The sequence below is a fragment of the Stenotrophomonas sp. YJH_SMC_17 genome (genome assembly GCF_059371655.1).
The window spans coordinates 518,795-742,855 of record NZ_JCAFUU010000002.1; the positions used below are offsets into that span (position 1 = coordinate 518,795).

Here is a 224,061-nt window from a genome sequence, read left to right on the forward strand (position 1 = left end):
TGGCCCGCCGCCTGTTCCGCGCCGAGAAGGGTGGCCACACCGGCAGCCTCGACCCGCTGGCCACCGGCCTGCTGCCGCTGTGCTTCGGCGAGGCGACCAAGATCGCCGGCCTGCTGCTCGGCTCGGCCAAGGCCTACGACGCCGAGATCGTGCTCGGCCAGACCACCGATACCGATGACGCCGAAGGCCAGGTGCTGCTGCAGCGCCCGGTGCCGGTGATCAGTGCCGAAGCGCTGCAGGCCGCGCTGGCGCCGCTGACCGGCAGCATCCGCCAGCGTGCCCCGATCTATTCGGCGCTGAAGCAGGGGGGGGAACCGCTGTATGTGAAGGCCCGCCGTGGCGATGTCATCGAGGCCCCGGAACGCGAGGTCCAGGTGCATGCTATCGAGGTGCTGGAGCAGCAGCCGGAACGCCTGCGCCTGCGCGTGACCTGCGGCTCCGGCACCTACATCCGCAGCCTGGCCCGCGACCTGGGTGAGGCGCTGGGCTGTGGCGCGCACATCAGCGCGCTGCGCCGGCTCTGGGTGGAACCGTTCCGCGAACCGGCCATGGTCACCCTGGACCAGTTGCGCGCCATGGTCGAGGCGGGCGACGAGGCGGGCATGGACGCGCTGCTGCTGCCGCTGGCGGCCGGGCTGGCGGAATACCCGCGGGTCGACCTCGATGCCGAACAGGCCCACCGCTTCTGCGTCGGCCAGCGCCAGCGCGACCCGTCCTGGCCGCCTGGCCTGGTCGCCGTGTTCGGTCCGGACGATGCTGTCCAGGGGCTCGGGCAGGTCGATGACAGCGGGCTGCTGGCCCCGCAGCGCCGCTTCAACCTCTGAACGGGGCAGGGTGGTTCAGCCCCGGACCTTGTTCCGAGGCCCCCCGACCGTTACAATTTCGCGGCCGTTTTCCGGCAGCCTGCTCCGCGCAGGTTTCATCCTCGTAGTCCACGGCGAGCCTGGCGGTGCGCGAAGCGCGTTCCTGCCGGCCACGCATCACAGAGAAAAAAGAAATGTCGATCGACACCCAGAAGGTCATTGAAGACAACAAGCGCAGCTCGGCTGACACCGGCTCCCCGGAAGTCCAGGTGGCCCTGCTGACCGCCCGCATCGAGCTGCTGACCGGCCACTTCAAGACCCACAAGAAGGACCACCACAGCCGCCGCGGCCTGCTGCAGATGGTCAACCGCCGTCGCAGCCTGCTCGACTACCTGAAGAAGAAGGACGTCGAGCGTTACAAGGCCCTGATCGAAAAGCTTGGCCTGCGTCGCTAAGCAACGAATCCCCCGCGGCGCAGCGATGCGCCGCGGTTTTGTTTTGTAGTACCGCAATCCCCGATTCAGGCCGGAACGATCCGGTCACCCGCTGGCGGCAAGGGTCGCCGACGGTCCAAATTCGCAGACAGCATCCCCAAGGACACCCTCCGTGGCAAAAATCACCAAAACCTTCCAGTACGGCAAGCACACCGTCACGCTTGAGACCGGCGAAGTCGCCCGTCAGGCCAGCGGTGCCGTCATCGTCAAGATGGACGACACCGTACTGCTGGTCACCGCCGTCGCCGCCAAGAGCGCGCGCGAAGGCCAGGACTTCTTCCCGCTGACCGTCGATTATCAGGAAAAGTTCTACGCCGGCGGCCGTATTCCGGGTGGTTTCTTCAAGCGTGAAGGCCGTGCGACCGAGAAGGAAACCCTGATCTCGCGTCTGATCGACCGTCCGATCCGCCCGCTGTTCCCGGAAGACTACAAGAACGAAGTGCAGATCATCGCCACGGTCATGTCGCTGAACCCGGACGTGGACGGTGACATCCCGGCCCTGATCGGCGCCTCGGCTGCCCTGGCCCTGGCCGGCACCCCGTTCATGGGGCCGATCGGCGCTGCCAAGGTCGGTTACAAGAACGGCGAGTACATCCTGAACCCGACCGTCAGCGAACTGGCTGACTCGCAGCTGGAACTGGTCGTCGCCGGTACCTCCAACGCCGTGCTGATGGTCGAATCCGAAGCCGCGCTGCTGTCCGAAGAAGTGATGCTGGGCGCCGTGACCTTTGGTCACCGCGAAATGCAGAAGGTCATCAACGCGATCAACGAGCTGACCGTCGAAGCCGGTACCAAGCCGTCGGCCTGGGAAGCCCCGGCCAAGAACGACGCGCTGATCTCCGCCCTGAAGGAAGCCATCGGCCCGCGCCTGGGCGAAGCCTTCCAGGTGCGCGACAAGCTGCAGCGCCGCGACGCCATCTCGGCAATCAAGAAGGACGTGTTCGAAGCCCTGGCAGGCCGCGTGGCCGCCGAAGGCTGGAACCCGGCCGAGCTGTCGAAGGAATTCGGCGAGCTGGAATACCGCACCATGCGTGACTCGGTGCTGGACACCAAGGTGCGCATCGACGGTCGTGCGCTGGACACCGTCCGCCCGATCACCGTGAAGACCGGCGTGCTGCCGCGTACTCACGGCTCCTCGCTGTTCACCCGCGGCGAAACCCAGGCCATCGTGACCATCACCCTGGGCACCGCCCGCGACGGCCAGGTCATCGACGCCGTTGCCGGTGAGTACAAGGAAAACTTCCTGTTCCACTACAACTTCCCTCCGTTCTCGGTGGGTGAGTGCGGCCGCATGATGGGCCCGAAGCGCCGCGAAATCGGCCACGGTCGCCTGGCCAAGCGCGGCGTGCTGGCTGTCATGCCGTCGCTGGAGTCGTTCCCGTACACCATCCGCGTCGTCTCGGAAATCACCGAGTCGAACGGTTCCTCGTCGATGGCCTCGGTCTGCGGCTCGTCGCTGGCCCTGATGGACGCCGGCGTGCCGGTGAAGGCGCCGGTTGCCGGCATCGCCATGGGCCTGGTCAAGGAAGGCGAGCGCTTCGTCGTCCTGTCCGACATCCTGGGTGACGAAGATCACCTGGGCGACATGGACTTCAAGGTGGCCGGTACCGCTGAGGGCATCTCCGCCCTGCAGATGGACATCAAGATCGAAGGCATCACCGAAGAGATCATGAAGCAGGCCCTGCAGCAGGCCAAGGCTGGCCGTCTGCACATCCTGGGCGAAATGGCCCACGGCCTGACTGCTCCGCGTGAAGAGCTGTCGGACTACGCGCCGCGCCTGCTGACCATCAAGATCCACCCGGACAAGATCCGCGAAGTGATCGGCAAGGGTGGTTCGACCATCCAGGCCATCACCAAGGAAACCGGCACCCAGATCGACATCCAGGACGACGGCACCATCGTCATCGCGTCGGTCAACGCCATCGCTGCCCAGGCCGCCAAGGCCCGCATCGAGCAGATCACCTCGGACGTCGAGCCGGGCCGCATCTACGAAGGCAAGGTCGCCAAGATCATGGACTTCGGTGCGTTCGTCACGATCCTGCCGGGCAAGGACGGTCTGGTCCACGTGTCGCAGATCTCCAGCGATCGCGTCGAGAAGGTCGGCGACGTGCTGAAGGAAGGCGATGTGGTCAAGGTCAAGGTGCTGGAAGTCGACAAGCAGGGCCGTATCCGCCTGTCGATGAAGGCCGTGGAAGAAGGCGACGCCGTCAGCGCCGAGTAATCGACTGCGCTGGTTCCCGGCAGGTGTCAACCTTGGTTGACACACTTCTGGAGTCGCCAGAATGAAAAAGCGGGCTTCGGCCCGCTTTTTCTTTGCCTGTCTCCCAGCGCAGCGGCAACGTTATGCTTCGCCCATGGACACCCTGCGCCTGCTCGACCTGGATATCGATCGCCCGGCGCAACGCGTCAGTCGCAACGGCGAGGTCTTGCCCGTCAGCGGCCTCAGCTGGACCCTGCTCGACGTACTCCTGCAGCACGGCAACGCCGTCGTGCATTTCGACACCCTGGCCGCCCAGGTCTGGGCACCGGCGGTGGTCGGTGAGGATGCGGTCAGCCAGCGGGTGAAGCTGCTGCGGCAGGCCTTGGGCGATGACAGCCGGCGCCCGCGCTACATCCGTTCGGTACGTGGTCGTGGCTACCAGCTGTGTGCGTCGCCGTTGCCGGCCAGCGTGCCGCCTGCGCCATCCTCGCGCGCCCGCAGGCTCGGCTGGGGCGTTGCGGCTGTCGCGGCGCTGGGCGTGGCCGCCACGCTGCTGCTGTGGCCCCGTTCGACGCCACAGGGGGCAGGGCAGTCGCTGCTGCAGCGCGCCGAGTACTACGCGGGGATCGGCCAGGCCAGCAACAACCGCGTGGCCATCACCCTGTACCGGCAGGCGCTGCAGGCTGATCCCGAATCCACGCCGGCGCGGCGCGGACTGTCCCGTGCGCTGGCGGCGCAGGGCTGCCTGTTCAACGGCACGCCCGAGCAGCTGCGCGAGGCGCTGGCATTGGCCGAGCAGGAGCTCCAGCGCACACCCGGCGATGCCGCCGCGCACGCTCTGTGGGGGTATGCGCAGGACTGCCTGGGCGACATGCGCCAGGCGATCACCGGCTACAGCCGCGCGATCGAACTCGAGCCGGGCGACGAGCGTAGCCGCGCATCGCTGGCCTACCTGCAGCAGGAACGCGGCCAGCTCGCCACGGCGCTGCAGGCCAACCTGTCCCTGAAGGCGCCCGAGCGCATCCGCTTCCGTGACGTGCAGGTCGCGCGCGAGCTCGAACTGCTCGGCTTCACCCAGGCGGCCGCGGATCGGCACGCGCGCAATTTCCAGCTGTACCCCGACAACGTGTTCTCCAACATCGCCTGGCCGCGCAGCCTGTACCTGGCCGGCGCGCCACAGCGAGCCCGGCAGGCGCTGGATGAAGCGCTCGCGCGTGGCACGCCGCATCCGCAGCTGCTGCGCCTGCAGGGCGAACTGGCGTTGCTGGCCGGCGACGCTGCAGGCGCCGCCGACGCGTTCGAGCGTGGCCGCCAGCTGCGGCCGCAGCAATCGCTGGGCCAGACCCTGGCGGCGTTGCATGGCGCGCAGGCTGCGGACGCCACCTGGATCGACCAGCGCCTGCAGCAGCTCGCTACCAGCGCGGGAGCGGGCGACGGCTGGCCCGATGCGGCGCTGGAGCGGGCGCTGCTGCTGCAGGCCCAGGGCCATGCAGGCGACGCGGTGACGGCACTGCAGCAGGCGGTCGATGACGGCTTCCGCGACGTGGCGTGGCTGCGTGCTACGCCGCTGTTCGTCGGCCTGCGCAGCGCGCCCGGCTGGCCGGCCCTGCTGCAGCGCCTGGACGCCGACATTGCCCGGCAACGTGCGCAGGTGCTGGCCGCCAGCTGGCGACCCGACGACCTTGCCGCGCTCAGCGCAGCGCCGGCAGCAGAAACTCGGTGAGGATGCGCCGCGACTGCGGATGGGCGAAGTTGCGGTTGAACGCCTGGCTGGTGACCACCGCCACCACGCGCTGCTCGGGCAGCACGAACACGTAGTTGCCACCATTGCCGGACATCGCCCACACCGTGCGCGGTGAACCCTGCACGTCCAGCTTCAGGCCCCACCACTGGTAGCCGTAGTCACTGCCGTCGGAGGTGCTCGTCTGTGGTCGCACCATCGCCTCGATGTAATCCTTCGGTACCAGTTGGCGGCCCTGCCAGCGGCCGCCATCGAGCACCAGCTGGCCGAAGCGGGCGAGGTCCTGCGTGCGGTAGCGGGTGCCGCCGCCGCCCATGCCGATGCCCTCCGGCGAGCGGTTCCACTGGCTGCGGGTGATGCCCATCGGCCGCTCCAGGACGCGCGCGGCGTAGTCGGCCAGCGGTTGGCCGCTGGCTTTCTCCAGTACCGCGCCCAGAACGAACGGATTGGCGGTGCAGTAGGCGAACGCGCGCCCATGCGGGCTGTCCTCGGGCCGCTGCATCCACGGCGCGAAGCCCTTCACCGGCAGGCCCAGGGTGAAGTCCAGCCACTTCTCGGACACGTACATGCGTTCCTCGTGGCCGGCCGAGAACGGGTTTTCGTCATCGCACTCCCAGAGGCTGCTCATGGTCAGCAGGTCCTGCACGGTAGTGGCACGCAGGCGCGGGTCGACTGCGTGCTGGGCAGTGAACGTCGGGAAGTAGTCATACACCCCGGCCTGCACGCCGGGCAGGGTGCCTTCGCCAATGGCTGCACCGACCAGCAGCGCGGTCACGCCTTTGCCGGCCGATCGCACGTCGTGCAGGGTCTGCGCGTCGGCACCGTTGAAGTAGCCCTCGTAGACGACCTTGCCATCGACCTGCAGCAGCACGCTGCGGATCTGTTTCAGTTCATCGCTGGCGATGGCCTGCTGCAGGGCCTGCAGACGGGTCTGGTCCGGTGGGGTGGCGCAGGCAGCGAAGGGCTGGCTGCAGACGGCGCAGAGCAGGGTGAGGGCAGGCAGGATCGAGCGCATCGTCGGACTCCATCAAAGGGAGCCCGATTGAGCCTGCGCTGCGTCTGAAGTGCTGGAAACCGGCCTGAAGAATTCTGAAGGCCCTGTGCCACAAGGCTCGCAGGTATCAACCCTGGTTGACGCGCTCTTCCTCTTCTTCCTCGCCCAGCCACCACACCTGGCCCGGCTCGGGGTCACTCAACGGATGCTCGCGCTGTTCGATGGCCTCCAGCACGCGTCCTGGGGCCGCCGCGGTCCACGTCGCCAGCAGCTTCTCCACCGCAGCCCGGCCCTGCGCGGCAATGCCCAGATCGCGCTCGCGCGCCCAGGTGCCTTGCTCAGTGACTTCTGCCTCGTCGCCATGCTGGTGCGGGGTGCCATAGCTGCAGCGGCGGCACAGCCGGCGCACGGTCGCGGTCCAGTCCTCGACCATGCCGATGCCGGGCAGGTCCATGGCCCCCAGGGCAGCGATGTCATCGGCAGAATCGCACTGCACGAACACGGTGAAGGTGGCCATGTCCGATCGCTGCAGGCGCTGCATTGCGTTGAACACCGGTACCTCGTGTTCGCCGTACGTACGTCGGCCGGTCGACGCACCGTCATGCAGCACGATGTCGCCGAAGCGGAAGCCGCTTTCGGGCAGCGGTACGTTGTCGATGCGTGCACGCACCGGATCAATGCGGCTCATGTACACCACCTCGGCATCGGACCACGGCGCCAGGCGCATGCAGGCCACGCCGAAGTTGCCCTCGATCGGGCCTTCGCCCTCGGGCAGGGTGATGCCACAGCGGGTCCACTGGCGCCGTGCTTCGGCCCAGTCCGCCATGCCGGTGGCCGCGATTCCGGCATTCCAGGCGGTGGCGACATCGAATTCCCCGCGCAGCTGCTCCGATCGCAGGTTGTCCTGCAGCGACGCCGGCCAGTCGCGCAGGTACTTGTGCGCCAGCCCGCGCATGTAGTGCAGGTAGGGCACTTCGGGAGCGATGGCGATCACTTCGCCGAACAGCGCCACCGCGCGCGGCAGGTCGCCTTCTTGGAACGCGTCGTAGGCGCGGGCTTCCAGCATCTGGTGTTCGTCGAGGGCGTCGTCGTCCAGCAGGTCGCCGTCGGTGGGAGTGTCGTGATCGGTGCTCATGTCCATGTGCGGTTGAAGATCCGCGGCCACCTTAGCCGAAGTAGGGGACTGGGTGCGCTGCGTCGGCGCGTGTCCTGCTGCAATGCGTGATGGCCGTGGCATGACGGCCTCGTTGTCGGCCTCTGGCCGATCGTTGCTGTCCACTGGACGACATGCGGCGACATCGATCCCACGGCCTCATCGGTTTGCTAACGTGGCGGCGCCTTCGAACCGGGAGTTTCCATGTTCCGCCAGACCGTGGCCGTCCTTGCCGTGCTGATTGCCGGCGCCCTGCCCATTGCCGCGCGCGCCGCGCCTGCACAGCCGCCGATCTTCGGTGCCTACTATCCCGGTGGATCGGCCGAGCGCTACCCGGTGTCGAGCATTCCGGCCGAGCGCCTCACCCACCTGTTCTACGCGTTCTCGACCATTGAGGACGGGCGCTGCACGATCGGTGCGGAAGCACCGAAGAACTTCGCCGCCCTGGCCGAGCTGAAGAAGGCCCACCCGCACCTGCGCACGCTGATCTCGATCGGTGGTTGGGGCGCGGGTGGGTTCTCCGATGCGGCGCTGAGCGAGGCCAGCCGCAAGCGGTTGGTCGATTCGTGCATGGCGCTGTTCTTTGATCGTCACGCCGGCAGCTTTGATGGCGTGGATATCGACTGGGAGTTCCCGGTCAGTGGTGGCCCGAAGGAGCTGGCGCACCGCCCGCAGGACCGCGCCAACCTGACCCGGCTCGCGCAGGCGTTCCGCGTGGCACTCGATGCGCGCGGTCGCAAGATGGGACAGCCGATGCTGCTGACGGCCGCGCTGGCCGCCGGTCGCCTGCAGACCGATGGCCCCTACGATCCGGCGGCGAGCTACGACCTGCAGGCGCTGGCCAAGGTGTTCGATTTCATCAACCTGATGAGCTACGACATGGGCACCGGCTTCTCGGCGGTGTCGACCTTCAACGCGCCGCTGCATGAGATGGCGGCCGACCCGCTGGCGCCGGAACTGCGGCGCTGGAACAACGTGGCCGGTGCCGTGCAGTTCTACCGCGACCACGGCGTACCGGCCGACAGGCTGGTGCTGGGCGTGCCGTTCTACGGGCGCGGCTTCAAGGTCACCGGCGATGCCCCGGATGGGTTGTACCAGCCCTACAGCGCACCGGCCGATGCGGGCGACTGGCGGGTGATCAAGGCGCGCTATCTCGACCAGCCGGGCTGGACCAGGCACTGGCAGCCGCAGGCGCAGAGCCCGTGGCTGTACAACGCCGAACAGAAGGTCTTCATCAGCTATGAAGACCCGCGTTCGATCGGGCTGCGTGCGCAGTTCGCCCGCGAACAGGGCCTGGCCGGCGTGTTCATGTGGGAGCTGACCGGCGACGACGAGCAGGCCAGCCTGCTCAACGCCATGCTGGGCCCCTGGCAGAAAGCGCGCATCGGCGATTGAGCTGCATCAGGCGATGCCCGGCGCAATGCCGCAACGCCATCGGCCCAACCCCGCACAGCATGTCCATGCCCGCAGCGTTACGCTGCGGGCATGATCCGTCTCGAACGCCTGGACCATCTGGTCCTTACCGTCGCCGACATCGACCGCAGCTGTGATTTCTACCAGCGCGTGCTCGGCATGCAGGTCGTGCGCTTCGGCGCGGGCCGCACCGCACTGCAGTTCGGCCAGCAGAAGATCAACCTGCATCCGGCCAGCGCCCCGCTGCAGCCGCATGCGTTACGACCCACGCCGGGCAGTGCCGACCTGTGCCTGGTGACGCATACCGCCACGGCCGATGTACTGGCGCACCTGCAGGCGCAGGCGCAGGCGGTCGCGGTGGAGGAGGGGCCGGTGGCCCGCACCGGCGCACTGGGGCCGATCGAATCGGTGTACTTCCGCGACCCGGATGGCAACCTGATCGAAGTCAGCCATTACCTGGACGAAGCGCACCTGCTCCGGTAGCGCCGGGCCATGCCCGGCCACGCTTCAGTTCGCCCAGACGCTGTTCGGATCGCCGTTGCGGGCACGACGCTGGCTGGCCACCGCCAGGCGGGCGAAGCCAAAGGCCATGGCCAGCGCGATGGCATCGACCCAGAACAGCGGCCAGTGGCCACGCGCAGCCGCACGCCACAGCCAGTCACCATTGAGTGCGCCGTGCAGGATCGGCACCAGCGCGGTACTGATTGCCGCCGCCCACAGCAGCTCGCGTGCGGCCTGTGCCGGGCGGCGCAGCGCGGCCCACAGCGCACAGGCCGCCCAGCTGCCGAAGCAGGCCCAGCGGATGCCGTGGTCGACCGCCGCCGGCGCCAGCCGTTCCAGCACCAGCGCGGTGAGGAACGCGACCGAGATCGCCACGCACAGGCCGATGCACACGCCGACCGTGGCCCGTGCCATGTTTACTCCGGCGCGCGGCTGCTGCGGCTGGCGACGCTTGCGCCGCGATTCGATCCACAGCAGGTTGCCCGAGTAGAACAGGAACGCACCGCCCAGGCCGAGCAGGAAGTACAGCCAGACCACCACGCCGTTGCCGAACTCGCCGAAGTGCAGCGCATAGGCGGCGCTGAGCGTGGCGTGGTTGGCGTCGCGCTGGCCCGGCAGCTGGGTGGCCAGTACCTGGCCGGTGGCGACATCCAGCGCCACGGCGCCGAGCGGGCCGAGGGTGCCGGTGGATTCGCCGGTGATCTCGATGGTGGCGTTGGTGTCGCCCGCGTTGGCCAGCTTCAGGTAGGCCGGCTCAAAGCTGGTCACGCCCTGTGCGCGTGCCACCTCCAGCGCCCGCGCATGCAGCACGCGCAGGCTGCCCGGCGGCGAGGGGATGCCGGTCGCTTCACGCACCGGAGCGGTGTCCATCGCTGTTGGCACGGCCTGCAGGGCCTTGCCGTCGAAAATCAGCGGATTGAGCAGGGCCATCTGCACGAACACCAGGCAGAGCAGGGCTCCGGTCACCGCGAACATCAGGTGGAAGGGCAGGCTCAGCACGCCGATCACGTTGTGCGCGTCCTGCCACAGCTGTTTCAGGTTGCGGCCCGGGCGCAGCGCGAACAGGTCGCCGAGCAGCTTCGGCAGATGGATCACCAGGCCGCTCAGCAGCGCCATGCCGTACAGCAGGCTGACGATGCCCATCACGTAGATGCCGGCCACGGGCAGGCCGAGGCTGTAGTGCAGCTCGTTGACCAGTTCCGCCAGCCCGGTCTGCGGCGGCGTGGGGCTGCCGGCGATCTGACCCGGCCAGGCGTAGCGCCAGCTACCGTCATCGGCCTGCCAGTACGCCAGGGGCTGAGGGTGGTCGGCGCCGGGGAAGGTCATGCCGACGTGGCGGCGGGCTTCCGGATGCGTGGCCAGTACGTCCTCCAGCAGGTACTGCGCATCGTCCAGCCCTGCCGGCAGCGCAGTGGCTGCGCCCGGCGTCTGCCACAGCGGCAGATCGTGGTGGAACAGGGTCAACGCACCGGCGTAGAAGGCCACGAACAGGCCGAAGCCGGCCACCAGGCCGACCCAGGTGTGCAGGGTGGTGAACGTGCGCAGGGTCTGCGAGCTGAACTTCATGGGGCGGGTCTCATTGCACCGCGCCGATCAGGCGCAGCAGCCCAAGCACGGCGAAGCCGGCGGCGGCGCTGCCACCCAGCACCAGCCAGGCACGCAGCGCGCTGCGGAAACTGAACGCCCACAGGGCGGCCAGCATCCACAGCGGGATGAAAGCGATCAGGGTCGGCACCAGCGCCCGCTGCCAGGGGCCGGGCGGCAGCCATGCCAGCAGGCCGGTCGCGGCGGCGGCCAGGAAGAAACCGGCGACGATGCCAGCGAAGGCGCGCGGCCACATCAGGGCGACTCCGCGCCGGGACGGTGCCAGGCGGCCAGGGCCGGCAACAGCATCGCCGCCAGCATCCAGGTGCACAGCATCGCCACCAGGCCGGCAGCGAAGCCGAGTTCTGCCATCCACAGCCACAGCGCAGCGGCGGCCGCGACCAGGCCGATCTGGCGGCCCAGGCGACCGGCGCGGCGCAGGCGCGGCCAGCGGCAGTGCGGCGAGGCGGCATAGAAGGCCAGCGCCGAGAACATCGCCGCCAGCATGCCCAGGCTGCAGAAGCCGAGCGTGGAAAGGCCGACGGTGATCATTGCGGACGGCCGCCGCGGCAGCGGGCCGGCGAACGCGGGGCACGGGCGGGGCCGGCGGGAGCCGGTCGGAGCGGGTGGCGCATCACGAGGTCCTGGGGGAAAGCGGGCAGGCTGGCACGGGGCGGGCTGCGTGCACATGGTAATCATTGCGTTTTCACGCCGCCAGCGGCGGCCATTCAGCGGACCGTACGGTAGCTCTTGGGCTTTCCGGTGCGCTGGTTTAAGATCATCACACTCCCTGACTGGAACAAGGTGGCCCGCGCCCAGCGCCGGCCGAGCGTGCGACATGAGCACTACCACCGCCCACTGTTGACCTGCCCCCGAAGGCCCTGTGTTCCAGGCGCCCTCGTGGCGCTTTTTTATTGCCCGGGCGCCGCCCCGGGACCGCTTTCCAGCCCGCCCCGCGGGCCCCGCACGAAGCCACTGCGATGATCAACATTACCCTTCCCGACGGCAGCCGCCGCGAGTTTGAAAACCCCGTCAGCGTCATGGACGTTGCCCAGTCGATCGGCGCCGGCCTGGCCAAGGCCACCATCGCCGGTGCCGTGGATGGCGTGCTGGTCGATGCCAGCGACGTCATCGACCACGATGCCAGCCTGCGCATCATCACCGCCAAGGACGAGGAGGGCGTGGAGATCATCCGCCACTCCTGCGCCCACCTGGTCGGCCACGCCGTCAAGCAGCTGTACCCGGACGTGAAGATGGTGATCGGCCCGGTGATCGCCGAAGGCTTCTACTACGACATCTACTCCGAGCGCCCGTTCACCCCGGAGGACATGGCCGCGATCGAGAAGCGCATGGGTGAGCTGATCGCCCAGGACTACGACGTCATCAAGAAGATGACGCCGCGCGCCGAAGTGATCGAGATCTTCAAGTCCCGTGGCGAGGACTACAAGCTGCGCCTGATCGAGGACATGTCCGAGGACATCCAGGCGATGGGCATGTACTACCACCAGGAATACGTGGACATGTGCCGCGGCCCGCACGTGCCGAACACGCGCTTCCTGAAGGCCTTCAAGCTGACCCGCATCTCCGGCGCCTACTGGCGCGGCGACGCGCAGAACGAACAGCTGCAGCGCATCTACGGCACCGCCTGGGCCGACAAGAAGCAGCTCGAGGCGTACATCAAGCGCATCGAGGAAGCCGAGATGCGCGACCACCGCCGCATCGGCAAGCAGCAGGACCTGTTCCACCTGCAGGAAGAAGCGCCGGGCCTGGTGTTCTGGCACCCGAAGGGCTGGGCGCTGTGGCAGGTGGTCGAGCAGTACATGCGCAAGGTCTACCGCAACAGCGGCTACGGCGAGGTGCGTTGCCCGCAGATCCTGGACGTGAGCCTGTGGAAGAAGTCCGGCCACTGGGACAACTACCAGGACAACATGTTCTTCACCGAATCGGAGAAGCGCACGTACGCGGTCAAGCCGATGAACTGCCCGGGCCACATCCAGGTGTTCAACCAGGGCCTGCACAGCTACCGCGACCTGCCGATCCGCTACGGTGAGTTCGGTTCCTGCCACCGCAACGAGCCGTCCGGCGCGCTGCACGGCATCCTGCGCGTGCGTGGCTTCACCCAGGACGACGGCCACGTGTTCTGCACGGAGAACCAGATCGAGTCGGAAGTGACGGCCTTCCACCAGCAGGCGCTGGCGGTCTACCGGCACTTCGGCTTCGACGACATCCAGATCAAGATCGCGCTGCGCCCGGAATCGCGCCTGGGTGACGACGCCACCTGGGACAAGGCCGAGGGCGCGCTGCGCTCGGCACTGACCGCCTGTGGCGTGGAATGGCAGGAGCTGCCGGGCGAGGGTGCCTTCTATGGCCCGAAGATCGAGTACCACCTGAAGGACGCCATCGGCCGTACCTGGCAGCTGGGCACCATGCAGGTCGACTTCATGATGCCGGGCCGCCTGGGCGCCGAGTACGTGGACGAGAACAGCCAGAAGAAGCACCCGGTCATGCTGCACCGTGCCATCGTCGGCTCGATGGAGCGCTTCCTGGGCATCCTGATCGAGCACCATGCCGGCCAGTTCCCGGCCTGGCTGGCCCCGACCCAGGTGGTGGTGGCCAATATCACCGACGCCCAGGCTGAATACGTCGCGGGCGTGACCAAAACCCTTGCGGAGCAAGGCTTCCGCGTCAGCTCGGATTTGCGTAACGAGAAGATCGGCTATAAAATCCGCGAGCATACGTTGCAGCGCGTGCCCTACCTGCTGGTCATCGGTGACCGCGAGAAGGAAAATGGGGCTGTGGCGGTGCGTACGCGTTCTGGCGAAGACCTGGGCAGCATGAGCCTGCAGGCCTTCATCGAGCGGCTCCACGCCGAGGGCGCGTAAGCAAAGGTCCGGTCCGGGCGCACAGGCACCCGGACCGGTTCGATACCCTTGGGAGAACGTAATATCAGCACCCCTGACAACAAACAGAACCGCAAGAATCAGGAAATCCGTGTGCCGCGCGTCCGCGTGATCGGCAGTGACGGAGAAATGATCGGCGTGTTGTCGCGCGACGAAGCGCTGTCCATGGCCGAAGATGAAGGCCTGGACCTGGTCGAAATCCAGCCGCAGGCCGATCCGCCGGTCTGCAAGATCATGGACTTCGGCAAGTTCAAGTTCGAAGCGCAGAAGAAGGCCAGCGAGGCCAAGAAGAAGACCAAGCAGGTCGAGATCAAGGAAGTGAAGTTCCGTCCGGTCACGGACGAGGGCGACTACCAGATCAAGCTGCGCAAGATGCGCGGGTTCCTCGAGGATGGTGACAAGATCAAGGTCAACATCCGTTTCCGTGGCCGTGAAATGAGCCACCAGGAACTGGGCCGCGAAATGGCCAACCGGATCGAGACCGATCTGGGCGAGGACATCGTCATTGAATCCCGTCCGCGCCTGGAAGGGCGTCAGATGGTCATGATGATCGCGCCGAAGAAGAAGACCTGAGGCCTGACGGGCCGCCCTCCGGGGCGCCTGGCTGAACGGTTCAGGGTGAAGGGGCGCCATCGGCGCCCCTTTGCTTTTGCGGCATGCCGGAGAATCGCCCTGAAAGGGTTGCAGGGGCTGGTCGCAGGGCGGTTTTGCCTGTATCATGCCCGGCTCGACCCACCCAGGACGGGTCGTACGCCGATCATGGCAGGACGGAAAGAGCGGCCCAGGCCGCCGCCAGATCAGTCAGAAACCAGGGTCATATCCCATCAAGGACATTGCAATGCCCAAGATCAAGACCAACCGGGCAGCGGCCAAGCGTTTCCGCAAGACCGCCTCGGGCAAGTACAAGTGCGGCCACGCCAACCGTAGCCACATCCTCACGAAGAAAGCGACCAAGCGTAAGCGTAATCTGCGTCAGACGGGCCATGTCCGTGCAGAAGACGCAGGCCGTCTGGACCGCATGCTCCCTTACCTCTGAGGAACTGAAAAATGGCACGAGTTAAGCGTGGCGTACAGGCGCGTCGCCGCCACAAGAAGATTCTGGATCTCGCCAAGGGCTATTACAACGCCCGTCGCAAGGTCTTCCGCGTCGCCAAGCAGGCGGTCATCAAGGCACAGCAGTACGCCTACATCGGCCGTAAGCAGAAGAAGCGCAACTTCCGTTCGCTGTGGATCACCCGTATCAATGCGGCTGCCCGTATCAACGGCCTGAGCTACAGCCGCTTCATGAACGGTCTGCTGAAGGCTGGCATCACCCTGGATCGCAAGGTCCTGGCTGACATCGCCGTGCACGACGCTGCCGGTTTTGCTGCGCTGGCCGAAAAGGCCAAGGGCGCGCTGGCGGCATAAGTCCTTCCCGATGCCGTAACCGTTCACTCGGAACGGTGTCAGGTCAAGGCAATGCATGGGGAAGGGCGCAAGTCCTTCCCCATTCTTTTTTGGGTCCCGGCGAGGCCACGACGGCAGCGCGGGGACGGCGGTGGCGACAGGGGTCGGCCCTTCGCGCATCGCGATGGCAGATCGACTGGAGTTCCGGCCCCCCATGAGCGACATCCAATCCCTCACCACCCAGGCGCTGGCCGATGTGGCCGCCGCACAGAGCCCCGACGTGCTGGAACAGCTGCGCGTGGCCCTGCTTGGCAAGAGTGGCAGCATCACATCGCAGCTCAAGCAGCTCGGCGCCCTGCCGGCCGACCAGCGCAAGGCCGCCGGTGAAGCGATCAACCAGGCCCGTGATGCGCTGACCCGCGCGCTGGGTGAGCGCAAGGCGCTGCTTGAAGACGCGGCACTGGATGCACGCCTGGCCGCCGAAGCCATCGACATCACCCTGCCGGGTCGCAATGGCGACCGTGCCGGCCTGCACCCGATCACCCGCACCCTGGAGCGCATCACCGGCATCTTCGGCCGGCTGGGCTACGAGCTGTCGGAAGGGCCGGAGATCGAGGACGACTGGCACAACTTCGAGGCGCTGAACTTCCCGCCGCACCACCCGGCGCGCGCCATGCACGACACCTTCTACTTCGGCGACGGCCGCCTGCTGCGCACGCATACCTCCGGTGTGCAGGTGCGCTACATGGGCGACCACGCGCCGCCGCTGCGCATGATCGCCGCCGGCAAGGTGTACCGCAGCGACAGCGACCAGACCCACTCGCCGATGTTCCACCAGGTCGAAGGCCTGCTGGTGGACGAGCATTCGACCTTCGCCGACCTGAAGGGCACGCTGGCCGAGTTCGTGCGCGCGTTCTTCGAGCGCGACTTCGAGATGCGTTTCCGTCCCAGCTACTTCCCGTTCGTTGAACCGGGTGCGGAAGTGGACATCGCCTGGCAGCAGCCCGATGGCAGCACCCGCTGGCTGGAAGTGCTCGGCTGCGGCATGGTCCATCCGAACGTGCTGCGCAACGTGGGTATCGATCCGGAGCGTTACACCGGTTTTGCCTTCGGCATGGGCGTGGAGCGTTTCGCGATGCTGCGCTACGGGGTCAACGACCTGCGCGCGTTCTTCGAGAACGACGTGCGCTTCCTGAAGCAGTTCGCGTAAGCCGCAACCGTGTAGAGCCGAGCCATGCTCGGCTGCTTTTCTGGATGGACGCCTCCTTGCGCATGCGCTGGGCGACCACAAAAACCGCAACGGGAGGCACACCTCCCACCAGGGTGACACCATGAAATTCTCCGAAAACTGGCTGCGCAGCCACGTCCCGACCTCCGCCTCGCGCGATGAGCTCAGCGCGGTGCTGACCGCCATCGGCCTGGAAGTGGAAGAAGTGACCGCGCTCGGCGACGGCCTCGATCACGTGGTCGTGGCGCGCATCGTCGAAGCGGTGCGCCATCCCGAAGCCGATCGCCTGCAGGTGTGCAAGGTCGATGCCGGGCAGGGCGAGCTGCTGCAGATCGTGTGCGGCGCACCGAACGCGCGTCCGGGCCTGGTCGCGCCGCTGGCGATGGTCGGCGCGCAGATCGGCGAGCTGAAGATCAAGCCGGCCAAGCTGCGCGGCGTCGAGTCCAACGGCATGCTGTGCTCGGCCAAGGAGCTGGGCCTGGACAATGATGCCTCCGGCCTGCTGGAGCTGCCGGACGATGCACCCGTCGGCCAATCCCTGGTCGAGTACCTGGGGCTGCCGGACGCCAGCATCGAGATCAAGCTGACCCCGAACCGCGCCGACTGCTTCAGCCTGCGCGGCATCGCCTACGACGTCGCAGCGGCCACCCGCAGCGAAGTGCTGGATTTCGCCGCCGATGCCATTGCGCCGGTCGGCAGCCGTGAACTGTCGATCCAGCTCGACGCCGGCGCCGAAGCGCCGCGTTACCTGGGGCGCGTCATCGAAGGCGTCAACGCCGCGGCCAAGACCCCGCTGTGGATGGCCGAGCGCCTGCGCCGCAGTGGCGTGCGCCCGGTCTCGCTGCTGGTCGACATCACCCAGTACGTGATGCTGGAGCTGGGCCAGCCGATGCATGCCTACGACCTCGCCACCCTGCAGGGCAGCATCGCCGTGCGCCGTTCGCGCGCGGGCGAGAGCCTGAAGCTGCTGGACGGCCGCGATGCTGTGCTGGACGACAGCTTCCTGGTGGTCACCGACGCCGATCGTGCGGTCGGCCTGGCCGGCCTGATGGGTGGTTTCGACACCCGCGTCACTGATGCCACCACCGCGGTGTTCCTGGAGGCCGCGCATTTCGCGCCGGCCGCGATCATGGGCCGTGGCCGCAAGCTGGGCCTGCACACCGATGCCGGTCATCGCTTCGAGCGCGGCGTCGATCCGGCGCTGCCGCGCACCGCCATCGAATACGCCACCCGCCTGGTGCTGGACCTGGCCGGCGGTACCCCGGCGCCGGTCACCGAGGCCGTGCGCGCCGACGACCTGCCGCAGCCGGCGACGATCGTGCTGCGCCGCGCGCGCATCAGTCGCGTACTCGGCATCACCATCGACGACGCCGAAGTCGAGCGCATCCTGCGCGCGCTGGGCATGAACGTGGCCGCCACTGCCGAGGGCTGGCAGGTCGCTGCGCCGAGCCGCCGTTTCGACATCGCCATCGAAGAAGACCTGATCGAAGAGCTGGCCCGTATCCACGGTTACGAGCAGATCCCGACCACGCTGCCGGGCGGTGCTTCGCGCGTTGCGATGCCAAGCGAGACCCAGCTGGACGCGCTGAGTGTGCGCCGCCAGCTGATCGCCCGCGACCAGCAGGAAACCGTCAACTTCGCCTTCGTCGACGACGCGCTGCTGACCCAGTGGCAGCTGCGCGATGGCCTGGTGCCGCTGGCCAACCCGCTGTCGGCCGAACTGGCGGTGATGCGCCCGTCGCTGCTGCCGGGCCTGGTCGCCACCCTCGGCCGCAATGCCGCCCGCCAGCTCAGTCGCGTGCGCCTGTTCGAACTCGGCCGCGTGTTTGCCCAGCAGGCCGGAGATGGCCAGCCGGCGCCGCTGGAAACCCCGCGCGTGGCCGCTGCGGTCTGTGGTGATGCGCAGGCCGTGCAGTGGGGCCTGCCAACCCGCAAGGTCGATTTCCATGACCTGAAGGGCGACCTGGAATCGCTGGCCGCTGCCAGTGGCGCGCAGCTGGAGTTCCGCCCGTCGGCCCGCGCCTACGGCCACCCGGCGCGTTCGGCTGAAGTATTCCGCGATGGCGTGGCCATTGGCTGGATCGGCCAGGTCCACCCGCGCCTGGCCAGGGCGATGGACATCGAAGCCGATGTCTACGCCTTCGAACTGGACCTGGAGCCGCTGACCGCCCGCCGCCTGCCGCGTGCCGGCGAGTTGTCGCGCTTCCCGGCGGTGCGCCGCGACCTGGCCTTCCTGGTGCCTGAACAGGTGGCCTGGGCCGATCTGGCGGCCACCGTCCGCCAGGCCGCCGGCCCGCTGCTGCGCGACCTGAACCTGTTCGACCGCTACGTCGGCCAGGGCGTCGAGCCGGGATTCAAGAGTCTCGCTATGGGCTTGATTTTGCAGGACAAGTCGCGCACTCTGACGGACCGCGACGTGGATGCGGTGGTGGCCGAGGCGGTCACTGCCATCGAGCGTGAACATCACGCCCGGATCCGCGGCTGAGCGGGCAGCACTCGGGGGTAGCAGGCAATGGCATTGACCAAGGCGGAGATGGCGGAAAAGCTGTTCGACGAAGTCGGTCTGAACAAGCGGGAAGCCAAGGAATTCGTCGACGCGTTTTTCGATGTGCTGCGTGAAGCATTGGAACAGGGACGTCAGGTGAAGCTGTCGGGCTTCGGTAATTTCGATCTGCGGCGCAAGAACCAGCGCCCGGGTCGCAACCCCAAGACCGGCGAGGAAATTCCGATTTCCGCCCGTACGGTGGTCACCTTCCGTCCGGGCCAGAAGCTCAAGGAGAGGGTGGAAGCTTATGCTGGATCCGGGCAGTAACCGCGAACTACCGCCGATCCCGGCCAAGCGCTACTTCACCATCGGTGAAGTCAGCGAGCTGTGCGACGTCAAGCCGCACGTCCTGCGGTACTGGGAAACCGAGTTTCCCAGCCTTGAGCCGGCCAAGCGCCGAGGCAACCGTCGCTACTACCAGCGCCATGACGTGCTGATGGTGCGGCAGATCCGCAGCCTGCTGTACGAACAGGGCTACACCATCGGTGGTGCACGCCTGCGTCTGGATGGTCCGGATGCGCGCGAGGAATCCGCGTTGAGCAACCAGATCATCAAGCAGGTGCGCATGGAGCTGGAAGAAGTGCTGCAGTTGCTGCGCCGCTGATCCCATTTCCATCATAATCCGCTATACTTCACGGCCCGCCGCACTGGCGGGCACATCGCAGCATCAGTCGGGGCGTAGCGCAGCCTGGTAGCGCATCTGCCTGGGGGGCAGAGGGTCGTCGGTTCGAATCCGGCCGTCCCGACCACTGTGATGAATCAAGAGGCCTGCGCAGCAATGCGTGGGCTTTTTTGTGCGTTCTGCAGTTGCTGATCAGTCTTCCGCCACCCTCAGCATTTCGATGAAGGCTGCGCCGAAGAAGTGGTGATGGATGACCAGGTAGCCGGCGGCCTTGCCGTTCTGCTTGGCGACCTGCACGCCGCCGCGTGCCCGCCGGTCGCCAATCTGCATGATTCGCCGTGGATCAGAGGCTGCCACGCTGTCGAGCGATCAAGGCATCATCGTCCCGCGGAATGCCGTCGCGCAGGTGCGGGGAAGAGGGCGCCGGGGTCATCGCGGGCGCAGCTGCAGTATCAGGCCGCCGCCCGACACAAAGCAGGCGAGCAGGACGGCGATCGACAGCGGCAGGTGGAATTCATTGCGACCGAGCAGGGCAAAGGCCAGATGGATCAGCGCCGTGCCAATGCCGAGCGCGCCACAAACCAGCGCATAGCCGCGCGCCGTCGATGTGCCCAGCAGGGTCTGGCGATAGCCCCGGAGCACGAGGCCGACCGCGAACAGGTTGAACAGCAGGAAGCCCTGAATGCCACCGGGCACATGGAACATTGCCCATTCCTGCCAGAATGCAGCGTCGATCTGATGCAGGATCAACGCCAGCAGCGTCGCCAGATACCATCGTTCCATGTCGCACTCCCTGCCATGCAGGCCATAGTCTATCGGCTCTGCCGCGCACGCACGCCCACACGCTGCAGCCAGCGCGTGGCCGGCATTCAATACACGCGGAACTCGGCCCTGCAGCCGTCGCTGACCCAGACGCCGCGGCGGTCCCAGCCCCAGTTGCGGTCCTCGATGCAGGCCGTCACCGATTTCTGCTTGACCATGCGCACCTCATGTCGCACGCGGATGCGGCATTCCTTGTCCTTCTTTTCGTAGGATTCGCAGACCAGGCGTTCGCCCTCGTCGTCGCGATCCCGGCCACGACCACGGCCACGTCCCGGCCAGCGGCCGTCCTCGTCGGCGACGAACTCGGCACGGCAGCCATCGGTCACCCACAGCATGCGACGGCTCTGGCCCCAGTTCTGGTTCTCCACGCAGCGGGTGACCGACAACTGCCTGGCCAGGCGCATCGGACCCTCGATCGGGCATTGCTCGGTCTTGTTGAACTGCGATTCGCAGCGAAGTGCGGGGATGTGCGCTGCGTCGTAATCCTGGGCGGCCACGGTGGTGGCAGCAAGCAGCATGGCGAAGGAGATGCCGCCAATGGGCGGCAGCAGGCGATGGGTCATGGAGGCCTCGTTGAGGGAGCGGGCGGCAAGAATGACCCAGCCCGGGACCATTGGAACGCTTCGTTCCCGACGTGGCTCAGTGGGGATTTAGTAGTGCGCGCGGGTCCATGCAGAGGCTTACATCCCGTATCATCGCTGCACATCCGATCGCATCGGGTTACACCTCCTTACATGTCTTCCACGCCTGTCGGCGCGGTCCGTGGCGGCCGTCACTGGCGCGCGGCAGGCCTGTGGAGGACGATGCGCGGACCACGACGACCACAGGGGGTTGCGTTGATCAGCAGTATCGTCATTCATCGCTCGGCGGGCACAGGCGCCGCCGAGGTGCAGGTCCTGGACACCACGTTCAAGGGCAAGCATGTGTTTGTTGCCTGGGGGCTGCGCGGGCCGGAGTTGACCCGCAGCGCGGACCCGGCCGCCACGGTGGCTGCGCGCAAGGCGTTGCAGACCGTGGCCGGGCACAGCGAGGGGCCGCGCAGCCCGGAAGTATTCATTGCCAACCAGTCGGCGGTGGCGATCACCGTCTATCGCCTGCTGACCGAAGCACGCACGGGAGATGGCGTGTTCTTCCTGTGCGATTCGCAGGCCGTGGTCGACTGGCTGATCACCGCGCTGGAAATCCGCGGCGCAGACTGATTCCGCGTCGCGTCAGCCGAGTGCCGCATCCACCGCAGCCAGCGCATGCAGGGTGGTCGTGTCGAACAGCGGTACTGCGCTGTCTTCCGGCCGTACCAGCAGCATGATCTCGGTACAGCCCAGGATGATCGCTTCAGCACCGCGCTCGACCAGGCGCGCGATCACGCCGGCGTAGACCTGCCGCGCGCGCGCGCTGACTACGCCGGCAATCAGCTCCTGGTAGATGATGTCGTGCACGTTGCGGCGGTCATCGGCATCGGGCACCAGTACCTCCAGGCCGAAGCGTTCCTGCAGGCGGCCTCGATAGAAGTCCTGCTCCATGGTGAAGGCGGTACCGAGCAGGCCCACCTTGCGGGCACCTGCCTGCAGGATCGCGGTCGCGGTCGGATCGGCGATGTGCAGCAGCGGCAGTGCACAGGCCGTCTCGATACGATCGGTCAGTTTGTGCATGGTGTTGGTGCAGATCAGCAGCAGGTCGGCGCCACCTGCCTGCAGGCGCCGTGCGCCATCGACCATGTGATCGCCCAGGGTGTCCCAGTCGCCGTCGTGCTGCAGTTGCTTGATGCCGGCGAAATCCACCGACCACAGCAGCAGCTGCGCGGAGTGCGCGCCACCGAGGCGCCGCCGCACCTCCTCGTTGATGAGCCGGTAGTACTGCGCCGAACTTTCCCAACTCATGCCGCCGATCAGGCCAAGAGTCTTCATGCGCTGCTCCAGGGAAGAGGCGGCCATTGCAGCACAGATGGGCACGGGCGTGCGGTGCGTGCCATCTGCAACCTCCACATCCATGCCGTGCTGTATGTGCTGCGCGGCGTGCCTACGGCCTATGCTGGTGCGGTCTTCCGAGGTGGATGTCGATGGCCCTGCATACCTGGTGGTGGTTCCTGGCCACGGTCTTTGTCCTGTGCGGCACGCCGGGGCCGAACATGCTGCACATCCTGGGGCGCAGCGTCGGGCTGGGCTTCCGCGGCAGCGTTCCGGCGATGGCGGGATGCCTGCTGGCGATGCTGCTGGTGCTGGCCGCGTCCGCTGCGGGTCTGAGCGCGCTGCTGCATTCCTCGCCGATGCTGTTCGAAGTGCTGCGCTATCTGGGTGTGGCCTACCTGGCCTGGCTGGGCCTGAAGGCATGGCGCGACAGCTGCCGTCCCGCGCCACCGGTGACGGTGGATGCCGCACTGCCGATGACGCCGGTGCTCGGGGCCTGGACGGTGTTCCGTGGCGGCCTGCTGGTCGGCCTGAGCAATCCCAAGCTGTTGCTGTTTGCCGCCGCGTTCCTGCCGCAGTTCGTCGATCCCGCGCGTGGCCAGGCGCTGCAGTACAGCGTGCTTGTCGCGACCTTTGCGGCCTGCGAACTGTTCTGGTACGTGATGTATGCGGCGGGCGGCCACGGCCTGCGTCGCTGGCTGGCCAAGCCGTTCGCGCGGCGCTGGTTCGAGCGCCTGGTGGGAAGCGTGTTCCTGGCCTTCGCGGTGGCGCTGCTGCGTTTCCGCCCGCGCTGATTCACGCCGTGCACGCGGCCTGTTCACGACTGCGGCATCGGCCGCAGCCTAAGTTGATCCTCCAGTTTGGAATCCCTGCGGGGAAAGGATCGACATGATCAAGTGGGCCATCATCTTCGCCATCATCGGCGTCATCGCAGGCGTGCTCGGCTTCGGTGGCATTGCCGGTGCCGCAGTCGGCATCGCCAAGTTCCTGTTCTGGGCCGGCATCATCATTGCCGTGGTGCTGTTCCTGCTCGGCATGACGGTAGCGAAGAAGGTCAGCTAGCGTTGATCGCGCAGCAGCGTGCTTAGTGGGCGCTGCTGCGCGAGAACAGGTTGATCACCAGCACGCCGGCGCAGATCAGGCCGATCCCGATCAGCGCTGGCCCATCCAGGCGCTGCTTGAACACCACCAGCCCGATCAACGAGATCAGCACGATGCCGACGCCGGACCAGATCGCATAGGCGATGCCGGTCGGCACAGACTTCATGGTCATCGACAGCAGGTAGAAGCACAGCCCGTAACCGACCAGGGCGCCCAGCGTCGGGGCCAGCCGGCTCATGCCGTCCGATGCCTTCAGCAGGGAGGTGGCGATCACTTCCAGCACGATGGCGGCAGCGAGATAGGCGTAGGGGTTCATCATCGACTCCGGTTCACTGCGGATCGCACAGCTTCAGCGCCTGCTCGGCCATGGCCACCGCATTGAGGCGCTCGACTTCGTCCAGCGGGCGCCCGTAGGCGGTGGCCCAGTAGCCATCGGCGGCGCAACGCGCGGCGTACAACCGCGGATCGCCGGCTTCGTCGGGGAATTCGGCCAGCATCGCGCGCTTCCAGTTGCGCCAGTGCGCAAGCAGGCCTGGTTCCATCAGGTTGCCCAGGGTCAGGCCGATGTCGTTCTCCTGTTCCTGCTGCAGCAGGTGTTCGAAGTTGGCCTGCACGTAGGCCCGGCTGAAACTGCCGTGTCCGGGCGGATTCTCCAGCAGCAGTGCGCGGACCCGCGCTTCGAACTCGCCGATCAGTGCGCCGATGGCCTCGTCGACCAGGGCCTGCTTGCTGCTGAAGTGATGGAACAGCGCGCCCTTGCTGACCCCGGCCACCTGCGCGACGTCCTGTACGGTCAACGCGGCCAGGCCGTGTTGGCCGATCACTTCGATGGTGGCCTGCAGCAGCGAGTGGCGCACGCGGTCGGGCGCCTTGCGGCGCGAGCGGGAGGGGGATTCGGACATGGCAGGAAGAAACCGACTGGACGGTACGATTGTAGCGCAGGCCTCGCGCTTCGCTGCCGCTGCCGCTGCCGGCACGAGGCCGGCAGCCTGGACTCAATCGCCGATACGGGCGAAACGCGGTTGCGGGCCGTGTTCGCCTGGAACCTGTTCGACGAACATGGGATACGGACGGACCCAGAGGCCGCCTTCGCCATAGAGGGCGCGATAGAGCACCATCGGCTGCAGGGTTTCACTGCTGCGCACGATGTCGATCACTTCGTACTCGCCCCCCTTGAAGTGGCGGTAGCGGCCGGGGGTGAGGGTGGGCAGCGGGCTCAACTCAGCCATGACGCGCGCCGATCACTTGCTGGCCGGGCTGACCGGCTTCGCGCAGTAGTTGTCGATGGCTTCGGCGGTGTTGCGCAGGCCCTGTGCCTGCGCCAGTTCCCACGGGCGTTCGCAGCGTTGACTGTGTTCGCACCACTGGTAGCCGGCCGAACCGATGCAGCCATGGGCATCGCGATCACCGCCGACGACCGGCGTGGCAGGCGAGGCGGCTGCGGCATCGGCGCGGGCGGCTGCCTGATCCTGGCTCGCGCAGGCGGCCAGGACCAGCAGGGCTGGAATCAGAAAAAGCGCTTTCATCGGGCGGGCTCCGTGCCTAAAGCAACAGTGTCCGCCGTGCTCAATCCGGCATCAAGCACTCAATGCACGGCAGCGCGGATCAGTTCCTCGATCAGCACAAGGTAGCTGGCCACGAAATAGAACTTCAGCAGCGTACCGCGCTGCTGTGAGAAGAAGGTGCGCATGTGGAAGGGGCCCCTGTTGGTGACGATAGTGTGAAGCTCCGCTGACTCCGTGACAAGGATCACGAAAATAAATTCGTTAAACCGGCTCAGGGTTGTGAGGGCCTGGCAATCCGACCCAACGGCGCGGCATTTTCGTACAAGTCTGATAGGCCCCAGCGCAGGCGCTCGCTAGCCTGATGGTGTACCGGCTGCAGGAGGGGGCCGCTGCCGGTACATCTTCCCGTCCTGCAGGAGCTTTCCATGGTCATCACTGTTCAATGCAATACACGGCACTGGTCCGTGCTGGATCCGCGCGCCGGTGAGGCCAGCAGCTATGCGCGGGGCGCCGATGCGTTCGATGCCGCCGCAGCACTTGCCCTGGAGCATCACCGTCGTACCGGCCAGCACAGCACGGTGCGGGTCGAGGCGCTGGGCAGCTCGGTGGATGCGCTGCACGTCGGCAGCTGAAGCCTCTCAGCGGCGCAGTCAGCCGCGGTTGAGTTGTTTGAATGGGGAAAAACCGTGGTGAGATGACCCCCTGTGCGCCGCGCCACGAATCCCGGATGCTTGCGCCATCGTATTCATCTGGAGATCTCGATGGGCAAGGCACTCACCTGGCGCACTGCGGCCTGCACCCTGCTGCCAATGCTGGCAGCCGCCGCCGGCGGCGCTCAGGCACAGAGCTACGGTTACGGCTATGACGATGACCGCTATGGCGGCCGTGAAGGCAGCGGCATCGTACGCTGCGAGTCGATCAAGAACCGCAGCAACGAGTGCCGCCTGGAGGGGAGGGCGCGGATGATCCGCCAGCTGTCCGGTTCGCCGTGCGTGGAAGGTGAGACCTGGGGCCAGTCACGCTACGGCGTCTGGGTAACCCAAGGGTGCCGTGCCGAGTTCGTCGGTGAATACCGTCGTGGCGGCGGCTGGGGCAATGGTGGCGGCTGGGGCAACGGCAATGGCAACGGTTGGGGCGGCGGTGAGGTAATCGCCTGCCATTCCAACGGCCATCGCCAGGAATACTGCGACGCCCGCATCCGCCGCGGCGTGCGCCTGGTTCGCCAGGATTCACGCAGTGCCTGCATCGAGGGCCAGACCTGGGGCTGGGACCGTCGTGGCATCTGGGTCAGCGATGGTTGCCGTGCGCAGTTCCAGGTGAACTGAGCGCAGTCCTCGAAAATCAGAAAAATCTGATACAGCTCACATTTTGAACGCCGTATCTTCGGCGATCAGGGACACCACCATGTGCCCCTGATCTGTTGCGACAGTTCGTGCCGTACCCGGCACGTGAATCCCGCCCACCGTCGATACGCCGTCTCAAGGAGTGAGCCGCATGTTGATCCGCCTGCAATGCGAACAGCGCCAATGGCGCGTGCTGCATCCGGACCGGCCGGAGCCGATCGATTTCCGCGACGGTGCCCGCGCCTTCGATTTCGCTGAAACGCTGGCGCGATTGCATTTTGTCGATACCGGGCAGCGCGCTGCCGTGCGCGTGGAGGCCAGTGGTGCCTTCGTGGAGGCGGTCAGCTACGGCTGAGGGCTGGGGCTCCCGGTCGGATCCTGTTTCCGGAGCCCACTATCCACGCGTGGCGTGGATCGACCCTTGTTCCGCAGTAGATCCACGCCACGCGTGGATCCTCGGGGTAGTGATCGGCCTCAGCTCGCGGCGCTCAGCGGTGGGGTGCCTGCGGCCAGCTGCGGCCAGCGCTTGAGCACCGCTGCACGGATGCCCGCGGCGTCGATGCCGGCTTCGGCCAGCAGGTCCTCGCGGCTGGCGTGGTGCTGGTAGCTGTCGGGCAGGCCCAGGTGCAGGATCGGGCGCAGCACGCCTTGGGCATTGAGCAGTTCACCAACACCGGAACCGGCGCCACCGGCCACCACGTTGTCTTCGATCGTCACCAGGCCTTCGTGCTGGGCAGCGATGGCCAGTACCAGTTCGCGATCCAGTGGCTTGATGAAACGCATGTTGACCACGCTCAGGCCCAGGTCGCGGCCGACCTGCTCGGCGGCACTGACGGTACTGCCGAAGGCGAGCAGGGCAACGCGGCTGCCCTGCAGGCGCAGCTCGCCCTTGCCGATCGGCAGGGTGGACAGGTCGCTGCCGGCGTCCACGCCGGTGCCACTGCCGCGCGGGTAGCGCACGGCGGCCGGGCCCGGATGCTGCAGGCCGGTGCTGAGCATCTGCCGGCACTCGGCCTCATTGGACGGCGCCATCACCACCATGTTCGGGACGCAGCGCAGGAAGCTCAGGTCGAGGTTACCGGCGTGGGTCGCACCGTCCGGGCCGACCACGCCGGCGCGGTCGATCGCAAACAGCACGTCCAGGTCCTGGATCGCCACGTCATGCACCAGCTGGTCGTACGCGCGCTGCAGGAAGGTGGAATAGATCGCCACCACCGGCTTGCCACCCTGGGTCGCCATGCCGGCGGCGAGGGTGACCGCGTGCTGTTCGGCAATCGCCACGTCGAAGTAGCGCTGCGGGTATTCCTTGCTGAAACGCACCAGGCCGGAGCCTTCGCGCATCGCCGGGGTGATGCCGTACAGGCGCGGCTCGGCGGCGGCGGCATCGCACAGCCAGTCGCTGAACACGTCGGTGTAGGTGGGCTTCTTGGCGCCGGCCTTGGCCACCAGGCCCTTGTCCGGGTCGAACGGGCCCACCGCGTGGTAACCGATCTGGTCGCCTTCGGCTGGCTCGTAGCCCTTGCCCTTGGTGGTCATCACGTGCAGCAGCTTCGGGCCCTTGGAGGCGCGCAGCGTCTTCAGGGTGGACAGCAGCGCCGGCATGTCGTGGCCGTCGATCGGGCCGGTGTAGTGGAAGCCCATTTCCTCGAACATCGTGGACGGCACGAACATGCCCTTCCAGTGCTCTTCCCAGCGCTTCACGAAGCGTGCCGGATTGTTCTTCTTGTCGCCGAGGATCTTCTTGCCGCCTTCGCGCAGCGCATTGAGCGTGCGGCTGCCGGTGGCGCGGCCGAGCATCTTGGTCAGGCCGCCGACCGCCTCGGAGATCGACATGTTGTTGTCGTTGAGGATCACCAGCAGGTTCGGTTCCGGGTCCATGCCGCCGGCGTGCATCAGCGCCTCGAAGGCCATGCCGGCGGTCATCGCGCCGTCACCGATCACCGCCACGATCTTGCGGTCGTCGCCTTCGGACTGGCGTGCGATGGCCATGCCCAGCGCAGCCGAGATCGAGGTGGAGGAGTGGCCGACGCCGAAGGTGTCGTACTCGCTTTCCTCGCGCTTCGGGAACGGCGCCACGCCGTCCTTCTGCTTGACGGTGTGGATCTCGTCGCGGCGACCGGTGAGGATCTTGTGCGGGTAGGTCTGGTGGCCGACATCCCAGACCAGCTGGTCATGCGGGGTCTGGTACAGGTAGTGCAGGGCCACGGTGAGTTCGATCACGCCCAGGCCGGCAGCGAAGTGGCCGCCGCTCTTGCCCACCGATTCGATGAGGTAGGCGCGCAGTTCGTCGGCGACCGCCCTCATTTCGGATTCGTCGAACGTGCGCAGGTCATCCGGTGTCTGGATGCGCGCGAGGCGGGGATAGCGGGCAGAGTCGATCATCATGTTCGCACTTGTTCTGAATGCCCATTTTCGCCCTCAAACGGGGGTGGGGCAAGCAAACGCCGCCGCCCGTGACAGGACGGTGAGGGTTGCATTTTCGGCGATTCAGGTGCTCAGTTTTGAACGCTTCGGCAATTGCGCCTTCAGGAAGGCCATCTGGTCGGCCAGGATGTTGCGGTTGGACAGGATCAGATGCTCGATCCAGCTGGGCCGGTAGGGCACCGCCAGCAGGGGCATTCCGGCCTGCTGCGGGGTGCGGTCGCTCTTGCGCGAGTTGCAGTGGAAGCAGGCGGTGACCACGTTTTCCCAGCAGTCCAGGCCACCCTTGGACAGCGGCATGACGTGGTCGCGGGTGAGCGTGGGACGGTTGAACTGCTGGCCGCAGTACATGCACATGTGGGCGTCGCGGGCGAACAGGGCCGGGTTGGTCAGGTTCGGCGTCGGGTCGATCGCGCGGGAGCGGGCGTGGCCGCGCGCGGCGATGATCGGGTGCAGGTCCATCCCGCTCTGCAGACCGCTGAAGCGGTTGGTGCCGCCGTGGATGTGCAGGCAGGGATCGCCGAGTGTCCAGGCGACGGCTTCGCGGGCGTAGAGGCACGCCGCATCCTGCCAGGTGATCCAGTCCAGTACGCGTCCGTGGGCATCCAGCGAGAGCAGCCGGACCGAACCGGGGCGATGCAGCGTCGTGGCGTTGGGCGATGCTTCGGCGCCCGGAGCAGAAAACGGAGCTCCGGCTTCGATCAGACCCAAGCGTGTAGTGTCTGTCTCCATCGGGAGAACAGCTTATACCTGAATGTTGACGATTTGTGTATCGCCAACGGGCGATACGCAAATCGTCAACATTCAGGTCCGCGCATTCCTCCTATCCTCCGCGCCTGTCTATGCGCCCCCCTTAACAAAGGGGGGCTTTTCTCCAGATGGATTCCGGTGGTTCTCATCCACGCGTGGCGTGGATCTACGGCAGATCGCGGGGGACTGTCAGAGGCGGGGCGGTGTGGGTTGGCAGGACCGTTGGCGCCATGGATGGCGCCATCGAGCCCCCAAGGATGGGTTTACGGCGTGTCCTGCCAACCCACACCGCCCCGCCATCCACCGGGATCCAGTTGTTGCTGTTGAGGTTGCCGGCCTGCGGCCGGCACTACCGCGGGTGTCGGGCGGCAGCCCGGCTCAGGCGCCGAAGCGCTCGTCGTCCATCGCCATCAGCGGGGCGGCGCCGGCCTGGATGGCGGCGGCGTGGCTGAGCGTGCGCGGCAGCACGCGGGCGAAGTAGAACCGCGCGGTCTCGCGCTTGCCCTGGGCGAAGGCGGCGCCGTGCGCGCTGGCATCGGCGGCGGCCACGCTGCGGGCCCACCAGTAGGCCAGCACCACGTAACCCGAATAGAACAGGTAGTCGTAGCTGGCCGCGCCCAGTTCGTCGGGGTTGGCGGCTGCGCGCTGCAGCACGTCCAGGGTCAGCTTGCCCCATTCGGCGGCCTTGGCGCGCAGCGGGCCGATGAACTCGGCCAGTGCCTCGTTGCCCTCGTGTTCCCTGGCGAAGGCTTCGATCTCGGCCAGCATCAGCTTCAGGCCGGCACCCTGGCTGGAGGCGGTCTTGCGGCCGATCAGGTCCAGCGCCTGGATGCCGGTGGTGCCTTCATACAGGGTGGTGATGCGGGCATCGCGCGCCAGCTGTTCCATGCCGTGTTCGCGGATGTAGCCGTGGCCACCGAAGCACTGCAGGGCGTTGTAGGTGTTCTCGATGCCCCATTCGGTCTGGCAGGCCTTCGAGATGGGTGTGAGGAAACTCACCAGGGTGTCGGCGCGCTCGCGCTCGGCGGCGTCCTCGGCATGGTGGGCAACGTCGATCAGGGTGGCGGCGTGCAGGGCCAGCAGGCGGCTGCCTTCGACCAGCGACTTCACCGTCAGCAGCATGCGGCGCACGTCCGGGTGGACCAGGATCGGGTCAGCCGGCTTGTCAGGGAACCTGGCGCCGCTGAGGGCGCGCGACTGCAGGCGCTCGCGGCTGTACTTCAGCGCGTTCTGGTAGGCGCGCTCGGACAGGCCGATACCCTGCAGGCCGACACCCAGGCGTGCGGTGTTCATCATGGTGAACATCGCCTGCAGGCCCTTGTGCGGCTGGCCGACCAGGTAGCCCTGTGCGCCATCGAAGTTCATCACGCAGGTGACCGAGCCCTTGATGCCCATCTTGTGCTCGATCGAGCCGCAGCGCAGTGCGTTGCGCTCGCCGACGTTGCCGTCGCGGTCGACCTTGAACTTGGGGGTGACGAACAGCGAGATGCCCTTGGCGCCCGGGGGAGCGTCGGGCAGCTTGGCCAGCACCAGGTGCACGATGTTACCGGTCAGGTCATGCTCGCCGGCGGTGATGAAGATCTTGGTGCCGGTGATCGAATAGCTGCCATCGGCATTCGGTTCGGCCTTGGTCTTCAGCAGGCCCAGGTCGGTGCCGCAGTGCGGTTCGGTCAGGCACATGGTGCCGGTCCAGCGGCCCTCGATCAGCGGCTTGAGGAAGGCCTCGTGCTGCCAGGCTTCACCGTGCTGCTTCAGGGCTTCGATGGCGCCGTGCGAGAGCAGCGGGAAGTTGCCCCACGCCAGGTTGGCGGCGTTGATCATTTCGTTGAGCGGCACGCCCAGGGTGTGCGGCAGGCCCTGGCCGCCCAGTTCCGGCGAAGCGGTCAGGCCGGTCCAGCCGCCATCGACGAACTGGTCGTAGGCCTGCTTGAAGCCGGGCGGAGTGGTCACTTCACCGGTGGCCTGGTCGAGCACGCAGCCGATCTCGTCGCCGACGCTGTTGAGCGGGGCCAGCACGGTGGCGCTGAAGCGGCCGGCTTCTTCCAGCACGGCATCGACCACGTCGGCGGTGGCGTCGGTGAAGCCCAGGCGGGCGAACAGGGGCTCGACCTTGAGCACGTCGTGCAGGGCGAAACGGAGGTCGGAAAGCGGGGCGGTGTAGCTGCTCATCGGTGACGTCTCGATCAGGACAAAGGGGCGCGGCAGGCGATGCTGCGGCGGTAGGGGAGACTCAGCGCAGCACGCCCGGCAGGCCCGGGGCCTGGTTGAGGGTGCTGCGGCTGCTGATATCGAAGCTGCGCTGCTTCTTTTCCTGCGGCGTGGCCGCAACCGATCCCTTCAGGCCATAGGCGAGGGTGCGGTTGCCGGCCAGCGCATCGGCCACCACCAGGCGTGCGGCCGAACTGGGTACCAGGTCGACGTTGATGACATCGGCCGAGGTGCCGCCGATGGAAATGCCCGGCTTGGCCTGCAGGGTGCCGGCTTCGCTGTCGCCGACGGTCAGCGCCAGCGAGACATCGTCGAAGGTCATCGGCATCGAGCTGAAGTTCTGCAGGCGAAGGGCCACGGTCCAGTTGCCGTCGGCGCGCACGGTCAGCTGCTGCAGGCTGGCCGCCGGTTCCGAAACACGCTTGACGATGCCGTTGCCACAGGCGGCAAGGGCGAAGGTGCTCAGGACGATCAAGGCGATACGGAAACGGGGGAGCATGGGCGCAGGTCCTCTGGAGGCGGTGCGTTGGAATAAGCATACTACGGCGTATGGTTGTTTGGATCGCCTGGGGCGACCCGTCGCAGAGGGTAGCGCGTGAAGATGGCGGCTGGGCGTGCGCGGTGCCGGACCGAGCGCGTGCTGCGCGCGGATCGCGTTGCGGTTCAATCGCCGGGGGTTTCGCGAAGCGGGGCCATCACGCGCAGCGGGCCCAGGTCGTAGCCCATGGCTTCGGCTTTTTCTTTCAATTGTTCGAACCGCGTGCGATCCATTTCCGGCAGGCGCGAGAGAATCCACAGGTATTTCCGGCCCGGTTCACCAACCAGCGCCCACTGGTAGTCCGGGTCCAGCGCCAGCACCCAGTAGTCGGCCCAGACCAGCGGCACCCAGCTCAGCCAGTCCGGAACGAAGCGCACCTGCAACTGGCCGGGATGGCCGGCCACCGGGCGGGCGACGCCTTCGGCCACCAGGCGTTCGCCATCATCGGCACGGCAGGCGTTGCTGACGGTGATGCGGCCATCACGGCGCAACGCGTAATTGGCGGTGATCTCGCCCACGCAGCGCTTCTGGAACGATACCGGCAGGTGTGCGATTTCATGCCACTGGCCGGCGTAGCGATCGATGTCCAGGTTGTCGACCGCGCGCACCGGCTCGGCGGCGATCGCCGGCGAGGTGACCAGCAGCAGGCAGGCGAGCAGGGTGGGGCGCAGATGCATCGGCAGGCTCCAGCAGGAATCTGCAGCGTAGGTGCCGCGGCGGGTGCCGGTGTAAATGTTTCGTCAACTGGCCGCAGGCAAAAAAAAGACCTGCATTTCTGCAGGTCTCTGAAGATGGTGGCCGAAGACGGAATCGAACCGCCGACACGGGGATTTTCAATCCCCTGCTCTACCAACTGAGCTACTCGGCCAAATTGTGCGGTAACCGTGATCAAACCCGGTTTCCGGAAAAAAAAGACCCGCATTTCTGCAGGCCTTCGAAAGTGGTGGCCGAAGACGGAATCGAACCGCCGACACGGGGATTTTCAATCCCCTGCTCTACCAACTGAGCTACTCGGCCACATGTTTCGTAGCAGCGAGGTCGCTGCCAAGGAGGCGTATATTACGGAGGTCGGCAGTCTTCGGCAAGCGTTTTGCCAAGAATTCTTCACATTGCCGTCTGCGCGCTCGCAAGTGCTTGATCCTCCGTTGTGGGGCGGGGCGTGGCCAATCGATCATCGTGTGCGGTGGAAATCAGCAGCTCGCTGCAATCGCCAAAGCTGCAAGGGCAAGGGATGCGCCGGCCCCGCGCGGGTCCGGGCAATGGAACGCTGTTTTCGTGGCTGCCATCGGGGATCGCCGCGGCGTAGTGTCGGCAGTCCTTTCCTGATGCTGGCAACAGCAGAGACCTGGCCATGTCCGATTCCTCGACCACCTCCCGCATCGTGCTGGCGTCGCGTCCGCAGGGGGCGCCGAGTGCAGCGAACTTCCGCTTGGAACAGGCAGCGTTGCCGGCACTGGCCGATGGCGAGGTGCTGCTGCGCAACCGCTACCTGTCGCTGGACCCGTATATGCGTGGCCGCATGGACGAGGGCCCGTCGTACGCCGCGCCGGTGGCGGTGGGCGCGGTGATGGAAGGCCAGACCGTGGCCGAGGTGCTGCAGTCCAATGCCGAGGGCGTGGCTGCAGGTGAGCTGGTGCTGGCGCCGGGTGGCTGGCAGACCCACGCGGTGCTGCCGGCCAAGGCACTGGGGCGCCGGCTGGATCCGGCCGGGCTGCCGTTGAGTACGGCACTGGGGGTGTATGGCATGCCCGGCTTCACCGCCTATTCCAGCCTGCGTGAGATTGCCCGCCTGAAGCCTGGCGAGACGCTGGTGGTCGCCGCCGCGACCGGTCCGGTGGGTGCCACTGTCGCGCAGCTGGCGAAGCTGCAGGAGGCGCGTGTGGTCGCCATCGCTGGTGGCGAAGCCAAGCGTGCCTACCTGCAGACGCTGGGCGTGGACGTGGCGCTGGATCATCGTGCGGCCGGCTTTGCCGAACAGCTGCGCGCGGCGGTGCCTGCGGGTATCGACGTGTATTTCGAGAACGTGGGCGGCCACGTGCTGGATGCAGTGCTGCCGCTGCTCAACGACTTCGCCCGCATTCCGGTGTGCGGCACCATCGCCACCTACAACGAGCGCGGCGTTGAACAGCCCGGGCCGGACCGGCTGCCGGCACTGTTCAGCCAGATCCTGCGCCAGCGCCTGACCGTGCGCGGTTTCATCGTGCACGACTTCAACCATCTGTGGCCGGACTTCGAGCGCGAGATGCCGCAGTGGCTGCGCGAAGGCCGGATCCAGTACCGCGAGGATCTGGTGGAAGGCCTGGAGAACGCACCGGAGGCGTTCTTCGGGCTGCTGAAGGGGCACAACTTCGGCAAGCTGGTGGTGAAGCTGGATTGAGTGTCCGCCGGGCATGGCCCGGCGCTACCGCAGCGTGTGCCAATCCGGTTGCATCACCTGGCGGTGGCCTTTTCCCGGCGCAGCAGTTCGCGCTTGCGGGCCACGCCCCAGGCGTAGCCCGACAGGTCGCCGTCGCGACGTACGACGCGGTGGCAAGGGACGGCCACCGCCAGCGGATTGCTGGCGCAGGCGCGAGCCACCGCGCGGCTTGATCGCGGCGCGCCGATGCGCGCGGCGATGTCGGCATACGAGGCGGTCTGGCCACGTGGGATCTGCTGCAACGCCTGCCACACACGCTGCTGGAAGGCGGTGCCGCGGATATCCAGCGGCAGCGTGGCGCCCCGCGTCGGATCCTCGACCAGACCTACCACCTGTGCCACCAGTTGTTCATAACCGCTGTCGGCGCCGACCAGCTCGGCGTGGCGGAAACGTTGCTGCAGTGACTGCAGCAGCGTCTCCGGATCGTCACCGAGCAGGATCGCGACCACGCCGGTGGCACTGCTGGCCACCAGCACGCTGCCCAACGAACTTTCGGCGAGTGCGAAGTGGATCACCTCGCCACGGCCACCGGCGCGCCATTGCTTCGGGGTCATGCCCAGCAGCTTCGGTGCGTTTTCGTAGAAACGCCCGCTGGAGCCGAAGCCGGCATCGTGGAAGGCATCGGTGATGCGTTCCTGCTGTTGCAGCCCGGTGCGCAGGCGATCGGCACGCAGGGCCGCAGCGTACTGCTTCGGCGTCAGCCCGGTGGCCTCCTTGAACAGGCGGTGCAGGCGGCTCGGGCTGCAGCCGGCGATCATGGCCAGCTCCTGCAGCGAGGGTTCGTCGAGGCTGTCCTGCAGGTAGCGGCAGATGCGTTCGACGCGGGCGTCGAGGGCGGTGGTGGCGGTGCTGTCCATGGCCGGATTCTGGCACGCAGCGAAGGCAGGGAAACTCCGTTTCCTGCACTTGCCAGCGAGGCCTGGAAACGGAGTGTCGGTACGGCCGCGGCACGGCATGGTGACGGCCACTTCACCGCCCGGAACACACACATGCGCCTGAACAACAAGATCGCCCTCATCACCGGAGCCAGTGCCGGCATCGGTCGCGCCAGTGCGCTGCGCTTTGCCGCTGAAGGCGCAAAGCTGGTGCTCAACGCACGACGGCTGCAGCCGCTGCAGGAACTGGCCGGGCAGATCCGCGCTGCCGGGGGCGAGGTGGTGGTGCATGCCGCCGACGTCGCCGATCCCGACACGGCGCAGGCACTGGTGGATCTGGCCCGGCAGTCGTTCGGTGGCCTGGACATTGCCCTCAACAATGCCGGCATGCTCGGCCCCGGTGTGCCGGCAGCGGAGTTCCCCGTGGACGCCTGGCGCGAGGTGATGGCCACCAATCTGGATGCCGCCTTCCATGCCGCGCGCGCACAGTTGCCGGCACTGCTGGCGCGCGGTGGTGGTTCGCTGGTGTTCGTCGGCACGTTCGTCGGCCATACCGTGGGCTTCCCCGGCATGGCCGCCTATGCGTCGAGCAAGGCCGGGCTGATCGGCCTGAGCCAGGTGATCGCAGCGGAGTATGGCGCGCGCGGTGTGCGCAGCAACGTACTGCTGCCCGGTGGCACCGATACCGAGATGGGGCGGCGGGCCGCGCCGACCGGGGATGCGCGTGATTTCGTGCGTTCGCTTCACGCGCTGAAGCGGATGGCCGAGCCGGAGGAGATCGCCAACGCGGCGTTGTTCCTGGCCAGTGATGAGAGCAGTTTCGTTACCGGTACCGCGATGCGCGTGGAAGGCGGCGTGTCGATCACCCGTACCTGAGCAGGGTCATGAGCGTGGAACGTAGCGGATACCGCTGCTGGCCATGAACCCCTTCGGATCGAAACGGGCCCAGGCTTCGCCCCAGTCGAACCGGGCGTGGCCACCGGCCAGCTTGCGGCCCAGCGCCGCGCCCAGCGTGCGCTTCATGAACGCGACTTCGGCGTCGATCGCGGTCTGGGTCGGCCAGCCGTCCTGCAGTGTTGCGCCGGGCAGGTCGACGCCCATTGTCACCATGTCGAGCTGCTGCCCGTGGAAACACAGGCTGATGTCGGCGGGCGCGCCGCCCAGGCTGAGCCGGTGCAGGCTGAGCCAGCGATAGCCGGTGCCGACATCGCGCTCGTCCCGCACAAGTGTGGCAAAGGCGACACGCGCCTCGTCCCGTGACAGGGAGGGGCCGATCAGCGTAGGCAGGTTGCCGAGCTGGATGCTGCCGTCGGTCGCATTGAGGAGCATCGGCAAGGCGTGCGCTGCGTGCTGGGCAGGAAAGGGCATGGCGCATCGGTGGGCGTGGTGCCTGGGATTCTGGCTGCGCGGGGGCGGCGGCGGCAAGTCAGTGCCTGCACATGACCTTGGCACAGGACTGACCTGCGGCTTACCCGGCAACCTCTAGCCTGATCGGCAACGTGGGCCCGTCGCCGGCGTGGAAGAATTCGATGAACGAGCGAGACCAGGATCAGGACCCGAAGCAGGGCATCCAGGAAAGCCGCCAGGACAGGAAGCAGGACGATGTGGCCAGGCAGCGGCCGGGGCAGCGCGATCAACAGGTGCGCGATGCGCATTCGCGCAGTCCGCAGCGCAAGGACGGCGGCGAGGAGCCTGCCTGAGCCGCGGGCGCTGAAAAGAAAAAACCCGCAGATCACGGGGATCCACGGGTTCTTCTGAATAGTGGTGGAGCCAAGGAGGATCGAACTCCTGACCTCGTCATTGCGAACGACGCGCTCTCCCAGCTGAGCTATGGCCCCACGGCAGGCTTTCAGTGTAGCGCTGCCTGCCGGGCTTGCCAAGCGCCGGCCCGGGACGGCGCAGGCCCACACCTGCCGCCGCCCCAAACCGGTCAGCGCAGGGCCTGGCGCAGCAGCGTGCCCGCGCGCTGAACTGCCACGTCAGTGCGGGCACTGACCGCGTGCAGGTGGATGCAGGCATGGATCATCCCTGACAGCCGCTCCAGCGTGCAGTCGATACCTGCCGCCTGCAGGCGCCGCGCGTACTGTTCGGCCTCGTCACGCAGCGGATCATGCTCGCAGCTGAGCACGGAGGCTGGCGCCAGCCCATGTAGATCCGTTGCATGGGCCGGCGAGGCCAGTGCCGGCGGTGTGGCCGGATCACCGAGATAGGCCTGCCAGCAGCGCTGCATCAGTTCGGCACTGAGGTAGTAGCCACTGGCGTACTGTCGATAGGAATCGCTGCCCATCCCAGCATCCAGTGCCGGGTACAGCAGCAACTGGTGGCACGGTTGCTGCAGGCCGAGATCGCGCAGCAGAAGGCAGCACGCGGCGGCCAGATTGCCGCCGGCGCTGTCGCCGCCGATCGCCAATCGCTGCACGTCCAGGCCCAGCCGTTCGGCATTGGCCAGCAGCCACGACCAGGCGTCGGCAACGTCATGCAGTGGAACCGGGAACGGGTGTTCCGGCGCCAGCCGGTAGCCCACGGCGACAATCACGCAACCGCTGGCATTGGCCAGTGCCCGGCAGGGGCCGTCATAGACCGCCAATGAACACTGGAACCATCCGCCGCCATGGGCGAACAACAAAGCCGGCGCCGGTCCATCGGGCAGCCCTTCCGGTGTGTAAAGGCGCACTTCCAGCAGATGACCGTCGCGTGCGATCACCGCATGTTCGATCACATGCGCAACCGGCTGCGGCGCGCCCTGCAGCTGTGGCAGCGCGCTCTCGCTGATCGCACGCAGCCCGCGCAGGTCGTCCGGCAGCGCATGGGCCGCGACGGCATCGGCGAACTGCTGCAGCGCGGGTTCAAGCTGCATGGCGCGCCTCCTGCAGGAACGGCAGCAGTTGCGCCAGGAACGCCTGCGGCGCTTCCTCCATGATGAAGTGACCGCATCCCGGCACGATGCTGCCGCGCACGTTGTCGGCGTGCGGTTTCAGGGTCAGCATCGGCGCATCTGCGGTGGCGTGCTCGGCGCCGATGGCCAACACCGGCATCGCCAGCCGGCGCTGCGCACGTTCCTTGTTCTGGCGGATCGTTTCCGGAATCGCGCGGTACCAGGCGAAGCCCGCGCGCAGCGCGCCGGGGCGGCTGTAGGCGGCGATGTAGGTGTCGGCGGCCACTGCATCGCGGCGATACGACCAGCGGTCGAACATGAATTCCAGGTAGGCGCGCTCGCGACCACTGATCAGTGCCTCGGGCAGGTCGGCCACCTGGTTGAACATGAAATGCCAGAGGAAGATGTTGTCGGCCGGTGCGGCGAAGATGCCCGGTTCCGGGGCCAGGCCGGGAATCACCGCTTCGGTGACGGCCAGTTGGCGCACCGCCTGCGGCTGGTCGCTGGCCAGCGCATAGGCGATCCACATGCCGATGTCATGGCCGACCACCTGGTAACGGTCGTGGCCCAGCGCCAGCATGGTCTGGTGCAGGACGGCGGCGGCGCTGCCGGTGTCGTAGCCGTGGGCAGGGCGGTCGGATTCGCCGATGCCCGGCGGATCCACGGCAATCGCTTTGAAACCGGCCTCGGCCAGGGCGTGGAGTACGTGGCGCCAGGCGTACCAGGTCTGTGGCCAGCCGGGAATCAGCAGCACCGGTTCGCCGTGGCCGGCGGATACGCAATGCACGCGCTGGCCATCGATGCGCAGGTAGTGGTGGCGCAGGGTGTCGTCGCCGGCAGCGCCAGCGGGAAGGGACGTCGTCATGGGGGAGTGTTCCGTTGTGGCTCAGGCGATGCCGAGCATGTGCTGCATCTGTGCGGTGCTGATCGGTGCACCGGCGAAGTCGTCGAAGATCTTGTCGGTGACCGGAATGATGTGGTCGCGGATGAGCGCGGCGCCTTCGCGCGCGCCGGTTTCCTGGTCCTTCAGGCAGCACTCCCACTCCAGCGTCGCCCAGCCCTGGTAGTCGTACTGGGCCAGCTTGGAGAAGATCGACTTGAAGTCGACTTGGCCATCTCCCAGCGAGCGGAAGCGGCCGGCGCGCTCGGTCCAGTCGGCATACCCGCCATAGATGCCCTGGCGGCCACTGGGGCGGAACTCGGCATCCTTGACGTGGAACATGCGGATCAGCGGGTGGTAGATGTCCAGATACTGCAGGTAATCCAGCTGCTGCAGCACGAAGTGGCTGGGATCGAACAGGATGCGGCAGCGCTCGTGCTGGCCGACGCGCTCGAAGAAACGTTCGAAGCTGGTGCCGTCATGCAGGTCTTCGCTGGGGTGGATCTCGTAGCAGAGGTTGATGCCGTTGTCCTCGCAGGTATCGAGGATCGGTCGCCAGCGTCGTGCCAGTTCGTCGAATGCGGCATCGATCAGACCCGGCGGGCGCTGCGGGAACGGGAACAGGTAGGGCCACGCGAACGAACCGGAGAAGGTGCCCATGTCCTGCAGGCCCAACCGTCGCGAGGCACGGGCGGCCAGGTGCAGCTGCTGCTGCGCCCACTCGCTGCGGGCCTGCGGATTGCCGCGCAGCGCCTCCGGCGCGAAGCCATCGCAGAGTTCATCGTAGGCCGGATGCACCGCCACCAGCTGGCCGAGGATGTGGGTGGTCAGTTCGCTGACCTGCAGGCCGTGCTCGGCCAGGGTGCCGCGGATGTCGTCGCAGTAGTCCTGGCTGTCGGCGGCGGTGGCCAGGTCGAACAGGCGCGCATCCCACGCAGGAATCTGCAGCGCCTTGAAGCCGTGGCCGGCGGCCCACGCGGCAATGCCGGCGAGGCTGTTGAACGGAGCCTGGTCGCCGGCGAACTGTGCCAGGTGCAGGCTGGGGCCCTTGAGGGTCTGCATGTGTTGCTCCAATTGTTTGTCGGTTGACAAAGAATAGGCGCGACCCTCGCGATGGTCAACACCCGCGTTACACTGCGCGCCTCACTGGAGCAGGCAGGCAGATGGCAGGGCGACCGCGCGAATTCGACAGGGACCAGGCATTGCGCAAGGCGATGCTGCTGTTCTGGCAGCACGGTTATGAAGGCACGTCGATGTCGGCACTGGTCGAAGCACTGGGCATTGCCTCTGCACGCATCTACGCCGCGTTCGGCAGCAAGGAGCAGTTGTTCCGCGAAGCCGTGGCGCTGTACGAAGAAGGCGAGGGTGGTTTCGCGCCGCGCGCGCTGGAGCAGGCGACGCTGCGTGAGGCGATCGGTTCGATGCTGCGCGAGGCGGTGCTGACTTACACCCGTCGCGGGCGCCCGCATGGTTGCCTGGTGGTGTCCTCGGCCAGCAGCGTGTCGCCCGATGGCGAGGGCGTGCGGGACTGGCTGGCCAGTCATCGTCGCCAGCGCACGGCGGCGATCATCACGCGCCTGCAGCAGGCGCAGGCCGAGGGGGAGCTGGCCGACGACGCGGCGGTGCAGGCGCTGGGCGACCACTTCGCCACGGTGCTGCATGGCATCTCGGTGCAGGCGCGTGACGGCATCAGCCGCGAGCGCCTGCTGGCGATGGTCGATGTGGCGTTGACCCCGCTGCGCTGAGAGCCGGGGACAGATCCGTTTTCCTGAGGAAAACGGATCTGACCGCAGGTAATGCGCTGGGCCCGAGCAGTGTCCGGCGACTGTGCCGAAGCCGCCTGTTTCGCCGGCTTTGGGTGCTGCGCAACGAAATCGTAACAATTTGGGGGATAATGGCCGCTTGCGCAGTTTTCCTCCTTTTTGCCGCCCGGCTCGCGCAGGCCGCACGGACGCCTCCTCAGAGCATTGCATGCCCTCCCATACCGATTCCCGCCGCCTGTCGGGTCTGTCGTCTTCCCTCGTTTCCTTCCGCCGCCACCCGCTGGCACTGGCCTGTGCCGGCCTGGCCCTGGTCGGCAGCTTCGGTGCCGCCGCGCAGGACAGCGCGCCGACCCCGACCGGGCTGGACACGATCACCGTGACCGCTGAACACCGCGAGCAGAACCTGCAGGAAGTGCCGGTCTCGGTCGGCGTGGTGCAGGGCGAGCGCATGCGCGACTTCACCGCCGGTGGCGACGACACCCTGCTGGCGCTGTCCGGCCGCGTGCCGAGCCTGTATGCGGAAACCACCACCGGCCGCATCTTCCCGCGCTTCTACATCCGCGGCCTGGGCAACATCGACTTCTACCTGGGTGCGTCGCAGCCGGTGTCGATCATCCAGGACGACGTGGTGCTGGAGCACGTGGTGCTGAAGTCCAACCCGGTCTATGACGTGGACCAGGTGGAAGTGCTGCGCGGCCCGCAGGGCTCGCTGTTCGGCCGGAACACCACCGCTGGCATCGTCAAGTTCGACACCCTGAAGCCGACCCAGGACTACACCGGCCGCGTCAGCGCCAGCTACGCCACCTACAACAGCGTGTCCATCGACGGCGGCTTCGGTGGCCCGATCAACGACATCGCCTCGTTCCGCGTGTCGGCCCTGTACCAGCACCGCGACGACTACGTTGACAACACTTACCGCGGCCCGAGCGCCGACGGCACGGTCAGCCCGAAGAAGAACGCCATGGGCGGCTTCGATGACCGCAACGTGCGCGCCCAGCTGCTGCTGACCCCGAGCGACCAGTTCTCGATCCTGGCCTCGGCCCACGCCCGCGATTACGAAGGCACCTCGACCCTGTTCCTGCGCGGCGCGCTGACCAAGGGCTCGAACAAGACCGACGTGCCGCGTGACAAGGTCGCCTATGACGAAGCCGACAACAACCCGCAGGCGTACAAGACCTACGGCGGCTCGGTGAAGGCACGCTACGACTTCGGTGCGATCGACTTCACCTCGATCACCGCCTATGAGACCACCTCCGGTTACAGCCGTGGTGACACCGACGGTGGTGCCGCGGCGAACTTCCCGGTGAACGGTGTGCCGAATGGCTACGGCCAGTCGATGGGCCGCATCCGCGACCTGGACCAGTGGACCCAGGAATTCCGCCTGGCCAGCCATGACGACAGCGCCCTGCAGTGGCAGGCCGGTGCGTTCTACTTCAACGGCAGCGACACCACTGACTTCTACCAGCGCGCGTGGTTCCTGCAGGGCGCCGCCCGCAACCCGAACAACTGGGTGCGCCTGCGCAACAAGAACACGTCGTGGGCCGGTTTCGGCCAGTTGAGCTACGCCTTCACCGACAAGTTCACCGTCACTGCCGGCCTGCGCCAGACCAAGGATGAGAAGCACACCCGCCTGCTGAAGACTGCCGATACCGCCGCCGGCGTGGTCACCTACAAGGGCCGCACCGACGTCAAGATGTCCGACACCACCCCGAGCTGGGATCTGAGCGCCATGTATCAGATCACCCCGGACGTGAGCGTCTACGCGAAGGTCGCGCGCGGTTTCCGTGGCCCGACCATCCAGGGCCGTTCGGCGGTGTTCAATGCCGACTTCACCACCGCTGATTCCGAGACGATCCTGTCCTGGGAAGCGGGCGTGAAGAGCAGCCTGTGGGACAACCGCCTGCGCCTGAACGCTACCGCGTTCACCTACACCGTCAACGACATCCAGCTCAACGGCAACGATTCGGACGGCAACGGCGTGCTGTTCAACGCCGACAGGGCCAAGGCCTACGGCTTTGAAGCCGACATGGAACTGCGTCCGATCCCGAACCTGACCCTGAGCGCCGGCCTGAGCCTGCTGCACAGCGAGATCAAGGACAAGCGCGTGTACGCGCAGGTCTGCGGCCTCAACGGCCAGGTGGTGTGCACGGTGAATGACCCGACCATCAAGGTCGGTGCCAACACCTTCGCGCAGATCGACGGCAACCCGCTGCCGAACGCGCCGAAGTACAACGTGAACCTGGCCGCCCGCTACGACTTCCCGGTCAGCGACGCCGGCACGATGTTCGTCTCCACCGACTGGAACAAGCAGGGCTACACCAGCTTCGTGCTGTACGACAGCAAGGAGTTCAACTCCAAGGGTGACTTCGAAGGCGGCCTGAAGATCGGTTATTCGGGCAACTACGGTGCCTACGAAGTGGCGCTGTTCGCGCGCAACATCACCAACGAGAAGAACCTCAAGGGTGTGATCGAGAACTACATGGCCGCGGTCTACAACGAACCGCGTACCGTCGGCGTCTCGCTGAACATGAACTGGTAAGCCTTACCCCGTCGTGTAACGGAAACGGCGCTCATCGAGCGCCGTTTTTCGTTGCTGGCCAGGCATCATCCGTGCTCAAGGCGTGGCGCTGACGCCCTTGCCCAGCGCTGCATCTGACGGCGCATTGGGGCCGAGCACCTGCAGCTGCATCGCCTCCATCCGCTCCAGTACCTTGCGCTGCTTGCCGTTGAGGCCGCGCGAGGTGATTGCGATGTGCTTGCGTGCAGCGTCCAGCGGCGCGGGTTGGTAGTGCACCGTGAAGCGGCGCAGGGCGCATCCCGTCAGCTTGTCGACCGGTGCGCAGTCGTTCGCGTTGAAATCGATATCGCCGTCGGCGGCAACAATGAAGGGGCTGAGCAGGATCTGCCCTTCGCGGGCAGTGAAGGCTAGTGGCGCGTGGGCCTTGGCGATGACCGCCTGGATGCGCACGGCAGGGATGTCTTCAGGGACGATCCTGTCATCCCAGTAGCCTTCAGTCGGGCGCGAGGTTTCGTAGTTCTGGGTGCCCCATGCCAGGCAGTTGCCGGAGGCCACATGCACCGAGATGCAGACCTGCTGGGAGTGCTGATCGGTCAGGACGCCGGGCGGTACCCAGACCTTCTTCCAGGAATAGAAACGGTAATCGACGTCGGCCAGGCGGGTGGCGCCGATGTCCTTCGATACTTCGTCCGTGGTCCCCAGCGGCTTCAGCTTGGCCACGCGGGTGTTCAGGCGGTAGTTCTCCGCACCGTTCAGCAGATAGGTGCCCGGCGGAATCAGATGCACCTCGAACACGTCCATCAACACCGTCCGCTGCGGGCCGGTTTCCAGTTCGTTGGTGTTGAACAGCTGCACATAGCCCTGGGAGGGAATGTCCTTGTGCTGGAAGGACACTCGCGTCGAGAACCCGGGTAGGTCGGTCGAGCGGTTGCCCAGATGAAAGCCGGGGACCGGAGAGCCGACGCCTGGCCCGCCGTTGTGCACGACATATGGGGCCGGCACCAGCACGGCAACCAGACCGTCGCGGGTGGCACCGTCAATGATGTCCACCAGCTTGGCTGTGTTCTCCTTTTCCTGTGCATAGGAAAGCGGTGCGGCCTGCCCGGAGCATGCCAGGCCCAACGTAGTTAGCAGCAGTGCGCAGGCGGTCGCGACCTTGAGGGTCTGCATCGACGTCTCCTTGTCAGTACCGCCAAACCGTAGCACGGCCCCTGCAGGCTTGAGGTGAACCGCGCCGGCGTGGTCCGGCGCCTTGTGCCATCAACGTGCGGGCAGCAGCGCCTGCAGCCGCGACTCCAGTTCCTGCTGGCGCCAGCCGGCCAGTGCGGCCGGCCACTGGCGACGTTCCAGATAGCTTTCCAGATGCTTGCGCGAAGCGAGGATGCCATCCGGCAGACCCAGCTCGCGGCTCCGTTCGGCCACTGCATCCTGCAGCTTCTTCAGGATCTGCTTGTTGCTGTCATTGGCTGGCAGTGCCAGCGGCGCGTCGGCTTCATCGGCCAGCGGTGTTTCCAGTGCCTGCCACACGGCGCCGGCCAGCTTGCGCGGTGCCTTCGGGAACTGCTCGAACAACTTGCCCAACGCATCGGCGTCGGCCGGGGGCGTGCGTGCGAGGGTGGCGGCCAGTTCGTTGTCCAGGATCCAGCTGCGTGGGCGGTCGCTGCTGCGTGCCTGCACGTCGCGCCAGCGCAGCAGGCGCAGCAGGCGGCGCTGCGCGGCGGCGTCGAGGAACTGCGCCGAGCGCATCGCCAGGTGCGGCCAGCGGTCCTCGTCGTTGGCGACGCTTGCCAGCAGTCGCTTGCCATCGTCGTGCAGCCACTGCTGGCGGCCCAGCGCCTGCAGCCTGGTATCGATGGCGTCATGCAATGCGAACAGGTGCTCGACATCGTCGGCGGCGTACTGCAGCTGCGACTCCGACAGTGGACGGCGCATCCAGTCCGAGCGGGTCTCGCCCTTGGCCAGCGCCACGCCGGTGATCTCTGCCACCAGTTTCTGGTAGCCCATGCCGCCGCCAATGCCGGCCAGCGCTGCCCCGATCTGGGTGTCGAACAGCGGCCGCGGCAGCACGCCGCAGGCCCACTTGAAGGCGACCAGGTCTTCGCTGGCGCTGTGCATCACCTTGGTGATCGATTCATCGGCCAGCCAGGGCGCCAGTGCGTCGGTCATTCCGGGAATCAGTGGGTCTATCAGCAGGATGTCCTGCCCGACGGCCATCTGCACCAGCGCCAGCTGCGGCCAGAAGGTGCGTTCACGGATGAATTCGGTGTCCAGGCCGATGCGGGTCGGGCGCTGCTGGAAGTACGCGTCCAGCTCGGCGGGGGTGGTGATCCAGGTTGCCACGGGTCGGGGGCCTACTACTCGGGTTTGCTCAGGCAGGGGAGAATAGCCTAACGTCGGTCCGCGTCCGTGCCGAAGGAGGCTCTGCTTGCGTTTTCCGTTGTCGCCCGTGCTGTGCACCGCCCTGGCCGTGGCCCTGGCCGGCTGCACGCCGTCGGTGCCCGCGCCGGCGGAACCGGCCGCCAGCGGGAAGGCTGCCGCCGCCGAGGAGGCCGATACCGGCACGGATGCCCGCCCGCAGGCCGGGCAGGGCAGCGTGACCATCGCCGGCGATGATGCTGCCGAGGACGTGCTGCAGTGGACGCCGCCGCGGGTGGACCGCCAGAACCGCAGCCTGGCCCAGTTGCGCCGTGCCGCAGAGCAGGCCTTCGTCGAAGGACGGCTCTATGAGGACGCCGACGCCGCCATTCCGCTGTGGTTGGCGGTGCAGGAAGAAGACCCGGATGACCGCCAGGCCCGGCTGGGCCTGCAGCGTGCCCGCCAGCGCCTGCAGCAGCAGGCGGATGCGCTGCTGGTGCGGCCACTCAAACAGCGCGAGGCCCTGGCCGAGGCCAGCCGCCAGGCATTAGTGCTGCTGACTCTGGCGCCGAAGGACGAGAAGGTGCGTGCGCTGCAGGCGCGGGTGGAGTTGGCGCAGCGTGTGGTGGCCTACAACCGCGCCGGCGAGGAGGACCTGCGCTCGGACCGGATCGGCGAGGATGGCGACGGCGCCATCGGCAATTTCCGGGAGGCGCTGGCGCTGGACGAAAGCAACAGCCGCGCACGGCAGGGCCTGGCCGCAGCCGAGAGCGGGTTGATCCGCCGTGCCGAGGATGCCGCGCGGGCCCGCGACTTCGCCGGCGCGGGGACCTGGCTGGCTGAAGCGAGCAAAGTGCGCGATTCGTCGCCGACGATTGCCGACGCGTTCGAGCGCATCGAGCAGATCCGCGCCGCCACGCTGCTGCAGTTGCGTGATGATGGCCTGCGCGATCTCGCTACGCCGCAGGGCCTGAAGCCGGCGCGCGAGAAGCTGGCCGAGGCGCTGCGCATCGCCCTGCCGGGTGACGCCGTGGTGGGGCAGTTGCGCGAGCGCATCGACCTGGCGACGCATTACGGCAGCTTCCGCCCCGGCCAGGTGTTCAGTGACGCCATGCGCGACGGCGGGCGCGGGCCGCAGATGGTGGTGGTACCGCACGGCGGCTTCCAGATGGGCGCCGGTGATGCCGAACCGGGATCGACGGATTCCGAGCGGCCTTCGCACTACGTGCGTTTCGATCGCGGCTTTGCGATGGCGATCACCGAAGTCACGGTCAGCGATTTCGAACGCTACGTGAAAGCCTCCAATGTGCGCCCGCGTGCGACCCGGCGGGGCCATTCGGTGGTGTATGACGAGCGCAGCGGCAACTTCATCCGCCGCAGTGGCGTGGACTGGCGCTCGGACTACGACGGTGGCCGCGCGCTGGGCAACTCGCCGGTGATGCATGTCAGCGTGCGTGATGCCGAGAACTATGCGGCCTGGCTGTCCGAGCAGACCGGCCGCAGCTACCGGCTGCCCAGCGAAGCCGAGTTCGAGTACGCGCTGCGCGCCGGCAGCAGCGGCCGTTATCCGTGGGGCGATGCAGGCGTGCCGCCGCCAGGCAGCGGCAACTTCACCGGCAGCAAGGACGTCTCCCCCTCGGGCCGGCACTGGCACAACGCGTTTATCGGGTATGGCGATGGCTGGTGGGGGCCGGCGCCGGTGGCGAGCTTCCAGGCCAATGCGTTCGGCCTGCACGACATGGGCGGCAACCTGAGCGAATGGGTGGCCGACTGCTGGCACGCCAGCTACCGCCGCGCGCCGTCCGATGGTGCGGCCTGGTTCAACCCGGGGTGCCGGTCGCGCGTGATCCGCGGTGGCAACTGGGCCAATGCGCCTGAACAGACCCGTGCGGCCTGGCGGCAATCCCAGGATTCGGACACCACCAATGCCCGCATCGGCTTCCGCCTGGTGCGCGGCATCTGAGGGACAGCCGGCTTCACCCGCTGCGGGCAGCCGCGCACTAAGATTGCGCCGTGCCCGCCGGCCGGCGGGGCCAGCAGGAAGTCCACCCGATGCGCAACGATCCCTTCTCCCGCTCGCCGCAAGGACCGCAGCGGCGCGGCCTGTTCGGCAACATCCGCTGGTGGGTGCTGCTGCTGGCCGCCGGCTATGCGGTGTTCTACTGGTTCTCCAACCGCACGGTCGATCCGTACACCGGCGAGAAGGTGATGATCGACAGCAGTCTGGACGCGCGGCAGGAAACCGCGCTGGGGCTGCAGGCCTACCAGCAGATCCTGTCGCAGGAGCGGCCGATGGATCCCAATGCACCGATCGCGCGTGACGTGCGTGACATCGCTGAGCGCCTGATCGCCAAGGTCGATGTGGTGGAGACCGCACTGGCGCAGGAGCATGGCGTGCAGCCGGCGCACTTCGCGCGGGATTTCCAGTGGGAAGTGAACGTGATTCCGTCCGACCAGGCCAATGCGTTCTGCCTGCCGGGCGGCAAGATGGCGGTCTACACCGGGCTGGTGCCGGTGGCGCGCACCCGCGATGCGATGGCGGTGGTGATGGGCCATGAGATCGCCCACGCGCTGCTGCGCCACGGCGCGCAGCGCATGGCGCAGCAGAAGCTGACCCAGATCGGGCAGATGGCCGGCGCCGCCAGCGGCATGGATGCGCAGCAGCAACAGATGATGATGTCGGCGATGGGCTATGGCTACCTGCTGCCGTATGCGCGCAGCCACGAGACGCAGGCCGACGAAGTGGGGCTGATGCTGGCCGCAGCGGCGTGCTTCGACCCGCGCGAGGCGGTGCCGTTGTGGCAGCGGATGGGGCAGGCCAGCGGCGGCCAGGCCCCGCCGGAGTTCGCCTCCACCCACCCCAACCCCGGCACCCGCATCCAGAATCTGCAGGCGCTGATGCCGAAGGCGCTCGAGTACCGGCAGAAGTTCTGCGAGCAGGCGAAGTAGGGGGTGTTCGGCAGGGCTTGCAGCCCTGCACCCGCTGTGAACCAAGGCAACAGCAATAGCCGAAGCAGAAGCGGGTTCCCTGTGGGATGGCGGGGTGGGGCCGGTTGCGGGGGACGCCGTAAATACGTCCATGTAGGCTCGGTCGCCGCATCCATGCGGCTCACGCCCCCGCAACCGGACCCACCCCGCCTTCGACAGATGTCCGCGATCTGCCGGGATGGCGCTTGGGGTCAGATCCGTTTTCCGCAGGAAAACGGATCTGACCCCGAATTGATTCGATATCTGGAAGAGAGTCATCCACGCATGGCGTGGATCTACCCGATCGCGGAAAACTGTCAGAGGTGGGGCGGTGTCGGAGTGCGGGGTGTCAGCCGCATGGATGCGGCTGCCAAGCCTACAAGGATGTACTTGCGGCGTCCCCGCACTCCGACACCGCCCCGCCATCCCACGGAATGCTCGCTTTTGACGTTGACGTTGACGTTGCCTTGGCTTGAAGCCTCTGCAGGTGCAGGGCGCAGCCCTGCCGAACAACCCTCTACTTGACCTGCACGTCGATCACGCCGTCGCCAACGCGCGCCTGCAGCGCATCGCCTGGCTGTACCTGATCGACCTTCCGCACCAGCGTGCCGTCGTCGCTGCGGGTGAGGATGCTGTAGCCACGAGCCACGGTGGCCAGCGGGCTGACCGCTTCCAGTGAACGCGCCAGCCCGCGCAGGCGCAGTGCATCGCGCTGCAGCAGGCGCTGCATTGCAGCCTGCGGTCGCCCACGCAGGGCGGCCAGGCGGCGCTGCATCGTGTCGAGCTGGCGCTGCGGATGGTGCCCGCGCAACACCGCCGCTGCATGACGCAGGCGCGCGGCACGGCGTTCCTGCTGCTGGTTGAACGCGGCATGCAGGCGCCGGCCCAGGTCGAGCTGGCGGCGGCGCAGCAGGTCCAGGCGCGCCTGCGGGCTCTGCGCGTTCAGGCGCAGCAGGGCGCGGTCGGCGCGCTGCATCGCCTGCTGCATCGTGTGCCGCTGCAGCTGCACCATGCGTGCCGCCGTACGGCGCAGGCGCAGCGCCAGTTCGCGCTGGTCCGGCACCAGCAGTTCGGCGGCCACCGACGGTGTCGGCGCGCGCAGGTCGGCGGCGAAGTCGCTCAGGCTGAAGTCGGTTTCGTGGCCAACGGCCGAGACCACCGGCGTGCTGCTGGCCGCAACCGCGCGCGCCAGCGCTTCATCATTGAACGCCCACAGGTCTTCCAGTGAGCCGCCACCACGGGTCAGCAGGATCACGTCGTAGCGGCCACTGGCATCGGCCGCCTGCAGCAGGCGGGTGATCTGCGCGGCAGCGGTGCTGCCCTGTACCAGGGTCGGCAGCAGATCCACTTCCAGCAGCGGGAAGCGGCGGGCCAGCACGCTCAGCACGTCGCGCACGGCGGCGCCGGTGGGCGAGGTGATCACCGCCAAGCGCTGCACATGTGCGGGCAGCGGCCGCTTGCGCGCCGGGTCGAACAGGCCTTCGGCCTCCAGGCGTGCCTTCAGCTCCTCGAATGCGCGGCGCAGTGCGCCGTCGCCGGCTTCCTCCATGTGGTCCAGCACCATCTGGTACTCGCCACGGGCGTCGTACAGCGTCACCTTGCCGCGCACCAGCACGCGCATGCCTTCGCGCGGCACGAACTTCAGGTACTGCGCCTTCATCCGGAACATCGCCGCCCGCAGCTGGGCGCGCGCGTCCTTCAGCGTGAAGTAGAGATGCCCGGAAGCGGGGCGCGCCACGCTGCCCAGCTCAGCCTCGACCCAGATCGCCGGGAAGCTGCCTTCCAGCAGGTCGCGGGCCAGGGTATTGAGCTGGCTGGGGGTGAGGATGTCGTTGTTGCGTGGCTGCATGGGAACGGCGTGCGGCAGGTGGAACGGGCGCTCAGGATCGCACGTCAGCGCGGTGCGTGCTGGCCCAGTGCCCACCGCACGTGTTCACGCACCAGTGACGAGGGATGGTCGGCGCGGGTGTGCAGTGCGGCCAGCGTTTCCGCTGTGGTCGGTGCATTGCCCAGTGCCACCGCGATGTTGCGCAGCCAGCGCTCATGGCCAGTGCGACGGATCGGGCTGCCTTCGGTACGGCGCAGGAATTCGGCTTCATCCCAAGCGAACAGCTGGTCCAGCCGCGCGGTATCGAGGTTGTTGCGTGCGCGGAAATCCGCTTCGTCGGTGCGCTTGGCGAACTTGTTCCAGGGGCAGACCAGCTGGCAGTCGTCGCAGCCGTAGATGCGGTTGCCGATCAATGGCCGCATGTCTTCGGGAATGGCGCCGTCGTGCTCGATGGTCAGGTAGGAAATGCAGCGCCGTGCGTCCAGTCGCTGCGGGCCGGTAATGGCCTGGGTCGGGCAGACATCGATGCAGCGTGTGCAGGTGCCGCAATGTGCCGTGGCCGGCACATCTATCGGCAGCGGGAGATCGATGTAGATCTCGCCGATGAAGAACCACGAACCACCGTGGCGATCGATCAGGCAGGTGTGCTTGCCGATCCAGCCCAGCCCGGCGTTGCGCGCCAGTGCACGTTCCAGCACGGGGGCCGAATCGACGAACACGCGGTAACCCAGCGGCGCCACTTCATCGTTGATCTGCGTGGCCAGCTTCTGCAGGCGGTTGCGCATCAGCTTGTGGTAGTCGCGGCCCAGCGCGTAGCGGGCCACGTAGGCGCGGCCCGGATCGGCCAGGGTGGCCCAGGCTTCGGTGTCGTCCTTGTGGCTGTAGTCCATGCCTACCGAGATCACCCGTACCGTGCCGGGCAGCAGTTCGGCTGGGCGCGCGCGCAGGGTGCCGTGGCGCGCCATCCAGTCCATCGTGCCGTACAGGCCCTGGCCCAGCCAGTCGGCCAGGTGCGCCTCATCCTCGCCCAGCTCGATACCGGCGATGCCGCAGCGCTGGAAGCCATGCGCACGCGCCAGTTCGCGGATGCGCTGCACGGCCTGGGCCGGATCGACAAGGGTGGGGGCGGGGGACATGTGCACCAGTATAAAATCCCTGCATGGCCAACCTTGCCGATCTTTTCGATTCCGCTGCCGCGCGAGCGCTTGATGCGCAGGCCTCGGCACTGGCTGCCGATGGCGGCTGGGGCCTGATGGCGCAGGCCGGCCAGGCCGCCTGGCAGTGCCTGCTGCAGCACTGGCCGCAGGCGCGGCGGATCGGCGTGGTGGTCGGAGCGGGCAACAACGGCGGCGACGGCCTGGTGCTGGCACGTCACGCGCAGCAGGCCGGGCGCGAGGTGGCGGTGATCGCCTTGCCGGGCAAGCCACCGTCAACCGTGCTGGCACAGCGAGCAGCCTCGGGTTTCAAGTCCGAGGGCGGCACCATCACCTGTTTCGGCGGCGCGCTGCCCGAGGCCGACATCTGGGTCGATGCCCTGTTCGGGCTGGGCTTCGACCGCGCGCCCGAAGGCGCGGCGCAGGCGCTGATCGCCGCCCTCAACGCACAGGCAGCACCGGTGCTGGCACTGGACGTCCCCAGTGGCGTGGATGCCGACCACGGCGCGGTGCCGGGTGTGGCGGTGAACGCCGCGCTGACCCTGCAGTTCATCGTGCCGCATCGCGGCCTGTATACCGGTGATGCGCTGGATCATTGCGGCCTGAAGGCGCTGGCGCCGCTGCAGCTGCCTGCGGTTGCATGGCAGGGCGTGTCACCCACTGTGGAGCACTGGACGCAGGCGCGCCTGCCGGCGCTGCTGCCGCCGCGTCGTGCCAATACCCACAAGGGCGAATCCGGGCACGTGCTGTGCGTCGGCGGCAACCATGGCAGCGGCGGCGCCATCGCGATGGCGGCCGAAGCCGCATTGCGCGCAGGCGCCGGGCTGCTGAGCCTGGGCACCCGGCGCGATCACGTCGGCCCGTTGCTCGCTCGCCTGCCCGAAGCCATGACCCATGCGCTTGAAGATGGCGATGTTCTGCCGGCGCTGCTGGACAAGGCCAGGGTGGTGGCGATCGGCCCCGGCCTGGGCCAGGACGAATGGGCGCACGTATTGTTTGCGCGGGTGCTGGCCAGCGACAAACCGCTGGTGGTTGATGCCGATGCACTGAACCTGCTGGCGCAGGATCCGCGCGCGCTACCGGGCGCCATCCTGACGCCACATCCGGGTGAGGCGGCGCGCCTGCTCGGCTGCAGTACCGCTGACATCCAGGCCGATCGCTACCGCTGTGCGCAGGCGTTGGCCGAACGCTTCCACGCCGTGGTGGTGCTGAAGGGCGCAGGCAGCATCGTGACGGCGCCCGGGCAGGCGCCACGGCTGATCGCTGCAGGCAATGCCGGCATGGCCGTGGGGGGCATGGGCGACCTGCTCACCGGCATCATTGCCAGCCTGCGCGCGCAAGGGCTGGCTGCCTTCGACGCTGCCGCCGCTGGTGCATTGCTGCATGCGCTCGCTGGCGACGCTGCGGCCGCCGACGGCGCACGCGGCCTGCTTCCCACTGATCTGCTGGTGCCGCTGCGGCGACTGGCCAACCCGGAACACTCTTCATGACTGATTTCTTCCTTGCCGACAGCGACGCAACCGAACTGCTCGGGCAGTGGTTGGCGGCGACCCGACCGCCGCAGGCGCTGATCGAACTGCGCGGCGACCTCGGTGCCGGCAAGTCCACCACGGCCCGTGCACTGCTGCGCGCGCTGGGCGTGCAGGGTGCCATCCGCAGCCCGACCTATACGCTGGTCGAGCGCTATCCGCTGGCCAGCGGTGGCGAGGCCTGGCACCTGGACCTGTACCGCATCGGCCAGGCGGGCGAACTGGACTTCCTCGGCCTGGACGAGGGCAGTGCGGTACTGTGGCTGGTCGAATGGCCCGAGCGGGGCGCTGGCGCGTTGCCGCCGACCGACCTGGTGGTGGCGCTGGACATCGAAGGGCAGGGGCGTCGCGTGCGTCTCACTGCAGCCAGCGACGTCGGGCATGAATGGTTGAAGCGGCTCCCTCAAGGGGGCGACTTGCAGGCCATTTCTGTCGGCTGACGAGAACAAACACCGGCAGGTTACGGATTATTAAGGAAAAAGGTGTTGCATTCCGTTCAGCGCGGTGATTGAATCCTGAGCCATGCGCCCGGGGAACCGTCTCATCGCCATCTGTGCCGCCGTCGGACTGAGTCTGGCGAGCGTCAGTGCGTGGGCCGGTGAGGTCCGCCAGGTGCTGCTGAATACGGGCGCCACCGGCACCCGTGCCGAGATCTCGCTGGTCGGCAGTGGCGGCTACAAGACCCTGTCGCTGGCCGGACCGAACCGCCTGGTGGTCGATTTCCCCGACTCCAGCGCCATACGCAACCTGAAGATGCCGGCCGCGCAGGGCGTGGTCACGGCGGTGCGTACCGGACAACCGGTGCCGGGCACCTTTCGAGTCGTTTTCGACCTCGCGGAATCGGTGGCGCCGTTCCGCCCGCAGATGCAGCGCGAGGGCAATGAATCCAAGCTGGTGATCGAATGGCCGGGCGATGGCCCGGCCGTGGCTGCCAGCCGTCCGGCAGCGACACCCGCGGTGCAGCCGCAGGCACCGGCCAACACGCCGGCACCGACGCCGGCAGAAAGCGCTCAGTCGCGTTCCGATGCCGCGCGCGCGACCGCGCTGCTGACCGCGCAGGTGCGGCAGCAGGCCAGTGCCACTGCCGCCGCACCCGCCACGCCGACGCCGGCGCCGTCCACCGCGCCGGCCCAGGTTGCGGCGGCCGGTACCGTGGCCAGCAGCTCACCATCTTCCTCGCCGGCCGCGATCCTCGCCGGCCAGCGCACCGCTGCCGTGGTGACCACGCCACCGGCGACCGTGCCGGCACCGGCACCGACGCCGGTGGAACCGCCGCGCCCGGCCATGCCCAGCGATGCCTCGCGCATCCGCATGCAGGCCGGCATGCGTCATCTGGTGGTTGCCATCGATCCCGGCCACGGTGGTCAGGATCCCGGCGCGATCGGTCCGACCGGCAAGCGCGAAAAGGATGTCACCCTGGCGGTGGCGCGTGAGCTTGCCCGCCAGGTCAATGCCACGCCGGGCCTGAAGGCCTATCTGACCCGCGACAGCGACGTGTTCATCCCGCTGCCGATGCGTGCGCAGAAGGCACGTGCGAACAAGGCCGACATCTTCATTTCGATCCACGCCGATGCGGCCGAAAACCGTTCGGCCACCGGCTCGTCGGTCTATGTGCTGTCGACCAAGGGGGCTTCTTCGCAGCGTGCCCGTTGGCTGGCGGACAAGGAAAACGCGGCGGATCTGGTGGGGGGCGTACGCCTGCAGCAGACCGAGGGCACGCTCGCCAACGTGCTGCTGGACCTGGCCCAGAGCGGTTACATGAAGGCGTCCGAAGATGCCGCCGGCCACGTGCTGGGCGGCCTGAAGCGGATCGGCAACAACCACAAGCCGAACATCGAACGCGCCAACTTCGCCGTGCTGCGCACCTCGGACATGCCGGCGATGCTGGTGGAAACCGCGTTCATCTCCAATCCGGACGAAGAGCGCCGCCTGATCGATCCGGCCTACCAGCGCAAGATCGCCGGTGCCGTGCTCGATGGCGTGCACACCTTCTTCAGCCGGCAGCCACCGCCGGGCACGCTGTACGCGGCCCGCGCCCAGGCCGAAATCGACGCCGCCGGGACCATGGCGGGCGGTAGCAAGTAACCCGCTTCCTGTAGAGCGCGGGGTTTTCTGCGCCCGGCGGGGAGCTGTCGACTGACAGTCGACTCTACAACGGGCGGCTCCGCTATCATCGACCCATGAAGTCTGCTGCCCATCCTCTCCCATGAGCGCGCCCGGCCCGCGTCCGATCCGGCCGTTGCCGGAAATCCTGATCAACCAGATCGCCGCCGGCGAAGTGGTCGAACGTCCAGCGTCGGTGGTCAAGGAGCTGGTCGAGAACGCGATCGATGCCGGTGCCAGCCGTGTTGATATCGATCTTGAAGAGGGTGGTGTCCGCCTGATCCGCATCCGCGACAACGGCAGTGGCATCGCGCCGGAACAGCTGCCACTGGCGGTATCGCGCCATGCCACCAGCAAGATCGCCGACCTCGACGACCTCGAATCGGTGGCCACGCTCGGTTTCCGTGGTGAAGCACTGCCCTCGATCGCCTCGGTCAGCCGTTTCACCCTGTCCTCGCGTCGCGCGCATGACGAACACGGATCGGCGCTGCAGATCGAAGGCGGCAAGATCGGCGAAGTGACACCGCGCGCGCATGCACCGGGCACCACGGTGGAAGTGCGCGAGCTGTTCTACAACGTACCGGCGCGACGCAAGTTCCTGCGTGCCGAACGCACCGAGCTGGGCCATATCGAAGAGTGGCTGCGGTCGCTGGCGCTGGCGCGACCGGATGTGGAGCTGCGCGTGTCGCACAACGGCAAGGCCTCGCGCCGCTACAAGCCGGGCGACCTGTATTCCGATACGCGGTTGGCCGAAACGCTGGGCGAGGATTTCGCCAGCCAGGCCGTGCGCGTGGATCACAGTGGCGCCGGCCTGCGCCTGCACGGATGGATCGCGCAGCCGCATTACTCGCGGGCCAGTGCCGACCAGCAGTACCTCTACGTCAACGGCCGTTCGGTGCGCGATCGCACTGTCGCCCACGCGGTGAAAATGGCCTACGGCGATGTGCTGTACCACGGCCGCCAGCCGGCCTATGTGCTGTTCCTCGAACTGGACCCGACCCGCGTCGACGTCAACGTACATCCGGCCAAGCATGAGGTGCGCTTCCGCGATTCGCGGCTGGTGCATGACTTCGTCTACCGCACGCTGAAGGATGCGCTGGCCGACACCCGTGCCGGCATGTCGGCGCAGGAGATCGGGGCCGGTCCGGTGCCTGCAGGGGACGCGGCTGCTGCGGCGATGGCATCGAGCGTAGGCGCGTCGGGTTTCGGGCTGGTGCGTGGGCCTGCGCCCGGAGCCGGGTCGGGCGGCGGTGGTGGCGGTTTCTCCGGATGGCGCCCGCAGCAGCCCCTTGGTCTGCAGGTGGCCGATGCTCCGGCGGCCTACGCCGCGCTGTATGCCACGCCGGCCGGTGCCGAGCGCGGGGCGGCGCTGCCGTCGATGCCCACCGAGAATGGCCTGCCGGTCACCCGTGCCGATGCCGGTGTGCCGCCGCTGGGCTATGCGATCGCGCAGCTGCATGGCATCTACATCCTGGCCGAGAACGCAGAAGGCCTGATCGTGGTCGACATGCATGCCGCGCACGAGCGCATCGGTTACGAGCGCCTGAAGAACGCGCACGACGGTATCGGCCTGCAGTCGCAGCCGTTGCTGGTGCCGATCACGCTGGCGGTGGGCGAGCGTGAGGCCGACACTGCCGAAAGCGAGGCCGAAACGCTGGCGGCGCTCGGCTTCGAAGTGACCCGCGCTGGCCCCGGATCCCTGCATGTGCGCAGCATTCCAGCGCTGTTGGCGCATGCCGAGCCGGAAGGACTGCTGCGCGATGTGCTGACCGACCTGCGCGAGCACGGCCAGAGCCGCCGCGTGGCCAGTGCGCGCGACGAACTGCTGTCGACCATGGCCTGCCATGGTGCGGTGCGCGCCAATCGGCGCCTGACCGTGCCGGAGATGAACGCGCTGCTGCGCGACATGGAAATCACCGAGCGGTCCGGGCAGTGCAACCACGGCCGACCGACCTGGGCCCGTTTTTCGCTGGCGGAGATCGACCGCTGGTTCCTGCGCGGACGTTGAGGGGAGCATCGATGCGTTATCGGGGAATGGGCGGCCTGCTGGCCGCTTTGGTGTTGGTTGCCTGCAGCCCGGCGACAGCGCCGGTGCCGAAGGTCACTGAAGATCCGGCCTACGCGGCCACGCAGCAGCAATGGCGCGTGGCGCGCTACCAGGACCTGACCCGGCCTGATGGTTGGACGGCCCTGGTTGGCCTGCACTGGCTGCAGAACAAATCGCATTTCGTCGGCAGCGGCGCCACCAATGGCATCCGCCTGGCGGTCGGCCCGGACAAGCTGGGCCTGCTGCGCCGCGAGGGCAGCCAATGGGGGTTCACCCCCGAAGCCGGCGTCGATGTCAGCCATGATGGCCAGCCGGTGCACGGCCGCATCCGCGTCGACACCGACAAGGATCCGCAGCCGACGCTGCTGGCCTTCGACGGTGGCAAGGGCCAGCTAAGCATCATCCGGCGCGGGCCGCGTGATGCGCTGCGGGTCAAGCATGCCGATGCGCCGGCGCGCCGTGATTTCGCCGGGCTGGAGTACTGGCCGGGTGGCCCGGACTGGCAGGTGCAGGCGCGCTTCATCCCGCATCCGGTGGGCAAGACCCTGCCCATTGTCGACATCACCGGCCTGACCACCGAAATGCCCAATGCGGGCGCGGTCGAATTCGAACGCGACGGCCGCACATGGCGGTTGGAAGCGATCGGAGCCACCGGGCAGCCGCTGTTCCTGATCTTTGCCGACCGCACCAGTGGCCGTGGCAGTTATCCGGCCGGTCGCTACCTGGATACCGATGCGCCTGCTGCCGACGGCACGGTACGCATCGATTTCAACCATGCCTACAACCCGCCGTGTGCATTCACCGCCTATGCCACGTGCCCGCTGGCGCCGCCGGAAAACCGGTTGGATCTACGCGTGGAAGCGGGCGAGAAGGCCTACCACCTGCCTGAAGGAGAAGGCTGATATGACGATCAGAACCCTGTTGCGTGCCGCCGTTCTGTTGGTGGCCTTTGCGCTGGCACCACTGGTTGCCGCTCGTACCGTGCAATCCGACACCTCTGGCGCAGCAGCAAAGCCGCCAGTGCCGCTGCTGTGGAAGGTGACCGGCCCGGGTGACGCGCGCCTGTACCTGCTGGGGTCATTCCACCTGCTGAAGCCGCAGGACTACCCGCTGTCGCCCGACGTCGAACAGGCCTTCGCGGCCTCGCAGCGGGTCGTGTTCGAACTGTCACCGGAAGACATGCAATCGCCGCAGCTGGCCAGCCGCATGGTGCAGACAGCGGTCCGCACCGATGGCAGCGAGCTCAAGCGTGATCTCGATGCCGCTACCTGGCAGAAGCTGCAGGCGTTTGCATCCGAGAACAAGCTGCCGTTGGCGCAGATGCAGGGCATGAAGCCCTGGTTCGTCGGCCTGAGCATTTCGGTCGGGCAGATGCAGAAGATGGGCCTGGACCCGGCACTGGGCCTGGACCGTCACTTCATGGAGCGCGCACAGAAGACCGGCCGCAAGACTGCGGGGCTGGAAGACATCGACACCCAGATCGGCATGCTCGACGGCATGACCCTGCAGGAGCAGCGGCAGATGCTGTCCGAGGCGCTGGATCAGGCGGGCAAGGGCGATGAGCAGGCGCGCCAGCTGCACGATGCCTGGCGGCGCGGCGATGAGCGTCTGTTGTGGACGAAGATGGCCGCGGAAATGCGCCAGCAGTACCCGCAGCTGTACCAGCGCATCAACACCGGCCGCAACGATGCCTGGGTGCCGAAGCTGCTGCCGTACCTGCAGGCCGGGCAGGGTGGCACGCTGGTGGTGGTCGGTACGCTGCACCTGCTTGGCAACGATGGCGTGGTCGAGAAGCTGAAGGCCAAAGGCTACAAGGTTGAACGCGTGTGCACGGGGTGCAAGGCGAAGCGTTGAAGATGGTGGAGTCGACTGGCAGTCGACTCCACCGGACGCCGGGTGACCACGATTCCGGCATGCAAAACAAAACGGCGCGCCCAGGGGCGCGCCGTTCTCGTATCCGCCGGCGTGGCGGCTCAGCGACGGGTCTTGCCGCCGGTGCCGGTGCCCGTACCGGGTTCGTTGGGCTTGTTGCCGGTACCGGTACCCGTGCCACCCGGGCGCGAGCCGCCGAAACCGGTGCCCATGTTGCGCTGGAATTCCTGCCACAGTTCCAGGTTGCGCTCGGTCAACTGGTTCATCATCGCCCATGGGGTCTGGCCCAGCAGGTTGCCCATCTGCTGGCGGAACTGCTGCTGCTGGTCGAGGAAGACCTGCATGCTGCGCTCCAGGTAGTTGCCCATGAAGCCCTGCAGCGAATCGCCGTAGAAGCGGATCAGCTGGCTCAGCAGCTGGGTGGACAGCATCGGTTCGCCGTCCTGTTCCTGGTCGGCGATGATCTGCAGCAGGACCGAACGGGTGAGGTCGTCGCCGCTCTTGGCGTCGCGGACTTCGAAGTCTTCACCGTCCAGGATCAGCTGGCGCACGTCCTCGATGGTGATGTAGCTGGAGATCTCGGTGTCGTAGAGACGGCGGTTCGGATACTTCTTGATGATGCGGGTCGCAGCCATTGAAGCGGTCACTCGTCACAGTAGATGCGCAGCATGGCGCAGTGCAGCAGCCGTTGCAACCGCCTCAGCCCCCGCCAGGCTTGGCTTTCACGGGGAATCATGTTGCGCAGCAAGGGTTTGCGTGCTGCGCAGCATGACCATCGGCAGGGTCGGCGAGCGTGCGCCGCCAAGGCCGCCAGCGCGGCTTACCAACCCATATGGTGGCCGCCATTGATGTCCAGGTTGCTGCCGGTGATCCACGAGGCTTCCTCCGCCACCAGGAACGACACCCCGTAAGCGATTTCCTCCGGCTTGCCGAGGCGCCCGGTGGGAATGTCGGCGACGATCTTGGCGCGCACGTCTTCCGGCACCGCCATCACCATGTCGGTGGCCACGTAGCCGGGCGAAATGGTGTTGACGGTAATGCCGAAGCCGGCGTTCTCGCGGGCCAGCGAGATGGTGAAGCCGTGCATGCCGGCCTTGGCGGCCGCGTAGTTGGCCTGCCCGTACTGGCCCTTCAGGCCGTTGATCGAGCTGATCTGGATGACCCGGCCCCAACCCCGCCGGCGCATGCCTTCGATGACTGGGCGGGTGACGTTGAACACCGAATTGAGGTTGGTGTTGATCACATCGTGCCACTGGTCCACGCGCATGCGATGGAAGGTGGTGTCGCGGGTGATGCCGGCATTGTTGACCAGGATCTCGACCGGGCCCAGTTCGGCCTCGACTGCACGCACCAGTGCTTCGGCACTGCCCGGATCGGAGACATCGCCCGGGAAGATCGACACGCTGTAACCGCGTTCGGCCATCGCCTGCTGCCAGGCGCGGGCCTTGGCCTCATCGCGGTAATTGGTGGCGACCCGGTGGCCCTGGTCGGCCAGGCGTTGGCAGATGGCGGTACCGATGCCGCCGGTTCCGCCGGTGACCAGTGCGACGCGAGATGTCATGGAGTGCTGTCCGGGTATCAGGTGGGGGAAGGGGGATTCTGCAACATCGGCGCGGAAAGTGCGCCGGCTGGCAGCAGGATGTCGGTACGTGGCAGCCGCGCTGGGTCGAAGGCATTGCGGGCGGCCGCCAGCAACGTATCCAGATCGTGCGCAGGTTCCAGCGCTTCAGGTGCCTGGCCGAGCAGCTGCCAGAGCTGGCGCAGCACGGGCAGCGGGTGCGAACTGTCCACTGGCAGCGCCGCCAGCGACTTGGACAGCTTGTGGCCCGGGGCATCGAGCAGCAGCGGCAGGTGCCAGTAGCGCGGCACTGCCAGCCCCAATGCCTGCTGCAGCAGGATCTGCCGTGCCGTGGAGTCGAGCAGGTCGGCACCGCGCACCACTTCGGTCACGCCCTGCGCGGCGTCATCGACCACGACTGCCAGCTGGTAGGCCCAGCAGCCATCGGCGCGGCGCAGTACGAAGTCGCCGACCTCGGCATGCACATCCTGCTGCTGAGGACCGCGCAGGCCATCGTCGAAAGCCACGACGCTGCCGGGCAGCACGCGGAAGCGGACCGCCGGGTCCGGTCGCGGCTGCCGGGCCACGCAGCGATGGTGGATGCCGCCGCTGGCGGCCAGGTCGCTGCGGCTGCAGTGGCAGACAAAGGCCTGGTCGCTGGCGAGCAGCACGTCCAGCGCGGCCTGGTAGGCGTCGCCGCGCGCGCTCTGCCAGACGATCAGGCCATCGTGGGCCAGGCCGAATGCCGCCAGCGCCTGCAGCTGTGCCTCGGCGGCACCGGGCACGGTGCGCGGTGGGTCGACGTCTTCGACCCGCAGCCGCCAGAGGCCTCCGTGATGGCGTGCAAGCAGCCAGCTGCCGAAGGCGGCGAGCAGGGATCCGGGGTGGAGCAGGCCGGTCGGCGAAGGCGCGAAGCGGCCGCAGGGAATAGGGGAGGTCATGCTGGCTGAATCGTCGGTCAGGTTGGCGCTTGAATTCAAGCTGACCACACCGCAAATTGACCGGTATCGACCCCTTCCGAGCCGGATTTTCCCATGTTTACCCGCATTGCCCTGTTCCTGGCGACCAACTTCGCGGTCCTGATCCTCGCCAGCATCGTGATGTCGTTGCTGGGGGTCAGTTCGAACCAGATGAGTGGCCTGCTGGTCATGGCCGCGATCTTTGGCTTTGGTGGCTCCCTGATCTCGCTGCTGCTGTCCAAGTGGATGGCCAAGCGCTCCACCGGTGCGGTGGTGATCACCGAGCCGCGCAACCAGACCGAACGCTGGCTGCTGGCCACCGTCGAGCGCCAGGCCAAGGCGGCCGGCATCGGCATGCCCGAAGTGGCTGTGTACGAGGGCCCGGAGATCAATGCCTTCGCCACCGGCGCCAACCGCAACAACGCGCTTGTCGCGGTGTCCACCGGCCTGCTGCACAACATGAGCGAGGACGAGGCCGAAGCGGTGCTGGGCCACGAGATCGCCCACGTCGCCAACGGTGACATGATTACCATGGCGCTGCTGCAGGGTGTGCTGAACACCTTCGTGATCGTGCTGGCGCGCGTGGTGGGCGGCATCATCGACAGCGCGCTGTCGGGCAACCGCGAAGGCGGCGGCCGTGGCTTCGCCTACTACATCATCGTGTTCGTGCTGGAGATGGTGTTCGGCCTGTTCGCCACCATGATCTCGATGTGGTTCTCGCGCCACCGCGAGTTCCGCGCCGATGCAGGCGGTGCCTCGCTGGCTGGCCGCCAGAAGATGATCGCCGCGCTGGAGCGCCTGCAGTTGAACCACGGCCAGAGCACACTGCCGACCCAGATCGCCGCGTTCGGTATTGCCGGTTCGACGGCGAAGAAGCTGTTCATGAGCCATCCGCCGCTGGAAGAGCGCATCGCCGCGCTGCGGGCTTCGACGGTGGCGTAAGCCTCCGTGCCTCCACGGTAGTGCAGGAACGCCTGGCCGCGCGCCGGGCGTTTTTGTTTGTGCGCGCACGCATTGGTGGCGCCAGGCGATGCCTAGGATCATTTCCGCGACCGCGGAGGGGTGTCACTTTCTTTGCGCGCAAAGAAAGTAACCAAAGAAACGCTCCGCCGGCCGCGAGCCGTCGCTACGCGCCGGTACCCTGCGCTTCTCGGTGAATCAGGGGAAGGCGCCGAACTCGCTGCGCTCAGACACCGGCGCCTCTTCGCCCCTGATTCCCCTGCGATGCTCGGCTCGCTCAAGGCGGACTGGAAGATCAAGATCAAGATCAACAGCATCCACACGTGGCGTGGATCTACTGGGTGCAGCTGTGGCATTTGACCTTGGGACCCGCCTTGAGCGAGCCGAGCACCGCAGGTCCGGCGAGGGCGAAGAGGTGCGGGTGTCTGAGCGCAGCGAGTTCCCGCACCGTCCCTCGACGGACCGAGGAGCGCAGGGTACCGATGCGCAGCATCGGCTCGCGCCCTGGCGGCGTGTTTCTTTGGTTACTTTCTTTGCACGAGCAAAGAAAGCGACAAGCACGATCACCGCGGATACGAAAACGGCACCTTCGCAGGTGCCGTCCCCATGAACCGCTTTACACGGAATCTCAGAACTTCGCGTCGAACTCCGCCGCGTAGCCGGTGTTCACCAGCACCTTCTGCAGCGACTCGGCCACCTTCAGGTTGCCGGCCACAATCTGATGGGTCTCCGGGCCGCGGTTGTCCATGCGGCCCAGGGTCGCGCCCTTGAAGTCGCAGACCTTGCCGCCCGCTTCGCGGACCAGCAGCAGGCCGGCGGCGATGTCCCACGCCTTCACGCCGGCTTCGAAGTATGCATCGGCACGGCCGCAGGCCACGTAGGCCAGGTCCAGCGCGGCCGAACCGGTGCGACGGATGTCCTCGCCGTGCACCAGCAGGGCGTCGACTGCCTTCAGCTGGGCGCTGGCGCGGCTGCGTTCGCGCGGGGCGAAACCGGTGTGGATCATCGTGCCATCCAGATCCTTGCGGTCGGCCACGCGGATGCGGCGGTCGTTCAGCACGGCGCCGGCGCCACGGCTGGCGGTGAACAGTTCATTGCGCAGCGGGTCGAAGATGACCGCATCGGTCGGCTCGCCGTTCTCGACCAGGGCGATCGACACGCAGTAGTGCGGCACGCCGCGCAGGTAGTTGCTGGTGCCGTCCAGGGGATCGATGACCCACATCTGGCGACGCTCGCCCTGCACGCCACCTTCTTCACCGAAGATGCCGTAGTCCGGGTAGGCGCGCTTGAGTTCCTTGACGATGACCTTTTCCGCGTCCGCATCCACTTCGCTGGCGTAGTCCATCCGGCCCTTCTGCACCACGTTCAGTGCCTCGAGCTTGTTGATGTTGCGCAACAGGACGTTGCCGGCGAGGCGGGCGGCCTTGACCATGACGGTGACGGCGGGTTTCTGCATGGCGTGGGCTCCCGGAAAGGCAGAAGAGATGGACTGGCGGGGGAAAAGAGCGGGTCCGGCGCAGTGGCCGGCCGCACAGTTTACCATTGGTCATCGTCCAGCTCGACCTTTTCCCTGTTCATGTCCCAGTTTCCCGCCGCTACCCGCCTCCGATTCGTCCTGGTCGGTACCCAGCACCCCGGCAACATGGGGGCCGCCGCCCGTGCTCTGAAGACCATGGGCCTGGCCCGCCTGGTGCTGGTCGCCCCCGAAAAACCGCTGGACGAGGAGGCCTTCCGCCGCTCGGCCGGTGCCGAAGACGTGCTGGGGGACGCCCCGGTGGTGGCGACCCTGGCCGAGGCTGTGGCCGATTGCCGCCTGGTGCTGGGCTGCACCGCCCGTGCCCGCCGCGTCCAGCTGGAGGAGTACCTGCCGGCCGATGCCGCGGCCCGTGCAGTGGCCAAGGCCGGTGAGGGGGCCGAGGTGGCGCTGGTGTTCGGGCGCGAGCGCACCGGGCTGACCAACGAGGAACTGCAGCTCTGCCATGCGGCGGTGCATATCCCGTCAGACCCGGCGTTCAGCTCGCTCAACCTGGCGGCCGCCGTGCAGGTCCTGGCCTATGAAACGCGCATGCAGTTGCTGGGTGCGCAGCCGGCGGGCGAGGCCGAGCCGGGCTTCCGCGAGCAGGCGGCCAGTCATGAGCAGATGGAAAGCTTCTTCGCCCAGCTTGGCGACACCCTGGACGAGATCGATTTCCACAAGGGCCGCGCGCCGGAATCGGCGATGCGCAAGCTGCGTCGCCTGTTCCTGCGCAGCGAACCGAGCGAGCAGGAAGTGCGCCTGCTGCGCGGCATCCTCGCCGACACCCAGCGCATGGCGCGGCTGGCCCAGGCGGGCAACAAGGACAGCTGACGACGGTCTCATTTTTTCGGGTAGTCTGTCCGGATACCCAGGGGGAATGACATCTGTGTCGGGTCTGCGAAAGGCAATGCAGGGGGGACTGCTGAGCCTGGCCATGGTCCTGCTCGCCGGAACGGTGCGTGCAGCACCGGACCAAGTGCTGGTGCTGGGCCGGATCAGCGATGATCCCAAGGCCCATTACGAGCAGCTGCAGCCGTTGCTGGACTATGTAGTGGCGCGCATGCACGACGTTGGCATCAAGGAGGGGAGGATCCTGATGGCACGCGATCCGCAGCAGATGGCCAGCTATCTGCGGCGGGGGCGGGTCGACTGGGTCACGGAAACCTCCGGCACGGCGGTGGCGCTGGGCCAGCGCAGCGGCGCACGGCCATTGCTGCTGACCGAGCGCAATGGGGTGCGTGAGTACCAGACGGTATTCTTCGTGCGGCGCGACAGCCCGATCCAGCGGATGCAGGATCTGCGGGGCCACCGCCTGGCGCTGCAGAACACCGCCTCCACAAGTGCCTACCTGGTGCCGGTGATGACCCTGCTGGAACATGGCCTGTCGCCGCAGATCCTGGCCGGGGTCTGGGACGTGCCAGGACGCGACAGCGTGGGATATGTGTTCGCGCGCAGCGAGTTGAACATCGCCACGTACGTGCACAAGGGGATGGTGGATGTGGGGGCGGTGAGCAGCGTGGACTGGAACGACGAGCGGCGGGTGCCGGCCGCGTTCCGCCGTGATTTCCGCGAACTGCTGCGCACCGAGCCGTATCCACGAGCAGTGGAGGTGGTCCGCGCCGACCTCGATGCCCGGGTGCGTGATCGCCTGCAGGATGTCCTGCTGCAGGCGGCCAGCGACCCGCAGGCACAGGGCGCGTTGCATCGTTTTTTTGGCACTTCCGGTTTCCACCGTGTCGATGCGCATGCGCAGCAGCGGTTGGATGAATTGAAACAAGGATTGACGCGCGTGCGGATGGAAGTGGAATGAAGTGGCTCGGCTCGGGGATGCAGGCCCGGTTCCTGCTGGCGATGGGCGGAGCAATGCTCGTTGTGGTCGCGATCCTGGCAGTGCTGCTGGGGCGCCAGGCGGCGATGCAGAGCGAGGTGCGCACCCTCAGCGGTGGCGTCATCCATGAATTGTTCGATCGCAGCGTGCGCAGCCGCGGCGAGGCGATGGCGCGCGAGTTGTCCGATGCGCTGGCCAACCCGCTGTATTACCGCGACCTGGACCAGGTCGGCGTACTGGTGCGCAGTACGGCCCGACAGCCGGTGGTGCGCTATGTACTGGTGTTCGACGAGCGCGGCCGGCTGGTGCACGACGGTTCGGTCGAGGTCTCCGGATTCGGCCAGCCGATGGCCGATCCGCTGGCGCCCAGGGCGGCGGTGGCGCAGGCGTTGCTGGTACAGGAATCGCCGAAGGTGCTGGACAATACGATGCCGATCAGGGTCGGCAACCAGCGCATCGGCGGCGTCCGCGTGGGCATGGCGCTGGACGAGGTGCAACAACGCGAACAGGCGGCCAATGCGACCCTTGGCGAGCGCCTGCAGCTGGTCGGCAGCCGGCACCTGGGATGGTTGCTGCTGATGCTGGGCTTGCTGGTGGTGATCGGCGTGGTGGTGATCCTGTACGTGCAGCGCACGCTGGTCGCGCCGATCCGCGATCTCGCCGTGGCCGCGCGCCGCATCGAGGCGGGGGACTACCAGACCCCGCTGACCGAGAACACCCGTGACGACGAAGTGGGTGAGCTGGTGCGCGGCTTCGCCCGCATGCGCGATGCGATCGCCCGCCACGACCGTGAAGTGCGGCACATGGCCTACACCGATGCATTGACCGGGCTGACCAACCGGCTGGCCTTCCGCGAAGCGCTGGATCATCGGTTGATGGCCGCACGCGCCGCCAACCATCGATTGGGCCTGCTGTTCGCCGACATCGACGATTTCAAGCGGGTCAACGACACGCTCGGCCATGAAGCCGGCGATGAGGCGCTGCTGCAGTTCGCACAGCGCATCGGCCGCGCGGTCAAGGAAGCGGGCGGTGACGAGACCCTGCTGGCGCGCTTCGGCGGCGACGAATTCGTGATCCTGGTCGGCGACGGCGATGTGGCTGCCAACGCACGGCTACTGGCCGAAGTGCTGGTGCGCGAGCTGGGCAAGCCATTGGTGGTGCAGGGCAGGGAGCTGTTCCTGGGTACCTCGATCGGCGTGACCCTGTTCCCCGACGATGCCGCCGATGCGACCACGCTGCTGAAGAACGGCGACATCGCGATGTACCAGGCGAAGATGGCCGGCAAGAACTGCTACCGCTACTACAGCCGGGCGATGGACCATGCGGTCGAGCGCCGCGTGCACATGGAACAGGAGCTGCGCGGGGCCTGGGAGCGCGGCGAGCTGCGGCTGGCCTACCAGCCGATCTTCCGCATGCGCGACCGCCGCATGGTCGGCGTGGAAGTGCTGCTGCGCTGGCAGCATCCGACGCTGGGAACGATCCCGCCGTCGGTCTTCATCGAAGTGGCCGAGCAGAGCGGGCTGATCGAGATCATCGGCCCGAAGGTGCTGCGTGCGGCCTGCATGGAGGCCTCGCAGTGGCCGCGCGGCGCGGCCGGTGATGATCTGTTCGTGTCGGTCAATGTATCGCCGCGACAGCTGCGCGGCGGCGAGCTGCCGGCGCTGGTCGCGCAATGCCTGCATGAATCCGCGCTGCCAGCGTCGCGCCTGCACCTGGAGCTGACCGAGACCGCAGTGATCGGTGACGAAATGGTCGCCGCGCAGCTGCTGGACAAGCTGCACCGCACCGGCGTGAAAGTGTGGCTGGATGATTTCGGCACCGGCTTCTCCGGCCTCAGCCACCTCCGCCAGGTGCCCGTGGACGGGGTCAAGATCGACAAGAGTTTCGTGGCCGACATGCAGCGTGATCCCGACGATCTGGCGCTGACCACGGCGATCATCGCCATGGCCCACGCGCTGGGCATCACGGTGGTGGCCGAGGGCATCGAGCAGCAGGCGCAGTTCGAGCTGCTGGCGCAGCGTGGCTGCGATCTGGGGCAGGGCTACTGGCTGAGCCACCCGGTCACCGCTACTGAAGTGGTACGGATGATCGAGTCGGGGCTCTGACCTGCTGCCGTTGTCGCGGGGTCAGATCCCTTTTCCGCAGGAGAAGGGATCTGACCCCGCCCCCGGATTACAGCGGCCGCTTGCTCGGGTCGCCCGGCAGTTCGCGCACCAGCTTGGGAACCAGGTAACCGGACAGGCGCGCGGTCAACCCGGCAACCAGGGCCTTGGCCTGGGCATCATCCACTTCGAAGTGGGCCACGCCTTCGACCCGGTCCAGCTGGTGCAGGTAGTAGGGCAGCACGCCGGCGGCGAAGCTGCGCTCGCTCAGGTCCTGCAGCGCCTGCACGCTGTCGTTGACCCCGCGCAGCAGCACCGCCTGGTTCAGCAGCTGGACGCCGGTGCCGCGCAGGCGCGCCATCGCCGCGTCCACGCTGGCATCGAATTCATTGGCATGGTTGGCGTGGACCACGATCGCCAGCGGCCACGGCAGGCTGCCCAGCCAGGCCAGTAGTTCCTCGTCCACGCGCTCCGGCAGCACGATCGGCAGACGGGTATGGATGCGCAGGCGGCGGATATGCGGGATCGCGCGCAGGGCGTCGGTCAGCTCGGCCAGCTTGTGCGTGGCCAGCGACAGCGGGTCACCGCCGGACAGGATCACCTCGTCGATGTCCGGGTCGGCGGCGATGGCGGCTACGGCCTCCTGCCAGCCGCCCTTGGCGGCGTTTTCCGCGCCATAGTCGAAGTGGCGGCGGAAGCAGTAGCGGCAGTTGATCGCGCAGCTGCCGGTGGCGACCAGCAGGGCGCGGCCGCGGTACTTCTGGATGACGCCGGTGGCCTTCTTGGCCGCGCCATCGCCCACCGCATCGAAGCTGAACCCGGGCGCAGGCCGCATTTCCTCGTCGATCGGCAGTACCTGCCGCAGCAGCGGATCGGCCGGATCACCCTTGCGCATGCGTGCCACGAAGCCCTCCGGCACGCGCAGCGCGAACTGGGCCACGGCCGCCTCCGAGACGCCCAGCGCGGCCGGGTCCAGCTGCAGCCGGACCAGCAGGGCCTGCGGGTCGCGCAGCGCCTGGCGCCAGAGCTGCTGCCAGCGCGCGGGCGCGCCTGGCGACTGGGGCCGGGGGAAGGCGGAAAGCTGCATGGAGAGGGGGCCTGCGGTTATCATGGGGGCAGAAAAACAGTCGCCCACCGGCATCCGGTGGGCTTTCCATTCTAACGGCTCGCCGCACCCGCGGCGTTTTTGCCACTCAGGGAGTTTACGCATGGCCAGCTACGGCATGAACGACGTCAAGAACGGGATGAAGATCCTGGTCAACAACCAACCGGCCGTCATCATCGACACCGAATACGTCAAGCCGGGCAAGGGCCAGGCCTTCACCCGCGTGAAGTACCGCCTGATCAAGGACGGCCGCACCCAGGAAGTGACCATGAAGTCGACCGACTCGCTGGATGCAGCCGACGTCGTCGATACCGACATGAACTTCATGTACAGCGATGGCGAGTACTGGCACTTCATGGACCCGGAATCCTTCGAGCAGGTCCAGGCCACCAAGGCCGGCATGGGCGGCGCCGAGAAGTGGCTGAAGGGCGAAGAGTCCTGCGTGGTCACCCTGTGGAACGGTGAGCCGATCTTCGTGCAGCCGCCGAACTTCGTCGAACTGAAGATCACTGAAACCGATCCGGGCGTCCGTGGCGACACCTCGGGCGGCGGCGGCAAGCCGGCCACCCTGGAAACCGGCGCCGTGGTCCGCGTGCCGCTGTTCGTCAACCAGGACGAAGTGATCCGCGTCGATACCCGTTCGGGCGAATACTCCGCACGCGTCAAGTAAGGTTCCGGCCGCAGGCCGACCATACTGTAGAGCCGAGCCATGCTCGGCTTTCCGGGCATAACCCGGAACCCGTTGCCGGCGTCCATGACGCCGCAACGGACAGCCGCCGGGCACGGCCCGGCGCTACCGCCTCCCGTCAGGCGCCTCCCATCAGGCCGCCCCCCAGCCAGTGAGCCCGCATGAGCGATAGCCCGCACCTCCCCGAAGCCTGCGACCTGCTCATCGAAGCCGGTTACGTCGTTCCGATCGAGCCGCATGCGGTGGTGCTGGAAGACCATGCCGTGGCCGTGCGTGGCAGCGAGATCATCGCGATCCTGCCGCGTGCCGAGGCGCGTGCGCGCTTCCGTGCCGCACAGGTGGTCAGCCGCCCCGAGGCCGCGCTGATGCCGGGCCTGGTCAACGCGCACACGCACAACCCGATGACCCTGCTGCGCGGCGTCGCCGACGACCTGCCGCTGATGACCTGGCTGCAGCAGCACATCTGGCCGGTGGAAGCAGCGGTAATCGGCCCCGAATTCGTTGCCGACGGCACCACTCTGGCCATCGCCGAGATGCTGCGCGGCGGCACCACCTGCGCCAACGAGAACTACTTCTTCGGCGACGTGCAGGCCGCGGTCTACAAGAAGCACGGTTTCCGCGCGCTGGTTGGCGCGGTCATCATCGATTTCCCCACCGCCTGGGCCAAGACCGACGACGAGTATTTCGCCAAGGCCGGTGAACTGCACGACCAGTGGCGCACCGATCCGCTGATCGGCACCGCGTTCGCGCCGCACGCACCGTACACGGTCAACGATGCCAATTTCGAGCGGGTGCGGATGCTGTCCGACCAGCTCGACATGCAGGTGCACCTGCACACCCACGAGACCGCGCAGGAAATCAACGATTCGATCAAGCTGCACGGCCAGCGCCCGCTGGCGCGGCTGGATCGCCTCGGCCTGGTCAACGACCGCCTGATCGCGGTGCACATGACCCAGCTGACCGACGCGGAAATCCACCTGTGCGCCGAACGTGGCGTCAGCGTGGTGCACTGCCCGGAATCGAACCTGAAGCTGGCCTCCGGTTTCTGCCCGGCCTGCGCCCTGCAGCGCGCAGGCGTGAACCTGGCGATCGGCACCGACGGCTGCGCCAGCAACAACGACCTGGACATGTTCAGCGAGAACCGCACGGCGGCCATCCTGGCCAAGGCCGTGGCCGACGACGCCACCGCGCTGGATGCAGCCACCACGCTGCGTGCCTCCACGCTGGGCGGCGCCCGCGCGCTGGGCTTCGGTGACCGCATCGGTTCGATCGAGGTCGGCAAGCAGGCCGACCTGGTCTGCGTCGACCTGTCGGCGCTGGAAACCCAGCCGCTGCACAACGTGCTGTCGCAGCTGGTGTATGCCACCGGCCGCCAGCAGGTCAGCGATGTCTGGATTGCCGGCAAGCCGAAGCTGGTGCAGCGCGAGCTGGTCGGCATGGACCTGCCGGGCATCATCGCCAACGCGCGCCAGTGGCGCGAGCGTATCCGTCATATCCGCGCCTGAACCCTGGCGCTGCAAGGACTACCCCATGACTGCCCCCCACGCATCCTCCAATTTCGATCAGGCCGAGCTGGACAAGTTCGCTGCGCTGGCCAACCGCTGGTGGGACGCTGACGGCCCGCAGAAGCCGCTGCATGCGCTGAACCCGGTGCGGCTGAAGTACGTGGCCGACCGCGTGCCACTGCGCGGTGCCCGTGTGCTCGACATCGGCTGCGGTGGCGGCCTGCTGAGCGAGGCGCTGGCGCAGGCCGGCGCCGACGTCACCGCCATCGACCTGGCCCCGGAACTGGTCAAGGTCGCACGCCTGCACGCGCTGGAAAGCGGCGCCAAGGTCGATTATCGCGTCCAGGCCGCCGAGGACTTGGCCGCCGAGCAGCCGGGCAGTTTCGATGTGGTCACCTGCATGGAAATGCTCGAGCACGTGCCGGACCCGGGCGCGATCATCGAGGCCTGCAAGCGTCTGCTGAAGCCGGGTGGCCACCTGTTCCTGTCGACCATCAACCGCACCGCCGCCGCCTTCGCGGTAGCGATTGTCGGTGCCGAGTACGTGGCGCGATTGCTGCCCAAGGGCACCCATCACTACCAGGAATTCATCAAGCCGGCCGAGCTGGCGCGCTGGCTGCGCGAGGCCGACCTGCAGCTGGTGGATGTCAGCGGCATGGCCTACGAGCCGTGGCGCAACCACGCCCGCCTAAGCAGCCGCACCGACATCAACTACCTGGCCTACGCGGTCAAGCCGGCATGACCTCCGCCGGTTTCCCGCGTGCGGTGCTGTTCGACCTGGACGGCACGTTGCTGGACAGTGCGCCGGACTTCGTCGCCACCTGTGATGCGATGCTGGCCGAGCGTGGTCGTGCGCCGATCGATCCGGCGCTGCTGCGCCCGGTGGTGTCCAAGGGCTCGCGTGCGATGGTCTCGGCAGCCTTCCCCGAACTGGACACGGCGGCGCGTGATGCGCTGATTCCGGAGTTCCTGCAGCGCTACGAGGCGTTGATCGGGCAGCACGCGGTACTGTTCGATGGCGTTGCAGACATGCTTGCTGCACTGGATGCCGCCGGTACGGTGTGGGGAATCGTCACCAACAAGCCGGAGTACCTGGCGCGGCTGATCGTGCCGCAGTACGGCTGGCAGCAGCGCTGTGCGGTGCTGGTGGGCGGCGACAGCCTGGCCGAGCGCAAGCCGCATCCGCTGCCGCTGCTGCACGCTGCGCAGGCCATCGGCATTGCTGCCGAGGACTGCGTGTACGTGGGCGACGACGAGCGCGACATCATCGCCGCACGCGCTGCCGTCATGCCGTCGGTGGCGGCGCTGTGGGGTTACCGCCTGCACAGCGACGACCCCCTGGCCTGGCAGGCCGACGTGCTGGTCGAGAACGCCGGGCTTCTGCAACTGGCCAGCCTCTGGCCGACCCGGCCGGCAACCCCGGCCCAGCCGTAAGGAATGACGTAGTGAGCAGTACCGCGCTGGACAGTTTCCTCGACAAGTGGCGCAGCCGCTGGCCGGAATGGTCGGTGGCCGCCCCGTTCGTGGCCGAATCGCAACGCGAGCTTGCCGTGGCGTGGTTCGCGCTGCTGCAGGAATTCGACGACATGCTCAACACCAGTGGCGACCCGCTGCCGGCCGATGCCAAGCTGGCCTGGTGGGGCGAGGAGCTGCGCAGCTGGGCTTCGCACCGGTCGCGCCACCCGTTGGGTCGTTTGCTGGAGCCGGTGCGTGCGCCGTGGGCGCAGCTGGCCGAAGCCCTGCCGGATCTGGTCGAAGCGCGCACGGTCGCGCTGGATGCGGCCAGCGCCGAGCGCGCGCTGGCCAACTACGCCGACGCGGTCGCCGCGGTGGAAGCGGCGCTGTTCAACGACACGCCGCGCACCGGCGCCGGCCGTGCCGTGCAGCTGCAGACCCTGGCGCAGCGCCTGCAGGACGCCGGCGTGGCCGGTGTGCCGCGCAGCCTGCTGGATGAGGATTCCAGCACCGCCGCGCAGCGCTGGGCGCAGTACCTGCTGAAGGGATGGGGCAGCCGCGTACCCGGGCCGCGCCCGCGCCGCGTGTGGTCCAGCCTGGCGCGCGCCCGCGTGGCGGCGCAGGCCGCAGGCAAGCCGATCGAAGCCACCCCGGTGCGCACCCTGCTGCGCGTGTGGTGGGCTGCGCGCGGTTGATCCGGCGCTACCTCGCGCGGTTATTGAATGCTGTCTGTAGAGCCGAGCCCATGCTCGGCTCATCTCTGCGCGACAGCCGAGCGTGGGCTCGGCTCTACAACAGCGGCTCACCACCGCGCCGGGCGATGGGCGTTACTTCCGCTCCAGCACCAGCAGCGGGTCGATACGGGTGTCGAACCAGTTCATGCCCCAGTGCAGGTGCGGGCCAGTGGCACGACCGGTGGCGCCGACCGCGGCGATCACCTGGCCCTGTTCCACACGGTCGCCCACCTTCACGTCGATGCGCGACAGGTGCAGGAAGTTGGAACTGACGCCGAAGCCGTGGTCGAGCAGCAGCGTGCCGCCGGTCAGGTACAGGTCCGGGCCGGCGAAGGTGACGACGCCGGCCGCTGGTGCCTTCACCGGGGTGCCGGTCGGCACCGCGATGTCCATGCCGGAATGGCCGGCACCGGGCTGGCCGTTGTACACGCGCGCATTGCCGAAGCGGCCGCTGATGCGACCCTGCACCGGCCAGATGAAGGTCTGGGTGAAGTCGGTGCGGTCGTCATCGCGCGCGCGCGCGGCGGTCACCTGCGCCTGTTCGCGCTTGATCCGCTCGGCGATCGCCGGCGGCGGATTGACCGTCTTCGGCGGCACGCCGTTGACCCGCTCGGTCGGCCAGTCACGCGGCGTCACCGCGATGGTCACGGTTTCGCTGCCACCGTCGGCGCGCTGCACCTGCACGCGCAACGGACCCTTCTCGTCGCGGCCGATGCCGAACACCACGCTGCCGTAGTTGCTCACCCGCAACTGGCGGCCGGCGTACTGCACGCGGCTGCCAGCGGGCACCTTGCCGATCACCAGTGCGCCCTGCGACGCGCTGGCCGGAAACACCACGCGGCTGTCGATCAGGCTGCCGATGGCATCCTGCGCGCTTGCCGAAGGTGTGCAGAGCAGGGGCGCCGCCAGCAGCAGCGCTCCGGTCAGGAGAGCCGCGCGCATCAGCGGTCGTAGGTCATGCGCTGGCCGGCCGGCTCGCCGACCAGTTTGCTGCCGTCCCACACCAGCTGGCCGTTGACCCAGGTGGAGGCGATGCGCGAACGGAAGGTCGTGCCTTCAAACGGTGACCAGCCACACTTGGACAGCACGTCTTCGCGCTTGACCGTGAACGGCACGTCTTCGACCAGCACCAGGTCGGCGAAGTAGCCTTCGCGCAGGAAGCCGCGCTCTTCCACGTCGAACAGCTGTGCCGGTGCGTGCGCGAACTTCTGCACCACCTGCTCGCGGGTCAGCTTGCCTTCGTGCACGCGCTCCAGCGCGGCCACCAGTGCGTACTGCACCAGCGGCAGGCCCGACGGCGCCTGAGCGTAGGGCTTCTGCTTCTCTTCCCAGGTATGCGGCGCGTGGTCGGTGGCCAGCACGTCCAGCACGTCGTCGGCCAGCGCGGCGGTGATCGCCTCGCGGTCGGATACTTCCTTGATCGCCGGGTTGCACTTGATCAGGTTGCCCTTGGTCGCGTAATCCGGGCGCGCGAAGTGCAGGAAGTGAACGCAGGTCTCGGCGGTGATCTGCTTGCGGCTGCCGTCAGCGCGGATCAGGGGGCCCTTCTCGAACAGCGCCAGCTCATCGGCAGTGGAGATGTGCAGCACGTGCAGGCGGGTGCCGTGCTTGCGTGCCAGCGACATGGCCAGGCGAGTGGATTTGATGCAGGCTTCGCGCGAACGGATGTCCGGGTGCATGTCCGGCGTCAGGGCATCACCGTACTTTTCCTGGAAGGCCTTCAGGTTGGCATCGATCATCGGCGTGTCTTCGCAGTGCGTGATGATCGGGGTCGGGCATTCGCGGAAGATCGCGTCCAGCGTTTCCGGGTTGTCCACCAGCATGTTGCCGGTGGACGCACCCATGAACACCTTCACGCCCGGGGCCTTCTTCGGGTCCAGCGCACGGATCGCGTCCAGGTTGTCATTGCTGGCGCCGTGGTAGAAGCCGTAGTTGGCCCAGGCGCGGCCGCGCGCCAGTTCGTACTTGGCCTCAAGGATGGTCGAATCCAGCGTCGGCGGATTGGTGTTGGGCATGTCCATGAAGCTGGTCAGGCCACCGGCCACGGCCGCCGCCGATTCGCTGGCGATGTCGCCCTTGTGGGTCAGGCCCGGTTCGCGGAAATGTACCTGGTCGTCGATCATGCCGGGCAGCAGCCAGCGCCCGGCCGCGTCCACCACCTGCTCGCCGTCGCGCGGCGTCAGCCCGCTGCCGATCTGCGCGATGCGGCCGTTCTCGATGCGCAGGTCGCCGTCGAAGGTGCGGCCTTCGTTGACCATCCGGGCGTTGGTGATGAGGGTGGAGGACATGTCAGTGTTTTCCTGTGCAACGGCAAGAGGGGGCGTGGGTGGATTCGGGTACCGGGTCGAAGCCGCCGGGATGGAACGGATGGCAGCGGCCCAGCCGGCGCGCAGCCAGCCAGCTGCCACGCAGCGGACCGTGTCGGGAGATGGCATCCATCGCGTATTCAGAACAGCTCGGCACGAAACGGCAACGCGGCCCCAGCAGGGGGCTGATGAAGCGCTTGTAGAAGCGCAGCAGGGCAATGAGCAGGCGCGAGATCACCCAGTCATCTTATGCCAGTTGGCATGAAGGCCGCATTTGTGCAGGATGGGCCGTTGGTCGCATGTCGCCGATGGCCTGCGACCGGTACCAGCACTCTCGGGTGCTGGCCAGGTTCCGTGCCGCGCAAGGCGGTCCGTGTTCGTCGGACTGCCCCTTGGGCACCTTGACTCCAGGACTGAATGGAGCGGGATGCCGAGGTTGCTGCTGCGGGTCGGGTAGGCTATAAAGGCCCGCTTTCCCGGGCCCCGGGGAATCCAAGGAAGAGCGTTTCGTGGCTGCTAAAAAAACTGCAAAGAAGGCCGCAACGGCCGCCAAGAAAACCGCCAAGCCTGTTGTGAAGAAGTTGGCGGCAAAGCCCGTTGCCAGGAAACCGGCGAGCAAGCCGGCGACCAAGGCAGCGTCCTCGCAACCGGCGGCCAGGAAGGCCACCGCAAAGAAGGCGCCGGTCAAGGCAACCAAGCCGGTGGCGAAGAAGGCCGCTGCGCCCGCCAAGGCCAAGCCTGCCGCTGCCAGCAAGAAGGCGCCGGTGGTGAAGAAGGCCGCCAGCAAGGCCGCGCCGGTCAAGAAGGCTGCCGCCAAGCCGGTGGCGAAGAAGGCAGCGGCCAAGCCGGCGCCGAAGGCGGCGTTGACGAAGGCGGCGGCCAAGCCGGTCGCCAAGCCCATAGCAAAGAAGGTCGCTACGGCTAAACCGGTCGCCACGCCTGCCGCTGTAAAGAAGGTTGCCAAGAATGTTGCCGCGCCGGCCGCGAAGTCGGCCCCGGCCCCAGTAGTGAAGTCCGCACCGAAGCCTGCTGCCAAGCCGGCTCCGGCCAAGCCTGTCCCGGCCAAGACCGTGGCAGTGGCGGCAGCCCAACCGGCCCCAAAGCCGGCCCCGGCCGCCGCTCCTGCCGCTTCGAAGGCCCCGCAATCCAAGAATCCCGTGCCCGTTTCGAAATCGCCTGCCAAAACCGCCGTGAAATCCGATTCCGCCCCGAAGACCGTGTCGCGCCCTGTCGGCAAGGTTGCCGTGGCCGTCGCCGCCCGCTCGGCGGCACCGGCCCCGCGCAGCAAGTACAAGGTGGTCGAGTACAAGACCGACGAGGCCACCGGCCGCCCGATCCTGCCGGCTGGCTACAAGCCGTCCTCGGAAGAGGAATACATGAGCTCGCTGCAGCAGGAGTACTTCCGCCAGCGCCTGCAGAACTGGCGTGCGGACCTGGTGGAGGAGTCCAAGCAGACCATCGAGAACCTGCGCGAGGAAGTGCGTGACATCGGCGATGAAGCCGAGCGTGCGACCCGCGAGACCGAGAACTCGCTGGAACTGCGTACCCGCGACCGCTACCGCAAGCTGATCGGCAAGATCGACAGCACCCTGAAGCGCCTGGAAGCGGGCGACTACGGCTACTGCGTCGACACCGGTGAAGAAATCGGCCTGGAGCGCCTCGAAGCGCGCCTGACCGCCGAGCGCACCATCGACGCCCAGGAGCGTTGGGAGCACTTGCAGAAGCAGCAGGGCGACTGATTCCTGCTCGTTGTATGGTCATGCGAAAAACCCGGCCTCGGCCGGGTTTTTTGTTGGGTTCGGGTTGGCTGCGAAGGGCAGCGCCTTCCGGGTATCGGACCCACCGCAGGCTCTCGACGCTTTCGTGCGCGCGCGGCCGCTGTAGAGCCGAGCCCATGCTCGGCTCGGTCCGAAGGCGGAGGGTAGGGAAAAGCAAGGGCAAGAACAGCCAAGCAGGGCTTGGCTCCGCCAGGAGCGGTCATGCGTGGGCTCGCGGCTGTGTTGGGTCCGCCTTGTAGCGAGCCGAGCACCGCAGGCGAATCAGGGGCGAAGAGGCGCCGCCGTTCGAGCGCAGCGAGTTCGGCACCATCCCCTGATTCACCGACGAGCACAGGGCACCGGCGCACAGCGCCGGCTCGCGGATGGCCGCGTGTTTCTTGGGTGACTTTCTTGATGGCGCACATCCATGTGCGCCACCCTGCGGGCCGGCTGCGCCGTTCCGCGCTGCTCCTGCAGCACGGTGCGCGCGCAAGGAAAGTGACACCCCGCCGCGGTCGCGGAAAGAGCCAGGCGGGCATGGCCCGGCGCTACCGGTACGTGAGCGCACGGAAATGCGCAGCCGAGCATGGGCTCGGCTCTACAGGTTCACTGCAGGTCGCGAAGATTCAGTTTCCGCAGCGTCGGGTTCTTCCACGCGGTGATCCCGGCCACGCTCAGCACCGCGAACCCGCCCAGCACCACCGCCGGTACCAGTCCCAGCAGACGGGCCATGGTGCCGGCATAGAACGCGCCCAGCTCGTTGGACGAACTGATGAAGATGCCGTTGATCGACGATACCCGCCCGCGCATTTCTTCCGGCGTAGCCAATTGCAGGATGGTCGAGCGGATCACCACCGAGACGCCATCGAACGCGCCGTAGAACAGCAGGATCAGCGCCGACAGCCAGAAGTGCTGCGACAGCCCGAAGCCGATCACGCACAGGCCGAACCCCGCCACCGCGAACAGCAGCACGCGGCCGGCATTGCGGTGCAGCGGGTGGCGCGCCAGCCACAGGCCCACGCACACCGAACCCAGCGCCGGCATCGCGCGCAGGATGCCCAGGCCTTCCGGGCCGTGGTGCAGGATCTCGTGCAGGAACGCCGGCAGCATCGCCACCACGCCGCCCAGCAGCACCGAGAACATGTCCAGTGCCATCGCCCCGACCATGATCCGGTTGCCGACCACGAAGCGCGCGCCTTCAGCGATGCTCTTGAAGATCGGGGCGGCCGGGCCGGTATGCACCGGTTCTTCCACCTTCAGCGTGGCCAGGCAGGCTATCGCCACCAGCGCGAAGCCCGTGGCCACCGCGTAGGACAGGCCCTTGCCGCCGAAGCCGACCAGCACGCCGCCCAGCGCCGGGCCGGCGACCATGCCGGCCTGGAACACCACGGCGCCGAGCCCGGCGCCACGTGCGAACTGGTCGCGCGCCAGCACGCGGGCGAACAGCGCGTTGTAGATGGGCGAGAGGAACGCACGGACCATGCCGGTCAGGGCGATGGCCGCATAGATCGGCCACACCCCTTCAAACGGCAGCCACCCGGTGGCAACGCCGGTCAGCACCAGCGCCGTGGCGATCAGCCCGGAACAGGCGACCATGCCCAGCCGGCGGCGCGGCAGGTGGTCGACCAGATAGCCGGCGAACGGCGCCACGCAGAAGAACGGCAGTACCTCGGCCAGGCCGACCAGGCCCAGCGAGAACGGATTGCGGGTGACTTCGTAGATGTGCCAGCCGACGGTGACCGCAACCACCTGGTAGGACAGCATCGCGAAGATGCGGTAGGCCAGCAGCTTGGCGAAACCGGGCCGGGACAGCAGGCCCAGCGCGGTGTCTTCGGCTGTGGCAGGCTCGCTCACGACGGATCGCGCTGCAGCTGGGCCTGCGCGGTCTCGCGGATGAAGGCCAGCATCGCCGCCACGCCGTTGCTGCGGGTGGGTGACAGATGGCGGGCCAGCCCGATGTCCTGGATGTAGCTGGGCTCGGTATCCAGGATTTCCTGTGCCGAGCGCCCGGAGTACACGCGCAGGGCCAGGAAGATCAGTCCGGAGACGATCGCCGAGTCGCTGATGGCGTGGAAGCGCAGCGACTGCGCGTTGCCTTCCGGCATGATCCAGACCATCGACTGGCAGCCCAGCAGGCGGTGCTCTTCGGTCTTCCATTCGTCCGGGAAGGCGGGCAGCTTGCGGCCGAGGTCGATCAGGTACTGGTAGCGCTCGGACCAGTCGCCGAAGAAGCCGAATTCCTCGGCGATGGCGGTCTGGGCCTCGGCGGCGGTGGGTTCAAGCGGGAACGGGGAGTCGGTCACAACAGTCTCTACGGTGGGGGCGTGGCCGGCGGACCGGCCACGGGGCAGGGCAGGTCAGCCGCGCTTGCGCGACCACCGAACGCCCTGCGGGGTGTCATCCAGCACGATGCCTTCGGCGGCCAGCTGGTCGCGGATGGCGTCGGCACGGGCGAAGTCGCGCGCCTTCTTGGCCGCTGCGCGTTCGTCGATTAGGCTCTGGATGCGGGCATCGTCACCCTCATCGCCGGCGGCGGTACCGAACCACTGCGCCGGATCGGCCTGCAGCAGGCCCAGCGCCAGGCCTGCACCGAGCAGCTCGCCCTTCAGGCGCGCCTGTTCGGCCGGATCGGTGGCACGACGCGCCTCGGCGGCGATGCGGGCCACTTCGGCCAGCGCCTGCGGGGTGTTCAGGTCGTCATCCAGGGTCGCCTCGACGCTGGTCGGGATCACCGCGCTGGCTTCGATCGATGCCAGCTCGCGCAGCGTGCCGTACAGGCGGTCCAGGGTGCGCACCGACTGCTCGATCAGGCCGTCGGACCAGTCCAGCGGCTGCCGGTAATGGGCCGACAGCAGGGCCAGGCGCAGCGCCTCCGGCGGATGCTGGCGCACCAGGTCATGCACGCGCTCGATGTTGCCCAGCGACTTGCTCATCTTGGCGCCGCCGAAGTTGAGCATGCCGTTGTGCAGCCAGTAGCGGGCAAAGATCCTGCCGCCATGGGCGCATTCGCTCTGCGCGATCTCGTTCTCGTGGTGCGGGAACTGCAGGTCGACGCCGCCGGCATGGATGTCGATGGTCTCGCCCAGATGGGCGGCGGCCATCGCCGAGCATTCGATGTGCCAGCCCGGGCGCCCACGGCCCCACGGCGATTCCCAGCCGGGCAGGTCGTCGGTGGAGGGCTTCCACAGCACGAAATCGCCGGGATCGCGCTTGTAGGGGGCGACATCGACACGGGCGCCGGCCAGCATCTCTTCCGGGTCGCGGCGTGACAGCTTGCCGTAGCCGTCGAAACTGGCCACCGCGAACAGCACGTGGCCCTCGGCGGCATAGGCATGGCCGTTGGCGATCAGCTGCTCGATCATGGTGATGATCTGCGGCATGTGTGCGGTCACTTCCGGCTCGATGTCCGGCGGCACCACGCCCAGCGCGGCCATGTCTTCACGGTAGGCGGCGGCGAACTTGTCGGTGATGGTGCTGATCGGCACCCCCTGCTCGTGCGCGGCGGTGTTGATCTTGTCGTCCACGTCGGTGATGTTGCGGGCGTAGCGCAGTGCGCCGAAACGCCGCCGCAGCAGGTCGGCCAGCACCCCGAACACCACCGGGCCGCGGGCGTTGCCGATGTGCACGTAGTTGTAGACCGTGGGGCCGCACACATACAGGGTCGGACAGGCCGGATCGAGCGGGGTGAACGGTTCGAGCTGGCGAGTCAGGTTGTTGTGCAGGCGCAGGGTCATGGGGCTGTGGCTGGGGGACAAGCCTGTGATTTTAGAACGTGTCGGCCCCCTTTGGGGACGCCGATTGCCACCGGTGGACGCCGGCTCCACCCAAGGTGGGGTGGGCAGGAGCGGCGTGGACGGGTAATGTTCAGCCCCTTGCGCTCGTCACTGCCTACACTATTGCCGTGTCCTTGCTCCCGTCGCCACTGAAATCCACCGCGTTGCTGACCCTGGCCTGCCTGTCGGCGACGGCCGCCGTGGCCCAGGCGCAGGAGGCCGAGCCGCGCAACCGGGTGGTGATCGTCGAGAACGTGAAGTTCGACTATGCGCAGGTGCTGAACGTCGAGCCGGTGTTCCAGACCCTGCGCGCGACCCGCACCGAGGAGCATTGCGAGCCGATCTCGACCCGTACCCTGGCCCCGGTCAACGTGACCGGTGAAGAGCCGGCCGAGGACAAGGGCCGGATCAGCCGCTTCTGGGACTCGGTGCGCTCGATGTTCAAGCGCAGCGATGAAGAGGTCTCCGAGGAGACCGCCGCCGAGACGCCTGCCCCGGCACCGGCCAACAACGGTCCGATGCTGACCCGCGACTGCCGCATCGTGCCGGTGGGGCGTGAATTCCGCCGGCCGATCGCCTATGACGTGGATTACGTCTACAAGGGCACCAAGTACCGCTCGCGGCTGCCGGAAGACCCCGGCAACCGGCTGAAGATCCGGGTCTCGATCACCCCTTGGGTGGGCCCCGAGCAGGGTGCCGCCGGCAATCCCTGATTCCGTGGCCCCGGCCCCTTGCGCCGGCCCCGGCCGCATGCAAAGATTGTCGGCCATGAAGCTCACCGACTTCCAGCACGACAGCAGCGCAGCCCGACAGGCGTCGGGCATGACCTCGCGTGCCCGTCGACCGGAACCCCACATTCTCGCTGGGTAACCGGAGCTTTTTGCTGTTCGTCCGAAAAAAACCCAGCCCGCCGGCTGGGTTTTTTCGTTTACGCGTTCTGAAAGCTGCAACTGCAATCTTTTCGTTCCACCTTTGCTTCCTGCTTTTCCCTTCCACCGCGCCGGACCCGGCGCTGCCACGCAAGGAAAGATGATGTCCCCCAAGCACTTCCTGAACACCCAGGACTGGAGCCGCAGCGAACTTGACGCGCTGCTGACCCAGGCCGCGCTGTTCAAGCGCAACAAGCTCGGCGACCAGCTCAAGGGCAAGTCGATCGCGCTGGTGTTCTTCAACCCGTCCATGCGCACCCGCACCAGCTTCGAACTGGGCGCGTTCCAGCTCGGCGCCCACGCCGTGGTGCTGCAGCCGGGCAAGGATGCGTGGCCGATCGAGTTCAACCTCGGCACGGTGATGGATGGCGATACCGAAGAGCACATCGCTGAAGTGGCCAAGGTGCTGGGCCGCTACTGCGACATCATCGCCGTGCGCGCGTTCCCCAAGTTCATCGACTGGGCCTACGACCGCCAGGACATCGTCCTCAACAGCTTCGCCAAGTACTCGCCGGTGCCGGTGATCAACATGGAGACCATCACCCACCCGTGCCAGGAACTGGCGCATGTGATGGCCCTGCAGGAGCACTTCGGCACCCAGGACCTGCGTGGCAAGAAGTACGTGCTGACCTGGACCTACCACCCCAAGCCGCTGAACACCGCCGTGGCCAACTCGGCGCTGACCATCGCCACCCGCATGGGCATGGACGTGACCCTGCTGTGCCCGACCGCCGACTACATCCTGGATGACCGTTACATGGGCTGGGCCGAGCAGAACGTGGCCGAGAGCGGTGGTTCGCTGAAGATCAGCCATGACATCGACAGCGCCTACGCCGGCGCCGACGTGGTCTACGCCAAGAGCTGGGGCGCGCTGCCGTTCTTCGGCAACTGGGAGCCGGAAAAGCCGATCCGCGACCAGTTCAAGCACTTCATCGTCGACGAACGCAAGATGGCGCTGACCAACAACGGTGTGTTCAGCCATTGCCTGCCGCTGCGCCGCAATGTGAAGGCCACCGACGGCGTGATGGATTCGCCGCAGTGCATCGCCATCAACGAAGCCGAGAACCGCCTGCACGTGCAGAAGGCGATCATGGCCGCGGTTGCCGGGCGCTGATTTTTTTTCGATTCAATCATTTCCGCCGGCACGGCCCGGCGCTACCAGGACATACCCTCCCCATGAGCAACAAAGACGTCGTTCTCGCCTTCTCCGGCGGCCTGGATACCAGCTTCTGCGTGCCGTACCTGCAGGAGCGTGGCTACAACGTGCACACCGTGTTCGCCGACACCGGCGGCGTGGATGATGAAGAGCGCGATTTCATCGAGAAGCGCGCCGCCGAACTGGGCGTCACCAGCCACGTCACCGTCAACGGTGGCCCGGCCATCTGGGAGGGCTTCGTCAAGCCGTTCGTGTGGGCCGGCGAAGGCTACCAGGGCCAGTACCCGCTGCTGGTGTCGGACCGTTACCTGATCGTCGATGCCGCGCTGAAGCGTGCCGCCGAACTGGGTACCAACATCATCGCCCACGGCTGCACCGGCATGGGCAACGACCAGGTCCGCTTCGACCTGGCCGTGAAGGCGCTGGGTGACTACCAGATCATCGCGCCGATCCGCGAGATCCAGAAGGAACACACCCAGACCCGCGCCTACGAGCAGAAGTACCTGGAAGAGCGCGGCTTCGGCGTGCGCGCCAAGCAGCAGGCCTACACCATCAACGAAAACCTGCTGGGCGTGACCATGTCCGGCGGCGAGATCGACCGCTGGGAAGCCCCGGGCGAGGGTGCGCGTGGCTGGTGCTCGCCGCGCAGCGAGTGGCCGGAACAGGCCCTGACCGTCACCCTGAAGTTCGTCGAAGGCGAGGCCGTTGAACTGAACGGCAAGGCGCTGCCGGGTGACCAGATCCTGGCGCAGCTCAACAAGCTGTTCGCCCCCTACGGCGTTGGCCGCGGCGTCTACACCGGCGACACCGTGATCGGCCTGAAGGGCCGCATCGTGTTCGAGGCCCCGGGCCTGGTCTCGCTGCTGGCCGCGCACCGCGCGCTGGAAGATGCGGTGCTGACCAAGCAGCAGAACCGCTTCAAGCCGGATGTGGCGCGCAAGTGGGTGGAGCTGGTGTACGAAGGCTTCTACCACGATCCGCTGAAGACCGACATCGAAGCGTTCCTGAAGTCCTCGCAGGCCAAGGTCAACGGCGAAGTGGTGCTGGAAACCCGTGGTGGCCGCGTCGACGCGGTGGCGGTGAAGTCGCCGCACCTGCTCAACACCAAGGGTGCCACCTACGCGCAGTCGGCCGACTGGGGCGTGGAAGAGGCCGAAGGGTTCATCAAGCTGTTCGGCATGAGCTCGACGCTCTTTGCTCAAGTCAACCGTGGTTGACTTGAGCACGAGCCCGCGCATTTCACCTTAACCCTGCGCCTTCGGCGCGCCCCCTTCAACAAGAAGGGGGCTCTCCACCAGACGTGCTCCGGTAGCGCCGGGCCATGCCCGGCGGAATTCCACAGGATTGTTGATTCATGCTTGAACAGACGCTCGATCACCTGCAGGCGCTGGTGTCCTTCGACACCCGCAACCCGCCGCGTGCGATCACCACCGGTGGCATCTTCGATTACCTGCGCGCGAACCTGCCCGGCTTCAACGTCGAGGTGATCGATCACGGCGCCGGTGCAGTCAGCCTGTATGCCGTGCGCGGAACGCCGAAGTACCTGTTCAACGTGCACCTGGACACGGTGCCGGACTCGCCGCACTGGAGTGCCGACCCGCATGTGATGCGGCGCCTGGACGACCGTGTGGTCGGCCTCGGCGTGTGTGACATCAAGGGCGCGGCCGCTGCACTGGTGGCTGCGGCCAATGCCAGCGATGGTGATGCCGCGTTCCTGTTCTCCAGCGATGAGGAGGCCAACGATCCGCGCTGCATCGCCGCGTTCCTGGCCCGCGGCATTCCGTACGAAGCGGTGCTGGTGGCCGAGCCGACCATGAGCGAAGCGGTGCTGGCGCATCGTGGCATCAGCTCGGTACTGATGCAGTTCGCCGGCCGCGCCGGGCATGCCTCGGGCAAGCAGGATGCGGCTGCCAGCGCGTTGCACCAGGCGATGCGCTGGGGCAACCGCGCGCTGGACCATGTCGAAGCGCTGGCCTCGGCCCGTTTCGGTGGGCTGACCGGCCTGCGCTTCAACATCGGCCGCGTCGAAGGTGGCATCAAGGCCAACATGATCGCGCCGGCTGCCGAAGTGCGCTTTGGTTTCCGGCCACTGCCGTCGATGGACATCGACGCGTTGCTGGCCACCTTCGCCGGTTTCGCCGAACCGGACGCCGCGCTGTTCACCGAGACCTTCCGCGGCCCCAGCCTGCCGGCCGGCGACATTGCCGAAGCCGAGCACCGCCGGCTGCTGGCGCGCGACGTGGCCGACGCGCTGGACCTGCCGATCGGCAACGCGGTGGACTTCTGGACCGAGGCCTCGCTGTTCTCCGCCGCCGGCTACACCACGCTGGTGTTCGGCCCGGGCGACATTGCCCAGGCCCACACCGCCGATGAGTTCGTGACGCTGGACCAGCTGCAGCGCTACACCGACGCCGTGCACCGCATCATCGCCGCCGGCGCCTGATTCTTTCCTATTCCGACGAAACCGAAATGTCTCCTGCCCTCCAGCCCCACCGCCAGACCCGCCAGACCATCGTGCGCCTGCTTTCCAGCATGGCCAGCGCGAAGGAGATCAGCCAGTACCTCAAGCGCTTCTCGCAGCTGGACGCCAAGCGCTTCGCCGTGGTCAAGGTTGGCGGCGCGGTGCTACGCGACGACCTCGACGCGCTGACCTCCTCGCTGTCGTTCCTGCAGGAAGTCGGGCTGACCCCGATCGTGCTGCACGGTGCCGGCCCGCAGCTGGATGCCGAGCTGTCGGCAGCCGGCATCGAGAAGCAGACCGTCAACGGCCTGCGCGTGACCTCGCCGGAAGCGTTGGCGATCGTGCGCCGGGTGTTCCAGCAGTCCAACCTGCGCCTGGTCGAGGCGCTGCAGCAGAACGGTGCGCGCGCCACCTCGATCACCGGTGGCGTATTCGAGGCCGAGTACCTGGACGTAGATACCTACGGTCTGGTCGGCGAGGTGAAGAAGGTCAACCTGGCGCCCATCGAGGCCAGCCTGCGTGCCGGCTCGATCCCGGTCATCACCAGCCTGGGTGAAACCGCCGGTGGCCAGATCCTCAACGTCAACGCCGACTTTGCCGCCAACGAGCTGGTGCAGGAACTGCAGCCGTACAAGATCATCTTCCTGACCGGGACCGGCGGCCTGCTGGACGAGGCGGGCAACGTGATCGATTCGATCAACCTGTCCACCGAGTACGACCACCTGATCGCGCAGCCTTGGATCCACGGCGGCATGAAGGTGAAGATCGAACAGATCAAGGACCTGCTCGATCGCCTGCCGCTGGAATCGTCGGTGTCGATCACCCGCCCGGCCGACCTGGCCAAGGAACTGTTCACCCACAAGGGCTCGGGCACGCTGGTGCGCAAGGGCGAGAAGGTGCTGCGCGCCACCGCCTGGAACGAACTGGACCTGCCGCGCCTGAAGGGCCTGATCGAATCCAGCTTCGGCCGCACCCTGGTGCCGGACTACTTCGAGAAGACCAAACTGCTGCGCGCCTATGTCAGCGAGAACTACCGCACCGCGGTGATCCTCACCGATGAGGCCGAAGGCGTGTACCTGGACAAGTTCGCCGTGCTCGACGACGCGCAGGGTGAAGGCCTCGGTCGTGCGGTCTGGAACGTGATGCTGGAGGAAACCCCGCAGCTGTTCTGGCGCTCGCGGCATGGCAACCCGATCAACCATTTCTACTACGCCGAATCCGATGGCTGCTACAAGCAGGATCAATGGAAGGTGTTCTGGTTCGGTGCCGATGGCATCGATCGCATCCGCACCTATGTCGACCACTGCGCCAAGCGCACACCAAGCCTGCAGGGCTGAGCGATGAGCAACCCCGACGCCTGGAATTCGGTACCCACCCTGCGCGGCCAGCACGTGATGCTGCAGCCGCTGCAGATGGAACACGTGCCCGGCCTGCGTGCTGCGCTGGACGGCAGCGGCCTGAACCAGCTCTGGTATACCCAGGTGCCGTCGCCGGAGCGGGCCGAGGCCTATGTGCAGGCCGCGCTGCAGGCGCAGGCCGAGGGCAAGGTGCTTCCGTTCGTGATCTGCGATGCCGCCGGTGAGATCATCGGCAGCACGCGCTTCTACGACATGGATGCGAGCGTGCCGAAACTCAGCCTCGGCTACACCTGGTACACGCCGCGCGTGCAGCGCACCGGGGCCAATACCGAAGCCAAGCTGTTGCTGCTGCAGCACGCCTTCGAAACGATGGGTTGCATCAGCGTGGTACTGGAAACCAGCTGGTTCAACGCCACTTCGCGCACCGCCATTGCCCGCCTCGGCGCGAAGCAGGATGGCGTGCTGCGCAACCATAAGCGGCACGCCGACGGCACGCCGCGCGACACCGTCATCTTCTCCATCATCGATGCGGAATGGCAGGGCGTGAAGCGCCACCTGCGATACCGCCTGGACAGCCACGCATGAACGATTCGACTTTCACCCTGGGCATCGTCGGTGCCCGCGGCCATACCGGCGCCGAGCTGATCAAGCTGGTGGCCGCCCATCCGCGACTGGAACTGGCCTTCGTGTCCTCGCGCGAACGCGCCGGGCAGCGCCTGTCCGATCACCATCCGGAATTCCAGGGGGAACTGCAGTACGAGAACCTCGACGCCGATGCAGTGGCTGCCAAGGGCGTGGATGCGGTGATCCTGGCCCTGCCCAATGGCCTGGCCGCGCCGTTCGTGGCCGCGCTTGAGGCAGCGAAGCCGGACACCGTCATCGTCGATCTCTCGGCAGATTACCGCTTCGACAACAGCTGGTACTACGGCCTGCCGGAGCTGACCCGTGGCCGCTACAACGGCCAGAAGCACATCAGCAACCCGGGCTGTTATGCCACCGCCATGCAGCTGGCGGTGCATCCGCTGCTGGACCTGCTGGCCGGTCCGCCGCAGTGCTTCGGTGTCTCCGGCTACTCCGGTGCCGGTACCACGCCGTCGGACAAGAACAACGTCGAACTGCTGGCCGACAACCTGATGCCCTATGCGCTGGCCAACCACGTGCACGAGCGCGAAGTCTCGGTGCAGCTGGGTGTGGCGGTCGAGTTCATGCCGCACGTCGCCCCGCATTTCCGTGGCATCACGCTGACCGCCAATCTGTGGCTGAACCGGGTGCAGACCCGCGAGCAGATCGTCGAGCGCTTCCAGCAGGCCTATGCCGGTGAACCGCTGATCGAGGTGGTGGATGAAGCGCCGTGGGTCAGCCGCATCGCCGGCCGCCATGGTGCGCAGGTCGGTGGCTTCACCCTGGCCCCGGGCGGCAAGCGCGTGGTCGTGGTGGCAACGCTGGACAACCTGCTGAAGGGCGCGGCCACCCAGGCCATGCAGAACCTCAACCTTGCGCTGGGCATCGACGAACTGACGTCGATCCCGCACTGAACCCGCCTTCCGGAGCCCCCATGGCAGACCTTCTTTGGCAGAAGCCCGGCGTCGCCGTCGACGCACAGATCCAGACCTTCCTCGCCGGCGACGACGTGATCCTCGATCGCGAGTTCTTCCTGCACGACATTGCCGCCAGCGCCGCGCATGCGCAGGGCCTGCAGCACATCGGCATCCTCAGTGCCGACGAGCTGGCTGGACTGCAGCGCGAACTGGAGGCGCTGGCGCAGGACTTCCGCGAAGGCCGTTTCGTGCTGGACACGCAGTACGAAGACGGTCACTCGGCCATAGAGGCACGCTTGACCGAACGCCTCGGTGATGCCGGCCGCAAGATCCACACCGGCCGCAGCCGCAACGACCAGATCCTTGTGGCCACGCGCCTGTGGCTGAAGGAGAAGCTGCAGCGCCTGGCCCAGGTCAGTACCGACGTGGCCAAGGTCGCGCTGGACCGTGCACAGGCCGAGAAGGATCTGCCGATTCCCGGCTACACCCACATCCAGCGGGCCGTGGTGTCCTCGGCCGGCATGTGGTGGGCGGGCTGGGCCGAGGCCTTCATCGACAACGCCATCCGCGCCCGCGACACCCACGCGCTGGTCGACGCCAACCCGCTCGGCACCGCCGCCGGCTACGGCGTGAACCTGCCGTTGGACCGCGAGCACACCACGGCGGCGCTCGGTTTCGCGCGCATGCAGATCTCGCCGATCTACGCGCAGCTTTCGCGCGGCAAGTTCGAGCTGGCTGCGCTGGAAGCGCTCGGTGGCGCCACGCTGGACCTGCGCCGCATCGCCTGGGACCTGTCGCTGTTCACCAGCGCCGAGTTCGGCTTCGTCGCGCTGCCGGCTCAGTACACCACCGGCAGCTCGATCATGCCCAACAAGCGCAACCCGGACGTGATCGAGCTGATGCGCGCAACCCACGCCAGCGTCGCCGCCGCACGCACCGAGATCGAGCAGCTGCTGTCGCTGCCGTCGGGCTACCACCGGGATCTGCAGTCGTCCAAGGGCGCCATCTTCCACGGCTTCGGCCGCGGCCTGGCCGCGCTGGAACTGCTGCCGGCCTTGCTGGCCAACCTGGAATGGCGCGACGAGAAGCTGCGCGCAGCGATTGATTCGGGCATGTACGCCACCGATGTAGCCGTGGAGGCCGCGGTAGCCGGCGTGCCGTTCCGAGAGGCCTACAAGGCTGCTGCGGCCGGTGCCGACAGTGCAGGGCAGGGGCGCACGCCGGAAGGCAGCCTGGCCGCTCGCGTGTCGCCGGGCTCGGCGTCCGACCTGCGCCTGGATGAACTGCGTGCGCGCTGGCAGGCGCTGGCCTGATGGCGGCCACCGTCTATCTGGTGCTGGCGATGCGCCGGCCCGATTTCAACGCCGCCGCGGTGCAGCCGCACCGTGACTTCCTCGAGGCGTTGCAGGCACAGGGCAAGCTGCAGCTGACCGGCGGTTTCGCCGATGGCAGCGGTGGCGCCTACGTGCTGTGCAATGTCGAGAGCCTGGCGCAGGCGCAGGCCATCGTCGCCACCGATCCGCTGGTGACGATGCAGGCCTCCGACCTGACCGTGCACGAATGGAACACCCGCTGAGGCCCTGACCGATGACCCTGCATGCCAGCCACGTCGCTTCGCCGTTCCCGGAACAGGCGCTGCCGCCGTGGCGGCGTGCGGTGCTGAAAGTCGGCAGCAGCCTGCTGGCGGCCGATGGCGGCGGCCTGTCACCACGCCATGCGCTGGGCCTGGCCCAGTTCGTCTCGGCCAATGTGCTGGCCGGGCGCGAGGTGGTGATCGTGTCATCCGGCGCGGTCGCTGCCGGGCGCGCGATCCTGCCGCGGGCCGATGAGCCGGGCGCGGCGATGGCGGCGCGGCAGGCGCTCGCGGCGCTGGGCCAGGCCCAGCTGATCGGGCTCTGGCAGCGCTTCTTCGAACGTCCGGTGGCGCAGGTGCTGCTCACCCACGACGACCTGCGCAACCGTCGCCGTTACCTCAACGCCCGCGCTACCCTCAATGAACTGCTGCGGCTGGGCGCGTTGCCGGTGGTCAACGAGAACGACACCGTGTCGGTGGACGAACTCAAGCTCGGTGACAACGACAACCTGGCTGCAACGGTAGCGGCACTGGTGGATGCCGATGCGCTGTTCATCGCCACCGACATCGATGGTCTGTACAGTGCCGACCCACGCACCGTGGCCGACGCAAGGCCGCTGCACGACGTCGCGGAATTGAATGATGAAGTGCTGGCGATGGCGGGCGGCGCGGGATCACGCGCCGGTACCGGTGGCATGCGCACCAAGCTGGAAGCGGCGGCCAAGGCGGGCCGCCTCGGAATCGAGACCTACCTGTTCAACGGACGCAGTGGGGAGGTGGTGCGCGCGCTGGCACAGGATCGCCTGTTCGGCACCCGCATCCACGCTGCGCGCAGCCGCGAGGCCGCACGCAAGCACTGGCTGCGGCACGCGCCGCTGGCGGAAGGGGCGATCATGATCGATGCTGGTGCGGCACAGGCGATGCGTGAAAAGGGCGCCTCGCTGCTGCCCGGTGGCATCACCGGCGCAGAGGGTGACTTCCGCCGCGGCGACATGGTCCAGGTGTGCTGGACCGCATCGCACGGCCGCGTCTGCGTGGCGCGTGGTGTCAGCCAGTACGCGGCCGACGACGTGCGCCGCATCGCTGGCCGCCATTCGCGCGACATCCAGGCCGTGCTCGGCTACAACTATGGCGGCAGCGTCGTCCATCGTGACGACCTGGTACTGCCATGACCGCAATGAAGGACATCCCGATGAGTGACATCGAAGCGCAGGCCCGCGCCTGCCGTGACGCGGCCCAGGTGGTTGCGGGGCTCGACAGCGACGCCCGGCGCGCGCTGCTGCTGGGCATGGCCCAGGCGCTGGAAGTAAACGCAGGGTTGATCCTGGCCGGCAACGCGCGCGATCTGGCGGCCGCGCGCGACAACGGCGTGGGTACTGCCATGCTCGATCGCCTGGCACTGGACCCGCCGCGCCTGTTCGCGATGGCCGAAGCGGTGCGCGAAGTGGCGGGGCTGCCCGATCCCGTTGGCCAGGTCACTCGCGATGACGTGCGCCCGAACGGGATCCGCGTGCAGAAGGTGCGCGTGCCGCTGGGCGTGATCGCGATGATCTACGAGGCGCGTCCGAACGTGACCGCTGAAGCCGCCGCGCTGTGCCTGAAGGCTGGTAATGGCGTGATTCTGCGTGGCGGTTCCGAAGCGATCCATTCCAACACCGCCATCGCCCAGGCGCTGGCGGGCGCACTCAAGGCCAACGGCGTGCCACCGGCCGCCGTGACGGTGCTGACCGACCTGCGCCGCGAGGCGATGCTGGATCTGCTGCAGCTGCACGAGCTGATCGACCTGGCGATTCCGCGCGGCGGCGAAGGCCTGATCCGTTTCGTCGCCGAACACGCACGGGTGCCGGTGATCAAGCACTACAAGGGCGTCTGCCATCTGTTCGTGGATGCCAGTGCCGACCTCGGCAAGGCCATCGACCTGCTGGTGGACGGCAAGTGCAGCCGTCCGGCGGCCTGCAATTCACTGGAGACCCTGCTGGTACACCGTGATGTGGCGGACACGTTCCTGCCGCGCGTGGCGCAGGCGCTGGGCGAGCGCGGCGTGCAGCTGCGTGCCGACGCGGCTGCGCAGCCGCTGCTGCCGGGTAGCAACGCAGCCACCGATGCGGATTACGCCGCCGAGTTCCTGGATCTGGTGCTGGCCGTGCGGGTGGTCGACGATCTGGACGCCGCCATCGCCCATATCCGTACCTATACCTCGGACCACACCGAAGTGATCGCGACCGAAGACGCCGGCCACGCCGAGCGCTTCGTCAACGCGCTGCGCTCGGCGGTGGTGATGGTGAATGCCTCATCGCGCTTTTCCGATGGCGGCCAGCTGGGCCTGGGTAGCGAGATCGGCATTTCCACCACGCGCCTGCACGCCTATGGCCCGATGGGGTTGGAAGCGCTCACCGTCGAGCGTTTCGTGGTGCGTGGCGAAGGCCAGACGCGTGCATAAGTAGATCCACGCCATGCGTGGATGCTCTGCGCCGCAGGCCACGGTGCCGACCAAGGGCGGCACCCACCGCGCTGTCGGGCTACACCACCTCGCGGCGGATGCCCACCGGCCGCGCATGCTCGTCCATGTGCAGCGTGGCGGACTTGCAGCCCAGCAGCCGCTCGGCCAGCCCGGTGCTGGCGCCGAGATCGGCGGCCACTTCATTGAGGCTGGCCAGCGGGCGTGGCTGGCGCCGGTCGTGGCCACGGAACCGCGCACGGTTGTACTCGGCCCAGCCGATCAGCAGCACGCTTGCACACAGCAGCATCAGCGGCAGCGCGACCAGCACGTAAGGATCGAACTGGTTCTTGCGCTCGTACAGCTGCTGCCAGGCCAACTGCCCGCCGATCAGCCACGAGAGCAGGGTCACCAACGGCGCCCACAGGTAGAAGTAGAACCCCCAGAACGCCAGGGTGACGAAGCCCCAGGCGGTGCGCTGGAAGCGCGGTTGATGATGCGGCTTGCGGATCATCCGCGAGTCGAAGCGGTTGGACGGGTGGTGGGCGTTCATCGGATCCCCCGGTCAGGGCTGGTCCAGGTGGCGCGCTTGCTGCGACGGCGCAGCAGGGTCTTGGGAAGCGCCACCAGGGTGGTGGAAAGGCTGATCAGCCAGTACGCCATGGGGTACCAGATGACCCAGAAGTAGTTGCGTCCAATCTGTGTTTCGTAACGACGGTCGATGATCAGGCTGCTGGCGAACTGCAGCAGGCAGACCAAGGCCAGGATCACGCCATGCCATTGCGGCAGCAGGCTGGCGATGTGCAGCTGCGGGGGGAGTTCGACAAACTTGCCCAGCGCCCACAGCACCACGATGAACAGCATGCTGTAGGCCCAGATCACGCTCAGAACGTACTCCAGAAGCACGCCCCACATGCGCCGTTCTTGCCAGTGCAGCAGCGAGCGCGCGTGCCGCAGCATCACCTCAACGCCGCCCTGCGCCCAGCGCAGTCGTTGCCGCCACAGGCCCTTCAGCGTTTCCGGCATCAGGATGAAGCACAGTGCGTTGGGTTCGTAGCGGATGTCCCAGTGCGCGCGCTGCAGGCGCCAGCTGATGTCGATGTCTTCGGTCACCATGTCATCCGACCACCAGCCGACCTGGTGCAGCGCGGTGCGACGGAAGCCGGCGATCACCCCGGAGATCGTGAAGATGCGCCCGTAGACGCGCTGTGCGCGCTTGATCATGCCGATGATCGAAGAGAACTCGGCCACCTGCAGGCGCCCGAGCAGTGTTGAGCGGTTGCGGATGCGCGGGTTGCCGGTGACCGCGCCGACCCGGTTGCCGCTGACCAGATGCCAGACCATCCAGTGCAGAGCGTGCTCCTCCAGCATCGCATCGCCATCGATGCACACCAGGTATTCCGAACGCGCCGCCAGTGCGCCCATGCGCAGCGCATTGGCCTTGCCAAGGTTGCGGTCCAGGTGCAGCACGCGCAGCCGCGGATGCCTCGCCGCCAGCACGTCGAGCCGGGCACCGGTGTCGTCGCTGCTGCCATCATCGATGGCGATCACCTCGTAGTCGGCCGGATAGCGCTGCGCCAGCGCCGCCCCCAGGGTGTCGTCCAGGTTCTCGGACTCGTTGTGGCAGGGAATCAGCAGGCTCGCGAACGGTGGGTCGACCATCAGCGGAGGATCATTGCGCGGGCGTGAATGGCGTTCACGCCGGAAGTAGTAATACAGCCCGCCCGACATCCAGAAGAACGCCATCACCATCGGGTAGTAGAAGGCGAACTGGAACAGGACCTGCAGCAGCGGATGCATGTCCATGTCACTTCTCCGGGTACGGGAAGTTGCCGGCGGACATGGCCGCGCGGGCATCATGGGTGGAGGGCTGGTCGGCGATGAAATCATCCGGGTACCAGGCGAAGTGATGCACCCCCTGGGCCTGCAGCCGGCGGATCTGCGCGCGCAGGCGTTCGGCGGGAATCGGCTGGCCGGTGCGCCAATCCACGGTCTGCAGTTCGAACAGGGTGTGCTGCAGCTGGGGGTCATGCGCGCGCACCGCGGCCAGCAGCTGGTCCAGCCAGCGCTCGGGGTGCTTGCTGCCCTCCATCCACGGCATCGCCATCAGCGCGGTCTGGTCGTAGGCCTTGTTGAACAGGTCCAGCCGCTGTGCGAACCAGGCCTCGCTCTGCGGGCGCAGCACCGGCTCGGCATACAGGTTGCGTACCGTCGCCAGCTTCGGTCGCCAGCGCTGTGCGCTGTCGCGCAGGGCCAAAGTGAAGTCGATCAGCGCCTGGGTGCGTGCGCTGCCATCTCCGCCGGCCGCCAGCGCCGGCAGCTCGGTGTCGCGCAGGTAGCCATCATCATGGAACAGCAGGCCTTCGAAGTAGGAATTGACTGCCAGGTCCTCGTAGATGTCGAGCATGATCTGGCGCGCTTCCGGCTTGGTGAAGTCCAGCCGGTACATGCCGTCAGGATCGCCGTTGTGGATCGCCAGCGCTTTGCGCTGTACCGGGTCGGGCAGCTCGAAACCCAGCACCGGCAGCCACGCATACACTTTCACGCCCGCGCGTGATTTCAGCTGCCAGGCGACACGGCTGAACAGGTCCGCGCGCATCGGCATGTGCCGGTTGGGGAAGTACAGTGCGTCGGCGGTGTTGTTGCCGTCCGGGTCGGCGAAGGCCTGCAGATAGACGTGGGTGGGTGAGATGCGCTTGGTCCGTTCGACAAGTGCATCGAGGTTGCGCGCCTGCTGTGCCGGGTCCGGGTCATACACATCATCCAGGTCGACCTGCAGCGCACGGATGCCATCGAGTGCAACATCGCGGCGCAGCTCGAAGGCCAGCCCCTCCACGGTCGGGTTGTCGCTCACCAGGAAACGCGCCAGCCCGTGCAGGTCGCTGGCCACCGGTGTGCTGCGGCCTTCCAGATCGAAGGACACCGGCATGCCCAGCTGCTCGGCGATGTCGTTGCTCAGCTGGTTGTACGCGGCGTAGGGCCAGACGATGGCGCGCGGGCGCACGCCCAGGTGCTGCTGGATGCGCTGCACGCTACGGCCGAGATCGGCGCGCAGGCGCTGCTCGTATTGCGCCTCGCTTTCGTAGCTGTGCGTGGCCGGGCTGTAGATGCGGGTGACCACCGCCGGCGTCGAGTTGCCCTGTGGATTGGCAAGCACGCCGTGGTGCAGATCGTCGGTATGGCTGGCCACTTCGATCAGGCCACTGTCGTGCATCTGCTTCAGCTGCGCCCAGGTAACGAAGTCGTCGTGGCCGAACGGCCGGTAGCCATAGTCGATGGTGCGACCCGGTGCCATGTCCACGTAATCGGTGATCACCGCCACCAGCGCCGGGTAGTGGTAGGCCTGCAGCAGCGGGAACGCTTTGTCGTAGACGCTGCGCAGGCCGTCGTCGAAGGTCAGCAGCACGGGCTTTGGCGGCAGCGTGGCGCGCCCCTGTGAGGCGTCGATCACCTGCGACAACGACACCGGGTGATAGCCGTGCGCACCCAGCCAGTCCAGGTGCGCGGCGAAGTTCTGCGTGCTCACCGCGTAGGTATCGGCGTCGCCCTTGGCCGCGACCTGGTCGCGGATGTCGTGGTAGCTGAGGATCAGCAGGCCGTTGTCAATGGCATCGAGATGCAGGGCCTGCTGGGCGAACGCCGGCGGCGCGGCAGACAGCAGCAGGAGCACGATCAGTCGCAGGATGCGGGCCATGTCACTCTCCCCAGCGCAGTGCGGCTTCGAAGCCGATATGACGCTCGCGGTGGCCGTCGTAGACCGGCCGCGACCAGCGCACGCCGTACTCGAACACGCGGCCCTGGCCCAGCTGCCATTCGTGCATGTAGGACACCGAAGGGACCAGCGCGCTGCCGAAGCCATCCTGCCAGTAGTCACCCAGTGAAACCGTCAGCCGGTGCCGGAAGTGGCGTTCGTAGTGCCGCCACAACTGCTGGTCGATGCGCAGCCCGATCTCGACCATGCGGTCGCGTTTCGGGTTGAAGTACGGTGCGTCGTCGCGGCTGCCGCGGCTGGTGTAGGCACTGGCGAGGCCATCGACCAGCCAGCGCGGACGGGTCAGCAGGCGCTGTTCAACGCTGGTGCTGAACAGTTCGCGGTGGTTGCCGTCGTCGTAGCGGAAGCGGCTGGCGCCGAACATCCAGTGGGTCAGCTCGCTGCGCCGGTAGTCCACCTGCGCGCTCACGCTGTCAGCGGTGATGCCGGCCACGCGCGCCTGCATCGAGGCGTCCGGATCGTTGCGTACAGCCACCAGCCCGGCGTGCCAGTAATCGTTGAATTGCCAACCGACACCGAGACGAAGACCGGTATCGCCGATGTGATCGTTGGCGCGAAACACCGCTGCTTCTGCATCCAGTCGTCCGAAACGGTAGCGCACGCCGGCACCCAGCCACAGCGGATCGATGCGCTGGTCCTGGAAATCGACCGTGCGGCGGTCGGCGAAGGCGAACAGCCGCCAGCGGTCATCCAGCAACGGCGTTTCCACCTCAAGACCGTAATGGCGGTCGTTGTTGCCCAGTGGCGAGGTGCCACCGCCGCCCGAGCTGCGGCCGATATCCGTCCATGCCTTCACGTGCCAGCCGCGATGCGCGCGCCACGCCTGGTCCATGCGTTCGACTGCCGGTTGGGTGGGATAGCGCGCGACCAGATCGTCGTGCAGCGGCCGTGCCAGGTCGTCGCGCTGCAGGGCGACGTAGGCCTCCGCCATGCCCAGCCGCGGTTCGATGTCGCGCGGGTCCAGCGCGTGCGCCATCTGCTGCCGCTGCAGCGCCCTGCGCGGCCAGCCGCGCATCATGTACACGCTGCCCAGTGCGCTCTGCAGGCCGCCGTTGCCCGGTGCGATGTCGACCATCGATTCCAGGTCGTGCTGTGCGGTGCGCAGGTCGCCGCTGTAGGCGCGCACCATTGCCAGGTTCAGGTCGGCCTCGTAGCGCGACCAGTTCGCATACGGGGACTTGCCGTTGCTCCAGCGCCATGCGGGTTCCTTGTCGCGCCATGCCTGCAGCAGGTCGATGGCCTTTTCCTGCTGTTCGCTTTCCAGGTAGGCGTACGCCAGCTCCGAGTGCGAGGCATCGCGCGAGGGATCGCCGGCGACGGCTGCCTGCAGCACCGGAATCGCTTCCTCCGGGTGCAGCGTGCCCATCAGCGAATCGCCTACTGCGGGCAGCACGTAGTCGGGCAGGGTGTGGCCTTCGGCCTGCAGTGCCCGGGCTTCCTCGCGCACCTGCGCGTGGCGCCCCAGGCGGTTGAGCAGGATCAGGCGGTCCATGCGGATGCGCAGCGGCGCCTGTGCCGGCGGTGTACCTTCGCTGCCGAGGTAGCGCTGCATGCGTGCCAGGGTCGATTCAGCCTCTTCCAGGCGGCTGTCCTCGCTGCTGCTGTAGGCCAGGCTCCACACCACCAGCTTGGCCAGGTAGTCGCCCTCCAGGCGTTGCTTCTGGGCAGCATCGAACAGCTGCGGACGCTGCTGGTACAGCGCCCATGCGCGCCAGGCATTGCCGATGTCGCCCAGGGTCAGCACGCGCAGCTTGAACAGCAGATCGTCGTTGGGCTGTTGCTGGCTGGCACGCTCGATGGCGCCCAGCGCATCCAGCCATCGGGCCTGGTCGCGGTAGCGGCCGATCTCGGCCAGGGCCGCCTCGCGATCGGGCGGGGCAGCGCCGCTGGCCCAGGCCAGGGCGGAGCAGGCAAGGCCGACGCAGAGCGCCAGCCGGCGGTGGACAACCATTGGGGACCCCCTTGGCTTCCGAACCAGACAACCTGAAAAATGTGACGCACATCACATGCCAGATTTTGGAGTGGCCGTGGCCTGCGTCACTCCCCTCGCGAACTCCCATCCAGCAGGGATGGGCGAAACCAGGACAGCGACCTGCAATGTCTTGTCTGAAACGAGAGTCCCCCGCGCACCGAGTGGTGGCCTGGGCGGCGCTGCCGCCCCCATGCCCGATGCCGGCACGCGGCAAGGATGGGCATTCGTGGGCACTATCCGCCCGGAATTGTCAGCCCGGCGTCAAAATGCGCAAACGGGCTGACGAGCGGTAGGTGGGGCCGGTTGCTGGCCCCATGCGGCTTACCAGAGGTCTTCCAGCTTGCGCGGCTTGCAGGCCACCCAGGAAGCGCACAGCATCAGGGTGGCGCAGCCGAACAGGAAGCTGAACGGGATCGTCCAGCCGTCGCTGACGGTGTGCAGCCAGCCGACCAGGAACGGCCCCAGGCAGCTGAAGCTGTAGCCCACACCCTGCATGAACCCGGACAGCGCCGCCGAGCCGGTGGGGGTGCGGGTACGCAGGTTGATCAGGGTCAGCGCCAGCGGGAAGGTGGACGGACCGACGCCGAGCAGGCAGGCCCACAGCAGCGGAGCCTTCATCGGCGCCAGCAGCAGGCCGGTGAAGGCGATCACGAACGAGAAGAAGCCGATCAGCACCAGCGGGAACGGGTTCTGCATGCGAACCGCCATCGATGGGATGACCAGTGAAGGCAGCAGGCCCAGCGCCGAGAACACCGCGACTATCACGCCACCGAAGGCGGGCGTGCCACCGGCCTCGACCACGATGCGCGGCAGCCAGGTGAACATTGAATACGTCATCAGCGAGGTCATGCCGAACATCAGCGTCATGCTCCAGCCCAGCGACGTGCGCCAGACCTTGCCATGCGGCTGCGCGGTGGGGTCGCTGGCGTCGGCCTGCGGCTTCGGCGCGCGCTTGGCCAGCACCAGCCAGGGCAGTGCGGCGGCCAATGCCAGCAGCGCCCACATGCCCAGCGACACACGCCAGCCGGCAGCGTTGGCCATCGGCACCGCGAGCAGCGCCGGCAGCATCGTGCCCAGCTGCAGCACGCTGATGTAGAGCGTACTCATGGTGCCGACCTTGTTGGCGAAGTAACGCTTCACCAGCGGCGGCACCACCACGTTGCCGATGCCCATGCCGGCCAGCGCCAGCACCGAACCCAGCAGCAGCGTGCCGACGTTGCCGGCGCTGGAACGCAGCAGCAGGCCGGCCATCGCCATCACCATCGCCAGCAGGGTGGTGCGCTCCAGGCCGAGGCGCCGCGCCAGTGCCGGCGTGGCCACGCCGAACAGCGCGAACGAGGCGGTCGGCAGCATGCCCAGCACACCGGTCATGGTGGTGCCGAAACCGAACTGCTGGCCCAGTACGTCGAGCAGCGGCGTGATGGAGGTGACTGCCGTGCGCAGGTTGATCGCGGCAAGCAGGATCGCGGCGAAGGCGAGCAGGCGCCCGTGCAGCAGCGACGGCGAATCGGCAGTGGAGGAACTCATCGGTGGTCCTTGCAGGTGTCGCACGCCTGAGCAATGGCATGCAGCGCCGGCATCGGTCTACGCCGAAGCGGCAGGTGGGGGAGTGGCTGCGGGCAGGCCGGCAGCGCGGCCATTGTACGTGTGCGGTCCGGCAAGGTCCCGTCATGCGGGCGTGCCGGGCGCTGGATACAAAAAAACCCGGAGGACTGTCGTCTTCCAGGCTTCTTGGTGACCACCGAAGTGGTCGGGGAGACAGGATTCGAACCTGCGACCTCTACGTCCCGAACGTAGCGCTCTACCAGACTGAGCTACACCCCGAAGGGAGCCGCCTATTCTAGCGATTCACCCCGATGGCGGCAAGGGGTAAATGCTGTTTTCTTCACACTGCCGAAGCAGTGCCACTTCAGGGAACAAAAAAGCCTGGACGACTTCACCAGGCTTCAATGCGACCACGTGAGTGGTCGGGGAGACAGGATTCGAACCTGCGACCTCTACGTCCCGAACGTAGCGCTCTACCAGACTGAGCTACACCCCGAAGGAGCCGCCTAAGATACCGTGTGAAGGCCAAGGCGGCAAGGTTTTTTTACGGCTCAGCGGCGATTTTCCTTCTCGACGCGGTTCTGCTCGCGGGCTTCGAACCACATGCCGTTGAGGATGGCCACCGTCGAGGCGAGGCCGGCACCGAGAATCCAGGCGAAATACCACATGGTCGATCTCCTTTGTTCAAGGGGTGTGCCGGCCGTGGGCCGGCACACCGTCAATCAGTAAGCGTTCGGGTTGTTGCCCATCTCTTCGGTGGTGGTCTTGCCCTTCAGTACGCGGTACACCCAGGTGGTGTAGGCGAGGATGATCGGCAGGAACACCGCCGTGGCCAGCAGCATGATCCACAGGGTCAGGTGGCTGGACGAAGCGTCCCACACGGTCAGGCTGGAGGTGGGCTGGCTCGAGGACGGCAGCAGGAACGGGAAGATGGCGAAACCGACGGTCAGGATGATGCCGGCGATGGCCGCACCGGAAGCGATGAAGGCCAGCCCGCCGCGACGGGCACGCAGCAGCACCGCACTGGCCAGCAGGCCGGCCAGGCCCAGCAGCGGTGCCAGGATCGTGGCTGGCATCGCGCTGTAGTTGCGCATCCAGCCACCGGCGGCGCCGAGTTCGGCGGTCTTCAGCAACGGATTGGTGGCGCCATCGGTAACCACCTGCGAGGTGATCTGGTAACCCGGCAGGCCGAAGGCCACCCAGGCACCGCCCACTGCGAACAGCACGAAGGCGATGATCGCGGCGATGCTGCCGAAACGGGCTGCACGTTCGGCCACCGGGCCCTCGGTCTTCAGGACCAGCATGGCGGCACCGTGGGCGACCAGCATCGACACGCTGAGCAGGCCGGCCAGCAGCGCGAAGGGCATCAGCAGGCCGAAGAACGAGCCGGTGTAGAAGATGCGCATGCTGTCATCGAAGTGGAACGGCACGCCCAGCACCACGTTGCCCACCGCCACGCCCATGATCAGCGCCGGAATGAAGCCACCGATGAACAGCGCCCAGTCCCAGGTGTTGCGCCAGCGTTCGTTGGGCATCTTGCTGCGGAACTTGAAACCGACCGGACGCAGGATCAGCGCGAACAGGATCACGAACATCGCCAGGTAGAACCCGGAGAAACTGACCGCATAGAGCGGCGGCCAGGCGGCGAAGATCGCGCCGCCGCCCAGGATCAGCCACACCTGGTTGCCTTCCCACACCGGGCCGATGGTGTTGATCACCAGCCGGCGCTCGGCGTCGTTGCGGGCGACGAAGGGCAGCAGGGTGCCCACGCCCAGGTCGAAACCATCCATCACGGCGAAACCGATCAGCAGGATGCCGAGCAGCAGCCACCAGATCACGCGCAGCGTCGTGTAGTCCAGAAGAATGAAATCCATCTTGGTTCTCCTGCCTCAGGCCTGGCCGGCGGCCGGCGCCGAGGCATTGTGGGAAGCATGCGGCTGGGGCGACTGCAGCGACGGCAGCACCTCGTCCGGACCCTTGCGGATCGCCTTGAGCATCAGCTTGATCTCGACCACGATCAGCGCGGTGTAGATTGCGGTGAAGCCTGCCAGGGTCAGCACGATTTCATGCAGGGCCAAGCCCGATGCCGCGTAGAAGGTCGGCAGCACGCCATCGACCGCCCACGGCTGGCGACCATACTCGGCCACGAACCAGCCGCACTCGATCGCGATCCACGGTGCCGGCAGCGTCCACAGGGCCAGCGTGAGGAACCAGCGCTTGTCCTGGAAGTTGTTGCGGCAGGAGTAGTAGAAGGCCAGTGCGAAGAAGGCGATCAGGTAGAAGCCGAGGCCGGCCATCACGCGGAAGGTCCAGAACAGCGGCATCACGCGCGGCACGGTGTCCATCGCCGCCTGCGAGATCTCCTGCGGGGTGGCGTTGAGGATGTCATCGCGGTAGCGCTTGAGCAGCAGGCCGTGGCCCAGGTCCTGCCAGTGGCGGTCGAACATCTCGCGTGCTTCAACGTCGTTCTTGTTGGCGCGCAGGCGTTCCAATGCACCGTAGGCCAGCTGGCCGCCACGCACGCGGTGTTCGGCGCGCTCGACCAGTTCCAGGATGCCCGGAATCGGCTGGTTCAACGAGCGGGTGGCGATCAGGCCCATCAGGTAGGGGATCTTCACCGCGTAGTCGTTCTGGTGGGTTTCCTGGTTCGGGATGCCGAAGGCGGTGAAGTCGGCCGGCGCACGCTCGGTCTCCCACATCGCTTCGATCGCGGCCAGCTTCATCTTCTGGTGTTCGCTGGCGGCGTAGCCGCTCTCGTCACCCAGCACGACCACCGACAGCGATGACAGCAGGCCGAACGCCGCGGCCACCGCGAACGAGCGACGGGCCAGGTCCTTGTGCTTGTTGCGCAGCAGGAACAGGGCGCTGATCGCCATCACGAACACCGCACCGGTCACATAGCCGGCGCTGACGGTGTGCACGAACTTGGCCTGCGCCACCGGGTTGAACACCACCGCCATGAAGTCGACCACTTCCATGCGCATGGTTTCCGGGTTGAACACCGCACCGGTCGGGTTCTGCATCCAGCCATTGGCCACCAGGATCCAGATTGCCGACAGGTTGGTGCCCAGTGCCATCAGCCAGGTCACCATCAGGTGCTTGACCTTGCTCAGGCGGTTCCAGCCGAAGAAGAACAGGCCGACGAAGGTGGCTTCCAGGAAGAAGGCCATCAGGCCTTCGATGGCCAGCGGCGCACCGAAGATGTCACCCACGTAGTGGCTGTAGTAGGACCAGTTCATGCCGAACTGGAATTCCATGACGATGCCGGTGGCGACGCCCATGGCGAAGTTGATGCCGAACAGGACGCCCCAGAACAGGGTCATCCTGCGCCAGATCTCCTTGCCGGTCATCACGTACACGCTCTCCATGATGGCCACCATGAAGGACAGGCCAAGGGTGAGTGGTACGAATAGGAAGTGGTACATCGCGGTCAGCGCGAATTGCAGCCGCGACAGTTCTACGACTGTCTGATCAATCATGGCCTGGCTACCTCGTTGGATAGTGCCGTTGCAGGTGGCGGGAAGGGTGGTCTACGACGTGAATGATGTGACCGACTACTTCAAACAGCCTTGATCCAGATCAATGTATGAACAGGTGCCCCGGTTGATCGTATGCCAACCTGATGAAGACTGCGACCGCTGGCCGCAGGGGCGGGCTATTGCCTGCGCCTACAATGCCGTGTATCCCCCGTTGCCCGTGAAGACCCTTGAGCGCTGCCGAAACGACCCCTGACGGCCTTTCCCAGGAAGCCGAGACGACCCGCCAACGCCGCGTACGCACGGCCTGGCTGGCTGATCTGGCGCGCGCCGCTCGGGGCCGCCAGCGCCTGGCGGCGTTGTGCATCAGCCTGTCCGGCGCGCTGCTGATCGGCCAGGCCGCCGCCATCGCCTGGCTGGTGCAGCAGGTGCTCGTGCAGCGTGCGCCGCTGGCGTCGGGCCTTCCGGTGCTGGGGGCGCTGGCGCTGGTCCTGGTACTGCGCACGCTGCTGGGCAGCGCCACCCAGGCCGCTGCAGGCGATGTGGCCGATGCCGCGCGGCTGGCCCTGCGCGAGCGCGTGTTCGCCCGCCTGCTGGGCCACGGTCCGCTGTGGCTGCGGCAGCGCCGCACCGGTGAACTGGGCGAGCTGATGTTGCATCACGGGGATGCGATCGAGAGCTATTACAGCGGCTTCCTGCCGGTGCGCACCGAAGTGGTGGTGGTGCCGCTGCTGATCCTGGCCGCGGTGGCCTGGGTCGACTGGGTGGTGGCACTGATCCTGCTGTTCACCGCGCCGCTGGTGCCGTTCTTCATGATGCTGGTGGGCTGGGGTGCCGAAGCCGCTGGTCGCGCCCAGTTGAGTGAACTGGCGCGGATGAGCGGCCACTTCGCCGATCGCATCAAGGGCCTGGGCCTGCTGCGCCTGTATGGCCGGGGCGAGGCCGAGCTGGAAGGAATCGAGGCCGCCGCCGAAGGCGTGCGCGTGCGTACGCTGAAGGTGCTGCGGATCGCCTTCCTGTCGTCCACGGTGCTGGAATTCTTCGCCTCGGTCAGCGTGGCGATGGTCGCCCTGTACCTGGGCCTGAGCTACCTGGGCATGATGTCGCTGCACTCGACGGTGCCAACGTTGGGCGCGGGCCTGTTCTGCCTGCTGCTGGCGCCGGAGTTCTACGCCCCGCTGCGGCGCCTGGCGGCGCACTACCACGACCGTGCCAACGCACTGGCCGCTGCGGCCGAGGTGGAACGCCTGCTGCAGTCACTGCCCGATGAGCAGGGGCTGATCGAGAACGAGATCGCACCGCTGGCAGTGGAGCCGGCCGAAGCTGCATTGCCGCCGCTGGAGGCACAGGGCCTGGTTCTTCGCCCGTTGGGCGCGCCGCACGACGTGCTTCAGGATCTGGATGTGCTGCTGGAACCGGGCCAGCGGCTGGCTCTGGTCGGCCCCAGCGGCTCTGGCAAAAGCACGCTGCTGGAGGCGCTGGCTGGTTGGCTGCAACCCCGTTCCGGCAAACTGCAGCTTCGCCCCGGCGTGCAGGTGGCCTATGCCAGCCAGCGCCCCTATCTGTTCCACGGCAGCATCGCCGACAACCTGCGCCTTGCAGATCCCGGCGCCAGCGGCGCGCGCCTGCGTGCGGTGGCCGAGGCCGCGCAGGTGCTGCAGTTCGCGCAGCGCCTGCCACAGGGCCTGGATACCGTGATCGGCGAACGTGGCTTCGGCCTTTCCGGCGGCGAAGCCCGTCGCATCGGCCTGGCCCGGTTGTTGCTGCGCGACCCGCAGGTGCTGTTGCTGGACGAACCCACCGCGTTTCTCGACGCTGATACCGAGGCGGCACTGCTGCGCAGCCTGGCCGCGTATGCACGTGGCCGCAGCGTGGTGGTTGCCACCCACAGCCCGGCGGTGATCGCCTGGGCCGATCGCTGCCTGCTGTTGCCGGAAGGTCGCCTGGTGGAACCGGCGCAGGCGGTGCGTGCATGAGCCGTTCGCCGGATTCGCTGCGCGCGGTGTTCCTGCGTCATCGGCCGCGCCTGCTGCTGACCATCCTGCTGTTGTGGACCACCATGCTGGCCGGCACTGCATTGCTGGGCCTGTCCGGCGGATTCCTCACCGCGGCCGCGTTGGCCGGTGCGGCAGGCCTCGGTCAGGGCTTCAACTTCTTCTCGCCCTCTGCGGGTATCCGCGGGTTGACCATGGCGCGCATCGTGTCGCGCTACTTCGAAAAGCTGGTGGGCCACGATGCGACCCTGCGCATCGCGCGCGACCTGCGCGTGTGGTTCTTCCGCCGCGCGCTGCCATTGGCGCCGGCACGGCTGGGAGCCACGCGCACCGGCGATTTGCTGGCGCGCCTGCTCGGTGACATCGGTGAAGTGGACGGCCTGCTGGTGCGTGCGATCGGGCCGCTGGTGGCATTGGGCGCGCTGTCGCTGGTGGCGGTGGCCTCGGCGGCGCTGATCCTGCCATCGGCAGCGGTGCTGCTGGCAGTGCTGGCGCTGCTGATCGCTTTCGGCGTGCCGTGGCTGGGCGTGCGCGGCCGCGACGATGAAGAAGCCGACCGTGCCGCGCATCGCGCCGCACTGCGCACCGCCGCCTTTGAAGGGTTGGAGGGCGCAGGCGACCTGGCCGCGCTGCATGCCGACGCGGCCTGGCAGCTGAAGGTGCGCGTGGCAGCCAAGCAGCTGGCGGCGCGTGATCGTCGTCGGCGCTGGCGCCTGATCGCGGCATCGACCCTGCATGGCCTGGTCGCTGGGCTGGGGCTGGTGGCGATGCTGGCGTTGGCGCTCCACGCGGCCGAACAGCAGCGCGTCGCGCCGGAAATGGCGGCGGGCCTGCTGTTCCTCACTGTTGCGCTGATCGAACTGTGGGCCGGGATGGGCTTGGCGTGGCAGTCACTGCAGTCCGGGCGTATCGCCGCCGATCGGTTGCAGGCCATCGTCGAGCAGCCGCCGACGGTGGAGGATCCCGCAGCGCCACAACCGGTCCCGCAGGCCGCGCGCGTACACTGGGATGACGTGCATTTCCAGTGGCCGGGCGCGGTGCGACCGGTGCTGTCCGGCCTGCAGCTGACGTTGGTCCCAGGGGAGCGCATCGCCATCCGCGGCGACAGCGGCAGTGGCAAGACCACGCTGTCCAGCCTGCTGCTGCGGCTGTGGGATCCGCAGCAGGGACGGCTGACCTACGGTGGCCGCGATCTGCGTGATTTCGCCCAGGCTGACTGGCACCGGCAACTGGCGTGGCTGCCGCAGAACGCGCCGGTGTTCGCCGGCACCGTGGCCGAGAACCTGCGCCTGGGTGATCCCGATGCCAGCGACGCCGCGTTGTGGGCGGTGCTGCGTCGGGTGCGCCTGGGCGAATGGGCCGAGCGCAATGGTGGCCTGCAGGCCTGGGTGGGCGAGAACGGCGCGACGATGTCGGCCGGGCAGGCACGGCGCCTGGCGCTGGCGCGGGCACTGCTGCGCAACGCGCCGATCCTGGTGCTGGATGAACCGACCGAAGGGTTGGATGTGGATACCGCACGTGCGCTGCTGCGGGATCTTTCCGGGCTGCTGGACGGACGCAGCCTGCTGATGATCACCCACGACGACCTGCCCGAGGGTGTGGTCGATGCGCAGTACCGGCTGCGTGACGGGGCGCTGGTCCGCGAACTTTGATCGATGCACATCCACGCGTGGCGTGGATCTACTGTAGAGCCGCGCCCGTGCTCGGCTGCCTCTGTACGGAGCCGAGCGCGGGCTCGGCTCTACAGGTTGGCTACCGCGAGAATTCGCGCAGCAGCACCGCGATCGAGGCCACGTTGGCCAGCACGCACAGCCAGAACACCCATTGGAATGCCGCCTTGCGGTGCTTGTGGCGGAACACGGCCTGGCCCAGCAGCGCGCCGGGCCAGCCGCCGGCGAACGCCAGCAGCTGCAGCGTGCGTTCGGGAATCCGCCACTGCTTTCGCTGCGCCGCGCGCTTGTCGTGGCCGTACAGCCCGAACGACACCGCGCTGGCCAGCAGGCACCAGCCGCCCAGCCACAGCGGCAGTACGCCGCTGATCATCAGTGCGATCAACGCGCCGAACGCGGCCAGCGCCAGGTTGCGCCGCCAGCCCACTTACAGCGCGTCGAGGAAGCCGCGCACGGCCGGGCCGAAACGCTCGAAATCGACCAGGAAGGCATCGTGGCCCTGTGGCGATTCCAGGCCGATGAAATTCGCATCGGCACCGCCGGCTCGCAGGCCATCGGCGACCTGTTGCTGCTGCTGCACCGGGAACAGGATGTCGGTGTTGGCGCCGATGGCCAGCGCCTTCTCGACCCGGATCTTCGCCAGCCCAGCCAGCACATCGCCGTCGGCGTACTCGGCCAGATCGAACCAGTCCATCGAGCGGCTCAGGTACAGATAGCAGTTTGGATCGAAGAAGCGCACGAAGCGCCGCGCGTGCCCCTCCAGATAGCTTTCCACCTGGAATTCAAGGCCGAACGGATCGTCATCGGTCTGGTCCGAATCCAGCCGCACGCGGCCGAAACGGCCATCCCATTCCAGTGCCGAGCGATAGGTGATCACGCCCAGCTTGCGCGCCATGCGCATGCCGGACTCGGGATACGCGTCGTCGTCGTAGTGGCCGCCGTTCCAGCGTGGATCGAGGCGGATCGCCTCACGCTGCAGCGAGCGGATCGCGATCGAGAACGGCAATGCCTGCGCGCTGCCGGAAATGTTGACGTGGCTGCGTGCGATGCCCGGATGCAGCATCAGCACGGCCAATGCGGTCATGCCGCCCATCGAATTGCCGATCACGCAGGCCAGCTGCTCGATGCCCAGGGCGCGTACAACTTCGATGGCGGCGCGTGCGCCGTCTTCCACCGACAGTTCCGGAAAGTCGAGGCGATAGGGCGCGCCGGTCGCCGGGTTCAACGAAGCCGGGCCGGTCGAGCCCTTGCAGCTGCCCAGCGAATTCACGCATACCACGAACCAGCGGCCGGTATCGATCGGCTTGCCGGGGCCGACCATCGCTTCCCACCAGCCCGCTGCCGGGTTGGCGTCGTTGGCCGCCGCGTGCGCATCCGGCGACAGACCGGTCACGATCAGGATCGCGTTGCCGGCGTCGGCGGCCAGCGTTCCCCAGGTTTCATAGGCCACGCGCGCGCCGTGCAGGGCGCCACCGCGCTTGAACGGGAACGGCGAGGGCAGGGCATGGAAGCGGGTGCCGGGCGGGATGAATTCAGTCATGCGGGCATTCTAGCGGGACCGGATGTGCAGCTGGCGACATGCTGGTTTGCATGGATGGCCGTATCCACGCATGGCGTGGATCTACTGTAGAGCCGAGCCCATGCCCGGCTGCCGAGCATGGGCTCGGCGGCTCTACAGGTCAGGGAAACCGCAGCTCCACCACGCCGTCATGCGGCAGGCTCACCCTCACCGGCACGCTCTGCAGGTCGCCCTCGCTGCGGTTGGCGCTGCCGGTACGCGAGATGCGTGCCAGCACTTCCACGTCGCGATGTGCCGACAGCGGTGCGGTCGGCATCGGACTGTCGTCGTCGCCCAGCCCGACCGTGGCCGGGAAGCCGGCCAGCGGCAGCTTGCGCGCGGCGACCGGCATCGGCGGGCCACCCACGGCGCGTGCCAGCACGAATACCTGGGTGCTGGCTGGCCACTCGGCGCCCTGCAATGCAGGCAGCTCCACACGGACCCGCAGCAACGCCGGTGCAGCGGCGGCCGGTGCGTCAGGTGCCTGGCCTGCGGCTTCACGGGCGATGGCGATCTGTGCCTGCAGTGCCTGCGCGGCGCCTGGCTCCAGTCGCGGCAGCAGGCTGCTCCAGACGTCGGCGGCTTCGGCATTCCGGCCTCGCTGGCGCAGGGCGATGCCGAGCAACCAGCTTGCGCGCTCTGCATCGGGTGCCAGCGTGCGCGCCTGCTGCAACCAGGCCGTTGCGGTGTCGTCGAATTGCTTGCCGGCGTCGGCCTGCGCACGTGCCTGTGCAGCTTCCACCAATACGCCCGGATCATCCGGTGCCAATGCTGCCGCGCGCGCGAACGCGTCCGCCGCAGCTGGGGCATTGCCCAGTTCTGCCTGCGAACGGCCCAGCAGGGTCCAGCCATCGGCCCGCTGCGGGTCGCGCTTCAACGCATCCTGCAGGGCCTGCACGCCATCGCGCAGGGTTGCCACCGATGGCGCAGGCTGCACCTGCGCAGCGCGTGGATCACCGACCAGCAAGTAAAGACAGGCGCCGGCCACGCCGAGCGCAATCACGCCCACCGCGAAACCGCGGCGACCGTCGTGGCGCAACGGCCACAGCACCAGCACTGCCGCCAGTGCAGCGACCAGACCAGCCAACGCCGGCAGCCAGTGGCTCACCATCCATCTCCTTCATCGGCCTTGCCGACCGGCGCAGCCCCGACCGTGCGTCCACGGCGGCGGACGATGCCGAACACCACCACCGCACCCGCACCCAGTACCAGAAGCGGCCCCGCCCACAGCAGCCAGGTGCCCGGCTGCAACGGTGGCTGGTAGAGCACGAACTCCCCGTAACGCGCGACCAGGAACTGCTTGATCTGTACATCGTCGTGGCCCTGCTGCATCAGTTGCAGTACCTCGCGGCGCAGGTCCTGGGCGATCTGTGCATTGGAATCGGCCAGCGACTGGTTCTGGCACTGCACGCAGCGCAGCTGCGCGGCCAGGTCGTGGAAGCGTCGTTCCTCGGCGCCATCGCGGAACTGCAGCGGCTGCGGATCGTGCAGCGGCTGCTGGGCCAGCGCGGCCAGCGGGAGCACCAGGAGCAGCAGCGCCAGCAGCCAGCGCATGGGCTCAGGGCGCCGTATGCAGGGTGTTGCCGGCACTGCCCTGGGCCTTCTCGATCTTCTCCAGCGCCGGGATCAGCTTCTCATCGACCACGCGCTGGCTCATCGCGCCACTGTACTTCCAGCGCACGATGCCGCTGCCGTCGACCAGGAAGGTTTCCGGTGCGGCGGTCACGCCCCAGTCGATCGCGGTGCGGCCTTCGACGTCGCTGAGCACGACCATGAACGGATTGCCCAGCTGTTCCAGCCAGTGCAGCGCGTCGGTGGGGTCGTCCTTCCAGTTGTAGCCGATCACGCGCACGCGCTTGCTCTCGGCGAAACGGGTCAGCACCGGGTGTTCCTCGCGGCAGGCCGCGCACCAGCTGCCCCATACGTTCAGCAGGTAGGGTGCGCCGCGCAGGTCATCGCTGTGCACGATCATTTCCGGGTCGTGCAGCACCGGCAGCGCGAACGCCGGCGCCGGCTTGTCGATCAGCGCCGACGGCAGCACGTCGCGCTGCGGGTCACCCGATTTCATCACCCCGTAGATCATCAGCCCAAGCAGGCCGAAGAAGAACAGCACGCCGATCACGATGGCTACCGGCGGCAGCGGGCGGGAGGGGCGCGGGGCGGGGGACTCGGACATGGGAACTCCTACGGACGACGGAAACGGCGGTCGGCGGCGGTGATGAATCCGCCCAGGGCCATCAGCAGCGCGCCCAGCCAGATCCAGCGCACGAACGGCTTGATGTGCACCCGTACCGCCCATGCATTGTTGCCCAGCGGCTCGCCCAATGCCACGTAGACATCACCGTCGAAGCGTGCATCGATGCCGGCCTCGGTCATCACCTGGCCGCCACTGGCGTACTGGCGCTTCTCCGGATGCAGCAGGGCCTGTTCGCGGCCGTTGCGGAACACCCGCAGATGACCGCGGTCGGCGATGAAGTTGGGTCCTTCGCGATGGTCCACGCCTTCGAACCGGACTTCGTAGCGGCCAACCACCAGCTGCTGGCCCGGTGCCAGCGCCACTTCGCGCTGCACGTTCAGCGCCTCGACCAGCAGCGCGCCGGTCAGGAACACGGCGATGCCGGCGTGGGCGACGATCATGCCGAGCATCTCGGCGGTGAAGCGGCCATTGCCGCGCAGCCGCTGCCAGACGAAGCGCGCGGTGCCCAGCCCGACCCAGGCCGCCGCAGCGACGCCCAGGCCGGCCTTCCAGCCGTTCTGCGGCGCCTGCCACCAGGCCAGCGCGCCCAGCAGCACGGCCAGCCCCAGCCATGGCGCCAGCAGCGCGAAGGCGCGCGAGGGCTGGTCGCGCTGCCACTTCACCAGCGGACCGAACGGCAGCAGCAGGATCATCGGTGCCATCAGCAGCAGGAACAGGCTGCCGAAGTAGGGCGGCCCGACCGAGATCTTGCCCAGCGACAGCGCGTCGGCCAGCAATGGATACAGGGTGCCCAGCAGGACCATTGCGCAGGCGGTAGCCAGCAGCAGGTTGTTGGCCAGCAGCAGGGTCTCGCGCGAGGTGGCGGTGAAGCCACGGCGTGGGTCATCGGCGTCCACGCTCAACTGGCTGGCGCGCAGCGCGTACAGCAGCAGGCTGCCGCCGACCAGTACCGACAGGAACACCAGGATGAACAGGCCGCGCGACGGATCGGCCGCGAACGAATGCACGCTGGTCAGCACGCCCGAGCGCACCAGGAAGGTGCCCAGCAGCGACAGCGCGAAGGCGGCGATCGCCAGCAGCAGGGTCCAGCTGCCGAAGGTGCCGCGTTTTTCGGTGACGGCCTGCGAATGGATCAGCGCCGCGCCGACCAGCCACGGCATGAAACTGGCGTTCTCTACCGGGTCCCAGAACCACCAGCCACCCCAGCCCAGCTCGTAGTAGGCCCACCAGCTGCCCAACGCGATGCCGATGGTCAGGAAGCCCCAGGCAACGTTGGTCCAGGGCCGCGTCCAGCGCAGCCAGCGGGCGTCGACGCGGCCTTCCAGCAGCGCGGCCACCGCGAACGCGAACGGCACCGCAAAGCCCACGTAGCCGATGTACAGCATCGGCGGATGGATGATCAGCCCCGGATCCTGCAGCAGCGGATTGAGGTCGCGGCCTTCCAGCGGCGCCGGGTTCAGGCGCAGGAACGGGTTGGAGGTGAAGATCAGGAAGGCGAGGAAGCCGACGCTGACCACACCCATCACCGCCAGTACGCGTGCCTGCACATGGGCCGGCAGGTGCCGCGAGAACAGCGCCACCGCGCCGGTCCACAGCGCCAGCACCAGCGCCCACATCAGCAGCGAGCCCTCATGCGCGCCCCACACCGCCGAGTAGCGGTAGATCAGCGGCAGCAGCGAATTGGAGTTCTCGGCCACGTAGCGCACCGAGAAGTCCTGCTGCACGAACGCAGCGGTGAGCACCGCGAAGGCGCCGGCCAACAACAGCAGCTGTGCGAACGCAGCCGGCCGAGCCACCGCCATCCACGCCGGGTTGTTGCGATGCGCGCCGACCAGCGGCAGGCCCGCCTGCAGCAGCGACGCCAGCAATGCACACAACAGCAGGATCTGACCCAGTTCGGGCAGCACTCAGCGCACCTCGGGCGCCGTTACCGGCACGTCATGCTTGCGATGGGCGTCGCCCATCTTGTCGGCCACTTCCTTCGGCACGTACCTTTCATCGTGCTTGGCCAGCACTTCGTCGGCGACGAAGACACCGTCCTGGAGTCGGCCACTGGCGACCACGGCGGTGCCTTCTGCAAACATGTCCGGCAGGATCCGCGAGGTGGTCACCGGCAGCTGTGCATCGCCGTCGGTCACCTCGAAGCGCGCCTCCAGCGAGCCGACCGGGCGGTTGAAGGAGCCCTTCACCACCATGCCGCCCAGGCGGAAGCGCGACTGCGCATCAACGTCGCCACGCAGCACTTCGGCGGGCGTGTACAGGTAGGCGATGTTGCGCTCCAGCGCCATCGCCACCAGCGCGGTGGCCAGGCCGGAGGCGAGCAGGGCCAGCAGCACCCAGGCCAGGCGGCGACGCTGCACCGGGGTCATCGTTCCAGCTCCGTCGGCAGCGAGGCCGCTGCGTCCTGCCTGCCGGCGCGGCTCTGCTGGCGCTGCTGCTTGGCCAGTGCCAGTCGGCGCGCCACGCGCAGGCGCAGCCAGGACCCGATGGCATCGGCGCCGAGCACCAGCGCGAACACGGCGTAGGCGCCGATCACGTAAGGCAGATGGGTCATGGCTGGGCCTCCCCGGCCGGGCGTGCGGCATCAACGCGGCCCCCCACCCAGGCCTTGCCGGCCTCGCGGTCGAGGTTGTCGGCGCGGGCCTTGGCCAGCACCGAACCGGCGAACCAGAACTTGGTGCCGATCACCATCCACCACAGCGGCGCGATCATCTCGCTGCTGATCGCCGATTCGCCGAACACATTGATCGACTGGCGCTGATGCAGGCCACCCCACCAGTCCACCGAATAGCGGACCACCGGCAGCAGGCTGACGCCGACGATGGCCAGCAGTCCCGCCGCACGCGCGGCGCTGCGGCGGTCCTCGATGGCGTGGTACAGGCCGATCACGCCCAGGTACAGGAACAGCAGCACCAGTTCACTGGTCATGCGCGGGTCCCAGTCCCACCAGGTACCCCAGGTGCCCTTGCCCCAGATGCTGCCGGTCAGCAGGGTGATCAGGGTGAAGCCGGCGCCCATCGGCGCACAGGCCATGGCCAGGATCTCGCAGACCTTGATACGCCAGATCAGCGCGATGGCCGCATACAGCGCCATCAGCGCGAACACGAACAGGCTCATCCAGGCACTGGGCACGTGGATGTAGAGGATGCGGAAGCTGTCCAGCTGCTTGGCCTCCGGCGGCACTACCAGCAGAGCCTGCCACATGCCGACCAGCAGCACCGGTACCGCGGCGAAGTAGAACACCCGCGACCAGCGGGCAGCGAAACGATCGAACGTGGGCGGTGAACCGAGTTGGTGGAACCAGCGGACAATCGGATTCATGCGTGGCGGCTATCCAGCAGGGGTGGATTGGCTCTCAGCTCGGTCAACTCAGAGAAATGCGTATTGCAGCAGCAGTGGCCAACGGTGCCAGCACCAGCGCGACCAGCAGGCCGGCGCCCAGCATCAGCAGCGCACCGACCGGATCCTGTCCGCGTCCGGCTGCCGCCAGGCTGCCTGCGCCGAACACCAGCACCGGCACGTACAGCGGCAACGACAGCAACGCCACGAGAATACCAGAGCGCCGGATGCCTACGGTCAGTGCAGCGACCACACCACCGATCAGGCTCAGCAACGGTGTTCCCAGCAGCAACGATGCCAGCAACATCGGCAGCTGGTCATGCGGCAGATGCAGCATTTCAGCCAGCAACGGGCTGACGATGATCAGCGGCAGGGCGGTGGTGGCCCAGTGCAGCAGCACGCGCACCAGCACCAGCCAGGCCAGTGGCACCGGCGCCAGCAGCCATTGCTCCAGCGAGCCATCCTCGGCGTCGGAACGGAACAGCGAATCCAGCGACAGCTGCCCGGCCAGCAGCACCGCCAACCACAGCACCGCGCCGCCGGTGGCGCTCAGCAGTTTCGATTCGCGGCCCTGGGCCAGCGCGAACAGCACCACCACCAGCACTGCGAACAGCAGCGGCTGCAGCGCATCGCCGCGACGGCGCCAGAGGAGGCGCAGGTCGCGCTTGAGCAGCGCGCCCGCGGTCTGCCACAGGCCCGGTTCGGTGCCCGGCGCGATCATGCGGCACCGCCGAGGTCGAGCTGGCGGGTGCGCACGGGCGGCGCGGCATAGGCGCCGTGGGTGGTGACCAGCGCGGCGCCACCGGCACGCAGGTGTGCCGAGATCATCCGGTTGACCAGGGTGATGCCCTCCAGGTCGAGGTTGGCATAGGGTTCGTCGAGCAGCCACAGCGGTGCGGGCGACAGCCAGATGCGCGCCAGGGCCAGCCGGCGCTTCTGCCCGGCCGACAGATGGCGTACCAGGGTGTCCTCGTAGCCGGCCAGGCCGACGATGGCCAGTGCGTTGCCCGGCATCTGCCGTGCGCGGCGGCCGTGCAGGCCACACAGGAAATGCAGGTTCTCCAGCGTATCCAGGTCCGGCTTCAAGGCAGGCAGATGGCTGAGGTAGGCCACGTAGCGTGCACGCTCGGCATTGCTGGCCGGCCTGCCGTCGATGCGCACCTGGCCGGCACCGGGCCGGGCCAGGCCGGCCAGCACGCGCAGCAGGGTGGTCTTGCCGGCGCCATTGCCGCCCTGCACCAGCAGGGCTTCGCCGGCGTCCACATGGAAGTCCAGCGGGCCGAACACCGGCTCGTCATTGCGGGAGAAGCTGAGGCCGCTGGCGGCCAGCAATGCAGGGGTGTTCAAGGGGCAGGGGTCTTCATGCCGGAGTGCGGCGGCAATTGTAGCGGTGAATGCTGTTCCGGTAGCGCCCGGCCATGCGCGGTGGCCGCAAGGCATATGCAAAAAGCCGCCGGGCATGACCCGGCGCTACCGGCCGAACCCACAGTCGCAGCGTGGATTTCGTACACTTCTGGGCCTCGTTCCTCCAGACTCCAGGCCGATGCAACCCAACACCAAGCTGCCCAAGGTCGGTACCACGATCTTCACCGTGATGTCCCAGCTCGCCGCCGAACATGGCGCGGTCAACCTCGGCCAGGGGTTCCCTGATTTCTCCGCGCCGCAGCGCCTGATCGACGAGACCACCAACGCGATGGCCGCCGGCCTGAACCAGTATCCGCCGATGACCGGCGTGGCGCCGCTGCGCCAGGCCATCGCACAGAAGTCGCTGGACCTGTACGGCGCGACGATCGATCCTGACACCGAGATCACCGTCACCAGCGGCGCCACCGAAGCGATCTTCAACGCCATCCACGCCGTGGTGCGTGCCGGTGAGGAAGTGATCGTGCTCGACCCGGCCTACGACTGCTACGAACCGGCCATCGAGCTGGCTGGCGCCACGGCAGTGCATGTGCCGCTGGATCCGCAGACCTTCGCCGTCGACTGGGACCGCGTGCGTGCGGCGATCACCCCGCGCACCCGCATGCTGATGGTCAACACCCCGCACAACCCGTCCGGCGCGATGCTGGACGAAGCCGACATGCAGGCGCTGGCCGACCTGCTGCGTGGCACGCAGATCTACCTGATTTCCGATGAAGTGTACGAGCACATCATCTACGACGGCCGCCGCCACGAATCGGCGCTGCGTTACCCGGAGCTGCGCGAGCGCACCTTCGTCATCTCCAGCTTCGGCAAGACCTACCACTGCACTGGCTGGAAGATCGGCTACGCGGTGGCGCCGCCGCTGCTGACCGCCGAGTTCCGCAAGGTGCACCAGTACAACACCTTCACCAGCTTCGGCCCGGCCCAGTACGGCTTCGCCGCGATGATCCGCGACGAGCCGGAACACCATCTGGAGCTGGGCGCGTTCTACCAGGCCAAGCGCGACCGTTTCCGCGCGCAGTTGGCCGGCACCCGCCTGAAGCCGCTGCCGGTGCCGGGCGGCTACTTCCAGCTGGTCGACTACTCGGCCATCAGCGACCTGCCGGACCACGAGTTCGTGAAGTGGCTGACCATCGAGAAAGGCGTGACCGCCATCCCGCTGTCGCCGTTCTACGAGACCCCGCCGGCCGGCCAGCGCCTGGTGCGCCTGTGCTTTGCCAAGAACGAAGCGACCATGGACGCGGCGATCGAACGCCTGCGCCTTCTCTGAGCGGAGCGCTGACCATGCAGGACCTGCGTATTTCCCTGGTGCAAGGCGACACCCGCTGGCACGACCCGACCGGCAACCGCACCTACTATGGCGCGCTGCTGGCACCGCTGGCCGGCAGCACCGACCTCGTGATCCTGCCGGAGACCTTCACCAGTGGCTTCTCCAACGACGCCATCGCGCAGGCCGAAGGCATGGACGGCCCGACCGTGGCCTGGGTGCGCGAACAGGCCAAGGCCTTGAACGCGGCGGTGATCGGCAGCGTGCAGCTGCGCGAGGGCGACGGCGTGTACAACCGCCTGCTGTTCGCCACGCCCGATGGCGGGCTGCAGCACTACGACAAGCGCCACCTGTTCCGCTACGGCGGCGAGCACGAGCGCTATGCCGCCGGCCGTGAGCGCCTGAGCGTGGAATGGAAAGGCTGGCGGATCAATCCGCAGGTCTGCTACGACCTGCGCTTCCCGGTGTTCTGCCGCAACCGCTACAACGTCGAGCGTCCCGAGCAATTGGACTTCGACCTGCAGATATTCGTGGCCAACTGGCCCTCGGCGCGTGCCTATGCGTGGAAGACCCTGCTGCGCGCGCGTGCGATCGAGAACCTGTGCTTCGTGGCGGCGGTGAATCGCGTGGGCGTGGATGGCAATCAGCTGCACTACGCTGGCGACAGCGCGGTGCTGGATTTCCTCGGCCAGCCGCAGGTGGAGATCCGTGAACGCGAACAGGTGGTCACCACCACCATCTCGGCCGAGGCCCTGGCCGCGCACCGTGCGCGCTTCCCGGCGATGCTTGATGCCGATGCCTTCCACCTGGACGAGCGGGCCTGAAACAGAACGACGGCGGCTGAATGCTGGTCGCACACGAGCGCGCGCGTGCATCCAACCTGCACGCGCGCGCTGCTAGATTCGCCGCCATTGCGACCGAACGGGAACACCTGCCATGAACAAGCCCCTTGCCCTGCTGCTGGCTTTGGCCTCCGCGTCGCTGGCGCCGGCCGCGCACGCCGCCGGCAACCTTGATTGCGAGCTGCGCTACAACCTTTCCGGTTGGTCGTTGATCTACAAGACCGCCTCCGGCAGCGGCACGGTCACCTGCAGCAATGGCGCCAGCATGCCGGTGCGCATCCAGATGAAGGGCGGCGGCCTGACAGTGGGCAAGTCCAGGATCAGCAACGGGCGCGGCAACTTCACCGGCGCGATGAGCGTCGATCAGCTGCTGGGCACTTACGCGTCGGTTGGGGCACATGCCGGCGCAGTGAAGTCCAGCAATGCGCAGGTGATGACCAAGGGCGATATCTCACTGGCCCTTTCCGGAACGGGCAAGGGCTGGGACCTGGGCGTGGACGGTACTGCGTTCACCCTCAGCCGGCGCTAAACCAAAAAAGGGGACGGAGAGGATCAAGTCGTTTGAGGCACCAACGACTTGATCCTCTCCGCCCCCTTTTTCTGGCCGCAGACGCAACCGGGGTCAGACCCCTTCAGTGTTGGTGCGCACGTTGAGCTTCCAGCGGATCGGCCCTTGCTCCAGGCTGTGCACGTGCTTGGGCTGAGGTGGGAAGGGATCATTCTTGTTGCAGGTGACCTCACGCTTGCAGCCCAGGCATCGATAGATGCCAGAAACCTGGACCTTGTCGGCGGGCCCATAGACGGTGTTCCACCATGTATTGCTGCCGTCGACCCGTTGCAATACGGAATTGGACGTGTGCCAAGCCATCGTGGTTCCTGTGTGTCATGGATGGAGTAAGCACGATAGGAAGTCGCTGGATTTCATGCGGCGACACATGGCACAAACAGCACGTTTTCAAAGAATTCCTAATGCACGCTTTTCATCCACGCGTGGCGTGGATCTACCCGCGGATCGATGCACCAGACAAAGAAAAACCCCGGCCTGCGCCGGGGTTTTTCATTTCATGCGTGCCAGCGATCAGCCGCCGCGCGGGCCGCTGCGGCGCGGGCCGCCCGGACCGCGGTTGCCGCCGGGGCCACCCGGGCCACGGTTGCCACCCGGACCGCCGGGGCCGCGATTGCCGCCAGGGCCACGGTTGTTGCCACCGCCCGGACCGCGACCGCCCGGACGGGCGCCGTGTGCCGGCTTCGGGCTGCCGTACGGGTTGAAGCCCGGCGTGGCGTGGTCGGACGGGAAGCTCGGGGCGTTGCCCGGATGGCCGTACGGGTGCTTGTTGCCCTGGCCCTGCGAGCGGTTGCCGGCACCGGCCGGACGGCCCTGGCCACCTGCACCGCCACGGCCTTCGCCGCCGAAGCCGCCACGACCCTGGCCGCCACCGGCGCCCGCGCCCGGGCCCTTCGGCTTGCCATACGGACGGCGCTGGCCGCCTGCGCCCGGACCCCGGGCACCCGGGCCACGTGCGCCCGGACCGGCGTTGCGATGGCCGCTCGGGCCGGTGCTCACGCCATCCGGCACGTACCAGGTGCGGAACGCGGCCGGGTTGCCTTCCGGCAGCGAACGGTCGTTCTTCTGGGTGCGCTGCTTGAACGGCTTCTGCGACTGCTTGGCTGCTGCTTCACCGCTGACGGTCAGGCCACCCTTGAAGCCGCCACCCTTGCCGCCGCGACCACGGCCGCGGTCTTCGCGGACGTTGTCGAAACGACGCAGCTCGCGACCTTCATCGGCCGTGTTGTGGCCATTGACGTAGGCATTGCCGCGGCCACCTTCGCGCACGCGCACGGTGGTCTTGGCGGCGCGGCGCTGGCCGATCACCGGCTGCAGGGTCAGCGCCGACGGCGCGCCTTCTTCCAGCTTCAGCTGCGCACGCAGGGCTTCCACCTGGGTGGTGCCCAGTTCCACAGAATGGCCACGGGCCAGTTCGCGCGGCAGGCTCACCTTGCCGTAGCGGGTGCGCTTCAGGCGGCTGACCTGGCAGCCCTGCGATTCCCACAGGCGGCGCACTTCGCGGTTGCGGCCTTCCTTCACCACGACGCGGAACCAGTCGTGCGAATCGGTACCGCCGATGCGTTCGATCTCGTCGAACTTGGCCGGGCCGTCTTCCAGCGCCACGCCGCGGGCGAGGCGGTCGACGATGGCGTCGGAGACCTTCTCCTCGCCTTCCGGGGCGCGCACGCGCACCACGTACTCGCGCTCGACCTCGAACGACGGGTGCATCATGGCGTTGGCCAGTTCACCGTCGGTGGTGGCCAGCAGCAGGCCGGTGGTGTTGATGTCCAGGCGGCCGATGGCGATCCAGCGCGCGCCCTTCAGCGGCGGCAGGGATTCGAACACGGTCGGGCGGCCTTCGGGGTCTTCGCGGGTGGTCACTTCGCCTTCCGGCTTGTTGTAGACCAGCACGCGCGACGGTTCGGCCAGGGCGGTGGCGACGAAGCCACGGCCATCCAGCTCGATCCTGTCGCCGCTCTTGACCGACATGCCGGTCTGCGCGACTTCACCGTTGACCTTGACCAGGCCTTCGGCGATGCGCTGTTCCAGCGCGCGGCGCGAACCCAGGCCGGCCTGGGCCAGCACCTTGTGCAGGCGCTCTTCCAGCTTGAACTGTTCGGAGGTGGCTTCGCGCTTGAGCGAGAGCTTGTTACGGGGGGTGTCACTCATCAGTTTTGCTCCGGCCGACGGTTTCGAGGTCGGCCTCTGGTTCGGAATCGGCTTGGTCAACAGCCACGGTCGTCGTCGCGACGGCGTTGTCTTCGCGTTCGTTCAGGGTCACCGCGCGCTCGCCCGGCGCGGAATCGGGGTGCCCATCATCAAGGGGCGAAGGTGCTTGCTCATCGGAAGCCGGCGCAGCAGCTGCGTCGGCGGAATCGGGGGTGTCGCTGCCGGCCAGGCCGGCGTCATCGTTCGCGGCAGCGCCATCGGCGCCCGCCGAAATGTCCGGGCCGTCGGCACTGGCGGCGGCCGGTGCGTCACGGTCCAGGGCCAGCTGCGGTTCCAGCTCGCCCAGGTCCTTCAGTTCCGACAGCGGCGGCAGTTCGTCCAGGCGCTTCAGGCCGAAGTAGTCCAGGAAGCCCTTGGTGGTGCCGAACAGCGCCGGCTTGCCGGGCACGTCGCGGTGGCCGACCACGCGGATCCATTCGCGCTCTTCCAGCGCCTGGATGATGTTGCTGCTGACCGCCACGCCGCGCACCTGTTCGATCTCGCCGCGGGTGATCGGCTGCCGGTAGGCAATCAGCGCCAGGGTTTCCAGGGTGGCACGGGTATAGCGGGTCTTGCGTTCGGTCCACAGCCGGCTGATCCAGCCATGCACTTCGCCGGTGACCTGGTAGCGGAAGCCGGAGGCGACCTCGACCAGTTCCACGCCACGGCCTTCGCAGGCGTCGCGCAGGCGCTCAAGCGCACGTTCGATGCTGCCCGGCGGTGCCGGCTCCTCTTCCGGGAACAGGTCTTTCAGCTGGGCCAGGGTGAGCGGCTGGCTGGAGGCCAGCAGGGCACCCTCGACAATGCGGTTGATCAGCGTTTGGTCCATCGGCAGTCAGCGCTCACTCGTTCTCGTTGGCGGCGTCGTTGTCGTCGAACTCGCTGCTGAACTGCAGCGGGGCATTGGTGTTGCCGGCGGCCAGGGACTTCACGTAGATCGGCGCCAGCGGTTCTTCCTGGACGATGTCCAGCAGCTGTTCCTTGGCCAGTTCCAGCACCGCCAGGAACGTGACCAGCACGCCCAGCTTGCCTTCTTCTGCGGTGAACAGCCCTTCAAAACGGTAGAACTTGCCATCTTCAAGCCGGCCCAGTACTTCTCCCATGCGTTGCCGCACGCTCAGCGCCTCGCGCTTGATGGCGTGGCCGCTGAACAGCTCGGCGCGCTTGAGCACGTCGTGCAGCGCCAGCAGCATCTCCTTCAGGTCCACCGGCGGCGGCAGCTTCACCGTGGTGCGTTCGGGCATGAAGGCATGGGCCACGCTGGTGTCGCGGTCCTGGCGGGGCAGGGCGTCGATGTCCTCGGCCGCCTGCTTGAAACGTTCGTACTCCTGCAGCCGGCGCACCAGCTCGGCGCGTGGGTCGGCCTCATCGCCGTCCTCGCTGACCGGTCGCGGCAGCAGCATGCGCGACTTCACCTCGGCGAGGATCGCGGCCATCACCAGGTACTCGGCGGCCAGCTCGAAGCGCAGCTCGCGCATCACGGTGATGTATTCCACGTACTGCCGGGTGATCTCGGCCACGGGGATGTCCAGCACGTCCAGGTTCTGGCGGCGGATCAGGTACAGCAGCAGGTCCAGCGGGCCTTCGAAGGCATCCAGGATGACTTCCAGCGCGTCCGGCGGGATGTACAGGTCCTGCGGAATCTGCAGGACCGGTTGCCCATGCACCACGGCCAGCGGCATTTCCTGCTGCTGGGGTGCGGGCGGCCGGGTTGGCGGGTTCGCGTCGAGCGCGAGTTCGGAAGTCATCTAATGGACATCAGGATTGCAACGGACCAGTCGCGGCACCGGGTTCGCCGGGCCAACGCCACGGAGCCCCAGGGCACCAGACACGCCGGGATCGGCGCGATTCCACACAGGTAAAACAGCAGGACGCGCCGTAGGAAACGGCAGCGACGGAACTACGGGGAGGTCGTCTACGTGGCCCGGCCAGGTGGTCCGGTTCGAAGCAGCGGGACGGTCGTCGGGGGCTGCGTTGGCCGCAAAAACCGACGGGCTGCTGCATCCAGCCACGTGCAATGGAGTCTAGGGTAAGCCTTTGTCGCGCCAGTGTCCAGCCGGACCGGGGCGGGGGCCGCATTGGCTAGAATCTGCGCACCCGACAACGCAAGCGAGGAAATGCCGTGTGGTATGTGATTGAGGGCTATGACGGCCAGGATGTGCTGGCGCAGCGGCTGCAGGCGCGTCCGGAACACCTGGCGCGGCTGCACGCCCTGCGGGACGAGGGACGCCTGCTGCTGGCCGGCCCATGCCCGGCGGTGGACAGTGAGGACCCGGGCCCGGCCGGCTTCAGTGGTTCGGTGGTGATCGCGCAGTTCGAATCGCTCGTGCAGGCCCAGGCCTGGGCCGATGCTGATCCCTACGTGGCTGCGGGCGTCTACACCCAGGTGCAGGTGCGCCCGTTCCGCAAGGTTCTGCCGTGAATGCCGAGCGGATCGTGCGCATGCGTGACGCGCTGCAGCAGGCGCTGGCCCCGAGCCTGCTCGAGATCGAGGACGACAGCCATCGTCACGCCGGCCATGCCGGTGCGCGCGACGGCCGCGGCCATTTCAACGTGCACGTGGTCAGTGAGCACTTCGCCGGACTGGGGCCGCTGGCCCGGCATCGCGCGGTCTACGCCGCGCTCGGCTCGATGATGGAAACCGATATCCACGCGTTGTCCATCCGCGCCCAGACCCCGTCAGAACAGGGTTGAGCCCTTGTCCCACACTGTCCTGGCGGGTCTCCAAGGGGCTTGCTGAAGACAGATTTCCATGTCCATTTCAGGACATTCGCCTAACGGACTGTTTACAAGCCTGGATGGAAACGCTTACATTCCGCGCCAATGCTGGTAGGTCCAAGCCGTGGAGGGCGGCTTCGTGAACAAGGCAGCTATCACAATCAAGGATGTCGCACGCGAAGCCCGGGTCTCCGTGGCCACGGTTTCCCGCGCGCTCAACGGGCATGAAAATGTCGCCGAACCGGTCCGCCAGCTTGTGCTGGAGGTGGCCGCACGGCTGCGTTACACCCCGCACGCCGCCGCCCGCAGCCTGAGCAGTCGCCGCACCAATACGGTGGGCGTGGTGCTGCCCGACCTGTATGGCGAATTCTTCTCCGAGCTGATGCGCGGCATCGACAACGTCGCCCGCAACCGCCGCCAGCACCTGCTGGTGTCCAGCTACCACGGTGACCAGGAACAGCAGGGCGCCGCCCTGCGCGCCATGCGCGGCCGCGTTGATGGCCTGCTGGTGCTCTCGCCCTATGCCGAGAGTCCCGGCTTCCTGACCGACAACCTGCCGCAGTCGCTGCCGACGGTGTTGATCAACACTTATCTGCCGGGGCAGGACCACCCGGTGCTGAGCATCGACGACCACGCCGGCGCGATGGCGATGACCCGCCACCTGCTCGATGCCGGTCACCGCCGTATCGCTTTCATTTCTGGCCCGGACCTCAACTTCGACGCGCGCGAGCGCCTGCGCGGCTTCCGTGACGCGCTGGCCGCATTCGGCCGTGACGCCGAAGGCATCGAGCTGCCCGGTGATTTCGACGAAGCTTCCGGCCATCGCGCCGGTCAGGAGTTGCTGGCAGCCGGAGCGCTGCCTGATGCCGTGTTCGCCGCCAACGACATGATGGCCCTGGGTTGCCTGTATGCCTTCACGCAGGCTGGGGTCCATGTGCCGACCGATGTCGCCCTGGCCGGTTTCGATGACATTCCACTGGCGCGTTTCGTCCACCCGTCGCTGACCACCATGCAGGTCAGCATCGCCGAGCTGGGCGATCGGGCCATGACGCGTTTGATGCAGTTGATGGACGGCACCTCCACGGATGGGACAGGGGACAAGCAGACCCTGGTTCCACGCTTGATAGTTCGCGATTCCACCACTCCGCCATCGGGCCGTTGAAGCCAGAGGCGTTCCTTCTTTTTTGATTGATCGCAGGGACCGCGCGAGCGGTCACCGCCACCCGGAGATTGAGTTGATGATGCATACCACCTTCCGCACGCCGGCGCGCCGGCTGCTGAGCACCGCACTGGTCAGCTGCCTGATGCTGGCCGCTGCTCCGAACGTCATGGCGCAGTCGGCCAACGCCAGCCTGCGCGGCCAGGTTACCGGCGCCCAGGCCGGCGCCGAAGTGACTGCCACCAACGTTGCCACCGGCACCGTCCGTCGCGGTACCGTGCGCGCCGACGGCAGCTACTCGCTGATGGGGCTGGACCCGGGCACCTACGACGTGGTCGCCAACGGCCAGACCCAGAAGGTCACCGTCACCGTGGCCTCGACCGCGACCCTGAACTTCGCCGGCGCAGCCAGCAGCACCCCGGGTTCGACCGCAGCGACCAACCTGGACACCGTCAACGTCGTCGCGCCGACCCTGCTGCAGGAGGTGCGCACCTCGGAAGTCGGCAAGACCGTCAGCCTGCAGCAGATCCAGACCACCCCGCAGGTGTCGCGCAACTTCCTGGAGTTCGCCGACGCGGTGCCGGGCCTGATCTTCACCCGCGACGCCAAGGGCAACACCTCCCTGCGGGGCGGCGCCACCAACTCCGACGGCACCAACGTCTACATCGACGGCGTGGGCCAGAAGAGCTACGTGAAGGGCGGCGGCGTGGCCGGCCAGTCCGGCAGCGCCGGCAATCCGTTCCCGCAGCTGGCCATTGGTGAATACAAGGTCATCAGCGGCAACTACAAGGCCGAGTACGGCCAGGTGTCCAGTGCTGCCGTCACCGCCGCGACCAAGTCCGGTACCAACGAGTTCAAGGGTGAAGCCTTCTACCGTTATACCAACGACAGCATGCGTGCGATGACCCCGGCCGAGCGCCAGCCGAACAAGGGCAAGGAGGAATCGGCCGAGAAGGAATACGGCTTCGCGCTGGGCGGCCCGATCATCCAGGACAAGGCCCACTTCTTCGTGACCTACGAAGCCAAGCGCTTCGACCTGCCGGTCACCATCGCGCCGGACGGCGCGGTCACCGGCGCTGCCGGCCTGCTGCCGCCGGCCGGCGCCGCCGGCCTCGGCCCGGCCAGCCAGCCGTTCCAGCAGGACCTGATCTTCGGCAAGATCGACTTCGAGCCGACCGACAACGATCGCATCGAGCTGACCTTCCAGGACCGCGACGAAACCCAGTCGCAGTTCAGTGGCCAGACCTCGCCGGAAGCCGGCCGTGAAGTGGTCAACACCGACCGTCGTTACGCCCTGCGCTGGAACCACAGCGGTGAGCGCTACTACAACGAGTTGATGGTCACCCACGAAGACTCGTTCAACAACCCGACTCCGCTGACGCTGGCCAACGGCATCACCTACACCGCACCGGACGGCCCCGAAGACCGCACCATCGTGAAGATCGGTGGCGCCTCGGCGCTGGATTCGCAGGTGAAGGGCCAGAAGGGCTGGTCGATCGAAGACAACCTGACCCTGGATGGCATCCAGTGGGCCGGTGACCACACCATCAAGATGGGCGTGAAGTACAAGGCGATCGATCTGTACGCCTCCGATGCGGCGCAGATCAACCCGACCTTCACCTACTCCCTGGGCGATCCGGACTTCCCGGACTCCATTCCGTACAAGGCGCAGTTCGTCAAGCCGGTGACCGGCGTGTCGGGCGTGTCCGGCGAAGTGCGTTCGAAGTCCAAGCAGTACGGCGTCTTCATCCAGGACGACTGGCAGGTCAACGATCACCTGCAGATCAACCTCGGCCTGCGCTGGGACTACGAAAAGACCCCGTCCTACCTGAACTTCGTGACCCCGCAGCAGGTGGTCGACGCCATCTATTCGCAGGACCCGCGCGCGCCCGCCGGCCAGACCTATGCCGATTCGCTGGCACTGGGTGGCCTGGACATCAGCGACTACATCAGCAACGGTCACAACCGCAAGGCGTTCAAGGACGCCTGGCAGCCGCGCCTGGGCTTCTCGTATGACATCAACGCCGACGAGCAGCACGTGATCCACGGTGGTGCCGGCCGTTCCTACGACCGCGACCTGTTCGACAACCTGCAGCTGGAAACCACCAAGCTGGCCCTGCCGCAGCCGACCATCTACTTCCGCAACCCGGCCACCGGCGCCTGCATCAACGGCCAGGCCGCCTGCTATGACTGGAACCCGAACCTGCTCAATGGCATCGGCAACCTGCAGGCACTGGTCGGCGCGACCAGCAATGCCGGGCTGGAAGTGGACCTGCTGAACAACAAGCTGAAGGCGCCGTATTCGGACCAGTTCAGCCTGGGCATGAGCAACCAGATCGGCGACTGGCTGACCGACGCTACCATTGCCCGTACCCTGAGCTACGATGGCTTCGCCTTCACCCTGGGCAACCGCTATCCGACCGGCCAGTTCTTCGATGATCCGCGCCTGTGCGGTGGCACCTCCCCGGGCCTGAGCCAGGCCTGGAGCTGCAACGTGCCGGGCTTCGGCAGCCTGATCATCGGCCAGCAGGGCATCAAGACCCGTGCCACCCAGGTCCTGCTGTCGGCGCAGAAGCCGTTCACCAAGGAAAGCGGCTGGGGCACCTCGATCGCCTACACCTGGACGACCGCACGCCACAACCGCGACATCAACGAGAAGTACGCGTTTGACCGCGGCCTGATCGGCGACTACCCGACCATCCGTTCCAACGGCGCGCCGCGTCACCGTCTGGTGATGACCGGTTCGTACGCGGGCTTCTGGGGCATCACCTTCGGCGGCAAGATCACCCTGGCCACCCCGACTGCCGTCAACGACTGGTACCCGGTGATGCAGGCCAGCGGCTACACCCTGCCGACCCCGCAGGCGGCCGTGCCCAACGCCACCGGCAAGTTCCTGGTGGGTGGCAAGATCTTCGGCTACCGTTCGGTCGACCTGCAGGCGACGAAGACGTTCAAGCTGGCGGGCGATACCGAGCTGTACGCGCGTATCGACATCATCAACGTGTTCAACTTCGACAACTTCTCCACCTACAACTACGTCAAGACCAACGGCAAGCTGCAGGCCAGCTACAACGAGACCGGCGACATCATCGGTACGCCGCGTCAGGTCAAGGCCGAAGTGGGCTTCCGCTTCTAAGCCCGGATGTAGATGCACGACCCGATGCCGCCGGTCCGCCGGCGGCATCGGCTGAAGGGATGCATGGCAATGGCCGGCCTCGTGCCGGTCCATTGCCCACGCCGCTGCCGGACAGGGGGCAGCGGCGTGGGCAATGATCGCGGTGTCAGGCCACGATGTTCGTGGTTTTTTTGGAACGCACCTTGTAAACGATTTCAGATCATTGGACGTTATGCTTTCCCATCGATCAGACCACCGGAGGAACCGCGCCATGCAGGCACGCCATCTGTTGTCCGCCGCCGCGTTGAGCCTGGCCGTGGCCGCCTGCCAACCGGCCCAGCAGGAGCCTGCCAAGCCGCGCCCACCAGTGATCCTGATCGAGGCCGACGCGCCCCCGCGGCCGATGAAACCCGAGCTGCCGCCGCTGTTCGATGACATCGAGCGCCGTACGTTCCAGTTCTTCTGGGACACCACCAACGAAATCAACGGCCTGACCCCGGACCGCTATCCGTCGCGGCCGTTCGCCAGCATCGCCTCGGTCGGCTTCGCGCTGACCGCCTATCCGATCGGCATCGAGAACGGCTGGGTCAGCCGCAATCAGGCGATCGACCGTACCCTGACAACGCTGAAGTTCTTCCGCGATGTGCCGATGGGTCCGCAGCGCACCGGCAAGGCCGGCTACAAGGGCTTCTACTACCACTTCCTGGACATGCAGGAAGGCCGTCGCTACGACAGCTGGGTCGAGCTGTCGTCGGTGGATACCGCGTTGCTGATGATGGGCGTGCTGTTCGCGCAGTCGTACTACGACGGCGACGATCCGCGCGAGAAGGAGATCCGCCAGATCGCCGACACCCTGTACAAGAAGGTCGACTGGCCCTGGCTGCAGCAGCGTGCGCCGCTGATCTCGATGGGCTGGTTCCCGGAGAGCGGCTTCATCGACCACGACTGGATGGGCTACAACGAGGCGATGATGGTCTACATCCTCGCCCTGGGCTCACCCACGCACCCGGTCAGCCCGGACGCGTGGACGGTGTGGACGCGCACCTACGACAACGACTGGGGCGTCTACCAGGGCCAGGAATACCTGTCGTTCGGCCCGCTGTTCGGCCACCAGTACAGCCATGTCTGGATCGACTTCCGCGACATCCAGGACGCGTACATGCGCGAGCGTGGCAGCACCTATTTCCTCAACAGCCGCTCGGCCGCGCTGGCCCAGCGCGAGTACGCCATCGCCAACCCGATGCAGTGGAAGGACTATGGCGAGAACGTGTGGGGCCTGACCGCCAGTGATGGCCCGCAGAACACCACGCAGGAATACCGCGGCGAGCAGCGCCAGTTCCGCCACTATTCCTCGCGTGGCGCCGGCCTGCGCGAGAACTTCGATGACGGCACCATCGCCCCGACCGCGGCGATCGCCTCGGTGGTGTTCGCGCCGGAGCAGGTGATCCCGGCCACGCTGGAGATGCACAAGCGCTACGGCGACTACATCTATTCCAGCTATGGCTTCCTGGATTCGTTCAATCCCAGCTTCAACTACGACATCCCGATCAAGACCGGTCGCCTGGTGCCGGATCGTGGCTGGGTCGCCAGCGATTACATCGCCATCGACCAGGGGCCGATCCTGACCATGATCGCCAACTACCGCAACGACTTCGTGTGGGAGGTGATGAAGAAGAACCCCTACATCCGCAAGGGACTGGAGCGGGCAGGGTTCAGCGGTGGCTGGCTGGCGCCGGAAGGCTCATTCCAGCCGCTGGAACTGCAGAAGGACGAAAAGGCCGCGGCGGCACGCGCGGTGGGTATCGCCGAATCACGCGCGGCTGCCGCGCAGGAACAGAAAAACAATGCCAACCGCAACACAGGGCAGGGGAAGTAACCCGGTGCCGAACTGGATCGACCGCCTGCGCCGCTGGGCACTGCCTGCTCTGGCCGCGTTGGCCGTGGCCGGCTGCGCCCGCACCGAGCCGGGTACCACCACCGTGCGCTTCTGGGCGATGGGTCGCGAAGCCGAGGTGGTCAGCGAGCTGATCCACGAGTTCGAGGCCGAGAACCCCGGCATCAAGGTGGATGTGCAGAACATCCCGTGGACGGCAGCGCACGAGAAGCTGCTGACCGCGTTCGCTGCCGATGGCCTGCCGGATGTCTGCCAGCTCGGAAACACCTGGGTGCCCGAGTTCGCCGAGCTCGATGCGCTGACGCCGCTGCAGCCGTTCGTCGAGCACTCGGCGGTGGTTGATGAAAGGGACTACTTCCAGGGCATCTGGGATACCAACGTGATCCACGGCGAGCTGGTGGGCGTGCCGTGGTACGTCGATACACGCCTGATCTACTACCGCAAGGACCTGCTGGCCAAGGCCGGCTACGACCACCCGCCGCGCACGTGGCAGGAGTGGGACGAGCAGATGGCGGCGATCAAGCGCATGCAGGGTCCGAACCGCTACGCGGTGCTGATGCCGATCAACGAGTTCGAGCAGCAGCTGTCGCTGGCATTGCAGCAGCCCGATCCGCTGCTGCGCGACGACGACACCCGCGGCAACTTCGCCAGCCCGGGCTTCCGCCGCACGCTGGCCTTCTACGCCAACATGTTCGAGCAGGGCTGGGCGCCGAAGATGTCCGAGACGCAGATCTCCAACGTCTGGGACGAGTTCTTCCGCGGCTTCAACGTGTTCTACATCTCCGGCCCCTGGAACATCCGCGAGTTCAAGAAGCTGCAGCCGAAGGAACTGGAAGGGCAGTGGGGTACCGCCGCGCTGCCGGGTCCGGACGGCCCCGGCGCCGGCATCGCCGGGGGTACCAGCCTGGTGATCTTCCGCAAATCGCAGCAGAAGGAAGCGTCGTGGAAGCTGATCGAGTTCCTGTCGCGGCCGCAGATCCAGGCGCGTTTCCATTCGATCATCGGCGACCTGCCGCCGCGCCGCAGCACCTGGAGCGCGCCGTCGCTGGCCAACGATCCGCTGGCTGCGGCGTTCCGTGACCAGCTGGAGCGGGTCAAGCCGACGCCGAAGGTGCTCGAATGGGAGCGCATCGTGCAGGAAATGCGCATCGTCACCGAGAAGGTGGTGCGCGGTGGCCTGCCGCAGGACAAGGCCGTGGAAGAGCTCGACCAGCGCGTGGACAAGGTGCTGGCTAAGCGCCGCTGGATGCATGAACAACAACGCCTGCAGCAGCGCGTGCCGTCGCCGCAATCAAGCAGCGCCGTCGCCGCCGGGAGCGCGCAATGAAACGTACTTCGCTTGCCGGCTGGATCTTCGCCGGTCCCTCGCTGATCGTGCTGGGCGTGTTCTTCGGCCTGCCGGTGGCCTCGGCGCTGGCGCTGAGCGTGACCGACTTCGATCTGTACGCGCTGGCCGACAGCAGCAACCTGCGCTTCGTCGGGCTGGGCAACTACATCGACCTTCTGCAGACGCCGATGTTCTGGAAGTCGCTGTGGAACACCACCTACTTCGTGCTGATCGGCGTGCCGCTGTCGATCGGCGTGTCGCTGGGCGCGGCGATGCTGCTGAATGCACCGGCCGCGCGCTTCAAGGCGCTGTTCCGCACCGCGCTGTTCGCGCCGGTGGTGACCACGCTGGTGGCGGTGGCGGTGATCTGGCGCTACCTGTTCCACACCAGCTACGGCCTGGTGAACTATGGCCTGGGCCACCTGGGCATCAGCCCGATCGACTGGCTGGGCGACCCCAACTGGGCGATGCCGACCATCATGCTGTTCGCGGTGTGGAAGAACTTCGGCTACAACATGGTGATCTTCCTGGCTGGCCTGCAGGCGATCCCGCATGATCTGTACGAGGCCGCACGCATCGACGGTGCCTCGCGCTGGAAGCAGTTCCTGCACATCACGCTGCCGATGCTCGGCCCGGTGCTGCTGGTGGTCGGCGTGATCACCGTGTCCGGCTACTTCCAGCTGTTCGCCGAACCGTACGTGATGACCCGCGGCGACCCACTGCAGAGCACCGTCAGCGTGCTGTATTTCATGTTCGAGGAAGGCTTCAAGTGGTGGAACCTGGGACGCGCCTCGGCTGTGGCGTTCCTGCTGTTCCTGATCATCCTGGCGGTGACCACCGTGATGCTGCGTTTCGGCCGCAAGAGGCAGTTGGTATGAGTCGTGAAATCGGCCAGTCGCGCTGGTACCCGTGGATGATCAATGGTGCGTTGCTGGTGCTGGCCCTGGTCAGCCTGGCACCGCTGCTGTGGATGGTGTCGGTCTCATTCATGCCGCAGGGCGAGGCCAGCCACTTCCCGCCGCCGCTGCTGCCTTCCAGCGTCACCACGCACAACTACCATGAGCTGTTCGCGCGTACCGGCATGGGCGGCAATTTCGCCAACAGCCTGCTGGTCTCGCTGGGCATCACGGTCGGTTCGCTGCTGCTCAACACCATGGCCGGCTATGCCTTCGCCAAGTTGAACTTCGTCGGCCGCGAGCGCCTGTTCCAGGTGCTGATGGCCGCGCTGGTGATTCCGGCGCAGGTGGCGATGCTGCCGCTGTTCCTGCTGATGAAGCAGCTGGGGCTGGTCAACAGCTTCGGTGGCGTGATCGTGCCGGCGCTGGCCAGCGTGTTCGGCATCTTCCTGGTGCGCCAGTACGCGCGTTCGATTCCGGACGAGCTGCTGGAAGCGGCTCGCATCGACGGGGCAGGGGAGCTGCGCATCTTCTTCCAGATCGTGCTGCCGATGCTCAAGCCGGTGTTGGTGACCCTTGCGATCTTCACCTTCATGGGCGCATGGAACGATTTCATGTGGCCGTTGATCGTGCTGACCGACCAGGAGCACTACACTCTGCCGGTGGCGCTGGCCACCCTCTCGCGCGAGCACATCATGGACGTGGAAATGATGATGGCTGGCGCAGTGGTCACCGTGGTCCCGGTGCTGGCGCTGTTCCTGGTGCTGCAGCGGTACTACATCCAAGGTCTGTTGTTGGGGAGCGTCAAGGGATGAAGCGAGCGATCGCCGTTGGACTGGGCCTGTTGTGGACCTCCCTGGCGATTGCCGCACCTCCGGCGCTGCCGGCACCGAAGGTCCTGGACGATTTCGACGATATCGCCGCCTGGACGCTGGTGCTGTCCGACCAGGTCAGCGGCTCGCTGCGGCCGGTCAGCGGCGTCGGCGGTGGCCGCGCGCTGTGCCTGGACTATGACTTCCACGATGTCTCCGGCTACGTCGGCATCCGCCGCGCGCTGAACATCGACTATCCGGTCAATTACCGCTTCGGTTTCCAGCTGCGCGGTGATTCGCCGGGCAACGACCTGCAGTTCAAGCTGATCGACGCCAGCGGCGACAACGTCTGGTGGGTCAACCGCCCCGGCTACACATTCTCCAAGGCGTGGACGCCGGTCGAGTACCGGCGTCGACAGATCGACAAGGCGTGGGGACCGTCTCCCGAAAAGGAGATGGCGCGCAGCGCCGCGGTTGAGTTCACGATCTACAGCAAGGTCGGCGGCCGTGGCACGGTGTGCTTCGACAAGCTGACCCTGCAGGGCCTGCCGCCGCAGGATGATTCGGCGCTGGTGCCGTCGGTGATCGCCGATACCGCCACCGCCCTGCAGGACCGCATGATCGACGGCAAGAGCGATACGTTCTGGATCAGCGGCGGGGTCAAGCAGCAGACCATCAGCCTGGACCTGCACAAGAGCCGCGAGATCGGCGGTGCGGTGATCGACTGGCTGCCGAACCTGGAAGCGCGTCGCTACACCGTCCGCACCTCCGAGGATGGCCGCGATTGGCGGACCGTGCGCGAAGTGACCAGTGGTGCCGGTGGTCGTGACTGGCTGGCGCTGCCGGACACCGATGCGCGCTACGTGCGCTTCGATCTGCAGGATGGCCCGAACTGGCGGTACGGCATCCGTGACATCGCACTGAAGCCCCTGGCGTTCGCCGCCACGCCCAATGCCTTCCTGTCCTCGGTCGCCGCCGACCTGCCGCGCGGCTCGCTGCCGCGCGCGTATGTGGGCGAACAGCCGTACTGGACCCTGCTCGGCCTCGATGGCGGCCAGGAACAGGCGCTGATCAGCGAGGACGGTGCGCTGGAGCCGGCCAAGGGCAGCTTCAGCATCGAGCCGTTCATCCGCCTCGATGGCGAGCTGCTGGACTGGTCCAAGGTGGCCATCACCCAGTCGCTGCAGGATCATTACCTGCCGATCGCGAATGTCGACTGGGTGCACGAGAAGGCCGGCCTGGCGGTGACAGGTTTCGTGCAGGGCACGCCGGAGCGTGCGCAGCTGATCGGCCGCTACCGGCTGAGCAATCCGGACAAGGTGGCGCACGAATACACCCTGGCACTGGCAATCCGCCCGTGGCAGGTCAATCCGCCTACGCAGTTCCTCAATACCGTGGGTGGCTTCAGCCGCATCGAAGCGCTGGATGTCGGCGAGCAGCTGGTTCGGGTCAACGGTGAGCCGCGAATCTACCCGCTGCAGGTGCCGGATGCGCGCTTTGCCAGCACGTTCGACGGCAAGCTCGATGCAATGCACCTGGCGGACGGCAAGTACCCGGCCACCACGGCGGTGAAGGACAGCACCGGCATGGCCTCGGGCGCGTTGATCTATACGTTCAAGCTCGAGCCCGGCCAGAGCCGCGAAGTGGCAGTGGTGCTGCCGCAGACCGGTGGCTGGGCGCCGAAGGCGCTGGACGTGACCAAGGCGCAGGCGCAGGTGGCCGAGCAGTGGCGGCAGAAGCTGGGCGTGGTCTCGCTGCAGGTGCCCGCCGCGGGCCAGGCGCTGGTCGATACCCTGCGTACGGCCGTAGCACACATGCTGATCTCGCGGGTTGGCCCGCGCCTGCAGCCGGGCACGCGTTCGTATGCCCGCAGCTGGATCCGCGATGGCGCGATGATCTCCGAAGGACTGCTGCGCATGGGCCGCAGCGACGCGGTGCGCGATTACATCAACTGGTATGCGCCGTACCAGTTCGAGAACGGCAAGGTGCCGTGCTGCGTCGATGCGCGCGGCAGTGATCCGGTGCCGGAGAACGACAGCCATGGCGAGCTGATCTACAGCATCGCCGAGTATGGGCGTTACACCGGCGACAGTACCTTCACCGAGCTGATGTGGCCGCACGTGCAGGGCGCTTACACCTACATGGAGCAGCTGCGCGCCAGCGAGCGCACCGAAGAGAACCGCGCGCGCAACCCGGCGTTCTACGGGATGATGCCGGCCTCGATCAGCCACGAAGGCTATTCGGCCAAGCCGATGCATTCGTACTGGGACAACTTCTGGGCGTTGCGCGGCTACAAGGACGCGGCGCTGCTGGCGACCCAGCTGGGCAAGGTCGAGGCGATGCAGATTGCCGAATCGCGTGACCAGTTCCGTGATGACCTGCAGGCCTCGTTGCTGTCGGCGATGCAGCAGCACACCATCGACTACCTGCCAGGCTCGGCAGAGCTGGGCGATTTCGATGCGACCTCGACCACCATCGCGCTGGCGCCGGGCGGCGAGCAGGGCCGGCTGCCGCAGCAGGCGCTGGAGGCGACCTTCGAGCGCTACTGGAAGGAATTCGTGGCCCGGCGCGACGGCAAGCGCGAATGGAAGGACTACACGCCCTACGAGTGGCGCAACGTGGCCGCGTTCGTGCGCCTGGGCTGGCGTGACCGCGCCTGGCAGGCCACCGAATTCTTCTTCAGGGACCGTGCGCCGCAGGCCTGGAACCAGTGGGCCGAAGTGGTCTCGCACACACCACGCAAGCCGTTCTTCGTCGGTGACCTGCCACATGCGTGGGTGGCCTCGGACTTCGTGCGTTCGGCGCTGGACATGTTCGCTTACAACCGCGATATGGACGATGCGCTGGTGCTGGCTGCTGGCGTGCCGACCGCGTGGCTGCAGGGCGAGGGCATCGCCGTTCAGGGCCTGCGTACTCCGCAGGGCCAGCTCAACTACCGCCTGCAGCGCAGCGACAAGCAACTGGTGCTGGACGTGCAGCCGGGCCTGCTGCCACCGGTCGGTGGCGTGGTGTTGCCGTGGCCGTACGCCGGTGATCCGGGCGAAGCGACCATCAATGGCGAAACGGCCGAGTGGGTCAACAAGGAGCTGCACGTGCATCAGTTGCCGGCGCGGGTCGAGATCGATGTACCGAGCGCGGTGCGCCGCGCCGAGCGCAAGGGGCAGTAACGATGAAGCAGCAGGGGGCAAGGGTGCGCACGACCGTGCGTGCCCTGGGGCTGGCAATTGCATTGGCATTGCCGGGCGCGGTGACGGCGGCCGAGCCGGCCGCCGCGGCGGCGGCTGACGTCGCCACCGCGCCGGGCATGAGCATGGTCACCTTCAACCTGCATCACGACCGCGAGGACTGGCCAGCCCGCCGCCGCACCATCCTGGCCGAGCTCAAGCGCCTGCAGCCGGATGCGGTTGCCCTGCAGGAAGTGATCCAGCGCCGCAACGTGCGCAACCAGGCGCAATGGCTGGCCAGCCAGCTCGGCTACAAGTACGTGTTCGTGTCCACCGATCCGGTGGGGGCGCCGAAGCGCTATGGCAACGCCCTGTTGACCCGGCGACCGATCCTTGCCCATGGCGATCATCTGCTGCAGCCGTTGGACGACTACCGCACGGTTGCTCACCTGCGCATCGACGTCGACGGCACGCCGGTGAACGTCTACGCCACGCATCTCAACGAGCGCAGTGACGAGCGCGGGCAACGCATCCGCCGCAGCCAGGTCGAGGACCTGCTGCGCTACATCACCGAAACCTCGGCCGGTGCGCCGGTGGTGATCGCCGGCGACTTCAACGCGCTGGTGGATGCGGGCGACCTGAGCGAGCTGCGCAGCCACTACGGCGACAGCTACGGCAGCGTGCACGTGAACACCGACCTGGCCGGGGTGAGTACGCTGAACCGCCACTACTACCAGGCGCCTTCCCGCATCGACCACATCTTCTTCCAGCAGGACGAGATGGTCGCGCGCGAGGCGAAGATCCTGTTCGACCAGCCCGACGACAGCGGTCGCTGGGCTTCGGACCACTACGGCGTGTGGACCCGCCTGCAATTCGCGCCGAAACCCTGACGGGACACGCCTGGGTAGGTGACAACCTTGGTTGGTACGGTTCGGCCCGAAGCACAAACAAAAACGGCGGGGATCACTGATCCCCGCCGTTTCCTTTTCTCACGTGATCAAGGAGCGATCAGTTCGCCGGCGGCGTGCGCTTGGCGGCCTCTTCGTCTTCTTCATCAGCCTTGGCTTCTGCAGCCTGGGCGGCAGCGTCGGCGTGGCCGTCGGCGACCGGGTCGATCAACGGCGTCACCACCGCGTCGGCGACCGGGGCCGCGGCTTCGACCGGCGCGGCTTCCACCACCACCGGCGCGACCGGCTGTTCGGCGACCACGACCGGCTCGACGACCGGCTTGGCTTCAACCACCGGAGCAGCCTCAACGATCTCCGGCTTGGCTTCTACCACCGGAGCGGCTTCGATAGCGGCCGGCTTGGCTTCAGCCACCGGTGCAGACTCGACTGCCGCCGGCTTCGCTTCGATCACCGGAGCGACTTCAGCCACCGGGGCTGCTTCCACCGCGACCGGCTTTGCTTCGACCGCCGGTGGGGCAACAGCGACCGGCTGCGCCGGGGTTGCTGCGTCGATGGCATCGAGCATGCTGGTCTGCACCGGCGAGGACACCGGCTCTGCCTTGGCTGCGGTTTCAACCGGCGCCGGCACTTCGGCGGTGATCGGTGCGGCAGCCTCGACCACGGCGCTGCTCACCACCGTCACCGGTGCGGCGACAGCAGCGGCGGCAGCACGGACCGGCTTCTCGGCTTCGACAGCGACCGGTTCGGCGTCGTCATCGAAATCGAATTCCGGCTGCGAACGGGTCGGCTGTGCGGCGGCGACCGGCGTGGCCGGGGCAGCACTGTCGACGTTCGGCTCGACGCCCTCGGCGTCATCACCCTCGTCACCCTCGTCCTGGTCATCGCCCAGGCCGTCACCACCGGCAGCGTTCTCGGCGCCACCGCGACGACGACGACGGCCGCCGCGACGGCCGCGACGGCGGCGGGTTGCACCTTCGCCAGCCTGCTCGCCATGGGCGTCGGCTGCAGTCTCTTCACCGGTCACCGCAACGGCATCGTTGCCGGTGTCGGCAGCGGTGTCGACCGGTGCCGTGGCATCCGCCGGAGCGGTGGTCACCGGTGCAACGGCTGCCACCGGCGCGGTGGCTTCCTGCGCCGTCACCACATTGGCGGCGACGGCAGTGGCGGCCACGGCTGCTGCCGCGGTCACACCTTCAACCGGGGCTTCGGCGACGTTGCGCTGCGGCTTCTCGGCCGGCTTGTCACCGTCCTGCTGCGGGCGCGGCTGCTTCGGCTGCTTCAGCTTCGGCTGCTGCTGGTTCTGGCCCTGCTGCTCGTTGCGCGGCTTGTTCTGCTGCTGCGGCTGCTGCTGGCCATCCTTCTGCTGCGGTTCCTTCTGCTTGCCCTGCTGCGGCTGCTGCTGGGCGTTGCCGTTGTTGCCGTTGCGGCCGTCCTTGTTGCGCTGCTCACCCCGGTCCTTGCGGTTGCCGCCATCCTTCTGCTGCTGCGCGTTGCCGTTGCCACCGTTGCCACGGTTTTCGTCGCGACGGTCCTTGCGGTCCTTGTTGCGATCCTTGTTGCGGTCCTTGCGGCCGCCGTCCTGCTGCTGGCGGGCGGCGGGAGCCGCAGGTGCCGGTGCCGGGGCCGGTTCGCCACCGAACACGCGCTTGAGCCAACCGATCACGCCACCGCTCGGGGCCGCTGCCACCGGCGCTGCGGCGACCGGGGCCGGCGCCGCCTTGGCCGGTTCTGCTTCCTCGCGCACCGGGGCCGGGGAGGTGTGCTTGACCTGGGTCACGGCCGGCGGCGGGATGTTCAGCTGGCCCTTGGTCAGGGCGTGCACCGGCAGCTTGCGCGGGGTGCCGCGCTGGTAGCTGGGCTTGCTGCTTTCTTCACCCAGCTCGTTCTCGCGCAGGCGGGTGACGGTGTAGTGCGGGGTGTGCAGCTGCTCGTCGGCGACGATCACGATCGGCGCTTCGTGGCGCTGTTCGATCTCGCGCAGGGCGCTGCGCTTCTCGTTCAGCAGGTAATTGGCGATCTCCACCGGGGCCTGGACCAGCACCTGCCCGGTGTTCTCCTTCATCGCATGCTCTTCGGCGACGCGGATGATCGACAGCGACAGCGACTCGACGCTGCGCATGCGGCCGTGGCCGTCACAACGCGGGCAGACGATCTGGCTGGACTCGCCCAGGCTCGGGCGCAGGCGCTGGCGGCTCATTTCCAGCAGGCCGAAGCGCGAGATGCGGCCGACCTGCACGCGCGCGCGGTCGTACTTCAACGCGTTGGCGAGGCGGTTCTCGACTTCGCGCTGGTGCTTGTTGGAGGCCATGTCGATGAAGTCGATCACCACCAGGCCGCCCAGGTCGCGCAGGCGCAGCTGGCGGGCCACTTCCTCAGCCGCTTCCAGGTTGGTCTGGAACGCGGTGTCCTCGATGTCGCTGCCCTTGGTGGCGCGCGAGGAGTTGACGTCCACAGCGGTCAGCGCTTCAGTCTGGTCGACCACGATCGAACCGCCCGACGGCAGGCGGACGTTGCGCTCGTAGGCGCCTTCGATCTGCGACTCGATCTGGAATCGGTTGAACAGCGGGATGTCGTCCTTGTAATGCTTGAGCTTGCGCAGGGTCTGCGGCATCACCTGCTGCATGAACTCGCGGGCGTGCTCGTACATTTCCTCGGTGTCCACCAGGATCTCGCCGATGTCGGCGCGCAGGTAGTCACGCAGGGCGCGCACGATCAGGCGCGATTCCTGGTAGATCAGGAACGGGGCCGGCTTGCTCAGCGCGGCCTCGGCGATGGCGCGCCAGACGTTGAGCAGGTAATCCAGATCCCACTGCAGCTCTTCCGCATCGCGGCCGACGCCGGCGGTACGGATGATCACGCCCATGTCGTCGGGGATGTTCAGCTTGTCCAGGGCCTCCTTCAGGGCGGCACGGTCTTCGCCTTCGATGCGACGGGACACGCCGCCTGCGCTGGGCGAGTTCGGCATCAGCACCATGTAGCGGCCGGCCAGCGAGATGAACGTGGTCAGGGCAGCGCCCTTGTTGCCACGCTCTTCCTTGTCGACCTGGACGACGATCTCCTGGCCTTCCTTCAGCAGCTCGCGGATGCCGGCCTTGTTGTGGTCGACGCCGGCCTGGAAGTAGTCGCGGGAGATTTCCTTCAGCGGCAGGAAGCCATGGCGGCCACCACCGTATTCGACGAAGGCCGCTTCCAGCGAGGGCTCGATGCGGAAGATCCGGCCCTTGTAGATGTTGGACTTCTTCTGTTCCTTCGACGGCTGTTCGATGTCGATGTCATACAACGACTGGCCATCCACGATGGCAACACGCAGCTCTTCAGCCTGCGTGGCGTTGATCAGCATTCGCTTCATTGTTGCGTTCCTCGCAAGCGGCTACCGCGCGGAACGCCATGGGGTTTCGCCTCTGGACACGGCTCGCCGCCCATTCGCGCAAGCGCGGGGAGGGCGGCTTGGGTTTCCAGCGCTACGACACCACGGCAGGCCGCGGGAGCGCTTCACTCTTATGGGTTTTGGGTGTTGCAGGGCCGCAGGCAGCTGTCAGCCAGGCTGGAGCGCCACGCGGGACATGTTCAGCACGGTTGCGTGTCAGGCATCCGGCGATGGCCGGGAAGGCCGGTGAGCCGCTAACATGGCCGCCCCGCGGGCGGTGGTCGCGCACTGTGCCGGATTCGTCGGAAGCTGGGCTTCTGGCCCTGAGTAACTTCCAACGAAATCAATCCCTTATCTCGCCCCCCGAGTGTAACAGAATAAACAGCCTGATGACCGCCCAAGACCCGACCAAACCCGCTGGCGACAAGCCTTCCGTGCGCATGATCACCGTTCCCGCCGACCGCGCCGGCCAGCGCCTGGACAACTTCCTGCTCGGACAGCTGAAGGGCGCCCCGCGCAGCCTGGTCTACAAGCTGGTGCGCAGCGGCCAGGTACGGGTGAATGGCGGCCGCGCCAAGGCCGAGCGCAAGCTGGAGGCCGGTGACGAGGTGCGCGTACCGCCTGTCCGTCTCAGCGAGGAGGGAGACAAGGCCGGTCCGCCGGAGGCGTTCATGCGCCGCCTGGAGCAGGCCATCGTCTTCGAGGACGCCCGCCTGCTGGCCCTGAACAAGCCCACCGGCGTGGCCAGCCACGGCGGCAGCGGCATCAGTTTCGGCGCCATCGAGACCCTGCGCGCGCTACGCCCGGGGCAGACCCTGGAACTGGTCCACCGGCTGGATCGCGACACCTCGGGCCTGCTGATCGTGGCCAAGAAGCGCTCAGCGCTGAGCGAACTGCAGGCGCTGCTGCGTGAAGACCACGGTGCCGGCATCCGCAAGCGCTACCTGACCCTGCTGGCCGGGCGCATGCCCGACGGCGTGATGACCGTCGATGCACCGCTGCATGTCGGCCTGCGCCAGGGCGGCGAGCGCCATGTGCAGGTCAACGCGATCGGCAAGGAATCGATCAGCCACTTCCGGGTGCTGGAGCGCCGCGGCGGCCATTCCTACTGCGAGGTGCGCATCGAGACCGGCCGCACCCACCAGATCCGCGTGCATGCCCAGCACCTGGGGCATCCGGTGGCAGGTGACGACAAATACGGCGATCCCGCGGTCAACAAGCGGCTTCGTGAGCAGATCGGATTGAAGCGCCTGTTCCTGCACGCGGCCTCGCTGGAATTCGCACTGGACGACGGCAAGAGCCCGTATGTGCTGAACGCGCCGCTGGCGGATGAGCTGGTCGAGGCGCTGGACCGGCTGAAGTAACCTCTGCGAGGGGCTGACCGGCCATCGGGCGGAGCCGCCTCGCGGCTCGCCTCCAAAGCGGGATTCCGGTTTTGGTCGGTCCGGATGGGTTGGCGGGGGACGCCGTGAACCCATTCTTGAAGTGACCCCCGGGGCTTGGCCGCGGCATCCATGCCGCGGACACCCCCGCCAACCCACCCGGACCACCCTTCGACAGATCGCGTTCGCGTCAGCCACGGAACATCAAAAGAAGAGCAGACTCGGGCCGCGTGGCGGCCCGGGTAGAGTCGAGCGACGCTCGACTCACGCGCACAGCGCGGGCTTCGCTTTTCATTCTTTCATTGCGCGGCTGGCACGCACGTAAAAATGAGGGGCACGGGCGGGGTCGGCTTGCAGGGGTGTCCGCCGCAGGGATGCGGCGGCCAAGCCTCAATGGCTGGATCCACGGCGTCCCCTGCAAGCCGACCCCGCCCGTGACCGCTCAATACTGTGGAATGCGCCAGCCGCGAGGGGGCTCAGCCCGTTGGCCGGGAACCCCTCACCACTTGAACAGCACAAGGCTGATCGCCAGTGTGCCCATGCCGGCCACCAGCCCGTACACGGTTTCGTGGCCCTTGGCATAACGCTTGGCCGCCGGCAGCAGCTCATCCAGCGCAAGAAACACCATCACGCCTGCAATCAGTCCGAACACCCAGCCGAACGTAGCGTGCGACAGCGATCCGGCCAACAGCCAGTAGCCCAGCAGGGCCCCCACCGGCTCAGCCAGACCGGACAGCAGGCTGGCGCCGAACGCATAGAACTTGTTCTGGGTGGCGAAGTACACCGGCACCGCGATTGCAATGCCCTCGGGAATGTTGTGGATGGCAATCGCAAACGCCAGTGGCATGCCGACCGAGGGGCTTTCCAGCGTGGCAAAGAAGGTTGCCAACCCTTCCGGGAAATTGTGCGCGGTGATCGCGACCGAGGTCAGCAGCGCAACCCGCTTCAGGTACTCGCGGCTGTTTTCGCGGAACGCGGGGTCCTGCTTGTCCAGGCTGTCGTGCGGATTGGGAATGAAGTGGTCGATCAGCACGATCACGATCACGCCGGCCAGGAACGCCAGCGTGCCGTAGGTGAAGCCGGTGCGCTCGCCATAGGCCAGCGCGAACGATGCGATGGACTTGTTGAGGATTTCCGACAGCGACACATAGACCATCGCGCCGCCCGCGAAGGCCAGGCCGAACGCCAGCAGGCGCGGGTTGGGGCGCCGTGAGAACAGCACCAGCAGGCTGCCGATGGCGGTGGCGAGGCCGGCCGCAAGGGTGACCGCCAGCGCGATCCAGATGTTTTCGGGGGGAATCTGCAGCATGTGCCGACGCGGTCCTGGTCAATAGACAACCGCCCCGGGCAAGGCCGGGGCGGCGAGGGTGAGGCGGGCGTCGGCTGGCCTCGTCGGGGCGCGGGCGATCACCCGCCGCGGCGCAGGCGTTCTTCGATGGCGAAGCACTGGTCCGGCTTCGGCTGCGGCGGGTTGAAGCTGACCGGCACCTGGATGGTGGCCGGCACCGGCTGCCCGTTGCGGGTGGCCGCGTTGAACTGCCATCCCTGCACGGCGGTCTTTGCCAGTTCATCCAGCTGCGGGTTGCCGGCGCCGGTCAACAGGGCCACGTCGCTCGGCTTGCCGTCGGTGCCAATGGTGACCTTGAAGGTGCTGGTGCCGCCAACACCCATGCACGCCAGCTCAAGCGGGTACTGCGGCGGCGGCGTCTTCACCGCGGCCACTTCGGTCGGCGGCGGCGGTGGCGGTGCGGGGGGCTCGGACGCGCCACAGCCGGCCAGGCCGGTCGCAGCAATCAGGGACAGGCTCAGCAAACGTACGTTCATGGCAGTTGCTCCGTCAGGGCCGAAGTCTTTGCAGCGCAGATGAAGTCGTTCTCGCTCAGGCCGCCCACGTCGTGCGTGGAAAAGCGCACGACGGCGCGGTCGTAGTGCACGCCCAGGTCCGGATGGTGGTCCTCGTGGTGGGCAATCCAGGCCAGCGCGTTCACGAAGGCCATGGTGGCGTAGTAATCCTTGAAGCGGAAGGTGCGCGTCAGGGCCTGCCCGCCCTCGCTCAGCTCCCAGCCGGGAATCTGCGGCAGCAGTTCGGCCAGGCGGGCCTCGCCGAGCTTGTGGTCGCTGCCTTTGCGCGGCACGCAACGGGCCTGGGCCAGTGGAATCAGGTCGGCCATGGGAATCTCCACCTCGTGTTGACTGAACAATGCGCCGGACGGTGTATAAACCGAATGAGCGGCTGACGCTTACTTGGCTAGAATAGCCTGATGATCCAGATCTCCGACACTGCCCAGACCCATTTCCGCAAGCTGATCGAACGCGAGGGCGTGCCCGGCATGGGCGTGCGCCTCAGCGCGGTCGATCCCGGCACCCCGCGCGCCGACGCCCGGCTGGAGTTCGCCGAGCCGACCGACCTGCTTGGCGACGAGTGGGCGGTGGACTGCGATGGCTTCACTCTCTACGTCGACGCGAGCAGCGTCGGCTGGCTCGACGGTGCCGAGATCGACATCGTCGCCGGCAGCGCCGGTACCCAGCAGCTGACCATCAAGGCGCCGCGCATCAAGGGCGAAGCACCCGGCGATGCCGCCTCGCTGGTCGAGCGCGTGCACTGGGTGGTGGAAAACGAAATCAATCCGCAGCTTGCCTCGCATGGTGGCAAGGTGGCCGTGCAGGAAGTCTCGGCCGAAGGCGTGGTGCTGCTGCGTTTCGGTGGCGGCTGCCAGGGCTGCGGCATGGCCGACGTGACCCTCAAGCAGGGCATTGAAAAGACCCTGATGGGCCGCGTGCCGGGGGTGACCGCCGTGCGCGACGCGACCGACCACGACAGTGGCCACGCGCCGTATATCCCTCGCGGCAACGCCGCCTGATCGCTGACGCGTGCCTCTGACCCGGGCCGAGCAGTTCATCGACCTGCTGCTGGCCCGCCAGCAGCCCGGGGCCGTCCTTGAGAAAACCACGCGCCTGCCGTACGGCTGGGCGCTGTGGCTGCGCTCGCTCGGCCCATTGCCGCGGCCGCTGCATGCCAGCGAGTTGATCGCGGTGCTGCTGCCGCGTCCGCTGCCGGGGCCGCCGGGGCAGCTGCCCCGGTTGTCGCCGTGGCAGGCGCTGCGTCGTCTGTTCTGGCAGGACTGGGATGCTGCACCGCGCGACCAGCGCTGGATGCGCTGGATCTCGGCATTGGCCAGTGCGCTGTTGCATCTGCTGTTCTTCCTGCTGCTGCTATGGGTAGCAGTGATCCGCACCACGGCACCGCAAGAAGAAGAAGGCGCCGAGGGCGAGCGCGTGCAGGTGGAATTTGTCGGTCGCGCGACCCAGGAGGGCGGCGGCGATCAGCCAGGCGCCGAAGCGGCGGCGGCTGCACCGCCGGGCCAGGTTGCGGCTGGCCAGGACGCAGGGGCCGCAACGGCGCCTGAGCCGCGCCCGGCGTCCGCGTCGGCAGCTGCGCCCGCACCTGCTCCGGCTGCAACGGCCAGCGTGCCACCGCCGCACGCCGAATCCGAGCCGGCGCCGGTCGCGGCACCGCCACCGTCTCCGGTGCAGGCCACCGAAGTAGCCGAGGCCAGTACGGATTTCGTGGTGCCACCGGTCAGCGTGCCGCGCACGGAGGTGAGCATCGTGCCGCGCGACACCACGCCGACGGTGCGCGAGCGCAGCGTGCAGCCGATGCAGGCGCCACCCACCCCGGCTCCGGTACGCACGCCCGAAGTCGCGGTGCGTGTGCCGTCGTTGCGTGACATCCAGGTACAGGAGCGCGAAGTCAGTACGGTCGATGCACCGGTGGTATCGCAACCGGTGCGCACGGCCGATGTGCAGGTCCGTGTGCCGCAGCGCGATGTGCAGGTGCGCGAGCGCGAAGTGCAGGCCGTGGTCGATCCGCAGGTACGGATGGCTGCTGTGGCCGGGCGCGAGCCGACCGTGCGTGCGCCGGCCGGCCGTGACGTGCAGGTGCGTGAGCGCGACGTTGCGTCGGCACCCGCGGCGGCGCCTTCAGCTTCCAGCGGCAGCGCGCCAGCGGCAATGGCGGCACATGCGGCCGGCACTGCAAGCCAGGCCAGCAGCAGTACGCCACGGCCATCCGCCTCCAGCGCTACACCGGCCCAGGCCGGCGCGCGTCCGGCTCCCAACCCGGGCAACTGGGCCACGCCTGCCAAGGGCGACGACTGGGGCGCGTCGAGCCGCAACCACGACGGTGCCAGCAGCGGCGCAAGCCAGGCCAGTACCGCTGGCAAGGGCAATGGCCTGTTCAATGCCGATGGCAGCGTGCGCGTGCCGGGGCAGGAGGGTGACGGTCACGCCGAGCGTGGCGCCCCCGGTGGCGCCAATGATGGCTGGAGCAAGGAGCGCATCGCGCAGTCCGGCACCTGGTTGAAGCGGCCGCCGTACGATTACACGCCCACCTCGTTCGACAAGTACTGGGTGCCACAGGAATCGTTGTTGGCCGAATGGGTGCGCAAGGGCATCAAGTCGATGGAGATTCCGTTGCCGGGCACCAACACCCGCATCTCCTGTGTGATCTCCGTCCTGCAGGCCGGGGGCGGCTGTGGCCTGAGCAACCCGGACATGCAGGACCAGCCGGCCGTGGCGCGGCCACCGCCGGACATTCCCTTCAAGAAGGAGCTGCAGGAAGACAACGGCAGCCGCTAGCGGCTGCCGTTGTCCACGCATGTTTCCTTATCCCCGCCCCGTTGGCGCGCCCCCTTGAACAACAAGGAGGCTTTTCGCTGGACCCACTGCGGGATGTGGGGGGCGTGCTGGCGTGCTTTGGTGGGTGCCGACCTTGGTTGGCACAGAAGCGCCGACCAGGGTCGGCCTCTACCAGGGCGTTGCCCTTACGCGCTCTGCGACAGGAACACCCAGAACGGCACATCGCGGCCCACCCAGTCGCGGCTGGCTTCATCCATCACGTCCAGCAGGGTGTCGAAGTCCTTCTGCGTGGCGGCACGCAGTGCATCCACGTCGGCCAGGAACAGCGCATAGCCGTTGGCCGGCAGCCATTGCAGGTCGCGCAGGTTGTCCGACAGCGCATCCCAGTTGCCGCCGAAGCCCGCCGGGAAATCCAGCTGAGCCGCCAGCCGCGCCAGCAGGGTACGCTTATCGGCCACGCCTTCCAGGTCGATGCGGATCACCTTCAGGCCAGCGTCGCGCATCGCGGCGGCCAGTGCGCCGATGTCCTCGCTGTCTATGGCGTAGACGCCAGCGTTGTTGATGTCGTGCAGGCCGAGGCCGAAATCGTCATGGCTCATTACTGCGCTCCCTGGGCCGGTACGGTGAAGCTGCGGAACGATTCATAGTGGTCGTCGGTGTAGTACCACGCCTCCGCCGGATCACCGCCGGTGACGATGCGGCGCGTGCCACGGGTGCGTGCGCCGGGGGTGTCCACGGTGTATTCGCGGTAGTAGCCGCGCGGACGCTGTGGCAGCTGTTGTTCGCGGTTGCCGAAGGTGCTGCCGTCCTGGCGGTGCGGGAATGGCCCGCCGCGCTGGATCAGGGCGATGGTCTGCCGGGCTTCAGCGGGCAGGAAGCTGGGCAAGCCGCCGTCATTGCCTGCAGCGGCAGCGGCCGGCGCACGCGCGGCCGGTGTGGCCTGCAGGTCCGGTGCGAACTGTGGCGCCGGAGGACGCTGCATGAAATGGTTGACGACCAGGCCGAGAACCAGCAGGGCGATGGCGGTGATCAGCAGCCGGGGGTTGCGCATGGGCGGAGGCAGGCGAGGGTGATGCACGCACTGTAGCGCCTGCGCGCTGCACGGTGCATGAGGAGTGCAGTGCGTCACCGGTGCGTAACAATTGCCGTCGTGCTCACTGGCAGGACGCAATTTCCTTTACATCCCCCTTGGTAATCTGGAGCTCTGTCCCCATCATTCACCGCGCAACGCCCGACACCGTCGGGTGCCCTCGCAATCAGGAGATGCATCATGGCCTATACCCTGCCCAAGCTGTCCTACGCCTACGACGCGCTGGAACCGCATATCGATGCGGCGACGATGGAAATCCATCACACCAAGCATCACCAGACCTACATCAACAACGTCAACGCAGCGCTGGAAGGCACCGAGTACGCTGACCTGCCGGTCGAAGAACTGGTGAAGAAGCTCAAGTCGCTGCCGGAGAACCTGCAGGGTCCGGTGCGCAACAACGGTGGCGGCCATGCCAACCACTCGCTGTTCTGGACCGTGATGGCGCCGAACGCGGGCGGCAACCCGGTGGGCGACGTGGCCAAGGCCATCGACAAGGACCTGGGCGGCTTCGACAAGTTCAAGGACGCCTTCACCAAGGCCGCGCTGACCCGTTTCGGCAGCGGCTGGGCGTGGCTGAGCGTGACCCCGGACAAGAAGGTCGTGGTCGAGAGCACCGGCAACCAGGACAGCCCGCTGATGGAAGGCAACACCCCCATCCTCGGCCTGGACGTGTGGGAACACGCGTATTACCTGAAGTACCAGAACCGCCGCCCGGAATACATCGGCGCCTTCTTCAACGTCATCGACTGGAACGAAGTCGAGCGTCGTTACCAGGAAGCGATCGCCTGATCTGCGTCACTGGATGAACTGAAAAGGCCGGGGGAGACTCCGGCCTTTTTTGTCTGCCAGGTTCGGGGAACGGGGCCGATTCTGGTGGGTGCCGACCCTGGCCGGCACCCATCGGGACCGAAGGCGGGGCTATTCGGCCGTGGCCGTATCACCCTGCAGGCGCAGGGTGGCCATCACGCCCAGGCGCAGGCCGGGCAGGTCGCCGTCGGCGGGCAGCAGGATCGGCTGCTGGCGGATGCCGCCGAAGTGCTTGACCTGGAACAGCACGTCCAGGCCGTGACCACTGGCGCCACCGCCGCTGGCGGCAGGCGGTTCCGGGCGACCGCCAGGATTGCGCCGGGCCGGCTGGAAGCCGGGGGTGCTGCGCACCAGTTCCACCGTGTTGGCGGAGAAATCACCGGCGATCAGGCTGGGCATGCCTTCGGCAGTGGCGCCGATCCAGGTCATCAGGTCGCTTGTCTGGTGCTGGCGTGCGATGGCTTCGTCCGGGTCCGGGCGCAGCCGCGCCACATAGATGTTGACCAGCGCCTCGCCCAGCTTCAGCCGCATCATGCCGGCCGCACTGAAGGTGCCGGGCGGGTGCAGCAGGGTGACTCCATCCTCGCTGACCGGGAGCCGGGTCAGCATCGCATTGCCGTGCCGCAGCGGCTGGCTGGGCGGGTCGGCAGTGACGAAGTCGCAGCTGTAGCGCAGCCGGCTGGCCAGCCAGCAGGCCGGATTGCGTCCCTGCTGCTGCAGCACCTGCTGCACCGAGATCACGTCCGGCTGCAGTTCGGTCAGCAGTTGCGCGACCTGCTCGCGGCGCTGCTTCCATTGCGCCTCATCGCGGCTGGGCAGCTCCAGCGCGGCCACGGTCAGCTGGCGAGGTTCGGTGCTGCGGGTCGCGCTGGCGGGTGCCTGCGGCCGGGCCTGCGCGTGCAACGCCAGCACCAGCACGAGGCTTCCGAGCAGGAGACGGGCGTGGGCGAGGGGGCGCATAACGATAAGTTTACGCTTTTGTCGTGGAGGTGCCGTGACTTCCGGCACGTCATGTCGTTGCCTGCCACGGATTGGCACCGTTGTCATGCAGCCCTGCAGCGTGCTTCGGAAGCCCGGGTTCCGGTAACCTTGCGCCTTTCGCTTTGCAGGATTGCCTTACAGGATGAGCCACGACGCAGTTGCCCCCATCGCCGGCCAGGGAAAGATGCCGCGCCAGATCCCGTACATCATCGGCAATGAGGCCTGCGAGCGGTTCAGTTTCTACGGAATGCGCAACATCCTGGTGCAGTTCCTGATCACCTCGCTGCTGCTGCAGGAAATCACTGCGGAAGGCCGTGCCGGTGAAGCCAAGGACATCATGCACAGCTTCATGATCGGCGTGTATTTCTTCCCGCTGCTCGGTGGCTGGCTGGCCGACAGGTTCTTCGGCAAGTACCACACCATCCTCTGGTTCAGCCTGGTCTACTGCGCCGGCCACTTGTGCCTGGCGCTGTTCGAAGACAGCCGGCAGGGTTTCTTCCTCGGCCTGGGCCTGATCGCGCTGGGCGCCGGTGGCATCAAGCCGCTGGTGGCCTCGTTCATGGGTGACCAGTTCGACCAGAGCAACAAGCACCTGGCCAAGATCGTCTTCGACGCGTTCTACTGGATCATCAACTTCGGCTCGCTGTTCGCCTCGCTGCTGATCCCGCTGGTGTTGAAGAACTGGGGCCCGCAGTGGGCGTTCGGCATCCCGGGCATCCTGATGTTCATCGCCACCTTCGTGTTCTGGCTGGGCCGCAAGCGCTATGTGCTGGTGCCGCTGCCGCCGAAGGATCCGCATTCGTTCGCCAACGTGGTGCGCACCGCGCTGACCGCGCGCGTGGCCGGCCAGGGCCGCCCGGGTCTGGTGATCGCCGCGCTCGGCCTGGTGCTGGCAGTGGCCTCGTTCGGCCTGGTCGGCTCGCTGGGCATCGTCATCTGCCTGTGCCTGGCGCTGGTATCGATCCTGGCCGGTATCGGCGGTGGCACCTGGCTGCAGCTGGATCGTGCCCGTGGCCAGCATCCGGCCGAAGCGGTCGAGGGCGTGCGCTCGGTGCTGCGCGTGCTGGTGATCTTCGCCCTGACCACGCCGTTCTTCTCGCTGTTCGACCAGAAGGCCTCGACCTGGGTGCTGCAGGGCCAGCAGATGCAGATGCCCAGCTGGTTCACCGCCTCGCAGATGCAGGCGCTGAACCCGCTGCTGGTGATGATCCTGATCCCGTTCAACAACCTGGTGCTGTACCCGGCCCTGCGCCGCTTCGGCTTGGAGCCGACCGCGCTTCGCCGCATGACCGCCGGTATCGCCTTCAGCGGCCTGGCCTGGATCGTGGTCGGCGGTATCCAGGTGGTGATGGACGGCGGCAACGCCATGTCGATCTTCTGGCAGATTCTGCCGTACGCGCTGCTGACCTTCGGCGAGGTGCTGGTCTCGGCCACTGGCCTGGAGTTCGCCTACAGCCAGGCGCCGCAGGCGATGAAGGGCGTGGTCATGAGCTTCTGGAACCTGACCACCACCATCGGCAACCTGTGGGTGCTGCTGTCCAACGCAGCCGTGCGCAATGACGTGGTGACCCACAAGATCGCCAGTACCGGCCTGAGCGAGGCGGCATTCCTGATGTTCTTCTTCGCTGGTTTCGCCTTCGTCGCGGCGTTGGCCTTCGGTTGGTACGCGAAACGCTATCGTATGGTCGACAACTACCGTAGCGCCTGAGCCTGACATGACCCCTGTCAACCTGCTGTTGATCGCCATCACCGCCATCCTGTCGTGGATGGCGTTCAACAACCGCAAGCTGGCCGACCGCCTGATCCTGTGGCCGCCGGCCATCGACCGTCACCGCCAGTACGACCGGCTGGTGACCTATGGCTTCATCCACGCCGACTGGTCGCACCTGATCTTCAACATGATCACCCTGTTCTTCTTCGGGGGATTCATCGAGAGCGTGATGGTGCAGCTGACCGGCAGCTACCTCACTTACCCGGCGTTCTACATCGGCGCGCTGCTGGTCTCGATCCTGCCCAGCTACCTGAAGAACCAGAAGAACCCGAACTACCTCAGCCTCGGTGCCTCCGGCGCGGTGTCGGCGGTGCTGTTCGCCTTCATCCTGATCAAGCCGTGGTCGATCATCCTGGTGTTCTTCATCCCGGCACCGGCGATTGTCTATGCCGCGTTCTACGTCGGCTACAGCATCTGGATGGACAAGCGCGGTGGTGACCGCATCAACCACAGCGCGCACCTGGCCGGTGCGGCATTCGGCGTGATCTTCATGCTGGCCATGCAGCCGAGCATCTTCACCCACTTCCTGCGCGAACTGTCCAATCCGACCTTCCGCCTCGGCGGCGGTTGAGGGTGGCTGGGGCCGGATCCGCAGGATCCGGCCCCCCGGGGGCAGGGCCCCTGCTGCTGGTCAGGCCGGGGCCTGCTGGCCGTAGGTATCCAGCAGGCGGGCGAACACTTCTTCGCCGATGCGCTGGAAATCCTGATCTTCGGTCTGCCCTTCCACCGCCAGTTGCAGCAGGCCCTCCAGCAGGGCGCGGTCGGTATCGGAATGGGTGTCGCTGGGGTGCATCGGTGCCTCCGCGGTGGTGCGCATGATCAACGGTCGCAAGGGTCGTGCCAGCCTGGCCGTACCCCTCCACAGGCGATAGCGGCCGCCGGCCCTCCAGCTTGAGGGTCGAAAACTGACGTGAACGGACTGGACTTGTCCCTGTTCAGGCTTCACGCGATCATGGCGCCCGGCTGCGCACCATCCACGCAGTCGCCGCAGGAGACAGTTCCATGGCTTCGGTCACGCCCCCCGGTCTGGCCTACGAGGTCGAACACGACCTGGCCAACCATCGCTTCACCGCCCGCGTGCGCGGACAGCTGGCGGTGCTGGATTACCAGATCAAACGCAGGCGCATGGTCATCACGCATACCGAGGTGCCCGAGCCGATCGCCGGCCGGGGCATCGCCGGTGAGCTGACCCGTGTGGCGCTGCGTTTTGCCCGTGAGCAGAAGTACAAGGTGGTGCCGGCGTGCTCCTACGCCGAGGCCTTCCTGCAGCGGCATGAGGAGTACCACGACCTGCTCGTTGGCTGAATGCCAGCGGGCCACGCTTCAGCCATGGCAGGCGATGATGTACAAACATGAACAGGGGATCCCGATGAAGATTGGAAACAACCGGCCATTGCGCGGCAGCGTGCTGGCCGGCGTGGTGGGCGTGCTGTTGCTGGCCGGTTGCCAGCGTGAGAGCGAGCCGGCACCGGCGACCGATGCGGCCCCCGCCGCCGAGGCCACCGCTGCAGGCGAAACGCCGGCCACGGAGGCGCCGCTGGACCTGCGCGACGTGATCGAGAACAACGAGCGCGAAGTGGTGGGCATCAGCTACCCGGCCGGCATCGACCGCTACCCGGGCCTGGCACGCGCGCTGCAGGACTATGCCACCAGCGCCCGCAGCGACCTGCAGCAGGCACTGGACGGGCTGGGCAACGACAAGCCGACCATGCCCTACGAGCTGTCGCTGAGCTTCGAGAAGCTGCTGGAAACGCCGCAGCTGGTGGTGGTCAGTGCCGATGGCAGCCGCTACACCGGTGGCGCTCACGGTGAACCGCTGGTGGCGCGTTTCGTGTGGCTGCCGGCACAGCAGCAGATGCTCAGCGCCGACAAGCTGGTGGCCGATGCCAAGGGCTGGAAGGCGATCAGTGATTTCGTTGCCGACCAGCTGCGCGAACGCGTGGCCACCCGCCTGAGCGGCGAGGACATGGACCCGGCCCAGCTGCAGGAATCACTGCGCAATGCATCGCGCATGATCGCCGATGGCACCGGCCCGCAGGCCGACAACTTCAGCCAGTTCCAGCCGGTGACCGACGACAAGGGACAGATCACGGCGCTGCGCTTTGTGTTCCCGCCCTACCAGGTGGGTCCATACTCGGACGGCACCCAGACCGCCGATGTTCCGGCCGCGGTGTTGTTGCCGCACGTGTCCAAGGACTACGTGGAGCTGTTCGCACGCGGTTGACCGCAGTCGAGGAGGTGGCGTGGACACAGGGTTGCAGGAGCGGGTCGCCGGCCTGCTGCAGGAAGCCGGGGTCCGCATCGGCGGTACCCAGCCACAGGACATCCAGGTGCATGACCCGCGCTTCTTCGCGCGGGTCATGGGCCATGGTTCGCTCGGACTGGGCGAGAGCTACATGGAAGGGTGGTGGGATGCCAACGTCCTGGATGAATTCCTCGTCCACCTGATGCAGGCGCACCTGGACGAACGGGTGCACGGTTGGCGCGAAGTGGCCGACGCGCTGAAGGCGCGCCTGTTCAACCTGCAGGCCGGGCAGGGCAGCTATGAAGTCGGCCGCCGCCATTACGACCTTGGCAATGACCTGTACCAGGCCATGCTCGGCCAGCGCCTGGTCTACAGCTGCGGTTATTGGCGCAACGCCGACGATCTTGATGCCGCACAGGACGCCAAGCTCGACCTGGTCTGCCGCAAGCTGGGCCTGCGCCCGGGGCAGCGTGTGCTGGATATCGGTTGTGGCTGGGGCGAGGCGCTGAAGTTTGCCGCTGAGCGCTATGGTGTCAGCGGCGTCGGCGTGACGATTTCGCAGGAGCAGGCAGAGTTCGCGCGCAACCTGTGTACCGGGCTGCCGATCGAGATCCGCCTGCAGGACTACCGGGAACTGGACGAACCGTTCGACGCGATCTTCTCGATCGGCATGTTCGAGCATGTCGGCGACAAGAACTACGCCAGCTTCTTCGAGGTGGCCAAGCGCTGCCTGTCGCCGCGTGGCCTGCTGCTGCTGCACACCATCGGCACCAACATCTCGCGTCATCGCACCGATCCATGGATCGCGCGTTACATTTTCCCCAATTCGATGTTGCCGTCGGCGGTGCAGATCACCAAGGCGTTCGAAGGCCGCTTCGTGCTGGAGGACTGGCACAACTTCGGCACCGACTACGACCTGACCCTGCAGGCCTGGCGGCGCAACGTGGAAGCGGCATGGCCACGGCTGGATGCGCGTTATGACGAGCACTTCCGGCGCATGTGGCGCTTCTACCTGGCTGGATCGATGGCGACCTTCCGTTGCCGGCATGCGCAGTTGTGGCAGCTGGTGCTGTCGCCGGAAGGCGTGCCGGGCGGGTACGTCGCGCCGCGTTGATCTGGAAGCGCATCCACGCCATGCGTGGATGGGGGCAGATCCCGTTGCGTAGAAATGGGCTCTGACCCCATCCAACAAAAAACCGCCCGGTCTCCCGGGCGGTTTTCGTTTCACGCTACCGTGCAGGCGATCAGTTGCCGGCGCCGGTCAGGCCACGCTTTTCCAGCAGCGGCTCGATCTGCGGCTCGTGGCCGGCGAAATCGCGGAACAGCTGCATCGCGTCGACGCTGCCGCCCTTGGACAGCAGCGTGGCACGGAAGTGGTCACCGTTCTTGCGGCTCAGGCCGCCGTTGTCCTTGAACCACTTCTGAGTGTTGGCGTCGAGCACTTCCGACCAGATGTAGGCGTAGTAGCCGGCCGAGTAGCCGCCCATGATGTGGCTGAAGTACGGGGTCTTGTAGCGCGGCGGAACCGGCGCGTAGTAGATGCCGTCCTTCTCCAGCGCGGCGCGCTCGAAGGCCATCACGTCCTTGGCCGCCGGCACCTGGTCGGCGCCGATCTGGTGCCAGCGCTGGTCAAGCATGGCTGCACCCAGGTACTCGGTGGTGGCGAAGCCCTGGTTGAACTTGGCAGCAGCCAGCACCTTGTCCAGCAGTGCCTGCGGCATCGCCGAACCATTCTGGTAATGCTTGGCGTAGTTCTTCAGGATGACCGGGTTGTCCGACCACATCTCGTTGACCTGCGAGGGGAACTCGACGAAGTCACGCGGCACCGAGGTGCCCGAGAAGTACGGGTACTTCACGTTGGAGAACATGCCATGCAGGGCGTGGCCGAACTCGTGGAAGGTGGTGTTCACCTCATCCCAGGTCAGCAGGGTCGGCTGGCCGGCCGGCGGCTTCGGGATGTTCAGGTGGTTGGCGACCACCGGCTTGAAGCCGGTCAGCTTGGACTGCGAGACGTAGGAGTTCATCCACGCGCCACCGCGCTTGGAGGCACGTGCATACGGGTCGAAGATGAAGATCGCCAGCTGGCTGCCGTCGGCGTCGAACACGTCGTAGACGGTGACGTCATCGTGGTAGACCGGCAGGTCGGTGCGCTGCTTGAAGGTCAGGCCGAATTCCTGGCCCGCGGCGTAGAACACGCCGTTCTCGAGCACGTTCTTCATTTCGAAGTACGGCTTCAGCTGCGACTCGTCGAAGTTGTACTTGGCCTGGCGCACCTTCTCGCTGTAGAAGGCCCAGTCCCACGGTTCCAGCTTGAACGTCGGCTTGCCCGCGGCCTTCTGTTCCTGGTCGATCATCGCCTGCAGGTCGGCGGCTTCGCGCTTGGCGTTGGCCACGGCGGCCGGGGCCAGCTTGCCCAGCATCGCGTTGACTGCTTCGGGGGTCTTGGCGGTCTGGTTGGTCAGGTTGTAGGCGGCGAAGTTCGCAAAGCCCATCAGCTTGGCCTTGTCGGCGCGCAGCTGCATGATGCGCGAGACCAGCGCGGTGTTGTCGAACTCACCGCCGCGGCTGCCGCGGCTGACCGACGCCTCGTAGATCTTCTGGCGCAGGGCGCGGTTGGCCAGGTTGGTCAGTGGCGGCTGGCCGGTGGTGTTGAGCAGGGTGATCACGTACTTGCCGTCCTGGCCGCGGGCCTTGGCGGCTTCGGCGGCGGCGGCGATCTGCTCCTTGGACAGCCCGTCCAGCTCCTTGACGTCGTCGACGGTGATCGCCGAAGCGTTCACTTCCGACTGCACGTTCTGGCTGAACTTGGTGCCCAGGTTGGCCAGCTCGGCGTTCATTTCCTTCAGCTTGGCCTTGTCGGCGTCGGACAGCTTGGCGCCGGCGCGCACGTAGTTGTCGTAGTACTTCTCGACCAGGCGCACGCCTTCGGCGTCCAGGCCCAGCTGGCTGCGGGTGTCGTACAGCGCCTGGATGCGGGCGAACAGCTTGCCGTTCAGCGCGATCGCATCGCTGTGCGCGGCGAACTTGGCCGAGTAGTCGGCCTGCAGCTTCTTGCGGGTGTCGTTGGTATCGGCGCCCACCAGGCTGAAGAATACGGTGGTCGCGCGGTCGAGGATGTCACCGCTCTTCTCCAGGGCGATGATGGTGTTGTCGAAGGTCGGCTTGGCCTTGTTGTTGGCGATCGCCTCCACTTCCTTCAGCTGCTGCGCCATGCCGGCGTCGAAGGCCGGGGCGAAGTCGCTGTCCTTGATCTTGTCGAACTGCGGGAAGTGCAGCGGCAGCGGGCTTTCGGCGAAGAACGGATTGGCCTGCTGGGCATGGGTGCTGGCAGCCGGGGTGGCGGCGCCGACCGAGAAGGCGGGCAGGGCAAGGCCGAGGGACATGGCCACGGCAAGGGCAAGGCGAGTGGTCAAGGTAGGAACTCCGGTAAGGCAAACAAGGGCCCGAGGGTAACCCGGCCGGTCGTGGCCGCACTTGTGTCAAAAGGCATGCTGGCGGAGCCGGGCGCGGGTACCATGCATTCACCGCCCACGGCCCGCCATCATGACCAGCGCCTACGATTTCAGCTTCCGTGACCTCGACGGCCAGCCGCAGGCGCTGGCCCGTTATCAGGGCCACCCGTTGCTGCTGGTGAATGTCGCCAGCCGCTGTGGCTTCACCCCGCAGTACACAGGGCTGGAGCAGCTGTGGCAGGCGTATCGCGAGCGTGGCCTGGTGGTGATCGGCTTCCCGTGCAACCAGTTCGGCGCGCAGGAGCCCGGTGACGCCGCGCAGATCCGCCAGTTCTGTTCGCTGGACTACCCGGTCAGCTTCCCGCTGTCGGAGAAGATCGAGGTCAACGGTGAAGGCGCCGACCCGCTGTGGGCCTGGCTGTCACGCGAGAAGCGTGGCCTGCTCGGCAGTGCCCGCATCAAGTGGAATTTCAGCAAGTTCCTGGTCGACCGCCAGGGGCAGGTGGTGTCGCGTTATGCGCCCACCACCCGGCCCGAGCAGCTGCGCGGCGCGATCGAAGCGCTGTTGTAGAGCCGAGCCCACGCTCGGCTGCTTGTCCGGCCGACATTGAGGGCGCGCGGTGCGCGCGAGCCGAGGGTGGGCTCGGCTCTGCAGGCGCAACGGCTTATTTCTCGACGAACGCGCGCTCGAACACGTAGTGGCCCGGCTGGCCGATCCGCGGCGAAACCTGGAAGCCCCGGGCGTCGAGCACGGTACGCAGGTCGGCGAGCATCTGCGGGCTGCCGCAGATCATCGCGCGGTCGTTTTCCGGGCTCAGTTCCGGCAGGCCGAGGGTGCGCTGCATCTGGCCGCTTTCCATCAGCGAGGTCAGGCGGCCCTGGTTGGGGAACGGCTCGCGGGTGACGGCCGGGTAGTACAGCAGCTTGTCGCCGATCATGTCGCCGAGGAACTCGTGCTCGCGCAGTTCCTTCTCGAAGTAATCGCGGTAGGCCAGGTCCTTCTCGTAGCGCACGCCGTGGCAGAGGATCACCTTCTCGAAGCGCTCATACGTTTCCGGGTCCTTGATCACCGACAGCCACGGCGCCAGGCCGGTGCCGGTGCCCAGCAGGTACAGATTCCTGCCGGGGTGCAGGTCGCTGATCAGCAGGGTGCCGGTGGGCTTCTTGCCGACCAGCACCTTGTCGCCCGGCTTGATGTGCTGCAGCCGCGAGGTCAGCGGGCCGTCCTGCACCTTGATGCTGAAGAATTCCAGCTGCTCTTCCCAGTTGGCACTGGCGATGGAGTACGCACGCAGCAACGGGCGTGCCTCGGTTTCCAGGCCGATCATCACGAACTGGCCGTTCTCGAAGCGGAAGCCGCTGTCGCGGGTGGTGGTGAAACTGAAGTAGGCGTCGGTCCAGTGGCGGACCTCAAGCACCGTTTCGGCGCCAAAAGCGGAGGACATGGGCGTATCTATCGGAAGTCGTCGGGTGGATTCTATCTCAAATGAGACAGGTTCTCATTAGGCGGAACGAGAGGCGTTCTCAGCGGTAACCCGCCGCCTGCAGCTCGAACAGCTCGGCGTACCGCCCTCCCTGGGCCATCAGCTGTTCATGGGTGCCGCTGGCCTCGATGCGGCCATCGGCCAGCACCAGGATGCGATCGGCCATGCGTACCGAAGAGAAACGGTGGGAAATCAGCACTGCCGTACGATTATCCGCCAGCTCCCTGAACCGCTGGAACACTTCGAACTCACTGCGCGCATCCAGCGCTGCGGTTGGCTCATCCAGGATCATCACCTGCGCATTGCGCATCCATGCGCGGGCAATGGCGATCTTCTGCCACTGGCCACCGGACAGATCCACGCCCTGCTTGAAGCGGCGGCCGATCAGCTGGTCGTAGCCGCCGGGCAGGTCCTCGATCACGTCCTCGGCCATGCCGCGCCGCGCGGCGTCGGCGATGCGTGCCTGGTCATCCATCGCCTCGACCTGGCCGACGCCGATGTTCTCGCCGGCGCTCAGGTTGTAGCGCACGAAGTCCTGGAAGATCACCCCGAGGTTGGCGCGCAGATCGTCCAGGTCGTAGTCGCGCAGGTCGCGGCCATCGAGCAGGATGCGACCCTCGTCCGGCTCGTACAGCCGCGCCAGCAGCTTGACCAGGGTTGTCTTGCCCGCGCCGTTCTCGCCGACCAGCGCCAGCACTTCGCCGGCGTGCAGCTGGAAATCCAGATGGCGCACCGCCCACTGCTCGGCGTCGGGATAGCGGAAACCGACGTTCTCGAACACGAAGCCCTGGCGGATAGGCTGCGGCACGCGTACCGCGCCTTCGCGCGAATGGATCTCCGGCTCGATCTGGAAGAACGAGAACAGGTCGTCCAGGTACAGCGCCTGGCTGGCCACCTGCGAAAAGCCGATCAGCAGGCCTTCCAGCAACTGGCGCAGGCGCAGGAAGCTGCCGGCGAGGAAGGTCAGGTCGCCGATCGAGAAGTCGCCGCGCACCGTGCGCCAGGCGATGTAGGCGTAGGCGGTGTAGTACCCCAGCGTGCCCAGCGCGGCCAGCAGCGTGCCCCAGAACGCGCGGCGCCGGGCCAGTGCACGGTTGGCCTGGAACAGCGCCTCCGACAGGCGCCGGTAGCGCTCCACCAGGAAGCGGTGCAGGTTGTAGATCTTCACTTCCTTGGCCGTTTCCACGCTGGCGCCGAGTTGGCGCAGGTAGTCGAGCTGGCGGCGCTCGGGCGTCCACTGGAAGTTGAGGCTGTACCCGGCCGCGTTGAAGTGCGATTCGCCGATGAAGGCCGGCACCAGTGCCAGCGCCAGCAGCAGGATCAGCCACGGCGCGTACACCAGCAGGCCAACGGCGAGGCTGGCCACGGTGATCGCATCCTGCACCTGGCCGAACAGCTGGCTCATCAGGTTCATCCGGCCCATGGTCTGGCGCCGCGCGCGGTCCAGCTTGTCCTGCAGGTCCGGGTCCTCGAAGTCCTCCAGGTCCAGCGTTGCGGCGTGCTCCATCAGCCGGATGCTGGTGACGTTGGCGAACAGTTCCGAGAGCAGCGCATCGGCATAGCTGACCAGCCGGCCGAGCAGGTCCGAGGCGATGGCCAGGCCGAATTCCAGCGCCAGCAGGCCCAGCAGCGGGTTGAGCAGGCCGCTGGACAGCGCTTCGCCCAGCGGCGGGAAGCCGGCATCGTGCTGACTCAGGAGCAGGGCGCTGTCGATGATCAGCTTGCCGACGTAGAGCATCGCCACCGGCAGCAGGGCGCGGATCAGGCGCAGGCCAAGGCTGGCCAGGGTGAGCGCGGGGCTTGTCTTCCAGACCATGCGCAGGAACGGCGGCAGGTTGCGCATCGCCCTGAAGCGCTGGCGCAGGCTGGGTTTCTTCGCGGCGGCGGCGCCAGCGGTGGGGGGAGCAGGCATGTGCGTATTGTGCGCGCCTGCGACGTGCAGAGGGGGTCAGCGCAGCCGTGTGGCAGCACCGGGGTCAGAGCCCTTTGCCACGCAAAGGGATCCGACCCCCGCCGCCACCCCGGGCGGCAGCCCGGCCGGGCCCTCGCGTTACGGCAGCGGCGGCAGCAGCCCAGCGCCCAAGCGGTTCCAGGCATTGATCACGGCAATACCCATGCTCAGGTCGCTGATGCCCTTCTCGTCGAAGTGCGGTGCCAGCGCGTCGAACGCTGCCTGCGACGGTGCGCCCTCGGTCAGCCGGGTCAGCGCCTCGGCCCAGCCCAGCGCGGCACGTTCGCGCGCATCGAAGAAACGGCTTTCGTGCCAGGCGGGCAGGGTGTCGAGCTTGCGCGGCTCGATGCCGCCCTTGCGCAGCGCGGTGCCGTGCATATCCATGCAGTAGCCGCAGCCGTTGAGCTGGGATACGCGCAGGAACAGCAGTTCCATCAGCGTCGGGTCGATCAAGCTGTCATGCACCGCCTTGCTGGTGGCCAGCAGGCCCTTGAAGGCTTCGGCAGCCAGGCGGGTGTAGGGGACGCGGGGAGAGGCGTGGTCGGACATGTTCGGCTCCACGGCGGCCACCATGGCCGCCTTTCACTACCAGGACGCCGCGCCGCCATCGTGCGTGACAACCGACGGCAGTTTTTCCGGATTCAGCACGCTGTATACGTTGGCGATGCGGCCATCGACCACGTCGATGGTGGTGACCGAGTGCAGCCGATCGCCATGGAAGCGCAGGATCGCCGGCTCGCCGTTGACGTAGCCCAACTGCGCCGGATGCACCGCGCCACGGCGTGCGATGGCCCAGAACAGGCGGCCGATGCGCTCGGCGCCCAGCAGCGGGCGTACCGCTGCGGTGACCACGCCGCCGCCGTCGGAGACCAGCAGCGCATTGGTGTGCAGCAGGGCCTGGATCGCCTCGCTGTCGCCAACCTGGGACGCCTCCATGAAACGCGCCAGCAGCTGCCGGTGCTGGCTGGCATCGGCGTTGAAGCGCGGCCGCCCGGCCTGCAGGCGTTGTTTTGCGCGATGCACCAGCTGCCGGCAGTTGGCTTCGCTGTGGCCGATCAGCTCGGCGATCTCGCGATAGTCGTGGTCGAAGGCTTCCTTCAGCAGGAACGCGGCGCGCTCTTCAGGGCCGAGCTGCTCGAGCAGGGTCAGGAAGGCGACCGAGACGTCGTCGGCCAGCGCATGCAGCTGGGCCGGGCCGGGCGCCGGATCGGGCTCCAGGGTGACCGCCAGCGGCTCGGCCAGCCACGGGCCGACGTAATGCGCGCGCTCGCGCTTGGCCGCGCGCAGCCGGTCCAGGCCAAGCCGGGTGGTGGTGGTGACCAGCCAGGCTTCGGGGTCGCGGACGGCCGCCGGGTCGGCGCCGGACCAGCGCAGCCAGGCATCCTGGACCACGTCTTCGGCGTCGGCGCGGCTGCCGAGCAGGCGGTAGGCCAGGGCCATCAGGCGCGGTCGATGGGTCTGGAAAGCGGTTTCGATGTTCATGTTGACCAGGACGCCGGGCAGGAATGAACCGTGACAGAGGGGTGGGGTCGGATTCCTTTCCGCGCTGGAAAGGGATCTGACCCCGGCGAATCTACGCGCAGTCGGTGGAGGGGGGTAAAATGGGCGGATTACCCCCGCCAGCCTCGAGCAAGCGAGCAAGCCGTGACATCGATCAAGCAGGAAGACCTCATCCAGTCCATCGCCGACGCGCTGCAGTACATCTCGTACTACCACCCGGTCGACTACATCAAGAACCTCGCCGCCGCCTACGAGCGCGAGGAGTCGCCGGCCGCGAAGGAAGCGATGGCCCAGATCCTGATCAATTCGCGGATGTGCGCCGAAGGCCACCGTCCGATCTGCCAGGACACCGGCATCGTCACCGTGTTCCTGGAGATCGGCATGGACGTGCGCTGGGATGACGCCACCATGGGCGTGGAAGACATGGCCAACGAAGGCGTGCGCCGCGCCTACATGCACCCGGACAACAAGCTGCGCGCCTCGGTGCTGGCCGATCCGGCCGGCAAGCGCGTCAACACCAAGGACAACACCCCGGGCGTGGTCAACGTCAAGGTGGTGCCGGGCAACACCGTCGACGTGATCGTCGCCGCCAAGGGCGGTGGTTCGGAAGCGAAGACCAAGTTCGCGATGCTCAACCCGTCCGACTCCATCGTCGACTGGGTGCTGAAGACCGTGCCGACCATGGGCGCCGGCTGGTGCCCGCCGGGCATGCTGGGCATCGGCATCGGTGGCACCGCCGAAAAGGCGATGCTGCTGGCCAAGGAAGCGCTGATGGAACCGATCGACATCACCGGGCTGCAGGCCCGTGGCGCGTCCAACCGCATTGAAGAACTGCGCCTGGAGCTGTACGAGAAGGTCAACGCGCTGGGCATTGGTGCGCAAGGCCTGGGTGGCCTGACCACCGTGCTCGACATCAAGATCAAGGATTACCCGACCCACGCGGCCAACCTGCCGGTGGCGATGATTCCGAACTGCGCGGCCACCCGCCATGCGCACTTCACCCTGGATGGCAGCGGCCCGGTGATGCTGGACCCGCCGTTGCTGGAAGACTGGCCGAAGCTGACCTATGACGCGTCCAAGGGCACCCGGGTGGACCTGGACACGATCACTCCGGAGGACGTGGCCAGCTGGAAGCCGGGCCAGACCCTGCTGCTCAACGGCAAGCTGCTGACCGGCCGTGACGCCGCGCACAAGCGCATGGTCGACATGCTCAACAAGGGCGAGGAACTGCCGGTCGACCTGAAGGGGCGTTTCATCTACTACGTGGGCCCGGTTGATCCGGTGCGCGATGAAGTGGTGGGCCCGGCCGGCCCGACCACGGCGACCCGCATGGACAAGTTCACCGAGCAGGTGCTGGCGCAGACCGGCCTGCTGGGCATGGTCGGCAAGGCCGAGCGCGGCCCGGCCGCGATCGAGGCGATCAAGAAGCACAAGTCGGCCTACCTGATGGCCGTCGGTGGTTCGGCCTACCTGGTGTCCAAGGCGATCAAGGCGGCCAAGGTCGTTGGCTTCGCCGACCTGGGCATGGAAGCGATCTACGAGTTCACCGTGCAGGACATGCCGGTGACCGTGGCGGTCGATTCCACCGGTGAATCGGTACACAAGACCGGCCCGCGCGAATGGCAGGCCCGCATCGGCAAGATTCCGGTGGTGGTGGAGTAAGCCTTCCGTCCAGGGTTCAGACAACGGCGCCTGGGTGGCGCCGTTGTTGTCTGCAGCCTGCCGCGCGCGGCCTGCTCTGCTAACGTACGGGTTGGCGTACTGGAAAGGAGTCCATCGTGCTGCAGGGGGCGCGTGTTTTCGTGTTGCTGGTCGCTACGCTGGCGTGCAGCGGCTGCGGACCACGTTATTTCGTCGAGCCACCCACCCACGAAGCGGGGAAGATCTGCGCGTCGGTCTGCCAGAGCCGGAAGGCGACGTGCGACTTCCACAACCGTGCCCGTGCCGAGTCGGACCAGCGGAGCTGCGAAAGCGAGAAGAGCCGGATCATCAGCCGTTGCAGTGGTATCGCCGACGACAAGCAGCGGCACAACTGCGAAGGGGGCAACGGTGCCGGCGACTACTGCGGCTCCCCGGCGCTTCCTTCATGCAGTGCCCCGTACGCCCAGTGCCTGCTCTCCTGCGGCGGTACCGTCAATGAAGTCCGTACCGACACCGGTGTTCCCGTGTACTGATCGTGGGCACGCGTCGGTGCCAGCACGCGCAACCGTAGTCTGCTAGTGTCGGCACATCCCTGCACTGGATGTGCCCATGCGCCTGCATCGATCTGTCGTGGCTGCGCTCCTGCTGGTCCTGGCCGGCTGCAGCTCAACGTCATCCTATGAAGGTGCGGATTTCTCCGCCTCCTCGCAGTGCCGCATGCAGTGCCAGGCCGACTATCGCAGCTGCATGGCGCAGAATGATTCCATCGGCGGCCGCCAAAGCAATTGCGAGCAGCAGGTGGTGCCGGCGCCGGACAAGCGCTGCAAGGACGTCGCCAACCCCGAACTGCGCCGTGCCTGCGAACTGAAGGCGCACGACTGCACGATGCGCGCGCCGATGATGTCCTGTGGCGAACGCCGGGATTCCTGCATGAGCAGCTGCGGCTGAACGCAGCGCTGCGACCGGGCGCATAATCGTCTGATCCACCCGCACAGGATCCGCCACATGAGCACCACGCTGTATGGTTCGACCAGCACCGCCGCCCTGGTGGTGCATTGGCTGTTGATCGAGCTGGGCATCGAGCACGAACTGGTGCTGCTGGATTTCGACACGCGCGAGCACAAGTCGGCGCAGTACCTGGCGCTCAATCCGGCCGGTGTGGTGCCGACACTGCTGATCGATGGCCTGGTACTGACTGAAGCGGCGGCCATCGCGCTGTATCTGGCCGATCGCCATCCGGATGCCGGCCTGCTGCCCGCGGTGGGCACACCGCAGCGCGCCGATGCCTATCGCTGGATGTTCTGGTGCGCCAATACGCTGCAGCCGGCCTACCGCGCCTGGTTCTATCCGAACGAGGTGGCGGGCGAGGCAAACGCCGAGGCCAGCCGCGAGATGGCACGTCAGCGCCTTGAAGCGGCCTGGCAGCATGTCGCCACGCACCTGCAGTCACATGGTCCATACCTGCTGGGCGCCACGCCCTGCGTGGTCGACTACATGCTGGTGATGTTGATGCGCTGGTCGCGCAACATGCCCAAACCCAGCGACACCTGGCCGGTACTCAAGGCGCACGCCGCGTCGATGAAGGCGCGCCCGGCGTTCGCTGAGGTGTACCGCCGCGAAGGTATCACCGACTGGCTGTAGGCCAGCCGGGGAGGAGGGCTAGGACCCCGTTTGGGTAGAGTCGACTGTCAGTCGACTATCGCACGCAGTGCGGGTGTTCCGCCGGACGAATCTGAAGGATTGGCGGAGAGTCGACCAACAGTCGACTCTACCAACAGGTTTCGCTGCCCCGCGGCAAAGGCGGGGCGGGTTACAGGATCTCCAGCACCGTTTCCGGTGGACGGCACAGGCGCGTGCCCTTCTCGGTGCGCACCACGGGGCGGTTGATCAGCCGCGGGTGCTTGGCCATCGCCGCAAGCAGCGTGGCGTCGTCCGCATCTTCCAGGCCCAGTTCGGTGAACTGCGCTTCCTTGCTGCGCACCAGCGCCTGCGCGTCCAGGCCGGATTCGGCCAGCACCTGGCGCAGCGTGGCCACGTCGGGTGGGTCGCCCAGGTAGTCGATCACCGCCGGCTCGAAGCCCGCATCACGTATCAGTTTCAATGCGCCGCGCGAGTTGCTGCAGGCCGGGTTGTGCCAGATCGTCACGTGCATCAGAACCATTCCAGCAGGGACACGCCCACGCCCACGTAGGTGGCCTTGTGGTTGTAGTCGATCAGGCTCTCGCCATAGCCATCGAAAATCTGCACATGGCCGCGCAGCAGGTTGCTGATGGGGAAGCCGTAATCCAGCTGCAGGGCGCCGTGCGAGCGGCTGCCGGTGCGCAGCGAGTGGCGCGCCATCAGCGAGACCTCGTGGCCGTTGCGGTTCCAGGTCAGGGTCGCGTCACCGCGGCCCATGTAATCCTCGATGTCCGGGTTGTTGTCGTCGCTGCGGGTCTCGGGAATGCGGTACCACGGCCGCAGCACCAGCGCCCAGTTCTCACGGTCCAGGCCGATGTTGAGCATCACCCGGTTCCAGCTGCGCGACAGCGGGTCGGCGCGGCCGTTGGACTGGTGGTTCAAGGCGATGCCGGTCATGCGCCCGCGCCAGCCACCGATCGAGTAGCCATTGCGGAACACCATCATCACTTCCGGCTCGTAGTTGGTTTCGCGGAACGGGCGCGAATCCTCGCCGTTGTAGGCCTGCCAGCGCGAGCTCTGGGTGTAGCCGGCCCAGATGTCGCCGTTGTCGCCGAACAGGTTCTCGGCGATCTTGGTCTTGAAGCTGATCTGGAACTTCAGTTCGGCACTGTCCAGCACCTGCGGCGTGGTGACCGTGTTGGCCGGGTTCGGCGAGTGCGGCATGGTGTTGCGGTCGCTGGTCCAGAACGCCGGCAGCAGATACACCGGCTTGTACGCGCGCAGCTGGAACGGGCCGAGCTTGGAGTCTTCGGCCAGCTCCCAGCGGCTGTCCAGCAGCGAGCCACGGCCGGCATTGGCCAGGGCGCTGTCAGGGGTGGCTGGACGGAACAGGTCGCTGACCCGCTCGCGCAGTTTCTCTTCGCCCTGGCTTACGCGTGCGGTCTGGCGTTCTTCTCGACGGGCCTGCGCGGCCGCCTCGGCCGCAGCGTCGGCCTCGGCGGTGGCCTGCGGGGTACGGCCGAACTGGCGGTCATAACAGGCCAGGCGGGCAGCATCGGTGGTAATGGCCGCGCACGCGGCCGGCGAGGCGTCGGCACTGGGCGCGAACTCCTGCGCGGCCAGCGGCGCGCTGGCCAGGGCCAGCGCCAGCGGCGCGAGACGGGGAAGCAGTGGAGACAGGGTCATTGCAGCAGGCCCTTAAGTGAATACGGGAATCGCACAGTGTGGCGGCTGTACCGGATCACGGCCAGCCCCCACGGTTTATGCACGGCCACCGCGTGCGCGTGGCGTGAAGGACAGGCAGGTCACAGGAACCAAGCGAAGGCGAACAGCCCCAGCATCGCGATCACCACTGCCAGCTTCAGCGCCAGACCCAGCAGGATGCCGAGCCAGGTGGCCAGGCCAACCCGGGTGGAGCGCCCCAGTTCGCGGGTGTGCCAATACTCGCCCAGCAGGGCGCCGATCAACGGGCCGGCGAACAGGCCGATCGGCATGAAGAACAGGCCGACGATGCTGCCGACGAAGGTTCCCCAAAGCGCCTTGCGGCTGGCACCGACCCGTTGCGCCCCCACCACGGTGGCCAGCACGTCCAGCAGCAACGAGAGCAGGGTCAGAACACCCAATGCGACCAGGGTCGGCCAGCCGACATGGGCGAAGCCATCGGCCCAGGCTGCCAGCAGCAATCCGATGAACACCAGCGGGATGCCGGGCAGGGCCGGCAGGATGATTCCGGCGATGCCGACAAGGACAAAAATGACCGCTAGCAGATATAAGATGAATGAGAGTCCCATGCTGTACCGTATGGTGGCCGTTTTGGGGTTGACAGTGAAGGATTTTGCCAGTTGCTTTTTCGTTTTGGGCGGGTTAAGTTGCAGTCGCTGAGCTTGGCAAGGTCACCGTGGATCGTGGCCTGATGAAGCAAGATCTTCCCGATCCGCTGCATCGATGCACCTCGCTTCCCCCTTGCTTGTCAGCCGCCCACCAGGCGTTTCCTACAACAAGAGAGAGTCACCAGGGAGTTAGTGAGATGTCTGATCGCGAGACCGGTACCGTCAAGTGGTTCAACGATGCAAAGGGCTTCGGCTTCATCAGCCGTGAAAACGGCGAAGACGTGTTCGTGCACTTCCGTGCCATCCAGACCCAGGGCTTCAAGAGCCTGAAGGAAGGCCAGAAGGTCACCTTCACCGTCGTTCAGGGCCAGAAGGGCCTGCAGGCCGACGCCGTGCAGCCGACCTGATCGCGCTGCAAGCCGTCACATGAAAAAGGCCCGCGCAAGCGGGCCTTTTTCTTTGCCGTCGGCCCGTGCAGGTCAGCGCAGGATGACCTTGCCGTTGACTACGCGGACATAGGTGTTTTCGCGGATGCCGCCGAGGTCGCGCTGGTTGACCACGATGGTGCGGCCATCATCCATGCGCACGCTGATGTCGTAGGTATCACTGGTGACGTTCTTCTGGATCTGGTTGCCGGCCAGCGCGCCACCGACCGCGCCTGCGGCCGCAGCGATGTTCTTGTTGCCACGGCTGCCGCCGGTGTGATCGGAAATCTCATGGCCAGCCACGGCACCGACGATGCCGCCGAGGATGGCGCCGGTCGCGCTCGGCGCGGTGCGGCCCGACGGCACGGTGTTGATGCGGGTGACGATGCCACAGTCGGCGCAACGGCCCTGGTTGTAACCGCCGTTGTTGCCGTAGCCGCCGTTGTTGTAGCCGTTGTTGTAACCACCACCACCGTAGCCGGGCGAGGTGGCACAGCCTGCCAGGGCGAGAGTAGCGATGGCGCTGGCGGCGATGAGCTGGATCTTCATGGGGCGTCTCCTGGCCGTGAAGGCGGGTGCGTTGGGTGGTACTGCGTCATGCAGCAGGGTGGACGAATCCTCTCCTTTCGAACGTGAACAACGCGCCAACCGTGCGCGGCTTGCCCGGCTGCAGGATGAATGCGCGTCAGCGGAAGTCCTGGTGGCAGGCACGACAGTCGGCCTGCACGGTTTCCGCCACCTTGGCCAGAGCGGTGCAGTCACTGGGCGGCGCAGCCAGCGCGGCGTTGAGGCTGCCGCGCAGCTGGCTGGCGTGCTGCTGGAACCGGCCGTTGTCCTTCAGCCCGGGAAAGGCCAGGTCGAGGTCGTTGGACAGCAGGCGCAGGGCCTGCAGCCGCGGCACGCTGTCGGCCAGGCTGCAGCGGTTCTGTTGCTGGGCCTGCTGCAGCAGCTGCGATTGCCGCTGCATCACCTGCATCAGGCTGTCCGGGAACGGGTCGCGGCGGGCCTGCAGGGCGCGACCGAGCATGACCGTGGCAACCAGGCCGATCAGCAGGCCCAGGCACAGTACGAACAGGTAGCGTTGGGCAGTGGACGGACGGCGGGGCGGGCTGGCGTTCATGGCGGGCTCTCCGGGCGTGCAACGGTGGGTTCGATGCCGGCGCGCTGTAGGCGCTGGCGCCTGCACGTTAAAATAGGCGGATGAACGAACAGGTCAAACAACGCTTCGCCGGCATCGAACGGCTGTATGGCGTAGGCGCGCTCGAGCGCCTGCAGGGCAGCCGCGTGGCGGTGGTAGGCATGGGCGGGGTTGGCTCGTGGGTGGTGGAAGCACTGGCGCGCTCGGCGGTCGGCCACCTGACCCTGATCGATGCCGATGACATCTGCGTGTCCAACACCAATCGCCAGCTGCCGGCGATGGAAGGCAACTACGGCCGCAACAAGGCCGAGGCGATGGCCGAGCGCTGCCGCGCGATCAATCCGGACATCGGGGTCGATGCCGTGCAGGCGTTCCTGACCATGTCCAACATGGCCGAGCTGCTGGACCGTGGATTCGACCTGGTGATCGATGCCTGCGACAGCTTCCGGGTCAAGGTCGAGACGATCGCGTGGTGCCGTCGCCGCAAGCTGCCGCTGCTGACCGTGGGGGCTGCCGGTGGTCGCACCGATCCGACCCTGGTGCGTATCCGCGATATCTCGCGCACCGAGCACGACGCCATGCTGGCGCTGATCCGCAAGAAGCTGCGCAGCGAATTCAATTTCCCGAAGAACGCCAAGCGCTATTTTGGCGTACCGGCGGTGTACTCGCTGGAAAACGTGAAGTATCCGCAGGCCGATGGCAGCGTCTGCGGCCTCCGTCCGAACCTGGGTGCGGATGCGGCACTGAAACTGGACTGCGGCGCTGGCCTCGGTGCGGCAACCCACATCACCGGCGCGTTCGCGTTCGCTGCGGTGGGCAAGGCGCTGGAAATGCTGCTGGAGCCGAAGAAGGTGAAGGCCGGGGTGGTTGAGGCCAGCGAGGCTTGATGGATCGTGCCGACCGAGGTCGGCACCTACCGGATGTCGTGCCGGCCAGCGGCCGCCACGACGCTCAGATGGCCGGAAGGCCGAACAATCGGCGCGCGTTCTCCGTCGTGGCGTGTGCAACGGATTCAACCTCCATTCCACGCAGTGCGGCCACGTGGCGGGCGATGACCGCCAGCCGGGCCGGTTCGTTGCGCTGGCCGCGGATGCCGGCATCGGGCTGATCCGGTGCATCGGTTTCCAGCAGCAGTTGTTCCAGCGGCATCCCACGCACCAGCCGCTGCAGCCGTTGCGCGCGTTCGTAGGTCAGTGGACCACCGAGGCCGAGCAGGAAGCCCAGCCGGTGCAGTTGCGCGGCCTGCTCCGGGCTGCCGGAAAAGCTGTGCACCACGCCGCGCAGGCCGCCGATGCGACGGATCGCGGCGATCACTGCGTCCACCGCGCGTCGCGCATGCACGATCACCGGCAGCTCGAACTCCCGGGCCAGCTCCAGCTGGGCGATGAAGTACGCCTGCTGCGCCTCTGCATCCAGACCTTCCACGAAAAAATCCAGTCCGCATTCGCCGATCGCACACGGTCGTTCGCGCTCGATCCATTCGCGCAGCAGCGGCAGATGATCGGGCCGGTGCGCGGCCAGGAACATCGGATGCAGGCCGTAGGCCGGGTACAGCCCCGGTGCCTGTCGGCACACCTCGCGCAGCTTCGGCCAGCTGGCGGCAGTGACGGCCGGTACCACCTGCGCGCGCACGCCCGCGGCGCCTGCCCGTTCGATCACCGCCGTGCGGTCGGCATCGAATTCACTGGCATCCAGGTGGCAGTGGCTGTCGACCAGCGGGCTCAACGCTGTTCCAGCGGCGGCGGGGCTGGGACGGTATTGCGGCTCTTCCAGTTGGCCAGCAGCAGGGTACCGAAGCCCAGCACCAGTTCGTCGACGAACGGGATCGGGTCGGGGATGAACAGCGTCAGCACGAACAGGCCGGCGGTGAGCTTGAACAGAGTGGGGTAGCGCAGCCGGCGGGCCCATTGCAGTACCGGCAGCAGCATCGGGTTGGCCATGGCGTGGATCCTCCTGGGGAATATGCAAACGCTACCACGGGCCCAGCATTTCCCCATGCTGAATGGGTTACAGGAATGAGCAGGAAATGTGGAGATTCCGTTCAGGCAGTGCATGCTGCAATCTGGCCCAAGAACGTTGCGGATGGTCCGCAAGGAGCAGGTCATGAAAAGCACAACTACAACTGTCCTGGTCGCAGCGGGCGCGCTGCTGGTCGGTGGCATCGCCACCGCCGCCTTCATGAAGAGCGGCAACACGTCGCCCGACTCCATCAGCGCCGGAACCCCCAATGCTGAATCACGCCTGGTCGGAGGCAATGCCGCAGATGATGGCGCACAGGGTGACAGGCTCGAACCGTCTGCGCCGCGCGGCCTGGAATACGCCGACGTGCTGAAGGTCGACCCGATTACCGAGAAGCAGAAGGCCTACGCCACCGTGATCGGCACCGATGCCGTGCGCGAGACCTCCACCACCCAGACCCCGCACGAGGTCTGCCAGGACGTGACCGTGCAGGAGCGGCTGCCGGAGCGTGACGGCAACGTCGGCGGCACCGTGGTCGGCGCGGTGGTCGGCGGCCTGCTCGGCAACCAGGTCGGCGGTGGCAACGGCAGGAAGGCCGCGACTGCGGCCGGTGCGGTGGCCGGTGGCTTCATCGGCAACCAGATCGACAAGCGCCATGTGGGTGGCCGCGTGGTCAACCGTACCGAGCGCCAGTGCCACACCGAGACGGCGACGTCCGAGTCGAGCCGTGTTACCGGCTACAACGTGACCTACCGCAACGAGGACGGCACCACCGGCACCATGCGCATGGCCAGCAAGCCCGGCAACCGCATCGCCATGGGCACCAATGACGTGGTGAAGGGCTACAACGTGACCTATCGCTACGACGGCGCCGAGAAGACCGTGCGCATGGACAACAAGCCGGCCAGCGATCGCCTGCCGGTGGTCGATGGCCAGCTGGTCACGCAGACCGCTGCTGCCGGCGCCACTGCGGCCACGCGCCAGTAATCCAGAACACCCTGCTGTACCTGGCGGGCCGGCTCATGCCGGCCCGTTTCGTTGTGGGTACGGGTATTCATCCGTGTGGAGGCGGAATCCACCATCATGGTGGCCCCTTCGACATGGAGTCGGCATGAGCATCTTCGACCTGCGCCTCGAAACCGAGCGCCTGATCCTGCGTCCGCTGCGTCGCGAAGACTACGAACCCTACCTGGCGTTCTGCGCCGACGAGGAAACGATGCGCACCCTGGGTGGCGTGCAACCGGCGTCGGTGGCATGGCGTGGTTTCTGCAGCCTGGCCGGCGCCTGGCAGCTGTTCGGCTTCTCGATGTTCAGCGTGATCGAGAAGTCCAGCGGAGACTGGATCGGGCGGATGGGCCCCTGGCAACCGCAGGACTGGCCGGGTACCGAGGTCGGCTGGGGCATCCGTCATGCCAGCTGGGGCCGGGGCTATGCACCGGAAGCGGCGGTTGCCGCCATCGACTGGGCGTTCGACACGCTGGGGTGGGACGAGGTGATCCACACCATCGCCGAGAACAACGACAACTCGCGGGCGGTCGCGCGCAAGCTCGGCAGTACGCTGCTGCGCATGGGTGAATTGCCACCGCCGTACAACGACAAGCCGATGCAGATCTGGGGCCAGTCGCGCGAACAGTGGCGGCAGCGCCGTTGACGGTTGCGGAGCCGAGCCCATGCTCGGCCGCATCTGGCGCACAGCCGCCGAGCGTGGGCTCGGCTCTACAGATTGTCCGCATGCTGCACCCGCGCTTGGCATTCACCGGCGCGCTTGCCAGACTGCGTCCAGCCGGCCGCCGGCCGGATTTGATGGAGAAGGCAATGGTGGAAGCGCGCGTCCCGCTGACGGTGCATGGCATGTCGGTTTCGGGCAATTGCCACAAGGTCAGACTGCTGCTGGAACAGCTTGGCAGCCGCTACCGCTGGGTGGAGGTCGACGGCGCCCACGGCCAGACCCGCACCGCCGAGTTCCTGGCACTGAATCCCAATGCCAAGGTACCGCTGATCGTCCGCGACGATGGCCGCGTGCTGACCGAATCCAACGCGATCCTGTTCTGGTTGGCCGAAGGCACGCCGTACCTGCCCAACGATGGCTGGGAGCGGGCGCAGGCATTGAGCTGGATGTTCTTCGAGCAGTACACGCATGAACCCTGTGTGGCAGTGGCGCGCTTCATCCGCGGCTGGACCGCGCCGGATTCGCCGCGCCGCGCCGAACTGCCGCGCCTGCACGAGCGTGCCGCCACGGCGCTGGCAGTGATGGAGCAGCACCTGCGCCAGGCACAGTGGTTCACTGGCGGCGAGTACGGCATCGCCGATATCGCGCTGTTCGCCTATACCGATGTGGCGGGCGAGGGCGGCATCAGCCTGGAGCCGTTCCCGGAAGTTCGCGCCTGGCTGCAGCGCGTGCGCGAGCAGCCGCGCTTCCTGCCGATGCCGGCAGTGACGGCCGAGGTGCGCGCGCGTTTCGAAGCCGTGTGATCCGAACAGGGTAATGCCGGGGCAGGCCCGCCCGAACGCAACAACGACACGGAGGGTGTTCGATGTTCGCTGAGGTTCCCGATCCGATCCCCGCACGCATGCGCGTGCTCAACCGCGCCGATGTGTGCGATGTCAATTTCCTCGAGGCGGTGCGCGGTTGGCGCGGTACGCCACGCCCGCGACCCGCAGCGGATGCACCGATCCTGCCAGGCAGTACGCTCACCGCGGCGGCGTTCGGTGAACTGTTTGACTCGCAGTTGGCCAGCCGCCAGCTGGACCTGATGGCACGCGTACTGCGCGTGCAGAGCAAGGTCTTCTACACCATCGGTTCCTCCGGCCATGAAGGCAACGCGCTGCTGGCGCGGGCCTGCCGTCATACCGATCCGGCCTTCCTGCACTATCGTTCCGGCGCCTTCATGGCCGAGCGTTCGCGGCAGGTGCCGGGCATCGACCCGCTGCGCGATGCCGCGCTCTCGTTCGCCGCCAGTGCCGAGGATCCGGCCAGCGGTGGCCGCCACAAGGTGTGGGGCAGCAAGCCGTTGTGGGTGCTGCCTCAGACCTCGACGATTGCATCGCACCTGCCCAAGGCGCTGGGCACCGCGCTGGCCATCGAAAGTGGCAAGCGATTGGGGCAGGCGCTGCCGGTTCCGGCCGACAGCATCGTGCTGTGTTCCTTCGGTGATGCCTCGGCCAACCATGCGACTGCGCAGACCGCGTTCAATACCGCGATGTGGTCGGCCTACCAGAAACTGCCGGCGCCGATCCTGTTCGTCTGCGAGGACAACGGCCTGGGCATTTCCGTGAAGACGCCTGATGGCTGGATTGCCGAGCGCTTCAGCCGGCAACCGGGGCTGGACTACTTCTTTGCCGATGGACTGGACCTGGCCATCGGCCACGCGCAGGTACAGGCCGCGGTGGAGCACTGCCGACGCACTCGGCGGCCGACCTTCCTGCATCTGCGCACCACGCGCCTGATGGGCCATGCCGGCACCGACTTCGAAGTGGAGTGGCGCGCGCTGCCGGAGCTGTGTGCAGCCGAAGCCCAGGACCCGCTGCTGCGTTCGGCGCAGATCGCGCTGGAATCGGGCTGGATGGATGCAGCCGCCATCGAGGTCGCGTACGAGACGATGCGCGCGCGCTGCATGGCCGCCGCCGCCGACGCCGAAGGCAGTGCGAAGCTGCAGTCGCTGCAGGAGGTGATGGCGCCGCTCGCACCATACACGCCCGCAGCGGTGCAGGCCGAAGCGCAGCGCGAGGTCGCTGCCGAAGCGCGCGAGTCACTCTATGGCAGTGCCGAGGCATTGCCCGAACGACAGGCGCCGCGGCATCTCGCGATCCAGATCAACCATGGCCTGCAGGAACTGCTGGCCAAGTATCCGCAGAGCCTGTTGTTCGGCGAGGACGTTGCGCAGAAGGGGGGTGTCTACACCGTCACCAAGGATCTGCTGCGCCGCTTCGGGCCGCGCCGGGTGTTCAACACGCTGCTGGACGAGACCATGATCCTGGGCATGGCGCAGGGCCTGGCCAACATGGGCATGCTGCCGATGCCGGAAATCCAGTACCTGGCTTACCTGCACAACGCCATCGACCAGCTGCGTGGCGAGGCCTGTTCGCTGCAGTTCTTCTCCAACGACCAGTACCGCAACCCGATGCTGGTGCGGGTGGCCGGGCTGGGCTACCAGAAGGGTTTCGGCGGCCATTTCCACAACGACAACTCGATCACCGCGCTGCGCGATATCCCCGGGCTGGTGGTCGGCTGCCCATCGCGCGGCGACGATGCCGTGATGATGCTGCGCACGCTCGCGGCGCTGGCCCGGGTGGATGGGCGCGTGGCCGTGTTCCTGGAGCCGATCGCGCTGTACATGAGCAAGGACCTGCACGAACCCGGCGATGGCCAATGGCTGTTCGACTACCCGGCCCAGGGCCAGGCGCTGGTGCCAGGCGAGGGCCGTGTGTACGCGCCGGAGGCTGGCGACCTGGTGGTCTACACCTACGGCAATGGCGTGCCGATGGCGCTGCGTGCGGCGCGGGCCATCGAGCGGCAGCTGGGCTGGCAGGTGCGGGTGATCGACCTGCGCTGGCTGGTGCCGCTGGACGCCGGCTTCATCGCCGGCCAGGCGGCCAGCGCACGGCGGGTGCTGGTGCTGGACGAGGGGCGACACAGTGGCGGGGTGGGCGAGGGCGTGGTCACCGCACTGGTCGAGGCCGGTTTCGGCCACCTGCCGCTGCGCCGGGTCTGCGGTGCCGATACCTATACCCCGCTGGCGGGGGCAGCAATGTTCGGGCTTCCAAGCGACAATGCGGTGATTGGCGCCGCCCTTGAACTGGCGCAGGAACCCTGATGCATGTGTGGATTGGCGGGAATGTTGTTGCCGGCGCCGGTGGCGTCGGCCGAGGTGCTGCAGGCGCAGGTCCTGGCCATGGGCGAGGCGCTGCACCACCGCGGGCCGGATGATGGTGGCTGCTGGGTCGACGCCGCGGCCGGCATCGCGCTGGCCCATCGTCGCCTGAGCATCCTCGACCTGTCGCCGCTGGGGCACCAGCCGATGGCCTCGGCCGATGGCCGTTACGTGATGGCCTACAACGGCGAGGTCTACAACTTCGCTGCCCTGCGTGCCGAACTGGAGCCGCTGGGGCATGCCTTCCGTGGCCATTCGGATACCGAGGTGCTGCTGGCAGCGATCCTGCAGTGGGGTATGGAAGACACCCTGCAGCGCTGCAACGGCATGTTTGCCATCGCCCTGTGGGACCGCCAGCAGCAGTGCCTGTGGCTGGCCCGCGACCGCGTCGGCAAGAAGCCGCTGTACTACGGCTGGGCCGGTGACACGCTGGTGTTCGGCTCGGAACTGAAGGCGCTGTGGCAGCATCCGGCCTTCGACAACGACATCGACCGCGACGCGCTGACCCTGCTGCTGCGGCTGGACTACATCCCGGCACCGCACAGCATCCACCAGCGCTGCTACAAGCTGATGCCAGGCCGCGTACTGCGCCTGGACGCCGAAGCCGTAGCGGCGGGTGCGGCCGCGCACCGTCCGGAGCAGGCGCAGCGCCCGTTCTGGGATGCGCGTGCGCGCATGCAGGCCGCGCTGGCGGCCCCGTTCCAGGGCCGCATCGAGGAGGCCGAGGAACAGCTGGACACGCTGCTGCGCGATGCGGTGGCGCTGCGCATGGTGGCCGACGTGCCGGTGGGCGTGTTCCTGTCCGGCGGTACCGATTCGTCACTGGTGGCCGCGCTGATGCAGGCGCAGAGTGGGCAGCCGGTGCACAGCTTCAGCATCGGCTTCACCGGTTCCGGCCACGACGAGGCGCCGCTGGCCAGGGAACTGGCCACGCATCTGGGTTGCGACCACACCGAGCTGTATGTCAGCGGCGCTGACGCGCTGGCGGTGGTACCGCAGCTGCCGGCGATGTTCGACGAACCCTTCGCCGATGCCTCGCAGGTGCCGACCGCGCTGGTTGCGCGCCTGGCGCGGCAGGGTGTGACAGTGGCCTTGTCCGGTGATGGCGGTGACGAGCTGTTCTTCGGCTACACCCGCTACGTGCGCGCGCTGCGCAACTGGCAGATGCTGGGCCGCGTGCCCGGCCCGCTGCGACGCTGGATGGGGGCGCGCTCGCAGCAGCAGGGCGAGGCCTCGCGGACCGGTGGCCTGGCTGCGCTGCTGGCCGAGTCGGGCGCGCGTGGCATCGGCGACGTGTACCGCAACCGCATCTCGCGCTGGCGCGATCCGGCGGCGGCCGTACCGGGCGCGCAGGCGGCCGGCAGCTTCTACGACCTGGCCGACCCGTTGCACGGTGCCGGCACGCCGGCGGATGCAATGATGCTGGCCGATTACGTGACCTACCTGCCGGATGACCTGCTGTGCAAGGTCGACCGCACCTCGATGGCGGTCAGCCTGGAGGCACGCGCGCCGCTGCTGGACTGGCGCGTGGCCGAGTTCGCCTGGTCGCTGCCGCTGGGCTTCAAGCGCGGCGAAACCACCAGCAAGGTGCTGCTCAAGCGCGTTCTTGGCCGCTACGTGCCGCAGTCGATGGTGCACCGGCCCAAGCGGGGTTTCGGTGCGCCGGTCAGCGACTGGCTGAAGGGCGACCTGCGGCCGTGGGCCGAAGACCTGCTGCAGCCGGCACGCCTGGAGCGCGAAGGCGTGTTGTCGGCGGCGGCGGTGCAGCCGCTGTGGCAGCAGTTCCTGGGTGGCCAGCGCAAGTGGCATACCCACCTGTGGAACGTGCTGATGTTCCAGGCCTGGCAGGCGCATTGGCGGCAGGTGCGGGCCGGCGTGACCGGCGGCTGATCTTCACCGGACGGCACGGGCCCGGCGTCTACGCTGGGCCTCCCGCACCGTGAGGAGTATGACCCGATGTCCGTCCCCACCATCGCCGTGTTCGTCGGTAGCCTGCGCAAGGATTCCTGCAACCGCAAGCTGGCCCATGCGCTGGAGAAGATCGCAGGTGACCGCGCCCGCTTCCAGTACGTGCAGATCGGCGATCTTCCGCTCTACGACCAGGATTTCGATGGCCAGTACCCGTCGCAGGGCACCCGGCTGAAGGATCAGGTGCGTGCCGCCGACGCCGTGCTGTTCGTGACCCCCGAATACAACCGGTCGGTGCCGGGCGTGCTGAAGAACGCCATCGACATCGGCTCGCGCCCCTACGGTGACAGCGCGTTTGCCGGCAAGCCGGCGGCGGTGATCGGCGCCTCCATCGGCCAGATCGGTACCGCCGTGGCCCAGCAGCACCTGCGCAACAGCCTGGCCTTCCTGGACATGCACGTGCTCGGTCAGCCCGAAGCGTTCATCCACTTCAAGGACGGCCTGATCGATGCTGACGGCACGATCCACAACGAGGGCACGCAGAAATTCCTGCAGGGCTACGTGGACCGGTTCCTGGCACTGATCGCGGTGCACGTGAAGGGCGATTGAGATAGGTGGGGTCGGATCCCGGGAGTGGCTGCGACGGGCTCTGACCCCACGTGCCGCTGAGCGCGTCTGAAGAAGCTCCGACCCTGGCCGCCTGATCTGCGATAATGACTCGCTCGGGCGTCGCAACGGCGCCCGTCGCAGGCACTGCGACGCCCCCCGCGCCAGAATGGCCAGGCACCGGCGGATATCCCCCGTTTCTCCACGGCTTATCCACAGGCTTGTCCATGGCTGCCGGGGTCGGCGCATGCCTACACTCGTCCGGCCCACTTTTGCAGGAAACACCGCAGCATGTCCGCTCGTTCCGGCTTCCGTTCCAACCGCAGAGAGCGCGGTGATGGCTTCGATCGCGATCGCGACGAATCGCGTATCGACCAGTTGCGGGTGCCGCCGCATTCGGTGGAGGCCGAGCAGGCGGTGCTGGGTGGCCTGATGCTGGCGCCGGAGGCCTACGACCGGGTCAACGACCAGCTGACCGAAGGTGATTTCTACCGCCGCGACCACCAGATGATCTACCGCGCGATCCGCGAGCTGTCCGAGCGCGAGCGGCCGTTCGACGCGGTGACCCTGGGCGAGTGGTTCGAATCGCAGGGCAAGCTGGAGCTGGTGGGCGATGGCGCGTACCTGATCGAGCTGGCCAGCACCACGCCGTCGGCGGCCAACATCGTGGCCTATGCCGAGATCGTGCGTGACAAGGCGGTGTTGCGGCAGCTGATCCAGGTCGGCACCGACATCGTCAACGACGGCTTCCAGCCGGAGGGCCGTGACAGCAGCGAGCTGCTGGCCTCGGCGGAAAAGAGCGTGTTCGCCATCGCCGAGCAGGGGGCACGCGGACGTACCGACTTCGTGGCCATGCCTGGCGCGCTGAAGGATGCCTTCGAGGAGCTGCGCAACCGCTTCGAGAACGGCGGCAACATCACCGGCCTGCCGACCGGCTACAACGACTTCGATGCGATGACCGCCGGCCTGCAGCCGACCGACCTGATCATCCTTGCCGCGCGCCCGGCGATGGGCAAGACCACGTTCGCACTGAACATCGCCGAGTACGCAGCGATCAAGTCGAAGAAGGGCGTGGCAGTGTTCTCGATGGAAATGTCGGCCTCGCAGCTGGCGATGCGCCTGATCTCCTCCAACGGCCGTATCAACGCGCAGCGCCTGCGTACCGGCCAGCTGGAAGACGAGGACTGGAGCCGCGTCACCAGCGCGATCAAGATGCTGAAGGAAACCAAGATCTTCATCGACGATACGCCGGGCGTGTCGCCGGAAGTGCTGCGTTCCAAGTGCCGTCGCCTCAAGCGCGAACACGACCTGGGCCTGGTGGTGATCGACTACCTGCAGCTGATGAGCGTGCCGGGCAACAGCGAAAACCGCGCAACCGAAATTTCGGAGATCTCGCGTTCGCTGAAGGGCCTGGCCAAGGAACTGCACGTGCCGGTGATCGCGCTGTCGCAGCTCAACCGCTCGCTGGAAACGCGTACCGACAAGCGCCCGGTGATGGCCGACCTTCGCGAATCGGGCGCAATCGAGCAGGATGCGGACATGATCGTCTTCATCTACCGCGACGATTACTACAACAAGGAAAATTCGCCGGACAAGGGCCTGGCCGAGATCATCATCGGCAAGCACCGTGGTGGCCCGACGGGTTCGTGCAAGCTGAAGTTCTTTGGCGAATACACCCGCTTCGACAACCTGGCCCACGACTCGGTCGGTTCGTTCGAGTAACGGTCGTGCCAGCCGCTGGCCGGTATCTCCGGAGCCGGCAGACCAATCGAAACGCCAAACGTCCGTACGTGGCGTGTAAATGACATGTAACGCGACGCTTCTACGATTCCGCCGCTGCTGCCCTTCGACGCCGCCCTTCGGCGTCCAGCGTGCCCAAGGAATCCGCCCCCATGTCGTCCCCCGCTCCGCTCCGCCGCACTCTGCTGGCCTTGCTGGTCTGTGCTTCGCTCCCTTCGCTGGCCACTGCTGAAACCGCCCCCGGCACTGATGCCCAGTCGGCCACCACGCTCGATTCGATTTCGGTGATCGGTCGCGGCGAAGCCCGGCAAGTGCAGCGCGTGACCGCCGAGGACATGAAGGTGCTGCCGCCCGGCGCCAACCCGCTGAAGCTGCTGGCAACCAAGCCGGGCGTGCATTTCGAATCGGCCGATGCCACCGGCGCGTACGAATGGTCCACCACCATCAGCCTGCGTGGCTTCAACCAGAACCGCCTGGGCTACACGCTCGATGGCATTCCGCTGGGCAACATGGCCTACGGCAACAGCAATGGGCTGCACATCAGCCGCGCGGTGATCAGCGAGAACCTGGGCGGTGCCGAAGTCTCCACCGGCATCGGTGCGCTGGGTACGCCGTCCACCAGCAACCTCGGCGGCGTGTTCCAGTTCTATTCGATCGATCCGTCCACCGAGTATGGCGTGGTGCTGTCACAGAGCGTCGGCAGCGACAGTGCGCGCCGCAGCTATGCGCGCCTGGAGACCGGTGAACACCAGGGCTTCGCTGCCTACCTGTCCGGCGTGTACTCCGAAGGCGACAAGTGGAAGGGCAAGGGCTCGCAGGAGCTGAAGCAGTTCAACGGCAAGGCCACCTACAATTTCGGCGCGGACAGCAGGATCACCGCGCTGTTCAACGCCTCGCGCCGCGTCGAGGCCGACTACCAGGACCTGTCGCTGGAGATGATCGATCGCCTCGGCTGGGACTGGGACAACTACGCGCCGGACTGGGATCGCGCGGTGGCCGCCGCACGCGGCACGTTCAGCGGCGGCGTGAACAGCCCGTGGGACGCGTACTACTCCGGTCACGGCCTGCGCAATGACGACCTGTCCAGCATTGCTGGCGATTTCGGCCTGAACGAGTCGATGCGCCTGAAAGTCAACGTCTACAACCACAGCAACCGTGGCCAGGGCCACTGGTTCAGCCCGTCCAATCCATCCAACCCGGGCACCAGCCGCGAGATCCCGATCTCGATCCGCACCACCGAGTATGCGATCGACCGTACGGGCGTGACCTCGGCGTTCACCTGGAACGTCGGTGGCCACGAACTGGAAGCGGGGCTGTGGTACGAAGACAACGGACACAGTGTGCAGCGCAACTTCTACTACATCGACGGCCCGATCACCGACGATTTCTTCCTGCGCAATCCCGACCAGCGCGTGTGGCACCAGCGCTACACCACCATTACCCGGCAGTTCTATGTGCAGGACCGCTTCCGCCTGTTCGATGACCGCCTGACCATCGACATCGGTGCAAAGTCGCCCAACACCCGCACCCGCGTGCGCACGCCGCTGGGCAGCTATGCCAACAACAGCAGCCTGACCTCGAAGAAGGGTTTCCTCCCGCAGGCTGGCTTCAACTTCAAGCTCAACGAAGGCAACGAGATCTTCGGTTCGTTCGCCAAGAACATCGCGGCCTATGCACTGGGCGTGGGCAGCCCGTTCAACGTGCCGCAGGCCGCATTCGATGCCAGCGCCAAGACGCTGAAGCCGGAACAGTCGCGCACCCTCGAGCTGGGCTGGCGCGGCTACGGCCAGGGCTATGAAGCCTCAGTGGCGGTGTACGACGTGAAGTTCGACAACCGCCTGCTGGCCATCGCGCAGTGCGTGGGCATCCTCGGTTGCCCGGCGCTGTTCTCCAACGTCGGTTCGGTGACCAGCCGCGGTGCGGAGGCGACCCTGCAGCTGAAGCCGATGCAGGATCTGACCTGGTCCAACGCGCTGTCCTGGAATGACAGCACCTACGACAACGACTACGTGAACAACGGCGTGGTGCCGACCCGCGGCAAGACGACCGTCGACACCCCGGAGTGGATGTTCGCCAGCACCCTGGCGTGGACCCCGGGCCCGTGGGACCTGCGACTGGCCGCCAACCATGTCGGCAAGCGTTACGTGACCTATACCAACGACGTGTCGGTGCCGAGCTACTGGCTGGTCAACGCCTCGGTGGCCTATGACTTCGGCACGCTCGGCCCGGCGCAGAACCTGACCGTGGCGCTGAACCTGACCAACCTGACCGACAAGCGCTACCTGTCCTCGATCAACACCAACGGCACCTATGCCGCCGACCCGACCCGCAGCCTGGCGACCATGCAGGTCGGCGCGCCGCGGCAGGTGATGGCGACCGCTACCGTGCACTTCTGATGCGCGGGCCTGTCGATCCGGAAAGCCGTCGTCGCCTGCTGCGCATGGCGTGGCAGGGCACGGGAGCGGCGATCGCACTGGCGGCGATGCCGGGGCTGGCCACGGCCGGCCCACGCCCGCGGCTGGGACGTGATCCGTTCACCCTGGGCGTCGCCGCGGGCGATCCGGATCCGCAGGGGGCCGTATTGTGGACGCGGCTGGCGCCGGACCCGCTCAATGGCGGTGGCATGCCGTCGCGGGCGGTGCCGGTGCGCTGGTTCGTGGCCGAAGACCCCGGCATGCGCCGGCTGGTGCAGCGTGGCGTTGCCGCGGCGGTGCCCGAGTTGGCGCATTCGGTACATGTGGAAGTCAACGGCCTGCGCCCCGGCCGTGACTACTACTATCGCTTCGCCTGCGATGGCGATGAGGAAAGCGCGGTCGGCCATTTCCGCACCGCGCCGCTGCTGGACACGCAACTGCAGCAGGTGCGGCTGGCGCTGTGTACCTGTCAGGCGTGGAACAGCGGCTACTACCCGGTGCTGCGTGACATCGCGCAGAGTGATGTCGACCTGGTGCTGCATGCCGGAGACTACCTCTACGAATACAGTCCGCTGCAGAACGCGCGTGGCAGCACGCTGGATGCCGAGCGCTTCAGTGGCGAGACCGTCAGCCTGGAGCGCTATCGCGACCAGTATGCGCTGTACAAGCTCGATCCCGATCTGCAGGCCGCGCACGCCGCACACGCGTTCGCGGTGATCTGGGATGACCACGAAGTGCAGAACGATTACGCCGGCATCCACCCGGAGAAGCCCGGTGTCTCGACGGAGGACTTCATCGTTCGCCGCGCCGCGGCCTACCGCGCGTTCTACGAACACCTGCCGATGCGCAGCACGCCTGCGGGCAATGGTGGGCTGCGCGTGCATCGGCGCCTGCGCTATGGCGATCTGGCACAGCTGACCCTGCTGGACTGCCGCCAGTTCCGCCCGGCCAATCCCTGCGGTGTGGGCGAGTCGCCGCGCTGCGAGGCGGCCCTGGACCCACGCATGAGCATGCTGGGCGCGGGCCAGGAAGCGTGGTTCGCGCAGTCGATGGCGGCCGCACGCGGCTTGCGCTGGAACGTGGTGGTGCAGCAGCTGCTGATGGCGCAGCTGCGGCTGGACGGCGGCACGCCGCGTGAGCGCTTCTGGAACGACGCCTGGGACGGTTATCCCGCCGCACGCAAGCGGCTGCTGCAGGCACTGCAGGCGGGCGGGCAGGGCAATGCGATCGTGCTCGGTGGTGACTGGCATTCCACCTTCGTCAACGACCTGAAGCTGGACTTCGATGCCGCCGGTGCCCCGGTCGTGGCCACCGAATTCATCGCGCCGGCAATCAGCAGTGGCGGCGACGATGCACCCTATGGCCCGTACTACGGCCCGTCGATTCCACAGAATCCGCATATCCGCTACTTCGACGGCGACCGTCGTGGTTGGTGGAAGCTGCAGCTGAACCGGCAGACCGTGGATGCCGAACTGCGCTTCGCCGACAGCGTGCTGCGCGCCGATGCGCCGGTGCGTACCGCAGCGCGCTTCCAGGTGTCCCACGGCCGCCCGGGCGCAGTGCAGCTCCTGTAGAGCCGAGCCCACGCTCGGCTGCTTCTGGAAAGCCGAGCGTAGGCTCGGCTCTACAACGGCGGTGGACCGGTTTCATCGCCCCCAGCCGGGTTTCGTCGCAAACCGTTTGCGGCCGCCGGGGCAGGGCGCCAAGGTGTCCGCAGGCGGCAGGGTGCCGCCGCAAGGAGACCGTGATGAAGACCCTGTTCGCGCTCGGTGTGTGGTGCCTGCTGTTCGTGCTGTGCTGGCCGCTGGCGATCCTCGCCCTGATCGCCTGGCCGTTCGTCTGGCTGCTGAGCCTGCCGTTCCGCTTGGTCGGCATCACCTTTTCGGCGCTGTTCGCCTTCCTGCGCGCGCTGTTCATGCTGCCGGCGCGGTTGCTGGGTGGCCGGGCGGTGGCCGCATGAGGGCTGTGCTGCTGATGGGTCTGGTCCTGTTGCCAGGCCCGGTGCTGGCAACACCGCCCGGGCCACCGTCGGCGTGGCTGGAGCGCCAGCAGGCAGCCGGTGCCGATGAAGCGAATGCTGCGGGGGCGAAGGCTTCGACGGCACCCGAGGCCAAGGAGCGCTGCCGGGTCACGAAGCAATGGAAGGTCGGCGAGACGGTGGTGCAGCACAGGGTCTGCGACGATCCGCCGAAGAGGCCGGCTGGAAAGGTGTAGCGCCGAGCCCATGCTCGGCGGGCTTTGGCAGGGCAGCCGAGCGTGGGCTCGGCGCTACACCGCGCAGCCAACAAAAAACCCCGCCGAGGCGGGGTTTTCTGTTTGCAGGGGGAGGGCCGGCCAGCGGTCGGCACCCGCCCGGATGCAGGTCAGTTCGCCTTGTGGATGGCGCGCTTGCTGACCGCCATCGCCGCGTCGTGGATCACTTCCGACAGCGACGGGTGGGCGTGGCAGATGCGGGCCAGGTCATCGGCCGAGCCGCTGAACTCCATGGTCAGCACGCCTTCGTGCACCAGCTCGGAGACGTTGGCGCCGACCAGGTGCATGCCGAGGATGCGATCGGTTTCGGCATGGGCCAGGATCTTCACGAAGCCTGCCGGCTCGATCATCGCCACCGCACGGCCGTTGGCGGCGAACGGGAAGCTGCCGGCCTTGTACGGAATGCCTTCGGCCTTCAGCTGCGCTTCGGTCTTGCCGACCCACGCCAGTTCCGGCTCGGTGTAGATGACCCACGGGATGGTGTCGAAGTTGACGTGGCCCGGCAGGCCGGCGATCAGCTCAGCCACCGCGATGCCTTCCTCGAAGCCCTTGTGCGCCAGCATCGGGCCGCGCACGCAGTCGCCGACCGCCCAGACGCCGTTGACGCCGGTGTGGCAGTGCGCGTCGACTTCGATCTGGCCGCGCTCGTTGATCTTGACACCGGTGCCTTCAGCCAGCAGGCCCTTGGTGGCGGCGCGACGGCCGACGGCCACCAGCAGCTTGTCCACGGTCAGGGTCTTCTCGCCTTCGCTGTCGGTGTAGGTGACAACGACTTCCTTCTTCTTGCCCTTGCCGGTGATCTCGGTCTTGGAGACCTTGGCACCGAGGCGGATGTCCAGGCCCTGCTTCTTGAATTCCTTGGCAGCGGTCTTGGCCACTTCGGCGTCGGCCACGGCCAGGAACTCCGGCAGTGCTTCCAGGATGGTGACTTCAGCGCCCAGGCGTTTCCACACGCTGCCCAGTTCCAGGCCGATCACGCCGGCGCCGATCACGGCCAGGCGGTTCGGCACTTCGGTGAAGTCCAGGCCGCCGACGTTGTCGACGATGGTCTCGCCGTCGAACTTGGCGAATGGCAGTTCGATCGAATCCGAACCGGCCGCGATGATGACGTTGGTGCCCTTCAGCTCGACGATGGAACCGTCATGCTGGGTGACCTTGACCACGTTGCCCGGCTGCAGCTCGCCGAAGCCGTAATACGCGGCGACCTTGTTGGCCTTGAACAGCATGCCGATGCCGCCGGTGAACTGCTTGACGATCTTGTCCTTGCGGCCAATCATCGCCTCGACGTCGATCTTGGCATCCTTGAAGCTGATGCCGTGGTCGCCAAAGATGTGGCCCATGTTCCAGAACTGGCGCGAGGAATCCAGCAGCGCCTTGGACGGGATGCAGCCCACGCGCAGGCAGGTGCCGCCGAGGGCCGGCTTGCCGTCCTTGCCCAGCGCTGCGTCGATGCAGGCGGTCTTCAGGCCCAGCTGGGCCGCGCGGATGGCAGCGTGGTAACCGGCCGGGCCGGCACCGATGACGACGACGTCGAATTGTTCAGCCATTGAATTATTCCTTGATGCATTACCAGAACCCCTCCGCGCAGGCGCGGAGGGGCGGGAGGTGTCTTACAGGCCGAACAGCATGCGGCCCGGGTTTTCCAGCTGGTTCTTGATGTCCACCAGGAACTGCACCGAATCCTTGCCGTCGATGATGCGGTGGTCATAGGACAGCGCCAGGTACATCATCGGCGCGATCACGACCTGGCCGTTCTGGGCGATCGGACGCTCCTTGATGGCGTGCATGCCCAGGATGGCGCTCTGCGGCGGGTTGATGATCGGGGTCGACAGCAGCGAACCGAAGGTGCCGCCGTTGGTCACGGTGAAGGTGCCGCCCTGCAGTTCGTCCAGGCCCAGCTTGCCGTCACGTGCCTTCTTGGCGTAGTCGGCGACGGTCTTTTCGATGTCGGCGAACGACATGCGCTCGACGTTGCGCAGGACCGGCGTGACCAGGCCCTTCTCGGTCGACACGGCGATCGAGATGTCCGAGTAGCCGTGGTAGATGATGTCGTCGCCGTCGATCGAGGCGTTGACCAGCGGGAAGCGCTGCAGCGCGTTGGCGGCGGCCTTCACGAAGAAGCTCATGAAGCCCAGCTTGATGCCGTGGGCCTTGACGAACTCGTCCTGCAGTTCCTTGCGCGCAGCCGAGACCTTGGACAGGTCGACTTCGTTGAAGGTGGTCAGCATGGCGGTGGAGTTCTTCGACTCCATCAGGCGCTCGGCGATGCGCTTGCGGATGCGGGTCATCGGCACGCGTTCTTCCGGACGTGCACCACCGGCCTTGCCGGCGCCGCCGTTGCGGGCGAAGTTGACGATGTCTTCCTTGGTGACCGCGCCGCGACGGCCGGTGCCGTCGACGTCGGCCGGGTTCACGCCTTCGGTGATGGCGGCGAAACGGGCACCCGGCGGCAGGGCATCGGCGGCCGACTTGGCAGCCGGGGCCGGGGCGGCAGCGGCGGCCGGAGCAGCAGCGGCCGGGGCAGCAGCGGCAGCCGGAGCGGCTTCAGCAGCCGGAGCCGGGGCAGCAGCCACGGCGCCTTCTTCGATGATCGCCACGACCTGGCTGGAGGTCACGGTCGAACCTTCGGCGAACTTGATTTCCTTCAGCACGCCGTCGACCGGCGACGGCACTTCCAGGACGACCTTGTCGGTTTCCAGGTCAAGCAGGTTTTCGTCGCGCTTGACGGCGTCCCCCACCTTCTTGTGCCAGGTGGCGATGGTGCCGTCGGCGACGGATTCGGGCAGTACCGGGGCTTTGACTTCGGTGGCCATTGCGGGAGCTTCCTGGTTTGTCTTCTAAATAGGGGGAGGATTATTCAGCGAACGTGTCGTTGAACGGGTTGACCAGTGCGTCGGCGACCAGCTGCTGCTGTTCGCGGACGTGGTCAGCCATGTGACCGGCAGCCGGCGAAGCCGAGCGTGCGCGACCGGCGTAGTGCAGGTTCTGGCCATCGGCCAGGCAGAACTGCAGGTGGTGGCGGATCTGGTACCACGCACCTTGGTTCTGCGGTTCTTCCTGCGTCCACACCACGTCGGTGGCCTTGCCGTACTTCTTCAGTTCGGCAGCCAGCAGCGCACGCGGGAACGGATACAGCTGCTCCACGCGGATGATCGCCACGTCGTCCTGGCCACGCTTGGTCTGGTCTTCCAGCAGGTCGTAGTAGACCTTGCCCGAGCACAGCACCACCCGCTTGACCTTCTTGGCGTCCGCGTTGGCGTCGCCGATCAGGTGCTGGAACTCGCCGTTGGCCAGTTCGTCGAGGGTCGACACGGCCAGCTTGTGGCGCAGCAGCGACTTGGGCGACATCACCACCAGCGGCTTGCGGGTGGTCAGGTGCTGCTGGCGGCGCAGCATGTGGAAGGCCTGTGCCGGAGTCGACGGCACTACAACCAGCATGTTCTCCAGCGCGCACAGCTGCAGGAAGCGCTCCAGGCGCGCCGAGCTGTGTTCCGGGCCTTGCCCTTCATAGCCATGCGGCAGCAGCAGGGTCAGGCCGGAGATGCGGCCCCACTTGGCTTCACCGGCGGCGATGAACTGGTCGATGACGACCTGGGCGCCGTTGGCGAAGTCGCCGAACTGGCCTTCCCAGATGCAGAGCGTGTTCGGATCGGTGGTGGAGAAGCCGTACTCGTAGGCCATCACCGCTTCTTCGCTCAACAGCGAATCGATGACGGTGGCCTTCTCCGGCGAATCCACCAGCTGCCGCAGCGGCATGTAGTAGTTGTCGGTCTTCTGGTCGTGCAGGATCGCATGGCGATGGGTGAACGTACCGCGGCCGACGTCCTGGCCGACCAGGCGCAGTGCCTTGCCTTCGTCGAGCAGGGTGGCGTAGGCCAGGTTCTCGGCAAAGCCCCAGTCGCCCGGGATCTCGCCGGCGGCCATCCTGCGGCGGTCGTCGTAGACCTTGGCCACGCGCGAGTGCAGCTGCACGTCTTCGGGGATGGTGTTGATCAGCTTGGCCAGCTCGACCAGCTTGTTCTTCTCAACCTTGGTCGAGATCGGATCGGACAGCTTGCCTTCCAGCAGCTTCGGCCAATCGACGAACAGCGGGCTGGTCGGCGGGGTCTTCTCGACCTTGGCCAGTTCGGTGGTCACTTCACCGGCATCCAGCTTCTCGCGGTAGGCATCGACCATCGCCTTGCCGGCGCCGGCGGCGATCACGCCCGCCTTCTCCAGCTGCTCGGCGTACATCTCGCGGGTGGTCGGGTGCTTGCGGATCACCTGGTACATCAGCGGCTGGGTGATCGCCGGTTCGTCGGCCTCGTTGTGGCCCCAACGGCGGTAGCACATCAGGTCGATGACCACGTCCTTGGCGAACTTCTGGCGGAACTCGAAGGCCAGCTGCGCGGCGAACACCACCGCTTCCGGATCATCGCCGTTCACGTGCAGCACCGGGGCGGCGATCATCTTCGCCACGTCGGTGGCATAGCGCGTGGAGCGCGTATCCAGCGGGTTGGAGGTGGTGAAGCCAACCTGGTTGTTGACCACGATGTGCACGGTGCCGCCGACGGCGAAGCCGCGGGCCTGCGACATCTGGAACAGCTCCATGACCACGCCCTGGCCGGAGAAGGCCGCGTCGCCGTGGATCAGGATCGGCATGACCTGCTTGCGCGCGGTGTCCTTGCGGCGCTCCTGGCGCGAACGCACGGAACCCGCCACGACCGGGTCGGCGATTTCCAGGTGCGACGGGTTGAAGGCCAGCGCCAGGTGCACCGGGCCGCCTTCGGTGGCGACGTCGGCAGAGAAGCCCATGTGGTACTTCACGTCGCCGGCAGAAGCGTGCTCGTCGTGCTCGAACTTGCCTTCGAATTCGTCGAACAGCTTGCGCGGGTTCTTGCCCAGGGTGTTGACCAGCACGTTCAGGCGGCCGCGATGGGCCATGCCGATCACCACGTCCTTGACGCCATCCTTGCCGGCGCTGCGGATGATGGTGTCCATCATCGGGATCAGCGAGTCGCCGCCTTCCAGCGAGAAGCGCTTCTGGCCGACGTACTTGGTGTGCAGGTAGCGCTCCAGGCCTTCAGCCGCAGTCAGGCGTTCCAAGGTGCGGCGCTGGGTGTCAGCGTCCAGCTGGTAGTTGCCACCGGCCGCTTCCAGCTTCTTGTAGATCCACTGGCGCTGCTCGACCTCGGAGATGTGCATGAACTCCGCACCGATCGAGCCGGTGTAGGTCGCCTTCAGGCGTGCGAGCAGGTCGCGCAGCTTCATGCGCGGCTGGCCGCCGACGCCGCCGGTGCTGAACTCGCTGTTGAGATCGGCATCGGACAGGCTGTGGAACGGCAGCCCCAGGTCCGGGGTGTTGACCGGCGCGGCCAGGCCCAGCGGGTCCAGGCGGGCGTCCAGGTGGCCGCGCGAGCGGTAGGCGGTGATCAGACGACCGACATTGCGCTCACGCTCGTCGCCCGCACCGTTGCCGGTGCCGGCCTTCAGCGCTTCCTTGGCCGCGTCCGCAATGTGGGAGATGACGGCCGAGTGCGGAATGTCGCCTGCTTCGCGGCCCTTGAAGCCGTCGAAGTAGGTCTTCCATTTGGTATCGACACTGTCCGGGGAGACCAGGTACTGCTCGTACAGGTCCTCGACATAGGAGGCGTTGCCGCCGGCGAGTTGCGAAGATTGCGCAAACTGCTTCAGTTGATTGTCCACGATGGAGGGTGTTGATTCGCTTTGTGGGGTATGGCTTCAGAAGGACCCGGCAGGAAGATGAATAGCCCTGCGCGGGCGCGTTCAAACAGCCAAATTGTACCCCCATCCGGACACGAAGGGGCACCACCACGGGCATCCCGGGTCCCCCGGTGCCGCTTCCAGACAGGTTGAGTGGCGGTGCCCGCTCAGATACCGAGCGCGCGCAGTTCGCTGCAATCGCGCGAACGGTCCCAGACGCGCTGCAATTGCTGCTCGAACGGCTGCGAACGTGCAGGCAGCGCGATGCCGGCCTCGCCGTCAAGGCGATGACCGATCAGACGAAAGTAGAAGTCGCCTGCATCATTGAGCAGGCAGGCCGAGGCCAGCGCACGGTCGACCGGGTCGCTGACCTCGCGGAACTGGATCACACTGGGCAGGCGCTGGGCCAAGGCCAGCAGCGGCGCGCCCGCAGAGGCGATCGCCGCTGCATCGTGCACGATCACCCGCAGCTGCTTGTCGTGGCGGGCGGTGACGAAGCGGCGCAGGGCGGCCTGTACCGGCGCCGCGTCCAGCAGGCCCGGGTCCAGCTGGCGGCTGTGCAGCCACAGCTGGCGGCGGGCGCGGTGGACGATGGCCGTGGTGATGGCCACCGCCTCGGCGCGGCTGTCGATGGCGCTGGCCGCGCCCAGCCGGCGGCGCATCTGCTGGTGGCCGATGCCGGCCTCCTCGAACGCCTCGCCCTCGGGCAGGAAGCCCTGGCGTGCGTAGAAATCACGCGCCGGCAGCTGCGCGTGCAGGTGCAGCTCGGCCAGGCCGAGCCGGCGCCCGGCCTCGACCAGCGCCTCCAGCAGGGCTTCACCGACGCCGCGGCTGCGATGGCTGGCCAGCACCGCCATGCGGCCGATACGGCCATCCGGGGCCAGCCGGCCGGTGCCGACGGGCTGGCCGTCGGCGTCCAAGGCCAGCACGTGGGCACAGACCGGGTCCAGCGCATCACGCTCCAGTTCGGCGGCGATGCCCTGTTCCTGCACGAACACCCGCTGGCGTACCTCGTGGATGGCGACGTGGGCGTCTGCGTGGCTGACCTGCTGGACTCGGATCATGGCAAGGCTCAGGCGCGACCGTCGTCGCTGTCGTCTTCGTCGTGGTCTTCGAAGTTGACGATGACCTCGATTCCGTCGTCGTGCACGGTCACGGTGTGGACATCGTCCGACACCGCATCGGCGTCGATCGCGTCGACACGGTCACGGCCTTCGACCACTTCGCCGAGCACCACGGCGTCTTTGCCGTCGTCCTCGTCTTCAGCGTCATACACCTCGTTCGGATCGATCAACTGGAACACGCCACCGACCAGCAGCTGCTGGACCACCGCGCGACCCTTGTCGGAGAGGCCGCGGTAGGCGGCGGCGTCGAGCTGCTCGGCACCGGCCAGGCGCTGTGCGTCCTTCACCGGCAACGCGAAGTCCTGGCCGCTGACATACAGGCTGGCACCACGCTTGGCCCGGCGCCAGGCGAGGCGCGCCCACGGGTGGCGCTGCAGCAGCAGGCCCGAGGCCAGCGCTTCGACCACCTCTTCCTGTGCCGGCGCGGCCTGATGCGCCATCACCTCACCGGCAGCGCGGTAGGTGGTGATGAAGCGGCCGAACCAGTCGCCCAGCTTGTCCGGGTCGTTCATGCGGATGGCATTGAGCGCGGTGATCACCCGCGCCATCGCCACCGTGTCGATTTCGTTCGGGTCGGCCGGCACCTTCAGGTCGGCGTCCTGGTAGCGGATGTTCTCGTCGGCATCGGCGATCAGGGTGTCCAGGTAGTCGCTGATCAGCTCGGCCGAGGCCGGCGCGCGCATGCCGAACGAGAAGGTCAGGCACGGATCTTCGGCGACACCGTGGTGGGGCACGTTCGGCGGCAGGTACAGCATGTCGCCCGGCGCCAGCACCCAGTCATGGGTCGGCTTGAACACTTTCAGCAGCTTCAGTTCCACGTCCGGGCGGAAGCCCAGCGGCGGCTGCTTGCCCTTGATCGATTCGCTGGCATCGATCTGCCAGCGGCGGTGGCCATGGGCCTGCAGCAGGAACACGTCGTACTGGTCGACATGGGCGCCGACCGAGCCACCGGTGGCGGCGAAGCTGATCATCACGTCATCCATGCGCCAGCGCGGCAGGAAGCTGAAGTGTTCGATCAGTGCGCGCACGTCCTTGTCCCACTTGTCCACGTCCTGCACCAGCAGGGTCCAGTCGCGGTCGGGCAGGGCGGGGAAGATGTCTTCCTGGAACGGGCCGCTGCGCACGCGCCAGCTGTCCTGGGCCTTGTCGTGTTCGATCAGGCGCGCCAGCACGCCTTCCTCGCAGGCCAGGCCTGCAAGGTCTTCCGGCTGCACCGGGGTGTGGAAATCGGGGAAGGCGTTGCGGATCAGCAGCGGGCGTTTCTGCCAGAAGTCGCGCAGGAAGGCGGCCGGCGCCATGCCCAGCGGCTGGCCGGGGCGGGCGGTGACTTCAATGAGCGGAGCGGAGGACTTGCGGGCGGCCATGGGGGAATCCTTGCAGCGGAAAGCGGGAAGGGCGGCGCGGCGGGCCGCCAAGGTCTCCATTGTCCGACGTTCGTGGGGATTGCGCACGTGCGGTGGTTTGTCGCGGGGTTCCGGCCAACGGCGGAGCCCCTCGTGGCGGCGGTCTGGGTAGAGTCGACTGTTAGTCGACTGGCCTGCTGAGGAGGGCCGGGCGGGTGGGCTGCGCGGGGGACGCTGCAAGTACGTCCATGTAAGCTCGATCGCCGCATCCATGCGGCGGACACCCCCGCGCAGCCCACCCGCCCGGCCCCTGACAGTTTCCTGCGCGGCCCGCCACGGAATGGAAGAGGAAAATCAAAGGCAAAAGCGGGTCGCGCGCTGCGCTTGCTCGTGTAGAGGCGAGCCCACGCTCGGCTTGCTGTTGCCCACGCGAAACGCAGCCGAGCATGGGCTCGGCTCTACAAAACCCCACAAACAAGGAGGGACGCGGCGAAGCCGCGTCTCTCTTTCAAATTCCGTCCCGACAACCCAACGCTCTTCGATCCGTCACCGGAATCTGTCAGAGGTGGGGCGGGTTGGGTTCGCGGGGGTGTCAGCCGCATGGATGCGGCTGCCAAGCCTCCACGGACGGATTCACGGCGTCCCCCGCGAACCCAGCCTGCCCCGCCCAGCTAGCAGCAATCCTGAGCCGCTCTTGACGTTGATGTTGCTGTTGCCGTTGCCTGCCGCAGGCAGCGCCCGCGGCCGCCGCCGCAACGGAAACCCCTTAGATCTTCTTCGCCAGCGACTCGGCCAGGCCGGTGTAGCTGCCCGGGGTCATCTCCAACAGGCGCTGCTTCGCATCCGCCGGCAGCTCCAGCCCCTGCACGAACGCACGCATCGACTCGGCGGTGATGCCCTGGCCACGTGTCAGCGCCTTCAGCTGCTCGTAAGGATTCGGCAGGCCATGGCGGCGCATCACCGTCTGCACGGCTTCTGCCAGCACTTCCCATGCCGCGTCCAGATCCGCGTCCAGCCGCTGCGGGTTCACTTCCAGCTTGCCCAGGCCCTTGGCCAGCGAGTCCAGCGCCACCTGGCTGTGGCCGAACGCGGTGCCCAGTGCACGCAGCACGGTGGAATCGGTCAGGTCACGCTGCCAGCGGCTGATCGGCAGCTTCGCGCTGAAGTGCTCGAACAGTGCGTTGGCGATGCCGAAATTGCCTTCGGCATTCTCGAAGTCGATCGGGTTGACCTTGTGCGGCATCGTCGACGAGCCGACTTCGCCTTCCTTCAGGCGCTGCTTGAAGTAGCCCAGCGAGATGTAGCCCCAGATGTCGCGGGCCAGGTCGATCAGGATGATGTTGGCGCGGCGCGCGGCATCGCCGATCTCGGCCACGTTGTCGTGCGGCTCGATCTGCGTGGTGTACGGGTTGAACACCAGGCCCAGCCCGGTCACGAAGCGCTCGGCGAAGGCCGGCCAGTCAACGTCCGGGTAGCTGGCCACGTGCGCGTTGTAGTTGCCCACCGCACCGTTGATCTTGCCGGTCAGTTCCACCGCGGCGATCTGCCGGCGCTGGCGCTCGAGGCGGGCGACCACGTTGGCCAGCTCCTTGCCCAGGGTGGTCGGCGAAGCGGTCTGTCCGTGGGTGCGCGACAGCATCGGCTGGCCGGCCTGGGCATGGGCCAGGGTGCGCAGGGTGGTGGCAATGCCATCCAGGGTCGGCAGCAGCACCTCACGTCGCGCCTGTTCCAGCATCAGGCCGTAGCTGAGGTTGTTGATGTCTTCGCTGGTGCAGGCGAAATGCACGAATTCCAGCGCCGGTGCCAGCTCGGCGTCGTCCTTCAGCTGTTCCTTGATGAAGTACTCCACCGCCTTGACGTCATGGTTGGTGGTGCGCTCGATTTCCTTCACGCGTGCGGCCTGGGCCGGGCTGAAGTTGGCGGCCAGGGCGCGCAGGCGGGCGATGGCGGCGTCGGAGAACGGCGCCAGCTCGACGATCCCCGGTTCGGCGGCCAGGGCCAGCAGCCATTCCACCTCGACCACGATGCGGGCCTTGATCAGGCCGTATTCGGAGAAGATCGGGCGCAGGGCGTCGACCTTGCCGGCGTAGCGGCCATCGAGCGGGGACAGGGCGAGCAGGGCGGAATCGGACATGTCGGCAGGGCGGGGACGAGCGGCGGGGGCCATATTCTACGACGTGCCGGGCAGGCGTGCCCTGGAGAGCCGGGCCCACGCTCGGCTGCTCCGGGTAATCCAGCGCCCACGGGCCAGCCGAGCGCAGGCTCGGCTCTACAACACGGCCCTGCGGACAGAACGATCTGGCCCGCACTCGTCATCCCATGCTGCAGGCAAGGGAGTATCGTTGGCGCAGCCGCCAGCCCGGGAAGCGACACCCTGCCAGCCGCCGCTTCCCTTTCCCCAACTGAAGTAGTGCGGAGTCGATGCAATGAGCAAAGCTGCAAGCAAGGGTGGAACCGCGGGGTTCCGGATCGAACACGACAGCATGGGCGAGCTGCAGGTGCCTGCCGATGCCCTGTGGGGCGCGCAGACCCAGCGTGCCGTGCAGAATTTCCCGGTCTCGGGCCAGCGCATGCCGCGCGGTTTCATCCGTGCGCTGGGCCTGGTCAAGGGCGCCGCTGCCGGCGTCAATGCCGAACTGGGCCACCTGCCCAAGACCGTGGCCAAGGCCATCCAGACCGCCGCCGCCGAAGTGGCTGCCGGTGACTGGGACGCGCATTTCCCGATCGACGTCTACCAGACCGGCTCGGGTACGTCGTCGAACATGAATGCCAACGAGGTCATCGCTACCCTGGCCAACCGTGCCGGCAAGGCGGGCAAGACCGTGGTGCACCCGAACGACCACGTCAACCAGGGGCAGAGCTCCAATGACGTGATCCCGACCGCGCTGCGCGTGTCGGCGGTGCTGGCCACGCACGAACAGCTGCTGCCGGCGCTGGTGCACCTGCGCAAGACCCTGGACAAGAAGGGCCGCAGCCTGCGCAAGGTGGTCAAGACCGGTCGCACCCACCTGATGGATGCGATGCCGCTGACCTTCGAACAGGAATTCGGTGCGTGGTCGGCGCAGCTCGCGTCGGCGCAGGAACGCATCGAGGACAGCCTCAAGCGCGTGCGCCGGCTGCCGCTGGGGGGCACCGCGATCGGCACCGGCATCAACGCCGACCCGCGTTTCGGTGCGCAGGTGGCCAAGGCGCTGAAGCAACAGACCTCGATCAAGTTCGACAGCGCCGAGAACAAGTTCGAAGGGCTGGCGGCGCAGGATGATGCGGTGGAACTGTCCGGTCAGCTCAACGCGCTGGCGGTGGCGCTGATCAAGATCGCCAATGATCTGCGCTGGATGAACGCCGGTCCGCTGGCCGGGCTGGGCGAGATTGAACTGCCGGCGCTGCAGCCGGGCAGCTCGATCATGCCGGGCAAGGTCAACCCGGTGATTCCGGAAGCCACCGTGATGGCCTGCGCGCAGGTGATCGGCCACCACACGGCGATCACCGTGGCCGGGCAGACCGGCAACTTCCAGCTCAACGTCACCCTGCCGTTGATCGCGGTGAACCTGCTCGATGGCATTGGCCTGCTGGCCAACGTGTCCACCCTGCTGGCCGACAGTGCCATCGCCGGCCTGAAGGTGCGCGAGGACCGCGTGGCCGAGGCGCTGGCGCGCAACCCGATCCTGGTGACCGCGCTGAACCCGATCATCGGCTATGAAAAGGCCGCGGCCATCGCCAAGCGCGCCTACAAGGAACAGCGCCCGGTGCTGGATGTGGCGCTGGAAGACAGCGGCCTGGACGAGATCGAGCTGCGACGCCTGCTGGATCCGACCGCACTGACTGCCGGTGGCATCCAGGCTGGCGGTGGTGGCGCCGGCGGTTGATCTGCTGGTTGTAGCGCCGAGCGCATGCTCGGCTCAGGTTCCGGGCAGTAGCCGAGCATGGGCTCGGCTCTACAAAAGGAAACGCCGCCCTTGGGCGGCGTTTCTGCTTCAGCGACGGTCGGCGACGATGTTGCCGAAGGTGTCGGTGTAATCCTTGAATTCGGGGATGCGCTGGATCAGGTCCGCCGGGATAACCTCCATGCCTTCCGGCGGCTGGATCTTCACCGGCTGCATGTTCGGGTCGGCCGGCGCAGCCACCAGCGTGTTCTGGCGAAGTACCTGCAGCTTGCCGAACATCGTCTGCAGCATCTGCTTCTGTCCGTCGTCCAGCGGAATCTGGATCTCGTCCACCTTCATCGTGCCATCGCCGAGGATGATGATGTTCGGTGCCGGCGGGCGGCGCACGGTCACCATGCCTTCGCTGACGGAAATCTTGGGCTTGCCGCGCTCGGCGCGGTGGTCGCGGTAATCCTTGTCGCAGCCGACCAGGCCCAGGCAGAGCAGGGCGGCCAGCAGCAGGAACAACTTCTTCATGGCGTTCGGTTCAGGGGCATCCGGGGCCCCCATTGTAAGCCTGCCGCCGCGGCCGGACCGGCAACGGAAGGCCGCTGCCGGTCGGGTGCGTCGATTTGTCTCAGTTGGAGAACGTGACCGAGTTGTCCTTGCCGCAGTCGTCCACGTCGCTCTGGTCCATGGTCGCGTAGGGCTTGAACGCCGGCAGCTCGCGCGCCAGTGCCTGCTGGCTGGCCAGCATCGCCGGCAGGCGATCACAGATGCGCTTGGCCTGTGCCTCGATCTTGGCGGCTTCGGCGTTGATGCGCTTTTCGACGCCTTCGCTATCGCCGCTGAAGATGCCCTTCAGCGCTTCACCGGCCGCGTTGGCTCCGAGCTTGGCACCGGCCACGCCGACATCCATGCCCGCCATCGCAACGGCGACCACGTGACCGCGGTACTCCTGCAGGTGGCGGCGCTGGGTGTCGTTGGCGGCGACCTCCTTGCCGGCGATCAGCAGGCGGCCGTCCGGCGTGATCTCCGCACGCGGCTGGTTGCCGCCCGAGATCTTGATGTTGCCCTGGGCGATCTCCTTGCGGGCATCGTCCATGGCTTCCTTGACGGACTGGCCGACGCCGCTGGTGGCTTCGGCAACGCTCTTGCCGACGCTCTTGTCGGGCGCGGAGGAGGTGCCGCCGCAGGCGATCAGCGGCAGGCACAGCAGGGTGGCGGGCAGCAGGCGCAACAGATTCATGATGTTCCCCTGGACGTGTCTGGAAGAGGATTACTTGCTGCGCGGCAGGGTGACCCGGCCGCTGACGTTGCGGTGTTCGACATCGCCGCTGCCGCTGTGGTCGACGGTCAGGCTGCCGCGTACGCCGTCCACCTGGATGTCGCCCGAGCCGTGGCTGCGTACATGCACGTTGCCGCCGATGTCGGCCAGGTCGACGCCGCCGGAGCCGACCACGCCGACTTCGACGCTGCCCTGCACGCGCTTGAACTCGATGTCGCCCGAACCGACCGTGTCCAGCCGCGCGTTGCCACGCACATCGGTGATCTTCAGGTCACCCGAACCGACCGTCCCGGTAACGGCGTCGCCGCCGATGTTGCGGACATTGACGTCACCCGAGCCCAGCGACAGCAGGTTCAGTGAACTGCCGCCGTCGATGTTCAGGTCGCCCGAGCCCACTGCGGCGTGGATGCTGCCGCGCGTGCCGCGGGCAACGGCGTCACCCGAGCCGACATCCACGCTCAGCGACTGTGCGTTCTCCACGCTGGCATCGCCCGAGCCGACCTTGAGCTGCAGCGGCAGGTTGTCCGGCACGCTGCCACGGATGTCCAGCCAGGCATAGCTGTTGCCCAGGCTGATGCCGCTGTGTCGACCGTCCCGACGCAGGCTGACGACCAGCTTGTCGCCTTCCCTTCGCTGATCCAGTACCAGCTGGTCCAGCCATTCCTGGCTGGAGGCGCAGGCGCGGCCATCGAGCTGGCCGCCACCCTTGCTGGCGACGACTTTCAGGTCGTGCTGGTTCACCTCGATCACCACCGCCCTGGCACCAGCCGCATCCAGCTTCAACGTGCGCGCAGCAGTGAACTTGCAGTTCGGGGCATCGGCAGCGAGTGCCGACAGCGGCAACAGCAACAACGCGGAACAGGCGAGCAGGGAACGCATGGGACGTGCCTCCGGGTGGATGGAATCAGATCTCGCCGGCGCGCTTGCGCAGGCGGATGGCGAGGAAGATGAACACTGCACCGATGGCCGCACCGATCCACAGTTCCGGCATCGCCAGCGACTTCAGCTGCGAGGCGGGCGACATCAGGCTGACCACCGAATCCAGGTCGCGGCGCGATCCTTCACCGGCGCCGAGGCGGTACAGCAGGTCCATGCCGGGCACGCCGCCCAGCAGCAGGCGGCCGACGATGTTCTGCCAGAACCAGCCGGTGGTCAGGCCGAACAGCGGCATGACCTTGGTGGTGCTGACGATGACGCCGGCAAACAGCGGCAGCATCACCGCCCACAGGAACGGCTTGCTCCTGGCCCAGGCTGAGCACAGCAGCAGCCAGCCTGCAGTGGGCAGGGCCCACAGCGCGTAGACCGGAATCCAGCTCAGGTGCCCGGCGGCCAGGGTCAACGGGCTGGCCGGGCCCCAGATCAGCGCCATCGGGCTGCCACCGTGCATCAGTGCGACGATGCTGATGATCAGCATGAAGCCGAACATGGTGATGATGCCGGCGACCACCGCGATCAGCGGTGCCACGATCAGCGCGCTGATCACCTTGGACAACACGGTCTGGGTGTCCGACAGCGGCAACGACTTCCAGAACAGGATGCTGCGGTCGCGGCGGTCGTCGTACAGGGCGCCCAAGCAGTAGAAGAACACCACGAAGGCCAGCACCAGGAACGGCCAAGCCGAGCTGAGCACCAGGGTCAGGTCGAGCCCGTTGCCCAGGTCGGCCAGGTCCTTGCCGTTGATGTTGCGTGTCAGCAGCGCCAGGTCCAGGCCGTTGACGTTCACGCTTTCGCCATCGACATGCAGTGCGCCGTTGCGCGCCGCGCGGTTCAGCGCGAACAGGCCGAAGGCAATGCCGACGGTGCTCATCACCAGCGAGATCAGGCCGGCGATCAGCGGGGCATACAGGAAGCCGCCTCGGTTTTCCCAGTACTCGCGCTTGAGCAGCCAGCGCAGGGTACCGAGGGGGCTGACGGGGTGGTTGACGGCATTCATGCGTAGGTCCCCTTCATGACGGCGACGAACAGGTCGGCCAGGCCCGGGCTGCGGGTCTCGCCAAGGGTGGAAAGCTGGGTGCGCGGTACGCCGTCGAACAGCATCACGGTCTTGCCGAACGCCAGGCTGCGCTCGTCGATCGGCTTCAGGGCGCGTGCGGTCTCCAGCTGGTCGGCGTTGACCAGCAGTTCGGTGTAGCGCTGGCCGACCTCGTCCATTTCCGCATCAAGCACGATGCGGCCATCACGGATGAACATGACGTCGCTGAGGATGTGCTCGATCTCTTCCACCTGGTGGGTGGTGACGATGATGGTCTTCTGCTCGTCGAAGTAGTCTTCCAGCAGGCGCTGGTAGAACTCCTTGCGGTACAGGATGTCCAGGCCCAGGGTGGGCTCGTCCAGCACCAGGATGCGGGCATCGATGGCCATCACCAGCGCCAGGTGCAGCTGCACGATCATGCCCTTGGACAGTTCGCGCACGCGCTGCTTCGGTTGCAGCTTGGTGTTGGCCAGGAAACGCTCGCAGCGGGCGCGGTCGAAACGCGGGTGCACGCCTGCGACGAAGTCGATCGCCTCGCGCACCTTGAGCCAGCGCGGCAGCACGGCAACGTCGGCGATGAAGCAGATGTCATTCATCAGTTCGTCGCGGTGCAGCCGTGGGTCGCGGCCCAGCACGCTCAGCTCACCTTCCACCGAGGTCAGGCCGAGCAGAGCCTTCAATGCCGTGGTCTTGCCGGCACCGTTGGGGCCGATCAGGCCGACGATGCGCCCGCTCGGAATGCTGAAGCTGGCATTGTCGAGCGCGACCGTGGTCTTGTAGGCCTTGCGCAGGCCGCGGGCGGTGATGACGGGTTCGCTTGCGGTGCTATTCATCAGAGGTTCCCCTGGGGCAGCAATTCGTCGAGGCTCAGGCCCAGGCGCTGGATGCGCTCCAGCACGGCCGGCCATTCTTCATTGAGGAAGCGCTCGCGCTCGCTGCTGCGCAGCTGCGTGGCGGCCTGCTCGGTCATGAACATGCCCAGCCCGCGGCGCTTCTCGACCAGGCCTTCGTCGGCCAGTTCCTGGTAAGCGCGCGACACGGTGATGGGGTTGAGCTGGTAATCGGCGGCCACCTGGCGCACCGAAGGCAGGGCATCGCCCGGCTTGAGGATTCCGTCGAGCATCATGGCGATCACGCGCTCCTTCAACTGACGGTAGATGGGAGCGCCGTCGCTCCACTGGATGTCGCTCATATTCAGCTCCGTGGGGTCAGCGGCTGGGCGAACGAGAAATACGGCATGGACAGGGAGCTGTGCAGCCGACGCGGGGGAGGGGAGGAGGGAGCGGCGTTCCCTGCCGGTGAAGCGGTGGCGTCCTGCCCACTGTCGGGGGAGGCGGGGGAGGTGGGTGCGGCCAGCCAGGCCAGCACGATCAGGGTCGAGACAGCAGCGGCCGCGGGTGCGGTGAAGTTGCGACGGATCCGGACGTTCATGGCTTCCCCCTGTCTCAGGTGACTGGTGTTGTATGCAACTATAACACCGGCACGCCCATGTGCAACCCCTGGCCCTCCCCAACTGATGGCAGGGGTGGTCAGATCAATGGCATATTCGCTCAAGATATTGATCTTAAAGGTAAATTGAATTGTCGCATGAAGCGTTCCAGGCCGGCCTTCCATTCAGCGATGTCCATACCATGTCATTACCTGGCCAGCGAAGAACGGCGGACCGCGTACTCGCCACGCCGCGCAAAGCCGGGGTCGCCTGCTGCCATCAGGGCGGCCGGAGCCCGGTGCTATAGTTCGGCCGATTCCCGGCCGCTGCTGGCCGGGCCTTGTGAATGGCTACCGCGGACCGCTCCTGATGCCCCTGCCGACCGTTTCGCCGCGCCGCCTGCGCGGCCTGTCCCTGCTGGCCCTGATGGTGGCCGGTGTTGCCGGTTCTGCCAGCGCCCTGGCCGCCGACCTGCTCGACCTGGACTACCGGCCGCTGGCCAGCAAGCAGCAGGTCAACCTGCAGCAGCGCTACCACGGCCAGGTGCTGCTGGTGGTCAACACCGCCAGCAAGTGCGGCTACACCCCGCAGTACGAAGGCCTGGAGGCGCTGCAGAAGCGCTACGCAGCCCGTGGTTTCGCGGTGCTCGGTTTCCCCTCCAATGATTTCAAGGGGCAGGAGCCGGGTGACGAGAAGCAGATCCAGGACTTCTGCACGCTGACCTATGGCGTCAAGTTCCCGATGTTCGAGAAGGTGCATGTGGTCGGCGCCGAGGCGACGCCGCTGTACCAGCGCCTCGCTGCTGCCACCGGCGTGGCGCCGGGCTGGAACTTCCACAAATACCTGCTGGGGCGCGATGGCAAGGTCATCGCCCAGTTCGCCAGCAAGGTGACGCCGGAGGATCCGCAGCTCACTGCGGCCATCGAGAAGGCGCTGGCCGCCACAGCGCGTTGATATCCGGTGCGCATGCCTCGACATCGACGGCATGCGTGCGACAATGTCTCTTTTCGCGCCGACGTCGGCGCCCAGACACTTCCAGGAATGCAGCGAATGAAGATGGGAATGCGCGGCGCCGCGGCGTCGGTTCTGATTCTGGCGATGGGCACTTCGGGTGTCGCTCTGTCGCAACAACCGGCTGCCCCCGCAGCCGCCAAGGAGACCGCAACCTTGAATTCCCCCAAGCAGAAGCTCGGCTACGCCATCGGCCTGGACGTGGCCAAGTCGTTCACCCCGATCGCCGATGAGATCGACGTGGCTGCCCTGCGCACCGCCGTGGAGCGTTCCTTCGAAGGCCTGCAGCCGCAGATCACCCAGGAGCAGGCGAAGGCCACCGACGCGGCGCTGCGCCAGGTCGTGATGGCCCGCAGCGGCCAGCAGGTGCCGGGCGTGGCGCCGGGTTCGCAGCCGCCGAAGGTCGACCGCGTCAAGGTGTCGCAGATGATCGGTTCCTACTCGGTCGGTCCGTCGCTGGCGCAGCTGAAGGACGATATCGACGTCGCTTCGCTGTTTGACGCGATCAGCACCGGTCTGACCAAGGGGCAGCCGAAGATGACGGAAGCTGACGCGACCGCCACCATCCAGGCCTTCATGGGCAGCAAGCAGGCTGAAATGCAGGCCAAGGCCGCCGCCGCTGCGCAGACCAACCGCGAAGAAGGCAATGCCTTCCTGGCCAAGAACAAGACCCAGCCGGGCGTGGTGACCACCGCCTCGGGCCTGCAGTACCAGGTCATCCGCCCGGGCAGTGGCGAGCGCCCGCTGCCGAGCAGCAAGGTGCGCGTGAACTACGAAGGCAAGCTGCTCAACGGCACCGTGTTCGACAGCTCCTATGGTCGTCAGCCGGCCGAGTTCGGCCTGGACCAGGTGATCAAGGGCTGGACCGAAGGCGTGGCGCTGATGCCGGTCGGTTCGAAGTACCGCTTCTGGATCCCGGGCAACCTGGCCTACGGCGAGAACGGCACCCCGGGTGGCCCGATCGGTCCGAACGCGACGCTGACGTTTGACGTGGAACTGCTGGGCGTTCTGCCGTAAGTCATCCAGGAGCGAATACGGACATGCGCGTTGCGATTTTTGGTACCGGTTATGTAGGGCTGGTGACCGGTACCTGCCTGGCTGATGTCGGTCATCAGGTGGTCTGCGTCGATATCGACCAGGCCAAGGTGGATGGCCTCAACCAGGGCATCATCCCGATCTATGAGCCCGGCCTGGAGCCGATGGTGAAGGCCAACCACGCCGCTTCGCGGCTGGCGTTCACCACCGATGCCGCGGCTGCCATCGCGCATGGCCATGTGGTGTTCATCGCCGTGGGCACGCCGCCGGACGAGGACGGCAGCGCCGACCTGCAGTACGTGCTGGCCGTGGCCCGCACCATCGGCCGGCACATGAGCGTGCCGACCGTGGTGGTCAACAAGTCGACGGTGCCGGTCGGCACCGCCGACAAGGTGCGTGCCGCCATCGCCGAAGAGCTGGCCGCGCGTGGCGCGGACATCGCCTTCGACGTGGTGTCCAACCCGGAATTCCTCAAGGAAGGCGACGCGGTCGCCGACTGCATGCGCCCGGACCGCATCATCATCGGTGCGACCAGCGAAGAGTCGGTGGCGGTGATGCGCCGCCTGTATGCGCCGTTCAACCGCAATCACGACCGCGTGGTGGAAATGGACGTGCGTTCGGCCGAACTGACCAAGTACGCCGCGAACGCCATGCTGGCGACCAAGATCTCGTTCATGAACGAAATTGCCAACATCGCCGAACGCGTGGGCGCCGACGTCGAGCAGGTCCGCCAGGGCATCGGCTCGGATCCCCGTATCGGCTGGCACTTCATCTACCCGGGTGCCGGTTACGGCGGCTCGTGCTTCCCCAAGGATGTGCAGGCCCTGGCCCGCACGGCGCAGCAGTATGGCCTTGAACCGAAGCTGCTGAACGCGGTGGAAGCGGTCAACGATGCGCAGAAGGGCCACTTGTTCGCGCTCATCCAGCGTCATTACGACAAGGGCGAGGACGAAGGCGTGCGCGGCAAGACCTTTGCCGTCTGGGGCCTTGCATTCAAGCCGAATACCGACGACATGCGTGAAGCCTCCAGCCGTCGCCTGCTGGCGCAGCTGTGGGAGGGCGGTGCCACGGTGCGTGCCTACGACCCGGAAGCCATGCACGAATCGCAGCGCATCTTCGGCCAGCGCGATGATCTGGTGTTCTGCAACAGCGCCGACGAAGCGCTGCAGGGTGCGGATGCGCTGGTGGTGGTCACCGAGTGGAAGCAGTTCCGCAGCCCCGATTTCCAGAAGCTGCGCGAGCAGCTGAAGGATGCCGCGGTATTCGACGGGCGCAACCTGTACGAGCCGGCTGAAGTGGAAGCAGCGGGCCTGGCCTACTACGGCATCGGCCGGGGGCGTTCGTTGCATGTCTGACCTGCTGCCGACCGAGCGCGAGCAGGCGCTGGAAGCGCGCCTGGTCGAACTGGAAATGCGCGTGTCCTTCCAGGAACAGGCGCTTGCCGAACTGAGCGATGCGCTGGCCGATGCCCGCATGCAGGGCATGCGCAACGCCGACGTGTTGCGCGTGCTGCTGGAAGACCTGGGCAAGGTCCGCAACGCGCTGAATTCTTCCGATCCGGCGAGCGAACCGCCGCCGCCGCACTACTGATCCGAATCCTATGAGCGATACCCTCCGCGACCAGCTGATGGGCCTGGGCTTCAAGCCCGCGCCCAAGCCCGAGCGCAAGAATGATGGCCCCCGCCGTGATGGCCGCCCGCAGGGCAAGGGTGGTAACGGCAATGGAAAGCCGCAGGGCGCAGGCCGGGGCGAGCACAAGCCCGGCGAGCGTCGCGGGCATGGCCACGGTGGCCCGGGCAAGCCCGCCCAGTCGCGTGGTCCGGGCCAGCAGGGCCCGCGCAAACCGCGCAGCGCTGAAGAGATGGACCTGGCCAAGGCCTACGCCATCCGCGCGCAGAAGGAAAAGGAAGAGCGCATCGAGACCGAGCGCCTGAAGCAGGAAGAGGCGCGTGTGCGCCGCGAGGCCAAGGCCAAGCTGGAAGAACTGCTGAAGGACAAGAGCCTGAACTCGGAAGCGGCCGATATCGCCCGCCACTTCCCGTATGGCGGCAAGATCAAGCGCATCTATGTGACCGCCGAACAGCTGACCGCGCTCAATGCCGGCGAGCTTGGGGTGGTCCAGCTCAATGGCCGCTACCTGCTGGTGACCGCCGAGGTGCTGGCGCAGTCCGAGGCGGTGTTCGCCGCGTCGGTGGCGCTGAAGGTCGACCCGAATGCGCCGGCCGAGGAAGATCCGTACGCCGATCCGCAGTACCAGGTACCGGACGACCTGGTCTGGTAATGGACTGAGTTGCCTGCCACGCCCGCCGACGTGGCAGTTGGGGGGAGGGGCAGGATGACGGCTGATGCAGGGCGCGGTTACGTACCGCACATCGATGGACTGCGCGCGATCGCCGTATTGGCGGTGATCGTGTTCCACCTGGATCCGGCCTGGCTGCCGGGTGGCTTCACCGGCGTGGACGTGTTCTTCGTCATTTCCGGTTTCGTGGTGAGTGCTTCGGTGCACCGCCTGCCGCCACTGTCGCTGGGGGCATCGATGCTGCGCTTCTACGCGCGCCGCATCCGCCGTATCGCTCCGGCCCTGGTGGCCTGCCTGCTGGTTACCGCAGTGGCCAGCGTGCTGTTCATCCCCGAATCGTGGTTGAGCGAGGCCAGTGACAAGACCGGGCTGATGGCCTTCTTCGGCTTCAGCAACTGGGTGTTGGCCGCGGTAGGCAACGACTACTTCGCGCCCAAGGCCGAGTTCAATCCCTATACCCACACCTGGTCGCTGGGTGTGGAAGAGCAGTTCTACCTGCTGTTTCCGCTGCTGTTCCTGGCCTGGGCACGGGGCGCGCGTGGGCGCTGGCTCAGCGTGGGCCTGTTCGCGCTGGTCAGCGTCGCATCGCTGCTGCATGCGGCGGTACTGGGTCTGCGCGAGGCCCCGCCTTCCTGGGCGTTCTACGCAACGACCACGCGGTTGTGGCAGCTGGGCGCAGGTGTGCTGCTGTTCCAGTTGTTGCACGTGCGGGCATCGCTCGATCCACTGACCCAGCGCTCGCTGGCCCGCAGCAGGTGGGTGTTCTCGCTGCTGGCCGCGCTGTCGCTGGCCCTGCTGGGCTGGGCGCTGTGGACGGCGCGCGCCGGGCATTCACCTTGGCCAGACGGCCTGCTGCCGACCTTCGCGACGGCGGGCCTGCTGTGGGCGCTGCACCACCATCCGCAGGCCTGGATCGGCCGCGTGCTGGCCAGCGCGCCCATGCGCCGCATCGGCCTGCTGTCCTACTCGCTGTACCTCTGGCATTGGCCGGTGTTCGTACTGATGCGCTGGACCGTGGGCCTGGATACGCCGCTGCAGATGCTTCTTGCGATGCTGTTGGTTGGCGTGTTGTCCTGGCTGTCGTGGCGCTGGGTGGAACAGCCTTTCCGTGGCCCGTTGGTGCCGCGGGCGACTTCGCAGCGCTGGGTGGTCAGTGGTGCCGCCGTGCTTGTGCTGTCCGGCGGCCTGCAGATGTTGCTGTACTCTCAGGCATCGCTGCTGTCGCTGAGTACCGTCAGCCGGCATTCGACGGACTGGTATGCCAGCGGCAAGAGCATCGCCCGCGACTACCCTGGCTGCGCGCTGCAGACCGGCAAGCATCGCTTTGAAGGCGGCAGTGCCCGCACGTATGCGCGCGGACGCTGTGATCTTCCGGTCTCCGCCGTTGCACCCGCCCACGTTTTCGTGGCCGGCGATTCGCATGCCATGGCCTACATCGAGCTGCTGCAGCGGCTGGCGCTGGACACCGGCGCGCACGTGTCGTTGTACGGCCGCGGTGGCTGCCCGCAGGTCAGTCTGCAGAAATGGCGAGGGGCAGGCGCCGGCTGCGAGGCATTCGATGCCGCTGTGTTCGCCGATATCAGCCAGCGGGCGCAGCCAGGCGACGTAGTTGTGCTGGTGTCACTGCGGGTGCCGCGCCTGTCCGACCAGTTCGTGCTGTTCGATGCCGCGACGCAGCTCGCCGGCGAACGGACACCGGAAGCCGTGGCCGGCCGCGATGCGGAGGTGGCCGAGGCGATCGCGCAGTGGAAGCCATTGACTGAGCGCGGCGTGCGCATCGTGATGGAAGCGCCCAAGCCGGTGCTGCCAGCACCGCCTTACCGGTGTTCGGACACCTTCAACGCCCGCAATGAAGTCTGCCGCAATGGGTTGGTCAGCACCCGCGCGGACATGGATGCGCTGCGCGCACCGATGCTGGGCAGCCTGCAGCAGGTGGTCGACGGCCTGCCTGGCGCAGTGATGTGGGATCCGCTGCCGGTGTTGTGCGATGCCACCCTGTGCCCGGCACAGCGCGATGGCCGGCCGCTGTACTTCGATGGCGATCACCTTAGTGGCTATGGCAACCGCGTGCTGCTGCCGTCGCTGTTGCAGGTACTGCGGAAGCACTGAAGCGGGGCGGAGCGCTCAACCCGTGCGTGCGCCGCTGCGGCTCGCACGGATCAGCGGCAGGCTGAGCGCGAAGAAGCACAGCAGCGCCCCGATCAGCGCGAAGCCGCTGCCGGCCAGAAACGCGGTGCGACCCTCGTCGATCTTCCACAACTGGCCGGCGATGAGCGCGCCCAGCACGCCACCGACGCCGGACGAGAAGCCGTACAGCAGGCCCTGGCCATGGCCGTTGAGACGACCCGGGAAGTAGGTCGCCAGCATCTGCATCGCGGCAGCGAAGAACGCGGCAAAGCCGAGTGCATGCGCGGTCTGCGCCACCAGCATCACCGGCAGGTTTTCCGGGAACAGGGCGGTGACTGCCCAGCGCAGGCAGGAACTGACCAGCGCGATCAACAGCATCCAGCTGGCGTCATAGCGACGGAAGAAGCGCCCAATGGTGAAGAACACGCCGACCTCGAACACCACGCCGATGGTCCAGAGCAGGCCGAGCGTGGACGTGCGGTAGCCGTGGTGGTCCATGTAGACCGAGAAGAACGTGTAGTACGGCCCGAACGACAGCTGCTCCATGAAAGCAGCGAGGAAGAACGCCAGCACCGGCGGTCGGCGCACGATCTGCCAGAAGCCGCTGGCGTCGCCCCCTGCCTTGCCGATGTCGCGAGCGTAGTGGTTGCTGAAGGCCGAGGCGACCAGCAGCGCGAACAGTGGCAGCATCATCCACGGCAGCAGGCCGGCGCGGCTGCGGGTGCCATCGCCTTCGATCAGCCAGCCGAACAGGGTGACGATGGCGATGAAGCCCAGCGAGCCCCAGACCCGGATCAGCCCATAGCGATGGCTGTCATTGCCGAGGTGGGTAAGGGTGATCGACTCGAACTGCGGCATCACTGCGTTGTAGAAGAAGCAGAACACGATCATCGCCGGGTACATCCACGGCTGCGGCAGCGGGAGCAGGAACGCGGCGAAGCTGACCAGGGTCAGCACGCAGCCGATGCGCAACAGGCGGATCGGCCGTGGCGAAGTGGCCGCCAGCGAGGTCCAGGCGCTGGGTGCAACCACGCGCGTGGCATACCACAGGCCCATCATCACGCTGATCGCGGTCACGCTCATCCCGCGCGCGGTGAGGAACAGGCTCCAGTACGGAGTGAACGCCCCGAGCGCCGCGTAGTAGAACAGATAGAAACTTGAGAGGCGGGCAACGGGAACGGTCATCGTGGAATGATGAGGCAAAAAGGGAGCGGAGGGGATCAGGTCGTTTGTTCATGAGCGACTTGATCCCCTCCGCCCTTTTGTGTCATTCGGGGTCGTAGTCGAGGTTGGAGGCCAGCCAGCGCTCGGCCTGGGCGCGGTCCACGCCCTTGCGCCGGGCATAGTCGGTGACCTGCTCGCGGCTGAGGCGGCCGACCACGAAATACTGGCTCTGCGGGTGGCTGAAGTAGTAACCCGACACCGCGGCGGTCGGCAGCATCGCGAAGCTCTCGGTCAATTCCATGCCAGCGTTCTTCTCAGCGTGCAGCAGGTCGAACAGGCGGCGCTTCTCGCTGTGCTCGGGGCAGGCCGGGTAGCCCGGTGCCGGACGGATGCCGCGGTACTGCTCGTCGATCAGGGCCTCGTTGTCCAGCGTCTCGGCGCGGTCGTAGCCCCAGAATCCGGTGCGCACGCGCTGGTGCAGGCGCTCGGCCAGCGCCTCGGCGAAGCGGTCGGCCAGGGCCTTCAGCAGGATCGCGTTGTAGTCGTCATGCTCGGCTTCGAAGCGTGCGACGTGGGCGTCGATGCCGATGCCGGCGGTGACCGCGAACGCGCCGATCCAATCCTGTTTTCCGCTGTCGGCCGGTGCAATGAAATCGGCCAGGCAGAAGTCCGGGCGCTCGGCCGGCTTGTCCACCTGCTGGCGCAGGAAGTGCAGGGTGGTTTCGCCCTGCGGGTGCTGCACGCGCACATCGTCGCCGATGCTGTTGGCCGGCCACAGGCCGAACACCGCCTTGGCGTTCAGCCACTTCTCGCCGACGATGCGATCGAGCATCGCGCGGGCGTCCTTGTACAGATCGCTGGCCTGGGCGCCGACGATCTCGTCGGTGAGGATGGCCGGGAACTTGCCGGCCAACTCCCAGGCCTGGAAGAACGGCGTCCAGTCGATGTACTCGACCAGTTCGGCCAGCGGGTAGTCGTCGAATACGTGCAGGCCGGGCTGGTTCGGTGCTGGCGGCGTGTAGCTGTCCCAGCCGCCCTGGAACTTCTGCCCACGCGCGTGCTCCAGCGAGACCAGGCGCTTGGCATCACCACGGTTGCGGTGCCGCGCACGGATCTCGGCATAGTCGGCCTCGTTGGCGGCGACGAAGGCTTCGCGCAGGTCGCGCGAGATCAGCGACTGCGCCACGCCGACCGCGCGCGAGGCGTCCTTCACCCAGACCGTCGGCGCGTGGTAATGCGGGTCGATCTTCAGCGCGGTATGCGCGCGCGAGGTGGTGGCGCCACCGATCAGCAGAGGCAGGTCGAAGCCCTGGCGTTGCATCTCGCGGGCCACGTGGCTCATCTCCTCCAGCGACGGGGTGATCAGCCCGGACAGACCGATCAGGTCGGCGTTGTGTTCGCGCGCGGCATCAAGGATCTTCTGTGCCGGCACCATCACGCCAAGGTCGACTACTTCAAAGTTGTTGCAGGCCAGGACCACGCCGACGATGTTCTTGCCGATGTCATGCACATCGCCCTTCACCGTGGCCATGATGATCTTGCCGTTGCTCTTTGCGGTGTCGCCACTGCGCGCCTTTTCCGCTTCGATGTAGGGCAGCAGGTAGGCCACCGCCTTCTTCATCACGCGCGCGGACTTCACCACCTGCGGCAGGAACATCTTGCCGGCGCCGAACAGGTCGCCGACCACGTTCATGCCGTCCATCAGCGGGCCTTCGATCACGTCCAGCGGGCGGCTGGAGGCCTGGCGCGCCAGTTCGGTGTCCTCTTCCACATACGCGTCCAGGCCGTGCACCAGCGCGTGCGCCAGGCGCTGCGCGACCGGCTTCTCGCGCCAGGCCAGGTCCTCGGTCTTCGCTGCGCCCTTCCTGCCCTTGTAGCGCTCGGCGATCTCCAGCAGACGCTCGGTGGCGTCGCTGCGGCGGTTGAGGATCACATCCTCCACGCGCTCGCGCAGCTCCGGCTCCAGCTCGTCGTAGATCGGCATGGCGCCGGCGTTGACGATGCCCATGTCCATGCCGGCGGCGATGGCGTGGTACAGGAACACCGAGTGGATGGCCTGGCGTACTGTTTCGTTGCCACGGAACGAGAACGACACGTTGGAGACGCCGCCAGACACATGGCAGTGCGGCAGCGTCTGCTTGATGATGCGGGTGGCTTCGATGAAGTCCACCGCATAGTTGTCGTGCTCTTCGATGCCGGTGGCGACGGCGAAGATGTTCGGGTCGAAGATGATGTCCTGCGGCGGGAAGCCGATCTCGTCGACCAGGATGCGGTAGGCGCGGGTGCAGATCTCGACCTTGCGCGCGCAGGTATCGGCCTGGCCGGCTTCGTCGAAGGCCATCACCACCGCGGCGGCGCCGTAGCGCAGCACCTTGCGCGCGTGCTCGCGGAACAGCGCCTCGCCTTCCTTCAGCGAGATCGAGTTGACCACGCTCTTGCCCTGCAGGCATTTCAGGCCGGCCTCGATCACGCTCCACTTCGAGGAGTCGACCATCACCGGGATGCGCGCGATGTCCGGCTCGGACATGATCAGGTTGAGGTAGCGGGTCATCGCTGCCTCCGAATCGATCAGGCCCTCGTCCATGTTGACGTCGAGGATCTGTGCGCCGCTGGCCACCTGCTGGCGGGCCACGTCCACGGCTTCTTCGTAGCGGCCCTCCTTGATGAGTTTGCGGAACTGGGCGCTGCCGGTGACGTTGGTGCGTTCGCCGACGTTGACGAACAGCAGGTCCGGGGTGATGACCAGCGGTTCCAGGCCGGACAGGCGGGTGAAAGGCGTGCTGCTCATGCGGCGTGCTGCTCCTGTGCGCCGGGCAGGGCGCGCGGTGCGAGCCCGGCTACGGCCTGGGCGATCGCGCGGATATGGTCGGGGGTGGAGCCGCAGCAGCCACCGACCAGGTTCAGCAGGCCGTCCTCGGCGAACCCCCGCAGGGTGGTGGCCATGTCCTCGGGGGATTCGTCGTACTCACCGAAGGCATTGGGCAGGCCCGCATTGGGGTGCGCACTGACATAGCAGTCCGACACCTGCGACAAGGTTTCCACGTGCGGGCGCATCGCATCGGCACCCAGCGCACAGTTCAGCCCGATCGACAGAGGGCGCGCATGGGCCAGCGAGGCATGGAACGCTTCTGCCGTCTGCCCCGACAATGTGCGTCCCGACGCGTCGGTGATGGTGCCGGAGATCATCACCGGCAGGCGCGCGCCACGTGCATCGAACGCCTCCTCCAGCGCATAGAGCGCGGCTTTGGCATTGAGCGTGTCGAAGATGGTCTCGACCATGATCGTGTCGGCACCGCCGTCAATCAGGCCGTCGATCGCTTCGCGGTAGGTGTCGCGCAGTTCATCGAAGCTTGTGTTGCGGAAGCCCGGGTCGTTGACATCGGGACTGATCGAGGCCGTGCGGCTGGTCGGGCCAAGCACGCCGATGACAAAGCGCGGTTTGCCCGGGGTGCGTGCAGCGGCGGCATCGCAGCAGGCGCGAGCTACCGCAGCGCCCGCCTTGTTCAGCTCATAGACCAGGTGTTCGAGGTGGTAGTCGGCCTGGCTGACCGAGGTGGCGTTGAAGGTGTTGGTTTCGACCAGATCCGCACCGGCTTCGAGATAGGCGGTGTGGATGTCGGCGATGACCTGCGGCCGGGTCAACAGCAGCAGATCGTTGTTGCCTTTGAGATCGTGACCTTCCGGTGTGCCGTGGTCACAGCCCGGGCCGTGTACGTGGTCGTAGCCGCCGGCGAAGCGCTCGCCGCGGTAGTCGTCTTCCTGCAGGCCATGGCGCTGGATCATCGTGCCCATCGCACCGTCGATGATCAGGATCCGCTCGCGCAGGGCATCGAGCAGGGCGTTGGCACGATCAGGATGCAACCAGGGCAGCGTGGACATGGCGGTCTCGGGCTCAGGGTTTGTTGGCGATCAGCGAAATCACTTCGAAGTGCGGCGGGCGCTTTTCGCGGGTGACCGTCTCCAGGCTTGAGACCTGCAGGCCGGCCTTGTCGACGAACCTGCGCAGCTCCTTGTCGCTGAAGCCGAGATTGACGTGGCCGTAGGCTTCCACCGCCGCCTTGTGTTCATGCCGGGCCAGGCTGCACAGCAGCAGGCGGCCCCCCGGGCGCAGCACGCGTGCGGCTTCGGTGACCGCCTGTGCCGGTTTGCTGGCGTAGGTGAGTGCGTGCATCAGCACCACCAGGTCGAAGCTGCTGTCCTTGAAGGGGAGTGCATGCATGTCGCCCTCGCGCACTTCCACGTTGGGCAGGCGGCGCAGGCGCTCGCTGGCGGCGGCAACCACGCGCGCGCTGGTATCGATGCAGATGTAGCGCTTGGCATGCGGGGCCACCAGTTCGGCCAGCACGCCGTCGCCGGAGGCGATGTCCAGCACGTCGCCGGTTTCCAGCAGCGGCAGCGCGGTACGCGCCAGCGCCTCCCAGGTCCGTCCGGGAGAGTAGTGGCGTTCCATGTCGCCGGCCACGCTGTCGGCCCAGTTCTGGTCGGAGGCGCGGTGGGCCAGTACGGCGGCGACGCGTTCAGCGTCCTGGCGCAGCAGCGGGTCATCGCTTCCGTTGCTCAAGGCATGCCACAATGCACGCTGCGCCGGGTCCAGCTGGGCTTCGTCGAAGCGGTAATAGGCCGACACGCCTGCACGGCGGTCGCGGACCAGGCCGGCTTCCTTCAGGCGCGCCAGGTGGGTGGACACGCGCGGCTGTGCCAGCCGGGTGATCGCCGACAGTTCGGCCACGGTCAGTTCTTCCTGCTCCAGCAGCGCCAACAGGCGCACGCGGGTCGCGTCGGCGAACACCTTCAGGCGGGTCGACCAGTCTTCAAGATCCATAAATATCTACCTATCGCGATATAGAGATATGTTCGCTGACAAGGCCTGCAGCGGTCAAGTCGCTGGCGTACGGATGCCGCCTGGCCCCGGTACAATCGGGGCACCTGGGCACGCCGTGCGCGGCCCATAACATCATGTACCCGGGAGGGTGTTGTGGATTTCAGCTTTAGCGAAGAGCAGTTGATGCTGCAGGACGTGGCGCGGCGGATCGCGCAGGAGAAGATCGCCCCGAGTGCGGAGCATCATGACCGTACCGGCGAGTTCCCGCTGGACAACATCCGCCTGCTCGGCGAGAACGGCCTGATGGGCATCGAAGTGCCGACCGAATACGGCGGCGCGGGCATGGACCCGATCGCGTACGTGCTGGCGATGGTGGAGGTCGCCGCCGCCGACGCAGCCCATTCGACCATCATGTCGGTGAACAACTCGCTGTTCTGCAACGGCATCCTCACCCACGGTACCGAAGCGCAGAAGCAGACCTACGTGCGTGCGATCGCCGAAGGCGAGGCCATCGGTGCATTCGCGCTGACCGAACCGCAGTCGGGTTCGGATGCGACCGCCATGCGCTGCCGCGCGGTGAAGCAGGCCGACGGTACCTTCGTGATCAACGGCAAGAAGAGCTGGATCACCTCCGGCCCGGTGGCCAAGTACATCGTGCTGTTCGCGATGAGCGAGCCGGACAAGGGCGCGCGCGGCATCACCGCCTTCATCATCGACACCGACAAGGCGGGTTTCGGCCGCGGCAAGACCGAGCCGAAGCTGGGCATCCGTGCCTCGGCCACCTGCGAAATCGAGTTCAACGACTACGTGGCGCAGGCTGAGGACGTGCTGGGCCAGGAAGGCGAGGGCTTCAAGATCGCCATGAGCGTGCTGGACGCGGGCCGCATCGGCATCGCATCGCAGGCCATCGGCATCGCCCGTGCTGCCTATGAAGCGACCCTGGAATACGTGAAGGAGCGCAAGGCGTTCGGCGCGGCCATCGGTACCTTCCAGATGACCCAGGCCAAGATCGCCGACATGAAGTGCAAGCTGGATGCAGCGCTGCTGCTTACCCTGCGCGCGGCATGGGTGAAGGGCCAGGGCAAGCGTTTCAGCACCGAAGCGGCGGTGGCCAAGCTGACCGCTTCGGAAGCCGCAATGTGGATCACCCACCAGGCGGTGCAGATCCATGGCGGCATGGGCTATTCGAAGGAAATGCCGCTGGAGCGCTACTTCCGTGATGCCAAGATCACCGAGATCTATGAAGGCACTTCGGAAATCCAGCGCCTGGTGATCGCCCGCAACGAGACCGGTCTGCGTTGATTGGCAAGGGCCGCGCCGCTGCAATGGCGGCGCGGCAGTGCTGGGGCGCGCATACGTGGCGGCACGGCGCTGACCAGGCCAGGCCAGGAATGCGTTAGCGGGGCACCTGGCAATGAAGTTGTCGGCCATCCCATCTGCAGATGGGACCCGTCGGGGCCGATCCGGGATTGATCTCAATCCTGACACCATACAGATGTGCGGTATCCACCCAGCTCTGATAGTCCCCGTCGTTGCTGAAATGATACGAGCCCGAATAGCCTTGGCCCGTATCGCTGTTTGACGCGGCGCCGTCCGGTATCCGGTTTCCTGCCGCGTCGACGCTCTCACCCGCAACATACTTTGCCCTGTCGACCGAGTCTGGAGTGATCACCAGCCTGGTCTGCGAGCCATCGCGCCAGGTAATCACATAAGTCACGGTGTCCACGCCAAACAGTTTGCTCACCCAGCTCAGCACAACAGAAGAGATCGTCGTAGCCAGGGAGTTCCATGCGGGCTGCGACGTGTTGGCGCCACTGAAGGCGCGTCCTATGCCGAGTTCCAGTTGCGTGCGGTAGGTGGCCGATTGCACCACATCGTAGGCGTTGAGCCCTTTCAGTTCGGTAGGGAAGGTGATGCCATTGGCCATCTGTGGGTTATCAGGATGGACCGGAACAACAGTCCCACGGCCGAATGACTGTGGCACAAACTGCGTTCCGGACCCGATGCCGGCCTGTGGGAGGGCGAGGATGCGATTGAACATCGCGGTCACTTCGGCCGGGACCGCTACGGGGACTGCGCGGTGTCTCCGCAGTTCGCGGTCGTACTCTACTTCAAAGCCATTGAGCCGCTTTTGCTCCAGGTCGACCACCACGGTCAATCCCGTTCCTGACTGGAGTGCTGCCAAGCGAGGACTGGCGCAGTTGTTGCACGGTACTATGCCGCCGGCCTGTGCGGTTGCGTGCGGGCCGAGGCCGAGTGACAGGAACATGCAGGCGGCGAGTAGACGTGCATTCGAAAGATGCGACATGAGCATTCCTCGATCAATCCGTTGAAGGAATGCTCTGGATACCGGTATGGGCTCAATGAAACAGCGATCCGGATCCCATTGCGGACGTCTCTGTTCTGGCGCGCAGCTTCCTGTCGCAATTGGCGCGGGCTTGGGCTGCAATGCGCCACGCGGATGCTTCTGAGCCTACGCTCATCATCCGCAACGGCCTGCAGCACGAGGCGAACGCGACGAGCTCTTTGCGTTCATGTTCCAATGTGATCGGCAATTCTTCAGGGCAGGCAGGATGATCCATCGCGGTTGGGGATTCATGACGCTGGTGACGCCGATCGCAGCAATTCTGCTGCTGGCGTACTTCTTCCCAAATGACGGTCCCAAGGGCAACATCCCGCTGCAGCAGGTGCTGCTGGGTGCAGGTATCGGCGCCGCCGTGAACGTACTGCTGGGCCTGTGGCTCAATCGCGTGCCCCGGCAGAAGGGCGAAGCCGCGCCTCATCATTTCTTCTTCGTGCCGATGCAGTGGGTGGCCTTGGCGATCGTGGCGGTGTGCATAGTGGTTGCGCTGCTGCGCTGAGACGTTGCCCTGGTAGATGCCAACCTTGAACCTTGGTTGGCATGCATTCAAAAGCAGAAAAAAAAGGCCCCGGATCGCTCCGGGGCCTTTTCGTTTCAGCTCACCACCGGATCAACGATCCGGGCGGTGTGCAGCATCCGCATCACGCTGGCGTTCCATGAACTCCTTGGACGGTTGATCCAGCTTGTCGCCCAGCATGCGGCGCACGACCACGAAGAACACCGGGATCATCAACAGGCCGAGCAGGGTGGCGAACAGCATGCCGCCGATCACGCCGGTACCGATGGCGTGGCGGGAGTTGGCGCCGGCGCCGGTGGAGATCGCCATCGGGATAACGCCCATGATGAATGCGAACGAGGTCATCAGGATCGGGCGGAAACGCAGGCGGGCCGCTTCGATGGTGGCATCGCGCAGGTTCTTGCCGGCCGCACGCTGCTCCACCGCGAACTCCACGATCAGGATCGCGTTCTTCGCCGCTAGGCCGATCACGGTGATCAGGCCGATCTTGAAGAACAGGTCGTTGGGCAGGCCACGCAGCATCGACAGGCCAAGTGCACCCAGCACGCCCAGCGGCACCACCAGCAGCACCGCCACCGGGATCGACCAGCTTTCATACAGTGCGGCCAGGCACAGGAACACCACCACGATCGACAACACCAGCAGCAGGGTTGCGGCATTGCCGGCCAGGATCTCCTGGTAGGACATGCCGGACCAGTCGTAGCCGAAACCGGCCGGCAGGTCGTCGTTGACGATCGCCTCCATGGTCTGCATCGCCTCACCCGAGCTGGTGCCCGGTGCCTGCGAACCGACGATGTTGATCGCCGAGTAGCCGTTGTAGCGGCTCAGCGACGGCGGTGCCGACACCCATTCGGACTTGACCACCGTGTTGAGCGGGATCATCGCGTTGGTACCGTCGGCATTGGTGGTGAGGGTGGACGGGCTGTAGAAGCTCTTCAGCGACTCCTGGCCGGTGCGGTACGGGCCATCGGCCTGCATGGTCACGCGCTTGATGCGGCCTTCGTAGAAGAAGTCGTTGACGTACACCGGGGCCAGCATCAGCTGGATGGTGCTGTACACGTCCGACACCGACATGCCCATCGACTGCGCCTGTACGCGATCCACGTGCAGCTGCAACTGCGGCGCGTTTTCCAGGCCGTTCGGGCGCACACCGACCAGGTGGTCCGGTTTCTGCGCGGCCTGGCCGAGCAGGATGTTGCGGGCCTGGGTCAGCTGCTCGTAACCGGCACCGCTACGGTCCTGCAGCCACATGTCGAAGCCACCGAACTGGCCAAGGCCCTGCACGGTGGGCAGGTTGACCACGAAGATCTGCGCTTCCTTGATGCCATAGAACGCGCCGTTCATGTTCTGGATGAACTCCGGCGCGGTGAACTTGCGTTCCTCCCAAGGCTTCAGGCGGATGAACCCCATGCCGACGTTCTCGCCGGAACCGACGAAGCTGAAACCGGCCACCTGCAGCATGCCTTCATAGCCATCCTGCTTCTCCAGGATGCCACGCATCTGCGCGAACACTTCGTTGGTCTGGCCCTTGGTCGAGCCCGGCGGCAGCTGCACGATCGCCAGCGCATAGCCCTGGTCTTCTTCCGGCAGGAAGCTGCCCGGCATGCGGGTGAACAGGAAACCGCACAGTGCGGTCAGTACCACGAACAGGATCATCCAGCGCGGGGCGTGGCGCACCGCCGAGGTGATGTGGCCCACATAGGTGTGGCTGATCTTGTCGTAGTACTTGTTGAAGGTGCGGTAGACGATGTTCGGGTTGTCGTTGTGCGTCGGCTTGAGGAAGGTCGCGCACAGCGCCGGGGTGAAGCCCAGCGCCAGGAACGCCGAGAACGCCATCGAAATGGCGATGGTCAGCGCGAACTGCTTGTAGATCTCACCGGCGGCACCGCCCTGCAGGGCCGACGGAATGAACACCGCAGCCAGCACGACGGTGATCGCGACCACCGCGCCGGTGATCTGGGTCATCGCCTTCTGCGTGGCCGGCTTCGGCGCCAGGCCTTCCTCGGTCATGATACGTTCGACGTTCTCGATCACCACGATCGCGTCATCGACCACGATGCCGATTGCCAGCACCATCGCGAACAGGGTCAGCTGGTTGATCGTGAAGCCGATCATCCACATGCCCAGGAAGGTACCGAGCAGGGCCACCGGGATGACCAGGGTCGGGATCAGGGTGGCGCGGAAGTTCTGCAGGAAGATCAGCATCACCAGGAACACGAGGAACACCGCCTCGAACAGCGTCTTGACCACTTCCTGGATCGAGATCTTGACGAAGGTGGTGCTGTCGTACGGCGAGAACCAGGTGACACCGGCCGGGAAGCTGGGCTGCAGTTCGTCCATCTTGGCGCGGACCGCATCGGCCACGTTCAGGGCGTTGGCGCCCGGCAGCAGCTGGATGGCGAAGGCACCGGTCGGCTTGCCGTTGTACTGGGTGTCGAAGCCGTAGTTGTTGGCACCGAAGGCGACGCGGGCGATGTCCTTCAACAGCACGCGCGAGCCGTCAGCATTGGCGCGCAGGATGATGTTCTCGAATTCCTGCGGCGAGCTGAAGCGGCCTTCGGCCGAGACCGTGGCGGTGAAGTGCTGGCCTTCCGGCGACGGGTCCGAACCCAGCGCACCGGCGGCGAACTGCACGTTCTGCGCACGTACCGCGGCCAGCACCTGGCTGGCCGAAAGGCCATAGCCCTGCATCTTTTCCGGGTTGAGCCAGATGTTCATGGCGTACTCGGAACCGAACTGCTGGGTGCTGCCGACGCCGGGGATACGCGAGACCTGGTCGAGCACGCGCGAACCAACGATGTCGTTCAGGGCGTCACGGTTGATGGCCGGCGTATCGGACTGCAGCGCGATCACCATCAGGAAGCCGGCGTTGGCCTTGGCCACCACCACACCCTGCTGGGTCACTTCCGAAGGCAGTCGGGGCGTGGCCAGCGAGACCTTGTTCTGCACCTGCACCTGGGCGATGTCCGGATCGGTACCGGTCTCGAAGGTCAGGGTGATCTGCGCACGGCCGTTGGAAGCGGACGAGGAACTGAAGTACAGCAGGTGATCGATACCGGTCAGCTGCTGCTCGATCACCTGGGTGACCGATTTTTCCGTGGTGTCCGCACTGGCGCCCGGGTAGGTGGCCGAGACGGTGACCTGCGGCGGGGCGATGTTGGGATAGGACTCCACGCCCAGGTTGAGGATCGCGATCACGCCGCTGAGCGAGATCAGGATCGCAACCACCCAGGCGAAGACTGGATGTTCGATGAAAAATTTAGGCATGACGGAAGGTTCCCGTTACTGCTTGTTCGAATCGGTGGCGGCCGGCTTGGCCGCATCGGCCTGCTCGGGCTTGGCCGCGTCGGCCGGTGCCTTGCCTGCGGCCGGTGCAGCACCTGCCGGCGCGGCGCCGCCCGCGGCGGGCTTGCCGCTGGCGTCCTGCCCCGGGGTCCACGGCTTGGCCACCGCCGGTGCGCCTTCCTTGACCTTCTGCACGCCCGCCACGATCACCTTGTCACCGGCGGCCAGGCCGTCGCTGACCAGCCAGTTGCCGTTCTGCGCGCCATCGGTCTTCACGTTCTTGCGCACGACCTTGCCGTCGGCGCCGACCACCATCACGTAGCCGCCGGTGGTGTCACGCAGCAGGGCCTGCTGCGGCACCAGATAGGCGTTGTTGCGCTCGCCCAGGTTGGCCTGGAAGCTGACGAAGGCACCGGGCAGCAGGATCTGCTGCGGGTTCGGCAGCAGCGCACGCAGCGACACCGCGCCGGTGGCCGGATCGACCGTGGTCGAGGAGAAGTCCAGCGTGCCCGGCTCGCTGTAGGTGCTGCCATCGGCCAGCTTCACGGCCACCGTGGCCTTGCCGTCGCCGGACAGCGCCAGCGCGCCCTTGGCCTGCTGCGCACGCAGTTGGGTCAGCTCATCCACGCTGAGCGAGAAGTTCACATACAGCGGGTCGAGCTGGTCGACGGTGGTCAGCAGGGTCACATCGCCCTGGCCGACCAGCGCGCCCTCGGTGACCTGCTGCTTGTTGGCCACGCCACTGATCGGCGCGGTCACTTCGGCGTAGCCCAGGTTGATCCGCGAGGAGGTCACTGCCGCTTCGGCCTGCTTGACGGCGGCCAGCGCAGTGCGCTCGGCCGATTCGGCGTTGTCCAGGTCGGACTTGGAGACGAACTGCTGCGGGGCCAGCGAGCGCGCGCGATCGGCGGCGACCTTGGCGTTGGCGTAGGTGGCGCGGGCCGAGGCCAGCTGGGCCTCGGAGGCGTTGAGCGAAGCACGCAGCGGCGCCGGGTCGATCAGGAACAGGGTCTGGCCCTGCTTGACCTGGGAGCCTTCCTGGTAGACGCGCTTGAGCAGCACGCCCGGCACGCGCGCGCGCACGTCGGCGCTGCGGAACGGCGACAGGCGGCCGACCAGCTCGCGCTGCAGCGGCAGGGTCTGCGGCCTGGCGTCGATCACGCCCACCTCCGGCGGCGGGGGCGTCTGCTGTTCCGGCTTCTTGCAGGCAGCCAGCGCGACAGCAACGGCGCACGTCAAGGCAAGGGTGCGGAGTGGGGCGGTCATCAGGAGGAACTCCGGGGTTGGTTTGTAGACGGGGCCGGCGACGGCTGTGGCGCGAAGGCGCGCAGGAAGCTGTCGACGGAGAACTCTGCCCAGCGCCGACGCAACAGCGCGTCATCACGATGGGGGGTATGGAAGCGCTGTTTGTCGAAATCCTGACCGGCGATCATGCTCAGCAGCAGTTCGGCCATGAAGTGCGGGTCGTCATGCCGCAGCTGACCCTTCCTGCAAACGGTTTCAATCCATTCAGCAAGATGAAGCGTCAGCGCGCCGGCCCCATGCCGGTACAGCGTACGCGCCTCTTCGGGAAACTGGGCCGCATCGGCAGCAATCAGCCGGCAGGCCTGTCCTACGTGCGGTTGGTTGAAATGCTCCAGGAAATCGGTGGCGAACTGGAGAAGGCTGGCACGCAGGTCGTCAGTGCGGAGTGCACGGACCATGGCGCCGGTGGCGTGGCCGACATGGCGCTGCATCACCCGGCGCAGCAGGTCCTGCTTGCTGCCGTAGCGCGAGTACAGGGTCTGCTTGGAGCAGCCGGCGTGCTGGGCCACCGCATCCATGCTCATCTGCATTCCCTGCTGGGCCAGCAGTTCGCGCACGGCATCGAACACGCGCTCATCGCGTGCGTCGAGGGCAACGGGAAGGTAGGCCGGGTTCACGCGGTGGACTATACCGTCCAGTTCAGGATTGTGGAATCGCATCGGTGTCGCCGCGTGTGTCTTCCGGTAACACGTTTTGCCGATTCTGTCGGCAGTGCTGAAACCGACGCCAGCACCCTACCGGCACGAACTGAATAGGCGTCTAAACCGCAGCAAACCCGAATCTGCTTATTCCGTCCTGCAGCAAGGCCTTTTCGTGCGGTAGGGCTACAATTTCATTTTCCCAACTGAGCAAGCGCATCGCTCTGCCATGAAACCGCAAAAAACCGCAGCCAAGACCGTGAAAAACAAGACCAAACCAGCAGAGTCGGAGGTCGCAGTGACCGCTGGTTTCTCCCTGGAGCCGGTGTACACGGCATTGCGCAAGCGCTACCCCGCGGCCGCACAGGCCGAAGCAGTGGCCTTCGCCACTGACTTCTACAAGCGCATGGAGTCGGACGAGTTCCCGCACCACAGCGCTGAAGAGTGGGCCGCTCTCGCGGCTGAGACGCTGGAATTCGCCCGGGCCCGCAAGGCCGGCAAGGCCAACGTCCGCGTGTTCAATCCGACCGCGAAGGCCAACGGTTGGGAATCGCCGCACACCGTGCTGCAGATCGTCAACGACGACATGCCGTTCCTGGTTGATACCGTCACCATGTCCCTGGCCGAACAGGGCGTGGGTGTCCACGTGCTGGGCCACCCGGTGCTGCGCTTCACCCGCGACAAGGCCGGCAAGCTGGTCAAGGTCGGCGAGGGTGATGCCGAGTCGGTGATGCTGCTGGAGATCGACCGCCAACCGGCCGAAGCCATGGCCGCCATCGAACAGGCCATCAACAAGGCGCTGGAGGAAGTGCGCGCGATCGTGCGCGATTGGCAGCTGATGAAGGACAAGGCGCTGGCGCTGGCCGACGACCTGGGCAAGCGCCAACTGCCCGTCGACGACGCCTCGCGCAAGGAAGCACAGGAATTCCTGCGCTGGGCCGCCGACAACCACTTCACCTTCTTCGGCTACCGCGAGTACCGCGTCGAGAAGCAGGGCAAGGAAGACGTGCTGGCGCCGCTGAACGACACCGGCCTGGGCCTGATGCGTGGCAAGGACAAGTCCGCTGCCCGTCCGGTCAAGACCTTGGCCGCGCAGGGCCTGAACGCCACGTCCGGCCTGAAGGACGCGCTGATCCTGACCAAGACCAATGCCCGTTCGCGCGTGCACCGCGCCGGCTACATGGACTACATCGGCGTGCTTGAATTCGACGCCAGGGGCAAGATCATCGGCGAGCAGCGCTTCCTCGGCCTGTTCACCTCCAGCGCCTACAACCGTCGCCCGTGGGAAATCCCGCTGGTGCGCCAGCGCCATGAGCACGTGATGAAGCAGTCGGGCCTGGCTCCGGCCAGCCACAGCGGCAAGGCCCTGCGCCACATCCTGGAAACCCTGCCGCGCGAAGAACTGTTCCAGTCCAGCGAGGACGAACTGTTCCGCACCGCGATGGGCGTGCTGGGCCTGCAGGAGCGCGTGCGCAGCCGCCTGTTCCTGCGCCGCGACAAGTACAGCCGTTTCATTTCCGCGCTGGTCTACCTGCCGCGCGAGCGCTTCAACACCGACGTGCGCCTGCGCATCGAAGCGATGCTGAAGGACGCGCTGCACGGCGAGTACGTCGACAGCTCGGTGGTGCTGGGCGAATCGCCGCTGGCCCAGGTGCACCTGATCGTGCGCCCGAAGCCCGGTGAAATGCTCGACGTCGATACCGCAGAACTGGAGCAGAAGCTGGCCCAGGTGCTGCGCAACTGGCAGGACGACCTGCGTGAAGCGCTGGTGTCCCGCCATGGCGAGACCGAAGGCCTGCGCATCGCCGCCCGCATCGGCAAGGCGCTGCCGGCCGGCTACATCGAAGACAACAGCACCGCCGTTGCCGCCAACGATGTCAGCCAGCTTGACGCGCTGACCGGCCCGGACGACCTGCGCCTGAGCCTGCAGGCCGTGCCGCGCGAAAGCGGTGATGGCCTGCGCCTGAAGCTGTACCGCCAGCTGGACGACATTCCGCTGTCGGACGCGCTGCCGATGATGGAAAACATGGGCCTGCGCGTGATCGCCGAGCGTCCGTACCGCCTGTCGGTCGACAACGCGCCGGTGTACGTGCAGGACTTCGAGGTCGAATCGACCGCCGGCGCGATCGATGCCGCCAGCGTCGATGAAGCCTTCGGCGAGACCTTCGCCCGCGTCTGGCACGGCGATGCCGAGAACGACGGCTTCAACCGCCTGGTGCTGGCCGCTGGCCTGCACTGGCGCCAGGTCGCCATGCTGCGTGGCTACTGCAAGTACCTGCTGCAGACCGGCGTGCCGTTCTCGCAGGCTTACGTGGAAGGCACCTTCGCGCGCTACCCGCTGCTGGCCCGCCTGCTGGTCG

208 protein-coding genes and 6 tRNA genes (2 of these 214 only partly in view) are annotated in these 224,061 nt (G+C 66.9%); 107 read left to right on the forward strand and 107 right to left on the reverse strand.

The features are described 5' to 3' along the window. The 4 genes from truB to AC5P8Z_RS07390 form a co-directional block, all read left to right on the forward strand. Positions 1-824: the 3' portion of a tRNA pseudouridine(55) synthase TruB gene (gene truB / locus AC5P8Z_RS07375; RefSeq protein WP_495228604.1), read on the forward strand. It extends 85 nt beyond the left edge of the window; only the last 824 of its 909 coding nucleotides appear in the window; its start codon lies beyond the left edge, outside the window; the stop codon is at positions 822-824. A gap of 173 nt (positions 825-997) precedes the next feature. Continuing rightward, positions 998-1,258, forward strand: coding sequence for a 30S ribosomal protein S15 (gene rpsO / locus AC5P8Z_RS07380; protein ID WP_005410445.1), 261 nt, complete (start codon positions 998-1,000; stop codon positions 1,256-1,258). 151 nt (positions 1,259-1,409) lie between these two features. Then, positions 1,410-3,518: a polyribonucleotide nucleotidyltransferase gene (gene pnp / locus AC5P8Z_RS07385; protein WP_286069218.1), complete on the forward strand. Its 2,109-nt coding sequence runs from the start codon at positions 1,410-1,412 to the stop codon at positions 3,516-3,518. Positions 3,519-3,651: 133 nt separating this feature from the next. Next, a complete protein-coding gene (locus AC5P8Z_RS07390) occupies positions 3,652-5,220 on the forward strand; it encodes a winged helix-turn-helix transcriptional regulator (RefSeq protein WP_286069217.1) in 1,569 nt (522 codons plus the stop codon). On the opposite strand, the gene AC5P8Z_RS07395 is transcribed toward AC5P8Z_RS07390, so the two are convergent. Together AC5P8Z_RS07395 and AC5P8Z_RS07400 are read right to left on the reverse strand one after the other, a co-directional pair. Then, complete coding sequence (locus AC5P8Z_RS07395; RefSeq protein ID WP_495228605.1) at positions 5,189-6,253, reverse strand: serine hydrolase domain-containing protein; 1,065 nt, start codon at positions 6,251-6,253, stop codon at positions 5,189-5,191. The two genes, AC5P8Z_RS07390 and AC5P8Z_RS07395, sit on opposite strands and share 32 nt — an antisense overlap. Before the next feature lie 106 nt (positions 6,254-6,359). Next, positions 6,360-7,367 carry a tetratricopeptide repeat protein gene (locus AC5P8Z_RS07400; RefSeq protein WP_495228606.1) on the reverse strand — a complete coding sequence of 336 codons (1,008 nt, stop codon included), beginning with the start codon at positions 7,365-7,367 and terminating at the stop codon, positions 6,360-6,362. Between the two features lie 222 nt (positions 7,368-7,589). Between AC5P8Z_RS07400 and AC5P8Z_RS07405 the strand changes: the two genes are divergently transcribed. Beyond that, positions 7,590-8,780: a glycoside hydrolase family 18 protein gene (locus AC5P8Z_RS07405; RefSeq protein WP_495228607.1), complete on the forward strand. Its 1,191-nt coding sequence runs from the start codon at positions 7,590-7,592 to the stop codon at positions 8,778-8,780. Positions 8,781-8,870: 90 nt separating this feature from the next. Beyond that, positions 8,871-9,281, forward strand: a complete 411-nt coding sequence (locus tag AC5P8Z_RS07410; protein ID WP_495228609.1) for a VOC family protein — start codon at positions 8,871-8,873, stop codon at positions 9,279-9,281. Positions 9,282-9,305: 24 nt separating this feature from the next. On the opposite strand, the gene AC5P8Z_RS07415 is transcribed toward AC5P8Z_RS07410, so the two are convergent. Genes AC5P8Z_RS07415 through AC5P8Z_RS07425 form a run of 3 tightly spaced genes read right to left on the reverse strand, consistent with a single transcriptional unit; the run spans position 9,306 to position 11,435 of the window. Next, positions 9,306-10,865: a PepSY-associated TM helix domain-containing protein gene (locus AC5P8Z_RS07415; protein WP_286069210.1), complete on the reverse strand. Its 1,560-nt coding sequence runs from the start codon at positions 10,863-10,865 to the stop codon at positions 9,306-9,308. 10 nt (positions 10,866-10,875) lie between these two features. Next, complete coding sequence (locus tag AC5P8Z_RS07420) at positions 10,876-11,139, reverse strand: hypothetical protein (RefSeq protein WP_054172222.1); 264 nt, start codon at positions 11,137-11,139, stop codon at positions 10,876-10,878. Further along, entirely contained in the window at positions 11,139-11,435 is a 297-nt protein-coding gene (locus AC5P8Z_RS07425) for a hypothetical protein (RefSeq protein WP_110712976.1), read from the reverse strand. Before AC5P8Z_RS07425 ends, AC5P8Z_RS07420 begins: the two co-directional genes overlap by 1 nt. Positions 11,436-11,863: 428 nt before the next feature. On the opposite strand from AC5P8Z_RS07425, the gene thrS reads away from it, so the two are divergent. The 9 genes from thrS to AC5P8Z_RS07470 all read left to right on the forward strand — a co-directional run bounded on the left by thrS (position 11,864) and on the right by AC5P8Z_RS07470 (position 19,691). Beyond that, positions 11,864-13,765, forward strand: coding sequence for a threonine--tRNA ligase (thrS, locus tag AC5P8Z_RS07430; protein WP_295565097.1), 1,902 nt, complete (start codon positions 11,864-11,866; stop codon positions 13,763-13,765). A 48-nt stretch (positions 13,766-13,813) separates the two neighbouring features. Further along, positions 13,814-14,356, forward strand: a complete 543-nt coding sequence (infC, locus tag AC5P8Z_RS07435) for a translation initiation factor IF-3 (RefSeq protein ID WP_005410437.1) — start codon at positions 13,814-13,816, stop codon at positions 14,354-14,356. Between the two features lie 265 nt (positions 14,357-14,621). Beyond that, on the forward strand, positions 14,622-14,819 hold the full coding sequence (gene rpmI, locus AC5P8Z_RS07440; RefSeq protein ID WP_005410436.1) for a 50S ribosomal protein L35: 198 nt from the start codon (positions 14,622-14,624) through the stop codon (positions 14,817-14,819). An 11-nt stretch (positions 14,820-14,830) separates the two neighbouring features. Next, on the forward strand, positions 14,831-15,190 hold the full coding sequence (gene rplT / locus AC5P8Z_RS07445; RefSeq protein ID WP_005410435.1) for a 50S ribosomal protein L20: 360 nt from the start codon (positions 14,831-14,833) through the stop codon (positions 15,188-15,190). A 193-nt stretch (positions 15,191-15,383) separates the two neighbouring features. Next, a complete protein-coding gene (gene pheS, locus AC5P8Z_RS07450; RefSeq protein ID WP_286069208.1) occupies positions 15,384-16,379 on the forward strand; it encodes a phenylalanine--tRNA ligase subunit alpha in 996 nt (331 codons plus the stop codon). Positions 16,380-16,500: 121 nt separating this feature from the next. Then, positions 16,501-18,882, forward strand: a complete 2,382-nt coding sequence (gene pheT / locus AC5P8Z_RS07455; RefSeq protein ID WP_495228611.1) for a phenylalanine--tRNA ligase subunit beta — start codon at positions 16,501-16,503, stop codon at positions 18,880-18,882. 27 nt (positions 18,883-18,909) lie between these two features. Next, positions 18,910-19,209: an integration host factor subunit alpha gene (locus AC5P8Z_RS07460; protein ID WP_005410432.1), complete on the forward strand. Its 300-nt coding sequence runs from the start codon at positions 18,910-18,912 to the stop codon at positions 19,207-19,209. Beyond that, positions 19,190-19,546: a MerR family transcriptional regulator gene (locus AC5P8Z_RS07465; RefSeq protein ID WP_005410431.1), complete on the forward strand. Its 357-nt coding sequence runs from the start codon at positions 19,190-19,192 to the stop codon at positions 19,544-19,546. The genes AC5P8Z_RS07460 and AC5P8Z_RS07465 overlap by 20 nt, the downstream gene beginning before the upstream one ends. A gap of 68 nt (positions 19,547-19,614) precedes the next feature. After that, positions 19,615-19,691: transfer RNA gene (locus AC5P8Z_RS07470), tRNA-Pro, on the forward strand. 65 nt (positions 19,692-19,756) lie between these two features. Here AC5P8Z_RS07470 and AC5P8Z_RS07475 read toward each other — a convergent pair. From AC5P8Z_RS07475 to AC5P8Z_RS07485, 3 genes are all read right to left on the reverse strand, one after another. Beyond that, complete coding sequence (locus tag AC5P8Z_RS07475) at positions 19,757-19,894, reverse strand: hypothetical protein (RefSeq protein WP_495228612.1); 138 nt, start codon at positions 19,892-19,894, stop codon at positions 19,757-19,759. Between the two features lie 99 nt (positions 19,895-19,993). Then, positions 19,994-20,347 carry a DUF6713 family protein gene (locus tag AC5P8Z_RS07480; RefSeq protein ID WP_295565094.1) on the reverse strand — a complete coding sequence of 118 codons (354 nt, stop codon included), beginning with the start codon at positions 20,345-20,347 and terminating at the stop codon, positions 19,994-19,996. 86 nt (positions 20,348-20,433) lie between these two features. After that, positions 20,434-20,949 carry a DUF3011 domain-containing protein gene (locus AC5P8Z_RS07485; RefSeq protein WP_286069204.1) on the reverse strand — a complete coding sequence of 172 codons (516 nt, stop codon included), beginning with the start codon at positions 20,947-20,949 and terminating at the stop codon, positions 20,434-20,436. 240 nt (positions 20,950-21,189) lie between these two features. Between AC5P8Z_RS07485 and AC5P8Z_RS07490 the strand changes: the two genes are divergently transcribed. Continuing rightward, positions 21,190-21,585: a hypothetical protein gene (locus tag AC5P8Z_RS07490; protein ID WP_343229508.1), complete on the forward strand. Its 396-nt coding sequence runs from the start codon at positions 21,190-21,192 to the stop codon at positions 21,583-21,585. 12 nt (positions 21,586-21,597) lie between these two features. On the opposite strand, the gene AC5P8Z_RS07495 is transcribed toward AC5P8Z_RS07490, so the two are convergent. Continuing rightward, entirely contained in the window at positions 21,598-22,290 is a 693-nt protein-coding gene (locus tag AC5P8Z_RS07495) for an aspartate/glutamate racemase family protein (RefSeq protein ID WP_495228614.1), read from the reverse strand. 152 nt (positions 22,291-22,442) lie between these two features. Between AC5P8Z_RS07495 and AC5P8Z_RS07500 the strand changes: the two genes are divergently transcribed. Together AC5P8Z_RS07500 and AC5P8Z_RS07505 are read left to right on the forward strand one after the other, a co-directional pair. Next, a complete protein-coding gene (locus AC5P8Z_RS07500) occupies positions 22,443-23,084 on the forward strand; it encodes a LysE family translocator (RefSeq protein WP_295565089.1) in 642 nt (213 codons plus the stop codon). Positions 23,085-23,178: 94 nt separating this feature from the next. After that, positions 23,179-23,352 carry a DUF1328 domain-containing protein gene (locus AC5P8Z_RS07505; RefSeq protein ID WP_006380555.1) on the forward strand — a complete coding sequence of 58 codons (174 nt, stop codon included), beginning with the start codon at positions 23,179-23,181 and terminating at the stop codon, positions 23,350-23,352. A gap of 22 nt (positions 23,353-23,374) precedes the next feature. On the opposite strand, the gene AC5P8Z_RS07510 is transcribed toward AC5P8Z_RS07505, so the two are convergent. From AC5P8Z_RS07510 to AC5P8Z_RS07525, 4 genes are all read right to left on the reverse strand, one after another. Beyond that, complete coding sequence (locus AC5P8Z_RS07510) at positions 23,375-23,707, reverse strand: SMR family transporter (RefSeq protein WP_286069197.1); 333 nt, start codon at positions 23,705-23,707, stop codon at positions 23,375-23,377. Between the two features lie 13 nt (positions 23,708-23,720). Continuing rightward, complete coding sequence (locus tag AC5P8Z_RS07515) at positions 23,721-24,293, reverse strand: TetR/AcrR family transcriptional regulator (RefSeq protein WP_286069195.1); 573 nt, start codon at positions 24,291-24,293, stop codon at positions 23,721-23,723. Positions 24,294-24,386: 93 nt separating this feature from the next. Further along, entirely contained in the window at positions 24,387-24,620 is a 234-nt protein-coding gene (locus AC5P8Z_RS07520) for a DUF1653 domain-containing protein (RefSeq protein ID WP_495228615.1), read from the reverse strand. Positions 24,621-24,632: 12 nt separating this feature from the next. Next, positions 24,633-24,917 carry a hypothetical protein gene (locus AC5P8Z_RS07525; RefSeq protein ID WP_495228617.1) on the reverse strand — a complete coding sequence of 95 codons (285 nt, stop codon included), beginning with the start codon at positions 24,915-24,917 and terminating at the stop codon, positions 24,633-24,635. 404 nt (positions 24,918-25,321) lie between these two features. On the opposite strand from AC5P8Z_RS07525, the gene AC5P8Z_RS07530 reads away from it, so the two are divergent. The 3 genes from AC5P8Z_RS07530 (at position 25,322) to AC5P8Z_RS07540 (ending at position 26,594) form a co-directional block, all read left to right on the forward strand. Then, positions 25,322-25,528, forward strand: coding sequence for a hypothetical protein (locus AC5P8Z_RS07530; RefSeq protein ID WP_286069192.1), 207 nt, complete (start codon positions 25,322-25,324; stop codon positions 25,526-25,528). 129 nt (positions 25,529-25,657) lie between these two features. Next, on the forward strand, positions 25,658-26,221 hold the full coding sequence (locus AC5P8Z_RS07535; RefSeq protein ID WP_495228619.1) for a DUF3011 domain-containing protein: 564 nt from the start codon (positions 25,658-25,660) through the stop codon (positions 26,219-26,221). 169 nt (positions 26,222-26,390) lie between these two features. Further along, complete coding sequence (locus AC5P8Z_RS07540) at positions 26,391-26,594, forward strand: hypothetical protein (protein WP_005410416.1); 204 nt, start codon at positions 26,391-26,393, stop codon at positions 26,592-26,594. 119 nt (positions 26,595-26,713) lie between these two features. Here the strand turns inward: AC5P8Z_RS07540 and dxs are convergent, their stop codons facing one another. The 7 genes from dxs to AC5P8Z_RS07575 all read right to left on the reverse strand — a co-directional run bounded on the left by dxs (position 26,714) and on the right by AC5P8Z_RS07575 (position 33,173). Further along, entirely contained in the window at positions 26,714-28,621 is a 1,908-nt protein-coding gene (dxs, locus tag AC5P8Z_RS07545; RefSeq protein ID WP_495228620.1) for a 1-deoxy-D-xylulose-5-phosphate synthase, read from the reverse strand. Between the two features lie 105 nt (positions 28,622-28,726). After that, on the reverse strand, positions 28,727-29,392 hold the full coding sequence (locus tag AC5P8Z_RS07550) for an HNH endonuclease (RefSeq protein ID WP_286069188.1): 666 nt from the start codon (positions 29,390-29,392) through the stop codon (positions 28,727-28,729). Positions 29,393-29,788: 396 nt separating this feature from the next. Further along, on the reverse strand, positions 29,789-31,579 hold the full coding sequence (locus AC5P8Z_RS07555; RefSeq protein WP_286069187.1) for an acyl-CoA dehydrogenase C-terminal domain-containing protein: 1,791 nt from the start codon (positions 31,577-31,579) through the stop codon (positions 29,789-29,791). Between the two features lie 61 nt (positions 31,580-31,640). After that, a complete protein-coding gene (locus tag AC5P8Z_RS07560) occupies positions 31,641-32,117 on the reverse strand; it encodes an LEA/WHy family protein (protein WP_286069186.1) in 477 nt (158 codons plus the stop codon). 164 nt (positions 32,118-32,281) lie between these two features. Next, positions 32,282-32,833, reverse strand: a complete 552-nt coding sequence (locus AC5P8Z_RS07565; protein ID WP_495228623.1) for a lipocalin family protein — start codon at positions 32,831-32,833, stop codon at positions 32,282-32,284. 115 nt (positions 32,834-32,948) lie between these two features. Continuing rightward, positions 32,949-33,024: transfer RNA gene (locus tag AC5P8Z_RS07570), tRNA-Phe, on the reverse strand. A gap of 73 nt (positions 33,025-33,097) precedes the next feature. Then, positions 33,098-33,173 (reverse strand) — tRNA-Phe (locus AC5P8Z_RS07575). A 334-nt stretch (positions 33,174-33,507) separates the two neighbouring features. Here AC5P8Z_RS07575 and curA point away from each other — a divergent pair. Continuing rightward, on the forward strand, positions 33,508-34,533 hold the full coding sequence (gene curA / locus AC5P8Z_RS07580; RefSeq protein ID WP_286069184.1) for an NADPH-dependent curcumin/dihydrocurcumin reductase: 1,026 nt from the start codon (positions 33,508-33,510) through the stop codon (positions 34,531-34,533). A gap of 53 nt (positions 34,534-34,586) precedes the next feature. Here the strand turns inward: curA and AC5P8Z_RS07585 are convergent, their stop codons facing one another. Beyond that, complete coding sequence (locus AC5P8Z_RS07585; RefSeq protein ID WP_286069183.1) at positions 34,587-35,429, reverse strand: bifunctional transcriptional activator/DNA repair enzyme AdaA; 843 nt, start codon at positions 35,427-35,429, stop codon at positions 34,587-34,589. A gap of 132 nt (positions 35,430-35,561) precedes the next feature. On the opposite strand from AC5P8Z_RS07585, the gene AC5P8Z_RS07590 reads away from it, so the two are divergent. Next, on the forward strand, positions 35,562-36,323 hold the full coding sequence (locus tag AC5P8Z_RS07590; RefSeq protein WP_495228625.1) for an SDR family oxidoreductase: 762 nt from the start codon (positions 35,562-35,564) through the stop codon (positions 36,321-36,323). A 6-nt stretch (positions 36,324-36,329) separates the two neighbouring features. Here AC5P8Z_RS07590 and AC5P8Z_RS07595 read toward each other — a convergent pair whose 3' ends face one another. Further along, positions 36,330-36,815, reverse strand: a complete 486-nt coding sequence (locus tag AC5P8Z_RS07595) for a hypothetical protein (RefSeq protein ID WP_286069180.1) — start codon at positions 36,813-36,815, stop codon at positions 36,330-36,332. 161 nt (positions 36,816-36,976) lie between these two features. On the opposite strand from AC5P8Z_RS07595, the gene AC5P8Z_RS07600 reads away from it, so the two are divergent. After that, positions 36,977-37,147 (forward strand): hypothetical protein, encoded by a 171-nt coding sequence (locus tag AC5P8Z_RS07600; protein WP_286069179.1) that lies wholly within the window; start codon positions 36,977-36,979, stop codon positions 37,145-37,147. A gap of 62 nt (positions 37,148-37,209) precedes the next feature. Here the strand turns inward: AC5P8Z_RS07600 and AC5P8Z_RS07605 are convergent. From AC5P8Z_RS07605 to AC5P8Z_RS07620, 4 genes are all read right to left on the reverse strand, one after another. Then, a tRNA-Ala gene (locus AC5P8Z_RS07605) sits at positions 37,210-37,285 on the reverse strand. Between the two features lie 92 nt (positions 37,286-37,377). Beyond that, positions 37,378-38,304: an alpha/beta hydrolase gene (locus AC5P8Z_RS07610; RefSeq protein WP_495228627.1), complete on the reverse strand. Its 927-nt coding sequence runs from the start codon at positions 38,302-38,304 to the stop codon at positions 37,378-37,380. Next, entirely contained in the window at positions 38,294-39,187 is an 894-nt protein-coding gene (locus tag AC5P8Z_RS07615; protein WP_286069177.1) for an alpha/beta fold hydrolase, read from the reverse strand. The genes AC5P8Z_RS07610 and AC5P8Z_RS07615 overlap by 11 nt, the downstream gene beginning before the upstream one ends. Positions 39,188-39,208: 21 nt before the next feature. Continuing rightward, positions 39,209-40,264 carry a sugar phosphate isomerase/epimerase family protein gene (locus AC5P8Z_RS07620; RefSeq protein WP_495228629.1) on the reverse strand — a complete coding sequence of 352 codons (1,056 nt, stop codon included), beginning with the start codon at positions 40,262-40,264 and terminating at the stop codon, positions 39,209-39,211. A gap of 101 nt (positions 40,265-40,365) precedes the next feature. On the opposite strand from AC5P8Z_RS07620, the gene AC5P8Z_RS07625 reads away from it, so the two are divergent. Both AC5P8Z_RS07625 and AC5P8Z_RS07630 read left to right on the forward strand, forming a co-directional pair. Continuing rightward, entirely contained in the window at positions 40,366-40,947 is a 582-nt protein-coding gene (locus AC5P8Z_RS07625; protein ID WP_495228631.1) for a TetR/AcrR family transcriptional regulator, read from the forward strand. 226 nt (positions 40,948-41,173) lie between these two features. After that, positions 41,174-43,504 (forward strand): TonB-dependent receptor, encoded by a 2,331-nt coding sequence (locus AC5P8Z_RS07630; RefSeq protein ID WP_495228633.1) that lies wholly within the window; start codon positions 41,174-41,176, stop codon positions 43,502-43,504. A 75-nt stretch (positions 43,505-43,579) separates the two neighbouring features. Here the strand turns inward: AC5P8Z_RS07630 and AC5P8Z_RS07635 are convergent, their stop codons facing one another. Beyond that, on the reverse strand, positions 43,580-44,653 hold the full coding sequence (locus AC5P8Z_RS07635) for a hypothetical protein (RefSeq protein ID WP_495228634.1): 1,074 nt from the start codon (positions 44,651-44,653) through the stop codon (positions 43,580-43,582). A 90-nt stretch (positions 44,654-44,743) separates the two neighbouring features. Further along, entirely contained in the window at positions 44,744-45,823 is a 1,080-nt protein-coding gene (rnd, locus tag AC5P8Z_RS07640) for a ribonuclease D (protein WP_495228635.1), read from the reverse strand. A gap of 85 nt (positions 45,824-45,908) precedes the next feature. Between rnd and AC5P8Z_RS07645 the strand changes: the two genes are divergently transcribed. Together AC5P8Z_RS07645 and AC5P8Z_RS07650 are read left to right on the forward strand one after the other, a co-directional pair. After that, entirely contained in the window at positions 45,909-47,801 is a 1,893-nt protein-coding gene (locus tag AC5P8Z_RS07645; protein ID WP_495228636.1) for a formylglycine-generating enzyme family protein, read from the forward strand. A gap of 89 nt (positions 47,802-47,890) precedes the next feature. Beyond that, positions 47,891-48,787, forward strand: coding sequence for a M48 family metallopeptidase (locus AC5P8Z_RS07650; RefSeq protein ID WP_286069170.1), 897 nt, complete (start codon positions 47,891-47,893; stop codon positions 48,785-48,787). 535 nt (positions 48,788-49,322) lie between these two features. On the opposite strand, the gene xseA is transcribed toward AC5P8Z_RS07650, so the two are convergent. Together xseA and queG are read right to left on the reverse strand one after the other, a co-directional pair. After that, positions 49,323-50,654, reverse strand: coding sequence for an exodeoxyribonuclease VII large subunit (xseA, locus tag AC5P8Z_RS07655; protein ID WP_495228637.1), 1,332 nt, complete (start codon positions 50,652-50,654; stop codon positions 49,323-49,325). 44 nt (positions 50,655-50,698) lie between these two features. Continuing rightward, on the reverse strand, positions 50,699-51,769 hold the full coding sequence (gene queG, locus AC5P8Z_RS07660) for a tRNA epoxyqueuosine(34) reductase QueG (protein ID WP_495228639.1): 1,071 nt from the start codon (positions 51,767-51,769) through the stop codon (positions 50,699-50,701). Between the two features lie 23 nt (positions 51,770-51,792). Here queG and AC5P8Z_RS07665 point away from each other — a divergent pair, with 23 nt between their 5' ends. The 6 genes from AC5P8Z_RS07665 to AC5P8Z_RS07690 all read left to right on the forward strand — a co-directional run bounded on the left by AC5P8Z_RS07665 (position 51,793) and on the right by AC5P8Z_RS07690 (position 59,320). Then, complete coding sequence (locus AC5P8Z_RS07665) at positions 51,793-53,277, forward strand: NAD(P)H-hydrate dehydratase (protein ID WP_286069166.1); 1,485 nt, start codon at positions 51,793-51,795, stop codon at positions 53,275-53,277. Further along, positions 53,274-53,756 (forward strand): tRNA (adenosine(37)-N6)-threonylcarbamoyltransferase complex ATPase subunit type 1 TsaE, encoded by a 483-nt coding sequence (tsaE, locus tag AC5P8Z_RS07670; protein ID WP_495228641.1) that lies wholly within the window; start codon positions 53,274-53,276, stop codon positions 53,754-53,756. The genes AC5P8Z_RS07665 and tsaE overlap by 4 nt, the downstream gene beginning before the upstream one ends. A gap of 82 nt (positions 53,757-53,838) precedes the next feature. Next, positions 53,839-55,401 (forward strand): N-acetylmuramoyl-L-alanine amidase, encoded by a 1,563-nt coding sequence (locus AC5P8Z_RS07675; RefSeq protein WP_495228643.1) that lies wholly within the window; start codon positions 53,839-53,841, stop codon positions 55,399-55,401. Between the two features lie 121 nt (positions 55,402-55,522). Then, positions 55,523-57,427: a DNA mismatch repair endonuclease MutL gene (mutL, locus tag AC5P8Z_RS07680; RefSeq protein WP_495228645.1), complete on the forward strand. Its 1,905-nt coding sequence runs from the start codon at positions 55,523-55,525 to the stop codon at positions 57,425-57,427. Positions 57,428-57,438: 11 nt separating this feature from the next. Continuing rightward, complete coding sequence (locus AC5P8Z_RS07685) at positions 57,439-58,368, forward strand: DUF1684 domain-containing protein (RefSeq protein ID WP_495228647.1); 930 nt, start codon at positions 57,439-57,441, stop codon at positions 58,366-58,368. A 1-nt stretch (position 58,369) separates the two neighbouring features. Then, complete coding sequence (locus tag AC5P8Z_RS07690; RefSeq protein ID WP_495228650.1) at positions 58,370-59,320, forward strand: TraB/GumN family protein; 951 nt, start codon at positions 58,370-58,372, stop codon at positions 59,318-59,320. Between the two features lie 119 nt (positions 59,321-59,439). Here AC5P8Z_RS07690 and phaR read toward each other — a convergent pair whose 3' ends face one another. The 3 genes from phaR to gluQRS all read right to left on the reverse strand — a co-directional run bounded on the left by phaR (position 59,440) and on the right by gluQRS (position 61,837). Further along, on the reverse strand, positions 59,440-59,973 hold the full coding sequence (gene phaR, locus AC5P8Z_RS07695) for a polyhydroxyalkanoate synthesis repressor PhaR (RefSeq protein ID WP_286069157.1): 534 nt from the start codon (positions 59,971-59,973) through the stop codon (positions 59,440-59,442). 185 nt (positions 59,974-60,158) lie between these two features. Further along, positions 60,159-60,899 carry an acetoacetyl-CoA reductase gene (phbB, locus tag AC5P8Z_RS07700; RefSeq protein ID WP_295565047.1) on the reverse strand — a complete coding sequence of 247 codons (741 nt, stop codon included), beginning with the start codon at positions 60,897-60,899 and terminating at the stop codon, positions 60,159-60,161. Positions 60,900-60,916: 17 nt separating this feature from the next. Beyond that, positions 60,917-61,837, reverse strand: coding sequence for a tRNA glutamyl-Q(34) synthetase GluQRS (gene gluQRS / locus AC5P8Z_RS07705; RefSeq protein WP_286069155.1), 921 nt, complete (start codon positions 61,835-61,837; stop codon positions 60,917-60,919). A gap of 93 nt (positions 61,838-61,930) precedes the next feature. Here gluQRS and htpX point away from each other — a divergent pair, with 93 nt between their 5' ends. Then, positions 61,931-62,797 (forward strand): protease HtpX, encoded by an 867-nt coding sequence (gene htpX, locus AC5P8Z_RS07710; protein WP_286069154.1) that lies wholly within the window; start codon positions 61,931-61,933, stop codon positions 62,795-62,797. 646 nt (positions 62,798-63,443) lie between these two features. On the opposite strand, the gene AC5P8Z_RS07715 is transcribed toward htpX, so the two are convergent. After that, on the reverse strand, positions 63,444-64,271 hold the full coding sequence (locus AC5P8Z_RS07715) for an inositol monophosphatase family protein (RefSeq protein WP_049440396.1): 828 nt from the start codon (positions 64,269-64,271) through the stop codon (positions 63,444-63,446). A gap of 120 nt (positions 64,272-64,391) precedes the next feature. Here AC5P8Z_RS07715 and AC5P8Z_RS07720 point away from each other — a divergent pair, with 120 nt between their 5' ends. The 3 genes from AC5P8Z_RS07720 to AC5P8Z_RS07730 are packed head-to-tail and all read left to right on the forward strand — an operon-like array spanning position 64,392 to position 68,264. Beyond that, positions 64,392-65,162, forward strand: coding sequence for an RNA methyltransferase (locus tag AC5P8Z_RS07720; protein ID WP_495228652.1), 771 nt, complete (start codon positions 64,392-64,394; stop codon positions 65,160-65,162). A 46-nt stretch (positions 65,163-65,208) separates the two neighbouring features. After that, entirely contained in the window at positions 65,209-66,141 is a 933-nt protein-coding gene (locus tag AC5P8Z_RS07725) for a phosphate/phosphite/phosphonate ABC transporter substrate-binding protein (protein WP_295565044.1), read from the forward strand. Further along, positions 66,138-68,264, forward strand: coding sequence for a putative bifunctional diguanylate cyclase/phosphodiesterase (locus tag AC5P8Z_RS07730; RefSeq protein ID WP_495228654.1), 2,127 nt, complete (start codon positions 66,138-66,140; stop codon positions 68,262-68,264). Before AC5P8Z_RS07725 ends, AC5P8Z_RS07730 begins: the two co-directional genes overlap by 4 nt. 67 nt (positions 68,265-68,331) lie before the next feature. On the opposite strand, the gene epmB is transcribed toward AC5P8Z_RS07730, so the two are convergent. Beyond that, complete coding sequence (gene epmB, locus AC5P8Z_RS07735) at positions 68,332-69,372, reverse strand: EF-P beta-lysylation protein EpmB (RefSeq protein WP_495228655.1); 1,041 nt, start codon at positions 69,370-69,372, stop codon at positions 68,332-68,334. 97 nt (positions 69,373-69,469) lie between these two features. Here epmB and efp point away from each other — a divergent pair, with 97 nt between their 5' ends. The 5 genes from efp (at position 69,470) to AC5P8Z_RS07760 (ending at position 73,709) form a co-directional block, all read left to right on the forward strand. Next, positions 69,470-70,036: an elongation factor P gene (gene efp / locus AC5P8Z_RS07740; RefSeq protein WP_005410381.1), complete on the forward strand. Its 567-nt coding sequence runs from the start codon at positions 69,470-69,472 to the stop codon at positions 70,034-70,036. Between the two features lie 179 nt (positions 70,037-70,215). Further along, positions 70,216-71,559 (forward strand): TRZ/ATZ family hydrolase, encoded by a 1,344-nt coding sequence (locus tag AC5P8Z_RS07745; protein ID WP_248853738.1) that lies wholly within the window; start codon positions 70,216-70,218, stop codon positions 71,557-71,559. Between the two features lie 25 nt (positions 71,560-71,584). After that, on the forward strand, positions 71,585-72,301 hold the full coding sequence (gene ubiG, locus AC5P8Z_RS07750) for a bifunctional 2-polyprenyl-6-hydroxyphenol methylase/3-demethylubiquinol 3-O-methyltransferase UbiG (RefSeq protein WP_188249615.1): 717 nt from the start codon (positions 71,585-71,587) through the stop codon (positions 72,299-72,301). Beyond that, complete coding sequence (locus AC5P8Z_RS07755; RefSeq protein ID WP_286069145.1) at positions 72,298-72,993, forward strand: phosphoglycolate phosphatase; 696 nt, start codon at positions 72,298-72,300, stop codon at positions 72,991-72,993. Before ubiG ends, AC5P8Z_RS07755 begins: the two co-directional genes overlap by 4 nt. An 11-nt stretch (positions 72,994-73,004) precedes the next feature. Then, entirely contained in the window at positions 73,005-73,709 is a 705-nt protein-coding gene (locus AC5P8Z_RS07760) for a squalene/phytoene synthase family protein (RefSeq protein ID WP_495228657.1), read from the forward strand. A 132-nt stretch (positions 73,710-73,841) separates the two neighbouring features. On the opposite strand, the gene AC5P8Z_RS07765 is transcribed toward AC5P8Z_RS07760, so the two are convergent. From AC5P8Z_RS07765 to yidD, 3 genes are read right to left on the reverse strand one after another with little or no spacing between them, the layout of a single operon-like run. Continuing rightward, positions 73,842-74,690 (reverse strand): M23 family metallopeptidase, encoded by an 849-nt coding sequence (locus AC5P8Z_RS07765; protein ID WP_286069143.1) that lies wholly within the window; start codon positions 74,688-74,690, stop codon positions 73,842-73,844. Next, positions 74,690-76,036 carry a dihydroorotase gene (locus tag AC5P8Z_RS07770; RefSeq protein WP_286069142.1) on the reverse strand — a complete coding sequence of 449 codons (1,347 nt, stop codon included), beginning with the start codon at positions 76,034-76,036 and terminating at the stop codon, positions 74,690-74,692. The genes AC5P8Z_RS07765 and AC5P8Z_RS07770 overlap by 1 nt, the downstream gene beginning before the upstream one ends. A 1-nt stretch (position 76,037) precedes the next feature. Further along, complete coding sequence (gene yidD / locus AC5P8Z_RS07775) at positions 76,038-76,292, reverse strand: membrane protein insertion efficiency factor YidD (RefSeq protein ID WP_005417723.1); 255 nt, start codon at positions 76,290-76,292, stop codon at positions 76,038-76,040. Positions 76,293-76,563: 271 nt separating this feature from the next. Here yidD and dksA point away from each other — a divergent pair, with 271 nt between their 5' ends. Next, entirely contained in the window at positions 76,564-77,793 is a 1,230-nt protein-coding gene (dksA, locus tag AC5P8Z_RS07780) for an RNA polymerase-binding protein DksA (protein ID WP_495228658.1), read from the forward strand. Positions 77,794-78,417: 624 nt separating this feature from the next. Here the strand turns inward: dksA and AC5P8Z_RS07785 are convergent. The 3 genes from AC5P8Z_RS07785 to cysS are packed head-to-tail and all read right to left on the reverse strand — an operon-like array spanning position 78,418 to position 81,545. Beyond that, positions 78,418-79,665, reverse strand: a complete 1,248-nt coding sequence (locus tag AC5P8Z_RS07785; protein WP_495228659.1) for an MFS transporter — start codon at positions 79,663-79,665, stop codon at positions 78,418-78,420. After that, positions 79,662-80,114 carry a SufE family protein gene (locus tag AC5P8Z_RS07790; RefSeq protein WP_495228660.1) on the reverse strand — a complete coding sequence of 151 codons (453 nt, stop codon included), beginning with the start codon at positions 80,112-80,114 and terminating at the stop codon, positions 79,662-79,664. The genes AC5P8Z_RS07785 and AC5P8Z_RS07790 overlap by 4 nt, the downstream gene beginning before the upstream one ends. A 54-nt stretch (positions 80,115-80,168) precedes the next feature. Then, positions 80,169-81,545 (reverse strand): cysteine--tRNA ligase, encoded by a 1,377-nt coding sequence (gene cysS / locus AC5P8Z_RS07795; protein WP_495228662.1) that lies wholly within the window; start codon positions 81,543-81,545, stop codon positions 80,169-80,171. A 188-nt stretch (positions 81,546-81,733) separates the two neighbouring features. Here cysS and AC5P8Z_RS07800 point away from each other — a divergent pair, with 188 nt between their 5' ends. The 11 genes from AC5P8Z_RS07800 to AC5P8Z_RS07850 all read left to right on the forward strand — a co-directional run bounded on the left by AC5P8Z_RS07800 (position 81,734) and on the right by AC5P8Z_RS07850 (position 93,039). After that, positions 81,734-82,297, forward strand: a complete 564-nt coding sequence (locus AC5P8Z_RS07800) for a glycine zipper 2TM domain-containing protein (RefSeq protein WP_286072051.1) — start codon at positions 81,734-81,736, stop codon at positions 82,295-82,297. A gap of 319 nt (positions 82,298-82,616) precedes the next feature. Then, positions 82,617-83,627, forward strand: a complete 1,011-nt coding sequence (locus tag AC5P8Z_RS07805; protein ID WP_054172186.1) for an N-acetylornithine carbamoyltransferase — start codon at positions 82,617-82,619, stop codon at positions 83,625-83,627. Positions 83,628-83,689: 62 nt separating this feature from the next. Then, positions 83,690-84,886 (forward strand): argininosuccinate synthase, encoded by a 1,197-nt coding sequence (locus tag AC5P8Z_RS07810; RefSeq protein WP_164275604.1) that lies wholly within the window; start codon positions 83,690-83,692, stop codon positions 84,884-84,886. Positions 84,887-85,023: 137 nt separating this feature from the next. Continuing rightward, positions 85,024-86,112, forward strand: a complete 1,089-nt coding sequence (locus AC5P8Z_RS07815) for an acetylornithine deacetylase (protein WP_286069137.1) — start codon at positions 85,024-85,026, stop codon at positions 86,110-86,112. A 26-nt stretch (positions 86,113-86,138) separates the two neighbouring features. Continuing rightward, positions 86,139-87,467 (forward strand): acetylglutamate kinase, encoded by a 1,329-nt coding sequence (locus AC5P8Z_RS07820; protein ID WP_495228663.1) that lies wholly within the window; start codon positions 86,139-86,141, stop codon positions 87,465-87,467. Positions 87,468-87,470: 3 nt separating this feature from the next. Further along, entirely contained in the window at positions 87,471-88,073 is a 603-nt protein-coding gene (locus tag AC5P8Z_RS07825; protein ID WP_286069135.1) for a GNAT family N-acetyltransferase, read from the forward strand. After that, the gene (gene argC / locus AC5P8Z_RS07830; RefSeq protein ID WP_286069134.1) at positions 88,070-89,023 is read left to right on the forward strand and encodes an N-acetyl-gamma-glutamyl-phosphate reductase; all 954 of its coding nucleotides are present in this window, start codon (positions 88,070-88,072) and stop codon (positions 89,021-89,023) included. Before AC5P8Z_RS07825 ends, argC begins: the two co-directional genes overlap by 4 nt. Positions 89,024-89,043: 20 nt before the next feature. Further along, complete coding sequence (gene argH, locus AC5P8Z_RS07835) at positions 89,044-90,339, forward strand: argininosuccinate lyase (RefSeq protein WP_495228665.1); 1,296 nt, start codon at positions 89,044-89,046, stop codon at positions 90,337-90,339. Continuing rightward, the gene (locus AC5P8Z_RS07840) at positions 90,339-90,602 is read left to right on the forward strand and encodes a YciI family protein (RefSeq protein ID WP_049429612.1); all 264 of its coding nucleotides are present in this window, start codon (positions 90,339-90,341) and stop codon (positions 90,600-90,602) included. Before argH ends, AC5P8Z_RS07840 begins: the two co-directional genes overlap by 1 nt. Positions 90,603-90,613: 11 nt before the next feature. Then, the gene (proB, locus tag AC5P8Z_RS07845) at positions 90,614-91,771 is read left to right on the forward strand and encodes a glutamate 5-kinase (RefSeq protein ID WP_295565021.1); all 1,158 of its coding nucleotides are present in this window, start codon (positions 90,614-90,616) and stop codon (positions 91,769-91,771) included. Further along, positions 91,768-93,039, forward strand: coding sequence for a glutamate-5-semialdehyde dehydrogenase (locus AC5P8Z_RS07850; protein WP_495228667.1), 1,272 nt, complete (start codon positions 91,768-91,770; stop codon positions 93,037-93,039). The genes proB and AC5P8Z_RS07850 overlap by 4 nt, the downstream gene beginning before the upstream one ends. Positions 93,040-93,118: 79 nt before the next feature. On the opposite strand, the gene pgaD is transcribed toward AC5P8Z_RS07850, so the two are convergent. The 10 genes from pgaD to AC5P8Z_RS07900 form a co-directional block, all read right to left on the reverse strand. After that, a complete protein-coding gene (gene pgaD, locus AC5P8Z_RS07855) occupies positions 93,119-93,589 on the reverse strand; it encodes a poly-beta-1,6-N-acetyl-D-glucosamine biosynthesis protein PgaD (RefSeq protein WP_286069129.1) in 471 nt (156 codons plus the stop codon). Continuing rightward, positions 93,586-94,842: a poly-beta-1,6-N-acetyl-D-glucosamine synthase gene (gene pgaC, locus AC5P8Z_RS07860; protein ID WP_286069128.1), complete on the reverse strand. Its 1,257-nt coding sequence runs from the start codon at positions 94,840-94,842 to the stop codon at positions 93,586-93,588. Before pgaC ends, pgaD begins: the two co-directional genes overlap by 4 nt. A gap of 1 nt (position 94,843) precedes the next feature. Beyond that, on the reverse strand, positions 94,844-96,730 hold the full coding sequence (pgaB, locus tag AC5P8Z_RS07865) for a poly-beta-1,6-N-acetyl-D-glucosamine N-deacetylase PgaB (RefSeq protein ID WP_495228669.1): 1,887 nt from the start codon (positions 96,728-96,730) through the stop codon (positions 94,844-94,846). A 1-nt stretch (position 96,731) separates the two neighbouring features. Beyond that, positions 96,732-98,759: a poly-beta-1,6 N-acetyl-D-glucosamine export porin PgaA gene (pgaA, locus tag AC5P8Z_RS07870; RefSeq protein WP_495228671.1), complete on the reverse strand. Its 2,028-nt coding sequence runs from the start codon at positions 98,757-98,759 to the stop codon at positions 96,732-96,734. A 342-nt stretch (positions 98,760-99,101) separates the two neighbouring features. Beyond that, positions 99,102-100,307 carry a CynX/NimT family MFS transporter gene (locus AC5P8Z_RS07875; protein WP_495228673.1) on the reverse strand — a complete coding sequence of 402 codons (1,206 nt, stop codon included), beginning with the start codon at positions 100,305-100,307 and terminating at the stop codon, positions 99,102-99,104. A gap of 220 nt (positions 100,308-100,527) precedes the next feature. Continuing rightward, positions 100,528-100,604, reverse strand: a tRNA-Pro gene (locus tag AC5P8Z_RS07880). Between the two features lie 140 nt (positions 100,605-100,744). Then, positions 100,745-100,821: transfer RNA gene (locus tag AC5P8Z_RS07885), tRNA-Pro, on the reverse strand. Positions 100,822-100,876: 55 nt separating this feature from the next. Further along, positions 100,877-100,993 carry a cytochrome bd-I oxidase subunit CydX gene (cydX, locus tag AC5P8Z_RS07890; RefSeq protein WP_286069123.1) on the reverse strand — a complete coding sequence of 39 codons (117 nt, stop codon included), beginning with the start codon at positions 100,991-100,993 and terminating at the stop codon, positions 100,877-100,879. A gap of 54 nt (positions 100,994-101,047) precedes the next feature. Beyond that, the gene (gene cydB, locus AC5P8Z_RS07895; RefSeq protein ID WP_495228675.1) at positions 101,048-102,199 is read right to left on the reverse strand and encodes a cytochrome d ubiquinol oxidase subunit II; all 1,152 of its coding nucleotides are present in this window, start codon (positions 102,197-102,199) and stop codon (positions 101,048-101,050) included. 15 nt (positions 102,200-102,214) lie between these two features. Beyond that, positions 102,215-103,804, reverse strand: a complete 1,590-nt coding sequence (locus tag AC5P8Z_RS07900; RefSeq protein ID WP_125427250.1) for a cytochrome ubiquinol oxidase subunit I — start codon at positions 103,802-103,804, stop codon at positions 102,215-102,217. A 227-nt stretch (positions 103,805-104,031) separates the two neighbouring features. Here AC5P8Z_RS07900 and cydD point away from each other — a divergent pair, with 227 nt between their 5' ends. Continuing rightward, positions 104,032-105,777: a thiol reductant ABC exporter subunit CydD gene (gene cydD, locus AC5P8Z_RS07905; protein WP_495228677.1), complete on the forward strand. Its 1,746-nt coding sequence runs from the start codon at positions 104,032-104,034 to the stop codon at positions 105,775-105,777. Next, entirely contained in the window at positions 105,774-107,447 is a 1,674-nt protein-coding gene (cydC, locus tag AC5P8Z_RS07910) for a thiol reductant ABC exporter subunit CydC (RefSeq protein ID WP_495228679.1), read from the forward strand. Before cydD ends, cydC begins: the two co-directional genes overlap by 4 nt. A gap of 100 nt (positions 107,448-107,547) precedes the next feature. Here cydC and AC5P8Z_RS07915 read toward each other — a convergent pair whose 3' ends face one another. The 11 genes from AC5P8Z_RS07915 to ccmA all read right to left on the reverse strand — a co-directional run bounded on the left by AC5P8Z_RS07915 (position 107,548) and on the right by ccmA (position 115,906). After that, positions 107,548-107,892, reverse strand: coding sequence for a DUF1294 domain-containing protein (locus tag AC5P8Z_RS07915; protein ID WP_286069116.1), 345 nt, complete (start codon positions 107,890-107,892; stop codon positions 107,548-107,550). Further along, positions 107,893-109,005 carry a homoserine O-acetyltransferase MetX gene (gene metX / locus AC5P8Z_RS07920; RefSeq protein ID WP_286069115.1) on the reverse strand — a complete coding sequence of 371 codons (1,113 nt, stop codon included), beginning with the start codon at positions 109,003-109,005 and terminating at the stop codon, positions 107,893-107,895. Between the two features lie 139 nt (positions 109,006-109,144). Next, positions 109,145-110,134 (reverse strand): tetratricopeptide repeat protein, encoded by a 990-nt coding sequence (locus AC5P8Z_RS07925; RefSeq protein WP_495228680.1) that lies wholly within the window; start codon positions 110,132-110,134, stop codon positions 109,145-109,147. After that, positions 110,128-110,577 (reverse strand): cytochrome c-type biogenesis protein, encoded by a 450-nt coding sequence (locus AC5P8Z_RS07930; RefSeq protein ID WP_495228681.1) that lies wholly within the window; start codon positions 110,575-110,577, stop codon positions 110,128-110,130. Before AC5P8Z_RS07930 ends, AC5P8Z_RS07925 begins: the two co-directional genes overlap by 7 nt. 4 nt (positions 110,578-110,581) lie before the next feature. Next, complete coding sequence (locus tag AC5P8Z_RS07935) at positions 110,582-111,199, reverse strand: DsbE family thiol:disulfide interchange protein (protein ID WP_286069111.1); 618 nt, start codon at positions 111,197-111,199, stop codon at positions 110,582-110,584. 8 nt (positions 111,200-111,207) lie between these two features. Then, entirely contained in the window at positions 111,208-113,127 is a 1,920-nt protein-coding gene (locus AC5P8Z_RS07940) for a heme lyase CcmF/NrfE family subunit (RefSeq protein ID WP_295565004.1), read from the reverse strand. Further along, entirely contained in the window at positions 113,128-113,589 is a 462-nt protein-coding gene (gene ccmE / locus AC5P8Z_RS07945; RefSeq protein WP_495228683.1) for a cytochrome c maturation protein CcmE, read from the reverse strand. Then, positions 113,586-113,774 (reverse strand): heme exporter protein CcmD, encoded by a 189-nt coding sequence (gene ccmD, locus AC5P8Z_RS07950; RefSeq protein WP_295565002.1) that lies wholly within the window; start codon positions 113,772-113,774, stop codon positions 113,586-113,588. The genes ccmE and ccmD overlap by 4 nt, the downstream gene beginning before the upstream one ends. Next, a complete protein-coding gene (ccmC, locus tag AC5P8Z_RS07955) occupies positions 113,771-114,541 on the reverse strand; it encodes a heme ABC transporter permease CcmC (RefSeq protein ID WP_495228685.1) in 771 nt (256 codons plus the stop codon). The genes ccmD and ccmC overlap by 4 nt, the downstream gene beginning before the upstream one ends. A gap of 43 nt (positions 114,542-114,584) precedes the next feature. Then, on the reverse strand, positions 114,585-115,280 hold the full coding sequence (ccmB, locus tag AC5P8Z_RS07960) for a heme exporter protein CcmB (protein WP_495228687.1): 696 nt from the start codon (positions 115,278-115,280) through the stop codon (positions 114,585-114,587). Then, positions 115,277-115,906, reverse strand: a complete 630-nt coding sequence (gene ccmA, locus AC5P8Z_RS07965) for a heme ABC exporter ATP-binding protein CcmA (protein WP_495228689.1) — start codon at positions 115,904-115,906, stop codon at positions 115,277-115,279. Before ccmA ends, ccmB begins: the two co-directional genes overlap by 4 nt. Positions 115,907-116,102: 196 nt before the next feature. On the opposite strand from ccmA, the gene AC5P8Z_RS07970 reads away from it, so the two are divergent. The 3 genes from AC5P8Z_RS07970 to AC5P8Z_RS07980 all read left to right on the forward strand — a co-directional run bounded on the left by AC5P8Z_RS07970 (position 116,103) and on the right by AC5P8Z_RS07980 (position 118,619). Beyond that, positions 116,103-117,251 carry a pyridoxal phosphate-dependent aminotransferase gene (locus tag AC5P8Z_RS07970; RefSeq protein WP_286069106.1) on the forward strand — a complete coding sequence of 383 codons (1,149 nt, stop codon included), beginning with the start codon at positions 116,103-116,105 and terminating at the stop codon, positions 117,249-117,251. A 14-nt stretch (positions 117,252-117,265) separates the two neighbouring features. Next, positions 117,266-118,072 carry an amidohydrolase gene (locus tag AC5P8Z_RS07975; protein ID WP_495228691.1) on the forward strand — a complete coding sequence of 269 codons (807 nt, stop codon included), beginning with the start codon at positions 117,266-117,268 and terminating at the stop codon, positions 118,070-118,072. Positions 118,073-118,184: 112 nt separating this feature from the next. Next, on the forward strand, positions 118,185-118,619 hold the full coding sequence (locus AC5P8Z_RS07980) for a hypothetical protein (RefSeq protein ID WP_495228693.1): 435 nt from the start codon (positions 118,185-118,187) through the stop codon (positions 118,617-118,619). Between the two features lie 93 nt (positions 118,620-118,712). On the opposite strand, the gene AC5P8Z_RS07985 is transcribed toward AC5P8Z_RS07980, so the two are convergent. The 4 genes from AC5P8Z_RS07985 to AC5P8Z_RS08000 all read right to left on the reverse strand — a co-directional run bounded on the left by AC5P8Z_RS07985 (position 118,713) and on the right by AC5P8Z_RS08000 (position 122,593). Next, entirely contained in the window at positions 118,713-118,958 is a 246-nt protein-coding gene (locus tag AC5P8Z_RS07985) for a protein L (protein WP_286069103.1), read from the reverse strand. 210 nt (positions 118,959-119,168) lie between these two features. Next, positions 119,169-120,806 (reverse strand): pseudouridine synthase, encoded by a 1,638-nt coding sequence (locus AC5P8Z_RS07990; protein ID WP_495228695.1) that lies wholly within the window; start codon positions 120,804-120,806, stop codon positions 119,169-119,171. Further along, entirely contained in the window at positions 120,799-121,674 is an 876-nt protein-coding gene (scpB, locus tag AC5P8Z_RS07995) for an SMC-Scp complex subunit ScpB (RefSeq protein WP_286069101.1), read from the reverse strand. Before scpB ends, AC5P8Z_RS07990 begins: the two co-directional genes overlap by 8 nt. A 13-nt stretch (positions 121,675-121,687) precedes the next feature. Continuing rightward, the gene (locus AC5P8Z_RS08000) at positions 121,688-122,593 is read right to left on the reverse strand and encodes a segregation and condensation protein A (RefSeq protein ID WP_286069100.1); all 906 of its coding nucleotides are present in this window, start codon (positions 122,591-122,593) and stop codon (positions 121,688-121,690) included. 374 nt (positions 122,594-122,967) lie between these two features. Between AC5P8Z_RS08000 and AC5P8Z_RS08005 the strand changes: the two genes are divergently transcribed. The 10 genes from AC5P8Z_RS08005 (at position 122,968) to AC5P8Z_RS08050 (ending at position 136,820) form a co-directional block, all read left to right on the forward strand. Beyond that, on the forward strand, positions 122,968-123,267 hold the full coding sequence (locus AC5P8Z_RS08005; RefSeq protein ID WP_286069099.1) for a YciI family protein: 300 nt from the start codon (positions 122,968-122,970) through the stop codon (positions 123,265-123,267). Continuing rightward, positions 123,264-123,539, forward strand: coding sequence for a BolA family protein (locus AC5P8Z_RS08010; RefSeq protein ID WP_495228697.1), 276 nt, complete (start codon positions 123,264-123,266; stop codon positions 123,537-123,539). Before AC5P8Z_RS08005 ends, AC5P8Z_RS08010 begins: the two co-directional genes overlap by 4 nt. A gap of 148 nt (positions 123,540-123,687) precedes the next feature. Then, on the forward strand, positions 123,688-124,725 hold the full coding sequence (locus AC5P8Z_RS08015) for a LacI family DNA-binding transcriptional regulator (protein WP_286069098.1): 1,038 nt from the start codon (positions 123,688-123,690) through the stop codon (positions 124,723-124,725). Between the two features lie 76 nt (positions 124,726-124,801). After that, positions 124,802-127,858 carry a TonB-dependent receptor gene (locus AC5P8Z_RS08020; RefSeq protein ID WP_295564986.1) on the forward strand — a complete coding sequence of 1,019 codons (3,057 nt, stop codon included), beginning with the start codon at positions 124,802-124,804 and terminating at the stop codon, positions 127,856-127,858. A gap of 250 nt (positions 127,859-128,108) precedes the next feature. Next, positions 128,109-129,713 (forward strand): glucoamylase family protein, encoded by a 1,605-nt coding sequence (locus tag AC5P8Z_RS08025; RefSeq protein WP_286069096.1) that lies wholly within the window; start codon positions 128,109-128,111, stop codon positions 129,711-129,713. Next, positions 129,682-131,058, forward strand: a complete 1,377-nt coding sequence (locus AC5P8Z_RS08030) for a sugar ABC transporter substrate-binding protein (protein ID WP_495228699.1) — start codon at positions 129,682-129,684, stop codon at positions 131,056-131,058. Before AC5P8Z_RS08025 ends, AC5P8Z_RS08030 begins: the two co-directional genes overlap by 32 nt. After that, positions 131,055-131,936, forward strand: a complete 882-nt coding sequence (locus AC5P8Z_RS08035; RefSeq protein ID WP_005410323.1) for a carbohydrate ABC transporter permease — start codon at positions 131,055-131,057, stop codon at positions 131,934-131,936. Before AC5P8Z_RS08030 ends, AC5P8Z_RS08035 begins: the two co-directional genes overlap by 4 nt. Then, positions 131,933-132,769: a carbohydrate ABC transporter permease gene (locus tag AC5P8Z_RS08040; protein WP_049430599.1), complete on the forward strand. Its 837-nt coding sequence runs from the start codon at positions 131,933-131,935 to the stop codon at positions 132,767-132,769. The genes AC5P8Z_RS08035 and AC5P8Z_RS08040 overlap by 4 nt, the downstream gene beginning before the upstream one ends. Beyond that, positions 132,766-135,933, forward strand: coding sequence for a discoidin domain-containing protein (locus tag AC5P8Z_RS08045; RefSeq protein WP_286069095.1), 3,168 nt, complete (start codon positions 132,766-132,768; stop codon positions 135,931-135,933). Before AC5P8Z_RS08040 ends, AC5P8Z_RS08045 begins: the two co-directional genes overlap by 4 nt. A gap of 2 nt (positions 135,934-135,935) precedes the next feature. Then, positions 135,936-136,820 (forward strand): endonuclease/exonuclease/phosphatase family protein, encoded by an 885-nt coding sequence (locus tag AC5P8Z_RS08050; RefSeq protein ID WP_286069094.1) that lies wholly within the window; start codon positions 135,936-135,938, stop codon positions 136,818-136,820. A 118-nt stretch (positions 136,821-136,938) separates the two neighbouring features. On the opposite strand, the gene AC5P8Z_RS08055 is transcribed toward AC5P8Z_RS08050, so the two are convergent. Continuing rightward, positions 136,939-140,187 (reverse strand): Rne/Rng family ribonuclease, encoded by a 3,249-nt coding sequence (locus tag AC5P8Z_RS08055; protein ID WP_495228701.1) that lies wholly within the window; start codon positions 140,185-140,187, stop codon positions 136,939-136,941. 407 nt (positions 140,188-140,594) lie between these two features. Between AC5P8Z_RS08055 and AC5P8Z_RS08060 the strand changes: the two genes are divergently transcribed. Continuing rightward, complete coding sequence (locus AC5P8Z_RS08060; RefSeq protein ID WP_029550681.1) at positions 140,595-141,569, forward strand: RluA family pseudouridine synthase; 975 nt, start codon at positions 140,595-140,597, stop codon at positions 141,567-141,569. A gap of 517 nt (positions 141,570-142,086) precedes the next feature. Here AC5P8Z_RS08060 and zupT read toward each other — a convergent pair. The 3 genes from zupT to AC5P8Z_RS08075 all read right to left on the reverse strand — a co-directional run bounded on the left by zupT (position 142,087) and on the right by AC5P8Z_RS08075 (position 143,758). After that, positions 142,087-142,896 carry a zinc transporter ZupT gene (zupT, locus tag AC5P8Z_RS08065; protein WP_286069089.1) on the reverse strand — a complete coding sequence of 270 codons (810 nt, stop codon included), beginning with the start codon at positions 142,894-142,896 and terminating at the stop codon, positions 142,087-142,089. A 98-nt stretch (positions 142,897-142,994) separates the two neighbouring features. Further along, positions 142,995-143,411: an energy transducer TonB gene (locus tag AC5P8Z_RS08070; protein ID WP_286069088.1), complete on the reverse strand. Its 417-nt coding sequence runs from the start codon at positions 143,409-143,411 to the stop codon at positions 142,995-142,997. Next, positions 143,408-143,758 carry a 4a-hydroxytetrahydrobiopterin dehydratase gene (locus tag AC5P8Z_RS08075; protein ID WP_049429106.1) on the reverse strand — a complete coding sequence of 117 codons (351 nt, stop codon included), beginning with the start codon at positions 143,756-143,758 and terminating at the stop codon, positions 143,408-143,410. The genes AC5P8Z_RS08070 and AC5P8Z_RS08075 overlap by 4 nt, the downstream gene beginning before the upstream one ends. Before the next feature lie 90 nt (positions 143,759-143,848). On the opposite strand from AC5P8Z_RS08075, the gene AC5P8Z_RS08080 reads away from it, so the two are divergent. Both AC5P8Z_RS08080 and AC5P8Z_RS08085 read left to right on the forward strand, forming a co-directional pair. Then, positions 143,849-144,448, forward strand: coding sequence for an NfuA family Fe-S biogenesis protein (locus AC5P8Z_RS08080; RefSeq protein WP_180866318.1), 600 nt, complete (start codon positions 143,849-143,851; stop codon positions 144,446-144,448). A gap of 10 nt (positions 144,449-144,458) precedes the next feature. Beyond that, on the forward strand, positions 144,459-146,225 hold the full coding sequence (locus AC5P8Z_RS08085) for a hypothetical protein (RefSeq protein WP_495228703.1): 1,767 nt from the start codon (positions 144,459-144,461) through the stop codon (positions 146,223-146,225). A 185-nt stretch (positions 146,226-146,410) separates the two neighbouring features. On the opposite strand, the gene AC5P8Z_RS08090 is transcribed toward AC5P8Z_RS08085, so the two are convergent. Both AC5P8Z_RS08090 and AC5P8Z_RS08095 read right to left on the reverse strand, forming a co-directional pair. Further along, the gene (locus tag AC5P8Z_RS08090; protein ID WP_286069082.1) at positions 146,411-146,824 is read right to left on the reverse strand and encodes a barstar family protein; all 414 of its coding nucleotides are present in this window, start codon (positions 146,822-146,824) and stop codon (positions 146,411-146,413) included. Then, positions 146,824-147,276 carry a guanyl-specific ribonuclease gene (locus AC5P8Z_RS08095; RefSeq protein ID WP_286069081.1) on the reverse strand — a complete coding sequence of 151 codons (453 nt, stop codon included), beginning with the start codon at positions 147,274-147,276 and terminating at the stop codon, positions 146,824-146,826. The genes AC5P8Z_RS08090 and AC5P8Z_RS08095 overlap by 1 nt, the downstream gene beginning before the upstream one ends. A 219-nt stretch (positions 147,277-147,495) precedes the next feature. Here AC5P8Z_RS08095 and AC5P8Z_RS08100 point away from each other — a divergent pair, with 219 nt between their 5' ends. Continuing rightward, positions 147,496-148,107: a superoxide dismutase gene (locus tag AC5P8Z_RS08100; RefSeq protein WP_005410310.1), complete on the forward strand. Its 612-nt coding sequence runs from the start codon at positions 147,496-147,498 to the stop codon at positions 148,105-148,107. Positions 148,108-148,236: 129 nt separating this feature from the next. On the opposite strand, the gene AC5P8Z_RS08105 is transcribed toward AC5P8Z_RS08100, so the two are convergent. Further along, a complete protein-coding gene (locus AC5P8Z_RS08105; protein WP_295564975.1) occupies positions 148,237-149,085 on the reverse strand; it encodes an endonuclease/exonuclease/phosphatase family protein in 849 nt (282 codons plus the stop codon). A gap of 163 nt (positions 149,086-149,248) precedes the next feature. On the opposite strand from AC5P8Z_RS08105, the gene AC5P8Z_RS08110 reads away from it, so the two are divergent. Beyond that, entirely contained in the window at positions 149,249-150,814 is a 1,566-nt protein-coding gene (locus AC5P8Z_RS08110; RefSeq protein WP_295564974.1) for a POT-type proton-dependent oligopeptide transporter, read from the forward strand. 7 nt (positions 150,815-150,821) lie between these two features. Continuing rightward, on the forward strand, positions 150,822-151,448 hold the full coding sequence (locus tag AC5P8Z_RS08115; RefSeq protein WP_010486760.1) for a rhomboid family intramembrane serine protease: 627 nt from the start codon (positions 150,822-150,824) through the stop codon (positions 151,446-151,448). A 60-nt stretch (positions 151,449-151,508) separates the two neighbouring features. On the opposite strand, the gene AC5P8Z_RS08120 is transcribed toward AC5P8Z_RS08115, so the two are convergent. Next, positions 151,509-151,694 (reverse strand): hypothetical protein, encoded by a 186-nt coding sequence (locus AC5P8Z_RS08120; RefSeq protein WP_286072079.1) that lies wholly within the window; start codon positions 151,692-151,694, stop codon positions 151,509-151,511. A gap of 185 nt (positions 151,695-151,879) precedes the next feature. Between AC5P8Z_RS08120 and AC5P8Z_RS08125 the strand changes: the two genes are divergently transcribed. From AC5P8Z_RS08125 to cfa, 3 genes are read left to right on the forward strand one after another with little or no spacing between them, the layout of a single operon-like run. Then, complete coding sequence (locus tag AC5P8Z_RS08125; protein ID WP_006455911.1) at positions 151,880-152,182, forward strand: GNAT family N-acetyltransferase; 303 nt, start codon at positions 151,880-151,882, stop codon at positions 152,180-152,182. Between the two features lie 37 nt (positions 152,183-152,219). Beyond that, positions 152,220-153,101 (forward strand): DUF3298 and DUF4163 domain-containing protein, encoded by an 882-nt coding sequence (locus AC5P8Z_RS08130; RefSeq protein ID WP_286069075.1) that lies wholly within the window; start codon positions 152,220-152,222, stop codon positions 153,099-153,101. A gap of 19 nt (positions 153,102-153,120) precedes the next feature. After that, positions 153,121-154,236 (forward strand): cyclopropane fatty acyl phospholipid synthase, encoded by a 1,116-nt coding sequence (gene cfa, locus AC5P8Z_RS08135; protein WP_286069073.1) that lies wholly within the window; start codon positions 153,121-153,123, stop codon positions 154,234-154,236. 130 nt (positions 154,237-154,366) lie between these two features. On the opposite strand, the gene AC5P8Z_RS08140 is transcribed toward cfa, so the two are convergent. Next, positions 154,367-156,535, reverse strand: a complete 2,169-nt coding sequence (locus tag AC5P8Z_RS08140; protein WP_495228706.1) for a M3 family metallopeptidase — start codon at positions 156,533-156,535, stop codon at positions 154,367-154,369. Between the two features lie 130 nt (positions 156,536-156,665). On the opposite strand from AC5P8Z_RS08140, the gene AC5P8Z_RS08145 reads away from it, so the two are divergent. Beyond that, the gene (locus tag AC5P8Z_RS08145; protein ID WP_286069070.1) at positions 156,666-157,145 is read left to right on the forward strand and encodes a glutathione peroxidase; all 480 of its coding nucleotides are present in this window, start codon (positions 156,666-156,668) and stop codon (positions 157,143-157,145) included. 94 nt (positions 157,146-157,239) lie between these two features. Here AC5P8Z_RS08145 and AC5P8Z_RS08150 read toward each other — a convergent pair whose 3' ends face one another. The 4 genes from AC5P8Z_RS08150 to AC5P8Z_RS08165 form a co-directional block, all read right to left on the reverse strand. Further along, positions 157,240-158,019: a ferredoxin--NADP reductase gene (locus AC5P8Z_RS08150; RefSeq protein WP_295564967.1), complete on the reverse strand. Its 780-nt coding sequence runs from the start codon at positions 158,017-158,019 to the stop codon at positions 157,240-157,242. 79 nt (positions 158,020-158,098) lie between these two features. Beyond that, entirely contained in the window at positions 158,099-159,970 is a 1,872-nt protein-coding gene (locus AC5P8Z_RS08155; protein WP_286069068.1) for an ABC transporter ATP-binding protein, read from the reverse strand. A 138-nt stretch (positions 159,971-160,108) separates the two neighbouring features. Then, positions 160,109-160,558: a carboxymuconolactone decarboxylase family protein gene (locus AC5P8Z_RS08160; protein WP_495228707.1), complete on the reverse strand. Its 450-nt coding sequence runs from the start codon at positions 160,556-160,558 to the stop codon at positions 160,109-160,111. A 36-nt stretch (positions 160,559-160,594) separates the two neighbouring features. Continuing rightward, complete coding sequence (locus AC5P8Z_RS08165) at positions 160,595-161,491, reverse strand: RNA polymerase sigma-70 factor (protein WP_286069066.1); 897 nt, start codon at positions 161,489-161,491, stop codon at positions 160,595-160,597. A gap of 162 nt (positions 161,492-161,653) precedes the next feature. On the opposite strand from AC5P8Z_RS08165, the gene AC5P8Z_RS08170 reads away from it, so the two are divergent. From AC5P8Z_RS08170 to AC5P8Z_RS08185, 4 genes are all read left to right on the forward strand, one after another. After that, a complete protein-coding gene (locus AC5P8Z_RS08170) occupies positions 161,654-163,171 on the forward strand; it encodes a fumarate hydratase (protein ID WP_495228709.1) in 1,518 nt (505 codons plus the stop codon). Positions 163,172-163,287: 116 nt separating this feature from the next. Further along, a complete protein-coding gene (locus AC5P8Z_RS08175; RefSeq protein ID WP_495228710.1) occupies positions 163,288-163,683 on the forward strand; it encodes a hypothetical protein in 396 nt (131 codons plus the stop codon). Positions 163,684-163,759: 76 nt separating this feature from the next. Continuing rightward, positions 163,760-164,098: a hypothetical protein gene (locus AC5P8Z_RS08180; protein ID WP_495228711.1), complete on the forward strand. Its 339-nt coding sequence runs from the start codon at positions 163,760-163,762 to the stop codon at positions 164,096-164,098. A gap of 57 nt (positions 164,099-164,155) precedes the next feature. Next, complete coding sequence (locus tag AC5P8Z_RS08185) at positions 164,156-164,791, forward strand: glutathione S-transferase family protein (protein ID WP_286069061.1); 636 nt, start codon at positions 164,156-164,158, stop codon at positions 164,789-164,791. A 169-nt stretch (positions 164,792-164,960) separates the two neighbouring features. On the opposite strand, the gene arsC is transcribed toward AC5P8Z_RS08185, so the two are convergent. The 3 genes from arsC to AC5P8Z_RS08200 all read right to left on the reverse strand — a co-directional run bounded on the left by arsC (position 164,961) and on the right by AC5P8Z_RS08200 (position 167,061). Beyond that, positions 164,961-165,302 carry an arsenate reductase (glutaredoxin) gene (gene arsC / locus AC5P8Z_RS08190; RefSeq protein ID WP_286069059.1) on the reverse strand — a complete coding sequence of 114 codons (342 nt, stop codon included), beginning with the start codon at positions 165,300-165,302 and terminating at the stop codon, positions 164,961-164,963. After that, positions 165,302-166,456 (reverse strand): phospholipase A, encoded by a 1,155-nt coding sequence (locus tag AC5P8Z_RS08195; protein ID WP_286069058.1) that lies wholly within the window; start codon positions 166,454-166,456, stop codon positions 165,302-165,304. The genes arsC and AC5P8Z_RS08195 overlap by 1 nt, the downstream gene beginning before the upstream one ends. Before the next feature lie 119 nt (positions 166,457-166,575). Further along, positions 166,576-167,061 (reverse strand): DUF456 domain-containing protein, encoded by a 486-nt coding sequence (locus AC5P8Z_RS08200; RefSeq protein WP_286069057.1) that lies wholly within the window; start codon positions 167,059-167,061, stop codon positions 166,576-166,578. 236 nt (positions 167,062-167,297) lie between these two features. On the opposite strand from AC5P8Z_RS08200, the gene AC5P8Z_RS08205 reads away from it, so the two are divergent. Then, positions 167,298-167,507, forward strand: a complete 210-nt coding sequence (locus AC5P8Z_RS08205; RefSeq protein ID WP_005410290.1) for a cold-shock protein — start codon at positions 167,298-167,300, stop codon at positions 167,505-167,507. 72 nt (positions 167,508-167,579) lie between these two features. Here the strand turns inward: AC5P8Z_RS08205 and AC5P8Z_RS08210 are convergent, their stop codons facing one another. Together AC5P8Z_RS08210 and AC5P8Z_RS08215 are read right to left on the reverse strand one after the other, a co-directional pair. Further along, positions 167,580-168,074, reverse strand: coding sequence for a glycine zipper 2TM domain-containing protein (locus AC5P8Z_RS08210; RefSeq protein WP_005410289.1), 495 nt, complete (start codon positions 168,072-168,074; stop codon positions 167,580-167,582). 136 nt (positions 168,075-168,210) lie between these two features. Continuing rightward, entirely contained in the window at positions 168,211-168,645 is a 435-nt protein-coding gene (locus AC5P8Z_RS08215) for a hypothetical protein (protein WP_286069056.1), read from the reverse strand. Positions 168,646-168,725: 80 nt separating this feature from the next. Here AC5P8Z_RS08215 and AC5P8Z_RS08220 point away from each other — a divergent pair, with 80 nt between their 5' ends. Continuing rightward, positions 168,726-169,550, forward strand: a complete 825-nt coding sequence (locus AC5P8Z_RS08220; RefSeq protein WP_295564954.1) for a tRNA threonylcarbamoyladenosine dehydratase — start codon at positions 168,726-168,728, stop codon at positions 169,548-169,550. 64 nt (positions 169,551-169,614) lie between these two features. Here AC5P8Z_RS08220 and AC5P8Z_RS08225 read toward each other — a convergent pair whose 3' ends face one another. Next, positions 169,615-170,388, reverse strand: a complete 774-nt coding sequence (locus AC5P8Z_RS08225) for a TatD family hydrolase (RefSeq protein WP_295564952.1) — start codon at positions 170,386-170,388, stop codon at positions 169,615-169,617. Then, the gene (locus AC5P8Z_RS08230) at positions 170,385-170,603 is read right to left on the reverse strand and encodes a DUF6116 family protein (RefSeq protein WP_005410285.1); all 219 of its coding nucleotides are present in this window, start codon (positions 170,601-170,603) and stop codon (positions 170,385-170,387) included. Before AC5P8Z_RS08230 ends, AC5P8Z_RS08225 begins: the two co-directional genes overlap by 4 nt. Positions 170,604-170,766: 163 nt before the next feature. Here AC5P8Z_RS08230 and AC5P8Z_RS08235 point away from each other — a divergent pair, with 163 nt between their 5' ends. From AC5P8Z_RS08235 to AC5P8Z_RS08285, 11 genes are all read left to right on the forward strand, one after another. Beyond that, positions 170,767-171,609: a glycine zipper 2TM domain-containing protein gene (locus AC5P8Z_RS08235; protein WP_286069050.1), complete on the forward strand. Its 843-nt coding sequence runs from the start codon at positions 170,767-170,769 to the stop codon at positions 171,607-171,609. Positions 171,610-171,733: 124 nt separating this feature from the next. Further along, positions 171,734-172,273 (forward strand): GNAT family N-acetyltransferase, encoded by a 540-nt coding sequence (locus tag AC5P8Z_RS08240; RefSeq protein ID WP_295564949.1) that lies wholly within the window; start codon positions 171,734-171,736, stop codon positions 172,271-172,273. Positions 172,274-172,437: 164 nt separating this feature from the next. Continuing rightward, positions 172,438-173,094 carry a glutathione S-transferase family protein gene (locus AC5P8Z_RS08245; RefSeq protein WP_495228714.1) on the forward strand — a complete coding sequence of 219 codons (657 nt, stop codon included), beginning with the start codon at positions 172,438-172,440 and terminating at the stop codon, positions 173,092-173,094. Between the two features lie 62 nt (positions 173,095-173,156). Beyond that, a complete protein-coding gene (locus AC5P8Z_RS08250) occupies positions 173,157-175,436 on the forward strand; it encodes a transketolase C-terminal domain-containing protein (protein ID WP_495228716.1) in 2,280 nt (759 codons plus the stop codon). Between the two features lie 3 nt (positions 175,437-175,439). Then, positions 175,440-177,383, forward strand: a complete 1,944-nt coding sequence (gene asnB / locus AC5P8Z_RS08255; RefSeq protein WP_495228718.1) for an asparagine synthase (glutamine-hydrolyzing) — start codon at positions 175,440-175,442, stop codon at positions 177,381-177,383. 66 nt (positions 177,384-177,449) lie between these two features. Further along, positions 177,450-178,010 (forward strand): NADPH-dependent FMN reductase, encoded by a 561-nt coding sequence (locus AC5P8Z_RS08260; RefSeq protein WP_286069045.1) that lies wholly within the window; start codon positions 177,450-177,452, stop codon positions 178,008-178,010. 288 nt (positions 178,011-178,298) lie between these two features. After that, the gene (locus tag AC5P8Z_RS08265) at positions 178,299-179,729 is read left to right on the forward strand and encodes a replicative DNA helicase (RefSeq protein ID WP_005410278.1); all 1,431 of its coding nucleotides are present in this window, start codon (positions 178,299-178,301) and stop codon (positions 179,727-179,729) included. Between the two features lie 170 nt (positions 179,730-179,899). Beyond that, on the forward strand, positions 179,900-182,143 hold the full coding sequence (locus tag AC5P8Z_RS08270) for a TonB-dependent receptor family protein (protein WP_495228720.1): 2,244 nt from the start codon (positions 179,900-179,902) through the stop codon (positions 182,141-182,143). Then, positions 182,143-183,735 carry an alkaline phosphatase D family protein gene (locus AC5P8Z_RS08275; RefSeq protein WP_495228722.1) on the forward strand — a complete coding sequence of 531 codons (1,593 nt, stop codon included), beginning with the start codon at positions 182,143-182,145 and terminating at the stop codon, positions 183,733-183,735. Before AC5P8Z_RS08270 ends, AC5P8Z_RS08275 begins: the two co-directional genes overlap by 1 nt. A 173-nt stretch (positions 183,736-183,908) precedes the next feature. Next, on the forward strand, positions 183,909-184,121 hold the full coding sequence (locus AC5P8Z_RS08280) for a hypothetical protein (RefSeq protein ID WP_010486834.1): 213 nt from the start codon (positions 183,909-183,911) through the stop codon (positions 184,119-184,121). Continuing rightward, the gene (locus tag AC5P8Z_RS08285) at positions 184,118-184,375 is read left to right on the forward strand and encodes a hypothetical protein (RefSeq protein ID WP_286069040.1); all 258 of its coding nucleotides are present in this window, start codon (positions 184,118-184,120) and stop codon (positions 184,373-184,375) included. Before AC5P8Z_RS08280 ends, AC5P8Z_RS08285 begins: the two co-directional genes overlap by 4 nt. A gap of 149 nt (positions 184,376-184,524) precedes the next feature. On the opposite strand, the gene lpdA is transcribed toward AC5P8Z_RS08285, so the two are convergent. From lpdA to purB, 6 genes are all read right to left on the reverse strand, one after another. Continuing rightward, the gene (gene lpdA / locus AC5P8Z_RS08290; protein WP_010486837.1) at positions 184,525-185,961 is read right to left on the reverse strand and encodes a dihydrolipoyl dehydrogenase; all 1,437 of its coding nucleotides are present in this window, start codon (positions 185,959-185,961) and stop codon (positions 184,525-184,527) included. Positions 185,962-186,024: 63 nt separating this feature from the next. Beyond that, positions 186,025-187,227, reverse strand: coding sequence for a dihydrolipoyllysine-residue succinyltransferase (sucB, locus tag AC5P8Z_RS08295; protein ID WP_495228724.1), 1,203 nt, complete (start codon positions 187,225-187,227; stop codon positions 186,025-186,027). Positions 187,228-187,267: 40 nt separating this feature from the next. Beyond that, a complete protein-coding gene (locus AC5P8Z_RS08300; RefSeq protein ID WP_286069037.1) occupies positions 187,268-190,099 on the reverse strand; it encodes a 2-oxoglutarate dehydrogenase E1 component in 2,832 nt (943 codons plus the stop codon). 185 nt (positions 190,100-190,284) lie between these two features. Then, positions 190,285-191,181 (reverse strand): GNAT family N-acetyltransferase, encoded by an 897-nt coding sequence (locus AC5P8Z_RS08305; protein WP_495228726.1) that lies wholly within the window; start codon positions 191,179-191,181, stop codon positions 190,285-190,287. Positions 191,182-191,189: 8 nt separating this feature from the next. Then, the gene (locus AC5P8Z_RS08310) at positions 191,190-192,605 is read right to left on the reverse strand and encodes a ribosomal protein uL16 3-hydroxylase (protein WP_495228728.1); all 1,416 of its coding nucleotides are present in this window, start codon (positions 192,603-192,605) and stop codon (positions 191,190-191,192) included. 745 nt (positions 192,606-193,350) lie between these two features. After that, positions 193,351-194,718, reverse strand: coding sequence for an adenylosuccinate lyase (purB, locus tag AC5P8Z_RS08315; protein WP_286069033.1), 1,368 nt, complete (start codon positions 194,716-194,718; stop codon positions 193,351-193,353). 292 nt (positions 194,719-195,010) lie between these two features. Between purB and AC5P8Z_RS08320 the strand changes: the two genes are divergently transcribed. Next, complete coding sequence (locus AC5P8Z_RS08320; protein WP_286069032.1) at positions 195,011-196,450, forward strand: class II fumarate hydratase; 1,440 nt, start codon at positions 195,011-195,013, stop codon at positions 196,448-196,450. Positions 196,451-196,558: 108 nt separating this feature from the next. Here the strand turns inward: AC5P8Z_RS08320 and AC5P8Z_RS08325 are convergent, their stop codons facing one another. The 7 genes from AC5P8Z_RS08325 to AC5P8Z_RS08355 all read right to left on the reverse strand — a co-directional run bounded on the left by AC5P8Z_RS08325 (position 196,559) and on the right by AC5P8Z_RS08355 (position 201,138). Beyond that, complete coding sequence (locus AC5P8Z_RS08325) at positions 196,559-196,984, reverse strand: hypothetical protein (RefSeq protein ID WP_495228730.1); 426 nt, start codon at positions 196,982-196,984, stop codon at positions 196,559-196,561. 100 nt (positions 196,985-197,084) lie between these two features. Continuing rightward, positions 197,085-197,696, reverse strand: a complete 612-nt coding sequence (locus AC5P8Z_RS08330) for a DUF2884 family protein (protein WP_286069031.1) — start codon at positions 197,694-197,696, stop codon at positions 197,085-197,087. A 30-nt stretch (positions 197,697-197,726) separates the two neighbouring features. Further along, positions 197,727-198,614 carry a DUF4097 family beta strand repeat-containing protein gene (locus AC5P8Z_RS08335; RefSeq protein ID WP_286069029.1) on the reverse strand — a complete coding sequence of 296 codons (888 nt, stop codon included), beginning with the start codon at positions 198,612-198,614 and terminating at the stop codon, positions 197,727-197,729. A 25-nt stretch (positions 198,615-198,639) separates the two neighbouring features. Next, positions 198,640-199,668 carry an ABC-2 transporter permease gene (locus AC5P8Z_RS08340; RefSeq protein WP_286069028.1) on the reverse strand — a complete coding sequence of 343 codons (1,029 nt, stop codon included), beginning with the start codon at positions 199,666-199,668 and terminating at the stop codon, positions 198,640-198,642. Then, positions 199,665-200,540 carry an ABC transporter ATP-binding protein gene (locus tag AC5P8Z_RS08345; RefSeq protein WP_286069027.1) on the reverse strand — a complete coding sequence of 292 codons (876 nt, stop codon included), beginning with the start codon at positions 200,538-200,540 and terminating at the stop codon, positions 199,665-199,667. The genes AC5P8Z_RS08340 and AC5P8Z_RS08345 overlap by 4 nt, the downstream gene beginning before the upstream one ends. Further along, the gene (locus AC5P8Z_RS08350; protein ID WP_286069025.1) at positions 200,540-200,899 is read right to left on the reverse strand and encodes a GntR family transcriptional regulator; all 360 of its coding nucleotides are present in this window, start codon (positions 200,897-200,899) and stop codon (positions 200,540-200,542) included. The genes AC5P8Z_RS08345 and AC5P8Z_RS08350 overlap by 1 nt, the downstream gene beginning before the upstream one ends. 2 nt (positions 200,900-200,901) lie before the next feature. Further along, positions 200,902-201,138, reverse strand: a complete 237-nt coding sequence (locus AC5P8Z_RS08355) for a hypothetical protein (protein WP_286069023.1) — start codon at positions 201,136-201,138, stop codon at positions 200,902-200,904. A gap of 367 nt (positions 201,139-201,505) precedes the next feature. On the opposite strand from AC5P8Z_RS08355, the gene AC5P8Z_RS08360 reads away from it, so the two are divergent. The 6 genes from AC5P8Z_RS08360 to AC5P8Z_RS08385 all read left to right on the forward strand — a co-directional run bounded on the left by AC5P8Z_RS08360 (position 201,506) and on the right by AC5P8Z_RS08385 (position 207,590). Next, positions 201,506-202,090: a glutathione peroxidase gene (locus tag AC5P8Z_RS08360; RefSeq protein ID WP_286069021.1), complete on the forward strand. Its 585-nt coding sequence runs from the start codon at positions 201,506-201,508 to the stop codon at positions 202,088-202,090. Positions 202,091-202,186: 96 nt separating this feature from the next. Then, a complete protein-coding gene (locus AC5P8Z_RS08365; RefSeq protein WP_286069020.1) occupies positions 202,187-203,164 on the forward strand; it encodes an FKBP-type peptidyl-prolyl cis-trans isomerase in 978 nt (325 codons plus the stop codon). Positions 203,165-203,187: 23 nt separating this feature from the next. Then, positions 203,188-204,537 (forward strand): UDP-glucose dehydrogenase family protein, encoded by a 1,350-nt coding sequence (locus tag AC5P8Z_RS08370; RefSeq protein ID WP_495228734.1) that lies wholly within the window; start codon positions 203,188-203,190, stop codon positions 204,535-204,537. Next, positions 204,530-204,772: a SlyX family protein gene (locus AC5P8Z_RS08375; RefSeq protein WP_005410256.1), complete on the forward strand. Its 243-nt coding sequence runs from the start codon at positions 204,530-204,532 to the stop codon at positions 204,770-204,772. The genes AC5P8Z_RS08370 and AC5P8Z_RS08375 overlap by 8 nt, the downstream gene beginning before the upstream one ends. A gap of 10 nt (positions 204,773-204,782) precedes the next feature. Next, entirely contained in the window at positions 204,783-205,463 is a 681-nt protein-coding gene (locus AC5P8Z_RS08380; RefSeq protein WP_495228736.1) for a DUF2058 domain-containing protein, read from the forward strand. 54 nt (positions 205,464-205,517) lie between these two features. Continuing rightward, a complete protein-coding gene (locus tag AC5P8Z_RS08385) occupies positions 205,518-207,590 on the forward strand; it encodes an acyltransferase family protein (RefSeq protein WP_495228737.1) in 2,073 nt (690 codons plus the stop codon). Between the two features lie 15 nt (positions 207,591-207,605). Here the strand turns inward: AC5P8Z_RS08385 and AC5P8Z_RS08390 are convergent, their stop codons facing one another. The 4 genes from AC5P8Z_RS08390 to AC5P8Z_RS08405 form a co-directional block, all read right to left on the reverse strand. Next, positions 207,606-208,793 carry an MFS transporter gene (locus AC5P8Z_RS08390; protein WP_286069014.1) on the reverse strand — a complete coding sequence of 396 codons (1,188 nt, stop codon included), beginning with the start codon at positions 208,791-208,793 and terminating at the stop codon, positions 207,606-207,608. A gap of 82 nt (positions 208,794-208,875) precedes the next feature. After that, on the reverse strand, positions 208,876-211,560 hold the full coding sequence (gene metH, locus AC5P8Z_RS08395) for a methionine synthase (RefSeq protein ID WP_495228738.1): 2,685 nt from the start codon (positions 211,558-211,560) through the stop codon (positions 208,876-208,878). Beyond that, positions 211,557-212,651: a homocysteine S-methyltransferase family protein gene (locus AC5P8Z_RS08400; RefSeq protein ID WP_295568641.1), complete on the reverse strand. Its 1,095-nt coding sequence runs from the start codon at positions 212,649-212,651 to the stop codon at positions 211,557-211,559. Before AC5P8Z_RS08400 ends, metH begins: the two co-directional genes overlap by 4 nt. A gap of 13 nt (positions 212,652-212,664) precedes the next feature. Beyond that, positions 212,665-213,594 (reverse strand): ArsR/SmtB family transcription factor, encoded by a 930-nt coding sequence (locus AC5P8Z_RS08405; protein WP_049465810.1) that lies wholly within the window; start codon positions 213,592-213,594, stop codon positions 212,665-212,667. Between the two features lie 153 nt (positions 213,595-213,747). Here AC5P8Z_RS08405 and AC5P8Z_RS08410 point away from each other — a divergent pair, with 153 nt between their 5' ends. Further along, a complete protein-coding gene (locus AC5P8Z_RS08410) occupies positions 213,748-214,896 on the forward strand; it encodes an acyl-CoA dehydrogenase family protein (RefSeq protein ID WP_495228739.1) in 1,149 nt (382 codons plus the stop codon). A gap of 94 nt (positions 214,897-214,990) precedes the next feature. Here the strand turns inward: AC5P8Z_RS08410 and AC5P8Z_RS08415 are convergent, their stop codons facing one another. Further along, on the reverse strand, positions 214,991-215,902 hold the full coding sequence (locus AC5P8Z_RS08415) for a hypothetical protein (RefSeq protein ID WP_286069008.1): 912 nt from the start codon (positions 215,900-215,902) through the stop codon (positions 214,991-214,993). Positions 215,903-216,191: 289 nt separating this feature from the next. Between AC5P8Z_RS08415 and AC5P8Z_RS08420 the strand changes: the two genes are divergently transcribed. Next, positions 216,192-216,455, forward strand: a complete 264-nt coding sequence (locus tag AC5P8Z_RS08420; RefSeq protein ID WP_286069007.1) for a hypothetical protein — start codon at positions 216,192-216,194, stop codon at positions 216,453-216,455. A gap of 111 nt (positions 216,456-216,566) precedes the next feature. Here AC5P8Z_RS08420 and AC5P8Z_RS08425 read toward each other — a convergent pair whose 3' ends face one another. The 3 genes from AC5P8Z_RS08425 to AC5P8Z_RS08435 are packed head-to-tail and all read right to left on the reverse strand — an operon-like array spanning position 216,567 to position 221,680. Then, positions 216,567-219,740, reverse strand: a complete 3,174-nt coding sequence (locus AC5P8Z_RS08425; RefSeq protein WP_286069006.1) for a multidrug efflux RND transporter permease subunit — start codon at positions 219,738-219,740, stop codon at positions 216,567-216,569. Positions 219,741-219,755: 15 nt separating this feature from the next. Continuing rightward, positions 219,756-221,024, reverse strand: a complete 1,269-nt coding sequence (locus AC5P8Z_RS08430) for an efflux RND transporter periplasmic adaptor subunit (protein ID WP_286069004.1) — start codon at positions 221,022-221,024, stop codon at positions 219,756-219,758. Beyond that, positions 221,024-221,680 (reverse strand): TetR/AcrR family transcriptional regulator, encoded by a 657-nt coding sequence (locus AC5P8Z_RS08435; protein WP_286072047.1) that lies wholly within the window; start codon positions 221,678-221,680, stop codon positions 221,024-221,026. Before AC5P8Z_RS08435 ends, AC5P8Z_RS08430 begins: the two co-directional genes overlap by 1 nt. Before the next feature lie 250 nt (positions 221,681-221,930). Here AC5P8Z_RS08435 and AC5P8Z_RS08440 point away from each other — a divergent pair, with 250 nt between their 5' ends. Further along, positions 221,931-224,061 carry the start of an NAD-glutamate dehydrogenase gene (locus AC5P8Z_RS08440; protein WP_495228742.1) on the forward strand. It continues 2,846 nt past the right edge of the window, so only the first 2,131 of its 4,977 coding nucleotides appear in the window; the start codon lies at positions 221,931-221,933; its stop codon lies beyond the right edge, outside the window.

Excerpts from the sequence above, each read along its gene's own strand:
- AC5P8Z_RS07875 (WP_495228673.1), bottom strand. The coding sequence starts at position 100,307 with ATGAGTTCCTCCACTGCCGATTCGCCGTCGCTGCTGCACGGGCGCCTG.
- AC5P8Z_RS07985 (WP_286069103.1), bottom strand. The coding sequence starts at position 118,958 with ATGGCTTGGCACACGTCCAATTCCGTATTGCAACGGGTCGACGGCAGC.
- AC5P8Z_RS07485 (WP_286069204.1), bottom strand. The coding sequence starts at position 20,949 with ATGACCCATCGCCTGCTGCCGCCCATTGGCGGCATCTCCTTCGCCATG.
- AC5P8Z_RS07395 (WP_495228605.1), bottom strand. The coding sequence starts at position 6,253 with ATGCGCTCGATCCTGCCTGCCCTCACCCTGCTCTGCGCCGTCTGCAGC.
- epmB (WP_495228655.1), bottom strand. The coding sequence starts at position 69,372 with ATGATAACCGCAGGCCCCCTCTCCATGCAGCTTTCCGCCTTCCCCCGG.
- argC (WP_286069134.1), top strand. The coding sequence starts at position 88,070 with ATGAACGATTCGACTTTCACCCTGGGCATCGTCGGTGCCCGCGGCCAT.
- AC5P8Z_RS08025 (WP_286069096.1), top strand. The coding sequence starts at position 128,109 with ATGCAGGCACGCCATCTGTTGTCCGCCGCCGCGTTGAGCCTGGCCGTG.
- AC5P8Z_RS08400 (WP_295568641.1), bottom strand. The coding sequence starts at position 212,651 with ATGTCCACGCTGCCCTGGTTGCATCCTGATCGTGCCAACGCCCTGCTC.
- AC5P8Z_RS07675 (WP_495228643.1), top strand. The coding sequence starts at position 53,839 with ATGCGCCCGGGGAACCGTCTCATCGCCATCTGTGCCGCCGTCGGACTG.
- AC5P8Z_RS07465 (WP_005410431.1), top strand. The coding sequence starts at position 19,190 with ATGCTGGATCCGGGCAGTAACCGCGAACTACCGCCGATCCCGGCCAAG.
- AC5P8Z_RS08215 (WP_286069056.1), bottom strand. The coding sequence starts at position 168,645 with ATGAACGCCAGCCCGCCCCGCCGTCCGTCCACTGCCCAACGCTACCTG.
- zupT (WP_286069089.1), bottom strand. The coding sequence starts at position 142,896 with ATGCTGCAGATTCCCCCCGAAAACATCTGGATCGCGCTGGCGGTCACC.
- AC5P8Z_RS07970 (WP_286069106.1), top strand. The coding sequence starts at position 116,103 with ATGCAACCCAACACCAAGCTGCCCAAGGTCGGTACCACGATCTTCACC.
- AC5P8Z_RS08180 (WP_495228711.1), top strand. The coding sequence starts at position 163,760 with ATGCGCCTGCATCGATCTGTCGTGGCTGCGCTCCTGCTGGTCCTGGCC.
- AC5P8Z_RS07650 (WP_286069170.1), top strand. The coding sequence starts at position 47,891 with ATGCGCAACGATCCCTTCTCCCGCTCGCCGCAAGGACCGCAGCGGCGC.
- AC5P8Z_RS08220 (WP_295564954.1), top strand. The coding sequence starts at position 168,726 with ATGAACGAACAGGTCAAACAACGCTTCGCCGGCATCGAACGGCTGTAT.
- AC5P8Z_RS07850 (WP_495228667.1), top strand. The coding sequence starts at position 91,768 with ATGACCGCAATGAAGGACATCCCGATGAGTGACATCGAAGCGCAGGCC.
- AC5P8Z_RS07990 (WP_495228695.1), bottom strand. The coding sequence starts at position 120,806 with ATGAGTGACACCCCCCGTAACAAGCTCTCGCTCAAGCGCGAAGCCACC.
- AC5P8Z_RS07390 (WP_286069217.1), top strand. The coding sequence starts at position 3,652 with ATGGACACCCTGCGCCTGCTCGACCTGGATATCGATCGCCCGGCGCAA.
- AC5P8Z_RS08270 (WP_495228720.1), top strand. The coding sequence starts at position 179,900 with ATGTCGTCCCCCGCTCCGCTCCGCCGCACTCTGCTGGCCTTGCTGGTC.
- AC5P8Z_RS07665 (WP_286069166.1), top strand. The coding sequence starts at position 51,793 with ATGGCCAACCTTGCCGATCTTTTCGATTCCGCTGCCGCGCGAGCGCTT.
- AC5P8Z_RS08195 (WP_286069058.1), bottom strand. The coding sequence starts at position 166,456 with ATGACCCTGTCTCCACTGCTTCCCCGTCTCGCGCCGCTGGCGCTGGCC.
- AC5P8Z_RS07615 (WP_286069177.1), bottom strand. The coding sequence starts at position 39,187 with ATGACGACGTCCCTTCCCGCTGGCGCTGCCGGCGACGACACCCTGCGC.
- AC5P8Z_RS08305 (WP_495228726.1), bottom strand. The coding sequence starts at position 191,181 with ATGATCCGAGTCCAGCAGGTCAGCCACGCAGACGCCCACGTCGCCATC.
- AC5P8Z_RS08070 (WP_286069088.1), bottom strand. The coding sequence starts at position 143,411 with ATGAACGTACGTTTGCTGAGCCTGTCCCTGATTGCTGCGACCGGCCTG.
- arsC (WP_286069059.1), bottom strand. The coding sequence starts at position 165,302 with ATGCACGTGACGATCTGGCACAACCCGGCCTGCAGCAACTCGCGCGGC.
- AC5P8Z_RS07765 (WP_286069143.1), bottom strand. The coding sequence starts at position 74,690 with ATGCGCGCGGCTCTCCTGACCGGAGCGCTGCTGCTGGCGGCGCCCCTG.
- AC5P8Z_RS07490 (WP_343229508.1), top strand. The coding sequence starts at position 21,190 with ATGCGCGGACCACGACGACCACAGGGGGTTGCGTTGATCAGCAGTATC.
- AC5P8Z_RS08390 (WP_286069014.1), bottom strand. The coding sequence starts at position 208,793 with ATGACCGTTCCCGTTGCCCGCCTCTCAAGTTTCTATCTGTTCTACTAC.
- AC5P8Z_RS07900 (WP_125427250.1), bottom strand. The coding sequence starts at position 103,804 with ATGATTGATCAGACAGTCGTAGAACTGTCGCGGCTGCAATTCGCGCTG.
- pgaB (WP_495228669.1), bottom strand. The coding sequence starts at position 96,730 with ATGGCCCGCATCCTGCGACTGATCGTGCTCCTGCTGCTGTCTGCCGCG.
- AC5P8Z_RS07425 (WP_110712976.1), bottom strand. The coding sequence starts at position 11,435 with ATGATCACCGTCGGCCTTTCCACGCTCGGCTTCTGCAGCCTGGGCATG.
- argH (WP_495228665.1), top strand. The coding sequence starts at position 89,044 with ATGGCAGACCTTCTTTGGCAGAAGCCCGGCGTCGCCGTCGACGCACAG.
- AC5P8Z_RS08055 (WP_495228701.1), bottom strand. The coding sequence starts at position 140,187 with ATGAAGCGAATGCTGATCAACGCCACGCAGGCTGAAGAGCTGCGTGTT.
- AC5P8Z_RS07510 (WP_286069197.1), bottom strand. The coding sequence starts at position 23,707 with ATGAACCCCTACGCCTATCTCGCTGCCGCCATCGTGCTGGAAGTGATC.
- rpsO (WP_005410445.1), top strand. The coding sequence starts at position 998 with ATGTCGATCGACACCCAGAAGGTCATTGAAGACAACAAGCGCAGCTCG.
- AC5P8Z_RS07405 (WP_495228607.1), top strand. The coding sequence starts at position 7,590 with ATGTTCCGCCAGACCGTGGCCGTCCTTGCCGTGCTGATTGCCGGCGCC.
- AC5P8Z_RS07685 (WP_495228647.1), top strand. The coding sequence starts at position 57,439 with ATGCGTTATCGGGGAATGGGCGGCCTGCTGGCCGCTTTGGTGTTGGTT.
- purB (WP_286069033.1), bottom strand. The coding sequence starts at position 194,718 with ATGTCCGATTCCGCCCTGCTCGCCCTGTCCCCGCTCGATGGCCGCTAC.
- AC5P8Z_RS08045 (WP_286069095.1), top strand. The coding sequence starts at position 132,766 with ATGAAGCGAGCGATCGCCGTTGGACTGGGCCTGTTGTGGACCTCCCTG.
- pgaC (WP_286069128.1), bottom strand. The coding sequence starts at position 94,842 with ATGGACATGCATCCGCTGCTGCAGGTCCTGTTCCAGTTCGCCTTCTAC.
- AC5P8Z_RS07815 (WP_286069137.1), top strand. The coding sequence starts at position 85,024 with ATGCTTGAACAGACGCTCGATCACCTGCAGGCGCTGGTGTCCTTCGAC.
- AC5P8Z_RS08000 (WP_286069100.1), bottom strand. The coding sequence starts at position 122,593 with ATGACTTCCGAACTCGCGCTCGACGCGAACCCGCCAACCCGGCCGCCC.
- AC5P8Z_RS07805 (WP_054172186.1), top strand. The coding sequence starts at position 82,617 with ATGTCCCCCAAGCACTTCCTGAACACCCAGGACTGGAGCCGCAGCGAA.
- mutL (WP_495228645.1), top strand. The coding sequence starts at position 55,523 with ATGAGCGCGCCCGGCCCGCGTCCGATCCGGCCGTTGCCGGAAATCCTG.
- metH (WP_495228738.1), bottom strand. The coding sequence starts at position 211,560 with ATGAGCAGCACGCCTTTCACCCGCCTGTCCGGCCTGGAACCGCTGGTC.
- AC5P8Z_RS07620 (WP_495228629.1), bottom strand. The coding sequence starts at position 40,264 with ATGCAGACCCTCAAGGGCCCCAGCCTGCACCTGGCACAGTTCGCCGGC.
- AC5P8Z_RS08145 (WP_286069070.1), top strand. The coding sequence starts at position 156,666 with ATGACCAGCGCCTACGATTTCAGCTTCCGTGACCTCGACGGCCAGCCG.
- AC5P8Z_RS08155 (WP_286069068.1), bottom strand. The coding sequence starts at position 159,970 with ATGCCTGCTCCCCCCACCGCTGGCGCCGCCGCCGCGAAGAAACCCAGC.
- AC5P8Z_RS08330 (WP_286069031.1), bottom strand. The coding sequence starts at position 197,696 with ATGAATCTGTTGCGCCTGCTGCCCGCCACCCTGCTGTGCCTGCCGCTG.
- ccmD (WP_295565002.1), bottom strand. The coding sequence starts at position 113,774 with ATGACCCATCTGCCTTACGTGATCGGCGCCTACGCCGTGTTCGCGCTG.
- AC5P8Z_RS08355 (WP_286069023.1), bottom strand. The coding sequence starts at position 201,138 with ATGAACGTCCGGATCCGTCGCAACTTCACCGCACCCGCGGCCGCTGCT.
- efp (WP_005410381.1), top strand. The coding sequence starts at position 69,470 with ATGGCCAGCTACGGCATGAACGACGTCAAGAACGGGATGAAGATCCTG.
- AC5P8Z_RS07525 (WP_495228617.1), bottom strand. The coding sequence starts at position 24,917 with ATGAAAGCGCTTTTTCTGATTCCAGCCCTGCTGGTCCTGGCCGCCTGC.
- AC5P8Z_RS08285 (WP_286069040.1), top strand. The coding sequence starts at position 184,118 with ATGAGGGCTGTGCTGCTGATGGGTCTGGTCCTGTTGCCAGGCCCGGTG.
- AC5P8Z_RS08370 (WP_495228734.1), top strand. The coding sequence starts at position 203,188 with ATGCGCGTTGCGATTTTTGGTACCGGTTATGTAGGGCTGGTGACCGGT.
- htpX (WP_286069154.1), top strand. The coding sequence starts at position 61,931 with ATGTTTACCCGCATTGCCCTGTTCCTGGCGACCAACTTCGCGGTCCTG.
- AC5P8Z_RS08040 (WP_049430599.1), top strand. The coding sequence starts at position 131,933 with ATGAGTCGTGAAATCGGCCAGTCGCGCTGGTACCCGTGGATGATCAAT.
- AC5P8Z_RS08125 (WP_006455911.1), top strand. The coding sequence starts at position 151,880 with ATGGCTTCGGTCACGCCCCCCGGTCTGGCCTACGAGGTCGAACACGAC.
- AC5P8Z_RS08095 (WP_286069081.1), bottom strand. The coding sequence starts at position 147,276 with ATGCGCAACCCCCGGCTGCTGATCACCGCCATCGCCCTGCTGGTTCTC.
- AC5P8Z_RS08100 (WP_005410310.1), top strand. The coding sequence starts at position 147,496 with ATGGCCTATACCCTGCCCAAGCTGTCCTACGCCTACGACGCGCTGGAA.
- AC5P8Z_RS08035 (WP_005410323.1), top strand. The coding sequence starts at position 131,055 with ATGAAACGTACTTCGCTTGCCGGCTGGATCTTCGCCGGTCCCTCGCTG.
- AC5P8Z_RS08325 (WP_495228730.1), bottom strand. The coding sequence starts at position 196,984 with ATGAAGAAGTTGTTCCTGCTGCTGGCCGCCCTGCTCTGCCTGGGCCTG.
- AC5P8Z_RS07555 (WP_286069187.1), bottom strand. The coding sequence starts at position 31,579 with ATGAGCAGCTACACCGCCCCGCTTTCCGACCTCCGTTTCGCCCTGCAC.
- AC5P8Z_RS07810 (WP_164275604.1), top strand. The coding sequence starts at position 83,690 with ATGAGCAACAAAGACGTCGTTCTCGCCTTCTCCGGCGGCCTGGATACC.
- cydX (WP_286069123.1), bottom strand. The coding sequence starts at position 100,993 with ATGTGGTATTTCGCCTGGATTCTCGGTGCCGGCCTCGCCTCGACGGTG.
- AC5P8Z_RS07625 (WP_495228631.1), top strand. The coding sequence starts at position 40,366 with ATGGCAGGGCGACCGCGCGAATTCGACAGGGACCAGGCATTGCGCAAG.
- AC5P8Z_RS08275 (WP_495228722.1), top strand. The coding sequence starts at position 182,143 with ATGCGCGGGCCTGTCGATCCGGAAAGCCGTCGTCGCCTGCTGCGCATG.
- AC5P8Z_RS07520 (WP_495228615.1), bottom strand. The coding sequence starts at position 24,620 with ATGGCTGAGTTGAGCCCGCTGCCCACCCTCACCCCCGGCCGCTACCGC.
- xseA (WP_495228637.1), bottom strand. The coding sequence starts at position 50,654 with ATGCAGCCACGCAACAACGACATCCTCACCCCCAGCCAGCTCAATACC.
- AC5P8Z_RS07475 (WP_495228612.1), bottom strand. The coding sequence starts at position 19,894 with ATGCAGATTGGCGACCGGCGGGCACGCGGCGGCGTGCAGGTCGCCAAG.
- AC5P8Z_RS07925 (WP_495228680.1), bottom strand. The coding sequence starts at position 110,134 with ATGGTGAGCCACTGGCTGCCGGCGTTGGCTGGTCTGGTCGCTGCACTG.
- AC5P8Z_RS08080 (WP_180866318.1), top strand. The coding sequence starts at position 143,849 with ATGATCCAGATCTCCGACACTGCCCAGACCCATTTCCGCAAGCTGATC.
- AC5P8Z_RS07690 (WP_495228650.1), top strand. The coding sequence starts at position 58,370 with ATGACGATCAGAACCCTGTTGCGTGCCGCCGTTCTGTTGGTGGCCTTT.
- AC5P8Z_RS07500 (WP_295565089.1), top strand. The coding sequence starts at position 22,443 with ATGGCCCTGCATACCTGGTGGTGGTTCCTGGCCACGGTCTTTGTCCTG.
- AC5P8Z_RS08425 (WP_286069006.1), bottom strand. The coding sequence starts at position 219,740 with ATGCCTAAATTTTTCATCGAACATCCAGTCTTCGCCTGGGTGGTTGCG.
- AC5P8Z_RS07410 (WP_495228609.1), top strand. The coding sequence starts at position 8,871 with ATGATCCGTCTCGAACGCCTGGACCATCTGGTCCTTACCGTCGCCGAC.
- AC5P8Z_RS08105 (WP_295564975.1), bottom strand. The coding sequence starts at position 149,085 with ATGCGCCCCCTCGCCCACGCCCGTCTCCTGCTCGGAAGCCTCGTGCTG.
- AC5P8Z_RS08205 (WP_005410290.1), top strand. The coding sequence starts at position 167,298 with ATGTCTGATCGCGAGACCGGTACCGTCAAGTGGTTCAACGATGCAAAG.
- tsaE (WP_495228641.1), top strand. The coding sequence starts at position 53,274 with ATGACTGATTTCTTCCTTGCCGACAGCGACGCAACCGAACTGCTCGGG.
- AC5P8Z_RS08130 (WP_286069075.1), top strand. The coding sequence starts at position 152,220 with ATGTACAAACATGAACAGGGGATCCCGATGAAGATTGGAAACAACCGG.
- AC5P8Z_RS08050 (WP_286069094.1), top strand. The coding sequence starts at position 135,936 with ATGAAGCAGCAGGGGGCAAGGGTGCGCACGACCGTGCGTGCCCTGGGG.
- AC5P8Z_RS07825 (WP_286069135.1), top strand. The coding sequence starts at position 87,471 with ATGAGCAACCCCGACGCCTGGAATTCGGTACCCACCCTGCGCGGCCAG.
- proB (WP_295565021.1), top strand. The coding sequence starts at position 90,614 with ATGACCCTGCATGCCAGCCACGTCGCTTCGCCGTTCCCGGAACAGGCG.
- phbB (WP_295565047.1), bottom strand. The coding sequence starts at position 60,899 with ATGACATCTCGCGTCGCACTGGTCACCGGCGGAACCGGCGGCATCGGT.
- rplT (WP_005410435.1), top strand. The coding sequence starts at position 14,831 with ATGGCACGAGTTAAGCGTGGCGTACAGGCGCGTCGCCGCCACAAGAAG.
- AC5P8Z_RS08230 (WP_005410285.1), bottom strand. The coding sequence starts at position 170,603 with ATGGCCAACCCGATGCTGCTGCCGGTACTGCAATGGGCCCGCCGGCTG.
- AC5P8Z_RS07715 (WP_049440396.1), bottom strand. The coding sequence starts at position 64,271 with ATGCAGAAACCCGCCGTCACCGTCATGGTCAAGGCCGCCCGCCTCGCC.
- AC5P8Z_RS07975 (WP_495228691.1), top strand. The coding sequence starts at position 117,266 with ATGCAGGACCTGCGTATTTCCCTGGTGCAAGGCGACACCCGCTGGCAC.
- AC5P8Z_RS07550 (WP_286069188.1), bottom strand. The coding sequence starts at position 29,392 with ATGGAGACAGACACTACACGCTTGGGTCTGATCGAAGCCGGAGCTCCG.
- AC5P8Z_RS07590 (WP_495228625.1), top strand. The coding sequence starts at position 35,562 with ATGCGCCTGAACAACAAGATCGCCCTCATCACCGGAGCCAGTGCCGGC.
- AC5P8Z_RS08365 (WP_286069020.1), top strand. The coding sequence starts at position 202,187 with ATGAAGATGGGAATGCGCGGCGCCGCGGCGTCGGTTCTGATTCTGGCG.
- AC5P8Z_RS08260 (WP_286069045.1), top strand. The coding sequence starts at position 177,450 with ATGTCCGTCCCCACCATCGCCGTGTTCGTCGGTAGCCTGCGCAAGGAT.
- AC5P8Z_RS08430 (WP_286069004.1), bottom strand. The coding sequence starts at position 221,024 with ATGACCGCCCCACTCCGCACCCTTGCCTTGACGTGCGCCGTTGCTGTC.
- AC5P8Z_RS07565 (WP_495228623.1), bottom strand. The coding sequence starts at position 32,833 with ATGCATCTGCGCCCCACCCTGCTCGCCTGCCTGCTGCTGGTCACCTCG.
- queG (WP_495228639.1), bottom strand. The coding sequence starts at position 51,769 with ATGTCCCCCGCCCCCACCCTTGTCGATCCGGCCCAGGCCGTGCAGCGC.
- AC5P8Z_RS08020 (WP_295564986.1), top strand. The coding sequence starts at position 124,802 with ATGATGCATACCACCTTCCGCACGCCGGCGCGCCGGCTGCTGAGCACC.
- AC5P8Z_RS07820 (WP_495228663.1), top strand. The coding sequence starts at position 86,139 with ATGTCTCCTGCCCTCCAGCCCCACCGCCAGACCCGCCAGACCATCGTG.
- thrS (WP_295565097.1), top strand. The coding sequence starts at position 11,864 with ATGATCAACATTACCCTTCCCGACGGCAGCCGCCGCGAGTTTGAAAAC.
- AC5P8Z_RS07460 (WP_005410432.1), top strand. The coding sequence starts at position 18,910 with ATGGCATTGACCAAGGCGGAGATGGCGGAAAAGCTGTTCGACGAAGTC.
- AC5P8Z_RS08115 (WP_010486760.1), top strand. The coding sequence starts at position 150,822 with ATGACCCCTGTCAACCTGCTGTTGATCGCCATCACCGCCATCCTGTCG.
- AC5P8Z_RS07935 (WP_286069111.1), bottom strand. The coding sequence starts at position 111,199 with ATGTCCGAGTCCCCCGCCCCGCGCCCCTCCCGCCCGCTGCCGCCGGTA.
- AC5P8Z_RS08380 (WP_495228736.1), top strand. The coding sequence starts at position 204,783 with ATGAGCGATACCCTCCGCGACCAGCTGATGGGCCTGGGCTTCAAGCCC.
- sucB (WP_495228724.1), bottom strand. The coding sequence starts at position 187,227 with ATGGCCACCGAAGTCAAAGCCCCGGTACTGCCCGAATCCGTCGCCGAC.
- cydC (WP_495228679.1), top strand. The coding sequence starts at position 105,774 with ATGAGCCGTTCGCCGGATTCGCTGCGCGCGGTGTTCCTGCGTCATCGG.
- AC5P8Z_RS08110 (WP_295564974.1), top strand. The coding sequence starts at position 149,249 with ATGAGCCACGACGCAGTTGCCCCCATCGCCGGCCAGGGAAAGATGCCG.
- pheT (WP_495228611.1), top strand. The coding sequence starts at position 16,501 with ATGAAATTCTCCGAAAACTGGCTGCGCAGCCACGTCCCGACCTCCGCC.
- AC5P8Z_RS08210 (WP_005410289.1), bottom strand. The coding sequence starts at position 168,074 with ATGAAGATCCAGCTCATCGCCGCCAGCGCCATCGCTACTCTCGCCCTG.
- AC5P8Z_RS08165 (WP_286069066.1), bottom strand. The coding sequence starts at position 161,491 with ATGAACATCGAAACCGCTTTCCAGACCCATCGACCGCGCCTGATGGCC.
- AC5P8Z_RS08060 (WP_029550681.1), top strand. The coding sequence starts at position 140,595 with ATGACCGCCCAAGACCCGACCAAACCCGCTGGCGACAAGCCTTCCGTG.
- AC5P8Z_RS08415 (WP_286069008.1), bottom strand. The coding sequence starts at position 215,902 with ATGTCGCATCTTTCGAATGCACGTCTACTCGCCGCCTGCATGTTCCTG.
- AC5P8Z_RS08245 (WP_495228714.1), top strand. The coding sequence starts at position 172,438 with ATGGTGGAAGCGCGCGTCCCGCTGACGGTGCATGGCATGTCGGTTTCG.
- cysS (WP_495228662.1), bottom strand. The coding sequence starts at position 81,545 with ATGACCCTGCGCCTGCACAACAACCTGACTCGCCAGCTCGAACCGTTC.
- AC5P8Z_RS08320 (WP_286069032.1), top strand. The coding sequence starts at position 195,011 with ATGAGCAAAGCTGCAAGCAAGGGTGGAACCGCGGGGTTCCGGATCGAA.
- AC5P8Z_RS07560 (WP_286069186.1), bottom strand. The coding sequence starts at position 32,117 with ATGCTCCCCCGTTTCCGTATCGCCTTGATCGTCCTGAGCACCTTCGCC.
- pgaA (WP_495228671.1), bottom strand. The coding sequence starts at position 98,759 with ATGGTTGTCCACCGCCGGCTGGCGCTCTGCGTCGGCCTTGCCTGCTCC.
- AC5P8Z_RS07415 (WP_286069210.1), bottom strand. The coding sequence starts at position 10,865 with ATGAAGTTCAGCTCGCAGACCCTGCGCACGTTCACCACCCTGCACACC.
- AC5P8Z_RS07495 (WP_495228614.1), bottom strand. The coding sequence starts at position 22,290 with ATGAAGACTCTTGGCCTGATCGGCGGCATGAGTTGGGAAAGTTCGGCG.
- AC5P8Z_RS08420 (WP_286069007.1), top strand. The coding sequence starts at position 216,192 with ATGACGCTGGTGACGCCGATCGCAGCAATTCTGCTGCTGGCGTACTTC.
- AC5P8Z_RS07840 (WP_049429612.1), top strand. The coding sequence starts at position 90,339 with ATGGCGGCCACCGTCTATCTGGTGCTGGCGATGCGCCGGCCCGATTTC.
- AC5P8Z_RS08385 (WP_495228737.1), top strand. The coding sequence starts at position 205,518 with ATGACGGCTGATGCAGGGCGCGGTTACGTACCGCACATCGATGGACTG.
- rpmI (WP_005410436.1), top strand. The coding sequence starts at position 14,622 with ATGCCCAAGATCAAGACCAACCGGGCAGCGGCCAAGCGTTTCCGCAAG.
- AC5P8Z_RS07980 (WP_495228693.1), top strand. The coding sequence starts at position 118,185 with ATGAACAAGCCCCTTGCCCTGCTGCTGGCTTTGGCCTCCGCGTCGCTG.
- ccmE (WP_495228683.1), bottom strand. The coding sequence starts at position 113,589 with ATGACCCCGGTGCAGCGTCGCCGCCTGGCCTGGGTGCTGCTGGCCCTG.
- AC5P8Z_RS08120 (WP_286072079.1), bottom strand. The coding sequence starts at position 151,694 with ATGCGCACCACCGCGGAGGCACCGATGCACCCCAGCGACACCCATTCC.
- cydB (WP_495228675.1), bottom strand. The coding sequence starts at position 102,199 with ATGGATTTCATTCTTCTGGACTACACGACGCTGCGCGTGATCTGGTGG.
- asnB (WP_495228718.1), top strand. The coding sequence starts at position 175,440 with ATGTGTGGATTGGCGGGAATGTTGTTGCCGGCGCCGGTGGCGTCGGCC.
- AC5P8Z_RS08235 (WP_286069050.1), top strand. The coding sequence starts at position 170,767 with ATGAAAAGCACAACTACAACTGTCCTGGTCGCAGCGGGCGCGCTGCTG.
- AC5P8Z_RS07530 (WP_286069192.1), top strand. The coding sequence starts at position 25,322 with ATGGTCATCACTGTTCAATGCAATACACGGCACTGGTCCGTGCTGGAT.
- AC5P8Z_RS07610 (WP_495228627.1), bottom strand. The coding sequence starts at position 38,304 with ATGCAGCTTGAACCCGCGCTGCAGCAGTTCGCCGATGCCGTCGCGGCC.
- AC5P8Z_RS08280 (WP_010486834.1), top strand. The coding sequence starts at position 183,909 with ATGAAGACCCTGTTCGCGCTCGGTGTGTGGTGCCTGCTGTTCGTGCTG.
- ccmC (WP_495228685.1), bottom strand. The coding sequence starts at position 114,541 with ATGAATCCGATTGTCCGCTGGTTCCACCAACTCGGTTCACCGCCCACG.
- AC5P8Z_RS07600 (WP_286069179.1), top strand. The coding sequence starts at position 36,977 with ATGAACGAGCGAGACCAGGATCAGGACCCGAAGCAGGGCATCCAGGAA.
- AC5P8Z_RS08240 (WP_295564949.1), top strand. The coding sequence starts at position 171,734 with ATGAGCATCTTCGACCTGCGCCTCGAAACCGAGCGCCTGATCCTGCGT.
- AC5P8Z_RS08310 (WP_495228728.1), bottom strand. The coding sequence starts at position 192,605 with ATGGCCGCCCGCAAGTCCTCCGCTCCGCTCATTGAAGTCACCGCCCGC.
- AC5P8Z_RS08030 (WP_495228699.1), top strand. The coding sequence starts at position 129,682 with ATGCCAACCGCAACACAGGGCAGGGGAAGTAACCCGGTGCCGAACTGG.
- AC5P8Z_RS07535 (WP_495228619.1), top strand. The coding sequence starts at position 25,658 with ATGGGCAAGGCACTCACCTGGCGCACTGCGGCCTGCACCCTGCTGCCA.
- gluQRS (WP_286069155.1), bottom strand. The coding sequence starts at position 61,837 with ATGACCTCCCCTATTCCCTGCGGCCGCTTCGCGCCTTCGCCGACCGGC.
- AC5P8Z_RS07930 (WP_495228681.1), bottom strand. The coding sequence starts at position 110,577 with ATGCGCTGGCTGCTGGCGCTGCTGCTCCTGGTGCTCCCGCTGGCCGCG.
- AC5P8Z_RS08375 (WP_005410256.1), top strand. The coding sequence starts at position 204,530 with ATGTCTGACCTGCTGCCGACCGAGCGCGAGCAGGCGCTGGAAGCGCGC.
- AC5P8Z_RS07745 (WP_248853738.1), top strand. The coding sequence starts at position 70,216 with ATGAGCGATAGCCCGCACCTCCCCGAAGCCTGCGACCTGCTCATCGAA.
- AC5P8Z_RS07635 (WP_495228634.1), bottom strand. The coding sequence starts at position 44,653 with ATGCAGACCCTCAAGGTCGCGACCGCCTGCGCACTGCTGCTAACTACG.
- AC5P8Z_RS08200 (WP_286069057.1), bottom strand. The coding sequence starts at position 167,061 with ATGGGACTCTCATTCATCTTATATCTGCTAGCGGTCATTTTTGTCCTT.
- AC5P8Z_RS08345 (WP_286069027.1), bottom strand. The coding sequence starts at position 200,540 with ATGAATAGCACCGCAAGCGAACCCGTCATCACCGCCCGCGGCCTGCGC.
- lpdA (WP_010486837.1), bottom strand. The coding sequence starts at position 185,961 with ATGGCTGAACAATTCGACGTCGTCGTCATCGGTGCCGGCCCGGCCGGT.
- AC5P8Z_RS08160 (WP_495228707.1), bottom strand. The coding sequence starts at position 160,558 with ATGTCCGACCACGCCTCTCCCCGCGTCCCCTACACCCGCCTGGCTGCC.
- AC5P8Z_RS08340 (WP_286069028.1), bottom strand. The coding sequence starts at position 199,668 with ATGAATGCCGTCAACCACCCCGTCAGCCCCCTCGGTACCCTGCGCTGG.
- AC5P8Z_RS07505 (WP_006380555.1), top strand. The coding sequence starts at position 23,179 with ATGATCAAGTGGGCCATCATCTTCGCCATCATCGGCGTCATCGCAGGC.
- phaR (WP_286069157.1), bottom strand. The coding sequence starts at position 59,973 with ATGGCTGCGACCCGCATCATCAAGAAGTATCCGAACCGCCGTCTCTAC.
- AC5P8Z_RS07720 (WP_495228652.1), top strand. The coding sequence starts at position 64,392 with ATGTCCCAGTTTCCCGCCGCTACCCGCCTCCGATTCGTCCTGGTCGGT.
- ccmB (WP_495228687.1), bottom strand. The coding sequence starts at position 115,280 with ATGATCGCGCCGGGCACCGAACCGGGCCTGTGGCAGACCGCGGGCGCG.
- AC5P8Z_RS07730 (WP_495228654.1), top strand. The coding sequence starts at position 66,138 with ATGAAGTGGCTCGGCTCGGGGATGCAGGCCCGGTTCCTGCTGGCGATG.
- AC5P8Z_RS08265 (WP_005410278.1), top strand. The coding sequence starts at position 178,299 with ATGTCCGCTCGTTCCGGCTTCCGTTCCAACCGCAGAGAGCGCGGTGAT.
- pheS (WP_286069208.1), top strand. The coding sequence starts at position 15,384 with ATGAGCGACATCCAATCCCTCACCACCCAGGCGCTGGCCGATGTGGCC.
- curA (WP_286069184.1), top strand. The coding sequence starts at position 33,508 with ATGTCCGATTCCTCGACCACCTCCCGCATCGTGCTGGCGTCGCGTCCG.
- pgaD (WP_286069129.1), bottom strand. The coding sequence starts at position 93,589 with ATGAACGCCCACCACCCGTCCAACCGCTTCGACTCGCGGATGATCCGC.
- AC5P8Z_RS08150 (WP_295564967.1), bottom strand. The coding sequence starts at position 158,019 with ATGTCCTCCGCTTTTGGCGCCGAAACGGTGCTTGAGGTCCGCCACTGG.
- AC5P8Z_RS07540 (WP_005410416.1), top strand. The coding sequence starts at position 26,391 with ATGTTGATCCGCCTGCAATGCGAACAGCGCCAATGGCGCGTGCTGCAT.
- AC5P8Z_RS07755 (WP_286069145.1), top strand. The coding sequence starts at position 72,298 with ATGACCTCCGCCGGTTTCCCGCGTGCGGTGCTGTTCGACCTGGACGGC.
- AC5P8Z_RS07585 (WP_286069183.1), bottom strand. The coding sequence starts at position 35,429 with ATGGACAGCACCGCCACCACCGCCCTCGACGCCCGCGTCGAACGCATC.
- ubiG (WP_188249615.1), top strand. The coding sequence starts at position 71,585 with ATGACTGCCCCCCACGCATCCTCCAATTTCGATCAGGCCGAGCTGGAC.
- AC5P8Z_RS08090 (WP_286069082.1), bottom strand. The coding sequence starts at position 146,824 with ATGAGCCATGACGATTTCGGCCTCGGCCTGCACGACATCAACAACGCT.
- AC5P8Z_RS07725 (WP_295565044.1), top strand. The coding sequence starts at position 65,209 with ATGACATCTGTGTCGGGTCTGCGAAAGGCAATGCAGGGGGGACTGCTG.
- AC5P8Z_RS07595 (WP_286069180.1), bottom strand. The coding sequence starts at position 36,815 with ATGCCCTTTCCTGCCCAGCACGCAGCGCACGCCTTGCCGATGCTCCTC.
- AC5P8Z_RS08335 (WP_286069029.1), bottom strand. The coding sequence starts at position 198,614 with ATGCGTTCCCTGCTCGCCTGTTCCGCGTTGTTGCTGTTGCCGCTGTCG.
- AC5P8Z_RS08360 (WP_286069021.1), top strand. The coding sequence starts at position 201,506 with ATGCCCCTGCCGACCGTTTCGCCGCGCCGCCTGCGCGGCCTGTCCCTG.
- AC5P8Z_RS08075 (WP_049429106.1), bottom strand. The coding sequence starts at position 143,758 with ATGGCCGACCTGATTCCACTGGCCCAGGCCCGTTGCGTGCCGCGCAAA.
- scpB (WP_286069101.1), bottom strand. The coding sequence starts at position 121,674 with ATGGACCAAACGCTGATCAACCGCATTGTCGAGGGTGCCCTGCTGGCC.
- AC5P8Z_RS07515 (WP_286069195.1), bottom strand. The coding sequence starts at position 24,293 with ATGTCCGAATCCCCCTCCCGCTCGCGCCGCAAGGCGCCCGACCGCGTG.
- AC5P8Z_RS08250 (WP_495228716.1), top strand. The coding sequence starts at position 173,157 with ATGTTCGCTGAGGTTCCCGATCCGATCCCCGCACGCATGCGCGTGCTC.
- dxs (WP_495228620.1), bottom strand. The coding sequence starts at position 28,621 with ATGATCGACTCTGCCCGCTATCCCCGCCTCGCGCGCATCCAGACACCG.
- AC5P8Z_RS07420 (WP_054172222.1), bottom strand. The coding sequence starts at position 11,139 with ATGTGGCCGCGCGCCTTCGCTGGCATCGTCGCCGGTTTCTTCCTGGCC.
- AC5P8Z_RS07630 (WP_495228633.1), top strand. The coding sequence starts at position 41,174 with ATGCCCTCCCATACCGATTCCCGCCGCCTGTCGGGTCTGTCGTCTTCC.
- AC5P8Z_RS07480 (WP_295565094.1), bottom strand. The coding sequence starts at position 20,347 with ATGGAACGATGGTATCTGGCGACGCTGCTGGCGTTGATCCTGCATCAG.
- AC5P8Z_RS07770 (WP_286069142.1), bottom strand. The coding sequence starts at position 76,036 with ATGTCCTCCACCCTCATCACCAACGCCCGGATGGTCAACGAAGGCCGC.
- AC5P8Z_RS07400 (WP_495228606.1), bottom strand. The coding sequence starts at position 7,367 with ATGAGCACCGATCACGACACTCCCACCGACGGCGACCTGCTGGACGAC.
- metX (WP_286069115.1), bottom strand. The coding sequence starts at position 109,005 with ATGACTGAATTCATCCCGCCCGGCACCCGCTTCCATGCCCTGCCCTCG.
- AC5P8Z_RS08350 (WP_286069025.1), bottom strand. The coding sequence starts at position 200,899 with ATGAGCGACATCCAGTGGAGCGACGGCGCTCCCATCTACCGTCAGTTG.
- AC5P8Z_RS08405 (WP_049465810.1), bottom strand. The coding sequence starts at position 213,594 with ATGGATCTTGAAGACTGGTCGACCCGCCTGAAGGTGTTCGCCGACGCG.
- AC5P8Z_RS08185 (WP_286069061.1), top strand. The coding sequence starts at position 164,156 with ATGAGCACCACGCTGTATGGTTCGACCAGCACCGCCGCCCTGGTGGTG.